The sequence below is a fragment of the Brevibacillus aydinogluensis genome (assembly GCF_961514395.1).
GTDB lineage: Bacteria > Bacillota > Bacilli > Brevibacillales > Brevibacillaceae > Brevibacillus > Brevibacillus aydinogluensis.
Window position 1 is genome coordinate 1,243,222 of sequence record NZ_OY569118.1, and the last position, 227,295, is coordinate 1,470,516.

Sequence of the window (227,295 nt, forward strand, 5' to 3'; positions counted from 1 at the left end):
ACCTGATGGGGGCGGAAATCACCGCCGTGTCCGCACACGGGCGAGTGCTAGTGCATTCGTTTATGGAAGAGTACAACGATGTGGATCAGGCGCTCACGTATGTCGAATTTGATTCCGGTGCAGCAGGGGATATCGAGGCCAGCCGAAACTCGCCCTACGGTCACGACATCCGCACGGAAATCATTGGCACGGAAGGCTCGCTGTTTATTGGAACGCTTCGCAATCAATCGATCACGTATCTGAACCACAAGGGCAGCCACTACGAGATCATCCCCGATTTTCAGACCCGCTTTGACGATGCCTACCGATTGGAACTTGCCCATTTCATCCACTGTGTCCAGCACAAGCAAACACCATGCGTTACGGAAGCAGACGGCAGACGCAATCTGCAAATCGCCATCGCGGCCACTCAATCATTTGACACCGGGAAAAAGATCACAATCGAGGGGGGAGTCCGGAATAAAGAGCGGATCGGGTCTACCTGTCTACGATGGAACGCGGCGTGCAAACGGGCAGGATCGCCTGCAAATAAGGAGGGGGCTATTCATGAAGGGACAAAAAAAGGGTGCATGGTGGTTGATTGTATGTCTGGTCGCTGTCTTGGTCGCCGGATGCGGAGCTGACCAGGAGACAGCGCAGCAGGCAGGCTCTGACAAGAAGGACAAGATTGTGATCGGCGCAGCACTTCCCGACTTTGATGACAAGTGGTTGAGCTACCTGCAGGACGGTATGAAACAGTACGAAAAAACGCAGGAGAACGTGGAAGTGATTTACGTCGATGCGATGAATGACGCCAGCAAGCAGCTCTCCCAGGTGGAGAATTTCATCCAGCAGAAAGTGGACGCGATCGTGCTGATTCCCGTCGATACCACGTCCGCGCCCAATCTGGTCGAAAAAGCAAACCAGGCCAATCTGCCGATCGTGGTCGTGAACCGCATATACGACGGGGTGGAAGCAGCTACCGCCTATGTGGGGTCCGAATCCATCAAGGCTGGTCTCATGGAAATGGAGGAAGTGGCAAAACTGCTCGGCGGAAAAGGAAACATCGCGATCATGAACGGACAGATGGGGCACGAGGCGCAGATCAAGCGAACGGAAGGGAACAAGCAGGTCATCGAGCGGTACCCGGACATGCAGGTGGTCTTGGAAGGAACGGCAGAATGGGATCGGGCCAAAGGCATGGCCTTGATGGAAAACTGGCTCCAGTCCGGAAAGCAAATCGACGCTGTTGTCTCCAACAATGATGAAATGGCCATCGGCGCGATCATGGCACTGGAAGCGGCTGGTAAACTGCAAGACGTCGTCGTGGCCGGCGTCGATGCCACTCCGGATGCGTTGGAATACGTAAAAGCCGGAAAATTGCAGGTGACGGTGTATCAAAATGCGATCGGCCAGGGACAAGGCGGCCTGGAAGTGGCGATCAAAGCGGCCAAAGGCGAAAAGGTGGAAAAGTTCAACTGGATTCCGTATGAACTGGTAACCAAAGAGAACGTGGACGAGTACATGAAAAAATGGCAGTAAAGCGGGGGGAGTCGTCATGCACAGCACGTACATCCTGGAAATGGAGAATATCTCCAAGGCATTTCCGGGAGTAAAAGCTCTGGACCGCGTACAGCTCAAGGTGAGGAAAGGGACCGTACACGCCCTGCTGGGGGAGAATGGCGCGGGCAAATCAACCCTGATGAAAATCCTGATCGGGATGTACAGTCCGGACAGCGGGCGCATTATCTTTGACGGGGAAGAGCTGAAGCTGTCCAATGTCAAACAGGCGCTCGACAAAGGGATCGCAATGATTCACCAGGAGCTCAGCCCGATCCCCTACATGACCGTGGCCGAGAACATCTTTTGGGAAGAGAGCCCAGTTACCGGTTTACGGGGTGGGTGAAGCAGAGAGAGATGGAGGAGAACACGAGGCGGCTGTTCGAGCGGCTGGAGATTGACATCGACCCGCGAGCAAAGATGATTGACCTCAGCATCGCCCATACGCAAATGGTCGAGATCGCCAAGGCGATTTCCCGCCAAGCCAAGCTGATCATCATGGACGAACCGACGTCCGCGATCACGGAAAAAGAAGTCCAGCATCTGTTTTCCATCATTCGATCGCTGAAAAAGGAAGGCGTGTCCATGATCTACATTACGCACAAAATGGAAGAACTGGCGCAGATCACGGACGAGATAACGGTCCTGCGCGATGGAAAGTACGTGGGCACAAGGCCGAGCGACCGCATCAGCAAGGAGCACCTGATCGAAATGATGGTGGGGCGGGAGCTGCATCACGTGTTTCAGAAAAAGCGTGCGGACATCGGAGAGGTCGTGCTGGCGGTCAACCGTCTGACCAGAGCGGGGAAATTCGCGGACGTCAGCTTCGAAGTCCGCCGGGGAGAGGTTGTCGGCTTTGCAGGGCTGATGGGGTCTGGCAGAACGGAGGTAATGGAGAGCGTATTTGGGATTGTGCCTCCCGATTCCGGTGAGATCGTGGTGAAGGGCAGGAAAACGGCGATTCGTTCGCCGCGCGATGCGATTCGGTGCGGGATGGGATTTTTGACAGAGGATCGGAAGGGAACGGGCCTGTTCCTCCCGCTGTCGGTGCAGGACAACATGATCACGGTGAACATCGATCGCTACACAACCTGCGGCTTTCTCAATGCCGGGCAAATCCAGGCCGATTGTCGGCAGCAGTGTGAGCAGCTGGCCATCAAGACGCCGAGCCTGTCTCAAACGATCAAGTATCTGAGCGGCGGGAATCAGCAAAAAGCGCTGCTTGCCCGCTGGCTGCTTCACGATCCCGACATCTTGATCCTGGATGAGCCGACGCGCGGGATCGATGTGGGGGCCAAATTGGAAATCTACCAACTGATTGCCGATCTGGCCCAAAAGGGCAAAGCCATCGTGGTGATTTCCTCCGAACTTCCGGAAATATTGGGTGTGAGCGACCGGGTCATCGTAATGCACGAAGGACGAAAAATGGGGGAATTGCGCCGGGAGGAGGCGACCCAGGAAAAAATCATGCAGTTGGCGACCGGCGAGCTGATCGCCAGCTAGTCTCATACAAGTCTGGAGGACGTGCGGATGAACAGTGAAGTGACGATCGCAAACAAGCCAAACAAGTCCGAAGCAGTCGGAAAACGCCGCTGGAAAGAAACGGCCTTCCGCCTCTTCGGACGATACGGGATGCTTTTTATTCTGATCGCGCTGATCCTGGTGATGTCGATTCTGTCCCCTACGTTCTTTACATCTGGCAATTTGCTCAATATCGTCAGGCAGATGTCGATCGTCGGCATTGTGGCGATTGGCGTCACGATGGTGATCATCACCACCGGGATCGACCTCTCATCCGGTTCCGTGATCGCGCTCGTGTCCGTAGTTGTCGCAACTTTCGCGCATCCGGACAGCTATCCGCTCGTGGTTCCGATCGCCGTCGGACTGGGGATCGGACTTTTGACAGGAGTGATCAACGGGACGATTATTGCCAAAGGAAAAATTGCCCCGTTTATCGTCACCCTGGGGATGATGACCGGGGCGCGAGGGGCGGCGCTGCTCTTCAGTGACGGAAGACCGATCGGAAATCTGTCCGATTCGTTCAAGTTCATCGGCCAGGGAGCGGTGTTCGGGATACCGCTGCCCATCATCATCTTTGCCCTGGTCGGACTGGTTTCTTATCTCCTGCTGACCAAAACGAAATTTGGCAAGTACGTCTATGCGATGGGCGGGAATGAACAAGCGGCGAGGATCGCGGGGATTCCGGTCGACAGGTATAAGATCATGATTTACGCCTATGCCGGTTTGCTCTCTTCGATTGCCGGGATCATCCTGACGTCCCGGATCGCCTCCGGTCAGCCGACGGCGGGCGTGATGTATGAATTGGACGCGATCGCCGCAGCGGTGATTGGCGGCACCAGCCTGTCCGGCGGGATCGGAACGATTGGCGGCACCATTATCGGGGCGCTGATCATCGGCGTGATGAACAACGGTCTCGACCTGCTCAACGTATCCTCGTACTGGCAGCAGATCTTGAAGGGCGGGATCATTGTCACCGCTGTCTTTCTCGACGCCCGGAAAAACAGAAAATCCTGAAACAAAAATCGTGAGTTCCGGCAAGATGCGAAAGGTGGGACACGAACGGAATGAAGACGAGGAGACTGACAACGGCGCAAGCGTTGGTAGCCTTTTTGCAGCAGCAGTATGTGGAATGGGACGGCAGGCAGGAGCGGTTCGTCAAGGGAATCTTCACCATATTTGGCCACGGAAATGTACTGGGACTTGGCCAGGCGCTGGAAGAATATGCGGAAGAGCTGGAAGTGTACCAGGGGCGAAATGAGCAGGGGATGGCACACGCCGCGGTGGCCTTTGCCAAGCAAAAAAACCGTCGGCAGATCATGGCATGCACGTCGTCGGTTGGGCCGGGTGCGGCCAACATGCTGACAGCCGCGGCGACGGCGACCGCCAATCAGATACCGGTCCTGCTGCTGCCTGGCGATACGTTTGCCACCAGGCAGCCGGACCCCGTTTTGCAGCAGATCGAACACGGCCATGACCTGACCATCACCACCAATGACGCTTTCCGCGCTGTCAGCAAGTACTGGGATCGGGTAAACCGACCGGAACAGTTGATGACCGCCATGCTCAACGCCATGCGCGTGCTCACCGATCAGGCTGATACAGGGGCGGTAACCATCTGCCTCCCTCAGGATGTACAGGGAGAAGTGTATGACTTTCCCGAGTCTTTCTTCCAAAAGCGCGTCCACCGGATCGACCGCCGGATTCCGAGCGAATCGGCGCTGCGCGATGCGGTGGAGCTGCTGCGGCACAAGAAAAAGCCGATCATCATCTGCGGCGGGGGCGTTCGTTATTCCGATGCGGCTGATGCCCTGCGGCGCTTTTCCGAAACGTTTCACATTCCGTACGGGGAGACCCAGGCCGGGAAAAGCGCGGTGGACAGCGGTCATGCGTACAATCTGGGAGGCATCGGCGTGACCGGAAACCTCGCGGCCAATCGGATGGCCAAAGAGGCAGATGTCGTCATCGGAATCGGCACCAGATTCACCGACTTTACGACGGGGTCGAAACGCTTGTTTCAACATCCGGATGTGGATGTGCTCACGATCAACGTTTCCGAGTACCACGCGAGCAAGCTGGACGCGGTGAAAATCGTCGCTGACGCCAAATTGGCCCTGCTCGCGCTGGAAACCGAACTGGAACGGATCGGATACCGGTCCGGGTACACGGATGAGATCGAACAGGCCAAACAGGCGTGGCAGCAAGAGCTGGACCGTCTGCGCAGCATTCAGTACCGGAAGCAGGGGTTCACGCCGGAAGTGGCCGGCCAGCTCGATCAGGTGCTGCCCGAATTCGCAGACACCTTCCAATCCTGCCTGACGCAAACCGAGGTGATCGGCCTGGTGAACGCCTTGATTGAGGAGGACGCGATCATCGTCGGGGCCTCGGGAAGCCTCCCCGGCGACCTGCAGCGGATGTGGGAATGCCGCCGGCCGAACACCTATCACATGGAATACGGCTACTCCTGCATGGGGTATGAAATCGCCGGGGCGCTGGGCGTCAAAATGGCCGAACCGGACAAAGAAGTCTATGCCATGGTGGGGGACGGCAGCTACCTGATGCTGCATTCTGAATTGCTGACGAGCATCCAGGAAGGCAAAAAAATCAATGTGCTGCTGTTTGACAACGCTTCGTTCGGGTGCATCAACAACCTGCAAATGGGCAACGGCATGGGCAGCTTCGGGACGGAATTCCGCTACCGGAACCCGGAAACCGGTCGCCTGGACGGCCGCCTGATGACCGTTGATTACGCCGGCAGCGCCGCCGGATACGGCGTAAAAACATACCGTGTGCGGACGACAGATGAACTGCGGGCAGCCATCGCAGACGCGAAACGGCAAACCGTGTCTACCCTGCTCGACATCAAGGTGCTGCCAAAGACGATGACCGGCGGGTACGAAGCATGGTGGCATGTCGGCATCGCGGGGGTTTCGCACAACGCTGCGGTGAGGGCAGCGTATCGGGAAAAGGAAGCGAACCTAAAACACGCACGACCATACTAAACCAAAAACGGGGTGTGCAAGATGAGTCAACCCAATCCCTTTCGCATCGGAATCGCCCCCATCGGCTGGGTGAATGACGATATTCCCGGCCTCGGCGACCATTACACGCAGGATCAGGTTTTGTCCGAAATGTCTGCACTCGGCTATGTTGCCACTGAAATGGGTCGCCTGTTCATGCAGGAACCTGCGGCGCTGAAGGCCAAACTGGACGCGTACGGCATACAGCTGGCCAGCAAGTTTGTGGCGACGCTGTTTTCGGACGCCAACCGTCTGGAAGAGGAATTGCAGATTTTTGGCTCATGGGTGCGTTATCTGAAGGAAATGGGCTGCGAGCATGTGATCGCCTGCGAGATGGGCGGGTCGATGCATTGGGACCCCCGGCGCGCACCGGGCGACACGGCAGTCCGCAAACTGACGGATGACCAGTGGGAGTCGCTGGTGGAGGGACTGCATCGGGCGGCCCGCCTGTGCCGGGAACACGGCATGAAGCTCGTCTATCATTACCACGCCGGCACCGTGGTGGAAACGGCGGACGAGATCGATCGGCTCATGGAGACGACCGACCCGGCCCTGGTGCATTTGCTGTTCGATACCGGGCATGCGCTGTACGGCGGATACGATCCGCTGGCACTGGCAGAGAAGCACGGACAGCGAATCCAGTACGTCCATCTGAAAGACGTCCGCCGGGATGTGCTGGAGCATGTCCGGCAGCAGAACCTGGATTTTCTCACGGCGGTAAAGCTGGGAATGTTCACGGTGCCGGGCGATGGCTGCATTGACTTTGCGCCGATCATACAGAAGCTGCTGGAAAACGGCTACACTGGCTGGCTGATTGTCGAAGCGGAACAGGACCCGGCTGTCGCTCATCCCTACACGTATGCGCAGCGGGCAAAAGAATATCTCGAGGCGACGATTCGGTCAGCGGCGAAGCAGAGATAGGAGGGAGACGATGAGTACGCTGATTGTTCCCGGTTCCCGACCGGACGAAGCAGGGTTGGTGCTGCGCGTTACCCCGGAATCGGCAGGGTGGAAATACATCGGCTTTGAGGTGTACGCGCTGTCAAAAGGGCAGACACTGAAAAAGCATACCGGCGATCAGGAAGTGTGCATCGTGCTGTTGACGGGCATCGCTCATGCCGCCACCGCCCGCGCAGCATGGGAAAGCATCGGCCAGCGCATGAACGTTTTTGAAAAAGTACCGCCGTATGCCGTGTACGTCCCTCCGGGCGACCATTGCGAAGTAACAGCTGTAACGGACGTGGAACTGGCGGTCTGTCGGGCGCCGGGGAAAGGAACGTACCCCGCCCGCCTGATTTCTCCCGCCGACGTCGGCGTTGAGCAGCGGGGAGCGGGCAACATCGAGCGAAGAATTCACAACATTCTGCCGGAACAGCAGCCGGCGGACAGTTTGCTGGTGGTTGAAGTGTTCACACCGGAAGGCCACTGGTCCAGCTATCCGCCGCACAAGCACGATCAGGACAATCTGCCGCATGAATCTTATCTGGAGGAAACGTATTACTACAAAATCAATCCCGGTCACGGTTTCGCCGTACAGCGCGTGTACACGGACGACCGCTCACTGGACGAGACGCTGACCGTGCACGATGGCGATGCGGTACTGGTCCCCAAAGGGTATCACCCCGTTTCCGCCCCGCCCGGCTATGACGTCTACTATTTAAACGTCATGGCGGGACCGGTGCGCACGTGGAAATTTCAGAACGATCCGGCCCATGAGTGGGTAATGGCAAGCAAAATGGCCAGCCGGCAGGATGGAAGGGAAGGGGATGCTCCATGAACAATCTGACCTTTGACAGCCGCAAGCCGATGGATTTCATCGCGATCGGCAGGCTGTGCATCGACCTGAATGCCAATGAGATCAACCGCCCGATGGAAGAAGTGACGACCTTTACCAAATACGTGGGCGGCTCCCCGGCCAACATCGCCATCGGCTTGTCCCGGTTGGGGATGAAAACGGGGTTTATCGGCCGGGTGGCGGATGATCAGATGGGGCGGTTTATCGTCAATTACCTGAAACAGAATCAGATTGACACCTCCCAGGTAATCGTCGACCGGTCGGGCAGCGTAACGGGGCTGACGTTTACCGAAATCAAAAGCCCAACCGATTGCAGCATCCTGATGTATCGGGAGAATACCGCGGATTTGCGGCTGGAACCCAACGACGTGAAGGAAGAGACGATTCAAAATGCCAAAGCGATCCTGATCACCGGCACGGCGCTGGCGAAGAGCCCGTCGCGAGAAGCGGTGTTTCTCGCCCTGGACTACGCCAATAGGCACGGCGTCGTGACGTTTTTTGATCTCGACTACCGTCCGTACACGTGGACTTCTGCGGAAGAAACGGCGATCTACTACAAGCTGGCTGCCGAAAAGTGTGACGTCCTGATCGGCACCCGGGAAGAATTTGACCGGATGGAACACTTCGATCGCAATGACCGGCACGATGACGCCGTCACGGCGAGAAGATGGTTTGACTGCCGGGCCAGGATCGTCTTGATCAAACACGGGAAAAACGGTTCCGTCGCGTACACCAACGACGGCCAGTGTTATACGGGAAGGGTTTTTCCGGCCAAGGTGGTCAAGACGTTTGGTGCGGGAGATTCTTATGCCGCCGCTCTGATCTACGGACTGATGCAGGGATGGGACATTGCGAAGGCGATGGAATACGGGGCTGCTGCCGCTGCGATTGTCATTTCCTCCCACAGCTGCTCGGAGGCGATGCCGACGGTGGAGCAGATCGAACGCTATATCCAACAGTGCCGCAGCGGGGAAGGTGTACGCTGACTCAAAGTACGTGGCGCATGGGTGATGGGGGCCTGGATCATGTCCGCTCCAAAACGAGGCGCGGACAAGGGGCAAACATCTGGCCAAAAACAACGGAAACAGCGGAAATCTGCGGGGATCAATGACGTACGCAGTCCAAACACGGAAAAGGGCGGTTTTTTCCGCGAAGTCGCGGCTTTTTGCGCCTTCCGGCCGTTCGACGCCTCCCCCCTGATTATGGTAAAATGGAGGCATCAAACAGGAAAGGATCTTGATACCGATGGGTCCGTATAAGACCATCTGGAAACGTTATGACCTCTCCTACATCTAGCGACGTAGCTGTTGATCGTCTCTTGGGCGACCCAACCTGCTACGAAAGCGAGATAATGGATATGAAACGAGATCGAATCGTCAGGAGTTCCTCCGTAGCCGGAAGGGCGCCCGCGCCAAAACGGTTTACGATGCGAGGAATCTCAGATGAGGAGAGCAGTTGCGTACGTTCGCCAATTGTGTTGGATTGTGTTCGGCGCGTTTGTATTGGCATTTGCGTATTATCACATCAATGCTCAGAACCATTTGTCGGAGGGCGGGTTTGTCGGGTTGGCCCTGCTGGCCAAGTACGCGTTTGACCTGTCGCCGGCGATCACGACGCTGGCGCTCGACATTCCGCTGTTTCTCGTCGCTTTTCACGTGAAGGGACGTCAGTTTCTGGCCAACACCATCATTGCATCCATCGCCTTTTCCGTCTTTTACGATTTGTTTGAGCGGTTCTCGCCGCTGCACGTTGATCTGAGCGGCCTCATGCCGCTGGCCGCCCTGCTGTCCGGCCTGCTGACCGGTTGGGGGGCGGGGATCGTCTTGCGGTATGGCGGCGCCACTGGCGGGGACGACATCCTGGCCGTGCTGCTCAGCCGTCAGATCGGACTGTCGATTGGAACGGTCTTTCTGCTGCTGGACGCGCTGGTGCTCAGTCTGTCGCTGTGGTACCTGCCGATTCGCGAAACGCTTTACACGATCCTGGCGGTGACGATTGCCAGCCGGGTGGTCAACTGGACCGCCGCTGCAAGCGGCCGGGTAGATGATGGCGACGAATCGGAAACAAAAAGCATATCGCGTTCGCTTACCCTGCCGGATCATTGATGCCAAACCAGTTTCAGACCGGATGAGGTAAATGCCGGCAGGTCCATCCAACGCGAACCCCTCCTGGTAATACAGCGCGTATCGCTGTTTGCCGCGAGGGGTTTTTTCACGGCAAAAGGGCAGCTTGCGTGCGTGCTTGTCTGTCTCACGCCTCGGTCTTGTGAGATAATGAGAGGACAACCGACCAAAGGATCAGGAGGCGCTTTTCATGACATTGCTGCAAGACATCGGGAATACGCTGGTGAAGGTGCGTGAGGCCAACCCCCTCGTCCACAACATCACCAACGTCGTCGTCACCAACTTTACCGCCAACGGCCTGCTGGCCCTGGGCGCTTCGCCTGTCATGGCGTACGCCAAGGAAGAGGTGGCGGACATGGCCAAAATCGCCGGCGCGCTGGTGCTCAATATCGGCACGCTGAATGAGGCAGAGGTGGAGGCCATGCTGATCGCGGGCCGTTCGGCCAATCAGCACGGCGTGCCGGTCATCTTCGACCCGGTGGGAGCGGGGGGCGACCGCCTATCGGACGAAAACCGCGCAAACGATCATGCGGGAGGTCCGGGTGTCCGTCATTCGCGGCAACGCTGCGGAAATCGCTCATGTGATCGGCGAGAGCTGGACGATCAAAGGCGTCGATGCGGGGGAAGGGAGCGGCGATGTAGTCTCGCTCGCGCAGTCGGCGGCGAAGCAGTTGGGCACGATCGTCGCGATTACGGGGAAAACGGATGTCATCACGGACGGCCGCACCACCTACCTCATCCGCAACGGCCATCCCATCCTGACCAAGGTAACGGGCACGGGCTGCCTGCTCACATCCGTCCTGGGGGCGTTTGTTGCGGTGGAGAAAGACCTGCTGCTTGCGGGGGCGTCTGCGCTCGTCAGCTATGGCGTGGCGGCGGAAGTGGCAGCTGCCGGCAAAGGAGCGGAAGGCCCGGGACAATTTCAGATCGAGTTTTTGAATCAATTGGCGCGGATCACCGCAGACGATGTCCGCAGATACGGAGCGATCGACCGCGTGTAAGCCGGGGAGAAGAGCGCGTATCGGCCGGGTGACGGCCAGACTGCTTTCCCGCTGTTGGGCGAAAAAGGCCCCTTTGTGCTTGTGAGCGAGGGGGCCTTTGCGTTGCCTTTCATAAGCGGAATCGATACAATGAAATAAGCACGAGGCCAACATCTTCTCTTTTAACCAGAAAAAAATTTTAAAATACCACTTGAAAAAGCTTTTGAGATGTGATAGATTAATTCTTGCCGATGAGAGAACGGCAAAAACGATCTGGATGGATGTCCGAGAGGCCGAAGGAGCACGATTGGAAATCGTGTAGACGGGGATGACTCGTCTCGTGGGTTCAAATCCCACTCCATCCGCCATCAATCACCTGGCCCGTTGGTGAAGTGGTTTAACACAGCAGCCTTTCACGCTGTCATTCAGGGGTTCGAATCCCCTACGGGTCACCATAGAAAAATCCCCCTGGACGCTGTCCGGGGGACCCCGCAAAGCATACGGATTCGCTGAGAAGCCTCCGTTCACTTTGCGGACGGAGCGGAGGCTTAGCTCAGCTGGGAGAGCATCTGCCTTACAAGCAGAGGGTCGGCGGTTCGATCCCGTCAGCCTCCACCACCTTTACGGGTACAATGACATATGCGGTCGTGGCGGAATTGGCAGACGCGCTAGATTCAGGTTCTAGTGGTGGCAACACCGTGGAGGTTCAAGTCCTCTCGACCGCACCATACAAAATGTCTTGATTGTTACATCTCAGAAGGTATTAACATGCGGACGTAGCTCAGCTGGTAGAGCGTCGCCTTGCCAAGGCGAAGGCCGCGGGTTCGAGCCCCGTCGTCCGCTCCAGTGCAATCTCTTACATCGTTTTGTGCCCTTAGCTCAGCTGGATAGAGCGTTTGACTACGAATCAAAAGGTCGGGAGTTCGAATCTCTCAGGGCACGCCATAGCAAGAGGTGGGAAGTTGGCACAGCCCGTGTCTCACCTCCACGTCGGGAAGTGGCTCAGCTTGGTAGAGCGCTTGGTTCGGGACCAAGAGGTCGCAGGTTCAAATCCTGTCTTCCCGACCATTCTTATTCTCATCAGCAACGGGCGGCGCAGAGCAGCATCCGATCTGCTGCGCTGGCCGATAACGCGTGCGGGTGTAGTTCAGTGGTAGAACCCCAGCCTTCCAAGCTGGTCGCGTGGGTTCGATTCCCATCACCCGCTCCAAATGTTTCTGGCGGTGTAGCTCAGCTGGCTAGAGCGTTCGGTTCATACCCGAAAGGTCGGGGGTTCAAGCCCCTCCACCGCTACCATATGTACATGGCGATCGTGGCGAAGTGGTTAACGCACCGGATTGTGGCTCCGGCATTCGTGGGTTCGATTCCCATCGATCGCCCCATTTTTTTATTCACCAAAGGACGTCCCCAACCCAGACACATGCGGTCGTGGTGGAATTGGCAGACACACCATCTTGAGGGGGTGGCGGGGCGACCCGTGCGAGTTCGAGTCTCGCCGAACGCACCATCTATGTTCACACAGCCCGGTGAGTGCAGCAAACCGCTGCAAGCGCCGGGCTTTTTGATTTTGAATCGTTTCTGTACCAGGCCGCTTTTCCACGGGCGGACGCCTTTCTCTTTCACTTTCGCAATATTGTGACGAGTAAATGCGCTTAAGTTCGCCGCTTCCTTTTCAAGGCTGCCACGTTTTGGGGTATGGGAGGGCGAAGGCGCACAAAAACAGGCGCGCCAACCTGTTATCCGGTCGACACGCCCGCATGGTGCATGAGGCAAAAGCGCTGAACCGTTCAGCGCCTTGCCGTATCCTTTTTTACATCTTATGCCGGTGAGGCTTTCGGGCAGGATGGACCAGCCGATTCCACTTGATCTGCGGCACGGCAATGGCGGCCAGGATCAACAGCACACCGCTCCACTTGTAGAGGCTGATCTGTTCGTGCAGCACCAGACTGGAGAGCAGCACGACTGCCGGCAGTTCGGCTGCGCTGAGAATGGTCGCCAATCCGTTGCCGATACGCGGCACGCCAATCGACAGACAGAGAATCGGGATGGCTGAGCCGAAGCAGGCCACCAGCAGGGCGTACGGCAGCAATCCGTCCCACAGTCTGCCGTTGATGAGGAAGGTCGGCGGATAGACCAGCGACAGGCAGAGCGCGGCCATGCCAATGGAGACGGCGCTGCGCAGATACGGGTTCACGTCCGGCGCCAGCCGTCCGCTGAGAAAGATCACCATCGCAAACGTAAACCCGGACAATAGACCATAGATGAGACCGGTGGCGCTGACGTCATGCAGGCCGGATTCCATCAGGCCGCTGGCCAGCACGGTGCCGATGCCGAGGAGGACCAGCGAGGCCCATTTTTCCGGTCCGGGCCACTTGCGGTCGGCAATACACTCGATCAGCACGCCAATCCAGGTAAACTGGAACAGCAGCACAATGGCGAGCGAGGCCGGGATTTCGCTGACCGCCCGGTGGTAAAACAGGCTGGTGCCGGCCATCATCAGGCCGGACGGCAGCAGGATCAGCAGGTGGCGCAGCCGAAACCGCTGCCTGGACAGGAACAGCGCGACGCCGGACATGATCAGCGTCCCGAACACAAGCTGCCCGCCGCTTAATTCGACCGGGGTAAAACCGGCGGAAAAGGCGGATTTCATGATGACAGAAAGCACGCCGTAGCTGCACGCGCCGGCCAGGACGAGCAGCACGGATCGCCAGTAACTCATAAGCAAACGTTCCTTTCTTGTGACAAAACATAAGTATGCGAAAATTATTGTACATGAGATTCAGAAATGATACAATAAAATTTTACACATATCTTTATCATACTGCTGTGATGATTCGTTACTATGCTAAACAACTGCCGTGGCGTGCAAGCATGTGCCTTCTCCCGGCCAATATGCTGCATGTTAATAGATAGCTGTTCCGGCCTGCTTCAGCTACACTAGAGATGACAGAGCAAATAATTCATGGAGGCTGGAGAGATGAGAAAGGGTGTCTTCTACGCGGTGGGGGCCTATTTGGCCTGGGGACTGCTGCCGCTCTATTGGAAGGTGTTTCAGGAAATGGCCGCGTGGGAGATTCTCGCCCACCGAATTGTCTGGTCCCTCGTTTTTGTTGCCGTACTGCTGTTTGTGACGAAGCGCTGGCTGCAGATGCGAAAGGCGATTTCGACGGCGAAGGAGAGAGGGGCGCTCCTCCTGTGTTCGCTGTTTATCAGCGCCAACTGGCTGATTTTCATCTGGGCGGTCAACAACGGCAACGTGTTGGAAACCAGCCTCGGGTACTACATCAACCCGCTGCTGAACGTGCTTTTTGGCGTCTTGTTCCTCAAAGAGCGGCTGGGAAAGGGGCAGTGGATGGCGATTGCGCTGGCCGCAGCCGGCGTTTCCGTGATGACCGCGCACTACGGCAGGGTACCGTGGGTCGCGATTTCCCTCGCACTGACGTTTGCCTGCTACGGGCTGGTCAAAAAGTTGATAAAAACGGACGCGATCATCAGTCTGGCCTGGGAAACGCTGGTGGTGGCTCCGGTGGCGCTGGGGTACCTGGTGACGCTGCACGTCAGCGGGACGGACACGCTTTCCCACGTGACAGGCTGGCAGATTGCACTGTTGACGCTGTCTGGCGTGGCGACGGCCTTGCCGCTCTTCTGGTTCGCTCAAGCGGCCAAGCTGCTGCCGCTGTCCACGGTGGGGTTTATCCAGTACCTGGCCCCGTCGATCTCGCTGTTCATGGCGGTGTTCCTGTTTGGCGAAACATTTGGCGGCGTTCACCTGGTCAGCTTCGGCTTGATCTGGAGCGCGCTGTTCGTGTACACGGTCAGCTCGATGCGAAAAAAACCGGGTTCTGCACAGCAGCAGGTGGAGCTGGCGATCAAAAAGGAAGCGTAACACAAAAAAACTCCAATCTGTCCGAAGCAGCGGACGGATTGGAGTTTTTTGCTGTCAGTTGTGTTGCAGGCTGCGGTACGCGCCGTGATGTGTCGGTCCGACGTATTGATTGAGCGGGAAAGAATGGCGGATCGCTTCGGTGATGAACGCCTTGGCTACCGCTACCGCCTCGCGCACCGATTTGCCTTTGGCAAGCTCCGCACAGATGGCGGCGGAGTAGGTGCAGCCGGCGCCGTGCGTGTAGGTGGTGTTGATCCGCTCGCCTTCCAGAATGTCAAATGTGTGGCCGTCGTACAGGACGTCAATCGCTTTTTCGTGCGCGAGCTTGCCGCCGCCTTTGACCAGCACGTAGGCCGCCCCTTTGTCGTGAATGCGCTTGGCTGCTTCTTTCATGTCGTCGACGGTTTTGAGCGCCCCCATTTGGCTCAACTGACCGGCTTCAAACAGGTTGGGCGTCACGACAGTAGCCCGGGGAACGAGGACGTCGCGCAGGCTGTCGGCCACTTCCGGGTGAAGCACTTCGTCCGCTCCCTTGCAGACGAGCACCGGGTCGACGACGACGTTCTTCAATTGGTATTGGTCGATTTTCCGGGCCGCCAGCTCGATCAGCTCCGTCGTACCCAGCATGCCGGTTTTCACGGCATCGACGCCGATGCCGGAGAGAACCGTTTCCAACTGCTTCTCCAGAGTGCCGAGGTCGATCGGAAACACCTCGTGAAACCAGGAATTGTGCGGATCTTGGGCTACGATTACGGTCAGGGCGGTCATTCCGTAGACGCCCAGCTCCTGAAACGTCTTCAGGTCAGCCTGGATGCCGGCGCCGCCGCTGGTGTCAGATCCTGCGATGGTTAACGCTTTGCGAATCGTCATGGCAGATGTCTCCCTTTTCCAGCCGCAACTGATGGTGCGGTTCGTTTACGTTCTACCTAAATTGAAGTGGAAAACCAAGGCGGTGTCAATACGTTCGTCCCATGAAAAAACGCCTCTCCGGCGGGGAGAAGCGTTTCGATATCGTGGGCGATTTTCTATGTAGGGTTACTTTTTCAGACAGATGCAATGTGATGGAACGAGAAGGTGATCGGAGTGGACATGGCCTTGGCGCGCTTCGAGGCGAGGCGCTTGGCCTCTTTGGCTGCCTCAAACATGCTGGGTGCCTTGATGATTTCAATCCATTGACGTGACGCCGTTTCAAACAAAAACCGATAGATTCTCATCATCTATCCGCCCTCTCTCGTTTTTCTTCACACCTTTATTGTATCAACGAGCAGCATGTATTAGATCACCGCGGTGTTACATTTTCATGAAGAAAGTATTGCGTTTGCGTGAACAAGAAAATATTTACCAAGTCGCGTTACATTTCTCCAGTTACTGCGTCTATAGATAAAGGATGCCAATTTTACACGTATCGACAAACGAGGTGGAAAACGAGATGGCCAACGGAACAGGCGAATTGACGGTGAACGGCGTCAATCACAGCTACGGGACGGGCAAGATCAAGGTGCCCGTGCTGTTCGACATCAATCTGCACGTCGACAAAGGGGAGTTTGTCGCCCTGTGCGGATCGTCCGGATCGGGCAAGTCGACGCTGTTGAACCTGCTGGCCGGTTTGACCAAACCGGACGAGGGGAGGATTTTCGTCAATGGGGAAGAAATCTCCCGCTTGAACGAGAATGAACTGTGTCTGTTTCGCCGCCGGTGCATGGGCTTTATTTTTCAATCGTACAACCTGCTTCCCAACCTGACCGCGCTAGAAAACGTGGAACTGCCGCTGATTTTTGCCGGCGAAAGCCGCAAAAGCAGACGGGCCAAAGCAAAGGAGATGCTGGAACGCGTCGGGTTGGAAGGGCGGATGGACCACAAGCCAAACGAACTGAGCGGCGGGCAGCAGCAGCGGGTCAGCATCGCCCGCGCCCTGGTCAACCAGCCCAGCATTGTGCTTGCCGACGAACCGACCGGGAATCTGGACAGCAAAACCGAGCAGGAAATCTTGGCGTTGATGAAGCGGATGAACCGCGAAAACGGCACGACGTTTATCATCGTCACGCACGAACAGGAAGTGGCGGAACAGTCCGACCGCGTCATCTATCTGCAGGACGGACGGGTCGTGCAAAAACGGACCAAACCGGCATGAGAGAGGGCATGAGGTGAACCTACTGTGAAACTTCTGGATTCGTTTCGCATCGTCTGGCGAAACTTGTGGCGCATGAAGCTGCGCACGGCGCTGACCTCCGTCGGCGTCATGATCGGGACGGCCGCGATTGTGGCGATGATCGCCCTCAGTCTGGGACTGAAGGAAAATGCCGTCAAAAGCCTGGAGAACTTCGGCAACCTGACGGAGCTGGACGTAGAACCGGCGTATTGGAATTACGAAAAGGACGAGCCTATCCCGGACGACCAGCGGAAAAAGCTGAACATGGAAGCAGTGCGGGTGATCAAGGGCATACCCGGCGTGGCGGCGGTCATGCCGATCAAGCGGATACACGGGGAAACCAAGCTGAAAGTGGGCAGGCGAGAAGGGTATGTCGAGGTAGTCGGAGTGGACGTGCACGAATCGGCCGCCTACCGCAAGGATGACGTGGAAAAAGGCAGCTACCTGAGCGGATCGCCGCAGGAAATCGTCGTGGCCTACCGAGTTCCCACCATTTTGCGGGACGTGGAAAAGGAGCGGCGGGAAGCGCGGCGGAGAAGCGCGGACGCCAAACGGGGCGGGGGAATGGAGATCATGCGCCCTGGTTTTAACGGTGGCGATGCCCCTCAGTCGTTCAATCTCGTCGACAAGACGGCTACGATCGTGCTGACGCGCGAGTACCGGATCGACGACGAGCCGCACTTCGAAAAGAAAGAAATCCGCGTGAGAGTCGTCGGCCAACTGCGGCAGGACGACAACCACCGCTACGGACACGCGGTCTATGCGCCGCTCAGCCTGGTAAAAGAGATCAACGACTGGCTCAACCGCACCCGGGGCGACGAATTTGGCGATGGAGGCGGCAGCACCCGGCGCAACCGCGAGACTGCGAAGCAGGACAGCTTTGAGTTTGACGAGATGACGGTGAAGGTGGAATCGCGCGAAAAAGTGGAGAGCGTTGTACAGGCGCTAAAGGAGCGCGGGTTTGAAGTCTGGTCGCCGGCTCGCGAACTGGAGCAGATCAACAAGTTCTTCTTCATCATCCAGATCGTGCTGGGCGGAATTGCCGCCGTCTCGCTGTTGGTCGCCACGATCGGCATTGTCAACACGATGATCATGTCCATTCTGGAACGGACCAAGGAAATCGGCATCATGAAGGTGATCGGCGCCACCGTGTACAACATACGCTGGCTGTTCCTGATGGAATCGGGCTTCATCGGATTGATTGGCGGACTGGCCGGCCTCGGCATCGCCTGGGGAGCGGTGGAGCTGGTCAACCACTTTGGAGAAGCGGGCGGCATCATGGACAGCCTCAACATCGGCTTCGGCGGACCCGAGGGAGAGGAGAAACTGCGCCTGGCCATCATTCCGACGTGGCTGTCTCTGTTCGCCATCGGATTTTCGTTTGTCATCGGTTTGCTGGCGGGTATTTTCCCAGCCATCCGCGCCTCCCGGTTGAGCGCGCTGCAAGCGATTCGATCTGATTAAAGAATGTGGGGATAGGGAGTATGAAAAAGAAAACGTGGATCATTCTTTCGGCAGTCATTGTCCTGTTGGGCGGTGGCGGATACGCCGGCTATCACTATCTCGGCTCCAAAGACGCGGCAGCCGAACAGACTCAGGAGGAGCCGCCCTCCTTTCCCACCGCAGTCGTGGACAGGGGGGACGTGAAAAAGACCATTTTTGCCTCTGGTACCGTGGAAGTAAAGGCGCGCGAGGAAGTAAAACCGGAACTGTCCGGCAAGGTGGAGCAGGTCTTCGTGAAAGAAGGGCAGCGCGTGAACAAGGGAGATCCGCTGTTCTCCATCGACAGTTCGGACGCCGCCCTGGAGCTGCAAAAGCAGGAGTTGAGCATTGTCCGCGCCAAGCGGGAATTGAACGATTTGAAAAACCGGAAGGACAAGATTGTCTTTTCCATGGGCGGCAAGGTGAAGGAAGTGCTGGTCAAGGAAGGAGACACGGTGACGCCGGATACCGTGGTCGCCAAACTGGTTGACACCGAACACCTGAAGATTACCGGAAAATTTTCCGCCTTTGAAGCAGAGCACTTCAAGGTGGGCCAAAAGGTGAAAGTGTTTATCTCCTCGTCGATGATCTTTCTCGACGGAACGGTGACCAAGGTCGACCTGGTCGGCAAGAAGGAAAAAGGCGTCGGTGGCGTTCACGACGTGGAAGTGCTGGTGAAAAAGCCAGGAGCTCTGTACGTGGGAGACCTGGGAGAGGTACAGTGGGTCAATCCAAACGGCGTTCTGTTCGCCAGCCAGGTGGCGACGCCGTTTGAAGACCCGGACGACGTGGAGATTGTGGCCGGCACCCACGGCAAGGTCGGCAAGGTGGAAGTGGAAAACGGCGACGAGGTCAAGGCGGGTCAACTGCTGGCGAAAATGGACATGTCCGCCTCCGAACTGGACCTGAAGGAGAAGGAACTGTCCTTGAAAGAGTCGCTTTTGTCCCTCGAGCAGAAGAAGCGGGAGATCGCGAAAAAGCAGGTGACGGCGCCAATCAGCGGGGTAGTCACCAAGGTGGAGGTCAAACCGGGAGAGACGCCGGACTCCAGCAAGCCGGCTATGGTCATCATGGACAGCAGCGCCGTGTATTTTGTGGCGGGTGTGGATGAAATCGACATTCCGTCCATCAAGGTGGGTCAGACGGCCGAGGTGTACGTGACGGCGTTTGGCAACAAGCCGTTTATCGGCAAGGTCGTGGACGTGCCCAAAGAGGGGACGAAAGAGGACAAGTCGGTGCGCTTCGCGGTGAAAATCGAGCTGACTGATGCCGCTGAGATGAAGCACGGCATGACCGGCGACTGCGACATTTACGTCGAGAAAAAGGAAAACGTGCTCCGGCTGCCGCTGCAGGCGGTCGAAGTGCTGGAGGACGGCAAGGGAACGGTCATGGTGAAGGATCCAAAAACCGGAGAGCCGACGCCAAAAGAAGTGGAGATCGGGATCGAAGGAGCAGAGTTCATCGAAATCAAGAGCGGCCTTGAGGAAGGCGAGGAAGTGCTGATGATGAACGGCGGCGACGTCTTCTAGCACGGCCGCGTCGGCACGCCTCCGGCTCAAATGAAACCCGCCTGCTTGTGCCATTGCGGCAGAGCAGGCGGGTTGTTTGTTTGGACGCCCTGCTGTTCAGCCAATCCGCTTTACGGCAGCGGCCTTTGCTCGGGCGGCTTGATGGCGGCGACCCGGATTCGGCAGTAGTCCAGGACCCAGGAGCCGTCGCGGAACAAGGCGGGACGCAGTCGTTCGGCGATCATCGCGCAGGTTTCGTCTTTTTCCTGCGGAGGCATGTCGGCAAAAAACGGGCCGCAGAATGCATCCAGCCAGTGGCGCAGCCCCTGTTCTCCGTCCGGGAGCTCTGTGGGCCGTTCAAAGTGCTGCGCCAGTTTGACGACAAAGCCCTGCTGTTCCAAAAGCCAGGTGTAGGCGCCGATGCCGGGGAAGTACCAGGGGTTGCAGCTGTCCGCATCGCGCCCCTTGTCTGCCAGGACGGTGCGGATGGCCTGGACGACCCGTTCCACGTTGCCCGCTCCGCCAAATTCGGCCACGAACCGTCCGCCCGGCTTCAGCGCCAGCCACACCTGGCGGATGACCGCTTCCGGCCGCTTCATCCAGTGCAGGGCGGCGTTGGAAAAGACGGCGTCAAACAACTCCTCCGTCACAAACGTCTCGGCGTTGGCGACGAAAAACCGCAGCGCAGGGTATTTGCTCCGCGCCGTGTCAATCATCTCGGCTGACAGGTCCATTCCTGTCGGCACAGCCCCGGCCTTGGCCATCTCGGCACAGAGATCACCTGTTCCGCAGCCCAGGTCGAGAATCGTTTCCCCCGGCTGCGGCTGAAGCCATTCCAGCACGCCTTTGCCAAACCGGGAGACAAAGTCCAGCTTGCTGTCGTACAGCCGTGCGTTCCAGCGGTTCTCTACATGCATGGAAAATCCCTCCTTGGTATCGTTGTACCAGTGGAGGGGTTATTCGTCAAATCTATAAAAATGATGAAATATATAGTTTTTGCCTATTTATGCTCCTATATCCGGTCAAGATACAGCGTGGTTACCGAGGTGGAGTCGCCGTTTTTTATTTCTTCTTCCGTCGCCTTTTCTTCCAGCTCGTCCATCTCCATCCCGGGCGCGATAGTCGGTTCGTGCTTCTGATCGGGATTCGGTTTGCGCTCGTCCGTCCGCTTGTCCATCGATCCAGCCTCCTTTCATTTGGACTCTCCCTAGCGTTTGCCGGCAGCGCCAGCATTATGCTTGTCCCGGCAGCCTCCTTGTGGCGGGATGGTGAAAGCAGTACGATAAAACCAGGGAAAAGATGCCGGATGTCGGCAGGGAGGAGGAACGTATGGAACCGATTGTGCTGCGCGGCCATCATCTGCTGTGCGTTCACGGGTTTCAGGGGATGGGGTACAGCCCCGCGTTTGTCGCCAAAATGGGGGAAATCGTCGAGCGAATCCGCGATCCCCGGCAGGATTTTCCCATCCGGGTGGTGCGGGACTTTGACGACGCGTGCCAGGCGTGTCCCAACAAGGGAGCGGAACGGTGCGAAGCTTCCCCCGATTCGGAAGAGCACGTGCAGACGCTGGACCGAAACGTTCTTACCCATCTGGGCTTGACGGCGGGAGAGGTCTACCTCAAGTCGGAACTGGTGGAGCGCACCCGCCGCCTGGTGGCACCGGACGATCTGGCCTTCCTCTGCGCCGGGTGCTCCTGGTACGAATACGGCGTGTGCCGCGAGGGCATCGCCCGCTTGCGCCAGACAGAGGCCGGCAGGCAGGAGCGGAAAACCGCCCCATAGCCGGAAAGGAGAGAGAAAATCGTGACCGACGAAGAGCGCAGCGTATTGGAAAAGCTGGGGTTCCGGTTGGAGGACGGCGCGGTGAAACATCTCAAGCTGGGGATCGTAGAACGATGTGAGGTCTTTGAGGGATTTGCGTCTCTCGCAGAACTGGAGACCTTTGCAAAAGCGATGCTGCGCACCCGCTGCCGGTTACGTAAAACGGCCGCACAGCCGGGCAGCGAGGGGCAGACGCGCGGGTAAGGAGATGAGTAGAGTCAGCATGGAGACGAGAGAGATGCTCTTGCAGGCGTTGAACGAAGTGGAAGCGTGGGAACGGGATCAGAAGGACCTGTGGTTCTGGGAAAAGCTGGGCCGGCTGCCATTTGTGCTGTTGGACCGCATTACGCCTGCCGTCGTCAGGGAAAAGCTGGGGACGGCTGTCGATGAAATGGCCGCCTTTTTGGAACAGGGGGGTACCTATCTGGTAAGCGATGAGGCGGTGTATGCGCGGTTTCAGGAGGCCCAGCAGGGTAAGGGACGGCCCAAGCAGGAGGACGTCAAGGGATTGCCGCTGGCCAGCATGGACCAGGTGGCAGCGGAAATAGTGTCATCCCGCGCCGCATTTGCCACGGTGCAGGGAGCGACAACGGGGTTGGGCGGCCTGTTCACCCTGGCGATCGACGTTCCGCTGCTGTTGGGCACCTCGCTCAAGGTGCTGCAGGAGATGGCACTCTGTTACGGATACCGCCCGGAGGAAAAACGGGAGCGGCTGTTCATCGTCAAATGTTTGCAATTTGCCTCTTCCGACATTGTCGGCAAGCGCGCGATCCTGGAGGAGCTCTCCCGCTTTGACGAGCCCGAAAGACAGCGGGATGTCATTGCCCAACTGCAAGGTTGGCGGGAAGTGGTGGTGACGTACACGGAAAACTTTGGATGGAAAAAGCTGTTTCAGATGGTACCGGTGGCGGGCATGCTGTTTGGCGCTTACCTGAACCGCTCCACCGTGCAGGATGTGGCGGAAACGGGCCGGATGCTGTACCGCAAGCGGCGGATTCTGGAGCGGCTGAGGCAGGAAGAAGCCGGAACCTGACGGGCAGGATGTCCCGTGCGCTCCGGCTTTCCCGCTGCCAGGGCGGCACGGGACTGGCAGCTTTACGCCCACTCCTCGCTCGTGATCGCGAAGATCAGGTGGTCTTCCCAGACGCCGTTGATCTGCAGATACCGAAGCGACAGCCCTTCCCGGCGGAAGCCGGTCTTTTCCAGCACGCGGATGGATGCCGTGTTGCGCGGCATGACCGCCGCCTGTACGCGGTGTAGTTCGGCTTTGGCAAACGCAAAATCCAGCACCTGCCGGACGGCCTGCGTCATACAGCCGCGTCCGACACATGACTGGTCGAGAAAGTAGCCGATGGTGGCGTTTTGCCAGGCGCCACGCACGATGTTGGTAAGGTTGACGCGGCCGATCAGCTCGTCGCCTTCACGCAGAAAAACGCCAAATGCGTAGGCGGTACCCGCCGCGAAGTCGCGCTCGGCGGACGCCAGCTGCTCCCGCTGTCCCTCCAGGGTAAAAAACGACGCGGGACGGATCGGTTCAAACGGTTGAAGAAACGCCTGATTGCGAACGCGCAGGTCCAACATGGCCGGTGCGTCATTTGCCGTCAGGGGGCGGATGTACACGCTGGGTGCCTGTGAAGACATGGGGCGGTCCTCCTTATCCTCTTGACAGAATCTGGACCGCCAGTGTATCACGTATGCGTCCTTTTTGAAAAGACGGCTTGGCAGATAGGCCGGAACCGTACGGATGGGCGCTAGCGCTCTTTTGCTACATCAGCGACTGTGCAAACGAACGTCCGAATTCCCGGCAGGTTTCCTTCTCCTGGGCGGACGGGGACAGTTCCACCTTCAACCCGTTCAACGGGACGTCTGCGCCCAGCGCAGTTACTTTTTCCAGCAGAATGTCGACGGCGGCTCCCACTTTTTCGTAGCCGGAGTCGCAAGAGCCGAATACCGCCGCTTTTTTGCCCCGCAGGTCAAGCCCTTCCATCTCTTCGTAAAAATCCAGAAACTCGTCTGGCAGTTCTCCGTCTCCCCACGTGTAGGCACCAAGCACAATGCCGTCATAGTCGGCCAAATCGGAAGCGGAGCAGTCCAGCACTTCCTTTACCTCCGGTTCGATTCCCGCCGAGCGAATGCCCTCGACGATTGCATCGGCCATCTCCCGGGTGTTTCCTGTCATGCTTGCATAAACGAGAATAATCGTTTTCATAAGCCCTCCGAATAGATAATGGTTATCATTTTCAATTACAAGATAATGAAAATGATTATCGTTGTCAACTATTATGTTTCGCTTCTTCTTCATTCAGATGTTGCCACCCGGGGAGGATTTTGATAGAGTAAAAGGAAATTCCATAACCATTAACAAATAGAGGTGCGCTGCGGAAGAGTACGTCTTGCCATACAAACGCGGGGGGCGTGGAAAGACGGAAAGGCCAAGGCGCCGAAGTTCTGGCCGTACCCCTCGGACGGCGAGGGCTGGGGTTCCCGTGAACAACGGTCGCCCTGTCATGAAAGGCACGGCCTTTCGTGGAGCGCTATTTACGGTTTGCTTTCAGGTATCAAAAAAGCAATGAGGATAGCGTCTGCACTCATTGCTTTTTCTACATTTTCACATACATGTGATGGAGGAGATTCACAGTGAACATGATGGATGCGCATGAAATTATCTCGTTTATTCAAAAAAGCGAAAAGAAAACGCCGGTGAAGGTATACCTGAAAGGGGAGCTGGACGGCATCGACTTCGGCCCAAGCGCCAAAACGTTTATCAGCAACGGCACGGGCGTGGTCTTCGGCGAATGGAAGGAAATCGAGCCGGTGCTGCAACAGCATAAGGATAAAATCGCCGATTACGTGGTGGAAAGCGACCGCCGCAACTCCGCCATTCCGCTGCTGGACATGAAAGGCATCCAGGCGCGCATCGAGCCGGGCGCGATCATCCGCGACCAGGTGAGCATCGGCAACAACGCCGTCATCATGATGGGGGCCGTGATCAACATTGGCGCTGTCATCGGAGAAGGAACGATGATCGACATGAACGTGGTGGTCGGCGGCCGCGGCACTATCGGGAAAAACTGCCACATCGGTGCCGGTGCAGTCATCGCAGGCGTGATCGAACCGCCGTCCGCCCAGCCGGTCGTGATTGAAGACGACGTGGTAGTCGGTGCCAACGCGGTGATTCTGGAAGGCGTTCGCGTCGGCAAAGGTTCCGTCGTGGCTGCCGGTGCGGTCGTCATCGAGGACGTTCCGCCGAACGTGGTCGTGGCTGGCACTCCGGCGCGCATCATCAAGCAGATCGACGAAAAGACACGCTCCAAGACGGAAATCAAGCAGGAGCTGCGGCAACTGTAGGAGCGTGAGTGAGAAGATGGCTACGGACTGGCGTTCACTCGACGAACAGTACATCGTCCCGACGTACAAACGGCTGCCGATCGCAATCGCCAGAGGAGAGGGCAACTATCTGTACGACACCGACGGCCGGGCGTATCTTGACCTGTTTACCGGACTGGCCGTCAATGTTCTCGGCCACTCCCATCCGCGGATTGTCCAGGCGCTCCGGGAGCAGGGCGAGCGGTTTTTGCACATCTCCAACATCTTTCTCAACCCGCCGGCGATCCGGCTGGCACAGCGGCTGATCGACAACACCATCCCCGGCAAGGTCTTTTTCTCCAACTCCGGGGCGGAGGCGACGGAAGCGGCGATCAAGCTGATTCACAAATGGACAAAAGCGGAGGGGGCCGGCCGGTCGGGTATCGCCGTCCTGCGCAACAGCTTCCATGGGCGCACGCTGGGAGCGGTGCGACTGACGCGGCAGCCCCATGTCTATCAGGATTTTCCCCAGCCTGACTTTCCCGTCTACGAGCTGGATGCAGAAGACGCAGAACAGCTTCGCGCCGTCTGCCGCAGCGAAAAGCCAGCCGCCCTCCTGATGGAGCCGGTGCTCGGCTCCGGCGGTGTGGTGCCGCTTTCCGAAGCGTTTCTGAAGGAAGCGGAGGCGATCTGCCGGGAAGAGGGCGTGCTGTTTGCCATGGATGAAATCCAGACCGGCATGGGACGAACGGGTCGTCTGTTCGCGTATCAGCACGCCGGAGTGACGCCTGATTTGATCCTGTTTGCCAAAGGAGTGGGCGGCGGTCTGCCGCTCGGCGGGGTGATCGCCGGCCAACGGCTGATGAATCTGTTCAAGCCGGGGGATCACGGCACCACCTTTGCGCCCTCGCCGCTCTCCGCCGCGCTGGGCAATGCGGTGCTGGACGAATTGCTCGACCCGGCTTTTTGTGACCAGGTGAGCGACGTGATCGGCTACCTGTGGGGCCGTCTGGAAGAGCTGAGACAGCGCCTGCCGGAGCAGCTTCATGCACTGCGCGGCAAAGGGATGATGGTGGGCATTCCGCTGAACGTTACACCCGAAGAAGCGGCCCGGCTGCAGCAAAACCTGCTGGCTGCGGGCTTCCTCGTCGACGTGACGCAAAAGACGATCGTCCGCCTGCTGCCTCCGCTTACCTTGACGCGGGCAGATGTGGACCGGTTTATCGACGAGTTTGCCCGTCAGCTGACGGCGCTCGGCACCGGAAAGGAAGTGTAGAGGGATGACCGATTCTGCGTTTGTGCAGATTCGCCGCGACTTGCATCAAATACCTGAACCCGGTTTTGCGGAGTACAAAACGCAGCGCTACCTGCTGGACTATCTGGAGCGGCTGCCGCAGGAGCGCCTGCAGATCAGGACCTGGCGCACCGGCATTCTCGTCAGGGTGCGCGGGCTTCATCCCAGGCGGACGATCGCCTGGCGGGCGGACATGGATGGTCTGCCGATCCGGGAGGAGACGACCTATCCGTTCCGCTCCAAGCACGAGGGGTACATGCACGCCTGCGGCCACGACATGCACATGGCGATCGGGCTGGGCATTCTGACCCATTTTGTGCACCATCCCGTCGATGACGATCTGCTCTTCGTGTTTCAGCCGGCCGAAGAAGGACCGGGCGGCGCCAAGCCGATGATGGAGAGCGAAGAATTTGCTGAGTGGCGGCCTGACTGCATCTTTGCGCTGCATATCGCGCCGGAGTACCCGGTGGGACACATCGCCACCAAGCCGGGTATCCTGTTTGCCAACACCTCGGAGCTGATGATTGAGCTGATCGGCAAGGGGGGCACGCGGCCTTTCCCCACAAGGCAAACGACATGGTGGTGGCGGCCAGCCATCTGGTGACGCAGCTGCAGTCGATTGTGGCCCGCAACGTCGATCCGCTCGATGCGGCCGTCGTGACGGTGGGCAAAATCGAAGGGGGCACCCGGCAGAACATCATCGCGGAAACGGCGCGGTTGGAAGGAACAATCCGGACGATGTCGCTGGAGTCGATGGCCCGGGTGAAAAGCCGCATCGAGGCGCTGGTCAAAGGTATCGAAGCGGGTTTCGAGTGCACGGCTGCCATCGATTACGGCTGCGGGTACTGCCAGGTGTACAATCATGAGCTGCTGACGGAGCAGTTCATGGAGTGGGTGGGCACCCAGCGCCCGGACATCACGCCGATTCGCTGCAGCGAAGCGATGACGGGAGAGGACTTCGGCTTTTTCCTGTCAGAAATCCCCGGCTTGTTGTTCTGGCTCGGGGTGAATACCCCCTACGGCCTGCATCATGCAAAGATCGAACCGGACGAGCGGGCGATCGACATCGCAATCAGCCTGGTGACGGACTATCTGACCTGGCTGTCCGGACAGGAGGAATGGCCGATCTGAGCGACCCATTCATCAACCGAAGCCGTAGACAATGTACATCGTCGCATGGAGGGATGGGCCCCGCGTCTCGTTTTGGAGCGGACTTCATCCGCTTCTGTGCTGGGCGTCAAGCGAGCGAGCGGGCCCAATCTCCCATGCGCCTCGGACTTTGTCTGCATGCTGAAGCGACTCCACGCGAGTCGCTTTTTCTTTTATCTGAATAGAGTGTTGATAAGTCCTTCCTCCAGCACGAGATCCGCCTGTGGATATTGTGGATATTGTGAAAAAAGTTTGCGGGGCGACCACAACTATTTGCCGGCTTGGGCGTATAAGTTAATGCAAAAGAAATTGGGAAATTACGCGCTGAGAGAGGCGCAGAACATACTGGAGGATTGTGACATGAAGAAAGCATGGTTGTCTGCCCTGTTGTTGCTGACGATCGCCGGAGTTGGAAGCACGGCCCTGGGCGAAGGCGCGATGCGGGTCTATCTGAGCGGCGAGCGCATCGTCGATAGCTTGCCCGCTTCCACGAGCGCTTCGATGCAGAAACTGGTCAAGCGGATGGGAGGCTTTGTCGAGTACGATCAACGCTCCGGAAAACTGGAGATCGTCAAGCCGAACGTCAATATTCTCGTGCTGGAAGGCATTCAGCAATCCCGCAACAAGAACATCATTTTCAGCAATCCGATCAAAGGGTACAGCGACAAGGACGTGCCCCGGACGTTTAACGTGTTTGTCGAGGTGGATGACGCGCCGGTGACGAAAGACCTGAGGCTGCGCCTGGTGCTGATCGGCCCGGACGGCAAAGAGGTGGACCACGGCAAAGAGTGGAAGTACTCGACGCTGAACGCCAACAGCTTCTACTTCTCCGAACCGTTTGTCTCCACCAAATTGGAACTGTACGGAACGTACAAAGTGCAGCTGCAGATGAAGACAGAGAAGTCCAACGAGTACATCACCGTCGGCGAAAACAGCTTTACCGTCGGACGATAGCCCAATGAGAAAATTGGCTTGGTCGCGTTTCCACATGGCTTGTTGTCATGGTATAATGAGTAACAAATGACGTTTTGCGTCACCCTGATGCAAGTACATGAGAGAAAGGAACGATGGGAGCGAATGGAGACAAATCCCGCGCGGTCATCCACAGACATAGAAGGCCCGAGTATACGGATTGCCTGGAAAGATGAGCATTCGATCCTGGCCCAATGGCACATGACAAAGGAGTTCGAACGGGAAGTGGAGCGGAAATTTGCCATCCCGTTTGCCGAACTGCCATTTGTCCTCCGCCTCTTTGATGTGACAGACCGCAACGAGATCCGCAACGACGGCACCGACCTCTACACTGACTTTGACATTAACCACCGCTCATCGGAGTGGATCCTCTACGGCGTCACACAGGGCTTGCGCTACTGTGTGGATTTGGGGATTCGAATGGTTGATGGCAGATTTTATTCGCTGTCCCGATCTCAACCGATTTGATCAACGTACGCATTAAACAGGCTCTCCACTCGGGAGAGCCTTTTTTTGTCGTCCGGCCGCTCACGGTTTGCGCGGCTGGAAGTACTGGATGCGTTTGTTGAACAGGTGCAGCTCCGCCTTGTATTCGCGGGCCAAATAGCGGCAGAATTCATTTGCCTTGTTCATATCGCCGTGCGTGGCCGACTCCGGCAGGGAGACCTGAATGAAAAACTGCTCCTGGCCGTTCTCCTCGCGGGAGCCCACGCCCACGATGATGGCCTTGTAAAGATTGGGATCCTTGCCTTTCAGCAAAAACCAGGAACCCTTCCCTTCCGGCCGCTCCTCGATCACGTACGGAAAGGCGGCGTCCGCGTAGGTCCACCCCAGTTGTTCCCCCGTTTTTTTCGTCATCTCAATGTATCGCTCAAACTTTGCCTTGACGTCGTCGATGTCCGCTTTCGTGGCTGTGGAACCTTCCACGAAATAGATGTAGGCCGATTTCAGGTTCACGATTGCCGTCACTCCTAGTCCCGGGAATCTCTTGCGATTAGTGTAGCATTTCCTGCCACTCATTGGCAATGCGACATGTTATAAGGAAAATAATTGCGCGTCTTTTCTGAAAAGTGTAAAATAAATATCACATTCATTACAGGAAAGAGAAACAATGATAAAGGATCGTGGAGGAATGGACCCGATGCACGAGGTTTCAATTCGAAACGTTTATGAAGCATTAAACACGATGCGCGCCATTGATGTCGTCAACAAGGAAGACTGGGAACGGGCGGCCAAGGAAGCGGAGCTGGATTCGTCCGTGCAATTGAATATTCTCTGGATCATTTACTGCTACGAAGGCGTCCGCGTGACGCAGATCGCTGAATGGACCTTTTGGCATCCGTCTTCCATCGTCATTCATATCAAAAAGCTGGTGGAAAAAGGGATGGTCTCGATCGAAAAGTCGGAGCTGGACGGGCGCGTGGTGCACGTCTACCCGACGCAGAAGGGACGGGAAGTGATCGAAGCGAGCAGGCGGAACGTACCGTCGATATTTCGGCTCACCTATGCGCTGGAAAAGCTGGAGGAGCGGTACAGTTCGGCCGTTGTGGAACTGTTCTTTGAATGTTTGTCGTTTGTCGCCCAATCGTTGCATGGAGCGGAAAAAGTTCGCTGGATTCAGGAAGGGGAGGACCGCGTTCCCAACCTTCGCCATCTGATCAGCTAGGATCACAGCAGGATTGGTGAGCAAAAGAGGCGGCAGAACACCCAGGCGCTTTTGTGCGGCCACGAGGCTGCTGCGAGGGCAGGGGTGGAAATCTGCCGCTTTTTTTGATATACTGATAAACAATCCGAAAATTTCATCAATTTGCTTTTCGGACATCAATGCCATGAGGAGGGATTGCTGATGGAACGGTTCGACCACTTGTACGACGTTGCGGAGACTGCTCAGGTGCGCTTCTTCGGTGTTGCGACGGAACTTGCACGGCACGACTTTGGGATCGTCTTCACCAACAAGTTTGATGGTAAGCCGCTGGTCATCTGTATGCAGACGGGGCAATCCACTCTTCTCAGTTCGGAGGACGCGGTCAATCCAGAGTACCTGAAAAAGGTTTTTCGGATCGACTGCCAGAATGAAGCAGAAATGCTGTCGCAGTTTTTCCAGGAGTGTTTGCCATCGGTGCCGTTGGAAGATAACCAGTACTGACATCGGGCAGAAGGATTCCTTCTGCCCGTTTTTGTCTTGGGGGGGAGGAGAATGGACAGCTATTTCCATGCCTGGACGGTCGCCGATCCGGTCGCGGCGGTCGTGCTGGTGCACGGAACTGGCGAGCATCACGGACGCTACAAGCATGTGGCGGCCTTTTTGAATGACCACCGCGTGGATGTATTCAGCGGGGATCTGCCCGGGTGGGGTCGTTCGCCGGGGAAAAAGGGGCACATTGATTCGTTTTCACAGTATCTGGACGCCGTGGAAACCTGGACGGAGCGGGCGCTCAAGGCAGCTGGAGACGAGCGGCCCGTTTTTCTCCTGGGGCACAGCATGGGCGGTCTGGTGGCGGTGCGGTTTGTCCAGCGGTATGAGAAGCGGCGTCAGCTGGCCGGGTTGATGCTCAGTTCGCCCTGCCTGCAGTTGAAGATCGACGTGCCAGTGTGGAAGGCCAGGCTGGCGCAATGGCTGGATCGCGCCATGCCCAGGCTGGTGATGGCAAACGGGATCACGGCGGACATGGTCTCCCGCGATCCGCAGGTGCAGGCGGAATACGTAAACGATCCGTACATCTATTCCAAAGTGAGCGTCCGCTGGTTCCAGGAGCTCAACCGGGCCATACGGGCCGCCTGGGAAGAGCGGGAGCGGCTTGACCTTCCCGTGCTGGTGCTGCAGGCAGGAGATGACCAACTGGTCGATCCGGACGGAGTGGAACGGTTTGCGTCCGGCTTGCCAGCGGAGGTCACCTTTGTCCGTTTTCCCGGACTGCGCCACGAAGTGCTGAACGAACCCGAGCGGGAGGACGTGCTGCGGCAGATGCTGGAGTGGCTGAAGCGACACGGTGGTCAATGATAAATGTGACATACTAAATTGGCGATATTGTGTGTGTTTTTCTTATTGACTCTCATTAGTATGTCATATTAATATAAAAGTACCATCACATTTTGATGTCACTTTTGGCTGATCTGCGCTTAGGCAGTACGAACGCGGAGGGATTTCGAATATGGGTACGATTGTTTGTCAGAGTTGTGGGACGATTATCGAGCATTTTGAAAGCAACCAGGTGAAAACGCTGTACGGGATCTGCAACTGCGACTGCTGCCCCAGTGAAAAACAGGAACAGGAGTAACATGCAAATAGTTCGTCAGGCGCTTGTCGATAGCGCCTGATTTTTTTTGACATCCATTGCCATATGTCGGATAATTGGTAAAAGAGGGAGAAACGTCACAAAAGGAGGAATCGTTACAATGAAGAGAACCCCCATCCGAGGTTTGTTGGCGGCGGCGCTGCTGGCCACGACCCTGTGGAGCGGGACTCCGGCTTTTGCGTACTACGTAGGGGAAGAAGTCCGCATCGACTCAGGCAATCCGGTCATTTCCAAAGCCGGTTTTGACATTTCCAAGGATTACGCTGTCTGGATCGCAGAGGGCGAAAAAGTTATCACTCTGTATGATCTCGATGAGCATAAAGAAAGCCAAATCGGGGACAAGCAATCTGCCAAATCCCACCTGCGCGTGGATGGCAAGTACGTGTCCTGGATCGATTCCCGTCACGGCGGTTCGGATGTCTACCTGTACGACATCGCAAAGAAAAAGGAAGTGCGCCTGACGGACGGCTCGACAGAAGCGATGGAACTGGAACTGGCCGGAAACTACGTGGCCTGGAGCGGCAAGCATGGCGGAAAATCCGACATTTACCTCTACAATATCAATACCGGGGAAGAAGTCCGGATCTCCACAAGCGGCCAGGCGAGCAAACCGACGGTAAGCCCCTCGTATGTCGCGTGGGAAGACCGTCGAAACGGCAACGTCGACATTTACTACTACGACATCAAGAGCGGACGGGAACGCGCAGCGGTTACCTCGCTCGGCCATCAGACCAATCCCTCGATCTATGATGACCAGATCATTTACCAGGACGAGCGATACGACGACCTGTACGTCTACATGATCGGCCGCGAGCGAAACAAGCGCCTGACGGACGACTCCAACGAGCAGGCATACCCGCATCTGTACGGAGATACATACGTGTATATCGAAGAGGGTGCACTGATGATCGGCGATGTAGACTACGACGATGCGGAGGAGTTGGACGAAGAGGTCTACGACAAGCTGCCGCCGCGCATTTACGGCGATTACGTGATCTTTGCGAAACAAGACGGCGACAAGAAGGTGCATCTCTATCTGTACGACTTGGACGAAGAAGAGTTGGTCCCAATCGGCGGCTTGTCCGGAGAACCGAGCCAACCGGACGGCGATGACCGCTATGTGGTCTACCTCAATGAAAACAAGAAAGCATCTTCGGTGGTTCTGCACGATCTAAAAACGCAGACCAGTTCCGTGATCAGCAAATCCGGTTCGGAGCCGCGCCGTCCCCTGGTCAGCGACCGTTATGTCGTCTGGTATGACGCTGAGGACGAAGCGTTGATCGCGTACGACATTCGCCGCGGTACCCAGAAGAGGGTGACGAGCAGCAAGGACGAACCTTCCGACACGCTGTACGAACTGGACGGCAGCAAGCTGGCGTGGATTGACGATGACCGCGATCTGTACGTAACCGACTTGTCCACGGAAAAAACCGAGGATATTGCAAGGGTGAGCAACCCCAAGGCGCTTGACATTTACGGCAACTACGTGCTGTGGGTAACGGAACGCTCCGGAAAAGACAGCATTTACCTGTACGACCTGGACGATGAGGACGAGACGGAAGTGCGCACCAATGCTGACATTACCGGGGCCAGCGTGGGCGACAACGTCGTGGTGTGGAGTGAATATTCATCCAAAACCAAATCGTACGATCTGTACTATTACGACATTCGCCGGGACCGTACCGATGTGCTCACGCGCTGGACGGACGGGGATCAGATTGAACCGCAGGCGTCCCGCAACCTGGTCCTGTTCAAGGAAAAGCGCGGTTCGCGCAGTAAAGACTTCAGCTACGAGTTGTACGACATTGAAGACGAATCGTACAGCAGGTACTACTGGTCCGATGATGCGGAAATGGATGAGGTTCGCCTGAGCGGCAACCGCGTGGTGTGGATCGATAACCGCGACGGCAATCCGGCCGTGTACACGCTCGCAGTCACAGACCCGCGGGACGATGACGACGACGATGAACCGTCGGGCGATTACCGGGATTACAATTTCCTCAAAGTGCTGGAGGACGACTCGTTCTTCGACATTATTGACGAGAACGACTATGAAGACATCTATTTCGTCTTCTTTGTCGGCACAAAGAACGAAGTGTCCCTGAACTTCCTGGATGCGCTGAGTGACGCCGATCTGTTTTTAGACCTGGTGTATGAATCCGGTCTGGACAACGTTGTCATCCGCGTGTACAAATAATTTTTCAGACAAAACAGGCAGGCTGCGAGGGCGTGGTTCCCTCCTGGCCTGCCTGTTTATGATTATCAAAAAAGCCGCTGCACTCGAGATGAGGCGGCGGCTGTCACTGTCTTTAGCCGGAGATGGCGGCCTGCTGTTTGACCACCTTGACGGTCCGAAGCGTCTCGTCTTCCGGCCCCTGTACCGGGAGACCGACGCGAATGTTTTCCTGAATGTAGGCGATGTTGTCGGCCGTAATCACTTCGCCGGGGAGAAAAATCGGGATGCCCGGCGGGTAGACCATGATGAATTCGGTAATGACGCGGCCCTCCGCTTCCGCCAGCGGGATGACCTCCGTCTCCGCGTAAAACGCGTCGCGCGGCGTCATGGACAGCACGGGGATTCTCGGCAGGACAATTGCCGGCTTTTCCTCCGCCTGCACATGGGCAAATTCCACTGCCAGCTCGCGCAGAGCGTTGACGAGTACCTCAATCGTCTCGTCCGTGTCGCCGGGGGTGATGAGACAGAGCACGTTGTACAGGTCGCTCAATTCCACTTCGATGTTGTACTTGTCCCGCAGCCAGTTTTCCACTTCCCAGCCGGTGATGCCAAGATCCCGCACGTGGATCAGGAGCTTCGTCGGGTCCATTGCATACGTCGCCGGTTTGCCGAGTATTTCCCGGCCGATGCAGTAGATGCAGGGAATCTCGTTGATCATCTTCCGCGCCTTGTCGGCGAGCCGAATCGCTTCGTCCATCATCGCCCGTCCGTTCAGGACCAGATGCTGCCGGGCCATGTCCAGCGACGCCAGCAAAATGTACGATGTGGAAGTGGTGGTCAGCATGCTCATCACCGTTTTCACCCGGTCGATGTCCACCAGTCCTTCCCGCACGTTGAGAATCGAGGTCTGGGTGAGCGACCCGCCCAGCTTGTGTACGCTGGTGGCCGCCATGTCCGCCCCCGCCTGCATCGCGGAAATGGGCAGGTCCTCATGAAAATGGATGTGCACGCCATGGGCCTCGTCCACGAGTACGGGAATGCCGTATTGGTGGGCGATGCGCACAATTTCCCGCAGATCCCCGGCGATGCCGTAATAGGTGGGATTGATCACCAGCAGAGCGGCCGCGTCCGGATGGGTCTGCAGCGCTTTTTGCACGGCCTTGACCGTAATCCCGTGGGAAATCCCCAGGCGTTCGTCCATGGCCGGGTGAATGAACACCGGAACGGCTCCGGCAAAAATAACCGCCGACATGACGGATTTATGCACGTTGCGCGGCACGATGATCTTGTCACCGGGTTTGCAGGTGGCCATGATCATCGCCATGATCGCACCGCTTGTCCCTTGTACGGAAAAGAATGTATGATCAGCGCCGAACGCTTCGGCGGCCAATTCCTGAGCCTCTTTGATCATCGCCTTGGGATGATGCAGATCGTCCAGAGGAGCAATGTTGATGAGGTCAATCGAGAGCGCATTCTCCCCGATAAACTCGCGGAATGCCGGGTGCATGCCCATGCCCTTCTTGTGACCCGGAATGTGAAACTGGATGGGATTTTTTCGGGCGTGCTCCACCAACCCGCTAAACAGAGGAGTTTTCATTTGACTCATACGATCGCCTCGCTTTACCAGAAAGATGAATATGCGAAAATGATGGATGCAACGAAACAAACAAAGTTGAGTATAGCAAAAAGCATCGGGAAAGCAAGCGGATTTTTATTCATGTATGCGTTTACAGGCAGGAGTTTTGCCCCTGCACCGAGAAGTTTTGTGATAAGCGAGGTGAAGAGGATGAAAACGAGAGTAACGGAACTGCTTCACATCCGCTATCCCATCGTCCAGGGGGGATTGGCGTACCTGGCCTACGCCGAGCTGGCTGCAGCCGTCTCCAATGCCGGCGGTCTGGGGCAGATCACGGCAATGTCCCTGCCGTCACCCGAGGCCCTGCGCGAACAGATTCACAAGGTACGAGCGCTGACAGACAAGCCGTTCGGCGTCAATTTTGCCATCGGCCAGCACGGTCGTCCGTACGAACACATGCTGGAGGTCGCGCTGGAGGAGGGCGTCAAGGTCATATCAATCACCGGCGGCAATCCGGAACCGCTGATTCGACGAACCGACGGCCATGACGTGAAAAAGCTGGTGCTCGTCGCCTCCGTGCGGCAGGCGCAAAAGGCGGAAGCGATCGGTGCCGATGCAGTTATGGCTGTGGGTCAGGAGGGCGGCGGCCATTTGGGGCGTGACGACATCGGGACGTTTGTGCTCATTCCCCGCGTCGTGGATTCGGTGAAAATTCCCGTCCTGGCCAGCGGCGGCATTGGTGACGGTCGCGGTCTGCTCGCGGCGATGGCGTTGGGAGCGGACGGCGTGGAGATGGGCACCCGATTCATCGCCACGCAGGAATGCGTACACGCCCATCCTGCCTACAAGGACGCACTGTTAAAAGGCACAGAGCACGATACGGCCGTCATCAAGCGAACGCTTGGCACACCCGCTCGCGTCGTGCGCACCCCTGGCTCCGACCGAATCCTGCAGCTGGAGCAGGAAGGCGCTGACTACGAACGCTTGAAGCCCTACATCAGCGGCGAGCGCAATCGTACCTTCATCTACGAGGGGAACGCTGAGGAAGGCTTTGGCTGGGCCGGGCAGGTGATCGGCTTGATCCACGATGTGCCGACCGTGCAGGAACTCTTCGAGCGGATGTTCCGGGAGGTGGAGGAAAGACTTGCTGCGCTGCGCGCCAGTGTCGAGCGGGAATAGCCGATACCGCTTATTCCCATCTCTCGTCCGGTACGCGAGACAATGAAAAAAGAACAGGCACGCCTCATTTTCGATAGAAAGCGGACCTGTTCTTTTGCATATATTCTCACTACCTTTAGCGAGAAGCAGCCAGCGAACCGGACCTGCACAGGTTGTACAGCCTGGTCAGCACGGCAAATGTATCGTCCATTCGCTGCAGCAGCTTGTCGCCGTCGGCCAGCACCGGATCGTGCCGGTCGATGGTAATGCCGCAGAGAATCTCCGCTTTTTTCACGGCAGCCAGCCTGTCCACCAGCTTGAGGATGCCCTCCCGTCCCAATTCAGCCTGCGGGGTGCTGTCCGGCTGGGTGTGGTCGGGGGACCAGCGGAAATCATCGGGGACGATCTCCAGGATCTCATCCAGATGCTGCTTCATCGATTGACTGATCTCCTCTTTTACGGGCGATTCGTAGATGACGGCGTACCAGACAAACAGGTGCGTGCCCCACAGCCCCACCTGAAAATGCGGGTGCTTTTTATACCCGCGCTTGTCGGGAGCCCAGGCCACCCATGTATCGTTTGGCGGATTGACGGTCCGGCGGGCGTGTTTGGCCACATGGTAAAACATTTCGCTGCCGCACGCCGTGGAGAGCGTCGGGGCGAAATGATGGCCGAGCGCCTCCAGTTTCGGGCGGATGACGGTTTTGATCGCCTCCATCCGGTTATCCAAGCCGTCAATGGCAAATACGTCAAAGTCTTCCTGACGAAAACCTGAAAACGTTTTCATGAAACGGACACCTCGCTTCAGACTGTCTCGCAAGTTGCCCGCGAGAAACGGGCAGGCGTCCCCGTCAAGGGAGCTTGTAATCCCCCATATGATAACATAACAAGCCGGAAAAAAATACATGTCGGGAAATGAATAGCAATCCAAGCCGCAGAATAATATGATATACCACTCGCTCCCGTCTGCAGCAACATTGTCTGAGTATTCTGTGAATGGGGGTGGATGAACTACGACAAGGAATCTGGAGTTTGGGGAGCTGGCAGGTTGGCTTGGCCGGACCACCGGCACGCGATGCCGCACACACTCGAAAGCGGGAGCAGCGTCTCGTGAAGGGAGTCCTACAGGCAGTTTCTTTTCCGCGCGAACACCCCCGACGGCATGGCCGAATGAACGTACCGGCACCTCGTCGGTAAAGCGCATTCGGCAGGAAGAGGCCGTCAGAACAGTCGAAACAAAAGGAGCTGAGAAAACAATGATCCACGAAAAGGCTTGCAATGTAACCATGGATCAGGTGATTGCCGCTCTGAAACGACGCGACGCCGAAGAACGCATACCCGTCCTGCGCCTGGAACTGGACTACGAACTGGCCACGCTGTACGATGCGCTGCAGGAGAATGACAAGGTGCAAATTCGCAAATCAACCGAACGGTTAAAGCAGCTCAGCCGTGAAATGCTGCTGCTGGAAGCGTAACGAACGACTGGAGGAACGTACAGGAAGATGAGTCTCGAACATGTGCATAGAGAATAAAAAAAGCGACATCTCGTCATGGTAGGTGTCGCTTTTTTTGGTCTCGGAATGGGGCGCGGAAGGCGTCTTTTTGCTCGCGGTGTATCTGCTACAATGAAAGGGAAACGCGTCTGCGGGAGGGATGAGCGCATGTGGAAGCGCATATACCACACGTTGGAGCGGACATTCCCGTCGTTTACCGTGGATGAGTGGTGGGGGGTGACCGAGCCGTTCGCCCGCATGGCGGGGAGCGTACTGGTGCAGAATACGACCTGGATCAATGCAAGCAAAGCGCTTGACAGACTGGAAGAGGCGGGATTGCTTGAACCGGCGGCACTGGCTGGCGAGACGGCCGAACGACTGGCGGAGGTGATTCGTCCGGCCGGATTTCAGCGGGCGAAAAGCGCTGCGCTGCTGCGGCTGGCCGGGTGGGTCGTGGAGCATGGCGGAGTGGACAGGCTTCGCCGGTTGACAGACAGCACGGACGAGCTGCGCCGACAGCTTCTGCTCCTGAAAGGAATCGGGCCGGAGACGGCGGACACGATCCTGGCCTACGCATTGACCCGGCCGACCATTTCCGGGGACGCCTATACCCGTCGATTGTGGCAGCGGCTCACCGGCGAAGTGCTTTCCTACGAACAGGTGCGGCGGGCCATTCTGGCGGAGCTGACGGAGGCGGAAGATCTGCGCCGGCTGCACGGTTTGATCGTGGAGCACGGCAAGGCGATTTGCGCAAAGCGCCTTCCCCGCTGTTCGGCCTGTTTGTTTGCAGACGATTGCCGATATTTGCATGATTCCATTTGAATTGCCCGACCGGACGGAGGTACAATAGTAGAGGATTTTGGCATTTACGCACCACCAGAAAGGAAGAAAACATCGCATGGAACCACTCCTATCATTGACGGCCGACACGCCAATCTTGCTGTTGACCGTGCTCGCGTTTAACCTCCTCCTGCTCGTGCTCATCATCATGCAGTCCGTGCGGATCAAACGGCTGCGCAAATCGCTCAACCGGCTGCTGTCGGGGACGGGCGGGGCCAACCTGGAAGAGGGCATGCACCGGCTCATGGACGAAGTGGTCGAGGTGAAAAAGCGGCAGGATGACCAGCAGTTTACGCTGAACCGCCTGGCGCAGCGCGTTGGAAGCCAGTGTGCCAACGTGGCGCTCGTCCGCTACAATGCGTTCGCCGAACTGGGCAGCGACTTGAGCTTTTCGCTTGCCATCGTGGACGACGCGCAGAACGGCGTGGTCATCACCAGCATCTACGGACGGGATGAATCGCGCATGTATGCCAAACCGGTGCAGGGCGGCGAATCTCCTTATCAGCTCTCCGAGGAAGAACGTACCGCCATTCGCAAAGCGATGAACAACAGTGCTGGCCGACCGGATGAGAAAAGCCGGTAAATCCTACAGGAATGGCACGCATTGCACAGATTCAGGGAGTTCTTTTTCCCTCCTCGCCATTTCTTGGGGATATTTGAGCTTTTTGCGAAAATTCATCCGCTTTTCGCTCAAGACTTTTGCCTGCACATCGTGTATAATAAAAGTGTCAAGGACGGTTTAATTACAAAAAGTAGGTGATCCGCCTTCATTACCCAAATCGATTATCGATTCACGGGGCAAGGCCAGATTCTACAACGTTCCTTTGTTGACACGTAGCGTATCTCCTCAATTGGCAGTCGTTATTGTCTGAACGAGCCAGGAATTTACAAGAATTGAGGAGATAGTATGGCACAGCGTTTAGCAACCAATTACGCCAAGGCCTATTTCACGATGAATGAAGAAGAGCTGGACCGATTTGTCGCGCTCTTCGCCAATGAACACATTTCAGTCGATGTTAAAGTATGCGACAACGGTGATCGTGACGTGTTGCTGACGGATCAGAACGGGGAGATCCAACTGACCTTCCACCGGACTGGCAACCGTTATTCGTGTGAAAGTTCCTACCTCATCCGAGACATGCAGTTGGCCAACGCGATGCGAAAAGCCATGAAAACATTTCGCGGTCACGGAATCGTGCACCGAATCTACGACGGATTTACAATCGTCTACCATTACGACGAAGGCTCTGTCGTAAGCATTCAGGAAGTCTCCGGCGACGAAGAGGTGTCCATCTTCGAGAACACCAACGGAAACGTTGCACGGGAACTGGAATCCCTGTTCCGGCAGATGGGCAGCGAACAGGAGATCGAATCGATTCGGCAAGAGACGGATCGATGGCTTGATTTGCGTAATTGGGCAAAGAGAACGGCCCCGGAAAAGGTCAATGCGATTGATCTTCGACTGGCCGCGTTGTCACGCCGTTTGTTTCAATTGGAAGCATAAGAGCAAGCAAAAAATGGGCGCATCCGCCCATTTTTTGTTTTCCTGGTTTTTCTCCAAAAAAAGTATTGTCATTTGGGCAGAAGCATGGTATGTTTGTTTTCGTTGGAAACAAGATTAGGAACCAGGATTCACTTTAAAGGGTGGATTACATGAGGAAAACCGCCCCCGTTAGTGAATGACGCAGGTCCTAGCGATGTTTAACATTACACTTGCTAGGAAGGGGGAAACCGAAAGATGGAATACTCGACTTTCGGAAGACACGTTGCCGTTGACACATGGGGAGTTCAGTTTGATTTGTTGAACGACGCCGAATATTTGAAGAAAGAAATGATTGAGGCTGCCGAAGCGTGTGGCGCCACCGTATTGGGCGTGCAAGCCAAGCAGTTTTCTCCTCAAGGGGCTACCGTTCTGGTTCTCCTCTCGGAAAGCCACCTGTCCATTCACACCTATCCCGAGCGCGGATTTGCCGCTCTGGACTGCTACACCTGTGGCGAAACTGTCGATCCGCAAGTGGCGATCGACTACCTGATTTCCGTGCTGAAGCCGGAAAAAGTGTACGCGAAGAAACTGGTACGCGGCACCGGCGAACTGCAAGTTTCCGAACCGGAAATCAAGACGTTTGAAGTAGCAAGCAAGTAACAATCGCCAGCAAAGCCAAGAGGTGCGGAATCATCCGCACCTCTTTTACGTCAATCCTGCTCCGGGATTGGCGGCTGAGTGACATCCAATCGTCGTTCATCGCAGGTGTCCATTGTGCCGTTTTTCACAACCTGATAATATGAAAGGTACGCATACCTAGAGGAGGTACACATGAAGCGTCTTGACATCCGCAACATTGCGATTATTGCCCACGTCGACCACGGGAAAACGACGCTGGTTGACAAATTGCTGATCCAATCGGGGACGTTCCGCAGCAACCAGCAGGTGGAGGAGCGGATGATGGACTCCAACGATCTGGAGCGGGAGCGAGGCATTACCATCCTGGCGAAAACGACGTCCGTCAAATACAAGGAGTATACCATCAACATCCTGGACACGCCCGGCCACGCCGACTTCGGCGGTGAGGTGGAGCGGATCATGAGCATGGTGGACGGTGTGCTGCTTATCGTCGACGCATTTGAAGGCTGTATGCCGCAGACCCGTTTCGTGCTGAAGAAGGCGCTGGAAGCGAAGGTGACGCCGATCGTCGTCGTGAACAAGGTGGACCGGGAAAACGCCCGTCCCCAGGAAGTGATCAACGAGGTGTACGATCTGTTCATCGACCTGGACGCGACGGAAGAGCAGCTGGAGTTTCCGATTGTATACGCATCCGGTCTGCAGGGCATTGCGGGGATGGAGCCGGATCAATTGCAGGGCGACCTGGGCCCGCTGTTTGAAACGATCGTCAAGCACATTCCGGCGCCGGAAGCGGATGAAGCGTCTCCGCTGCAGATGCAGGTCACGATGCTGGATTACAACGACTTTTTGGGCCGCATCGGCATCGGCCGGATTTACCGCGGGACGATCAACGTCAACGACATGGTGGCTGTCGTCAAACGGGACGGCTCGATCAAGCGGATGCGCGTGCAGAAGCTGTTCGGCTTTTCCGGCCTGCAGCGCGTGGAGCAAAAGACGGCCAAAGCGGGGGACATTGTGGCGATCGCCGGACTGGAGGACATCAACGTCGGCGAGACCGTCTGCCACGTCGATCATCCCGATCCGCTGCCCCTGTTGAAAATTGACGAGCCGACGCTGCAGATGACCTTCCTCGTCAACAACAGTCCGTTTGCCGGACGGGAGGGCAAACACGTCACCTCCCGCAAACTGCGCGACCGGTTGATGGCGGAGCTGGAGACAGACGTGTCGCTGCGTGTGGAGGAGACCGATTCGCCCGACGCGTTTATCGTATCCGGCCGGGGCGAACTTCATCTCTCCATCCTGGTGGAAAACATGCGCCGGGAAGGGTTTGAGCTTGCCGTCTCCAAACCGGAAGTGATCGTGCGGGAAATCGACGGCCAAAAAATGGAGCCGGCGGAGCGCCTGATTATCGATGTGCCGGAGGAGTACACGGGTGCCGTCATGGAGACGCTGGGTCAGCGCAAGGCAGAGATGGTCAACATGATCAACAACGGCTTCGGCCAGGTGCGGATGGAGTTCATCATTCCCTCCCGCGGGCTGATCGGCTACCGCACCGAGTTTTTGACCATTACCCGCGGATACGGCATCATGAACCATTCGTTTGACAGCTACCGTCCGTACGTTCCCGGCAGCGTGGGCGGCCGCCGTGCCGGCGTGCTGATCTCCAACGAGACGGGCACAGCGACCACGTACGGTCTGATGTCCGTCGAAGACCGCGGCGTGATGTTTATCACCCCGGGGACAGAGGTGTACGAGGGGATGATCGTAGGCGAGCACAACCGGGACAACGACTTGACCGTCAACGTCTGCAAGGAAAAGCACGCCACCAACGTCCGCTCGGCGACCAAAGAAGAGACGGTGAAGATGAAAACCCCCCGTCTGCTGACGCTGGAGGAAGCGCTGGAGTATCTGAACGACGACGAACTGTGCGAAGTGACGCCGCAGTCTGTCCGCCTGCGCAAGAAGTTCCTGACCAAGTCGGAGCGGGAGCGCTACGAAAAGCAAAAACGCTGGGAAGCGCAGGCACAGGCGTAACGACAACGGAAGAAGCCGTACTGTCTATACAGGCAGCACGGCTTTTCTTTTTTCCGTCATGCGGTTTGTTCGTGGGATTGGCTACAGCTGTTTCAGGATGTTTAGTTCTTCCTCGGCGAGGATGATCTGCTGCAGCGATTCTGTTCCGTTTCGCACGGTGCTTTGCAGGACACGGACTACGCCGTCCTGGTTTTGCACCACAATCGTTCGCACTTGGCCCAGTCCGCTTTTTCTCACCGAGTCGTACATGGTGCGGTAGGCGAACCGCTCCTGCAAAAATTGTACGCTGGCCATCGCTTGTGCATGTTTCACCCGTTTCCCTCCCGCTCTGCTGAATGGTCACTACTTCATAGGTAAGCGGACGGATTGGGTTTTATGATACTGCTGCATGCGCAGGGTTCTCATTTTGACAGAGCACGGGCCAACTGATAAAGTTAAATGGACAGATTTTATCGTGGGAGTGAAACCAGATTGAAAATCGGATGCCATATCAGCGTTGGCAAGGGACTGGAACAAGCAGTCCTGCGCGCCATTGAGCTGGGGGCGGAATCGCTGCAGGTGTTTACGAAGAACCCGCGCGGTCTGCGCCCGAAAAAAATTGACTACCGGGACGCGACCAAAGGGGTGGACCTGCTGCAAAAGCACGATCTCACCCTGGTCTGCCACACCCCCTACATCACCAACCTGTCTACGCCCAAGCCGGATCTGCAGGAAGTGACGATTCGCTCGATTTTGGAAGATTTGCATATTGCCGAAGCCTACGGGGCGGTCGGCGCCGTGGTGCACTGCGGCAAGCACGTCGGCGAAGGGGAAGAATACGGGACAAAACGAATGGTAGAGACGTTGGACCTGATTCTGGAGCAGTACGACGGTCCGGTCAAGCTCCTGCTGGAAAACACGGCTGGCCAAGGCTCCGAACTGGGACTGACGATCCGGGATCTGATGGAGATTCGCGCCGCCACCCGTTTCCCCGAGAAAATCGGGTTCTGCTTTGACACGTGCCACGCCTTTGCCGCCGGGCAGTGGAGAGGAGAGACGTTTGACGACCTGCTGGAAGAGATGGAGCGGACAGGCTATCTGGAGCACCTGGTGGCGATCCACTTCAACGACAGCAAGGCCCCTTTGCCAGCCGGAAAGACCGCCACGAAAAAATCGGCAAAGGGGAGATTGGCAGTGAAGCGCTGGCCAAATTCCTGGTGAGCGACAAACTCCAGCACCTGCCGGTTGTATTGGAAACCCCAGTGGAAGACGAACGGGAGTACGCAGACGAGATGGTGTACCTGCACGAACTGCGCCGCGAGGGCCTGGACGCTGCGGGGCAGGAGGGGTGACGCATGGAGTGGTTTGAGCTTGCCTCCACCTATTCACCAGCCGCACCGGACCAGCTGTCGGCGTACGACAGCTTCCGCTTGTGGGCGGACCACTACCGCACCTGGATCATTTTTGTCGAGTTGATCATCGTGTACTATCTCGGGTTTGCCACCCGCTGGCGCATGCCGATTCTGAAAACGCTCCTGTTGTATGTGCTGCTCTTTATCGGCGCATTGATTTTTGCCATTCTGGACGTGCAGCTCCCGGTGAAAAGCGCACTTTTGGTCGCCGTTGCCATTCTGGTGATCGTCAAGATGCGGAACAAGCCGGGAGAACGCAGCGGGAAGTGAGGGAACCGTCGTGAAGCGGGAGGATGCGCTCTACAACTGGCTGCAGATTCAAATCGTCGCCGACGCCCGGCCGGATGACCGGTCCGCTCTGGATACGGCAGCATTTTTCGCGGACATCCTGAGAGAGGACCACCAGGCATCGGAATGCGAGTATCGCCGCGAAGGGGACTGGTACGTGGTTCGCTGCGTCTTCCCCGACGAAGTCTGGGAACGCCGCTATCCCTCGGAGGAAGCGGAATCGCTTTTGGCTGCAATCGAAAACGAACCCCGGTATAACGAGTAGAACCGGCATGAGGCTCCGCCGAACGAAAGAACGGTTGGGACTTCAGCATTATCCCCGTCTCCGCCAGAGGCGGGGTTTTTTTGTGTCGTTTGTCCCAATCTGGTCTCGGCATCCCCCGTTTTTAGCCGTAACTGCAACCTTTGCAGGAAACCTGTCGTCTGTTAGGGTGTCCAGGGCAGGAACTACATAGAGAGGAGAAGGCAGCATGAAGAAAATAGGAACCAAGCCCGTATTGGCAGTCGTGACTGCCGCGGCGATCATCGGGGGAGTGACTCCGCTCCTGGCAGATGCGAGCACCCCCGTACCCGCAACAAACAGCACCAAAGTTGTCATGAACGATGAAAGCAAACACGTCACCCGATACAATCTGAAAAAGCTGGCGGCAAACGATCCGGCGACGCTGAACATGCTGTTGAAAACGCAGGCCGACCACCTGTATCTGGTCGTAAAAGAGATCGGGCTGGACGCCAAATTGCGGACGTACATCGAGGAACATCCGGAAGAGTGGGAGCGCGTCTACCGCGAACACTACGCCGACATCTACCTGGAAGTCCGTTTTGACGTCAACGAACAAGGTTTCATCAGCGTGAAACCGGAGACCCGCGACACAATTACGTACCTGAAAGGGAAAGTGTCGGAACATGTGACCAAAGTAGTCGTCGAAAAGCCAAACGGCGGCACGATCGAAGTGATTCCCACTGCGGAGGATACCTTCACGGTCAGCTTTACGGCGATCGTAAGCGCCACGCCGCAGTACGCGACAGTCAAGGCGTACGTGGACGACAAGCTGGTGGACACCCGCAAGGTGCAGGTAAACACGGGAACTGTCGTGCAGGCCGACGTGCTGATTCACACCTTGGCTCTGTTGGATGAGAAGAAACAGGAACTGAAAGTAAACGGCATCATCAGCCAGGAAGCGGACAAGGTGGTCGTCACGTACAACGGCAAATCCAAAGAAGCGAACGTGAAAAAGCTGTGGCAAGGCGTCGGCTCTTTCTCTGTCAGCCTGAAGGACGTACAGGCCGGCAAAGGCAAGGTGTTGATCGCAGCTTACAAAGACGGCAAGAAAATCGATTCCGAATCCGTGGAGCTGAAGGTAATCAACGCCGCTGACAAGCCGCACAGCTACCGCATCGAGGGAACCGCAACGATCAATGCCAAGGAAAAACAGGTTCGCGTGAAAGGAAGCATTGACGGCCTGAACGGCAAGGGCAAGGTGAAGCTGTACGTCGTGGCGCCGGACGGCAAAAAGCACGAGGTGAAAGTGAAAGACGGCCGGTTTGAGGCGAAGCTGAAGTACCACGATCGCTCGTACAGCGCGAAAGCAGTCCACCTCGAGCTGTACCTGGACGGCAAACTTGTGGCCAAAGCCGACATCCCGCACAACAAGCCGGTCAACGGCGATGACGATGAAAAAGGCAAAGACAAGGGAAAAGACAAGGATAAGGGACCGAAAGGCAACGGCAATGGGAAAAAGCACGGTGATGACGACGATCACAAATAAGGCTTACTGTCGATAGGCCTGCACGTAATCGATCAATTGGCGGATGTAATCGCCGATAATCGGGACTGACAGGAACTGGCTGAGAAAAGAGCCGAGCAGCACCAGGACGATGGCCGTACCGATCGTCAATCCCAGGCCTCGGGCAAGACCTGCGAGGAAGTTGATCCACAGCAGCTTGCTCGGGGCTGTATAATTTTGAATCACGTCGGCGAGGCGGATATCCTCCAGAAAGAGGGCGATTTTGTCCATCCGTTCGTTCAGTTTGCGCACTTCCTGCAGCTCTGCCAGCAGCTTGTCGATCTTGGCCAGCAAGCGGTCGGTGGGGGATGGGGGCATGCGGCTCTCCTCCTGTCTTGCATTCGTTCCCGTTACGTATCAGTGTAGGAAAAAAACGGGTGAGAAGCAAGGTGTTGGACGGAAAGGTTTGCCTATCGCCAGGCGGGTAGGTACAATAGACGTACATTCCCTTTTCAAGGAGGCATCGGAATGGCTGAAACCGTTTCCCAAACGCTTTCGGAGGAACTGTTCGCGCTTTTGCAGCAGGAGCGTTTTGTCACACTCGGAACGATTGACCACGAGTCCGGCGCTCCGTCGCTCAGTTCCCTTTCCTGGACGTTTGCGCCGACGCCGCAGTTGATCCGTTTCGCCGTAGACAACCGCTCTCGTATTTTGGCCAACATTGCCAAGGAACCGCAGGTCGTGCTGCACTTGATCGGGGCCGGTTCCTCCTATGCCATCAACGGCAGGGCGACGATCAAGACGGAACGGATGGAGAATGTCCCGCTGAAGCTGGCGATGGTGGAAGTGGCCATCGAGGCCGTTCGCGACGTGATGTTCTACGGCTCCCGCATCTCGGTCGAGCCCCAATATGAAAAGACGTACGACAAAAAAGCGGCCAGCAAACTGGACAACCAGGTGATGACCGCATTGAAAAACGCAACGTGATCGGGTTACCAGCATAATGAAAAACAGGTTGACAGGTACTGCCGATTTCGGTAGTATAAGGTCAACCAATTGCAAATTGCATAGCAAACTTCTTATCCAGAGAGGCGGAGGGACTGGCCCGATGATGCCCGGCAACCAATCACCTGTACAAGGGGATACTGGTGCTAATTCCTGCAGAGTGTAACGCTCTGAAAGATGAGAAGGATTTGCTTACGTACGCGTAAACAAAGCCTTCTTTTCAGAGAAAAGAGGGCTTTTTTTAATGCCCTCGGTCATTTTGTTGGAGGGAGAGATCCATATGCATCTGGAGACAAAATTGGTGCAGGCGGGCGTCGCCAAAGACGAGCGGACCGGCGCAATCAGCTTTCCCGTTTACAACGCCACCGCGTATCGCCATCCCGCCCTCGGGCAGAGCACGGGGTACGATTACACGCGCACAGCCAACCCGACCCGGACCGTGCTGGAGCAGACGATTGCCGAAGCGGAAGGGGGAGACGCCGGGTTTGCCTGTGCTTCCGGCATGGCCGCGATACATACGGTCATGGGACTGTTCTCCCAGGGAGATCACCTGGTCGTATCGCTCGATCTGTACGGCGGGACGTACCGGTTGTTCGAGCAGGTGCTCTCACGTTACGGACTTCGCTTCAGCTATGTCGACCTGCGTGACGTGAAGAATCTGGAAGAAGCAATCTGCCCGGAGACGCGGGCTGTTTTTGTGGAAACGCCGACCAATCCCCTGATGCAGATCACCGACATCGCGGCGGTGGCAGAGGTGGCCAAGCGAAACGGGCTGTTGACCATTGTGGACAACACGTTCATGACGCCGTTCTGTCAGCGGCCGCTGGAGTTGGGGGCTGACCTGGTGCTGCACAGCGCGACCAAATACCTCGGCGGCCACAACGACGTCCTCGCTGGATTGATCGTCACAAAGGGTGAAGAGTTGTCCGAAAAAATCCGGTTTTTGCACAATTCGATCGGAGCGGTGCTGGGGCCGCAGGACTGTTGGCTGCTGCTGCGGGGGATGAAGACGCTGGCTCTGCGAATGGAACGCCATCAGACAAATGCCTTGGCGATTGTAAAGACATTGCGGGAACACCCTGCCGTGACGGACGTTTATTATCCCGGTTTGCCGGAGCATCCCGGTTATGAGGTGCAGTGCAGGCAGGCCAGCGGGTTCAGCGGGATGGTTTCGTTCCGCCTGCGCTCGGCTGAACAGGTGGCGCCGTTTCTGGAGAGCTTACGGATCATATCGTTTGCGGAAAGCCTGGGCGGCGTGGAGTCGCTGTGCACCTATCCGGCGACGCAGACGCATGCCGACATCCCGCAAGAGATTCGCGAGTACGTGGGCGTGTGCGACCGGCTGCTGCGGCTGTCGGTCGGGATCGAACATCCCGACGACCTGATCGCTGACGTGTGTCAGGCTCTGGATGCAAGTCTCTCACTGACGGGAGGGAGCGTACGATGAAGTTTGCCACCAAACTGCTGCACGGCACCAGTTGTATCGACCCGGTGACAGGGGCGGCCTCGGTGCCCATTTATCAGGCGTCCACCTTTCACCAGGCTGATCTGGACCGGCCCGTCGTTTACGATTACGCCCGTTCGGGCAATCCCACACGGCATGCGTTGGAAGAGGCAATCGCCGTTTTGGAGGGAGGCGAGCGCGGATTCGCCTTTGCTTCCGGTATGGCGGCCATCTCCAGTGTGTTCATGCTGTTCTCCGCCGGAGATCACGTCGTGGTGGCGGAGGACGTATACGGCGGCACCTACCGCTTCTTGACCAATGTTCTGTCCCGCATGGGGATCGCCGTCAGCTTTGTCGATACCACGTCGTTGGAGCAGGTGGAAGCAGCCATCCGTCCCGAGACCAAGGGCATCTACCTGGAAACTCCGTCCAACCCGACGCTGAAAGTGACGGACATCGCCGCTGTCTGCGCGCTGGCGAAACAGCGGGGACTGCTGGTGATCGTGGACAATACGTTTATGACGCCGTACTATCAGCGGCCTCTGGAGCTGGGCGCGGACGTGGTGATCCACAGCGCGACCAAGTTCATCGGCGGCCACAGTGACGTCGTGGCCGGGTTGGCCGTGACCAAGGAGGCGGCATTGGGTGAGCAGCTCTACATGATCCAAAACGGCATGGGAGCGATCCTCGGCGTGCAGGATTCCTGGCTGGTGCTGCGCGGCTTGAAGTCCTTGAAAGCGCGTCTGGACGTCAGCACGCAGACGGCGGAAAAGCTGGCCCGCTGGCTTTCCACACACCCGGCGGTCAGCCGCGTCTACTACACCGGATTGCCGGAACACGACGGTCATGACCTGCAAAACCGGCAGGCGAGCGGACACGGGGCGGTACTCTCCTTTGACGTGGGCAGCCGCGAGCGGGCCAAAGCGCTGTTTGACCGCGTCAAGCTTCCGATTGTCGCCGTCAGTCTGGGTGCGGTCGAAACGATTCTTTCCTATCCGGCGATGATGTCCCATGCCGCCATGCCGCCCGCAGAGCGTAAGCGGCGTGGAATTACGGACGGACTGATCCGTCTCTCCGCGGGCCTGGAGGACGCTGTCGACCTGCTTCAAGACCTGGAGCAGGCATTGGACGCGCTTGGACCCGCAGAGCAGGTGGCAGACGACAAACAGGCATTTTCCTGGGCGTAAGCCCGGAAAATGCCTGTATTGTTTCGGACGATGGTCAGCGGTTCACCGGGATTTTTTCATTTCCCTGCGGTTTGGAGTTGCCGCTTTTGTTGATCCGCTGTTCGTTTTCCCTGGTAGGCGTCTCTTCCCGTTTTTGCACGTCGCGCGGCAGCTGCGGCATGAGCCTCCCGACGATGTCCGCCAGTTCTTCGGCCAAGCCGGTCACGGGACGACCGCGTTGGATGTCAGCAGCCATTTCCCGCAGCCGCTGCACGATATCGGGGTCGGCCGTGACGATGGCGTTCGCCCCTTGGGGGTCTTCTTTCAGCGCTTCCGCCACCGAGTATTTGATCACGCCCACTTCCGGCCGATCCAGATGGGCGTTGACATCAATGCCGACGACCGCCCACTTGCCCAGGACCACCGCCGTCGCGTCATTGACGTTTTTCACCCGCGTGGCCAGGCGCACCAGCCGTTCAGCGGTTGCCTGCGGCGACTGGTTGTAGGTTGGGGACGGGGCGGTTTGCTGGACGCGCTGCGTTTCCGGCACAGTTTGGCCGGGCTGCGGAGCCGCCTGGTTGGCCGGAGGCTTGTTGTTCGTCATGCAGGCGGAGAGGAGCAGGCTGACGCTCAGTACATAGATCGCTGTCCGTTTCACGGTCATACTTCCTTTCCCTGGATTGCTGCGGTACAGGTGATGGTTAGTCGTATTGTGTTCTGCCTGCCCCGTTTTCATTCTTCTGCCTCTCGTCTATCCGTCCACCCCTTGTCATACACTGTAATACATCGCGTTCGGACAGCAGAGCATCCGGTCCCCAACTGCATATAATAGAGAAGATGGGTAATAGGAGGCGAGACTTTGAAGAAAATCTACGTACTGGACACCAACGTACTCCTGCAAGATCCGCGGGCGATGTTCTCCTTTGCGGACAATGAGATCGTCCTACCCGCCGTGGTATTGGAAGAAATTGATTCCAAAAAGCGCTATATGGATGAAATTGGCCGTAATGCCCGTTACGTGTCGAGATTGTTGGACAGTTTTCGCGAACTGGGCCATCTGCATCAGGGCATTACGCTGGAGACAGGCGGTCTGTTTCGCGTAGAGTTGAATCACTCATCGCTTCACAAGCTGCAGAAGCAATTTACAGAATTTACAAACGACAACCGGATTTTGGCCGTAGCGCTAAATCTGCAGGAAGAGGAAAACCTGTCCCCAAGCCCTCGTCCCGTCATTCTCGTCAGCAAAGATGCCCTGATGCGGGTAAAGGCGGACGCGCTCGGCCTGAAAGCGGAAGATTTCCTGTCCGACCGCGTCGTCGAGCACTCCAGTATTTATGCTGGTTGCGAAAAGCTGACAGTGGCTTCCCACATCATTCAAACGTACTACGCCTCCCGCAAGCTGAACCTGTCAGCCTGTTTTCCCAATACCCGGTTTTTTCCGCACCAGTTCCTGATTTTAAAAGACGAGATCAATCCCTCGATCTCCGCGATCGGCAAAGTGGACGCAGAAGGCAGGACGCTGGAGATGTTGGTGACGAGCGACGATCCGGTCTGGGGCATTCGCGCCCGCAACGTGCAGCAGCGCATGGCCATGGAACTGCTGCTGCGGGAGGAGATTCCGCTTGTCACCATGACGGGCAAGGCTGGTACCGGCAAAACACTCCTGGCGCTGGCGGCGGGGCTGTTGCAGATCGAGGACCTGCAGACGTACAAGAAGCTGCTGGTGGCCAGACCCATTGTCCCACTGGGAAAAGATATTGGCTTTCTCCCCGGGGAAAAGGAAGAGAAACTGCGGCCGTGGATGCAGCCGATTTACGATAATTTGGAATATTTGTTTAATACCAAGCACCCGGGTGATCTGGACAAGATCCTCGCCGGCATGGGAAGCATCCAGGTGGAGGCACTGACGTACATTCGCGGACGCTCCATTCCCGGTCAGTTCATCATTATCGACGAGGCGCAGAACTTGACCAAACACGAGGTGAAGACGATCCTGACCCGGGTCGGCGAAGGGTCAAAAATTGTGCTCATGGGAGACCCGGAGCAGATCGACCACCCCTATCTGGACGAGAGCAACAACGGACTGACCTACGTGGTGGAGATGTTCAAGACGCAAAAGCTGGCGGGCCATATCAAGCTGGAAAAAGGGGAACGCAGCGTGCTGGCGCAGTTGGCGGCCGATCTGCTGTAGGGATGCATAGAAACCAAAAATCAGCGCATACTGTAAAACGTCGAGCCCGATGATTGATGGATCAACGGCGACAAGCCTTCTTGGGAGGCGAAAAAGCGTGGTTATTTATGATCATGCAGTCGATCTTGGTCAAAGTGGCGGAACCCGAGCTCTTTAGGTAACAGACTCTATGGATGGAGGCTGACGTGCCAAAGAGAATAACCGGTAGTACCCCAGAACAGAAGGGCTCGACACAACCGCTCCTTGTTGGAGCGGTTTTTCATTTTTCAGCTTACAGCGGCCGATTGGACGGGGCGGATGATTTGAGAAGGGAACTTCGGGAAAAGAAAAAAGCCCGGGCTGCAAGAGCCGGGCAAAAGGGGTTTATGAATGCGTTATGGCCAGTGCCTTTTTCAGTGTGTTGATTGTACTGATGTGCATCCCCTCGTGAAAGAGCGAAAAAACGAACATCTCGCCCAGTGTGGTCATCTGCGTGTTTCGCAAGACGAACGGCTGCGGCAATTCCTGGTTGAGCCGTTCACGGAAGGTTCGCTTGATTCGCTCCTTTTGCTCTTCCAACTGTTCGGCCAACGTGGACAGGGGTGGCACCTCTCCCTGCCAGTCCGCCGGTTTCGTGCCCGGTCCGAACAGCGTTTTGTACGAGGCAGGCAGGTGTGTAAATTCGAGACCGTACATACAGCTTTCCTGAACGGTCAGAATATGTCCCAGATTCCAACGGATGTTGTTGGAAAAGCCTTCCGGAACGATATCCGCCTGCTCTGTGGGCAGATCCTTCAATACCGCCAGAGTGATGCCGCGAACCAGATCGTACTGCTTCCAGACAAATGCGTAATCGTGCACGGGTGACTACCACCTTTCCCTAAATTTGCCATACGTGTGATTGTATTCGCTTTCGGCGGGCAAACACCTGCCAATGATCGAACATCGAGACGGTTTCATCGAAGGTCATGCGTCGGGCTTATCCCCCATACACATGAATGAGGGGGGAGTAGACATGGTCAGTCTGGATTCATCCATTTCCTTTATGATTTACATCACGGCGGTGTCCAGCGCGGCCGCCGGGGTGACGGAAGCAGTCAAGTCGGTGGTACCCTTCCTCGCCACTGATTACGAGGCCGAACAAGACCGGTTGGAAGACCACAACCACGCCGCTCGGCTGACACATTACAAAAAGTTTTGCAATCTGATCATCTCCGTCGTGTCCGCAGGCGTCATTTTCGCACTGCTCGGCCTTGATCCCGCGCTGATTCTCGTCGGGGCGCCATCCGCCTTTGTCGACAATCCGTGGAAAGTGGGCACCTGGATCTGGGGGATTGTCGCTGTCTTTGGATCGCCGTTGTTTGCCTCCGTCTTGAAGATTCTGGAAGGGTGGAAACAAAACGTCAACGGCGACAACTTTCCGCACAAGCCAAGACAAAAGGTCAGAGGACCAAGAAACTGACGAGGCGATTCATGCGGCTTTCACTCGAGTGGAAAGCCGCATGGTTTTTTCATGAGATGGGCTTGTCTCACTCGTTCCACCACGTGACGGCCGTCCGGTAGGCGCGGGCAATTCCTTCGATCAGGTCAGTCTGGTTGGCGTCCACGAGGTACAGCGTGGGGCGGGATGACGATGCGTGCAGCGTTCCGATCACGTGTTCCCGGCACTGCTCCAGAGCTGCCCAGCGGTCGCGTTCCTCGCCGGCGGCAGCGTCCAGTGAAAACGCGGCGACGCGGTCAGCGTAGAGATACACGTGTTCGTTCTGACTGACGAATCCGACGTCGTCCAGGTGGGCGATGTCCGCTCCCTCGGGGAGCAGCCAGAGCGTAAATTCTTCGCCCAGCATTCCCGCCTTTTGCAAGATGTCCCGCAAGGTGTCCCGTTCGTGCGGGCTTTCTACAATAAACAGTCGGCCGTCGCGGTCAAACACATTGACATGATCCCCGATTTTATGTATGACTTGAGCATAGAAGCCGGGCCGTTTGCCGTCCGGCACCTGCATGTCCACACCGTACATGCGCTTCAACAGTCTCACTCCGTTTCACGTTGAGTATTATCCATATCGTATCATAAAAAAAGGAGGTTCACCCATGAACGAACCACAATTGACCATTGAGAAATACGTACTGGGGCCGTTTCAAACCAACGCCTACATTTTGACCAACCCGGAAACCGGGCAGAGCATCGTGATCGACCCGGGGATGGAACCGGCGGCGCTCCTTCGCGCTCTGGAGGGAAAAAACATCGTCGCCATCCTGCTGACCCATGCGCATCTGGACCACATCGGCGGGCTGAATCAGGTGCGTGCCCTGACCGGCGCACCGGTCTACATCCATCCGCTGGAGCAGAGCTGGCTGACCGATCCCGATCTGAACGGCTCGACCCGCTGGAACTTGTCAGAACCCATTGTCTGCGAGCCGGCCGAGCACGAGCTGGCCGACGGGCAAACGCTGGAGCTGGCCGGACTGACCATCCGCGTCCTGCACACGCCCGGACACTCGCCGGGGAGCTGCTCGTTTGTGGTGGGACAGCATTGCTTCGGCGGCGACGTCCTGTTTGCCCAAAGCATCGGGCGGACAGACCTGCCGGGAGGAAATTTCGAGACACTGATGATCAGCATTCAGGACAAACTGTTTGAGCTGGATGACGACACGATCGTCTACCCGGGGCACGGTCCGAAAACCACGATCGAAGCGGAAAAGCTGTACAACCCGTTTGTGACGGGCTTGCTGCGGTAACCGAGCTTCGCCGGCTGTCATCCGCATCCCCAGCGGACGAGCGGCCGAATAAGGAAAAAGCCAGTGCAAAACGCTGGCTTTTTCATCTGCCAAATGCGGCCCAAATAGACGAAAGCGTGTTTGGAACGGGGCGTCCCGGCGGCCATCCCTATTTTTTGAACCCAAACGGCAGGTTGATCTTCAACTGCAGCTTTAATTCCTGGTTGGCCAGCGTAATCCCCTCCACCTGGATGTTGGAGGAGATCAGCTCCGGGTAAAAACCGAGGTCGTACGTTTTCTGCAACTCTTCAATCGTCGAGGCAGGCAGGGCGAATCCGTCATAGTACAGCTCGTTGATGTGAAATTTCAAGGCTTTCGTCGAAACCAGCTCGTACGTGCCGACCAGCCGCATGTGTACCTGGTCGTACGAGCCTTCCACAATCAATTGGTTGTTGTCAAAGGAAAACTGCGTATGTTTGAACAATTCGTCCTTGGAGACCAGGAAGCGGTTAAACTCATCCTGCCGGATCGTCAGCGTGTGCGTGAACAGCCCGTTGGATTGGATGCGATCCGGCGTCGCCAACTCGGAGATCTGGAACATTACATTGGACAGCTCGTTGAAAAACGTTTGAAAAGCGGGCAGTCCCCGTTCCCGCCAATCGGTGACGAGGTGGTCCATCAGTGCCTGAACGCTGGTCGGGTCGCTCAGCATCTGCACGTTTTTCTCCTTTTCCGCCTGGATTGCCAGCATGTCCGCCAACTGCTTCTCGTACTGCTGCCGCAAATTCTGCAGCAACGTCAGCCGGTTTTGCCGCTCCGCCTGCAACGACGTCATCGCGGCACGTTCCTTCTGGTATGCTTCCAGCTTCGTCAGATCCCGTTCGTAGAGGATTTGCAGAAAATCAAACAACAACAGAAAATCATTGAAATTTTTCGTATCAAACAGCAGCGTCAGCAGGTTGGCCCGCTCTCCCGTGTAGTACGCTTTGGCAACCTCTCCTGCGTGGCGGCGCATCGCGTCCATCACCAGTTTCTTACGCTGCAGATCCAGATCCAGCTGGGCGATCTCCCCGTGCAGCCGGTTTTCTTCCTGCCTGATCAGCGTCAGTGTGCGCTCCAGTTCTTTTTGGGTAAAGTGCTGCTGCAAGATCAGCTGTTCCAGGGGCAGCTGCTCTTGGGCCAGGGCTGTCGCGGTCAACGGCAGCGCCAGCAGCAGCAAGCAAAGCATGAGTGTACGCATGGCTTCACCTTTTGTTTTTGTGAGGTGGAGAAATACGTAAAAAACAATTTCTCTCCACATTCTATGACTTCTTTTCGTATTATAGCCTTATACGGTTAAATTTGGATAGCGGGAGAACAGAAATGACGATTACATCCATCATTCGGGACCAAATACGCAATCATCCGCGGCGGGCGATTCCGTTTGCGCGGTTCATGGAGCTGGCACTCTACCATCCGGAAGGCGGGTACTACATGTCGGAGCGCCCCAAGGTGGGCAGAGACGGTGATTTTTTTACCAGTGCGACGGTTCATCCCGTCTTTGCCGAGACGTTGGCTGACGTGGTGGCCGAGATGTGGCAGTCGGGTGGCTGGACCGCCCCGGCGCTGGTGGAGATCGGCGGAGGTACGGGCGCGCTTTCGGGCAGCATGCTTCGCCGGCTGCGCGAGACGGTGCCCGAGCTGTATCGGGACATGCGCCTCGTATTGATCGAGACAAGCCCGTATCATCGGCAGCTTCAGCAGGAGGTGCTGCGCGATGCAGAGGTGGAGACACGTTGGTATTCCAGTCTTCGGGAGGCGGCAGCAGAAGGCGTCGAAGGGGTGATCCTCTCCAACGAATGGCTCGATGCCTTTCCCGTGCATGTGGTGGAGAAGACGGCTGACGGCTGGCGGGAGGTGTGGGTGACGGAGACAGACGGCGGTTTTGCCGAAGTGCTCGGCGAATTGACGTTTGCCCTGGAGGATAATCTGCAAGAGATGGACGAGTCGCTGCCGCGGGGGATGCGGATCGAGGTCAATACGGCGATGGAGGAGACAGCCGCCGACCTGTCCCGCCTGCTGAGGCAGGGGTATGTCCTGACCGTGGATTACGGTGACGTGCAGGAGGAGCTGTACCATCCCGCCCGGAAGCGGGGGACGCTGATGTGCTACCACCGCCATCAGGCGCACGACAATCCCTATGTGCACGTGGGGGAACAGGACATCACGGCGCACGTCAATTTTTCTGCATGGATACGCGCGGGCGAGCGGACTGGGCTGAAGACGCTTGCCTACATGCGACAGGACCGTTTTTTGATCAAATGCGGCCTGTTGGAAAAGGCGGTCGCCCATGCGGAGACGGACCCGTTCACAAGTGAAGCGATGAAGCGGAACCGGGCGATTCAACAGCTGATCTACCCGGGCGGCCTGGGCGGCCTCTTTCGCGTGCTGGTCCAGGCAAAAGCGATGCCGGACGGAGTGCCGCTCAGCTTTTTGCGCTAGCTCTACAGGAAATAAAAAAAGATGCTCACCCAGAGCATCTTTTTTTACATGATCAAGTTCAGCATGGAGTGCTCTTGCGGACCCACCGGCATGACGAAGAACGTGTAATAGGTGAAGCCCACGAAAGAGACAAACATAAAACAGAAGAAAATGTTCAAGTACGCCCGTTCTGTCAGATTCATGTAGCTGAGAGATACGAAGAAGGCGGTCAGTCCGAAAAACAAGAGAGCCATCGGGTACAGGTGCCCCCAGAACGCCATCAGCGCGATCGCCAGCGTCCAGAAGCCGAGTACGCGATACATGCGATCCATCTGTTTCCCTCCTTTTTCCAGCAAGTCGGCAAGATTTACAAGATTCCTCCCCCATTATAAAGGACTGGAAGAGGCCTGTAAACGGGAAGGTATGACGGTTTTTTGACGCAGCCGTTCCCACGCATCCGAATCGCTCCCGACATACCATCCAGCCGGATGGGGGAGATTCGGGTTGTACCGCTGCCGACCGCGCCGTTGGGCGAAACGTCGACGTCAACGAGGGATACGCGCTACGGTATAGTTGCAGGACCTGCAACCTTTGATCATGGACTCGTCTTCTTGTAATTCAATGTGTCCAAAGTAAGTCTCAAATATCCCCGACAACAGAGCGTTGTGCATCTTGCAAATGGCGTCGGGGAAACGCTTGGCTGTCTCGGAAAACGTGCAGTTGTTCACTCGAAAGCGCAAACTTCCGTCCGAAAGGGGTTCGATCTCCGGTTTGAGTCCTTGCGCCACCAATAGCCGGTGGATGTGGGACAACTTTGCGTCCAACGTTGCGTTATTCATGTCGATCGGCACTTCCGCCAGCGCCCGTTTGGCCATTTCCGTTCCCATGCGGTGTCCCATTTTGACGAGGGCAACTTCCCCCATCTCTCCCAAGGACAGCAGACTTTCGATGGCGATGTCGGCCAACAGCCGGTAATCACGAGGAGGAAACTGCAGGCTGACTACCTGATCGGAAAGGGCGTACAGACGGCAGGGACGCCCCCCTTGCCGCTTTTGTCGGAGAAAGAGGTAAGCAAATGGACGTCTTCCAGCTTGGTCAAATGCAGCCGCGCCACGTTTGGATGGATGGAAAACTGCTCGGCCACCTCTTGCACGGTCACAGGCTCTTTGCTGTTGGAGACAAACTGGTAAATGGAAAAACGGGTGGAATCAGCCAAGGCGCTTGTTAACTTTTGAGCGTCGCAATCCACGCTGGTCCCCCCTTTCTCAGTACAAATCACCATTAGTTTAGCCGATTTTCGCGCCGTTGTTAAGGTTGGAGTGTGCCAGGCATTCGTCGTATTTTATATATTTAATACTATTGACATAGTGTTAACACCGCATTTATAATCCAGAGTAGAAAAGGATTTTTTATTACCTAACTTTTGTATAGTTAAATAAGAAAATAGAGCAAGATGGAGGGGAACACGATGGCGGTCGCTGAACGTACTCGTCCACAAACATTGACGTTTTTCACCTATCCGAGCTGTACATCCTGTCGCAAGGCCAAGGCGTGGCTGGCGGAACACGGAGTAAAATACGAGGAGCGGCACCTGTTCAAAAATCCGCCGACGCCGGAAGAACTGATGGAGATCATCAAAAAGACCACCAACGGCTTGGACGAAATCCTGTCCACGCGCAGCCAGCGTTTCAAAAACCTGGAGGTGGACATCAATGAAATGACCGTCAGCCAGCTGTTGGAGATGCTGAGCGAAGAGCCGCAGCTCCTGAAGCGACCGATTCTGACCGACGGGGAAAACATCATCATCGGGTATAACCAATCGGCGATGCAAAAACTGCTGGCCTAAGCGAACGAGGAGGGAATAATCCGCCTCTCAGCGTGTAGACAAAGTCCGAGGCGCATGGGTGATCGGGCCCGCTCGCTCGCTTGACGACCAGCAAAGAAGTAGATAGCATACGCTCCAAAACGCGACGCGGGCAGGGGGCAAACATCTGGGTGTTTCGAGGAAGTGAGACTTGTGCCCCCTGTTTTCCCGCGTCTTTCGTTTTTCCGCTGAGCCGGTCGTCAAAGGAGCTCGCTTGGCCCATCACTCCATGCCATGTCCTTTTTTATCTCCACCTTCGGTTGATCGGTGTTCAGGCCTTTCGGCCTGACAACGATGGAAAGATCGTTTCCTTGCGGAACCTCAATGAAAAAGTACAGTTTGTCTTCTGTCTGCGAGGAGGGGATATCCCTCCTCTTTTTTCGTTTGGCGGGCCCGTTTACAATGTAGGAAAGCGGTTCGTGAAGTCTGATTCGCGAAGTCTGATTAGAACAAGCGGGCTGCTTCGATGGCGTTGACCTGCCTGGACGGGCGTTCACCATGGGTACTGCTGTGCTCTGGAATATCAGCGAAAGGGTTGGAGAAGAATGGACACAATCTTGGTGGAAAAACGGGTGGGGGTGGCCTGCATCACGCTGAACAGGCCCCACGTCCGCAACGCGATCAGCCTGGAGATGGCGGAGGAACTGCGCCAGACGGTGAGCGCGTGCGAGGAGGACGACGCGGTCAAGGTGCTGGTATTTACCGGCATGGGCGACAGTTTCATCTCCGGCGGCGACCTGCGGCAGTTCATGCAGGCAAGGGGGAGGAACAGGCGCAGCCGATTCTCGACCGCGTGGCCGGGCTGCTCCGCGCGATCGACAACTGCAGCAAACCGACCATCGCGATGATCAACGGACACGCCATCGGGGGCGGCTGCGAGTTTGCGATCTCCTGTCACTTTCGCTTCGCCGCCGAGACGGCCGTGCTCGGCTTTGTCCAGATTGGCCTCTCGATCACGACCGGATGGGGCGGAGGGTCGCGCTTGCTGGACAAGCTGCCGGAGTCCAAGGCGCTGGCGCTTTTGCTGACGGGTAAGCGGGTCAGTGCGCAAGAGGCGGAGCGCTATGGGCTGGTGGATGCGGTGTATCCCGCAGATCGCCTGCGTGAGGAGACGGAACGCTTTGCCGCCAAGATCGCCGCGCAGCCGCTTTCCGGTATCCGGGCGTACATGCAGCTGTTGCGCTGGAAGCGGGACGGGTTGAGCCTGGACGAGCGCATCCGCCGCGAGGTCAGCCAGTGCGCCGAGTTGTGGGGCAGCGACGATCACGTTTCCGCGGTGCAGCGGGTTCTGCGAAAAAACTAGCGGTTTGACCAAGCAAATCCCTCCCGTTTAAACCCTTTTGTGTCTGGACATACTTTTTCTAGTAGAAAGCGATTCTACCAGAGTAGGGAATAGCATAGGATGAATTACATCATCATCCTATCAAGGTAACGGGAGGGACATTTTTTATGGCAGCTTCCAGACAAGATGCATGGACGGAAGACGACGATCTGGTGCTGGCGGAAGTCACCTTACGCCATATTCGCGAGGGCGGGACACAACTCGCCGCATTTGAAGAAGTGGGACAGCGGCTGGGCCGAACTGCCGCCGCCTGCGGGTTTCGTTGGAACAGCTGCGTGCGCAAGCGGTATGACGCGGCGATTCAGATCGCCAAGAGCCAACGCCAGCAGTTGAAAAAAATGGGGCGGTTGAACGCGCGAAACAACGCGCTTGACTCGGCCAACACTGCCAAGTCGGGAGGTCAGCTCCTGCTGGGAGAGGGCGCAGCTGCGGCAGACGACGAGCAGCACATCGAGGCCGTCATCCGGCTGTTGACCAACCAGAAGGAGATCGTGCGCCGCTTGAAGCAGCTGGAACAAGAATTGGAAGGAAAGAATGCGGAGATAAAAGAGTTGAAAGAGGCCAACGAACGGATGAAACAAGAGCTGGAGCAGGTGCGCGGGGTCAATGAGGACTACAAGGCACTCGTGCAGATTATGGACCGCGCCCGCAAACTCGCTTTCTTGCAGGAAGAGGAGGCGCCCAAGGCGATTTTCAGGATGGATGAAAACGGCAACCTGGAGCGCGTGGAAAAGTGAGCGTGCAAACGTGCCAACAAAAAAGAAGCGGATAAAACCGCTTCTTTTTTTGACGCGTGGACGGTGCAAAAGCCCTCAGTCCTGCAGGCCGACACCTTCGGGCAGCCAGACGTACGGGTTCTCGCCGCGGTCGCGAATCGGGTTGTACTTGACCGGAGTGAAGCCCATCTTCAGCCAGAATTGGTCAGCGCGACAGCGGGAGTTGGTCTTGATGGGTGCACCAAAGCTCTTGGCGTGGTTGACCAGAGCCGTGCCGTAATCCTTGCCGCGGTAATCGGGCAGCACTTCCAGTTTCCACAATTCGTAATAATCTTGAGCCGGTTTGAAGTAGCGGTCGTACTTGCCGTCGATTTTGTACAGGCTCATCCGTGCCACCAGCAGGCCGTTGTCGTAGATTCCGTAAAAAGGAGATTCCGAATCGTTTTCCACGATGTTCGCCTCCAGGTCTTCCTTCATGGAAAGCTCCTCCAGGCCAAATTCGCGGAATTTTTGAAACTCCTCCAGAGTCTTGTAATTGATCCGTAAACGTTTAACTTCATACATCGCTTGCCACTCCTCTCACGCGCAATGCCTAACCTTCATGGGCTACCTACATTATACACCAAAAACCTCCTTCCCGAGCGATTTTCTCGTGTTGATTTCTTGGGTATCCCAGAAATTGGATAGGCTATCATGGAAGAAATTTAAATTTCAACTAGAACTATGGACGGTCTCATGGCAAAATAGAGAGTAGCAAAACAATTTCGAACAATCGCACCGCATGCAATGAAAGCGTTTTCGAGCAGCGGACGATTGATCGCCGAAAGGAGCGTTGCCATGCGCAAAGTACTGATTGCCAATCGCGGGGAAATCGCGCGGCGGATCATCCGCACCTGCAAAGCCCAGGGAGTGGCGACAGTGGCCGTATATTCGGAGGCGGATCGCAACCTGCCGTTTGTCAGGGAAGCGGACGAGGCCGTCCACATCGGACCTCCCCCTGTGCCGCACAGCTATCTCAACGTGGAGGCGATCATCGCGGCCGCCAAAGAGACCGGAGCGGATGCCGTCCATCCGGGCTACGGCCTGTTGTCGGAAAACGCCGCGTTTGCACGGCGCTGCCGCGACGAAGGACTGGTCTTCATCGGGCCGTCGCCGGAGGTGATTGCGCAGATGGGGGATAAATTGACGGCCCGCCGCGTGATGCGGGAAGCAGGTGTACCCGTGGTGCCCGGCTGCGAGGAACCGGTGAACACGCCGGATGAAGCGGCCAGGGTGGCGGCCGAGATTGGCTATCCAGTCATGCTCAAGGCCAGCGCGGGCGGCGGCGGCATCGGCATGCAGATATGCCGCGACGAAGCGGAGCTGCGCCAGGCGTTCCAGTCGGCCAGGGGCAGGGCCAAGGCGTATTTTGGTAGCGACGCCATGTACGTGGAAGCGTATGTGGACAGCCCTCGCCACATCGAGGTGCAGATCGCGGGAGACGCGCATGGCACCGTCATTCACCTGCTGGAGCGGGAGTGCTCCATCCAGCGCCGCCACCAGAAGGTGCTGGAAGAAAGCCCGTCCCCGTTCCTCGACGAGCTTGCGAGACAGCGGCTTTGCGAAGCTGCGGTGACGGCTGCCAGGGCGGTCGGGTATACCGGCGTCGGCACGGTGGAGTTTATCATGGACGGGAACAAGAATTTCTATTTCCTGGAAATGAATACCCGGCTGCAGGTAGAGCATCCTGTCACTGAAGAGATGACCGGTCTCGACCTGGTCGCGCTGCAGTTGGAGATCGCCCGCGGCAACGCTCTGCCCGTCGCGCAGGGGGATGTCAAGGCGCTGCGCCATGCGATCGAGCTGCGGGTGTACGCCGAGGATCCCGTCACCTTTTTGCCGTCTCCCGGAACGATTACGTACTACCGGCCGCCGCAAATGGACGGGGTACGGGTGGACGACGGCGTGGAGACCGGCACGCAGGTAACGCCGTTCTACGACCCGATGATTGCCAAGGTGATCGCCTCCGGCACAACCCGCGAAGAAGCGATACAGCGGGCACGGGAAGCGATGCGGCAGTTTGAGGTTACCGGGATCAAGACCAACATTCCGTTTTTGCTGGAGGTCTTGGGCGACGAGGCATTCCGGCGAGGCGTGTACACCACGCGCTTTGTAGAAGAGCGAAAAGAAAAAACAACGTAAGGAGAGCATGATGATGAAAAACGTGACAGCATCCATGGCAGGAACCGTTATCAACGTGCTGGTGCAGGCAGGCGACCAGGTGAACCAAGGTCAGGACGTGGTCGTGCTGGAGTCGATGAAGATGGAAGTGCCGATCCAGGCGGAAGCGGACGGCAAAGTGGTTGAAGTAAAAGTAAATGTCGGGGACTTCGTCAATGACGGAGATGTCATCCTCGTACTGGAGTAGTTTTTAGAATGATTCCAAACTGAGCGCCCGCTAGGAAAGGCAGGTGGCCTGCATGCAGGTGCAGATTGTAGAAGTAGGGCCGCGTGACGGCCTGCAAAACGAATCTCAAATGGTGCCGACCGAGGCGAAAATCCGGCTGATCGGCCTGCTGGCCGAGGCGGGACTGCGCCGGATCGAAGCCGGCTCATTCGTCCATCCGCGCTGGATTCCCCAATTGGCCGACACGGCGGACGTCTTTCGCCAACTGCCGCGCAACCCGGACGTGACGTACAGCGCGCTCGTGCCCAATCTGCGCGGGCTGGAGCGAGCCAGGGAGTGCGGGGTGACGGAGGTGGCGGTATTCATGTCCGCCTCGGAGACGCACAACCGCAAAAACATCAACAAAAGCATCAGCGAAACCTTCCCCGTCCTCAGGGAAGTAGTCCAAGAGGCGCTGACGCTGGGCATGCGCGTGCGGGGATACGTCTCCACCGTGTTCGGCTGCCCGTATGAAGGGGCCGTCCCGCTGGATAACAGCCGGCGGGTGACGGACGAACTGCTCAAAATGGGCGTCTACGAAGTCTCCATCGGCGACACCATCGGGGTGGCCACGCCCCGTCAGGTGCAGGAGACGTTTTCAGTGCTTGTGAACGATGTTACGAGCGAGCGCTTGGCCGGTCATTTTCACGATACCCGTGGAACGGGCCTGGCCAACGTGGCGGCTGCCCTGGCCGAAGGAATCCGCACATTTGACAGCTCGATCGGCGGTTTGGGGGGATGCCCGTACGCGCCGGGGGCGAGCGGTAACATTTCCAGCGAAGATTTGGTTTACATGCTGCACGGCATGGGCTATGAGACTGGCGTGGATCTGCAGAAGCTGATCGAGGCGGGCAGTTACATTCAGCGGCAGTTGGGGCGCCCTCTGCCGTCCAAGGTGCTTGCGGCCAGTCTGGCGCAGGCGGAAACCTGCGCAAAGAATGAGGCGGAAGGGGATACGGCATGAGCGTACTGCTGCGAAAAGAGGGGGCCGTCGGCGTGCTGACGCTGAATCGGCCCGAGGTGTACAACTGTCTGAACCTGGAGACGCTGTTCACGCTGCGTCGGCTGATTGCCGAGATCGACGCGGACAGGGAAATTCGCGCCGTCGTAGTGACCGGTGCGGGGGAGAAGGCGTTCTGCTCCGGCGCCGACTTAAAGGAGCGGCGGACGATGACGGAGCTTCAAGTGCAGCTCTACATCCGCACCATCCGGGATACGTTCAGTGAGCTGGAGCGTCTGCCCAAGCCGGTCATCGCCGCGATCAACGGCGTTGCGCTGGGCGGCGGAACGGAGCTGGCCCTGGCCTGCGATCTCAGGGTGATGAGCGAGACGGCCCAGATGGGGCTGACGGAGACGTCGCTTGGCATCATTCCCGGAGCGGGCGGGACGCAGCGGCTGCCGCGCTTGATCGGCAAGGGGAAGGCCAAGGAGCTGATTTTTACCGCCCGCCGCGTCAACGCCGAGGAGGCGCTGGCGATCGGGCTGGTCAACCGCACGGTTCCGCGCGATCAGGTGATGACGTCCGCGCTTCAGCTGGCTGAGGAGATTGCCGCCAACGCGCCGCTTGCGCTGGCCCAGGCGAAGTTCGCCATTGATTACGGGATGGAGGCCGATCTGGCGACGGGGTTGGCGATCGAGAGCAGCGCCTACCAGGTGCTAATCCCCACCCGCGACCGGCTGGAAGGGCTGGAAGCGTTTAGGGAAAAGCGAAAACCGGTATATCGCGGAGAATGACGGGAGGAACGGCAGATGAGCAAGCAGTTGGAACAGACGCTGAAAGAACGGATTGTCAAGGTGAAGCAGGGAGGAGAGGAAAAGTACCACGCCAAGCTGAAGGAGCAGAACAAGCTGTTCGTCCGCGACAGATTGAAGCTGTTGTTTGACGATGAGTTCATGGTGGAAGACGGCTTGTTTGCCAATTTCACCGCGGGTGACCTGCCGGCAGACGGGGTCGTGACCGCCATCGGCAAAGTGAATGGGCGGACCGTCTGCGTGATGGCCAACGACGCGACGGTCAAGGCCGGTTCGTGGGGAGCGCGGACGGTGGAAAAGATCATCCGCATCCAGGAGACGGCGGAGAAAATGCGCGTGCCGCTGATCTACCTGGTTGATTCCGCCGGCGCACGCATCACCGATCAACTGGAGATGTTCCCCGGCAGGCGGGGAGCGGGCCGGATCTTTTACAACCAGGTGAAGCTCTCCGGCAAAATTCCGCAGGTGTGCGTCCTGTTTGGCCCTTCCGCCGCTGGAGGAGCGTACATTCCGGCGTTTTGCGACGTGGTCATCATGGTGGACAAAAACGCCAGCATGTACCTCGGGTCTCCCCGCATGGCGGAAATGGTAATCGGCGAAAAGGTGACGCTGGAGGAACTGGGCGGCGCGCGCATGCACTGCTCGGTGAGCGGCTGCGGCGACATTCTGGCGGCCAATGAAGAGGAAGCGATTCAGGCAGCCCGTCGCTACCTCAGCTATTTGCCGGACGACTACACGAAAGAGCTCCCTGTGGAAGCGGCCCGGCCACCCAAACCGGATGCGCGGGACATCAACGAGATCGTGCCGGAAAACCAGAACACGCCCTTTAACATGTACGACTTGATTGATGCACTGGTGGACGAGGGTTCGTTCTTTGAGATCAAGAAGCTGTTCGCCCAGGAACTGATCACCGGTTTTGCCCGGCTGGAAGGAAAACCGGTCGGCATTGTTGCCAACCAGCCTCGGGTGAAAGGGGGCGTGCTGTTCGTCGATTCGGCCGACAAGGCGGCCCGCTTCATTACCTTGTGCGACGCGTTTCGCATCCCGCTGCTGTTTCTCGCTGATGTCCCGGGCTTCATGATTGGCACCGCCGTAGAGCGGGCCGGCATCATCCGGCACGGCGCGAAAATGATCGCGGCCATGGCGGAGGCGACTGTGCCGAAAATCTCCGTGATCGTGCGCAAGGCGTACGGCGCCGGCCTGTACGCGATGGCCAGCTCGGCGTTTGAACCCGACGCCTGCCTGGCACTGCCCGGCGCGCAGATCGCCGTGATGGGGCCGGAAGCGGCGGTTAACGCCGTCTACAGCAACAAGATTCAGGCGATTGAAGACCCGCAGGAGCGGCAAGCGTTTATTATGGAAAAACGACGTGAGTACCAGCAGGATATCGACATCTACCTGCTCGCCTCCAACCTGATCGTGGATGCGATCGTGCCGCCGAGCGAACTGCGCGGCGAGCTGATCCGCCGTTTCGAGATTTACAAGAGCAAGCAGCAAATCTTCTCGGAGCGCAAGCACCCGGTATACCCGGTGTAGATGTGCCAGACAGACTGTCTTCGGCGAGGAGGCAGTCTGTTTTTTTTGTGAAAAACAGGCTGTGGCGCTGCTTGGCAGCCAACGGGAGGTATGCCTTTACAAATAAGAAGGTTTAACCTGAAGCGATGGCGTTGCGTTTTGTTCATTCAGATTGACCGCTGCTGCCGGCACGTGTGCTGACGGACCGCTCGGGCGGAAAATGTTTCGATAATTTCGACCTTTTGCGCACATTTCATTGAACATTGATCGCAAACCTGCTATTCTTGAAATAAGTATTGATTAATGTAGGTGAACAAATGCAGTCGGAAGCGATAACGTTCCACCCGGTGGTAATCGGCGGCGGTTCCGTAGGATTGCTGTACGCGGCCCGTTTTTTGCTGAACGGCCAGTCGGTCGAGTTGGTTACCCGCACCCGTGAGCAGGCCGCGCTGATCGGCGACCGGGGGCTGTCCCTGTTCACGCTGGACGGCCGACGGGAAACAGTCGCGGTCAACGCTTCTCCGATAGACGACGGATTGCCGGAGGGCGATCTCTACCTGTTGGCCGTGAAGCAGACTGCCATCGCCGAGCTGCTGCCGCTGCTGCGCCAACTCCCCCGCTCGGCGCGGGTGCTGGCCCTGCAAAACGGCATGGGTCATCACGAACAATTGGCGGAAGGGCTGGAGCCTGGGCAGCATTTTTACGCGATCAATACAGAGGGGGCGCGCCGCCTGTCGCCGTTCGAGGTGGAACACACCGGCACCGGCCTGCTGCGCGTCGGACCCTGGACGGCTGAGCCTGTGCGCGATCCGCTGATTGCCGCGTTTGTCGCCTGGGCCAACCGCTGCGGCATCCGCGCCGAATACGTGGACGCCGTCGAGCCTTACGCCTGGCGCAAACTGCTGGCCAACGCGCTGATTAATCCCTTGACCGCGTTGTTCGAGATTCCCAACGGCATGCTGCTCGATTCACCGCACACGCTCAGGCTGATGCGGGAATTGTTTGACGAAGCGGCCGCCGTGGCCAAACGCTGCGGTCAAAAAATTGATGAAGCAGATTGGCAGGAAATTGTATCCATTTGCCGAAATACTTCCCGGAATCTTTCCTCCATGCTGCAGGATATCAGACGGCACCACCGGACGGAAGTGGACGCGATCAACGGGTACCTCGTGGACAAGGGAAAACGGACCGGCACGCCCGTTCCGCTGCACGAAACGCTGTTGCGCGCCGTACATCTCAAATCAGGCATGGAAACCGCGAAAGGAGAGGCGGCACATGACCGTTTTGGGTAATCTCTGGTCGTTTGTTTGGGCAGTGCTGACCCATGTGTGGGCTCTGTTGACCGTTTTTCCATTTCTCGGGTTTCCGCTGGCGTATCTGATCGTGCACGCGTGGAAACGGGACCGGCGGCTGGCCGGCCGCTGGGCGGTTAATATCACGAATTTTTTGTTCATTCGCGCTGTCGTGGCCGCCTATGGCGTGATCTGGCCGGATGCGCTTTCCGCTTGGTGGTGGGTGATCGTGTTTTTCCTCGTGACTGTAGGCTTGCTGAGTTGGCTGCAGGTGAAGTGGAAGAGAAAACTCTCCCTGCGGAAGGCCGGTTTTTCCGCGTGGCGGTTGTCGTTTCCCCTGTTTGGACTGGTTTACGTGGTGCTCTTTGCGATGGGGATCGTCAAGACGATGAGCGTCGTCTGAATCCACCGGCGGTATCAATACATATCCTGAAAAGAAAGAAGGTAGGACAATGATGCGGCTTCCCATCGAGTCGATCGGACACAAGATTCGAACGATTCGGAAAGAACGCGGCTTCACGCTCGAAGTCATGGCCAACAAGACAGGACTGAGCAAGGGCTTGCTCAGCCAGGTGGAGCGCGGCATTTCCCAGCCCTCGCTGGATTCGCTGTGGAAAATTACGAAAGCGCTTGAATCGTCGATCATTCACTTTTTCGAGGACATCGACCAGAAGCAGGTACACGTCACCCGCAAAGAGAAGCGCAGACAGATGATCTTCCCTGAATCGACCGGCACGTACAGTCTGCTTTCCACCGGCGGCAGCGGCAAATTGGGCATGCTGGAAGTCAGGCTGCAGCCGGGACAGATGGCGGCAGACCGGTTTGTGCAGGCAGAGGGCGAAGAGTGTTTTGTCGTCATCCAGGGACGCGTGACGGCGCGTTTTCATGACGAGGAGCATGAACTGGAAGCGGGTGACAGCATTTCGTTTGACTGTTCCAAACCCCACACCATCGAAAATACTGGCGACGGCGAGGCCGTGCTGATTTGGTCGATGACACCGTCGCAATTTTAAGACAGCACATTTGACTGCACTTAGACAACCCATTCAGCGGGTTGTCTTGTTTTTTTACGGAAAGGGGGCATGGTATAATTTGCAGTGACATGGCGTAAGAAAGGTGAGCATTAATGAAAATTGAATGCGTTGCGCTTCCTTTGGCGAACCCGCTGTCCAATGCGTACCAGCAGGGAAAAGCCGATGCGCTGCAATTCTTTGCGTACCATCCCTACCGTTCCGATTCGTACCGGGAGCGGATCGCGTGGCTCACAGAACGGCCAATCCCGCACCGGAATGAACTGGCGGACGGATTGTATGCCTACAACAGTCAGATCGGCAATCATCCGGAGGCGCTGGCGCAGATTGAACGGCTGCGATGTACGCAGACGCTGGTCGTCGTTGGCGGCCAGCAGGCCGGAGTGCTGACAGGACCGCTGTATACGATCTACAAGGCTGTCCACCTGGTACAGGCAGCAAAACGGCTGTCAAAGGAACTCCAGACGGAAGTCGTCCCGGTGTTTTGGATTGCCGGTGAAGATCACGATATTGACGAAATCGACCACCTCTACTGGCTGGCGGAAGGGGGAACGGCTCTGCGCAAAGGACGGCTGGCGCTGCCGCGCAAAGGGCGCCCGTCGGCCAGCATGCTGCCCTTCGACCCGGATGAGTGCCGCCGCTTTCTGGCCGATTTTTTTGCCGACCAGACGGAAACGGAGTATACGGCCGTGATTCGGGATCTGTTGGAAGAAACGCAGGCTTCCTCCAAGACGTTGGCGGACTGGTTTGCCCGCCTGATGGCCCGCCTGTTCGGCAAGCACGGTCTGGTGCTGGTGGAGTCCAGCCTGCCGTTTGTGCGCAAACTGGAACAGCCGATGTTCCGCGCGATCCTCGAACAAAACGAACAGCTGGCCGGCCTGCTGATGGATGCCGCCGAACGGATCGAAGCCGCCGGATACCCGCAGCAGCTTCAGGTGAAGGCGCATCAAGCCAACCTGTTTCTCTACGAGGACCAAGACCGTTTGCTACTGGAACGCCACGGCGAACGGTTCGTGACGCGGCGTCGCAGCTACACTCGTGAGGAGTTGCTGCGGCTGGCGGAGATGGAACCGGAGCGCTTCAGCGCCAATGTAGTGACTCGCCCGCTGATGCAGGAGTATCTGTTCCCCACGCTGGCCTTTGTGGCCGGACCGGGTGAAGTGGCGTACTGGGCGTATTTAAAAGAAGTGTTTGAACTCTTTGGGCTTCGCCTGCCGATCGTGCTGCCCCGCCTGTCGGTCACCCTGGTCGAAGGGGCGATGGAGCGGCTGATGCGCGAGTGCGGCATTACCATTGAGCAGATGTTAAGGGATTTTGCCGGGTGGAAAGCCGAATGGGAGGCGCGGCGGGCACCGCACCCCCTGGCCGGGCGCTTCACGGAGGTGCGGGAAGGTTTGCTCGACATCTACCGTCCGCTCGTGGACGAGGTCATCCGCCTGGAACCGGGCATGCGTAAATTGGCCGAAAAAAATGTGGGCATGCTGATGGCCCAGGTGGACTTTTTGGAGAAGCGGCTGCTCCGCTTGCTGGACCAGCGGGAAGATGTGGGCCGGGTGCGGGTGCAGCGGCTGGAGGCTGCGCTTGCTCCCGAGGAAGCATGGCAGGAGCGGAAGCTGTCGTATGTTTCCTTTGCCAACAAGCACGGACTCGATCTGGTCGACCGTCTGATCGAAGCGCCGCTTGCCCACGACGGCAGGCATCACGTCATCTATCTGTAAATCATACAATTTCCTCTAAGATACAAGCACCCGCAGCAGTGCTTCTGACTGATGGCCAATCGATTGCAGCGAACGAGACACATGTTTCCAGGCTTCTTTGTCAGTGTTGACTGAGCCACGCTGAACCACGAGCGTCCGCTCCTGTCCGCGCAAGACCATTTTTGGTTTGAACAGGAAAAAAGGATGAAGCCTGCGAATGCGTATGATAAGATAATGATGGTGTTGCAGAGAAGAAGGAGGTTCGTCAAACCCATGAACATGGTTTCGGAAAGCATTGTAAAAGACATGTCATTGGCACCCAACGGTCACTTGAAGATCGACTGGGTGAAAGAACATATGCCCGTGTTGAACCGGATCCGGGAGCGCTTTGAACGGGAAAAACCGTTTGCCGGCCTGAAAGTGGCGATTTCCCTGCACCTGGAAGCAAAAACGGCATACCTGGCAAAAGTGATTCAAGCAGGCGGCGCCGAAGTGACGATTACCGGTTCCAACCCGCTCTCCACGCAGGACGACGTCTGCGCGGCCCTGGTGGAAGACGGCATCCGCGTATTTGCCAAGTACAATCCGGATCCGGCGGAGTACAAGGAGCACCTGATCAAAACGCTGGAGACCCGTCCGGACCTGATCATTGACGATGGCGGCGACCTGGTGTCCATCCTGCACAGCGAACGTCGCGATCTGCTCGGCCAGATTCGCGGCGGCGCGGAAGAGACGACCACCGGGATTCTGCGCCTGAAAGCGCTGGAAAAAGAGGGCAAGCTGGAGTTCCCGATGGTGGCGGTCAACGACGCGTTCTGCAAATACCTGTTTGACAACCGCTACGGCACCGGGCAGTCCGTCTGGGACGGCATCAACCGCACGACGAACCTGGTCGTCGCCGGAAAAACCGTGGTCGTGGTCGGCTACGGCTGGTGCGGCAAAGGCGTGGCGATGCGCGCCAAAGGCCTCGGGGCGAAAGTGATCGTGACCGAAGTGGACGCGATCAAGGCGGTCGAAGCGTACATGGACGGCTTTGAAGTGATGCCGATGAGCGAAGCGGCCAAACACGGCGACTACTTCGTCACCGTTACCGGCAACCGCGACGTGATCCGCAAAGAGCACTTTGAAGTGATGAAAGACGGAGCGATCCTCTCCAATGCCGGCCACTTTGATGTCGAAGTGAACAAGGTGGAGCTGGAAGCACTGTCGAAATCGAAGCGCACGGTTCGCAAGGACATCGAGGAATTTGTCATGGCGGACGGTCGAAAACTGTACCTTCTGGCGGAAGGCCGCCTCGTCAACCTGGCGGCGGGCGACGGCCACCCGGCGGAAATCATGGACATGACGTTTGCCCTCCAGGCAGTCTCTCTGGAATACGTCAACAAACACTACCAGTCGATCGGCAAGCGCGTGCTGAACGTGCCGTACGAGCTGGACGAAATGGTGGCGCGCTACAAGCTGGAGGCGCTGGGCATCGGCATCGACAAATTGACCGACGAACAAAAAGCGTATCTGGACAGCTGGGTCGAATAAGCGGCGAAACCCGTCCAAGTCCGGCGAGAAAATCAGCGAAAAAATCCTGCTTACAAAAGCAGGATTTTTTTTTATAATAACAACTAGGCAGCGAGTGGGGAAAAGTGGGGGGAAGTGGAGTCTAGTGGAAGGAAAGTGGGGGAAACGGCCGTGTTCATGGGTGAATATCAGCACAGCATCGATGAAAAAGGCCGACTGACCATCCCTGCCAAATTCCGCGAAGGGCTCGGCTCGTCCTTTGTTATAACCCGCGGCCTCGATCAATGTTTGTTTGTCTACCCGATGGAAGAGTGGAAAGTGCTGGAGGAGCGGCTGAAGACGCTCCCCTTTACCAAGGCTGACGCCCGCGCCTTCACGCGGTTCTTCTTTTCCGGCGCGACCGAATGCGAATGGGACAAGCAGGGCAGGGTAAACATACCGCCCACTTTGCGCCAGTACGCTGACATCCAAAAGGAGTGCGTCTGCATCGGCGTCTCCAACCGCGTGGAGATCTGGAGCAAAGAGCGCTGGGAAGAGTACTTCGCTCAGTCGGAGGGTTCGTTTGGGGACATTGCCGAAAAGCTGGTGGATTTCAACTTGTAACTGCATGAGTCCAGGCAGCGCAAAATATCCGGTTTGAAAAGGCAGACAACCCTTTTCTTACGCGTTTGAATCGGGAGTGACAACCTTTGTCGTTTCATCATGTGACCGTACTCAGGGAAGAAGCCGTAGACGGGCTGAATATCCGGCCGGATGGCGTCTATGTGGACTGTACGCTGGGCGGCGCGGGGCACAGCAGCTTGATCGCGTCCCGGTTGGGCGCAGGCGGACGCCTGATCGCCATTGACCAGGACGACTGGGCGCTGGACAACGCCCGCGAACGGCTGGCTCCCTACATGAATAAGGTGACGCTGGTCAAGAGCAATTTTCGCCGAATCCGTGACATTGCAAGCGATCTCGGTCTGGACGGTGTGGACGGCGTGCTGTTTGACCTGGGAGTCTCCTCCCCACAGTTGGACGAGGGGGAGCGCGGCTTCAGCTACAACGCCGATGCGCCGCTGGACATGCGGATGGATCAGGATGCACCGTTGACCGCCTACGACATCGTAAACGAGTGGGATGAGGAAGAGCTGGCCCGGATCATCTGGGAGTATGGTGAGGAAAAGTTTTCTCGGCGGATTGCCCGTCAAATCGTACAGCGGCGCCGGCATGCACCTGTGCGGACGACCGGGGAGCTGGTGGAGCTGATCAAGGAAGCGATTCCGGCGGCGGCCCGCCGGAGCGGCCCGCACCCGGCGAAACGCACGTTTCAGGCCATTCGGATCGCAGTCAACGACGAGCTGGATGCATTCCGCGAGGCGGTCGTGGACGCGATCGATCTGCTCCGTCCCCAGGGTAGAGTGAGCGTCATCACGTTTCATTCGCTGGAGGACCGGATCTGCAAGCAGGTATTTCAGGATTTTGCCAAAGGCTGCACTTGTCCGCCGTCGTTTCCCGTCTGCACGTGCGGGAACCAGGCGTCTGTCAAAATCATCACGAGAAAGCCGATTTTGCCTTCGGAAGCGGAATTGACGGCCAACCCGCGCGCCCGTTCGGCCAAGCTGCGGGTGGCGGAAAAACTGTAAGGCCCCGCGAGCCTGCACGCAAAGGAGGGAGACCGAGTTGAGCTACTACTACCGGGGAAATCTTGCGGTGGAACTGGAAAAGTCGCACACCGTGACCAAAACCAAGCGCACCATTCGCATCAAACCGTCCATTCCAACCAAGGAAAAGCTGCTGTACCTGCTGTTGATCTCGCTGATCGTGACGGGAGTGGGTCTGGTCGGCGTCCGTTACTCGCAAATTTCACAGTACAACTACGAAATCCAGCGCCTGAAAAAAGAGATCAAGGAGACGAAGGAGCAAAACGCCTCGCTGCTGCTGCAAGTCGAGCAGTTGAGCAACAGCGACCGGATTCTCAGAGAAGCGCAAAACATGGGGATGGTTTACAATCCGGAAGCGGTACACTTCATCGGTCAACCCAAGGGGAAATCCGCGTCACAGGGATCGGCGCAGACGAATCCGGCGAAAACTCCCAAGCAAAATCAAAATGACAACAATGCCAAGACGAAACAGCCCGCTCAGTCGAAAACGAATTCCTGACGGGAACTTGCGGATATTGCCGTAATCACAGGTTCAACATGCTGACATCAGCTTCACCGACAGGGATCGGAGAAGCTTTTCTTTTTTGCCGTCTCTGCACGGGGGCGGTCATCATCCGTCGAGTTGGAGGGAAGAGGGCATGGACACGAAACGACGCGTCAACTGGCGGATCCTGATTCTGGCGCTTTGCACCATCGTGCTGTTTTCCGGCCTGACGGTGCGACTCTGGTGGCTTCAGACCGTAGAAGCGGCAAAGCTCATGGACTACGCCAAAATCCAATGGGACGACATGGAAAAAACGCTGCAGCCCAAGCGGGGAGAGATTCTCGACCGCAACGGCGAGAAGCTGGCCTTCGAAGCCAAGGCGTACACGGTAAACGCCAGGCTGAAGCCCATGGACGACAAGGACCAGGATTACGTCAAAGACCCATACTACACGGCCACCAAACTGGCACCCATTTTGAACGCGCCGGTGGACAAACTGTATAAATACCTGACGAATCCTACCGCCAAAGTGGTGGAATTGGGACGCTGGGGCAACAAGATTACGGAAGAACAGCGCAACCGCATTCTCGAGCTGCAGCATCCGACGCTGCCAAACGGGCAGAAGGTGGAGGATAACCAGCTTCCCGGCATCACGCTGATCGAAACAACCCGCCGCTATTACCCCAACGGCAGCTTTGCCACCCACGTCCTCGGCTATGTGGACTACGAGGGCACGCCGCGCATGGGGATCGAACTGCAGTTGGACAAGGAGCTGCGCGGCGAAAAAGGTGAGATGCAGATTCTGACGGACAGGCTGGGGTATCAGCTCCCGGACGGGGAGCGCAAGTACAAACCGGCCAAGGACGGTCTCAACGTCTACCTGACGATCGACCGGACGATCCAGGGCTATGTGGAGCAGGCGCTGGAACAGGCGGAGCAGGAATTCAAGCCCAAGGCCATGACTGTGGTCGTAAGCGATCCCAACACGGGCGAAATCCTGGCCATGGGCAACCGGTCCCAGTTCAACCCCAACGAGTACTACAAGGGGATTTCCAACTACACCAACCACGCGGTCACGAGCATGTTTGAACCGGGCTCCACGTTCAAGATCATCACGTTGGCGGCCTCCATCGAAGAGGGGTTGTTCAACCCGAATGAGACCTACCAGTCGGGTACATACACGAAAATTCCCGGTCCGGCGATTCGCGACCACAACAACGGGGTCGGCTGGGGCAGGATCACCTTTCTCAAAGGCGTGCAGCGCTCCAGCAACGTCGCCTTCGTCATCCTGGGGTACGACCGGCTGAAGCAGGACCGGCTGAAAAAGTACTTCAAGGACTTCGGGATGGGCCAGCTTACCGGAATCGAGCTGCCCTACGAAAAGGCCGGCAACCTGAACAACCTGGATAATCCGCGTTCGCCACGCGATATCGCCGTTACCACGTTTGGCCAAGGGGTGACCGTGACGGCGATCCAGCAGGTGATGGCGGTAGGAGCGATTGCCAACGGCGGCGAGCTTTTGAAACCGCACATCGTCAAGGAAATGCGCGATCCCAATACCGGTGAGGTGGTCAAGCGCAACGAGCGGGAAGTGGTTCGCCGGGTGGTCAAGGAATCGACCGCCAAGCAGGTGCGTGACATACTGGAGACGGTGGTCACAGACGAAGAAGGTACGGGGAAAGCGTACAGGATCGACGGCTATCACGTTGCCGGCAAGACCGGGACGGCGCAGAAGTACAACCCGGAAAACGGTGAAGTCATGAAGGGCCACTACATCGTCTCTTTCATCGGTTTTGCGCCCAAGGACAATCCGCGTCTGCTCGTCTACGTGGTGGTGGATGACCCGCAGGTGGGCGAGTCGTATCAGACATGGGGCAGAAAGGTAGTGGCGCCGATCTTTACGTCCGTCATGGGGCGCAGCCTGCAGTACCTGCAGCTAAAACCCGACATGCAGCAGGTGCAGCAGGCGTCGTACAAGGCAAACACAGCCACATCCCAGAAGCCGGTTATGACCGACAAGGAAGTGACGGTGCCCAAGCTGGTCGGCATGTCCACGACGACCGCGCAACTTCGGGCCCAGCAGGAGCAGTTGAACGTGAACGTGGTCGGAACCGGCACAAAGATCGTCAGCCAGATTCCGGCCGCGAATGAGACAGTGCCCTCCGGCACCCGCGTGATCCTCGTGACGGATCGGGTCAAAGGGGCGAAAATGCCGGACTTTACCGGCAGGTCGCTGCGTGACGTAATGGAATTCGCCTCGCTGTTGAACATCCAGGTTGCGCAGGTCGGGACCGGTTTTGTCACCCAGCAAAGCATCAAGCCGGGCACCGTGCTCAATGGAGGCGAAAAGCTGCAGGTAACGCTTCAGCCTGCGTCCAAGCTGCCGCAGGCGTCTGACGAGACCAATCCGACGACAGGAGGCGCCCCTCCCGGCGCTACATCGGGATCCGAGACAACAGCGCAGGGTTCCGCGGAAGCGGGCACAGCAGGATCGGCGAATCAGCCGCCGTCAACACCGTAAGTTCTAACCCGTCCCCCCCGCGAATAGGGTAGGAAAGAGACAACCTACTCCGTGAGGGGGGACTCGCTTTGCGGGTATCCAATGTAACTGTGCGGCGCCGCATTTTTGTCGCCTTGGTGATCGGCATCGTCCTGTACACCGCACTGATCACCCGTCTCGGATACGTTCAACTGGTGCAGGGGCACTGGCTGCAGGACAAGGCGTTGAAGTTGTGGAACCGCAACATTCCGTTCGAAGCCAAGCGAGGGCGCATTCTCGACCGCAACGGCAACGAACTGGTCACCAACATCAGCGTTCCCTCGGTCATGGCGATTCCGGTGCAGCTGGAAGATGCGCGTGAGACGGCGCGGAAGCTGGCGGTCATACTGGAGCAGGACGAAGAAACGGTCTACCAGGGCATTACCAAACGAGCGATGATTAACCGCGTGCCGGGCGGACGGAAAATCTCTGCGGAGAAAGCCAAGCAGATTCAGGAGCTGAACCTGCCCGGCATCGAGGTGGTGGAAGACACCCAGCGATTCTATCCGCATGGTACGATGGCCGCCCATCTGCTCGGTTTTACCGGGATCGACAACCAGGGGCTGACCGGTCTGGAACGCTTGTACGACGACTATCTCAAAGGGCAGCCCGGTTACGTTTCGTACCTGGCCGACGCGCGGGGAAAGTCGATGCCCGGCGGAGGAGAGCAATATGTCGCACCAATCGACGGGATGGACATGTACCTGACCATCGACAGCACGATTCAGTCGTTTATCGAGCGGGAACTGGATCAGGCGATGGTGGCGTATCAGCCTGACGACGTGCTGGCGATAGCCATGAACCCGAAGACGGGCGAGATTCTCGGCATGGGCAGTCGCCCCACCTTTCAGCCTGACCGCTACCGGGACTACCCCGAAGAGGTGTACAACCGCAACCTGCCAATCTGGAAGACGTACGAGCCCGGTTCGACGTTTAAGATCGTGACCCTGGCCGCTGCGCTGAACGAAGGCGTGGTCAGCCTGGACGAAGGGTTTTACGATCCGGGTTACATCCTCGTCGCCGGCAAGCGGCTGCGCTGCTGGAAACGGCAGGGACACGGCCAGGAAACGATGCTGGAAGTGGTGGAAAACTCCTGCAACCCGGGGTTTGTGACGATGGGGCAGCGGCTGCAAAAGGAGCGGCTGTTTGACTACATCAAAAAGTTTGGCTTTGGACAAAAGACAGGCATTGATCTGATTGGTGAGGAAAACGGCCTATTGTTCAACTTGGACCGGGTGGGACCGGTGGAATTGGGCACCACGTCGTTCGGCCAGGGGGTGTCGGTCACGCCGATCCAGCAGATGGCCGCCGTGGCTGCGGCGATCAACGGCGGAAAGCTGATGAAGCCGTATGTAGCCAAAGAGTGGCGTGACAGCGTAACCCATGACGTGGTGGGCAGGGCGCTTCCCACCGAAGTGCGTCAGGTGATTACGCCGGAGACGTCCGCCAAGGTTCGCTACGCACTGGAGAGTGTCGTGGCGCGCGGAACGGGGAACAAGGCGTACATCGAGGGCTACCGCGTCGGCGGCAAGACCGGTACGGCCCAGAAGGTAAAAAACGGCAGGTACGTAAACGGGGAGTACATCGTCTCCTTTATCGGTTTCGCGCCGGCAGACGACCCGCAGATACTGGTCTACTTCGCCGTCGACAACCCCAAGGCGCTGGCCTTCGGGGGGCTGATCGCCGCGCCGAGCGTCAAAAACATCATCGAATCGTCCCTGCAGTACATGGGCGTGCCGAAACGAAAGGACGGCATCCCGCGGGAGTACAATCCCGCCCTCGGCCAGACGCGTTACGTGGAAGTGCCCAACATGGTGGGGCTTTCGATGCGGGAAATAGTCACTACGTACGACACGCTGCCGTTGGTCGTCTCCGGCAAGGGCACTCACGTCATCAGCCAGTCGCCTGCCCCGGGAGTCAAAATCGAGGAAGGATCAAAAATTCGTATCCATCTGGGTGACAAATCAGCCGATTAGCTATACAATGAGATTTCGGAAGCGGGGTGGGGAGGCTTGATCGAAAGCCTCACCCGCCGCGTTTTGTAGAAATCGCAACGCATTTGTCTATAATAGGGAGAGAATGGGGTGCCTGTTTTATGCTGTTACGAGATCTGCTTGCTCCTCTGTTGCCGGTGCAGGTAACGGGAGATGACAGCTTGGAGATTACAGGATTGACGGCAGACTCACGCAAAGTTCAGCCCGGCTGCTTGTTTGTCTGTCTGACAGGCTTCACCGTGGATGGTCATGCCTTCGCGGCACAGGCGGTGGAAAACGGAGCCGTCGCCGTGCTTGCGGAGCAGGATGTGGACGTGCCAGCGACCGTTGTCCGGGTGCCGGATACCCGCCGGGCAATGGCAATGCTGGCTGACCGTTTTTACGGGTCGCCTACGCGGGAATTGAAGCTGATCGGGGTGACCGGAACCAACGGCAAGACGACCACCACCCATCTGATTGACAAGATTTTGCGCGACCAGAACAAGCGCACGGGGCTGATTGGCACCATTCACATGCGGATCGGCGATGTCACCGAAGAGGTGAAAAACACCACGCCGGACGCGCTGGAACTGCAGCACGCGTTTCGCCGGATGCGCGACGTCGACACGGAATACGCGATCATCGAGGTGTCTTCCCACGCTCTGGAGCAGGGGCGCGTACGCGGCTGCGATGTACATACCGCAGTCTTTACCAACCTGACGCAGGATCATCTGGATTACCACGAGACGATGGAGAATTACCGTGACGCCAAGTCGCTCCTGTTCTCCCAACTGGGAAACAGCTACGATCCCGACAGGTTGAAAACGGCCGTGCTCAATGCCGACGACGAGGCGTCGAACCTGTACGCCAAAGTCACGCCCGCCCGGGTGATCACGTACGGCATCGACAATCCGGCCGACGTGCGGGCCGCCGAGATTGAGATCACCAGCCGCGGCACGTCGTTTACTGCCCACACCTTCGCCGGTTCCATCCGGCTCAATCTGAAGCTGATGGGCAAATTCAACGTCTACAACGCGTTGGCCGCCATTGCCGTCGCGCTGGCCGAAGGTGTGCCGCTTGATGAGATCAAGGCGAGCCTGGAAGCCGTGCCGGGCGTAAACGGCCGGTTTGAACCGGTCGACGCGGGCCAGCCGTTTGCCGTGCTGGTTGACTACTCGCATACGCCGGACAGCCTGGAAAACGCGCTGGCGACCGTCAAGGAGTTTGCCAAGGGACGGATTTTCTGTGTGGTCGGCTGCGGCGGAGACCGAGACAGGACAAAGCGCCCAATTATGGCGCGGATTGCAACAAAATACGCTGACCTGACCGTCTTAACGTCTGATAACCCTCGCTCCGAGGATCCGCAGGCGATCATTGACGACATGTTGGCGGGCCTCACGGAAGTGGCTGCGGAGCGATACGTCTCCATCGTGGACAGAAGGGAAGCGATCCGCTACGCCGTGGCGCAGGCCAAGCAGGATGACGTCATCCTGATCGCCGGAAAGGGACACGAAACCTATCAAATCATCAAGGGACAGGTGCTGCCGTTTGACGACCGTGAAGTGGCCCGGGAGGCCATCGCCGAACGGCGGAACGAATAGAGGCACGCGTCCGTGAATAGCATCAGAGAAAGGAGGGTCGGGCATGTTCGCTGACAATGTACTACTCGTCACGATCGTCGCCGCGTTTCTCATTGCCGTACTAATCGGTCCCCTGTTCATCCCCGTGCTGCGCCGCCTGAAATTCGGGCAGGCGATCCGGGAGGAAGGGCCGCAATCTCACCAAAAAAAGGCAGGAACTCCCACCATGGGTGGGACAATCATCCTGATGGCACTTATTTTTACCGTGCTGAAGTTTGCCAACATCAATGCAGAAATCCTGTTTTTGATGCTGGTGACACTTGGCTACGGATTGATCGGATTTTTGGATGACTACATCAAAATCATCCGGAAGCGGAATCTCGGCCTGACGGCCAAGCAGAAATTTACCGGCCAACTCCTTCTGGCCGTCGGCGCGTATTACCTATTAGTGCAAATGGGACACGATACGACGCTGCACCTGCCGGGGACACCGTGGAAGCTGGAGCTCGGCCTCTTGTACTTCCCGTTTCTGCTGTTTCTCCTGGTAGGCACGACCAATGCCGTCAACATCACCGACGGTTTGGACGGCCTGCTCGCCGGGACGGGCGCGATCGCCTTCGGGGCGTACGCCATCATCGCCTGGATCAGCCAGGACTATGACACGGCCATCTTCAGCGCAGCCGTCGTCGGGGCTGTGCTCGGCTTTCTCGTCTTCAACGCGCATCCCGCCCGCGTCTTTATGGGGGACACCGGGTCGCTGGCACTCGGCGGTGCCCTGGCGGGAATCGCGATCATGACCAAGACAGAGCTGCTGTTGGCCGTCATCGGCGGCGTGTTTGTCGTCGAGACGCTCTCCGTCATTCTGCAGGTTGTCTCCTTTAAAACGAGAGGGAAGCGCATTTTCCGGATGAGTCCGCTTCACCATCACTTTGAACTGACCGGATGGTCGGAGTGGCGCGTTGTCGTCACCTTCTGGCTGGTGGGCATCATCTTTGCCGGATTGGGCGTGTACCTAGAGGTGGTGGCAATGCGATGAAACGTTATCACAATCAGCACGTAGTCGTGTTGGGCATGGCAAAAAGCGGTGTGGCAGTGGCAAAACTGCTGCACCGCTTTGGTGCGCATGTTGTCGTCAACGACAAGAAGCCGCGCGAGGAAACGGCTGGCGCCGACGAACTGGAAGCGCTCGGCATTCCGGTCATCTGCGGGCATCACCCCGATTACCTGATCCATGAAGGCGTGACCCTGGTGGTGAAAAACCCGGGCATCCCTTACGAAGCGGCGCCGGTGGCCAAAGCGCTGGCGCTCGGCATCCCGGTGGTGACGGAGGTGGAGCTGGCCTACCTCATCTCGCAGGCGCCGATCATCGGCATCACCGGCTCCAACGGCAAAACGACCACGACCACGCTGGTCGGTCTTATCCTCAAGGAAGCGGGCATGGATGCCCTGGTAGGAGGCAATATCGGCACGGTGCTGTGTTCGCTTGCGGAAACGGCCCGGCCCGACCAGCGCCTGGTGGCGGAATTGAGCAGCTTTCAACTGCTGGGGACGCAGGCGTTCAGGCCGCAAATCGGCGTGCTGCTCAACCTGTATCCGGCCCATCTCGACTACCATCACACAATGGACGAGTATTTGGCAGCCAAGCTGAAGCTGTTTGCCAACCAGACGGCTGACGACATCGCCATCCTGCCGTACGACCAGCCGGACGTGCTGGCCAAATGCGGGGAACTGAAGGCGGCCACCTACTACTTCAGCAAGTGGCAGTCGGTGCCGCAGGGCGTCTATGTGGACGGCGGTGACATCGTCTTCGTCGGGCCGCAGGGGGAGCGGGATGTGCTCATGGCTGTGGCCGATCTGTCCGTCGCCCATCTGGACAACGCCCTGGCAGCCGCGCTGGTGACCAGGCTGGCAGGCGCGGACAAGCAGTCCATCGCCAAGGTGCTCTCCACCTTTCCGGGCGTGGAGCACCGCATGGAGTACGTGGCGACGATTGACGGTGTCAAATACTACAACGACTCCAAGGCGACCAACCCGGAAGCGGCTTCGCGGGCGCTGCAGGCGCTGGACGAACCGATCGTCTGGATTTGCGGCGGACTGGATCGGGGCGTGGATTTTCGCGAGCTGGTGCCTGTCATCGGGCCGCGGGTAAAAGCGGTGGTCGCGCTCGGGCAGACTGCCCCGATTTTGCTGGAGCGGGCAAAAGAAGCAGGAATTAGCAGGCTCATCCATGTCGATACTGTGGAAAAAGCCGTCCTTGCCGCCAGCGGCGAGGCTGCGCCGGGCGACGTGGTGCTGCTCAGTCCGGCGTGCGCAAGCTGGGACATGTTCCCGTCGTTCGAAGTGCGGGGGAGCATGTTTAAGGACGCTGTGCATAGACTTAAAACAAGCCTAGCATAACGTCCGTCCCGTACAGCAGGAGTGCTGCATCAGCGAAGGACGGCGCGAGAAAGGATGACCTGTCACAATGAGCAAGTCCCGCTCCGCTCCCGACTTCGTAATTATTTTTGCAACACTTTTTTTATTGGGAATAGGCATCGTGATGGTGTACAGCGCCAGCGCGATCGTGGCGCAGAAGTTCAACGACCCGTTTTTCTTTGCCAAGCGGCAGTTGATTTTTGCCCTGCTGGGGATCACCTCCATGTACCTGACGATGAACATGGACTACTGGATCTGGAAGCGGTGGGCCAAAGTCGCGTTTTACGCCAGCATCGGCCTCTTGATCCTGGTGCTGGTCATCGGCATCGAGGTGAACGGCTCCAAGAGCTGGCTGGGCATCGGCGCGTTCGGGATTCAGCCGGGTGAATTCGCCAAGCTGGGAGTCGTCGCCTTTTTGGCCCGCTGGCTCTCCGACAATCAAAAGCTGATCGTGCAGTTTCGCAAAGGGCTGGTGCCCGCTCTGGCGATCCCGACCGTATGTTTCGCCCTGATCATGCTGCAGCCTGATCTGGGGACGGGTACCGTGCTGATGGGTACCGCGCTGGTGATGATTTTCGCCGCCGGGGCAAAGATCAGCCACTTCATCGGCTTGGGCGTGCTTGGCCTGGCCGGGTTTGTCGGACTGATTCTGTCCGCACCGTACCGGATCAAGCGGATCACCTCGTTCCTCGACCCATGGCAGGACCCGCTGAACACCGGGTACCAGATCATCCAGTCCCTGTACGCCATCGGTCCCGGCGGGCTGTTTGGCCTGGGGCTGGGGCAGAGCCGGCAGAAGCACTTCTACCTGCCGGAGCCCTACAACGACTTTATTTTCTCGGTGATTGCCGAGGAGCTTGGCTTTGTCGGCGGATCACTGGTGCTCCTGCTGTTCCTGTTGCTGTTGTGGCGGGGCATGCGCACGGCGATTACAGCGCCGGATCTGTTCGGCAGTCTGCTGGCGCTGGGCATCATCGGAATGATTGCGATCCAGGTGGTCATCAACGTCGGTGTGGTGACCGGCATGTTTCCGGTTACCGGAATCACCCTGCCGTTTTTAAGCTACGGCGGCTCGTCGCTGACGCTGATGCTGACCGGGGTCGGTGTGCTGTTAAACATTTCGCGTTTTTCCAGATAGAATAGAAGGTGATCGTATGCGTGTCGTCCTCACAGGTGGAGGCACAGGTGGACATATATACCCGGCGCTTGCGGTGGCGAAAGAAGTGTCCCGCCAGGAACCGCAGGCGGCCTTTTTGTATATCGGCAGCAAGCACGGCCTGGAGGCCCAGATTGTGCCGCGGGCCGGGATTCCGTTTGAATCGGTGGAAATTGTCGGCTTGAAGCGGAAGCTCACCCTGGACAACGTCAAGACCCTGTGGAAGTTTTTCCGCGCCGTCTCCGCGTCGAAACAGATGCTGCAGCGTTTTCGGCCGGACGTGGTCATCGGCACGGGAGGGTACGTCTGCGGCCCGGTGGTCTACGCGGCGGCCCGGCTGGGGATTCCCACCATCATCCACGAGCAAAACGTGGTGCCCGGCCTGACCAACAAATTTCTTACCCGGTTCGTCGACAAGGTGGCGGTGTCGTTTCCCGAGTCCCTGTCGTTTTTCCCCCGGTCAAAAAGCGTGCTGACCGGCAATCCCCGGGCGACGGAAGTGATGCACGGAGACGAGCGGGCGGGCCGTTCGTTTTTGGGCATCGGCGGGGACAAGCGTATCGTCCTCATGTTTGGCGGCAGCCGCGGGGCGAAAGCGATCAACGAAGCGGTGCTGTCCATCGTGCCGGAGTTGGAACAATTTGAAGATACCCACTTTGTCTACGTGACCGGCGAAGTTCACTACGAGGCAATTACCGCCGCTCTGCGGGAAAAGGGAGACCTGCCGCGCAACATTTCCCTCCTGCCGTTCGTCCACAATATGCCGGATGTTCTGGCGGCTACGCATGTGCTGGTCAGCCGGGCAGGCGCATCCACGTTGGCGGAAATCACTGCCTTGGGCATCCCCGCCATTCTCATCCCGTCCCCGTACGTGACCAACAACCATCAGGAGAAAAACGCACGCGGACTGGAGAAGGAGGGAGCGGCTGAAGTCATCCTGGAGCGGGAGCTGACCGGCGAGCGGCTGCGTCAGTCGCTAACCAGACTGTTGAGCGACCGGAAGCGCTGGGCGTCCATGCGGGAGGCCTCGCTCAAGTTGGGGATGCCGCAGGCGGCAACGGAAATCTATCGGTTGATGAAAAGCCTTTAGAGGCAAAAAACGGACGTCTGGGCGATTGTCACGCCGTTATGGGCGATCGCATAGGATGAAGCAAACACGTGATAAGACATAGGTCCGACCTAGCATGTGTATCAGGAGGTTCACAGATGAAACAAATCGCAGATGAGTTGAGGCAAGCAGGTATTGGAAAAGTGTGGACCAATGAACCTCTCGCCAACCATACGACGTGGCGGATCGGGGGTCCTGCTGACTTGTTAATCCAACCCAAGGATAAAGCATCCTTGCAGAAAGCCTTGCAAATCATCCATCGTCACGAAATTCCTTGGAGTGTTATTGGGCGCGGTTCCAACCTTCTGGTGAGGGACGGAGGGATTCGCGGAGCCGTGCTCAAGGTGGCTGAGGGCTTGAGTCACTGCGAGTTCAGGGGCGAAGAGGTGTGTGTGGGTGCCGGATATTCCATGATCCGCCTGGCGGTGGAGGCAGGCAAGATGGGGTTAACAGGCATGGAGTTTGCGGGAGGCATTCCTGGTACAGTAGGCGGAGCCGTCTACATGAATGCGGGGGCTCACGGATCTGATCTTTCACGTATTCTACTAGAAGCCGAGATACTCTTCGAAAATGGCGAGGTAAAGGTGTTGAGCAATGAAGAGCTGAGCTTCAGCTATCGTACGTCTCTTCTGCAAAAGCGCAAGGGAATCGTGCTTGAGGCGCGCTTCCGTCTGCGCAAGGGCGACCGCAAGGAGATTGCGGCCACACTGGCTGCGTACAAGGATCGCCGCCGGCAGACGCAGCCCCTGCAGATGCCGTGCGCCGGCAGCGTGTTCCGCAATCCGCCGGGAGATCACGCCGGACGGCTGATCGAAGCGGCCGGATTAAAAGGCTTTCAGATTGGAGGAGCTCAGGTCTCTGAGATACACGCCAACTTTATCGTCAATCGCGGAGGGGCCACGGCTGCCGACGTCCTCACCCTGATGGATCACATCAGATGTACGATCAAAGAAAAATTCGGCGTCGAGATGCATCCGGAAGTGTTGGTGGTGGGCGAGGGGTAACACGGAGGTGAAAGTTTGGAGACTTTTACGATCGATGGCGGAAGACCTCTGTCCGGCACGCTTCGGATCCAAGGAGCAAAGAACGCTGCCCTACCCATCCTTGCCGCATCCGTTTTGACGGAAGGGCAATTTTATATCTACGACGTTCCCCATCTCAAAGACATCGAGGTGATGTTGAAGATCCTGACGGCCTTGGGGGCCAAGGCGAAGCATGCGGACGGATGTGTTGATCTGGATACAACGTCTGTCTCTGTACCGCACGTGCCAGATGAGCTGATGGGCCAGATGCGTTCTTCCATATTTCTGGCGGGGCCGCTCCTCGCTCGCCTGGGCGAGGTAACCATATCCAGACCGGGCGGATGCGATATCGGGGAGCGCCGGATTGATCTGCACCTCGCGGGATTGTCCGCACTGGGTGCAAAAATCGAAGAAGCGGAAGGCTACATCACGTTTCGGGCGGAGCAGTTGCGCGGGACCAACATCTTTCTGTCCTTCCCCAGCGTGGGAGCGACGGAAAACATCATGATGGCGGCAGTGCTCGCCAAGGGGACGACGCGCATCTGCAACGCGGCGCGTGAACCGGAGATTGTTGACCTGCAGAATTTCCTGAACGCCATGGGAGCGCGGATTCGCGGCGCCGGCACCGATACGATCGAGATCACCGGCGTTACGCGTCTGCGTTCGGTCAGCTACCGGATCATTCCGGACCGGATTGTGACGGGCACCTTTCTGCTGGCGGCAGGTATCGCCCAGGGTCATATCGAGCTGACCAACACCATTCCCGAACACCTCACCGCCCTGATCGAGGTAGCCCGTAGCTGTGGTGTTGAAATCAAGACCCACCATGATATAATGGAAATCAAGAGTACGACTCGACCCCGCGCTTACGAACGGATCATCACCTCTCCCTTCCCGGGGTTTCCGACGGATTTGCAGGCGCAATTGATGGTGTTTTTGGCGCAGGCCAGGGGAACGAGCGTCATCAAGGAAACCATATTTGAGGGAAGGTTCAAACATGTAAACGAATTGGCGCGAATGGGCGCCTCCGTATACGTCGACCTGGGTTCTGCGATCATTCGCGGCGTCAACAAACTGACGGCTGCGAACGTGGAAGCAACCGATTTACGGGCAGGTGCCGCACTTGTGCTCGCCGGCTTGGCCGCGGAAGGCACCACAACGGTAACGCAGATTCATCACATCGACCGCGGGTACGAACGGCTGGAATTGCAGCTTCGCCAGCTTGGGGCAGAGATTACCCGCACGTCGACATAGTTCAGGTGGTTGTAGAGTGACAAGCGGCATAAGGATATGCCGCTTTCCCTGTTTTGTACGGTGTCAGATAATCCATGAACATCCATTTTTTGTGTAAACCATATGTACGCAGTCGCCGCGCATTTCATGTTCTTGCGCGTGCGACAGCTTATTGAGGAAGGGTAGGCTCATGGCGGTATACGAAGAACGCATTCCGCATGTCAAGGAACAGCGCCCCAAGCGCAGAGTCAACCGCAAGCTGGTGTTTCTGCTCGGCTTGTTTTTTCTGATCATCCTTGTCATCGTGTTTATTCGCTCACCATACAGCAAGGTTCAGCAGATTCAAGTGTACGGAAACGATATCTACCCTGCCGAGCAAGTTGTGAAGAACTCCGGTCTGGTCATCGGGATGCAGTTTCTCAACGTGTGGGAATCCGATGTGCGGACAAGCCTGAAGCCGCTGGAGGGAATCAAGGACGTGTCCGTCGAGCGTTCCTTTCCCGGCGTGATTCGACTGCATGTTGAGGAGTATCGGCGTGTGGCATTCTGGAACGGACCGGACGGCAGCCGTTATCCGCTGCTGGAAAACGGGCGGGTGCTCAAGCAGGTCAATTTTGCCAATCGCGTGGTGGACAGGCCGCTGATCAGCTCCTGGTCGGCACCGGAACTGCTCCCGCAGCTCGCGAAGGCGCTGGCCAAGTTGTCGCCGGGTGTGCTTGGTGAAATCTCCGACATCACGCTGACGCCCACGGCGTACGACAAGCAGCGCGTGACGCTCTACATGCGCGACGGCAACGAAGTGCGCAGCGTGCTGCACAAACTGGACTCCATGCTCAACTGGTATCCGACGATTGCCAAGGAACTGCCGCAGGGCGTCAAGGGAGTGCTCTCGCTGTTTGAGCAGCCGTGGTTTGTGCCGTACGGAACGCCGGATGCGCCCATCCCGCTGCAGTCCGGTGATACACAGCCTCCACAGTCGTAGTGTCTTAGTACTGTATAAAAGGGGAAGCAGCCAATGGGTCGTCACAAGTTTCAGTTGTATTTAACCATCGTCACGTTCTGTACCGGGTTTCTCATCGCCACTTCGATCGAAACGACCAAACTGCTGCGGACGGAACGCATGAACGACCAGCAGTTTCAGCAGGAGACACAGCTCAACGAGCGCATCCTGGCGGAGAAGGAGCAGAACCGCCAGCTTGAGGACCAGCTCTTGGACCTGCAGCGTCAGGTGGGCAAGGTGGAGGAGGCGATGGCTCAGCGCAAGTCGGAAGCGGCGGCGATTCTCAGCGAGTTGGAAGCGGCGCGGATGATGGCCGGCGTCGTGCCGGTCGAGGGACCGGGCGTCGTCGTGACGATGCAGGACAGTCAAAATGCGGCCAGCAGCGCTGATGTGACCAATTACATCGTCCACGAGCAGGATGTGCGCCTGGTGGTCAACGAACTGCGCGCTGCCGGAGCCGAAGCAATCAGCATCAACGGCCAGCGACTGGTCAGCAACTCGTCCATCCGCTGTGTCGGCCCCACGATCATCGTCAACGGCATCAAGTCAGCCGCTCCGTTCGTCATTACCGCCATTGGCGATCCGAACACGCTGGAAAGCGCACTTAATCTGCCGGGCGGCGTCCTCAGCACCTTGCGGGATTTCGTGCAGATCGAGGTGGCAAAAAAGGACAAGGTGGTCCTGCCTGCCTTTGTCGGTGACGCCAAAACCAAACACTCCTGACGGGGGAAGCATTTTCCATGTCGCAAAAAAACCGTAAAATCACGTTTATTCTCGCCTTTATTAGTGCTATCATAGGTGTTATGTTGACGGTACAGCTTCGCAGCAACCTGCATCCGGTGCAGAAGGAGTCCCGCAGCATCGCAGAACTGCGCACGACGCTGCAAAAAGAGCTAGAAAGACACAAGAATCTGCTGGCCGATATTTCCAAATACAATCAGCTCTACTATCAGTACGAGACGGCTCTCAACGAAAACGAAAGCATCTCCGTCATGAAGGAAGAGTTGGAACGCAACCGCCGCATGGCGGGCATGGTCAGCGTGGAGGGAGAAGGGATTGAGCTGCGTATCGTGGAAGCAGAGCAGCCGCCGGCCGATCCGGCGGTGGACATGTCCTCTCACGAAGCGGTTGCAGGCGGCTATACGGTCGACGACGAGGATTTGCGCTGGCTTGTCAACATCCTTTTTGCCAACGGCGCTCAAGCGGTTTCCATCAACGGACACCGTCTGATCGCCACAACGTCCATCCGCTTGGTCGGCGACGCCATTCAGGTCGACACGAAGACGATTCAGCCGCCGTATGAATTGAAGGCGCTGGGGGAGCCGGATGTGCTCCTGTCCGCCTTGAAGCTGGAGGGCGTGGAAGAGAATTTCAAGCTCGCCAACAAGACCATTGTGGCCGAGAAGCGGGACAAGCTTGTCATTCCCGCCAATCGTGAGCCGCACGTCATCCAATACATGAAACCTGTCAAAGAAAAAGGAGATTCGTAACATGTGGCTCCCGCTCGTCGGTTTGATTGTCGGCATCGCTGTCGGCTTGCTGCTGGATTGGCGCGTGCCGCAGGAATACTCTAGCTACCTCTCCATCGCCCTCCTGGCCGGATTGGACACGATTTTCGGCGGCATCCGCTCGTATCTGGAACGTACGTTCAACGTGCGCATCTTCATGTCCGGTTTCTTTTTCAACACGCTGTTTGCGGCCGGGCTGGCCTTTATGGGCGGTTTTCTCGGCATTGACCTGTACCTGGCAGCCATCGTTGCGTTTGGGGTCCGCTTGTTCAACAATCTGGCGGTCATCCGCCGGATCGTATTGTCTCGCTGGATCAACGAGCAGGAGTAGGGTGGTTCTTGGGAGGAAGGTCATATTTTTACAAAAATTCATGATGAAAAAAAGGGAATGGTAGTCCTGTGTGGAATAAATTACGCAGATGGATTCACTACTCGATGACGAAAGTCGTAGCAGGGGAGGTGTCACAGGTTTGGTAAGTAATGAACTTATCGTCAGCCTAGATATAGGAACGTCCAAAGTTCGCGTCATGATTGGCGAGGTCAACAACGGTTCCATCAACATCATCGGTGTCGGCCAGGCCCACTCCGAAGGAATCAAAAAGGGCGTGATCGTCGACATCGACCAAACCGTGCATGCCATCCGGGAAGCTGTTGACCATGCAGAACGCATGGTAGGAGTATCGATAGACGAAGTGTATGTCGGTATAACCGGGAACCACATTGAGCTGCATGAAACTCAAGGGGTTGTCGCTGTTTCCAGCGAGGACCGTGAAATACGAGAGGAAGACATTCAACGCGTCATTCAGGCAGCGAAAGTTGTTGCCATTCCGCCTGACCGAGAAATAATCGAGGTCGTACCGAATGAATACATCGTGGACGGACAAGGCAGCATCAAGGACCCGCGCGGCATGATCGGCGTCCGGCTGGAAATGGAAGGAACAATTGTAACCGGCCTGAAAACGGTCGTACATAACATTGTGCGCTGCGCCGAACGCACCAACCTGCGTGTGGCGGGAATTTTCCTGCAGCCGCTTGCTTCCAGCACCGTGGCGCTTTCCAAGGACGACAAGAACATGGGTGTCGTCCTCGTCGACATCGGTGCCGGTTCCACAACCATCGGTGTCTTCAAACATGGGAAACTGGCGGCCACCACCGTCATTGGCATCGGTGGAGACCATATCACCCATGACATTGCGCTTGGCCTGCGCACGCATACCGACGTGGCAGACCGCGTCAAGATGAAGCACGGCTGTGCCCTGATTGATGAAGCTTCCGACGACGTCACCTTTAAAGTGACCCGCATCGGCAGCGATGTGGAAAAACAGTTTACCCAGGTGGATCTGGCCACAATCATCGAACCGCGTGCGGCGGAGATTTTCAACCTCGTGGATGAGGCCGTGTACAAGCTGGGCTTTCGTGATCAAATCGCCGGCGGATACGTGCTTACGGGGGGGACCGTGGCGATGCCGGGCATGCTGGAGCTGGCCAAGGAAGAACTGGACGCGCCGGTTCGCATCGCCATCCCGGATTACATCGGGGTGCGGGACCCCGCCTATACCACCGGCGTGGGTCTGATTCAGTACGCCCTGCAGCAGTTGGAGCGGCGCAACGTAAACAACACCGCTCCGATTAAAGCGGTGCAGAAGCAGGCCGTTTCCAAGCCGAAGGAAGGCGGCGGCTTCATGGAGAAAGTGAAAAACTGGTTCAGCGAGTTTATCTAACCGACTGCAACCGCAAAACATTTTAAATCGGGCGAATCGGCAGAGGATTGACAATGTCCCGCTGCGGCCAACTAATACGGCCGTCTGCCGCATTCCCCGCAGGCTTCATCAGCCAAAGCTTTTCTCATGTTGAATTGGGGAGGACTAGCAAGATGCTGGAATTTGATATGGAGATGGAATCCTTTGCGCGAATTAAAGTAATCGGTTGCGGCGGTGGCGGAAGCAACGCGGTGAACCGTATGATTGCTGGCGGCGTCAAAGGAGTGGAATTCATCACCCTGAATACGGATGCGCAAGCGCTTCAACTGTCCAATGCAGAAATCAAACTGCAGATCGGGGAGAAGCTGACGCGCGGCCTGGGTGCCGGGGCCAACCCGGAAATCGGTAAAAAAGCGGCAGAAGAGAGCCGCGAGATGATCGAGAACGCCTTGCGCGGCGCAGACATGGTGTTTGTGACCGCAGGGATGGGCGGCGGTACCGGCACCGGTGCCGCTCCCGTCGTTGCTGAAATCGCGAAGGAACTTGGCGCATTGACTGTCGGCGTGGTTACCCGTCCGTTCTCGTTTGAAGGGCGCAAGCGTGCCATGCAGGGCGAAATGGGGATTGCCGCACTGAAGGAAAAAGTGGACACGCTGATCGTGATTCCAAACGACCGTTTGTTGGAAATCGTGGATAAAAACACACCGATGCTGGAAGCGTTCCGCGAGGCGGACAACATTTTGCGCCAAGGTGTGCAGGGCATTTCCGACCTGATCGCGGTGCCCGGTCTGATCAACCTGGACTTTGCCGACGTGAAGACGATCATGACCGAACGCGGCTCCGCCCTGATGGGCATCGGGGTGGGTAGCGGAGAAAATCGTGCGGCCGAGGCAGCTCGCCGTGCCATTTCCAGCCCGCTGCTGGAAACGTCAATCGATGGTGCTCGCGGCGTGCTGATGAACATTACGGGCGGTACCAATCTCAGCCTGTATGAGGTGAACGAAGCTGCCGACATCGTGTCGTCCGCTGCCGATCCGGACGTCAACATGATCTTCGGTGCCGTCATCAACGAGGAATTGAAGAACGAGATTGTCGTGACGGTTATCGCCACCGGTTTTGAAGACAACCAAAAACAGGCGGCTGCAGCCCGTCGTACGCAACAGCAGCCGATTGCGACCAACCGTCCGACGCCGATCTCCAATACCAATACGGTCCGCAGCAAGGAGGAGGAAGAAGAAAAATCGTTCTTCTCCATGAGCAATCTGGACAACCTGGACATCCCGGCGTTTCTGCGCAACCGCCGTCGCAACAAAAAATAGGGACGGACGTAAAAAAACCTTGTTCCTCTTGTAGAGTGCACCCCTTAAAGTAGACATTGGAAAAACCCCTTGGGATAACCGATGTTACTTTAAGGGGTGAATTTTTTATGGCTATCAAAGGTCAAAAGTTCAAGCATTATCCTTTGTCGTTGAAAATGGAGGCAATACGATTGCATGTAGAGGAGAAGTGGACATACAGACGTATCACTGAGCATTTAGGAATCCAGGATAAGGATCGAGTAAAAAAATGGATGCGGAAATACAAACAACTTGGGGAGTTCGGTCTTTTGGATCAGCGTGGACGACGTCCAGAGTACATCGATCAAGATCGACATGTGAAAAAATTGAAACGGGAGAACGAAATTCTAAAAAAGTGTTTGGAAATCTGGATGCGGGAGGTGTAAGAAAAAAGTATCGTGTGATGGAGAATGTGGCAGCATTGTACCCGATTACCGAACTCTCCAAACTTCTTGGTGTATCGAGGAGTGGGTATTATCGATATCTTGCACAGAAGGAGTGGGATAGAGACGGAGAACTGAAACAGCAGATTCAAACCATCTATGATGAACGAAAAGGAATATATGGGTATCGAAGAATTCAAGCGGAACTCCTTCGTCAATACGGCAAGGTTGTGAATCATAAGAAGGTGTTACGGCTCATGCAAATTCTTGGGCTGAAAGCCATTATTCGTGGCAAACGAGCGTATCGGAGCACGTATCGAGCGGCTGAATCAGATGGTCGTGTTGCCGAAAATTTGTTGAAGCGTGACTTCACAGCCGAGAAACCGAACCAGAAGTGGGTCACCGATGTTACCCAGTTTCGTGTAGGAGATCAACGTATCTTCTTATCTGCGATTAAAGACTTGTTTCACAACGAAATCGTGGCGCACCATGTGAGCTTACACAATGACAATGTCCTTGTCCTAGAGACCTAGAGACGTTTCGGAAAGCATTTGAAAAGCATAAGGACGTGACTGGACTGATCGTACACAGCGATCAAGGCTTCCAGTACACGTCCCATGCATACCACGACATGCTGCAAAAGGTTGGCGCCCGAATCAGCATGTCCCGAAGGGGCAATTGTTTAGACAATTCCCCTATGGAGAGTTTCTTCTCGCACTTAAAGGCAGAAGCTCTCTATCCTTATGATATTCGAAGTTTGGATGAGGCGCAAAGACGAATTGAGGAGTACATTCGTTTTTACAATGAGGAGCGTTTGCAAATCAAATTAAATAAGCTGACGCCAGTCGAGTACAGGCGTCAGCATGCGGCCTAACGGCCGGGGGTTTTTTAAGTGTCTACAAAATGGGGTCTTAACCACTTAGGGAACAAGGTTTTTTTGATTGTCTGCGCCGGACGGCAGACGGGTCAGTGGCAGCCTTCGTCGATGTGTCAGCGGTAGCCTTCGCTGGTGCGTCCCCGGTAAGAATGGATATGCCGATCGTTGAGCGTCGTTTCACCAGCAAATGTGTGATAATGGCCGCCGCCGGGAAGCGGAATGGGCGGACTGGTCCATCCGCGAAAATAGTGAACGTGACCGTCGTCAAACGAGGTGACGCCTTCGTAGTAGTGGACGTGACCCCTGCCCGGGACCGGGTAGGGCCCCGACGTTCGTCCCCGCACCTGGTGGCGATGACCGTGGTTGAAGCTGGTGCGGGTCGAATACGCATGAATGTGTCCCGGAGTGTCGGAGAAGCGAATGAAATCGACGGCATGGGTGTGCTGATCGGACCGTTTTTTTCGCAAGAGAATACCGCCTTTCAAAAGAATGACGTTTCTACATAACATGCCATCCGGGGAAATCTGGAAACGGTAGATGCCTATCGCATCACGACAAATTCTGCGAGAACGTACGGAATCTCGTCTCCGGGAGGGATCACGGCAGCTTTTCCCTTGCCGTGTATCTTCTTTTTTTGCCGCCTCAATGATATAATGACAGACGGGTTTGACGCATACCTATCGAATCGTATTCCGGCAGCGGGTGCTTGCTGACCCTTTGTTTCCCGGCGGATGCAAAGGGTTTTTTCGCTTTACGGTGGGCTGCCAGAAAGTTTTTATACATTTATACATATGGAAAGGAAGAGTGAACGATGAAACGATCCCTGTGGCTTGTAACGGGTGCGCTGGTCGTGGCGCTGCTTGGCGGCTGCGGCGGCAGCGGACCGACCACGGGCGGTTCGGACCAGGCGCCTGCGCCGGCGACGGTCGGCACAGATCAGAATACAGGCCAGAAAACGACTGCCGGCACCAAACAGACGAGTTATCCCCTCACGCTGAAAGATGCGACCGGCACCGCCTATACGTTTGCCAAGGCGCCGGAGCGGATTGTCTCCACGTCCCCGGCTGAAACGGAAATCTTGTTTGCATTGGGGTTGGGCGACCGTGTGGTGGCCGTCTCTGATTATGACGATTACCCGGAGGAAGCCAAAGCCAAGCCGAAAGTAGGGGGCATCGTCAATCCCAATGAGGAGGCGATCATTGCCCAGCAGCCCGACCTGGTGATTACGGGTATTTCCATGCAGGATCAAGTGGCGGAAAAACTGCGTTCGCTTGGCCTGGTCGTCTGGAAGACCAACCCCCGCACGACGGAGGACATCCTGAACAACATCCTGCTGTTCGGTCAGATTACCAACCGGCAGGAACAGGCGGAGACGCTCGTCGCACAGATGAAGGAAGACATCCAGCGGGTGAAAAACGCCGTGCAGGACGTCAAGCCGAACGAACGGAAGAAGGTGTATGTTGAATTCGCACCCGGTTGGACCGTCGGAAAGGGTGAATTCATGGACGAGCTGATCACACTGGCAGGAGGCGTAAACATCGCCAACGACATGGAAGGCTGGAACCCGATCAGCGAGGAGAAGGTGCTAAACGAAGACCCGGACGTGATCCTGTATGCGAGCGGCGTGACAGATGATAAAAGCGGCCAGACCCTGGAGCAGATCATCCGCAAGCGAAGCGGTTGGGACAAGATAACGGCCGTCCGCGATCAGCGGATCGTCGGTGTTGACCAGAATGTGCTGAACCGCCCGGGCCCCCGGATCACCCAAGGGCTGTATGAGGTGGCCAAAGCGATTTACCCGGATCGGGTGAAATGATGAGAACGCGATTGTTTCTCTGGGGAGGAGCAGGCTGCCTGCTCCTTTTCTTCTCGGTCGTAGTCAGCTTGTCACTGGGAGCGGCCCACCTGCCTATCTCCCAGGTGTGGGCTATCCTGCTTCATCAACTTCCAGTGATCGGGCAGCACGTCCCTGCCGACTGGCCGGCGTCGTCTGAGCAGATCGTGATGAAAGTGCGGTTTCCCCGAATCATGCTGGCTGTTCTCGTCGGGGCTTGTCTGTCGCTGGCCGGCGCCGGTTTCCAAGGCGTGCTGCGCAATCCGCTGGCCGATCCTTACACCCTGGGAGTGGCTTCGGGGTCTGCCGTCGGTGCCGCTTTCTTCATCTTGTTCGGCTTCCAGTTTGTCCTGCTCGGCCAATGGACCGTTCCCATCGCTGCTTTTCTGACCGGCCTGGTCAGTCTGTGGGCAGTCCTTAGGCTGGCCAACACGAACGGCATGTTTCACGTCGAAACCCTGCTGCTGTCGGGCGTCGTCATTCAGGCATTCCTGGGATCGCTGGTGTCGTTCATGGTCTCGCTCTCCGATCAGGTAGTGAACGAAATCGTCTTCTGGCTGATGGGCAGTCTGGCGTACCGGGGCTGGGCGTTTTCGTCCGTGCTGGTGCCCTACCTTGGTGGCGGACTGATTGTGCTGGCTGCTTACAGCCGAACGTTAAACCTGTTTGCACTGGGTGAAAGACAGGCCGCTCACCTGGGGGTTCATGTGGAACGGACAAAACTGGTGGTGCTGTGTGTGTCCGCCCTGCTGACCGCCGCCGCCGTTTCCATTGCCGGGGTCGTCGGCTTTGTCGGCTTGGTGGTGCCCCATCTGGTCCGCCTGCTGGTAGGCCCGGACTACCGCCTGCTGCTGCCGCTGTCGGTGATATACGGTGCCGCGTATGTGCTGTGGGCGGACACGCTGGCACGCACGATTCTGGCCCCGACGGAGATTCCGCTTGGGGTGGTCACCGCCTTTCTGGGCGCGCCGTTCTTTGCCTATTTGCTGAAGAAAAACAAACGGCTGGCGAGGAGGTAGACGGATGGTACGGGTTGACGGAGTGGGTAAGGCGTACGACGGCATGCCAATTCTGCGAGACGTTCATTTTTCCGTGGAAAGCGGGGAGTGTTTCGGCATCATCGGCCCCAACGGCAGCGGAAAATCCACTTTGTTGAAGCTTTTGTCCGGCGTCGAATCCCCCGATGAGGGGCACATCTGGCTGGATGGCCGACCGCTCGAAGCGTACTCGCGCAAGGAGCGGGCCCGCCGGATTGCCGTGCTGCAGCAGGAGCCCCTGCCGGCGGTCGGGTTTACCGTCAGGGACGTGGTGGAGATGGGGCGGTATCCGTATCAAAATTGGCTCGGGGAAGAGCGGGAGAACGCCGCTTCGCTGGTTGACGCAATCATCCGGATGCTCGGGTTGGGCGACCTCGAGCACCGCACGTTGGAATGGCTGAGCGGGGGGAGAAGCAGCGGGTGGCCTTGGCCAAGGCGATGGTCCAACAGCCCCGGCTTCTGCTCCTGGACGAGCCGACGACATACCTGGACATCGGCTATCAGGTGCAGCTCATGGATATGGTCCGCGCCTGGCAGAGACAGGAGGGTGTGACCGTAATCGCCGTCCTGCACGATCTGAATCTGGCATCGCTGTACTGCGACCGTCTCCTTTTGCTGCAAAAGGGGCAGCCGTGTCGGATCGGGGCCCCTCGGGAGATATTGCATGCCGATGTGATTCGGGAGGTGTACGGCACCCAGCCGATCGTGATTGAACACCCGGTGCGCCAATCGCCGCAAATCCTGCTGCAATCGGGATGCAGCTAGCAGTGTGTCGTCGGCGTGTCGGATACGAGAGGAGGAAATGGGCATGATCGTGCTGGTTACAGGCGGTGCGCGGAGCGGCAAGAGCACGTTTGCGGAAACGTACGCGGCCCGTCTCGGGGTACAAGGCGTGTACATCGCCACATCCCCCGTTTTTGACGAGGAACTGCGGGAGCGGGTACGCCGCCATCGTCAGCGCCGCGAGCAGTCGCCCTTTTCGTGGGAGACGCATGAGATACCGTACGACCTTGCCGGCTTTTTGCGCGGGCTCTCCTTTGAACCGGCGATCGGCTCGGGCGAGCGCGTGGTCCTGGTCGATTGCCTGACACTCTGGCTGTCCAATTGGCTCTTGAAATTTGAACAGGAGCAGCCGATGGAGCGTACGCTGGAAAAGGTGGACGAACTGGTGGACGTGCTGCGGTCGTTTCCGGGGACGATCATGCTGGTCTCCAACGAAGTGGGGTACGGCATCGTTCCCGACAATCCGCTTGGCAGGATGTTCCGGGATGCGGCCGGCATCATGAATCAGCGGGTGGCGGAAGCGAGCGACCAGGTGTTTCTGGTGACAGCAGGCATTCCGGTGGAGCTGAAATCGCGCGCCTTTCGCCCGTGACGATCAAAACAATAAAGGGCTGTCGTACACATCGTGACGACAGCCCTTTCGTTTTATTTTAGGGGTTGTGCCCCGCACGAAATTGCCCTCAGCCCCCGCCTGGTCCCTTCTACAAAAAATCCGAAAAAACACGGTCAAGAATTGACAGACTTTACATACACATTGATATATACTGTCTTTGCCGGGCGGGGGTGAAGGCAGATGATCGTCTATCTTGATATCATTTTACTCCTGAATGTGGCCATTGATACCTTGCTGCTCTGGTTTACGGCCTATTTTCGCAAAGAGCGGGTTATATGGTGGAGGATCCTGCTTGCTTCTCTGTTCGGGTCGATGTACCTGGCGTTTTTCTTTCTCCCTTCCTTCGCCTCGATGTACCAGTGGACCGTGAAGCTGTTGTTTTCCGTTCTCATGCTGTGGATCGCGTTTGGCAATCGAAGACTGCGAGCCTTTCTGCACAATCTCGCCATTTTCTACTTCGTGGCCTTCATCTTCGGCGGCGGGGTGTTTGGCCTGCAGTATTTCCTTGCCTCACACAACGAGATCTTGAACGGGTTGGTGACTCTCCACAGTGACGGCTTCGGTGTCGGGTTCAAACCGACGCTGGGCGTTCTCGCCATGGGGTTTTCCCTCGTCTTTGTCCTCAGCCGGAAGAGCTACCATGCCGTTCAAGAGCCGCGACGGATCGAGGCGTTCCTCGCCGAGGTGACGGTGACGATCGCAGGGGAAAGCGTCGTCTGTCGCGGACTGGTGGACACTGGCAACCAACTCCACGAACCGATTACCCGCCAGCCGGTGATGATTGTGGAGAGCGAACTGGTTGCCCATATCCTGCCGGCTTCGCTTCGTCAGCGGATCGGCAGCCCAACGGCATGGGAAAACCTGGACGGGGTCTTCGAGCAGGTGCCCGCCGAATGGCAGTCGCGGCTGCGGCTGATTCCCTACCGCAGCGTGTCCCGAGGGATGGATTTTCTGCTCGCCGTCAAGCCGGACGAAGTAATTGTCGTGCAAAATGGCGCCCGCTACCTTGCCAGGAAGGTGCTGATCGGTCTCAATCCGATCCCGTTGGCCGCCGACGGCCGGTATCAAGCCATCGTGCACCCCGCCATCATACAAAGCGATGACCAAAACCTAACTCCCTTACGCGAACAGGAGGGCTAGTATGTATGTGAAACTTCGCCTGCAACTCCAATTGCTCTGGTACCGTTTCCTGCTGTGGATTGGTGCACGCGCCGAAGAGATCTACTACATAGGGGGAAGTGAAGCCCTGCCGCCGCCGCTGACCAGAGAAGAAGAAGAGATTCTCCTGAGCCGGCTGCCGTCCGGCGATCCCGCCGTGCGCAGCATGCTGATCGAACGCAACCTGCGGCTTGTCGTGTACATCGCCCGCAAATTTGAGAACACGGGGATCAACATCGAGGATCTGGTCAGCATTGGGACGATCGGCTTGATCAAGGCGGTCAATACGTTTGATCCGGAGAAAAACATCAAGCTGGCCACCTACGCTTCCCGCTGCATCGAAAACGAAATTCTCATGTACCTCAGGCGGAACAACAAGATTCGCTCGGAAGTGTCGTTCGACGAACCGCTCAACATCGACTGGGACGGCAACGAACTCTTGCTCTCCGACGTGTTGGGGACGGACAACGACACCATTTACAAGAACATCGAAGACCAGGTGGACCGCAAGCTGCTGAAAAAAGCGCTGGATAAGCTGACAGAGAGAGAACGCATCATCATGGAGCTGCGCTTCGGATTGTCGGGAGAAGAAGAGAAGACGCAAAAGGACGTCGCCGATCTGTTGGGCATCTCCCAGTCGTACATTTCCCGTCTGGAAAAGCGAATTATAAAACGGTTGCGAAAAGAATTCAACAAAATGGTGTAGCGCATAATTTCCCAATCGAAGGAGATACTGTTCCTAAACCGTGCCAGAGAGTGGCAACGCCACTTGCTCGTAAAACCGCCTATACACGGCTCGCTCTCGCCGCAAAGCTCGGCCTTCGCCGAGTTTTCTTTCATCCGGCGATGCGTCGGTACGCGGCCTTTCAAGACAACCGGGTTGGGAACTTTCTTGCTTCGAGGAGGGTAAGACGTGACGCGCAACAAGGTAGAGATTTGCGGGGTGGACACTTCAAAGCTTCCGGTGCTTACCAACAAAGAGATGAGGGAGCTGTTCGAACGCCTGCAGAACGGCGAACTGGCAGCGCGGGAGAAACTGGTCAATGGAAACCTGCGGCTGGTGCTGAGCGTCATTCAGCGCTTCAACAACCGGGGCGAGTACGTGGATGACCTGTTTCAGGTGGGCTGCATCGGCCTGATGAAGGCCATCGACAACTTTGACCTCGGCCAAAACGTGAAATTTTCCACGTACGCCGTGCCGATGATCATCGGGGAGATTCGCCGCTACCTGCGGGACAACAACCCGATCCGCGTGTCGCGGTCCCTAAGGGATATCGCGTACAAGGCGCTTCAGGTGCGGGACAATCTGACCAACAAGCATTCGCGGGAACCCACCATCACGGAGATTTCCCAGGAATTGAACGTGCCCAAGGAAGACATCGTGTTTGCGCTGGACGCCATTCAGGACCCGGTCTCGCTGTTTGAACCGATCTATCAGGATGGCGGCGATCCCATCTACGTGATGGACCAGATCAGCGACGAGAAGAACAGGGATGCCAACTGGGTGGAAGAAATCGCCCTGCGCGAGGGCATGCAGCGGCTGGGCGAACGGGAGAAGATGATTCTCTCCATGCGGTTCTACGAAGGCAAGACGCAGATGGAAGTGGCGGAGGAGATCGGCATTTCCCAAGCACAGGTCTCCCGGTTGGAAAAAGCGGCCATCGCCCACATGCAAAAACACGTGCAATCGTAATGGGTTTATCATCAGCAGCCTCCATGCCATCAGCGTCGGAGGCTTTTGTTTCTGTATAAGCTGCTCGGCGACTGAAACAGTCTGAAAGTTGTGAAATTTACAAGTCGTGATGGGACTCTGCAATCGACGCGCCGTGACGCCGGTCCAATCTTTCACCGCTCCCCGGGGCATATTTGTCTGCCCGTTCATATACTTGAACTAACGGAGAAAAAGTAGGTGAGGAAAAATGGTCAAAATCTCGGATTTCCAGACCAAAGAAGTGGTGAACATTTTGGATGGCAAGCGGCTGGGGCAGATATCCGATCTGGAGATAGACCTGCGCCACGGGCGGGTGGAGGCGATTGTCGTCCCCGGACCGGGCAAATTCCTCGGGTTTTTTTCAGCGGGCAACGACTACGTGATTCCCTGGCGCAACATCATCAAGATCGGCAAGGACGTCGTGTTGGTTCGCCTGGAGGAGTCGATGCGGGTAGAGGCAAAAACCGGCGGGGAAGACGAATACCGGGCGTAAGAAAGGCGAGAGAGCCTTTCTTTTCTTTTGGGCTGTGGTATCATAAGCCATATAAGGAAGGTGACAACATGAACGAACCGTTTGTTGGCAGAGAGGGCGGCGCGCTGCTGCATCTGCGCGAGTGGGAAGAGCGCTTTCCCGGCTTGGCGGCCGGGTTTACCCTCAGAAACGGCGGAGTGAGCGAAGGAGCGTACCACTCTTTTAACATGGGCCTGCACGTGGGAGACGACCCGAACCGTGTGGTGGCCAACCGGCGCAAGCTGGCAGCGGAACTGGGCATGTCGTTTGAAGCCTGGACGTGCGCGGATCAGGTGCACGGCAGCCGGGTCTGCCAGGTGACCGCCCAATCCATGGGAGCGGGCAGGGAGAGCCTGGACGACGTCATTCCGGCGACAGACGGCCTGCATACGAATCAGCCGGGCGTGCTGCTCACGTCCTTTTATGCCGACTGCGTGCCGCTGTTTTTCCTCGACCCGGTGTCGCGGGCGATCGGCTTGGCCCACGCCGGCTGGAAGGGGACGGTGGCGCGTATTGCCGAGGAAATGGTGCGGGCGTTTGAAAGTCACTACGGCAGCAGGGCGGAGGAGCTGCTGGTGGCGATCGGTCCTGCCATCGGCGGCTGCTGCTATGAAGTGGACGAGCGAATCATGGAACGGGTACGGACGGCGGCTGCTCGCTGGGAAGACGCCGTGACGCCCCGGGAAAACGGCCGATACATGCTGGATCTGCCTCGTCTGAACACGGAGATTTTGGCGGAATGCGGCGTTGCGCCAGAGCGCGTGCTGCGGACGGGATGGTGTACAAGCTGCCGGACCGACCTGTTTTTCTCTCACCGCAGGGAGGCGGGGAAAACGGGCCGGATGGCATCGTTTATCGGATGGAGAGAGTCTGAAAAAGGAGCTGTGAACGAATCGTGACGAGAGAGAGGGAAATGCTGAAAGCGAGGCTGGCAGCCGTCGAAGAGCGCATCGCGGCCGCCTGCGATCGAGCCAACCGGAAGCGGGAAGAGGTGAAAGTCATCGCCGTCACCAAGTACGTCGACGCCGACGCGATCGGCGATTTGTTGGCCATCGGGGTGGAGCATATCGGGGAAAACCGCGTGCAGGATGCACTGCCCAAATTCGAGCGCTACGGCCACCTGGGGACGTGGCATTTCATCGGCCATCTGCAGACCAACAAGGTAAAAGACGTCGTGGGCAAATTTGCACACATCCACTCGTTGGACAGGCTGTCGCTGGCCCGGGAGCTGAACAAGCGCGGGGAAGCGCTGGACCGTGTCGTTTCCTGTTTTCTGCAGCTCAATATCTCTGGAGAAGAGACAAAATTTGGGCTTAGTCCCAATGATGTATTGGCTTTTTTGCAGGAAACCAGTAATATGAATCATATAAAGATCGTCGGATTAATGACCATGGCGCCTTTTGTCGAAAATCCCGAGGAGGCGCGACCCGTGTTCCGCGGCCTGCGGGAATGGAAAGAACGGATCAACGGCTGGAACTTTCCGCACGCTGCAATCGAAGAGCTGTCGATGGGCATGTCCAACGATTTTGAAGTGGCGATTGAAGAAGGAGCGACATATGTCCGGCTTGGTTCGGTCCTGGTTAAGCCGGAATGACCGCAACGCTGCACGAGAGGAGGATGGCCATGGGCGTAATGAACAAGATCATGGGGTTCTTTGGATTGGATAACGAAGAATACATTGAAGAGACGGTGGAAGAGGAGCGCGAAGAGCAGGAGCGGGAGTCTTTCACCAAACGGCAGCCGGCGCCTCGCGCCAACAACGTGGTGCCGTTTCAGGCTCGGGAAAAGGAGGGCATTCGGTTGGTTTTATGTGAACCACGACATTACAGCGACGCGCAGGACATCGCTGACAACCTCCGTCACCGCCGGCCGGTCGTCGTCAACCTGCAGCGGGTGGATAAGGAACAGGCGAAGCGCATCGTCGATTTTTTGAGCGGAACGGTCTACGCGCTGAACGGTGACATTCAAAAGGTGGGCGACTACATCTTTGTCTGCACGCCGGATCACGTCGACATTCAGGGGACGATCTCCAGTGTCGTCGAAGAGTAAGAGAACCTAGCAAAAGGGTGAGTGAATGACAACGGCCATTTTTACCATTGTGTATTACGCTTTTACCATTTATCAATTCATGGTCATTGCCTACGTGCTCATGTCGTGGGTGCCGCAGATGCGGGAAACGCCCATTGGTCAACTGCTGGAGCGGTTGGTGGAGCCGTATCTGGCGCCATTTCGCCGCTTTATCCCGCCGCTCGGCTTTATCGATATCTCGCCAATCGTGGCGCTGATCGCACTCAACTTCGCCCACAGGGGCCTGAATGCGATCCTGCAGCAACTGCTGCTGTGAGGTGCGTGACGGCATGAGCGTGTTTGATCATTTTCGAAAAGAAGAACGTCCCTTTGCGGAACGGGCGCTGGAGATGCTGACGCTGACAGAGCGGAAGCAGGCCATGCGCCTTACTGATTTTCTGGACCCGAGGCAGCTTGCGATCATGCAGAGCCTGACCTCGCAGGTAAGTGACGTGTCCGTCTCGGCCAGCGGAGGCTACGACGGAGCGGAGCGGGTGCGCGTGCTGCTCCATCCCGATTACATCGTGCCCGAACCTGAGGACTACCGCCTGGCCCTGCTGCGGATTTCCGCTGACCAGCGCTTCCATACATTGGAGCACCGGGATGTGATGGGTGCGCTGTTGAACGTGGGGCTGAAGCGGGAGAAATTTGGCGACATGATCGTGGCCGAAGAGGCGATCCATGTCGTCATCGCAGACGAGGTAGCCGATTTCATCTGTTCACAGGTGACCCATATACACCGGACGCCGGTCCAATTTGAGCGGGTGGATTGGGAGTCGTTTCAGCCGCCCGCTCCCCGGTATGCGGAAAAGGTGATCACGGTTCCGTCGCCGCGTGTCGATGCGGTCATCGGCGAGGTGTACAACCTGTCGCGGGCAAAGGCGTTGGTCCCGATCCGGGCGGGCAAACTGAAAGTCAACTGGAAAGTGGTGGACGACCCGTCGCATCTGCTGGAGCCTGGCGACATGGTGTCGCTGGCCGGGTTTGGACGGTTCAAGCTGCTGGACGTGTCCGGGCCGACGCGCAGCGGACGGCTGCGCATGATCGTCGGGCGACTCACCTGAGACGGGCTCAATAATTTTGCAAATTCCGGCAGGAAATGCGGATAAACCTGTCGAAGAATTTGGGTACGATTACCGGAAAAAGTGAGGGGTTCATGTGCCTTTAACGCCATTGGACATACACAATAAGGAATTCAGCACGGGTTTTCGCGGTTACAACATTGACGAAGTGAACGAGTTCCTCGATCAGGTGATCAAGGACTTCGAACTCCTGATAAAGGAAAAAAAGGAACTGGAAGAGCGTGTCGCCATGCTGAACGAGCGGGTGGAACACTACAAGAGCATGGAGGAGAACCTGAGCAAATCCATCCTTGTGGCTCAGGAGACGGCCGAGGATGTCAAGGCCAACGCCCGCAAGGAAGCGCAGTTGATCCTGAAAGAAGCGGAGAAAAACGCCGACCGGATCGTCAATGAAGCACTGGCGAAATCCCGCAAGATCGCCATCGAGATCGAAGAGTTGAAAAAGCGCGCCTCTGTCTATCGGATGCGCTTCCGCACGCTGCTCGAAGCCCAGTTGGAGATGCTGGATAACGGGGCATGGGACGATCTCGAGCAGGCAGATTCCACGACGTCCGCTCTGATGGCGGAATAAACCGTTGACGTTCAGGCCATGATGGTACTATAATATTTGCAAACTTTTCATCACTGGATCGACGATGAACGGGAAGAGTACGTGACCAAGCACTGCCCAGAGAGCCGGGGAGAGGTGAAAGCCCGGCCAGTTGCCGTCGCCGAAAATCACCCGGGAGTTCACAACTGAAAGCCGGCTGCCGGCGTCACGTCCGGCGGGCGAGTAAGGGAGCGCGTCATTCCCGTTACGAATGAAACGAGTGGAGCGGAGCGGCATCCGTCTGCTTTGCGGCAGGGCCGTTCCGTTCAATCAGGGTGGTACCACGGGAGCCTTCTCTCGTCCCTTTTGGGATGGGGGAAGGCTTTTTATTTATACCAAGTAGGAGTGAAAACAGGTCATGGATTACAGCAAAACATTATCGCTGCCCCAAACCGATTTTCCCATGCGCGGCAACCTGCCGACCCGGGAACCGCAGATACAGGCCCGCTGGGATGAGCAGGAGATTTACCGGAAAGTGCAGGAGCGGACAAAGGGGCGTCCGTTGTTCGTGCTGCATGACGGTCCTCCGTATGCCAACGGAAACATTCACATCGGCCACGCGCTGAACAAGATTCTCAAGGACATCATCGTTCGCTACAAGTCGATGGCCGGTTTCTGCGCGCCGTACGTTCCCGGCTGGGACACCCACGGTCTGCCGATCGAACAGGCGATTATCAATGCTGAGGGGCTGGACCGCCGCAACATCGAGGTAAACGAATTCCGCAAACGCTGTGAAGCGTACGCCTGGTCCTACATCGAAAAGCAGCGGGACCAATTCAAGCGGCTGGGCGTTCGCGGCGACTGGGAAAATCCGTACGTGACGCTGAAACCGGAGTATGAAGCGCGGCAAATCCGCATCTTCGGCGAGATGGCAAAAAAAGGCTACATTTACAAGGGGCTGCGCTGCGTATACTGGTCCCCGTCGTCTGAGACGGCTTTGGCGGACGCGGAAATCGAATACAAGGACAAGCGCTCGCCATCCATTTACGTCAGCTTCCAAGTGACCGACGGCAAGGGCAAACTGGACACGGACACCGGCGTTGTCATCTGGACCACCACACCGTGGACGATTCCGGCCAACCTGGCCATCTCCATTCACCCGGAACTGGAGTACAACGTAGTGAATGCGGACGGCCGCAAATTCCTGCTGGCGAACGGTCTTTTGGAAGCAGCGTCCAAGGAGATCGGCTGGGAGAACGTAGAGGTTCTGGCTACCTTCAAGGGAAGTGAACTGGAAGGCGTCGTGACGGCCCACCCGTTCTACGACCGTCCGTCTCCGCTGATCCTGGGCGAACACGTCACCCTGGACGCCGGTACGGGCTGCGTTCACACCGCTCCGGGACACGGGGAAGACGACTTCAACATCGGCCAGAAATACGGTCTCGGCGTGCTTTGCCCGGTTGACCATGAGGGCAAGATGACGGCCGAAGCACCAGGTTTTGAAGGCATGTTCTACGAGGATGCCAACAAGGCGGTTACACAAAAGCTGGAAGAAGCGGGAGCGCTCTTGAAGCTCGGCTTCATCACCCACTCGTACCCGCACGACTGGCGGACGAAAAAGCCGGTCATCTACCGGGCGACCGAGCAGTGGTTTGCGTCGATCGACGGCTTCCGCGAACAGATGCTGGAAGCGATCAAAAACGTGCAGTGGCTTCCGCACTGGGGCGAAACGCGCCTGGCCAACATGGTGGCCGACCGCGGCGACTGGTGCATCTCCCGTCAGCGCGTCTGGGGCGTACCCATCCCGATCTTCTACTGCAAATCCTGCAACGAACCGGTGATCAACGACACGACGATCGATCACATCGCGGAGCTGTTCCGCAAAGAAGGCTCTTCCGTCTGGTTTGCCCGTGAAGCGAGTGAACTGGTGCCGCCGGGCCTGACCTGCGAAAAGTGCGGCTGCACGGAGTTCCGCAAAGAGACAGACATCATGGACGTGTGGTTCGACTCCGGCTCCAGCCACGAAGCAGTGTTGAGAGAGCGGGAAGAACTGAAATGGCCGGCTGACCTCTACCTGGAAGGATCGGACCAGTATCGCGGCTGGTTCAACTCGTCGCTCTCCACCTCGGTGGCCGTATACGGAACGGCGCCGTACAAGGCGGTGCTGAGCCACGGCTTTGCCCTCGACGGCGAAGGACGCAAAATGTCCAAGTCGCTCGGCAACGTCGTCGTGCCGCAAGAGGTGATCGACAAGCTGGGGGCGGACATCCTGCGCCTGTGGGTAGCGTCCGTGGATTACCAGGCGGACGTGCGGATTTCCGACGCGATCCTCAACCAAATCGCCGAAGTGTACCGCAAGATCCGCAACACGTTCCGCTTCCTGTTGGGCAACCTGAACGGGTTCGACCCGGCGAAGGACCGCGTCCCGTACGAGCAGCTGGGCGAATTGGACCGCTACGTGCTGGCCAAGGCGGCCCAAGTGGTCAAACGGGTGCGCAAGGCGTACGACGACTATCAATTCCACACGGTGTTCCACGCTGTTCACAACTTCTGCGTCATTGACCTGTCCGCCTTTTATCTGGACATCTGCAAAGACCGGCTCTATGTGGAAGCGCCCGACAGCATCAAGCGCCGCGCCGCGCAGACCGTCATGTACGACTGCCTGTTGAACCTGGTCAAACTGGTGGCGCCGATCCTGCCGCACACCGCAGACGAAGTGTGGAGCTACATCCCGGGCGTAGCCGAGGAAAGCGTGCAGCTGACCGACATGCCGGAGGCAAACGAACAGCATCTCGGCTTCGCGGCAGACATGGAGAGCAAGTGGGACGCGTTCCTGGCGGTGCGCGACGAAGTGCTGAAAGCGATGGAAGAAGCACGCCGCAACAAAGTGTTCGGCAACTCCGTCGACGCCAAACTGGCGCTCTATCCGCAAACCGAAGAGGTTGCGCGGGTCTTGTCCGCCATGGATGACCTGGCCGACCTGTTCATCGTCGCCCATGTAGATCTGCATCCGCATGGCGCCAGCGTGCCGAGCGAAGCAGCTGTGCTGGAGGGCATCGCAGTCGTCGTCGCACCTGCTGACGGGGTCAAGTGCGAGCGCTGCCGCGTGGTGAAGCAGGACGTCGGGGCGGACAGCGCCCATCCGAGCCTCTGCCAGCGCTGCGTGACGATCGTACACGAACACTACGCCCACGTGGCTGAATAATTTAATCTCACAATCTGACAAACAGTACAGCTCTGCCTGTGCCCCTGCGGTGAGGCAGGGCTGTTTTTTTGTCCACAGGGTTCCTCCCCCACGGCAGAAAGGGTTGTCAGAGCGATGTCGGCTCACGCGGGGCAGGCAAGGGACTGGCCGTGGGTTATTTTCGCGGCCGGCAAGACATACTACACCAAGAAAAGCAAACAGAGGAGGGTGGCATGCGTGGACAAGGAAAAGCTGGCTCGGTTCAGGGAACGGCTGATGCAGGAAAAACGTGAGCTGGAGGAGCGGGTGCAGGCCCACTACGGCATGCGGGAGCCGATGGCGACATCCCTGCAGGAGTTTTCCATGTACGACAATCACCCGGCCGACATTGGCAGTGAGCTGTTTGAGCGTGAAAAAGATCTCGCACTGGACAGTCTGGACCGGGAGACGTTAAAGGAGATTGACCAGGCGCTTACCCGCATGGACGAAGGGACGTACGGGCTCTGCACCGTCTGCGGGCAGCCCATCCCGGAAGAGCGGCTGGAGGCGCTGCCCTACGCTCAAACCTGCAAGGAACACGCGGCGGCACCCAACATCAACCAGTCTCGTCCGATCGAGGAGGAGTTCTTGCAGCCGCCGTTCGGCCGCACCTCGCTGGACGAAAAAGAAGGACAGAACAGCTTTGACGGAGAGGACGCCTGGCAGATTGTCGAGTCGTGGGGAACGTCAAGCACGCCATTTTCCTATGTGGACAACGACAAGACCGACTACAAGGAAATGTACGTGGAAAGCGACGAGGCGGACGGAGCCGTCGAGGCCATCGAGCAGATCGGCTACACGGACATCGACGGCTACCACGGTCCGGAGAGCGTCAATTTCATGCGCAGCGGCACGTATGAGGAGTACATGCGCAAAGGGGAAGGCAAAGGCTTGTTTCTCGATTACGAAGCGTATCTGCAGGAGCGCGAAGGGCGCGACGACCTGTTGTGAGGAGCACATCGGATGCAGATCGAACGCGTGGAGACCTACCCGCTGCTCTATCGGTTGACGCAGCCGTACGGCGACGCCAACGGCTACAAGAAGTACCGCGCCTGTTACCTGATCCGCATCGTCACGACCTCCGGGGCAGACGGATGGGGAGAAGCAGTAGACTGGCTGCCGACGCTGGACAAGGGATTTCGCGAGCGCATCATCCCGTACCTCATCGGCAAACGGGTGACGGACCGCCTGCGCCTGGTGGAAGTGATCAGCAAATGGCATCAGCGCTCGGCAGCGGCCGTCAGCATGGCCCTGACCGAGATTACTGCCAAGCTGGCCGGTTTATCCGTCTGCGAGCTGTGGGGCGGGGCGTACCACACCAGCATCCCGGTGTACGCGTCCTTTCAATCCTACAGCGAGCGTCCTGATTGGGCGGAGCATTCCATCTGGCTGGTGGAACGACAGGTGCAGGCCGGATTTCGCCGCATCAAGGTGAAGATTGGCGGCCGTTCCTGGCAGGAGGACCGCCGTCACATCGAGCGGCTGATGGCATCGCTGCCAACAGACGTCCAGGTGGCGGTAGACGCCAACCAAAGTTACGATCTGGCTGCTGCCCGACAGTGGGAGCATGTCTTTTCCCGTTATGAAAACTGGATGTGGCTGGAAGAGCCGATGCCGATGGAGCGGACGGAAGAGTACGCCAAATTGCGGCAGGCGTTGTCAATTCCGCTGGCCGGGGGCGAAAATCTGATCCACTGCTACCAGTACGTGCCGCTGTTGAAACAGGGAGCGCTTGATATCATCCAGCCCGATCCGATGCATGCGACCGGGGTGGACAGCTTTCGCTTCATGCTGCAGATGGGGCGGCAGTTTGGACACCGCGTCTCTCCGCACGTGTTTGACGGATCGCTAACGCGGCTGTACGCGATATACGCGCAGGCGTGTCTCCCGGCGTGGAGCAAAATGGACGCCGACCCGATTGAACCGGTGGAGTGGGACGTCATGGACAATCCGTTTACCTGCATTTTTCCAATAGCTCCGGTCAATGGACAGGTGACCCTGCCGCGAGGAGCGGGCATCGGCGTCCAGCCGGATTGGCAGATTATCAAAGCGTTGTGCTGGGATGGCAGCGCATACGCGTGACGAGGGTGTACGGTATGGCACAGAACACGAAAAACCTGATAGGACTGGTGGGCATTCCGCTTGTCATGGTGTTGGGAAACTCGATGTTGATCCCCGTCCTGCCCACGATGAAAGCCAAGCTGCAGCTGACGGGCTTGCAGACGAGCCTGGTGATTACCGCGTTTTCCATCGCGGCGGGCGTCGTCATTCCGCTGGCGGGCTATCTGTCCGACCGGTTTGGACGCAAAATCGTCGTGACCCTGTCTCTGATTCTGTACGGGGCGGGCGGTCTGTTGGCCGGATTGGCGGCGCTCTGGTTGGACAAGCCGTACGGGATCATCATGACTGGACGGGTCCTGCAGGGGATCGGTGCTGCCGGGACTGCCCCGATTGCGCTGGCCATGGTGGGCGACTTGTTTAACGGGGCGGCGGAAAGCCGGGCGCTGGGCTTGATGGAGACATCCAACGGCTTGGGCAAGGTGCTCAGTCCGATTATTGGCGCGCTGTTGGCCATGATTACCTGGTACATGGTGTTTCTCGCGTTTCCGATCATCTGCGGAGTGATCGTGCTGCTGTTTTTGTTTTGTACCCGGGAAAACAAGCAGGAGAAACAGCCGGTGCAGGTCGGCCAGTATCTCCGATCCATCGGACAGGTGTTTCGGCAGCACGGACGTTGGCTGGTGCCGGCGTTCTTTATCGGCAGCATCTGCCTGTTCACACTGTTTGGCGTGCTGTTTTACCTGTCCGATCTGCTGGAAGAGACGTTCAAGATCGACGGCGTGCTGAAGGGCGGTTTCCTGGCCATCCCGCTGCTGGTCATGAGCATCGTCGCATACCTGACCGGCCTGATCATCAAAAAAAAGCTGCGCCTGATGCGCCTGTTCGTGATCGTCGGGATGTTTCTTTTGGCCGCCTCCTACGTGATCGCCAGTTTCGTACAAGGGGTGTACCTGTTGATCGGGGTGCTGGTGATCGGCAGTGTCGGAACAGGCATGATCCTGCCCTGTCTCAACAGCATGATCGTCGGGGCCGTGAAAAAGGCGGAACGGGGCATGATCACGTCGCTGTACAGCGGCGTCCGGTTTATCGGCGTAGCTGTGGGACCGCCGGTGTTTACCTGGCTGTTGGGCATTTCCCGCAACGTGATGTTTTACTCCATTGCCGGCATAACCGCCTTGTTTGCGGTGGTCGCGCTGTTCTTTCTAAAACCGCAGCAGGCAGCTTCCCAGGAGGCTTCCGGCCAACAGGCAAAAGCGGAAGACAAGCAGGAAAAAGACATGGAAGCAATGCGTCAGGCGGCGGAAATCCTCGGAATCCAGGCGGAGAGCGAGGAGGAGAGACAGCGGGCAGAAGCGGTGCGCAGGATGGGGTTTGACCCAAACGATCTGGTCAACCATCTGTTGAGCGGGAAAAAGGAAAAAGGCAAAAGCTAAAACAGGCATCGCCCACGGTTGGGGGATGCCTGTCACGTTGTCGCAAACGGATGGCGGCGTGCCCGCTCCAGCGCCAGCGGGTATACATCGTCGTACAGATAGCGGCTGAAGCGGGGATCATTCCGTACCTGGAGCGGTATATGTTCGAACAACACCCGTTCAGCAACGTCGGCACCGGGTGGCTCCGTTTCCAGGTCCAGCACGCGGGCAACGTAGATATCCTTGACCAGATTGTGGTTGACGGTGTACTGGCCGATGCGCTCGATCGCCTCCAGCGTGGCACCGGTTTCCTCGTAGGTTTCCCGGATCGCGGCAGCCAGACTGGACTCACCCGGCTCCACCTTGCCTCCGGGCAGCTCGATGCCCCGCGTGCGGTGGCGGGTAAAAACCAGCCGGCCCTGCCAGAACGGAAAAACCAGTACATGCAGGGCACGCCGGTTTCGGTAGACGGCCGGGTCAAACGTGAGCGTCACCGGCAGGCCAAAATTATCGACGAACGAGTACATGATCACGGCTCCTTTTGTCCGGATGGTCACTAGACGCGATCGGCTACAGCGACGGGACCTGAAGTGAAATGTGCTTGACCGCCTTCATCGCCTGGCCGACGGCGAGCGACAGGCTGGCATAAGCGGCGCCGTTGGTGATGTCACCGATGGCGTAGATCCAATCAGCACCCACCCGCAGGTTGACGTCGGTCTGCAGATACCCGCCTTCCAAGGCAGGCAGTTGTCCCAACCCCTCGCTGTTCCCGCGCACGCCGATTCGCGGCAGGACCCAATCGACGACGAGCGTTTGCGGCGTGTCGGAGCGGGGGGAGTCCAGGGTGAGCACGGCTTTGCCGTTTTGCTCCCGGCAGTCGCTCACCACTGTCTCCCACAGCACGTGGAGAGAAGGGTGAGGGCGAAGGCGCTCCACCCACTGCGGACGGGCTCGCAGCCGATCGCTGCGGACGAGGAGGTAGAGGCTGCGGACGTGTGGCAGGAGGTTGCAGGCGCTTTCCACCGCCCGATCACCGCCTCCGATCACCGCGACATCCTGGCCGGCGACAGCGGTTCCCTGCGAGGTGGTGGAGAACCACGGCTGCAGCACCCGCGAACAGCCGACGAGGGCGGGAATCCGATTGGGGCGCACGCCCGTCGCGATAATCAGGTAGTCGGCCAGGTACACGGTCTTGTCGGTATGGACCAGGTGCTTGTCGAGATCGATCGAGCGGAGCGCTTCCCCAAGGCGGGGACGGAGTGCGCGAATTGATCGATGGGCGAGCAGTTCGTCCAGCAAGGCCGCGCCATCCGGGTATACACGCGGTGGAAAGTCCCAAATTTGGTTGTGGATGTCCGAAAGCTGCCCGCCGAGCCGATCGTTTTTTTCCACCAGGACACAGGACAATCCGAGCCGTTCACACCAGATGGCAGCAGACAACCCGGCGATGCCGCCGCCGGCGATCAGCACCTGTACGTGTTCCACACTCAGCCCCTCCGCTTCCCGTGATCGTTCCGGTTTCTATCTTGGATAATTTTAGACTACCGTTTTCCTGTGGGGAGCGCAAGTGCGTTCTGGAGGGCGAGCCTTCCGGACGGAACAGGCCGGCACCTGATCCCATTTTGGGAACCTATCATCATTCTACAAAGCCAGACAAAATTGTGATAGAATTATACATATTTTTTCCAGAAAAGGTAGAATCGTCGAGCCAAACGCCACGTACAATGGGATTGAGGAGTTGACGACGCATGCGGAAGACGGATGAAGCGACTGCTCCTGCACAAAAGGGGCGCCGCGCCAGACGGAGACGACGGACATGGGGAATGCGTCTGCTGCTGGCGGGCTGTCTGATTCTGTGTATGCTGGCAGCCGGAGCCGCCTACAGCTTCACCCGGATCAACGAAACCCTGGGGACGATTACGAATGACCCGTACAAGCTGCCGGACGAGCCTGCAACGCAGCAGGCGTACGAGAAAAAGAAGCCGATTTCCGTGCTGATTATCGGGACCGACACCCGGAAATTGGGGGGCATGTTAAACACCGACGTGCTGATTCTGACCGTCGTCGATCCCGATGCGCAGCGGGTGACGATGGTCTCTCTGCCGCGCGACACCCGCGTCCAGATGCCGGGCTACCCGGGTTACCACAAGATCAACAGCGTGTTTGCCGCCGGGGAAAGCGTGCGGATTCGCGCAGAGCAGCGAGGCGAGCCGGTGACCGAAAACGGCGTCTCGCTGTTGAAAAAAACGGTCGAAGCGATGATGGGCATCCCGGTTCAGCATTACGTCCTGTTTGACTTTGAAGGCTTCACCGCAGTGATTGACAAGCTGGGCGGGGTAGAGGTGACGGTCGACCGCGACCTCGTCTATGAACTACCCCAAGGGGGCGTCTACAAGCGTCTGAAAAAGGGACGACAGGTGCTGAACGGCGAGCAGGCTCTCGGCTTTGTCCGCCACCGTGTGGACCGGCGGGGACACGCTTACGACTCCAGCGATTTTGACCGCAACCGGCGGCAGCAGGAAGTGATCAGGGCGGTGGCCGACAAAGTGACGTCGATGAATGGCCTCAGGAACGCGTTCGCCATTCTGGAGACAGCGGGCCAGCACATCAAAACCGATCTGTCCAAAGAGCAGATCACCGGATTGGCCCTCGATTTCACCAGCTTTTCCTCGGAGCGGATCGTTTCGCTGGACAATGGCGCCGTATGGGATTCCCGCCTCCTGTACACGCTGTGGCCCAAAGAGAAGATGGATCAGGTCCGCTCCGCCCTGCAAAGCGCCATGAAGGTCACATCAGGCGCAACCTTGAGCGAGGCGGCCGTTGCCGAGTACGCACGCGCGGAACAAAAAAGACGACAGCGCCAAGCAAACAGACGGCTGGAAACGGGAAGACGGGAGCTTCCAAACAGGCAGGGAAAACCGGCCAATCGGCTGCCGGTTCCACGCCGGCACTCAACGGCGGCAAGTCCAAACCGGCTGATTCCGGTGACGTGTCGGCCGGAAAAGGGAGAACGGACAACTCCCCAGCGGACATTCCCGCTTCGGGCGGAACGGGCGGACAGCAAACGTCTCCGCCGCCAAGCACCAGCCCCGAAGCCGAGCAGCCGCCCGCCAATCTTCCGCCGCCCGACATCATTGCTCCACCCTCTTTTGATTCGCTTCCTGCCGGGGCAGCCGGCAAAGAAGAGGGCAGCGGTGCGGTTATACACTAACAGATGAGAAAACGACATGCGGCAACCTGCCAAACAGGCTGGCTGCCCGCACCCCCTCCTCGAAGTGCCGAGGAGGGGTTTTTTGTTGGCCCATCTCTTTTCCCCTATATCCATGATGAATAGATTACATCCAACTTTGCCACGCTACCTATATGGATGTTATTGGAGAAAGGTGTGGTTTTGATGGCAAAGGAAGCTGCAGGGCAAGACTCTCTCATTATTGGTGTCGACGTCGGCTCGACTACCGTCAAAGCTACCGTGGTCGATCCCGACACCAGGGAGATTCTCTGGTCAGACTATCAGCGCCATCATACCAAGCAGGCGGAAAAAGTGCTGGAATTCCTGGTGGCGATCGGCAATCAGTTTGCCCATGTCCGGCGTGAAAACATTCGCATCTTTATGACCGGCTCCGGGGCCGGCCCGATTGCGGAACACGTCGGCGCCAAGTTTGTCCAGGAAGTAAACGCCGTAACCATGGCAGTGGAACAGCTTCATCCTGACGTCGGCAGTGTGATCGAACTGGGCGGGCAGGACGCGAAAATCATCATCTTCAAGGTAAACGAAGAGACGGGGGACAAGCAGGCGATCACCTCGATGAATGACAAGTGCGCCTCCGGGACGGGTGCCACCATCGACAAATGCATGATCAAGGTGGGCATGCCGATGGAGAAGGTGGGCCGGCTGCATTTCGACGATTCCAAGCTGCACCACGTGGCCGCCAAATGCGGCGTGTTTGCAGAGACGGACATCGTCAACCTGGTGAAGAGCGGCATCCCGGCGGCGGAAATCATGTGTTCGCTGGCGGACGCCATCGTCATGCAAAACCTGTCCGTACTCACGCGGGGAAACACGCTCAGGCACCGGGTGCTGCTGTTGGGCGGCCCCAATACGTACCTGCCGTTTTTGCAGGAGTGCTGGCGCAAGCGCATTCCGCAGACGTGGGAAGAGCGGGGATACCAGTACCCCCGGGACGTCCCCGTCGAAGAGCTGATTTTTGTGCCGGAAAACTCCCAGTACTACGCCGCATACGGCGCCGTCATGTACGGACTGCACGAGCCGGCCGAGGTGGGCGCCTACAAAGGGATCGAAGCGCTGAAAGCCTTCATCGCCCACGGACGCAAAGCCAAACTGGGTGAAAATGCCGGCCCGCCGCTCGTGCGCAGTGTCAGCGAGCTGGAAGAATTCCGCCGCACGTACAGCATCCCGCCGTTTACGCCCGCCAGCTTCTCGCCTGGGCAAAAGGTGAGGGCGGTGATCGGGCTGGACGGAGGATCGACGTCGTCCAAAGCGGTGCTCGTTGACGAGAGCGGCGCCATTTTGCTGAAAGAGTACCAACTGTCCAAGGGCAACCCGCTCGAAGACACCAAAGAGATGCTGCGGCGGATTCGCGACAAGGTGACAGGCGAAGGAGCGGAGCTGGAGATCATCGGCTTTGGCGCCACCGGGTACGCGGCGGACGTGCTGGAGAAGACGCTCAGGGCGGACGTCAACATCGTGGAGACGGTCGCCCACATGATGAGCGCCGTTCACCAGTTCGGGGATGTCGACGTGATTTGCGACATTGGCGGCCAGGACATCAAAGTGCTCTTTTTGAAAAACGGCGACATCCGCAACTTCCGGCTGTCCAACCAATGCTCGGCGGGCAATGGCATGCTGCTGCAGGCGATGGCCGACCAGTTCGGCATTCCCATCCAGGAGTATGCGGAAACGGCCTTCAAGGCGGAACTCACCCCCAAGTTTTCCTACGGCTGTGCGGTGTTCCTCGATGCCGACCGGGTCAATTTTCAAAAGGAAGGGTATTCCAAGGAAGAACTGCTGGCCGGCCTTGCCCTGGTCCTGCCGAAAAACGTCTGGCAGTACGTCGTGCAGATCCCGCGCATGGCCGAACTGGGCCGCACCTTTGTCCTCCAGGGCGGCACGCAGTACAACCTGGCAGCGGTCAAAGCGCAGGTCGATTACATCAGGGAGCGGGTTCCCGACGCCAAGGTGTACGTGCATCCCCATCCTGGTGAAGCAGGCGCGATCGGCGCCGCGATGGAGACCCTGCGCGTCGTCAAGCGTCGGGGGTATTCCACCTTCCTGGGGCTGGATGCTGCGATTGGGCTTTCGTACATCACCCGCAACGACGAATCCACCCGCTGTACCTTCTGTCCCAACCACTGCAGCCGAACCTTTATTGACGCAAAGACGCCGGACGGACAGACGGCCCGCTACATCTCCGGCTTTAGCTGCGAAAAGGGAACGGTGGAAGACAAGGAGGCGGTCATTCGCCTGACCAAGCAGCGGCAGGAACTGAAAAAACACTATCCCAACCTGGTGGAATACGAAGCGACCCGCATGTTCCAGCATTTCTACGATCCGGAACCGATGCCGACAGCGGACGAGACGGTGAACGACGTGCGCGTCACGCGCAGGTGGCTGGGTCTGGGGGGCGTGCGCAGAAAGGTGTATACGCGCCATTTTCAGCGCTCCTCGGCAGAGGCGGCAGAGCGGCGTAGCCGGATGCGCATCGGAATTCCGCGGGTGCTCAACATCTGGTCGACGGCTCCGTTTTGGCGCACCTATTTTGAAACACTTGGCATCGACAAGAACAACATCGTATTCAGCGACTACACCAGCGAAGAGATGTGGCTGGAGGGCGGCAAGTACGGCTCGATCGACCCGTGCTACCCGTCGAAGGTGGCCCAGGCGCACATCCACAATCTGCTGTTCAAGCATCACGAGCGGAAGCCGCTGGACTGCATCGTATTCCCGTGCATCACCCACATTCCGACCCACTTGCAGAACGTGATGGATTCCGCGAGCTGTCCCATTGTCGCCGGGGCGCCCAATGTGATTAAAGCGGCCTTTACGAAAGAGATTGACTTCTTTGCGACGAGAGGTGTCACCTACCTCGACCCGGCCGTCACCTTTACGGAGCGGCACATGATGAAAAAGCAGTTGTTCGAGGCGTTTCGAGACGTGCTGCAGATCACCGAGGACGAGAGCGATTTTGCCGTGGAGCAGGGATGGCGGGCGATGGACCTCTTTGACGCCGAAATGCAGGAGCGGGGAAAGGCGATCCTGGAGCAGGTGGAAGCGGAAAACCGTCTGGCCATCCTGATGATCGGGCGGCCGTACCACTCCGATCCCGGTCTCAATCACGGCGTGCTGGAAGAGTTTCAGGTGTTGGGCTACCCCATCCTTTCGATGCGCTCCATCCCCAAGGACGAGCAGTGGCTGCGGCGTTTTTTCCGCGACGACATCGAGAGCGGGCGCGTGGAGCACGCACTGGAGGTGACGGATGTCTGGCCGGAAAACTTCAGTTCCAACAGCGTGCAAAAGGTGTGGGCAGCCAAGTTTGCCGCCCGCCATCCCAACGTTGCGGTGCTTGATCTGTCCAGTTTCAAGTGCGGTCATGACGCACCGACCTACGGGCTGATCGACAAGATCATCTCGACGGCAGGAACGCCTTATTCCGCCTTGCACGACATCGACGCCAACAAGCCGAGCGGCTCGATCAACATTCGTGTGAAAACCTATGCCCACAGCCTGAGTCTGCACGAGGAGCGGCTGCAGGATCTGGCCGCGAAAAAAGCGGAGCTGCAGAAGCGCATCGAACAGAAGCGGCGGGAACTGCTCGGCCTCGACACGCAGGAACGGACGGCTGTGATGGAATCGACCGGGTTTGCGCAGACGGGCAGCGAATCGATCCCGTCATGACTATCTGAAAGGGGCGAAAAGGTATGACAACCACCACAGAAATTTCCGGGAACGAAAACGCGATTGCCGATGAATTGCGCCGTTATCAGGAAGAGCAGATGCAGGCGCTGGGATTGACAGCCAGTCGGCAGCAGTGGTTTGATCCGGTTCCCCGCCAGTTTTTGGCCAGGGACAAGGCCAGCACCACCATCCTTTTCGGCGGACTGACCATGGCCCACGACTACCTGATCGAAGGGGCGCTCTCCGGGCTGGGCTACAACGTAAAGCACCTGGATTGTCCCGACAACGAGTCGCTTCGGTACGGCAAGGAGTTTGGCAACCGCGGCCAGTGCAATCCGACGTATTTTACCGTGGGCAACCTGATCAAGTATTTGACGTATCTGCGGGACGTGGAGGGCAAATCAAAAGAGGAGATCGTCGCAAACTACCTGTTCATCACCAGCGGTTCGTGCGGGCCCTGCCGCTTCGGCACGTATGTGACGGAGTATCGCAAGGCGCTGCGCGATGCCGGGTTTGACGGCTTCCGCGTGCTCCTGTTTCAGCAGCAGAGCGGGCTGAAGCAGGCGACCGGCGGCGACTCCGCCCTCAAGCTGGACACCGCGTTCTTCCTCAGTTTCTTGAAAGCGGCCCTGTTGGGCGACATTCTGAATGCCATCGGCTATCGCATCCGTCCCTACGAAGTGGAACCGGGCGCCACCGATGCCGCGCTCGAGCGCTGCAAACATCGACTGTACGAGGCCTTGCGCCAGCGCAAATGGCTGATTCCCGCCCTGCTGGCATGCCGCAGGGAGCTGCAGGCGATCCGGGTGGACCGGACGCAGGCCAAACCCAAGGTGAGCGTGATCGGCGAGTTTTGGGCGATGACGACGGAGGGCGACGGCAACTATCAACTGCAGCGCTTTCTGGAAAAGGAAGGGGCCGAGGTAGACGTGCAATTGCTGACTGCCTGGATTCTCTACCTGATCTGGGAAGGGCGCTACGACACGCTGAAGCGCATGAGGCTGCGCGGCGAGGACGGCGGCCGCTACGGCCTTGCCGGCAAAAATCCGGTCATGCGCCTGCGCATGCTGTGGGCGGCCGACCGCGTTCTCCGCTTGATGTTTTACAGCTACGCAAAGCTGTTGGGCTTGTCCGGCTACCATCTGCCGGACATGGATGAGGTGGCCCGGGTTGCGCATCAGCATTACAACAACCACCTGCGCGGCGGCGAAGGCCACATGGAAGTGGGCAAGCTGATCCTGAACGTGGTCAAGCGGAAAGTGAACATGACGATCTCCGTCAAGCCGTTCGGCTGCATGCCGTCTTCCGGGGTATCGGACGGCGTGCAGTCGCTGATCACGGAAAAGTACCCGGATGCCATTTTCCTCCCGATCGAGACGACAGGAGACGGCGCGATCAACGTCTACAGCAGGGTGCAGATGATGCTGTTCAAAGCAAAGCAAGCCGCCCAGAAAGAATTTGAGGAAGCTCTGGCGCAGCAGGGGATCACATTGGAGAGGCTGCGGAACCTGGCAGACCGCCCGGCCTTTGCCCATCCGTTGAAGACCAGTCGGCACCGGGTAGCCTGTACGGCGGCCAACGCCGTCTACAGCCTGCGCCGCTTTCCCTGGCTGTCCGTTCGGAGCAGCAAAGAGGAGATGCACAGCGTCTAGCACGAAAAAAACGCGTTTTTTCGCCAAGCAGCGGAAAGCGCGTTTTTTGCATATCCTGATGAAAAACGATACCGGGGGAGAAGACATGAAGGAAAAAGAAAATCGCCCGACGCCCACTCAGGAACTGCAGTTGATCGGGCAGGTATTGTCGCTGATCGGGGCTGTCCTTCAATTGATCGGCTACGTGGTGGAATTGAACGACAAGAAGAAATGAGACACCCCATCGCTCGCAGCGAGCATGCCAAGGCGTACAGGTATCTGGTGCTTGTGGATACATGAGGAGAGATGTGTACCATCGACCGTCGGCGGCGTTTTCTCACCAGCCATAGCGGAGTGCATGCAAGGGGAGAATGCCCCCGAATTCTCCCTTTGCATGGATCTGTCTGCTTTTGCTTTGTTTTCGTTATTCACAACTGCAGCCGACAATGACCAACAGGATAAACAGCACGAGCACGAGGCTGAATTCGTCAAATCCGCAACCGTTGAAGATACTGCTCATCACTACCCCTCCTTTCCGCGACTATCATACTGTATGTGTGCGCAGTGGGTTTTGCCTGTACGCTCGCCCAATGCTGGACGCACCGACGAGGAAATCCCCCCGTTTGGACAACGGATGGACAAGCCGGGACAGGTCCGCGGACTTGTAGTACAATAGAAGTCAGAACAAATGTTTCCAGACGGATGGGGAGAATGCCACGCATGAAAGTCATCATTGCCGAAAAACCGGACCAGGCGCTCAAGTTGGCCAGTCCGTTTGCGCATAAAAAGAAGCAGGGCTATGTGGAAATTCAGCCAAACCAGCTGTTTCCCCGGGGGGCCTACATCACGTGGGCGGTAGGTCACGTGTGTGAGCTGGTGCCGCCGGAAGCGTACAATCCTGCCTGGAAAAAGTGGGCGGTGGAGACGCTGCCGATCATCCCGGAATCGTTTCGCCATCAGGTGATAAAGGGCAAGGCCAAACAGTTCGGGATTATCAAGCAGCTGCTCAGGCGGCCTGACGTAAACGAGATCATTCACGCAGGCGACGCCGGACGGGAAGGGGAGCTGATCGTGCGGACGATCGTGGAGATGAGCGGGGTTCGCAAGCCGATGAAGCGGCTGTGGATCTCGTCGCTGACGGAGCGGGCTGTCGTCGCCGGCTTCGCATCGCTATTGGAGGAGGAGCAGACGCGCAATCTGTACCACGAGGCGTACAGCCGGGCCTGCGCCGACTGGCTGGTGGGCATGAACGCCTCCCGCGTGTACACCATCCTGCTAAAGAAAAAAGGAATCAGCGATGTGTTTTCCGCCGGCCGGGTACAGACCCCGACCCTGGCGCTGGTGGTGAAGCGGGAAAAGGAAATCGCCTCGTTTCGGCCGGAGCCGTTCTGGGAAGTAAAGGCCACCTTCGACGTGTGCGGCAAACGGTATGAAGGCGTCTGGCAGAAGGACGGGCAATCGCGGATCAACGACCCCGAGCTGGCGGAGCGGATCGCCGCGTTTTGCCGTGATAAACCGGTACGCGTGTCGGAGGTGAAGACGGAGCGGAAAGAATTCCTGCCCCCGTACCTGTTCAACCTCTCTTCCCTCCAGGCGGCCGCCAACAAGCTGTACAAGTTTTCGCCGCAAAAGACGCTGGACGTGGCGCAAAAGCTGTACGTCAAGGGATATCTCTCCTATCCGCGCTCTGATTCCGCCTTTGTGACGGCCGAGGAGGCGCGGGCGTTCCCGGATATCCTTGCCAGGCTGGCCAGACAGCCGGAGTACCGCGGCTTTTTTCCCGCGCCGAAGTCCTCGATCGCCCAAGATCGACGCTACGTCAACCAAAAAAAGGTAACGGACCACTACGCGATTATCCCGACGGAGCAGGTGCCCACCGTGGCCAAGCTGGGGGACGACGAGCGGAAAATCTACGACCTGGTGGCCCGCCGGCTGATCGCCGCCCATTATGAGAGCGCGCTGTTTGATTACACGACGGTGGTCACGCTGGTGGACGGCCGGGCTGCATTTGTCAGCAAGGGAAAGGTGCAGCTCAGGGCCGGATGGCGGTCGGTGCTGTTCGACGAGGAGAAGGAAGAGGACGAACCGGTGCTGCCGCCGCTGGCCGAGGGAGAAGAGGGGCGGGTGTGCAAAGCAAGCGTCAAGGAGAGCAGGACGCAGCCGCCCAAGCGCTACACCGAAGGTCAGCTGATCACGCTGATGAAGACGGCGGGCAAGCATCTGGACAACGAAGAGCTGGAGAAGGTGCTGATGAAGACGGAAGGGCTGGGCACCGAAGCGACCCGCGCCGCCATCATCGCCACACTGAAACAGCGAAAGTACATCGAGGTCAAGCGGAACCAGGTGTACGCCACCCCCAAGGGTATGCTTTTGATCGATCTGATCGGTGACAAGATCCTGGCCTCGCCGGAAATGACCGCCCGGTGGGAGCAGCGTCTGGCGGAGATCGGGCAGGGATTGGCCTCGCCGCAGGCGTTCATGGAGCAGGTGAAAAAACTGTCCAGCAAGATCGTGCAGGATGCGGTGGAACAGTCGCAAAGCTGGAATTTGGACGGATACGACGTGGCGGCGATGCCGAGGCAGTCCTCTCGGTTCAGCCTGGGCAAAAAGGTGGCCGCCTGCCGCGCCTGCGGCGGCGATCTGGTGGACAAAGGGGATTTTTACGGCTGTGCCAACTACCGCAAGACCGGCTGCGGCGTGACGCTGTCCAAGACCATTTTGGGCAAGAAAATTTCCGCCGCCAACGTCAAACGGCTGATGGAGTCGGGCAGAAGCAATCTCATCAAAGGATTTCAAAAGGGCGAAGAGCGCTTCGACGCCTACCTGCTGTGGGACGACCGGGAGCAAAAGGTGCGTTTGCAGCAGAATGCTGGCGGCGAGGGAGAGCGCAAGGGCAGCATGCGCAAACGAAAGGAGTCCGGTTGAAACCGAGGCCCCTCTTTTTTCGTAGATACGTGTTAGAGAGGCGCAGTTGCAGCTGCGTTGACATTCTTATGCAAGGAGGAAAAATGTCATGTCGTTTTTCAAACGTCTGCGAGACCTGACCATGGCCAATCTGTATGCTCTGATTGAAAAAGCGGAAGACCCCGTTAAAATGACAGACCAGTATCTGCGCGACATGCAGGCCGATCTGGAAGAAGCGGAAAAAGCTGTCGCTGCCCAAATCGCCCTGGAGAAAAAATTCAAGCTGCTGTACGAGGAGCAGGAAGCCCTCGTCAAGAAACGCGACGAGCAGGCCCATCTGGCTGCGCAGGCGAAGAACGTCGATCTCGCCCGACGCGCGTTGGAAGAAAAGAAAGCGGCCCAGCAAAAGATGGAGGAGTACAAGGCAAGCTACGAGCAGAATAAACAGGCGGCTGACAACCTGCGCGAAAAGCTGGCGGAAATGCGCAAGCAGATCAACGAGCTGAAACACAAACGGGAGACCCTGGTCGCCCGCGTCAACGCCGCCAAGGCCCAGAAAAACATCAACAAGGCGATGTCCGGGTTCGACGCAAATACGGCGATGGCGGGGTTGAAGCGCATGGAGGAGAAGGCGCTGCAGCTCGAAGCGGAAGCGGAGGCCAGCGGCGACGTGTACAAAAAAGAAACATCGCTGGACGAGGAAATCGCCAAATTGAACCGTGATCAGGAAATTGAAGACGAACTGGCGGCCCTGATGAAAAAATACGAGGGGTAAACCGCTCCAGGCGGTTCCCCTTTTTCTCTGATTCCGCGAACTGCCGCAAGTAAATTTTGACGCTGTGGAGGGATGGACTTTGTCGTGGTTTGAAGTGCTGGCCATGCTGGTGTGGACCGGGGCCGGCGCCATTCTCTTGTTTGTGCTCATGTGGGTGGACAGTTTGTTCACCAAATACAAGGACATTACGGAAATGAAGAACGGGAACGTGGCGGTAACGACCCGTTTCGTCATGAAGCTGTTTGCCCAGGGCTATATCTTGTCCCGGTCGATTGCCACTTCCAACGATCTGTTTATTGCCCTGTTGGTGTCTGTGGTTTCATTTGTCATTTTGTTCATGCTGGAATGGATTGTCGAACGGCTGTTGAAAATGGCTGCGTCGTTTGATCTGGACGAGGGAACGCGGCAGGGGAAAGTCGCGTACGCATTGTTGGCCGGCTCTTTCCACATCGTCGGCGCTTTGATTTTGGCCGCTTGTCTGTAGTGCGGGGAAAGGAGGGCATCCATGAGTTTGTTCAAGCGAATCCACGGTCTCTTTGCCAAGCATGAGCCGCTGCCCGCAGAGCGCAGCATCCTCACTGTTGGGCCGGGAGATGTGGTGGAGGTTTCCCTGGTCACCTATCAGGTGACGGGCAGGATTCAAAACGTCAGTCGAAACGCCGTGATGCTGACCCTGCAGGACGGCCAGCAGATTCGCTATCTCTATATCGAAGAGCGGGAACAGGTGGTGTATCAGCTCTACAGCGCCATTGACGGCCGGCTGGATTTTGACGATGGAGTCCCGACCACGATCGAAATGGACGGGGTCTACTACAACCTGGAGGAACACTACAGCGGTCACGTGACGGCCCAGGGCAAAACCCCGTTTTCTTCGTCAGGCGAGCAGCACATCTGGCAGTTTCAATCCGACCAGCGCCATCTGCTGCGGATCGAATGGCAGGACGGCCGTTTCATGCTGTACGAGGGAGAGTTTGTCCTCTCGGCTGACGTGCAGGTCTTGCGCGGAACGTAGGGAGGGATGAGGATGGCACAGCGGTTGTTTCGAGCGGTCGCGATCTTGTTGGTGCCAGCGCTCTTGCTCTTGTCCCTGGCTGGCTGCGGGAAACCGTCGGCCGGATTGGACTATCCGCTGGAATCGGTGATCTCCAAGGACGACGGGCAGTATTCCCGCGTCTACCGCGCCGAAAACAAAACAGTGCCGGAAGTGGCCCGCGAACTGGCAGAGCAGCGAGAGCCGGACGAAATCTCAAAAGAAGACGAGAAACACATGTTTCTCATCTATCCGGATGAATGGTACCACCTGCAGCAGGATCAAGAGAAGCCTTCGGACACGCTCATCGAAGTGGACAGCAAGGAGTTTGTCCGGCAAAATTACGATCCGTCGTTTCTGGAGGGGTTCATCATCGCCAGCCTGCTGGATGACCTCTTCGATGCGCACAAACATGCCACCGGTTCGTATCGAGGGTATACCACAAGAGACATCTACAAACCAGGGGGGACGTACCGGGTCCCCACCCAGCAGGAAAAAAGGCGGCTCCTCCTGTCACCAAGCAGGGAACGGGGAGCATCATCAAGCGCAGCGACAAGCCTGCCGATCGGAGTTCCGGAGTCGGTGCGGACGGCAGCATCATCAAAAAAAGACGGAACCGTCCACAGCGCCATCCGGGCAGGTCGGGCGGATTATCCGCAAGTCTGACAAGAAGACGACCATCTCCAATTCGACATCCACAAAAAAATCCTCAATCTTCTCCCCGCCGCGAAGCAAATCGCCTCCGCGCACGAAGGTTGGTGGCTTCGGCCGTATCACCAAACGACGATAACCTGCTGAAAACAGCGGGTTTCCGACTGAAGCCAACCCGATTGCATCGAAGGAGAAGCACGTTTCCAGGCAGAGCGACTTGTGAGCCCTGCCGAGCGGAGCAGCGATTTGCGGGAAAAAGGATCGCCACCGTTGAACAATCTGCGTAGCCATGCGGCTTTGGCGATCCCCCGCAAATCAATGCGGAGCGAGCAGTATGTGTTTCTCTGTTGGGCGAGCACGGAGCGGCTGACGGAAACGTGTTCTCCTCGCAATGGTCATTTTCTACACACTGTAACCCGCTGAGCACAGCGGGTTTTTCTTATGCCACACAAACGGGCGACCGCCCAACACCGCAGGTAGGTGAGTGTCATACAGTGATACTGGTTAGTCAATCACCTAGCAAGGAGGTCACCTTCGTTGGATTCGCAGACGAGAGTGTATTATCCGTACGTCAGCCCCTTTGACCCGTGTCCGCCGATCCGGGTGAAAACCTATGTGGTCCCCCCCAACCTGTTCATGAATTTTCAGCCCCCCGGACTGCCGCAGTTTTCTGCTCACGAAGCGCTGCGCCACGGCGTGCTCTGGCCGGCATTGTACAGTCCGTACGAGGGACGGGATCGAAAAGGGAGGGAGCGGAAGTGAGCGATCGCAAACAAGTGGACGAACGCTACTACCAGCTTCTGCATGAGCTGCAGGCGCTCGATTTCGTGCTGGTGGAGTTGTCGCTGTACCTGAACACTCACCGAGACGACATGAATGCGGTCCAGCAGTTCAACGAGTACTCCGCCAGACGCTGGCAGGTGGCGTGCGAGTTTGAGGCTCATTACGGACCGCTTTTGCAATTCGGACACAGCTATTCCGGATATCCCTGGCAGTGGCCCGAAACGCCGTGGCCGTGGCAGGTATGAGGATGAGGAGGAGAATCAAACGTGTGGATTTATGAGAAAAAACTGCAGTACCCCGTACGCGTGAGCAAATGCGATCCGCGTATGGCGAAGCTCCTGATCGAGCAGTATGGCGGCGCCGATGGGGAGCTGGCGGCGGCGCTCCGCTACCTGAACCAGCGGTACACCATCCCTGACAAGGTGATCGGTCTGTTGACGGATATCGGGACAGAAGAGTTTGCGCACCTGGAAATGATTGCTACCATGGTGTATAAGTTGACGAAAGACGCCACGATCGAGCAGTTGGAGGAAGCCGGCCTCTCCCCCCACTACGTTAATCACGACAGGGCGCTGTTTTACAACAATGCCGCCGGCGTCCCCTGGACGGCGGCGTACATCCAGGCCAAAGGCGACCCGATTGCCGACCTGTACGAAGATATTGCCGCCGAGGAAAAAGCGAGAGCCACCTATCAATGGCTGATTGACATGACGGACGATCCCGACCTGAAGGACGGCCTCAAATTCCTCCGCGAACGGGAGATCGTCCACTCGCTGAGATTTCGTGAAGCAGTGGAACTCTTGAAAGAAGAGCAGGGACGAAAGAAATTTTTCTGATTTACTGTCTGATCCACCTGTACAGGTGGTTTTTTTCTTGCCCTGATTTCCCGAAAGGTCAACGGGTCTTTCGCCATCCTGCAGTTCGTCAGTTTTCATGACGAAAAACAGTCGGAAACTCGACAAAAGAAGAAAGGATGTGCACACACTGTTCGACAGTCTTTGATGGGCGGTTTTGGCTATGATGGCATTGTTGGCAAAAGACCCGTCGCCTCCGCCAGTCTCGTGCTTGGAGGATACCGGCAGAAAGGAGCGTTCAACGATGTTGGAACGAATCTTACAGCTTCGCTCGCAGTCCATGACCATCGCGCAAATCGCCAAAGAATGCGGGCTGACCGTGGGCCAGGTGAAATACCGGCTGCAGAAGGGCAGATCGCGTTCGGCGGCCGAACCTGACTCCAGCAGCCGGAATGCTGTCCCGCCAAAGAACAAACCGGACGACGGGTGGCGGCTGCCGCCGTTTTACGGGAGGGATGTGGTCAAACTGATGGTGCAGGGGCCGACGGTGCTGTTTGTCTATTGGGAGATCACCTGGCCGCGCATGCGGATGGTCGCATCCTACCTGCAGGCAGACTACCGGCAGATCGACAAGGGGCTCCGTCTCTACGACGTGACCGACTGCTTGTTTGACGGCACCAACGCGCATTGCCACCTGGACGTGACCGTGTCACATGACGCCCACTCCTGGTTTGTGCATGACGTCCAGCCGGGGAGAACGTACATCGCCGACTTTGGTCTGTTCCACCGCGAGCGCTTCTACCCGATCCTGCGCTCGGAACCGGCAGCGACACCGCGCAATTACCCTGCCGCATGGGGCGAGCCGCTGGTGGAGCCAGCCACCGACACGCGCGTACCAGCCTGGTTTGAGAACTTTTCTTCCTATTCCCTCTATCCCAAAACGTCAAAATGAGCGAGGTGTCTGTGGTGTCAAACGGTTATCTCTCCCTCGTGCTGCATGCCCATATGCCTTACGTGCGGGATGGCGAGCGGGATGATCGCCTGGAAGAGCGCTGGGTGTACGAGGCCATGCTCGAATCGTACATTCCGCTGTTGCTGGTGTTTGAAAAGCTGCTCGCGGACGGCATCCCGTTTCGCATCACGCTGGCCGTTTCACCTCCGCTGCTGTCCATGCTTGACGATCCGTTGATCCGTGAGAGATTCCGGCGCCATCTCGCCAAAACGGTCGAGTTGGCCGGAAAGGAATGCAAGCGGACGAGCGGCAGCCCGGAGGAGCACCGCGTCGCCAAAATGTATCTGCAGCGCTTTCGGGAAATCGCCCAGTACTGCCGCAAGTGGGATTATGCGCTTGTATCCGCTTTGAAACGGCTGCAGGAGAGCGGCTGCGTGGAGCTGATTACGTGCGCCGCGACTCACGCGTTTCTCCCCTTTGTAGAGACGGAAGAGGCAATCCGCGCCCAGCTTATGGTAGGGATTGATACGCATGAGCGTATTCTCGGCCGCCGTCCCGCGGGAATCTGGCTGCCCGAGTGCGGCTATACCCCGGGGCTGGACCGCCTGCTGAAAGAGGCGGGCATCCGCTACTTTTTCACCGACAGCCACACGGTTCGCCACGCCACTCCTCATCCGCGGCGGGGGCTGTTTGCGCCGCTGTTGACACCGTACGACGTAGCCGCCTTTCCACGCGATGAAGAAGCGTCGCGTCAAGTGTGGAGCTCTGTCACCGGCTATCCCGGAGATTACGATTACCGGGAATATTACCGGGACATCGGGTTTGATCTGGACTGGGCGTACATCGCTCCGTACGTTCATCCCGAGGGATTCCGCGTACATACAGGACTCAAGTACCACCGGATCACCGGGCGGGATGAGCCAAAAGCCATTTACGATCCCGACCGGGCGAGGGAGAAGGCGGACGTTCACGCCGGTCATTTCCTCGCCAGTCGGGAGGCACAGGTGGTGCAGGCGGCCGAATGGCTGGATCCCCCTCCGCTGATTACGGCCACGTACGACGCCGAACTGTTCGGCCACTGGTGGTACGAAGGGCCGCAGTTTCTCGATTTTCTGCTGCGGAAGGCTGCCTGCGATTCACATGTGATCAGTCTGACCACGCCCTCCGCCTACCTGGACGCCTACCCCCAGATTGACCGGGGGCGTCTGCCGATGTCGTCCTGGGGGCGAAACGGCTACGGCGAAGTCTGGCTCAACGAGCGAAACAGCTGGATTTACCGCCACCTGCACCAGGCTGAACGGGACCTGATCGAACTGGTGGAAAAGACCCATGACGATCATGAGGCACGTCCGCTGTTGCGGCGCGGACTGCAGCAGGCGGCCCGGGAGCTGATGCTGGCGCAAAGCAGTGACTGGGCTTTTATCATGGACGGACAAACCGTGGTTGATTACGCCGTCCGCCGCACTCACGACCATCTCACCTGCTTTCGCGAGCTGGTGGAGCAGATTGAGGCGGGGACGATTGATCCCGAGCGACTGGCCGCAAGAGAGCAGGCGTATCCGCTTTTCCCCGATCTGGACCTGCGGTACTATTTGCCGATAAGTTCGCATAGAGTGAACGTATCGCGTCAGTATGTGGCCGCCGGCAGTGAGCGTCAAGAAGGGCTTCGGGTGCTGATGTTGAGCTGGGAGTTTCCGCCCCGCGTCGTCGGCGGACTGGGCCGGGCCGTGTACGACCTGGCCTGCCATCTGGCAAGGCAGCACGCAGAGGTGCACGTATTGACAGCCTCACCAGGTACGGCAGCGCACTCGGAGCTGGTAAACGGGGTGTGCGTCCATTGGCTCAACACCTACGTCCCGGGAGAGCAGAGCGATTTTCTCGACTGGGTATTTCAGCTCAACCTGGCGATGACAGACGCGGCGGAACGATTGGTGCGGCAGGGATTTCGGCCCGATCTCATCCACGCGCACGACTGGATGGTCGGATGGGCAGCGCTGGAGCTGAAACAGCGTTGGGAACGGCCGTTGGTGACGACGATCCACGCGCTGGAACACGGCCGTCATCAAGGGATTCACACCCCGCTGCAGCAGCGGATTCACGAGCGCGAACAGCTTCTCTCCACCGCATCCGACCGCCTCATCGTGTGCAGCCGCTACATGGCCGGGGAGGTGAACAGGCTGTTTAGCGTACCGCATGAGTGTATCGCCGTGATCCCCAACGGCGTCGCATGCCCGCCGGCCGCGACTGCGGATGAAGCAGAGTGCATGCGCGTCGTGCGGGAGGAACTGGGGCTGGGGACGGGACCGGTCATCTTCTTTGTCGGCCGGATGGTGCGGGAAAAAGGGGTGCACCTGCTGTTGGAGGCCGCCCCCCGCGTATTGCACGAACACCCGGAAGCCGTCTTCGTTCTGGCGGGAAAAGGGCCCATGCTGGAAGAGTGGCGGCAGATGGCGGAGCAGCGGGGGCTGGCGTCTCGCGTCCGATTTCTCGGCTTTGTCGACGACGACCGCCGCAATCTGCTCTTCCGAATGGCAGCGGCAGCCGTTTTTCCCAGCTTGTACGAGCCGTTCGGCATCGTGGCGCTGGAAGCCATGGCGCTGGGGACACCGGTGATTGTGGCCGACACGGGAGGCTTGCGGGAAATCGTCCGCCACGGCGAAAACGGGCTCACCTTTTACACCGGCAACGCCAATTCGCTTGCTGATCAGTTGTGCTGGCTCCTGCACTGCCCCGATGAACGCGAGCGGCTGGTCCGCACGGCGCGTGAGGACATCCTGTGTCAATACGACTGGAACCGGTTGGCGCTTCAGACGATGGATTTGTATCGTTCATTGGGTTCAGCCTGGGCAACTTCGATCTGACCGAGAGGAGGAACGGTTGATGAAAGCAGTGATCATGGCCGGCGGCAAGGGAACCCGCCTGCGCCCGTTGACGGTCCATACGCCCAAACCGATGGTGCCGTTGTTAAACCGTCCCTGCATGGAATACACGATCCACCTGCTGAAACGCCATGGCATTACGGACATCGCGGTCACGCTGCAGTACCTTCCCGATGCCATCCGCAGCTACTTTGGCGACGGATCACGCTTTGGCGTCTCGCTTACCTATTTCGAAGAAGCGACGCCATTGGGCACGGCGGGCAGCGTCAAAAACTGCGCTGAATTCCTGGATGACCGGTTCCTGGTGATCAGCGGAGACACCTTGACGGACATCGATTTGACAGAGGCTGTCCGTTTTCACGAGCGAAACGGCGCATTGGCCACGCTGATCCTGACCAGAGTGGAGACGCCGCTGGAATTCGGCGTCGTCATGACGGACGAGAGCGGACGAATCACCCGGTTCCTGGAAAAGCCCAGCTGGGCCGAAGTGTTCAGTGATACGGTCAACACAGGCATGTACGTCTTCGAACCTGAGGTGCTTTCTTACATAGAAGAAGACAGAGAAGTGGATTTCAGCAAAGAGCTGTTTCCCGCCTTTTTGGACGCGGCTCTGCCGCTGTTCGGCCACATCGCGGAGGGCTACTGGTCGGACATCGGGTCCCTGGACGTGTATCGGCAGACGCAGGCTGACATGCTGGACGGACGGGTGCGGGTGGAGATTGACGCGCGAGAGATTGCCCCCCGGATCTTTCTCGAAAACCACGTGCGGATTGATTCGTCCGTGCGGCTGGAAGGGCCCGTGTACATCGGGGAAAACGTCCATTTGCAAGCGGGTGTGTCGGTCGGTGCCTACTCCGTGCTGGGCAGTCATTCGGTCATTTGCGCCGGGACCAGGCTGGGGCAGTCGATTTTGTGGGAAAACTCCTATATCGGCCAGCGGGCGGAACTGACAGGCGCTATTCTGGGCCGCAACGTGAGCGTCGGACCGTGTGTCCTGCTGGGCGAGGGCGCGGTCATCGGCGACCGCTGCCGGATCGGTGCCAAGGCGGTGGTAAAAGACGGGGTCAAGGTCTGGCCTCACAAGGAAATTGAGGAATGCGCCAACGTACACACGTCGCTCATTTACGGAACCAAGCAGTCAAAACGCCTGTTCGGCGGCAATGGCATCAAAGGGCTGGCAAATGTGGAGATTACGCCGGAGTTCGTAACCCGGCTGGCTGCCGCATACGCCTACCTGCTCAAGCCGGGCAGCAAAATCGCCCTGTCCGCCTGCGCCCACCCGTTTGCCCAACTGCTCAAGCACAGCGTCATGACCAGTCTCTGCTCGTCCGGAATTGACACGATCGACATCGGCATCAGCATCGCGCCGGTAAACCGGTACGCCGTCCGACAGTTTCACTGCCAGGGCGGGATTCACATCCACATGGACGAATCGGCTGAGGAGAAGCAAGTAGTGATCCAGTTCGTCGACCAGCTGGGGCTGCCGGTCTCCCGCGATTGGGAGCGGAAAATTGAAAATGCCTGCTGGCAGGAGACGTATGTCCGTTCGCTGCACCACCTGGGTTATCTGCACGTGGAACACCAGGTGCAGGAAACCTACACGCGTGAACTATTGGAGCAGATCGACGCGGCACTGATTCGGCGCCGGGGATTCAACCTGCTAATCGAGTGCGAGCCCCGCTTCCTGCCGGCGTTTCTGGCTCCGCTTTTTGGCGCGCTGGGTGTGACCGCCCTGTACGGCGCCGTCGCAGAAGGGGTCGGCAGGCACGGTGTCGATCTGGCTGTCCGCCTGCACAAAAACGGCGAGCAGTTCGAGCTGTTCACGGACACGGGGGAACGCCTGACGCCGGAACAACTTATGGCGCTGCAGCTCCTCGCCTGCCGGGGGCAGCGACGGCAGATCGGCCTGCCGGTCAGCGCGCCGGAAGAGATGGAGCAGCTGGCCCGGCGGATGCAGGTGGAGGTGGTCCGCACCAAGTTGTCGCCGCGCGCGATGATGGAGGTGTCGCCGGACGAGCGGTTCCATCCGCTGTTTGATGCGGTTTTCAGCCTGGTCTGCATCCTTGCGCACCTGTCACGGGAAAAACAGCCGCTCAGCCAGTTGACCGCTCAGCTTCCGGCGTGCCACATGGACAAAACGACGGTGTTTTGTCCGTGGGCATGGAAGGGAAAAGTGATGCGTAAAATGTTGGAGGAACACAAAGGCCAGCAGCTGGAGTTGGTGGACGGCATCAAGGTGTACGACGCCCACGGCTGGGTGCTGATTCTGCCGGATACAGAACATTCCCACGTCAATATCATTTCACAGGGCGTGACAGCGGAATCAGCATCGACGCTCGCCGCATTGTTCGCCCGGAGGATAGCGGAGTTCCAGTCCCGATAACGCGCCTTGTTTTCGGGAACCTTCTCGTGAAGTTTCAGATCGGAAGGGACGTGACATCATGCCAAGACCGCTTGTGGTGGGTAACGGAAAGCTGCTGATCAATTTTGACGACAGACTGCGCATGCGCGATCTCTTCTATCCGTATGTCGGGCAACTGAATCACGTGGGCGGTCATTACTGCAAGCTAGGCATCTGGGTGCAGGGGCGGTTTTCCTGGTTGGATGAAGACGGATGGGAACGCAGGCTCGGCTATCGCGACGAGTCGCTCGTCACCGATGTCACCGCCCGTCACGAGAAATTGGGGCTTTCGCTCTGCATCGCAGACGGCGTGCATCAGCGCGACCCGATTTACCTCAAACAGGTCCGTGTCCGCAACCACTTCGCGGAGACGCGGGAAGTGCGCCTGTTTTTTCATCACGACTTCAGCTTGAACGAGACCGAAGTGGGGGATACGTCCGTGTACGATCCCCTGCTTCACACCGTGTACCATTACAAGCGCAATGTCTACATCATGGTGAACGGCCGGACGGCGGAGAACGGCATTTTTCAGTACAGCGTGGGCATCAAGCGGTTTAATTACGCGGAAGGAACCTGGCGGGACGCAGAGGACGGTCTGCTGGAAGGAAACACGATCGCGCAGGGCTCGGTGGACAGCACCGTTTCGTTCCGCCTTGTGCTGGAGCCGCTGGCGGAGCAGACGCTGTACTACTGGATGTGCGTTGGTGACACGTACCCGGCGGTCAAGGAATTGAACCAGTACGTGCTGGACAGCGGAGCGGACCGGCTGCTGTCGCGCGTGGACGTCTACTGGCGGCGTTGGGTGAACAAGGAGGAGCAAAGCTTTGCTGACCTGCCGCCTGAGGTGATCCGCCTGTACAAACAGAGCCTGTTGATCATCCAAACACAGATTGATCAGCACGGCGCCATTCTGGCCGCCAACGATTCGGACATCCTGCAGTACAACCGCGATCATTACAGTTACATGTGGCCGCGCGACGGGGCGCTGGTCGCCAGCGCGATGGTCCGCGCGGGATACGGCGGGACGGTGGCGCCGTTTTTTCGCTTTTGCCGTGACGCGCTGACGGAGGACGGCTATCTGCTGCACAAGTACAATCCAGACGGGTCTGTCGGTTCGAGCTGGCACCCGTTTGTTCGGGACGGGGAGTACCAGCTTCCCATCCAGGAGGACGAGACGGCGCTTGTTCTCCACGCGCTGTGGGAGATGTACCGCTGCAGCAAGCAGATTGAATTTTGCCAGCGGCTGTATCCCACACTGGTCAGGCCGGCGGCCCGGTTTTTGCTGTCCCATCTCCATCCCGAATGGCACCTCCCCCTCCCCAGCTACGATCTGTGGGAAGAGCGCAGAGGAATCTTTACCTTTACCAGTGCCACCGTCTACGCCGGGCTCAAGGCGGCGGCAAGGTTTGCCCAACTGTTTGGCGACGATCACCGCTTCCAGCGCTATGACGAAGGGGCGGAGCGCGTCCGTGCGGCCATGTTGCAGCATCTGTACGATCCGGACCTCGGCCGTTTTTTGCGCGGGGGGTACCTGCGGTCAGACGGAAAGCTGGAAAAGGATGAAACGGTGGATAGCAGCCTGTACGGACTGTTTGCCCTGGGCGTGATGCCGGCAGACGATCCCCGGGTCGTCAGCACGATGGAGGCGGTTAGGCGCAGTCTGCGGGTGGATACGCCGGTGGGCGGAATCGCCCGGTACCAGGGTGATCCGTATTTTCGCAAGGCACACGACGCGGCCAGGGTGCCGGGGAACCCCTGGATTATCTGCACGCTGTGGGTAGCCGATTGGGAAATTGCGAAAGCGCAATCGCTGGAAGAACTTGGCGAAGCGAAAAAGCGGCTCGACTGGGTGGTGCGGCACGCGATGGAAAGCGGCGTGCTGTCGGAGCAGTTGGACCCGTACACCGGCGAGCCCGTCTCCGTTGCGCCGCTCACCTGGTCGCACGCCACCTTTGTCGCCACGGTGCTGCGTTACGTGGACAAAGCAAACGAGCTGAAGCAAAAAAGGGAGAGGTGAATCGCAGTGAACGACATCCGCTTTGGCACGGACGGCTGGCGCGCCATCGTCGCCGATCAATTTACGATGGAAAACGTGCGCGTCGTCGCCCAGGCCATTGCAGCCTATACCAGGGAAATCGGCCAACAGGAACAGGGCATTCTCATCGGTCATGACACGCGCTTTTTGGGCCGACGCTTCGCCGAGACCGTGGCAGGCGTGCTGGCCGCCAACGGCATTCGCGTCTATCTGGTCAACGAAGCAGCACCGACGCCGGCCGTGGCCTTTGGCGTCAAGCATTTTGCCGCCAGCGGCGCGGTGATGATTACCGCCAGCCACAACCCGCCTGAGTACAACGGGATCAAATACATTCCCGATTATGCCGGACCGGCCGCTCCGGAGATCACCAGCAGGCTGGAAGCGTTGATCCGGGCGGTCCAGGAGGCGGGCGGCGTCCGGGACATTCCGCTGGATGAAGCCAAGGCGCGCAAGCTGCTGCAGGTGATCGTGCTCCGTCCGCACTACGAGGCGCATCTCAGGCGAATGGTCCACCTGGACGTGCTGAAACAATCACCGCTGCGGGTCGTGATTGATCCCATGCACGGCGCCGGGATTGGCTACGTAAGCGGACTGCTGAAAGAAGCAGGGGTGGAGACGATCAGCATCCGCGAGACGGCCGACCCGTTTTTTGGCGGCAGCCTGCCGGAGCCGAACGATCACCACCTGTCCTTGTTGAAGAGGGAGGTCATCGACCGGCAGGCCGACCTGGGGTTGGCCAATGACGGAGACGGGGATCGCTTCGGAGCCGTTGACCGTTTCGGCCGGTACGTGCCGCCCAACGCCGTGCTCGCCCTGCTGACCCGCCATCTGGTCAAAAACAGGGGGCTGCGCGGCCGAATCGTACGCACCGTGGCGACCACCCACCTGTTGGACCGGATGGCGGCCCGCTACGGTCTGGAGCTGGTGGAGACGCCGGTTGGGTTCAAGTACATCGGCGCCCAAATGCTGCGGGGAGACGTGCTGATCGGCGGCGAGGAAAGCGGCGGCGCCAGCATTTTCGGCCACATTCCGGAAAAGGACGGCATTCTGATCAACCTGCTGTTGGCGGAGATGTGCGCCTGGGAAAAGAAAGGCATCGATCAGATTCTTCAGGAGGTCTGCGACGAGTATGGCGAGCTGTTTTCGACGCGCCTGGATATCCGCCTGCCGGGAAAAGAACGCTGGATACAGCAGATGCTGGCGGTGCCGCCTGGCCAGGTAGGCCCGTTTGCAGTGCGGGGAGTAAACCGCATGGACGGCGTCAAGCTGCTGCTCGACGGCGGTCATTGGGTGCTGATCCGTCCGTCCGGAACGGAGCCGCTTCTCCGCATTTACTGCGAGGCGGCGAACCCTGCCGCTCTTGAACAGATCAGAGAGGCTGTCCAAGACTGGTTTATCGAGATCAACGCGTAACGAACAAGCCCCTTTTGCGGTCTTGCCGGAAACGAACATGCATGTGCGGGGAAAAATAAAAGAGGCCGCCTCCCAGACTGGCCCATGCGGCGGGGAGGCGGCTTTTGCCGTTGTTCAACAGCATCCGCCGAGCAGGTTGCCTAATTTTCTGGTTTTGCTAGAATCAAAAAGAAGAAACCCTTCCGTGACGAAAGAAGAGGACACATGCGCATTCATCGAGACGTGTTGGACCCGTTCCTGCGTGAGGTAAAACTGGAAAGCCGTTCGCCGGACGACCCGGTCGTCGTGTTGCACACACCGTACCCGTGGGAATTGGTGGGAAGGGGCAACTACGCGGCGGTGTTCGCCCATCCTGACTACCCGGACGTGGTGGTGAAGCTGTACGCACCGGGGCGTCCCGGTTGGGAACAGGAAGTGGACGTGTACCGCAAGCTGGGGCAGACCCGCTCGTTTCCCGTCTGCTATCAGGCGGAGCCCTGCTTTCTGGTGCTGACGCGGATCAAAGGCATCTCGTTGTTTGACTGCCTTCTCTACGGCATTCCGATCCCGCCGCAGGTGATCGAGGACGTGGAGGAGGCGCTGGAGGAAGCCCGGTCCAAGGGGCTGTATCCCCACGACGTGCACGCCAAAAACGTGCTGATGGATCAGGGGCGGGGCTATCTGATCGACGTGTCCGACTACTACAAAAACATACCGGACAGCAAGTGGCGCGACTTGCGACGGGCGTACTACAAGTTCTACCTGCCGCTTTTCAAGGACCGCGGCTGGAAGATACCGCTCTGGGTGCTGGATGGCGTGCGCAAAGGGTATCGGTACTACATAAAGCTGTCCCGCCTCTTTCGGTGAGCAGGGGAAGACGCACCGGTCCACGGGGAGCGTGGATCGTTTCATTGTTTCACAAGCGGCGCTGTGGTATCATTTTCTGTTGACGTCATGTTGCTGGCTGTCTGAGTCGGAGTAAGGAGGACCCCATCGATGTACTATCTCATTGCTGCTGCCATTGTCGCGCTCGATCAATGGACCAAGAACCTGGTGGTGACCCGGATGGAACTGGGGCAGTCGATTCCCCTGATTCCAGATGTGTTTCACCTCACGTCCCATCGGAACATGGGAGCGGCATTTGGCATCCTGCAAAACCAGCGATGGCTGTTTGTGATCATCACGATTGCCGTCGTGATCGGCATTCTGGTGTCGCTCGTGCGCATCGGCAAGCGGCAGCCGCGCGTGTCTCTCGCGCTTTCGCTGGTGTTGGGCGGGGCGATCGGCAATTTCATCGACCGCGTCAGCACGGGCCAGGTGGTCGATTTTCTCGATTTTACCCTGATCAACTTTCCGATTTTCAATGTAGCCGATATGGCCATTACATTCGGCGTTGCCCTGCTGCTGCTGGACGTGCTGCTGGAGGGCAGACGCAAGGCCGAGTAAGTGGTAAATGGAACGAGTGGTTGTAAACGATACTAGCGTACTACATACGAGGAGACAGAGATGAACGACACGCAGTTGTTTGAACGGTACGACTGGACCGTTGAGCCTGCCGACGCGGGTGAGCGGATTGACAAATTCATCACGATGCAAAACGAAGACTGGTCCCGGTCACAAGTGCAAATCTGGATCAAGGAAGGCCGAGTGTCCGTCAACGGGGAGCCGGTGAAAAGCAACTACAAGCTGGCGGCGGACGACGAGATTACGCTGCGCGTCCCCCCGCCGAAGGAAATGGCGATCGAGCCGGAGCCGATGCCGCTCGACATCGTTTACGAAGACGCCGACGTAATTGTTGTGAACAAGCCGCGCGGGCTGGTGGTCCATCCTGCCCCCGGACACTACAGCGGCACACTGGTCAACGGTCTCTTGGCCCACTGCAAGGATCTGTCGGGGATTAACGGCGTGCTTCGGCCTGGCATTGTCCACCGCATCGACAAGGACACGTCCGGTCTGTTGATGGTGGCCAAAAACGACAAGGCGCACGTCAGCCTCGCCCGGCAGTTGAAAGAGCACAGCGTCAACCGCAAATACGTGGCCATCGTGCACGGGGTTATCCCGCACGAAATGGGCACAATCGACGCGCCAATCGGCCGGGACCCGAAAAACCGGCAGCAGATGGCCGTCGTCTTTGAAAACAGCAAACCGGCCGTCACCCATTTTGTCGTGCTGGAACGGTTTAAGGCGTTTACCCTGGTGGAGTTGAAGCTGGAGACGGGGCGCACCCACCAGATCCGGGTGCATATGAAATACATCGGCTATCCGCTGGCGGGAGACCCCAAGTACGGGCCGAAAAACACGCTGGAACTGAACGGCCAGGCGCTGCACGCCAAAACGCTGGGATTTGACCATCCGCGCACGGGCGAGCGGCTGGAGTTTGAAGCGCCGCTGCCGCAGGATCTGCTGGACGTGATTCACCAGCTGCGGCAAGCCTGACACAACGCACACATAATACGGTTCAGCGAATTAAACGCTAGGGAGTACCACAGATGTTCCCTGGCGTTTTTTGTTGCCGATGAAACATTGCCGCGTTGGTATCGTCATACCAACGACGAGAGAAAAAGGAGGAGTACGCATGTGGACGATGGTGAAACTGGCGGCATGTGCAGCGGCGCTGACGGCGTCGGTGCTGACCACATCCGCCCAGACCGGAACAGTCCCGGTCGCGACGGGTCAGGGCTCGGCTCCCGCGCCATCCCTGCCGACGGGAAGTGAACCGGCGGTAGACGTGCAGCCGGGAGAGCGGGCCGCAGACGCCCCTCAGCGCGTCAGCCAGACTGCCGTTCCGGCGACGATCGCGTTTATCCACAATAAGCATTTGTGGATACTCGACGCCAGCAAGGCCGACGCCGTGCCCGTGCAGGTGACGACGCAGGGCGAAGCAGAGATCGCCGGGTGGTCGGCCGACGGCAAATGGCTGCTCTACCTGCTGTACGAAAAGGAGGCGCGCTCCAGTTCGTCACCGGCTTACTTGTGGGCGGTGAAGGCGGACGGAACCGGAGCATTCCAGGTGGATGAGCGGCCCGTCTTGGAACATCCCAAGTGGTCGCCTGTCTCCCGCACCTTCGCCTACCTGGTCGCTGCGTCCGGGGCGGACGAGGACCGAAAAAAGCTGTTGGTGGTGGCGGAAATGGCCGGGGAGAAAGCGGGCGTCGTCAGCACCCAGACGATGGAGCTGGCCGATTTTGCCTGGATGCCGGACGGCAAGCGCCTGCTCGTCTCCGTGCCTGTCGCTTCGGACCGTCCGATGACGCTCAGGCTCATTGATCTGGCAGGCAATCAGCTGGCCGTCTATCCGCTTACCGAGCAGTCCAATGTGGACGAAGACATCTATCCGCTGGAGGCTACAGGGTTGAAAGTCGCTCCGGACGGCAAGCGGGTGGCTTACTATGTGTGGATGAATGCCGCTTCGCTTTCTAATGACGGCGTGCCGATTCAGATCCTTGACCTGACCCGCTCCGGCAGCAAACCGGTGGACATCGGCAGCGGTCTGGCCTATCCGCAGTGGCTGGCCTGGTCGCCGGACAGCAGCCTGCTGGCGTTTATCGACGGCGAAGATCGCATGGCCACGCACAACAAGCGCGTGATGATTGCGGATGCCAACGGGCGGGTGATCCCGGCAGGGCAGCCGGACAAGGTGGATGCGCAGCCGACGTGGACAGCCGCCTCTCCGTACACGCTGTATTTTACCCGCGGTGTTGAGACGTATTTTGAGGACGACCCGGAAAATCCGAAGGTGCCCGGGCAGCGCATTTGGCGGCGAAGCGCTGACGGCAGTCAGCAGGCTGTGACGCAGGGGACGGACAAGACGGCCGATATCTTTCCCACCCTGTCACCGGACGGAAACGCCTTGCTGTTTGTCCGGCTTGATGCCGCCGAACACGGCTCGCTCTATCTGAAAACGGGCAGTGAACGCGAAGTGGAACTGCTTCGGCATGTGACGGGTTCCGTCGGGTTTTACGGCAACCACCTGCCGGCGTGGATCAGCGTTTTCTGGAAAGAGCAAAAACCTCATTGACACGGCTTGCGATTCGTGCCATAATTCATTCTGACAAAGGGAACCTTTAAATCCAGTCCTGTGAGGCTGGCAAGGGCACGGATACGCAGAGACGGCAGGAAAAAGGGCGGATCACCCCTTTTGCCTGTCATCGGCCAGTGGCTTCTTGTCGCCTGACAAGAAGCCTTTTTTGTGCCACAGGTAAGACAAGCCGATTTCCGGGAGGGAAGCGCACGTGATCAACAAGAGCGTCATCATGGACGAAGCGGCCATCCGTCGGGCACTGACGCGGATCGCCCACGAAATCATCGAGCGGAACAAGGGTGTGGAAGACTGTATCATCGCCGGCATCAAGACGAGGGGCATCTACCTGGCGCAGCGGCTGGTGGAGCGGATCGAACTGATCGAAAACGTCAAGGTACCGGTCGGCCAGTTGGACATCACCTTTTACCGGGACGATCTGCAGCACAAATCAGAAGATGCGGTGCTGCACGGTGCCCAGTTGCCCGGTGACATCACCGGCAAGACGGTCATTCTCGTCGACGACGTGCTGTACACCGGACGAACGGTTCGGGCCGCACTGGACGCGCTGATCGACAACGGCCGCCCACGCATGATCCAGTTGGCCGTGCTGGTGGACCGCGGCCACCGCGAGCTGCCGATCCGACCCGACTTTGTCGGCAAGAACGTCCCTACGTCCCGTACTGAGATTGTGGACGTGAAGCTGGCGGAAGTGGACGGGATGGACATGGTCACCATCCGCCAGTTGATCTGAGACAAAAATGGATACGCCTCTTTAACCGCAATCCCGTGAGGTTGCGAAGAGGTTTACGCGCTTTCCATGCCCGTGGAAGGATGGAAGGAGTATGCCTCTTTGTGCCTGCACAAAGAGGTTTTTTGTTGGCCGAAATACGCAGTGCAGTATAGACAAATAAAAGACAAAACAAACGCAGGGGGACAATACAGATGAGTCAAAAAAACTTTGTCGATGTGCACGAAACACCCGCGGTCTCCAAGCTGCTGCCGCTCAGCATCCAGCACCTGTTTGCGATGTTTGGCGCGACTGTGCTGGTGCCGATTCTGACCGGCCTGGACCCGGCGACCGCGCTCTTTACCAGCGGGGTGGGAACACTCCTGTTTCTGCTGATTACCAAAGGCAAGCTGCCCAACTACCTGGGATCGTCGTTCGCCTTTATCGGCCCGATCATCACGGTAAGCCAGGCCTATGGCGTCGGCACCGCGCTGCTGGGCTGTCTGCTCTCCGGTCTGGTCTACGTCATCGTGGCGGCGATCGTGCAGAAGGCCGGCGTCAAGTGGCTGGACCGCGTTCTGCCACCGGTGGTGATCGCGTCCGTCATCGTCGTCATTGGCCTGAGCCTGTCGGTGGTGGCCGTCGATATGGCGACCAAGGTAACGGTGGACGGCCAGTCGGTCATGTCGCTCACCTCCATTGAAATTTCACTGGTGACGATGATTGTAACGGTTCTGGCGGCTGTGATGCTGCGCGGCTTTTTTGCCCTCATTCCGATTCTCATCGGCATCATCGCCGGGTACCTCTACACGCTCATGCGTCATCCTGAGCTGATTGACTTGAACAAGGTGGCTACTGCAGAGATCATTTCCGCTCCGGACTTCAAGCTGAAAGAAGTGGCCTTCGCGCTCGGCGACCCGTCCGCCTGGGTAGCGGCGCTGATCATTGCGCCGGTCGCGTTTGTCACGCTGGCGGAGCACCTCGGCCACCTGCTGGTGACGAGCCGGGTAATGGACCGCGATCTGATGAAAGATCCCGGACTGCACCGCAGCTTGCTGGGGGATGGAGTGGCGACCGCGCTGGCCGGTCTGATTGGCGGACCGCCTGCCACCACGTACGGGGAAAACATCGGTGTGCTCGCCATCACCCGTGTGTTCAGCCGCACGGTGATTGCGCTGGCGGCGGTATTGGCAATCCTGTTCTCCTTCTGCGGCAAAATCAGCGAGCTCCTGATGACGATTCCGACGCCAGTGCTGGGCGGTGTCTCCATCATCCTGTTCGGGATTATCGCGGCCCAGGGGCTTCGCATGTACGTCGAAAGCAAAGTGGACTTTTCCAACAAGCGCAACATGATCATTGCCGCCGCGATTCTGGTGACCGGGATCGGCGGTTACAAAATCAGCTTCGAGGGCGTTTCCTTCTGGCAGTCTTTCCTGCACAACCTGACAATTGACAACATCGCCTTCTCCACCTTCCTCGGCATCGTGCTGCACCTGATCCTGCCGGGCAAGGAATCGGCGATGGGGGAAGCGCACCGCGAAGAACAAAAGCATATCGCCTGACACGTTCCGACGACCTTTAAATCAGTCCCGAGAGGCTGGCAAGGCGGCTGGGCGCTGTTTCACCTGCGCACAGGGAAGCAAATCACGAGCTTCTTGCCTTACCTGCCTTCACGGCAAAGACGGCAAGAAGCTTTTTTTATCCAATTGCGGAATACGGAGGGATTTTCGATGAGCATCGTCACGCACCTGATTGGCATGAAAGAGCTGACAACGGATCAGATCGAGCGGCTGCTGGATCGCGCCGAATACTGGGCGGAGCGGCCTGGTGTGCAGACGGATGTGCTGAAGGGACGCTTCATCGCCAACCTGTTCTTCGAGGCCAGCACGAGAACCCGCTTTTCGTTTGAGGTGGCGCAAAAACGGCTGGGTGCGCACGTGCTGAATTTCATCCCGGAGACCTCTTCCACTGTAAAAGGGGAAACGATCTACGACACGATCCGCACGCTGGAAGCGATGGGCGTGGAGGCGGCGGTCATCCGCACGAAAAAGGACGGCCTGCTGACGGAACTGGCCTCTGAAGTCAGCCTTCATCTGATCAACGCGGGCGACGGCACCAACGAACATCCCACCCAGTGTCTGCTCGACCTCTTGACGATGCGGCAGCAGTTCGGCCGGATCGAGGGGCTGACCGTGGCCATCATCGGTGACCTTCGCCACAGCCGCGTGCTCGGTTCGCATCTGCACGCCCTGCCCAAGCTGGGGGCCAACCTGCTGCTCGCCGGTCCGTCCAGCATGATGCCGCCGGCGCAGATCGTGCCGGACGGGGTGAAAAAGGTCGACATCGACGAAGCGGTCCAGACGGCCGACGTGGTGATGATGCTGCGCGTGCAGTTGGAGCGGCACACAGACGCGCTGTTTGTATCCAAGGAAGAGTACCACCGGGCACACGGGCTGACGCTGGAGCGGGCCAAGATGATGAAGCCGGGCGCGGTGATCATGCACCCGGCGCCGGTCAACCGCGGAGTGGAAATCCACAGCGACCTGGTGGAATGCGAGAAGTCGCTGATCCAAAAACAAGTGACCAACGGCGTGGCTGCCCGCATGGCAGTACTGGAAACTGTGCTGAAAGGAAGCGATAAGACATGGGAATCATCCTTGGCAACGGCAAACGCATAAACGAGGCTGGCGAACTGATCCCCGCCGAAGTGCTAATCGAAGACGGACGCATCAAAGCGATCGATAAACAGCTTGCGCGCGACGGGCATGAGTGGATCGACTGCAAGGGCAGACTCATCTCCGCCGGCTTCATTGACGTCCACGTCCACCTGCGCGAACCGGGCTTTGAACACAAGGAGACGATCGCGACGGGGGCGCATGCAGCCGTAAAAGGCGGATTTACCACGATCGCCTGCATGCCCAACACCCGCCCTGTCATCGACAGTGTGGAGACGGTCCGCTACATTCTCGACAAGGCGCAGGAAGCGGGCAAGGCCCGCGTGCTCCCCTACGGAGCGATTACCGTGCGGCAGCTCGGCAAGGAATTGACCGACTTCGCCGCGCTCAAGGAAGCGGGGATTTTCGCCCTTACTGATGACGGCGTGGGCGTCCAATCCAGCGCGATGATGAAGGAAGCGATGAAGCGGGCGAAAGAACTGGGCCTCTCGATCGTTGCCCACTGCGAAGACGACGATCTGATCACTCCGGGCAGCGCGCTTCACGACGGCGTGGTGGCGGCGCGGCACGGCCTTCCGGGCATCCCGTCGGAATCGGAGTCGATCCACGTGGGACGGGACATCCTGCTGGCAGAGCAGACCGGCGTCCACTACCACGTCTGCCACATCAGCGCCAAGGAATCGGTGCGTCTGGTGCGGGACGGCAAGCGGGCCGGGGTGAACGTCACCTGCGAAGTGACGCCGCACCACCTGCTGCTCTGCGACGAAGACATCCCGGACGACCTGAACGCCAACTGGAAAATGAACCCGCCGCTGCGCAGCCGCGAAGACCGGGCGGCGCTGATCGCCGGACTGAAGGACGGCACGATTGACATCATCGCCACTGATCACGCCCCGCACACGACGGAAGAGAAGACGAACGGCATTGAGCGGGCACCGTTTGGCATCGTCGGACTGGAGACGGCATTCCCGCTCCTGTACACCCATCTGGTGCTGACCGGCGAACTGACGCTGAAGCAGTTGATTGAGCTGTTGACCGTAAAACCGGCAGAGATTTTCGGACTGCCGTACGGACGCCTGGAAGTGGGTGCTCCAGCCGATCTCAGCGTGCTTGATCTGGAAGCGGAGCGGACCATTGATCCCGGCACCTTTGCCAGCAAGGGAACCAACACGCCATTTGCCGGCTGGGTCTGCAAAGGATGGCCGACCCTGACGATGGTAAACGGTGCGATCGTATATCGGGAAGCGGAATAAGGAAGCAGAAAAAGGAGGAAGCGAAGATGCGAGCGAGACTGATCTTGGAAGACGGAACGGAGTGTGTCGGCACCGCTTTTGGGGCGACGACGGAGAGCGTGGGGGAAGTGGTATTCAACACCGGGTTGACCGGTTATCAGGAAGTGCTGTCCGATCCTTCCTACTGCGGCCAGATTGTCACCATGACCTACCCGCTGATCGGCAACTACGGGATCAATCGGGACGATTTTGAGGCGGTGCGCCCGTACATCCACGGATTCGTCGTCCGCGAGCACTGTGACACGCCGAGCAACTGGCGCAGCGCCGGGACGCTGGACGAACTGCTGAAAGCGTACGACATCCCGGGCATCGCCGGCGTCGACACGCGGATGCTGACCCGCAAGATTCGCTATCACGGTACGATGAAAGGGATGATCACGACCAGCGAGGCTCCCCTGTCCGAGCTGCTCGACTCGCTCCGCCGCGCTCCCCTGATGAACGATCAGGTGGCTCGTGTCTCCACCAAGAGCGTGTTTAGCTGTCCGGGAACGGGCCATCGCGTGGTGCTGGTCGACTTCGGCGCCAAGCATGGTATTTTGCGCGAGCTGACCAAGCGCAACTGCGATGTGGTCGTCGTTCCCCACAACGTGACCGCAGCCGAGATTCGCCGACTGCATCCGGACGGCATCCTCCTGTCCAATGGCCCCGGCGATCCGAAAGACGTGCCGCAGGCGATCGAGACAATCCGCGAGATTTTGGGCGAGTATCCGCTGTTTGGCATCTGTCTGGGCCACCAGTTGTTTGCCCTGGCATCTGGAGCGGACACGGTGAAGATGAAGTTTGGCCACCGCGGCGGCAACCATCCGGTCAAGGAGCTCGCGACAGGCCGCACCTACATCACGTCGCAGAACCACAGCTACGCGGTGAAAGCGGAGTCGATTCCGGGCACCGGCCTGGAGATTACGCACGTTGCACTGAACGACGGCACGGTGGAAGGTCTGCGCAATCTGGAGAAACGGGCTTTCTCCGTACAGTACCACCCGGAAGCGGCCCCAGGTCCTTACGACACCGGCTACCTGTTTGACCAGTTTCTCGAAATCATGGACACCGCGAAGGAGGAGAGGGCACATGCCAAAGCTCGCTGACCTGAAAAAAATCCTGGTGATCGGCTCCGGTCCCATCGTCATTGGACAGGCGGCGGAGTTTGACTACGCAGGCACACAGGCCTGCCAGGCGCTGAAGGAAGAAGGGCTGGAAGTGGTGCTGATCAACTCCAACCCGGCCACGATCATGACCGACACCAACATGGCGGACAACGTGTACATCGAACCGCTCACGCCGGAATTTGTCACCCGCGTCATCCGCAAGGAAAAACCGGACGGCCTGCTGCCTACCCTGGGCGGCCAAACCGGGCTCAACATGGCGGTGGCACTGGCAGAATCGGGTGTGCTGGCAGAAGAAAACGTGAAGCTGCTCGGCACCAACCTGGACGCGATCAAGCAGGCGGAAGACCGGGAGCAGTTCCGCGCCCTGATGAACGAGCTGGGCGAGCCGGTGCCCGAGTCGACGATCGTCAGCACCGTGGATGAAGCGGTGCGGTTCGCCAGCGAAATCGGCTACCCGATCATCGTCCGTCCGGCCTACACGCTGGGCGGCACCGGCGGCGGCATCTGCGAAGACGAGGAGAGCTTGCGGGAAATCGTGGCGAGCGGTCTGAAATACTCTCCCATCTCGCAGTGTCTGATCGAGAAGAGCATCGCCGGGATGAAGGAGATCGAGTACGAGGTAATGCGCGACGCAAACGACAACTGCATCGTCGTCTGCAACATGGAAAACATCGATCCGGTCGGGGTGCACACCGGCGACTCCATCGTCGTGGCGCCGAGCCAGACGCTATCCGACCGCGAGTATCAGATGCTCCGCTCCTCCGCGCTGAAAATCATTCGCGCGCTGGGCATCGAAGGCGGCTGCAACGTGCAGTTCGCGCTCGACCCGCACAGCTTTCGCTACTACGTGATCGAGGTAAACCCTCGCGTCAGCCGCTCCTCCGCGCTGGCCTCCAAGGCGACGGGCTACCCGATTGCCAAGATGGCTGCCAAAATCGCCATCGGCTACACGCTGGACGAACTGAAGAACCCGGTCACCGGCCAAACCTACGCCTGCTTCGAGCCGACGATCGACTACGTGGTGAGCAAAATCCCGCGCTGGCCGTTTGACAAGTTCCAGTCGGCCAACCGTAAGCTGGGCACGCAGATGAAGGCGACCGGGGAAGTGATGGCAATTGGCCGCACGTTTGAAGAGTCGATTATGAAAGCGATCCGCTCCCTGGAGATCGGCACCTACCACCTGGAGATCAAGGGCACGTCCGCGCTGGCCGACGAGGAGCTGAAAGACCGGCTGATCACCGCTGACGACGAGCGCCTGTTCCTGCTTGCAGAGGCACTGCGCCGCGGCTGGAGCATCGAGACGCTGCACGACCTGACCAGCATCGACCGTTTCTTCCTGCACAAGCTGCACAGGATCGTCGCTTTTGAACAAGAACTGGCGGCAGGTCTGACGCCGGAGAAGCTCTACGAGGCGAAGCGGATGGGCTTTACCGACCGGAAAATCGCTGAACTGACCGGCCGAACGGAAGCAGAAGTCCGCGCTCTGCGGGAAGAGCACGGCTTCAAGCCCGTGTTCAAGATGGTGGATACCTGCGCGGCCGAGTTTGAAGCGCAGACCCCGTACTACTACTCCACCTACGAGCAGGAAGACGAGCGGGTGGAGACGGGCAAAAAGCGCGTCGTCGTGCTTGGCTCCGGCCCGATCCGCATCGGCCAGGGCATCGAGTTCGACTACGCCACCGTTCACGCGGTCTGGGCGCTGAAAGAGGCGGGGTATGAAGCAATCATTATCAACAACAACCCGGAGACCGTCTCCACTGATTTCAACACCTCTGACCGCCTGTACTTCGAGCCGCTCTACATCGAAGACGTGATGAACATCATCGACGCGGAACAGCCCGAGGGCGTGATCGTTCAGTTTGGCGGACAGACTGCGATCAACCTGGCGGACAAACTGGCCGCCCGCGGCGTGCGCATCCTCGGCACCAGCCTGGAGAACATCGACGCAGCGGAAAATCGCGAAAAGTTTGAAGCGCTGCTCAGAAGCCTTGACATCGCCCAACCGCCGGGCAAAACCGTCACCTCTGTGGAAGAAGCGGTGGTGGCGGCTGAAAGCCTCGGCTTCCCGGTACTGGTTCGTCCATCCTACGTCCTGGGCGGCCGCGCGATGGAAATCGTCTACAACAAGACGGAACTTTTGGAGTACATGGAACACGCAGTGAAAGTCAATCCGGAGCATCCGGTGCTGGTCGACCGCTACATGGTCGGCACGGAGGCGGAGGTGGACGCCATCTGCGACGGGGAAAACGTGCTGATTCCGGGCATTATGGAACACATTGAGCGCGCAGGGGTGCACTCCGGTGACTCGATCGCAGTGTATCCGCCGCAGTCGCTCTCGCCTGAAATCAAAGCAGAACTGATCGACATGACGACGAAGCTGGCCCGCGCCCTGCAGATCAAAGGGCTGATCAACATTCAGTTTGTCATCTGCGACAACCGTCCGTACGTGATCGAGGTAAACCCGCGTTCGTCCCGGACCGTGCCGTTCCTGTCCAAAGTGACGGGCATCCCGATGGCGAACATCGCGACCAAGGCGATCCTCGGCCACTCCATCGTCGAGCAGGGCTTTACGCCCGGCTGCCATCCGGAAGACGAGATGGTTTCCGTGAAAGTGCCGGTCTTCTCCTTCGCCAAATTGCGCCGCGTCGACATCACGCTGGGTCCGGAAATGAAGTCGACCGGCGAAGTGATGGGCCGCGAGCGGACGCTGGCCAAAGCGCTGTACAAAGGGCTCCTGGCCGCCGGCATGAACATCCCGACACATGGTTCGCTGCTTGTCACCGTCGCCGACAAGGACAAGGAAGAAGCGCTGGAGATCGTGAAACGCTTCCATCGCCTGGGCTTTAAACTGCTGGCCACCTCTGGAACGGCGGATTACCTGGAGAAAGCGGGATTGACCGTCACCCGCGTAAACAAGCTGTCCGAGGGCACGCCCAACCTGCTGGACATGATCCATCAAGGGGAAGCGAATATTGTGTTAAACACCCTGACCAAAGGCAAGACACCGCAGCGGGACGGTTTCCGCATCCGCCGCGAAGCCGTGGAAAACGGTGCCGTCTGCCTGACGTCCCTGGACACAGCAAAAGCGCTCCTGCACGTCCTGGAGACGATCACGTTCTCTACGGAAGCGATGCCGGCGCAGCGCACGGGAGCCAAGCTCGCCGTGCCGGTATAACAGTCAGAGCGTCCCCTGCGGATCTACGGCTATGGATTCGCAGGGGAGTAAACGCGACGAAGTGTCGCCACTAGGAAGCCCCCTATCGGGGACCCGGATGTGGCTACGCAGGGGAGTAAACGCGACGAAGTGTCGCCACTAGGAAGCCCCCTATCGGGGACCTGGATGTGGCTACGCAGGGAAGCAAATTCGAGGCGGTGTCGCCACTAGGAAGGGAGAGAGCGGTGTGCCGCTGCAACCAACCGATATACGCGAGCGCATGATCGTTGCGCTCGACTTTTCCACGAAAAAGGACGTCACACAATGTCTGGCCCGGCTGGACGGGCTGATTCGATACGTCAAGGTGGGTATGGAACTGTACTATGCAGAAGGCCCGGCGATCGTCCACTACCTGAAGGAGCAGGGACTGAAGGTGTTTCTCGACCTGAAGGTGCACGACATTCCCAACACGGCCAAAGGGGCGATGAAAAGCCTGGGCCGTCACGGCGTCGACATGGTCAACGTGCACGCTGCGGGAGGCGTGGCGATGATGGAGGCGGCCCGGGAAGGACTGGAGCAGGGGACCGCGGCCGGTGCTCCCCGTCCTCTGCTGATCGGCGTTACGATGCTCACCTCGACCGGACAGCAGACGATGAACGAGGAGCTGGCGATTCCCGGCACGGTGGAAGATGTCGTCGTCCATTACGCGAAGTTGGCCAAACAGGCGGGGCTGGACGGAGTCGTCGCCTCTCCATTGGAAGTACCGATGATCAAGCAGGCGGCCGGTACTGATTTCCTCACCGTCACCCCGGGGATTCGGCCTCTCTGGGCGGAGAAGGGAGACCAGACTAGGATCACGACCCCGGAACAGGCGTTTCAGTTGGGGAGCGACTACATCGTAATCGGCCGGGCGGTTACGGCTTCGCCCGATCCTGCCGCCGCCTGGGAGCGGATCGTTAACGCCGTTCAGGCGGCATGCCTCTAAACGTACGCGAAGGGAAGAGGATAGGATGAATACCACGACAGCCAAAGAAATAGCGGGACACCTGCTGGAGATCGGCGCCGTTCACCTGCGCCCGGACCAGCCGTATACCTGGACATCCGGCATCAGGTCGCCGATCTACTGCGACAACCGGCTCACGATGTCCCATCCGCCGGTCCGCCGCCGGATTGCCCAGGCGTTTGCCGAGGTGATCCGCGAACATTTTCCGCAGGTGGAAGTAATCGCCGGAACGGCGACGGCAGGCATCCCGCACGCTGCCTGGGTGGCAGAACTGCTGGACCTGCCGATGATCTACGTGCGCGACAAGGCAAAGGGGCACGGGCGGCAGAATCAACTGGAAGGCGTGCTGGCCGCAGGTCAAAAAGTGGTGGTCATCGAGGATCTGATCTCCACCGGCGGCAGCTCGCTCAAAGCGGCAAAGGCCGTCCAGGCGGAGGGAGGCGACGTGCTCGGCGTGGTAGCGATCTTCAGCTACCAGTTTCCAGAAGCGGAAGCCCTCTTTAGGGAGGAAGGCATCCCGGTCGCGACGCTTTCCCACTACACTGCACTGCTCGAGACGGCACGCGAGCGCGGCGTCATCACGGCAGAGCAGGAAAGCCTGTTGGCCGACTGGCGCAAAGCCCCTCGCAGCTTTTATGCGTAACCGGTCATGACGCATGTCCAAACGGATTGGATAAAAAAATTTTGTACCTCAATCGACTGTACTTTACCAACGCCCTGTTTCGGGGCGTTTTTTGTTTTGTTCGTTACCAAAATGTAATTGATTTTCATGTTTTTTACATTATAATACTTCATAACCGGTGGGTAAAAATCGTGGATGCTCTTTTACATTTGAACGTAATGGAGGGATCATGAACAGACCATTACTGTACATAACCTTGTTTGCGTTTCTGCTTCTCACAGCAGGATGCTCGGATGAGAAACCCAAAAACGAACGCAAAGGTTTGACAGGATACGTCATCGAGACAAACTATGAGAAAAAAGCACTGCTGGTTGCTGAAAGTGACAAAACAGCAAGAGATGGCGACTATGACGCCGAATGGTATTTCGTAAACGACGATGCCATTCTGCTTGATCGCAAGAATAACAAGGTTTTGCTTACAGACATAGAGGTCGGAGCGGAAGTAGAAACATGGGCGGCTTCCCCTTCATTGGAATCGTATCCTGCGAAAACGGATTTGAGCAAACTTGTCGTTGCAGATGATGTACAACATCCACATTATCCCATGCTGCAAAAGAAAGCCATTCAAATGGCGCTAAACTTTGTAAAGAGTCTTTCTGACAAAGCTGATATATTCATTGTACAGGATGCAGTGAGCACCGAATCAGAATGGATCGTTCGCGTTTTTACTTTCAATGCAGGACAGAAGCACGAGATAAGTGTTCATGCAGAAACGGGTGAAGTAAAGCAAATCAAGTAACCCGGTATTGTGGAAAGCGCCTTTTCCGTTGGCTCGATAGGTGCCAGTGCCTTGCTGGTCAAGAAAAAGGATGGCCGATCTGACGACGCCATCCTTTTTCGGTGCGCCCAGCATGGGCGGTAGCTATAGGGTGAAAGTCCCGAACAGGAGTTGGCTGTACCAACCGTTAGCTCAAGGCAAGGGTGTCCACCGTGAGGCGGAATCTGTCTGAAGGAAGCCGGCGGCAAAGTCCCGCCCTGAGGTACACGAATCCGATTGGAGGTTACTGTATTCGGGCGAGTCTGCACAGCAAGACAAAGCTCTATACAGCCAAGGGATACGGCAGTATAGCGGGCAGGTACATGGGATGAAAGTTACCGCTCTTACCCGGAGAGGTCTGCATGATACTCCTACTACTGTTGGCAACCAACTTCACGAGCACTGAGCGACCAATCGGTCGCAGATCGAGGAAAGAACCTATAAACCGTAACCTGTCCGCAAGGTTGAAATCTCAAAGCCTGACGGAGGAGTGTGGTTGTTATGCATCCTTACCGTGGCAGAGCGGTTGATCCAGCAGGCCATCCTGCAAGTATTGATTCCCATTTTTGAACCCGACTTCTCCAACTGTGGTTTCGGCTTTCGTCCGGACGTCGTGCTTACGACACGGTACGTAAGGCGAAGCAAATTATTGATGAAGGTTATCGGTACGTGGTTGACATCGACCTAGAGAAATTCTTCGATTGAGTGAACCACGACATTCTGATGAGCCGTGTAGCACGAAAGGTGAAGGACAAGCGCCTCCTTACACTGATCCGTGCCTACCTTCAATCTGGAGTGATGGTCAACGGGGGGCGTGACGACGGAGGAGGGCACACCTCCAGGTGGTCCCTTAAGTCCGCTGTTGGCCAACATTCTATTAGACGATCTGGACAAGAAGTTGGAGAAAAGGGGACACCGTTTCTGCCGCTATGCGGACGACTGCAACATATGTCCAAACGTACGGGTGAACGTGTAAAAACAAGCGTGGAGCGATACTTGACTAGGTTCTCAAATTCAAAGTAAATCAACTCAAAAGTGCGGTGGATGACCCGTGCAATCGCAAGTTTTACGGGTTTAACTTTACTCCTGGAAAGGAAGCACTGATACGTCTACGCTCCAATCAATCATCCTGTTGAAAGAACGGATTCGCCAAAGGCTTCTGACTAAGACTGTGGACAAGTTGAAACGAGTTCGTACGCGGTACCACGAACTTCGTTTACTTGGTCTTTCTCACAGCAGAGCTCTGGAAATTACAAACACCTGAAAGGGGCGTGACGGTCAATTAAACCCGCACATGCACAAAACCCTTGGCATTGCCTACTGACAACAACAAGGGCTGATGAGTTTCATACTTTACACATTATCAAGCTTGGTGAACCGCTGTAAACCGGACGGTACGTACGGTGGTGTGTGACTCAATTGAGAATCTGTTATGCTATACTTTTTTTAAGTTTTATTTAGGGTAATGATAATAAGGAGGCAATATAATGAAAAAATATAGAGGTCTAATACTGTGGGGGATCTTTATCCTACTGTTAGGAATTAGTATCGTTGCTGCAATATCAGTACAATCTGATCGTGGCCCCGTTTATAACTATACTTATAATGAGGAGTTTAATCCGAACAATTTTTTTGATGCTGTACTTAAAGGTGATATTGAGAAAGTAAAGTCATTTATTAATAAATCTATGGATCCAAATATAACTGATGAAGAAGGAAGGACTGCACTTTTTATCGCTGTAAGAGAAAAAAACGTTGAGCTCGCTAAGTACTTACTAAGTGTAAATGCAGACCCTAACATTAAAGATTTTTACGATGATTCACCTTTAGAATTAGCGAAAGGATACAATAACAAAGATCTAGTTGATCTCTTAATTCAACATGGTGCAAGGGAGTAAAATCAGAATTAATGTCAAAATCAGTTGCAAATCCCTGATATAAGAGTTCATGCAGAAACTGATGAAGTGAAACAAATCAAATACCCGGTTTTCGATGGGTTCGGGTGCCTTGCTGGTCAAGAAAAAGGATGGCCGATCTGACGACTCCATCCTTTTTCGTATGTATGTCAACTTGCAGCGGCTTACGACGGGCGAAATGCCGGTCTGCCAGATTTTTGTTGACGAACAACCTGTGATTCTTTACAATGATACCCAAGAGTTAAACACTGTTCTTATCCAGAGCGGCGGAGGGACTGGCCCAATGAAGCCCGGCAACCGTCACGCGGTGCGTGACCAGGTGCCAATTCCTGCAAGACAGATGTCTTGACAGATAAGAAGCGGGTTTGATTGATATGGACGCAGACCTTCTTCTTGTCGGAGAAGGTTTTTTTATTTTTCTGTTTCAAAATTTCATAGGACTTCTTCTTATCCAGAGAGGTGGAGGGACTGGCCCGATGAAGCCCGGCAACCGTCACGCGGTGCGTGACCAGGTGCCAATTCCTGCAAGACACGCGTGTCTTGAGAGATGAGAAGAAGGCTCGAGCACAATGCACACCAGCCTTCTTCGAATCCGAAGAAGGCTTTTTCATGTTGTACAAACAAAAAACGGGGTGGAAAAACATGAGTGTGGTAAAAGTAGGCTTATTGGGATTGGGAACGGTAGGCGGCGGGGTGGTCAAGACGATCCGTTCGCAGCAGGAGAAGCTGTCGGCCCGGTTGGGCAAGCGCATCGAAATCGTCAAGGCGCTGGTGCGCGACTCGCGGAAGCAGCGGGCCGTGCAGGTGGAGCCATCGCTGTTGACGACACGGTTTGCCGACGTTCTGGAAAGCGACGTAGACATCGTCGTGGAAGTGATGGGCGGCGTGGAACCGACCTACGACTACGTACGGTCGCTGATCGAGAAGGGCTGTCATGTGGTGACGGCCAACAAGGAGCTGCTGGCCAAACGCGGCGCGGAGCTGGTGGAACTGGCCAACCGGCACGGCGTCCATCTCGCCTATGAAGCCAGCGTCGCGGGGGGAATTCCCATCCTTGGGGTGCTCCGTCAATTCCTCAGAACCAACGATATTACAAAGGTGTGCGGCATCCTCAACGGGACGACCAACTTTATCCTGTCGCAGATGGAGGAGGCCCAGCTTCCCTACGACGATGTGTTGAAGCGGGCACAGGAACTGGGGTATGCGGAGGCAGACCCGAGCTCCGACGTGGAAGGCTGGGACGCCTTGTACAAGCTGTACATTCTGGCACAGCTCGTGTTCGGGGAGTCGCTGCCCCTGTCAGCCATTGAGCGGCAGGGGATTGTTGAAGTCTCGCAGAGCCACATCCGGCTGGCGAAGGAACTGGGGTATCGGATCAAACTGCTGGCGCAAGCCCACCAGGGAAACGGCGGCCTGCACCTGTCCGTGCGGCCGACGCTGGTGCCGCTGGAGCATCCGCTGGCGCGCATCCAGGATGCATACAATGCCGTACAGGTGGAAGGCAGTCTCGTCGGCGACCTTTTGTTCACCGGCAAAGGGGCGGGCGAATTGCCGACTGCCAGCGCGGTTGTGGAAGATCTGGCCTACTTGCTGACCCAACCGTTTGCGCCTCATCCCGCTTGGCGTGAACGGCCGGAGGCGGTCCCGTCCAGCCGCCTCTCATCCGGCCTCGACTTCTGCTGCCTGGCAGGGACAGCGGCTGGCGTGACGCCGGAGCAGGTACTGCTGTTTCTCGAACGGGCGGGTGTCTCCGTTCGCAGGATGACCGTCCAGTACGATTCGGGCAGCGTCCTGCGTGTGGGCCTGCTCGCTGCCGGACTGCAGGAGGAGCACGTTGGGCTTTTGGAACGGGATTTCGGCCTCGAAGCGCGGCTGTACCCCGTGCTGGAGGCGGCCGATGATCAAGATGCTGACGGCGGGAGTGCGGGGCTGTAAACTAGCATCCAACTCCCCATCGCATTCGCCGGGATTTTTTGGCATGATAAAAGCGGAGCACTTCTTCTTCAAGGGGATGAGGACAAGTCATGCTGGGTTCGCAAACCATCTTGCCGGCCATTCGCCAAATGAAAGAATTTGAACGCGTCCTGGAAAGCCGGTACGAGACGATCATTTTGCTGGAGAGCCATATCTGCCAACTGAAAAGCATCGCCGACCTGGCACGCCGGCACGGAAAAAAGCTGTGGCTGCATGCCGATCTGGTGCAGGGATTGAAAAACGACGAGCACGGCGCACTGTTTCTTTGTCAGGAGATCAAGCCGGCCGGCGTCATTTCCACCCGTTCGCAGGTGATCACGACCGCCAAAAAGAAGGGCTTGGTCACGGTGCAGCGCCTGTTTCTGCTGGACTCCGGCGCGCTGGAGACGAGCTACAAAATCCTTGAGCAGACAAAACCCGATTTCGTCGAAGTCCTTCCGGGGGTCATGCCGCACATTATTACGGAAATTCGCGAACAGATTCAAATTCCGATCATCGTAGGCGGGTTTATCCGCACCCGGGAGGAGATCGAGAGCGCTCTGGCGGCAGGAGCCATCGCCGTCACCACCTCCGATCGAAACTTGTGGAAACAGCTGTAAAAAATGATTGACAACGCTTTCACGACCGCATAAGATTGATTACAGAAGTTCATATGTCGGATGAGATCAGGAGATCCACCTATATATTCCCTGTGTTTAAGTTCCTGTGGACTTAAACCGTGGATAAATAGGTGGATTTTCTGTTTTCTTCCAGTGGAGGTGAACAGCAAAAGAGGGAAAACCAGTCCAGACTCGTCATAAATATTAAAAAAAGAGAATGGAGGAACAAGATGTCGGCGTATTGGGCGGAACTGATCGGGACCATGATGCTGGTGATTCTCGGGGACGGCGTCGTGGCGGGAGTCGTGCTGAACAAGTCAAAGGCAAAAGACAGCGGGTGGATCGTGATTACCCTGGGCTGGGGGTTTGCTGTCGCCTTTGCCGTATACGCGGTCGGGGCCATCAGCGGCGGCCATTTTAATCCGGCCATTACCATTGCGTTTGCGTCAATTGGCTCGTTTGCCTGGGAGCTCGTGCCCGGGTACATTTTGGCCCAGATGGCCGGGGCGTTTTTGGGAGCAATCTTTGTCTACCTGTACTACCTGCCGCACTGGAGAGAAACTGCTGACCCGGCGGCCAAGCTGGCAGTATTCTGCACAGCTCCGGCGATTCGACACACATTTGCGAATATTCTCAGCGAAGGACTGGGCACGTTTTTCCTCGTGTTTGGCCTGCTGGCTATCGGCAGCAACACGTTTACCGAAGGGCTCAATCCGCTGATCGTCGGATTTTTTATCGTCGCCATCGGCATGTCGCTCGGCGGGACCACCGGCTACGCGATCAATCCGGCGCGCGATCTGGGGCCTCGTCTCGCCCACTTTGTTCTGCCGATCCCGGGCAAAGGCACATCTGACTGGGGCTACGCCTGGATTCCGGTCGTGGGGCCGATCGTCGGCGGGACGGCGGGAGCGCTCGTCTTCAAGGCCTTGTTCGGATAGCGGTCGGCCCAAGCTGATTGAGGCAGAGATGATCGGGAAACGATAAAGGAGGATATGTGACGGATGGAAAAGATGTATGTTTTGGCCATTGACCAGGGCACGACCAGTTCCCGTGCCATTTTGTTCAACCGGGAAGGACACATGGTGGGAGTAGCCCAGAGGGAGTTTACGCAGATTTTCCCCGGCCGGGCTGGGTGGAGCACGATGCCATGGAGATCTGGTCGTCCGTCGTCGGCGTGATCGGCGAAGTGCTGGCCAACCACAACATCAGCGCCCAGGAAGTGGCCGCGATCGGCATTACCAACCAGCGGGAGACGACTGTCGTCTGGGACAGACACACCGGTCTGCCGGTCTACAACGCGATCGTCTGGCAGTCCCGCCAGACGGCCGATATTTGCGAAGAGTTGAAGGCGAAAGGGCTGAACGACCTGTTCCGCGAACGGACCGGCCTGTTGATCGACGCCTACTTCTCCGGCACCAAGGTCAAGTGGATCCTTGACAACGTGGAAGGGGCACGCGCCAAGGCAGAACGCGGCGATCTCTTGTTTGGCACCATCGATTCCTGGCTGATCTGGAAGCTCTCTGGCGGCAAGGCGCATGTGACTGACTACACCAATGCGTCCCGCACGCTGATGTACAACATTTACGACCTGCGCTGGGACGACGAACTGCTGGCGCACCTCACCGTGCCGAAAGCGATGCTGCCTGAAGTGCGCTCCAGCTCGGAAATCTACGCGCATACCGACAAAGATCTCTTTTTCGGCGTGGAGGCGCCCATCTCCGGCGCGGCGGGTGATCAGCAGGCAGCCCTGTTCGGCCAGGCATGCTTTGAGGAAGGCATGGCGAAAAACACCTACGGCACCGGCTGCTTCATGCTGATGAACACCGGGGAGAGACCGGTGCGTTCCGAACACGGCCTGCTGACCACGATTGCCTGGGGGATCGACGGCAAAGTGGAATATGCGCTGGAAGGAAGCATTTTTGTCGCCGGTTCCGCCATCCAGTGGCTGCGCGACGGCCTGCGCATGCTGAAATCAGCGGCGGACAGCGAAGCGTACGCCAGCCGAGTGGAATCGACCGAGGGTGTCTACGTGGTGCCGGCGTTCGTCGGCCTGGGCACGCCGTACTGGGACAGCGACGTGCGCGGCGCCGTCTTCGGCCTGACGCGGGGGACCAGCAAGGAGCACTTCATCCGTGCCACGCTGGAATCGCTGGCCTACCAGACGAAAGACGTGCTCACCGCAATGGAGGCCGACTCCGGCATCAATTTGAAAAAGCTGCGCGTGGACGGCGGCGCGGTGAAAAACGACTTCCTGATGCAGTTCCAAAGCGACGTATTGGGCGTGCCGGTGGAACGTCCGCAGGTAAACGAGACGACCGCTCTGGGAGCAGCCTATCTGGCCGGGTTGGCGGTAGGCTTCTGGAAAGACAGGCAGGAGATTGCCGCCAACTGGCACGTCGACGGCGTCTTTGACGTGAAGATGAGCGAGGAGAAGCGCAACGAACTGTACGACGGCTGGAAAAAAGCCGTGCGGGCTGCGATGGCCTTCAAATAATCGGCCGCATGTGGTATACTGTACGCGATAAGTTCATACGGATGGTCTGAGATACGGAGTCGACCACTGATCCTTCTTTGCAGGCAAGGAGGGATTGGTGGTCGTTTGTGTTTTTTCCGGACTGTTCGGGTTGACCCATCGATAAAGTAGAACAGGGAGTGATGCGTGATGAAACGAGCGGAGCACCTGGCGCAACTCAAATCGACAGAGGTAGACCTGCTGGTGATCGGCGGCGGTATCACCGGAGCGGGGATTGCGCTGGACGCCCAGGCAAGGGGGATTCAAACAGGGCTGATTGAGATGCAGGATTTCGCCGCGGGGACCAGTTCCCGCTCCACCAAACTGGTTCACGGCGGGCTGCGCTACCTGAAGCAGCTGGAGTTTCGCCTCGTCTCCGAAGTGGGCAAAGAGCGGGCGATCGTCTACGAAAACGCGCCGCACGTCACCCAGCCGGAGTGGATGCTGCTGCCGCTGATCGAAGGCGGCACGTACGGACGGCTGGCCACATCTGTCGGCCTGTACCTGTACGACTGGCTGGCAGGAGTGAAACGGAGCGAACGGCGGCGGATGCTCAGCCGGGAGGAGACGCTCAAGATGGAGCCGCTCCTGCGCAAGGAAAAGCTGAAAGCGGGCGGTTACTACGTGGAGTACAAGACGGACGACGCCCGGCTGACGCTGGAAGTGATCAAAGAGGCGGCGGCCCGCGGGGCGCTGCCGGTCAACTACGTGAAGGCGGAGTCGTTCCTGTACGAAAACGGCAAGGTCGTTGGCGTGCAGGCCGTCGATCGGATCAGCGGGGAGACGTTTGCCATCCGCGCAAAAAAAGTGGTTAACGCTGCCGGTCCGTGGGTGGATGAATTGCGCGAAAAAGACGGTTCCCTGCAGGGCAAGCGGCTCTTTCACACCAAAGGGGTGCACATCGTCTTTGACCAGGCGCGGTTTCCGCTGCGTCAGGCCGTCTATTTTGACACGCCGGACGGCCGCATGGCGTTTGCCATTCCGCGCGCGGGGAAAACCTACGTGGGCACGACCGACACCCCCTACGACGGCGATCTGGCCCATCCGGTGATGACGGTGGAAGACCGCGATTACCTGCTTTCGGCCATCCATTACATGTTCCCGGAGGTGGGCATCCGGGCGGAGGACATCGAGGCGAGCTGGGCTGGGATACGGCCGCTGATTTACGAGGAAGGCAAGTCGGCTTCGGAAATCTCCCGCAAAGACGAAGTGTTTCGTTCCCCGAGCGGTCTGATCACCATTGCCGGCGGCAAACTGACCGGCTACCGCAAGATGGCGGAAAAGGTGGTCAACATCGTCGCACAGGAACTGGGCGTACAGGCAGGGTGCACGACGGACCGGATTGCGCTGTCCGGCGGCAAGGTGGGCGGCTCCGCAGGTTTTGCATCCTTTGTCGCAAGGAAAACAGAGGAAGGGATGGCGGCAGGCCTCAGTCGTGAGGAGGCGGAACGGCTCGTTCGCCGCTATGGCAGCAATATAGACCGCCTGTTTGCGATTATCCGCGAGCGCGGGCAGGAAGCAAAGCGGCACCAGATGTCGCTGGAAGTGTTCACGTCCCTGGTGTACGCGCTGGAAGAGGAGATGGCGGTGACACCGGTGGACTTTTTGCTTCGCCGCACGAGCAGTCTGCTGTTTGACATCGCGTGGGCGAAGCGCTGGAAAGAGCCGATCCTGTCCTTCATGAAGCAGTACGGAAACTGGAGTGCGGAACAGGCGGACGCGTACCGCCGCGAACTGGAGCAGCAGATCCACGACATGACGCCCTGACAGGCGGGCGAGGCGCCAAGTTAAATGGTCATGCTAACACCCCCTCCGGCAGATGATTCGGAGGGGGTGTTTTTGTTGTCAGTTACGTCAGTGAATGGCGCCGCTTGTCGTGAATCAGCTTGTCCTTCAACGCCCGCAAGCGGTCGGACAGGGCGACAGGGTATACTTCCGGGTTGTCGAGGCGGAGGTATTCTTCCCAGAACGTGCTTTTCTGCTTGCGGTGGAAGTCCCTGATCTCGTCCAACGTGGGCTTCTGATAGACAAGCTGACCGTTTCGGAAAATGGGGCGAAGCAATTCCACTGCCGTAAAGTCGACGACCCGCTTGCTTTTGAGCGGATTGGTCGGGTGCTTCAGAACGATTTCGGTAAGGTTGTCCAGCGTCTCTTCCTGCAGACAGATGTAATCGCCTTTGGCCATGCCGTTTCGATCGTAGAGGCGGTACACTTTTTTCAGCCCGGGGTTGATGATTTTGTCCAGGTTCTCCGAGATTTTGATCAGCGCGATCCATTCCCGCTCGGTTTTGCGGGCGACGATCTTGTGCACGCCGCCAAGGGCGGGGCTGTCATAGGCTGTAATGAACTTCGTGCCGATGCCCCACACGTCGATTTTGGCCCCCTGCAGCTTGAGCGAAGCGATCGTGTACTCGTCCAGGTCGCTGGAAGCGGCAATTTTTACGTACGACAAGCCGGCGTTGTCCAGCATCTCCCGCGCCCGCTTGGACAGGTAGGCCAAATCGCCGCTGTCCAGCCGGATGCCGTTCAGCCTGTGTCCGTGCTCTTCCATGATCTTGGCCGTCTTGATCGCGTTGGGGATGCCGCTACCCAGCACGTCAAAGGTGTCGACCAACAGGATTGACTTCGCCGGAAAGACCTCGGCAAAGGCGAGAAACGCGTCCAGCTCGCTGGGGAAAAACTGGACGAACAGGTGGGCGTGCGTTCCCGTTGTGGGCACGCCGTACTTTTTGCCTGCTTTCAGATTGGACGTAAAGTGAAAGCCGGCGATGTAGGCGGCTCGTGCCCCCTGGACGGAAGCGTCCCGCCCCTGGGCGCGGCGTTTGCCCATTTCGATCACGGTCTGCCCGTCCGTCGCCGTGATGATGCGGGCCCCTTTGGTCATCAGCAGCGACTCGCTGTTGATGGTATTCAGCAGCTGCGCTTCAATCCAGATGCATTCGATCACGGGGGCGATGATCCGGATGTAGGGGGTGTTGGGGAAGACGATCTGGCCTTCTTCCATGGCATCCAGATGGCCGGTGAAGCGCAGGTTTCGCAGCTCTTCGAGAAAGTCCTCGTCGTACAGGTTTTTGGAGCGCAGGTAGGCGATGTCCGATTCGTTGAAGTACAGGTTTTGGAGAATGTCAATCAACTGCTCCAAGCCGCCGAATGCCACGTACCCGCCCAGCTCGCCCTGGTAATCCCCTGTCGGTTTGACGAAGGGTGCCTTGCGGTAAAAGTCGTCAAATACCACTTCGGTTTTGTGCAGCCCTTTCTTGTACAGCGCGTACATCATGCTGAGCGCGTACTCGTCCGCGTCGAGGGCGTAATCCCGGGACGGATCGTAGTAGGGCAGCACTTCAAACGACCGGGTCTCATCGCAAGCCGCGCATTTCTGCGGTTGATCGGTCGTGCGGAAATTGGGCTGGCCGCACGTTTGGCAAATGTGGACAAAGCGGTAGATTTTCGGGTCAATTACGTCAAAAAGCGTCTTGTAGGGTGTCATCTAGGCGTCTCCTTATCACAAATCGGCCAAAACCTGGAGGCCGAGCTGATTTTTGAAGTGGTTCAAGGCCCATTCGTGACCGGCCGGGTTAAAGCTGGCGACGGCATCGGCGTGAATCACGACCGTAAACCCGCGGTAAAAGCCGTCGATCGCCGTGTGCAGCACGCAGATGTCCGTGCAGACGCCGGTAAGGTGGATTTCGCGAATGCCCCGAGCGTGCAGCTGCAGGGCGAGATCGGTCCCCTGAAATGCGCTGTAGCGGGTTTTGTCCATCCAGGTAATGAGTCCGGCATGCCGTTCGTACACGTCCTGCACCTTTCCGTACAGCCGTCGCCCCTCGGTGCCGATGATGTTGTGCGGAGGATACAGCGGCGTTTCCGGGTGGTACGGGTCGTCCTTCTGGTGGGCGTCCACCGCCATGACGACGTAGTGGCCGTCGCGCACGAACTGCTCGGTCAGCTCCGCGATCCGCTGTTCGATCCGCTGGGCCGGTTCCCCGCAGGTCAGCGCTCCGTCGGCTGCCACGAAATCGTTCGTATAGTCAATCACTATCAAGGCGTTCATCGCTATCCCCCCGAAAGAATCAATAGACCGCGGCGTTTGCCAGCCGGCCAAAACGATGCCAAGTCGTGACTGTCGTTACGGAAGTTGGCTTCATCTTACCTGGTAAACATACCCACGTCAATATGACGCCATGCAGGCATGTATTTTATGTGAAAATATTGACGATTCAGCCAATAGGGCGTTACCATTCGGGGTACATTCACTATTTGTCTTTGAGGAAAGGGAGGATGCAGATGGCGCAAACGGCTGTATCGCCGAAGACGGGCACCAAAGCGTTGGTCGCCAGTCTGATCGGCAGCTCCATCGAGTGGTTTGACTACTTTCTCTACGGGACGGTAGCATCACTGGCATTTGGCAAGCTGTTTTTCCCCAATACGGACCCTGTGGTGGGACTGCTGCTCTCCTACCTGTCGTTTTCCTTGACGTTTTTCATTCGTCCGTTGGGAGGCCTCATCTTCAGTCATATCGGCGACAAGGTCGGACGAAAAAAGACGCTGGTGCTGACGCTTTCGCTGATGGGGACGGCGACGGTCCTGATCGGCCTTTTGCCTGGATACGACACGATTGGCGTGTGGGCCCCGATCCTGCTGTTCATCCTTCGTCTGGTGCAGGGGCTGGGGATTGGCGGCGAGTGGGGCGGCGCCCTGCTCCTGGCTGTAGAATACGCACGAAACGACCAACGCGGCTTCTACGGCAGCATTCCCCAGATGGGCGTGACCATCGGCATGCTGCTCGGCACGTTATCCATGTCGCTCATGAGCCTGCTGCCGGAAGAACAGTTCCTGGCGTGGGGCTGGCGGGTGCCGTTTGTCCTCAGTGCCGTGCTCGTCTTCCTCGGCCTGTGGATTCGCAGCGGCATCGACGAGACGCCTGCGTTTCGTGCCGCGCAGCAAAGCGGCAGCATTGCCAAAGTGCCGCTGGCGGACACGCTCCGCTACCACTGGAAGTCCGTTCTGATCGCCATTGGGGCCAAAGTGGTGGAGACCGGACCGTTCTACATTTTCTCAACGTTTGTGATCGCCTACGCGACGAAGTACCTCGACTACGACCAGGTGACTGCGCTGAACGCGGTGACGATCGCCACGCTGGTGGCCACTATCGCGATTCCGTTTATGGGCAAATGGTCGGATAGGGCCGGACGCAAACCGCTCTACATCGGCGGCACTGTGGCGATCATGCTGTTTGCGTTTCCATACTTTTATCTGCTTTCGCTCAAGTCGGCGTTTTGGCTGACGGCGGCCACGGTGATCGGACTGGGCATCCTCTGGGCGCCGGTGACGGCTGTTCTGGGAACGCTGTTTTCCGAGATTTTCAGGACAGAGGTGCGCTACACCGGTGTGTCCCTCGGCTATCAGATAGGGGCAGCCATCGCTGGCGGGACCGCTCCGCTGATTGCTACCTGGCTGCTTGACGTGTTTGCCAACTCGTGGGTACCGGTCGCTTTGTACATCATCTTGACCGGGTTGATTTCGCTCGTCGCCATCGGAGCAGCGAAGGAGACGAAAGCAGCAGACTTGGGAGCGGACAAGTAAGAAAATGGAGGAATGGTCATGCTGGTACTGTCCCAGGAAGAGATACGCGAGCTGTACACGATGGAAGAATGCCTGCGGGACGTGGAAATGGCGTTTCGGCACGAGGCGGCGGGCGGCACGGTCACACCGGTTCGTACCGTGATCGCCCACGAAAAGCGGGGAGCGGTGACGCTGTACATGCCGTCGTTCGTGGAGGAGATCGAATACACGGCGGTGAAAGTGGTCAGCATCTTTCCGCAAAATGTGGAAAAAGGGCTGCCGTCCCTGCAGGGGGTCACGCTGCTGACGGAAGCAAAAAGCGGACGGCATGTGGCGCTGATGGATGCCACCTGGCTGACTGTTCTGCGCACCGGCGCGAGCAGCGGTGTGGCGACCAGGCTGCTGGCGCGCCCGGATGCCCGAAGCTGCGCTGTGCTGGGGTGCGGTGCCCAGGCGCTGGGGCAGGTGCAGGCGATCATGGCGGTGCGCCCGATCGAGCGGTTTTGGCTGTACAACCGGACGCGAGCGCGCGCGGAGCAGCTCGCCGACCGGATATACTCGCTCTACCCGGAGTGGAAGGGAAGCATCACATGTGTCGACGACGCTGACGAAGCCGTGTCTGCCGCCGATATCGTGGTGTTGAGCACCAAGGCGACCGAGCCGCTGTTTGACGGCAGCATCCTGCGCCCCGGTACCCACATCAACGCGATCGGCGCCTATCAGCCGCACATGCAGGAATTTGACGCGGTTACGTTGAACCGCTGCAGGAAAGTGGTGGTGGACACCAAGGAAGGGGCCCTGCACGAAGCGGGCGATCTGATCAAGCCGATTCAGCAGGGGGAGTGGTCGATCGACCGGCTGTATGGCGAAATCGGTGAACTGATCACCGGCCAAAAACCGGGGCGGGAGACAGACGAGGAAATCACCCTGTACAAATCGGTGGGGATTGCCTTCCTGGATACGATGGTGGCTTGCGCCGTCTACGAAAAGGCGAAGCGGCTGGGAGCAGGTACGACCGTGACGCTGTAGGAGCAATCTGCCGGCACGGAGGTGTGCGTCCGGGCAGCACGCTGCGCGCGCAGATCCACGCTGCTGGATGTGCGGAAACGATATCGGAAAGGCGGGAGTACATGGAACTTGCGTTTGATCATCTGGTACACTTTCTTCGCCGCCCACCCGTCGAGGCGGCGGAGCACATGCAAACCAAAGGATTTCACGCGCTGGCGGGCGGCCGGCACGAGGCCTGGGGGACTTGCAACAGCCTCATCTACTTCGATCTTGCCTATGTGGAATTTCTCGCTGTGGAGTACCCGCAGGTGGCTGAGCGGTCTGACAATCCCCTGGTCCGGCAGTTGGTGAAGGACGCGGCAGTGGGCGAGGGCATGGGGCAAATTGCCCTGCGGACGCGCGAAATTACACGTTGGGCGGAGTATTTTCACGAGCGCGGGATGAACGTAATCGGTCCGCTACCGGGCAGCAGGATGCGGGACGACGGCACGGTGATCCGCTGGCAGATGTTGTTTGCGGAGCCGCCGGAGGAGAGGGGGCGTATGCCGTTTTTGATCCAGTGGGAACAGAGCGACGACGAGCGGCGGGACGATCTCACCCGCCGTGGTGTGATAGCTTCGCATCCCAATGGAGCGCATGCCCTCACGAGCGTCTGCGTGGCGGCGCACGACGCGGACGAAGCGGCGGAACGCTGGCAGCGGTGGTTTGGCCTGCAGGCCGCGGACGCATTTGTCGATGAAGCGCTGAACGCCCGCTGCCGGACTTTGCCGTTTTTCGGCGGGGGTGTCGTGCTGTGCCAGCCGTTGGGGGAGGGATTGGCCCGTGACGCGCTGCTGACCCGCGGAGAGATGCCGTTTGTGGTCCGCTTTGCCGGTCGAGGCCAAGCGATGCGCCACGAACTGTACGGCGGATGGTATGAGTGGTGAAAGAGCCCAAGCGGCTCTTTTTCTTTTTTTAGTAAAATTGAAAAAACAAGAAATCACGTACGTTCATGTTATTATGTGTGTAGATTGTTAAGTAATTTGTCGGTCAGATAGGGGGAACAACGTGGAGGTACAGCAACGTACGCTGCAAAAAGAAGTGGGGTTAACGTTGGCTACATCGTTGGTGATCGGGACTGTCATCGGCTCGGGCATATTCATGAAGCCGGGCAAGGTGATTGAATACGCCGGTGACTCCACGCTGGCACTGTGGGCGTGGATCGTGGGAGGACTGATCACGCTGGCGAGCGGGTTGACCATCGCCGAGGTGGGCACGCAAATCCCCAAGACAGGGGGGCTGTACGTCTATCTGGAAGAAGTGTACGGAAAGGTGTGGGGCTTTCTCGCTGGATGGGTGCAGTCAGTCATCTACGGCCCGGCGGTAATCGGCGCACTTGGCTTGTATTTTGGTTCGTTGCTCGTCCACCTGTTTGGCTGGGACGGTGCATGGAAACTGCCGATCGCGGTCGGTACGGTGCTCCTGCTGACCGTGGTCAACAGCCTGGGAACCCGGTACGGGGGCTTCGTCCAAACGGCAGCCACCTTCGGCAAGCTGGTGCCAATCGCGCTGATCGCCGTGTTTGGTATGTGGAAAGGAAACGGACAGATTTGGGGGGCCGACAGCGGCGTGGCCGCCGAGATCAGCTTTGGGGCGGCCGTGTTGGCTACGCTGTGGGCCTACGACGGCTGGATGTTGGTCGGCTTCATGGCCGGAGAGATGAAGAACCCCGCCAAAGTGCTGCCGCGTGCCATCATCGGCGGTCTGCTCGTGGTGACACTGGCGTATCTGTCGGTCAATGCGGCTCTGCTCCATCTGATGCCTGCATCCGAGATTGTGCGCTTGGGGGAAAACGCCGCAGGTGCAGCAGCGTCGCACTTGTTTGGCGAATGGGGCGGCAGGCTGATCAGCGTCGGGATTCTCGTCTCCATCTTTGGCTGCCTCAACGGCAAAATCCTGGCGTTTCCCCGTGTGCCGTTCGCCATGGCAGAGCGCGGCCAGCTTCCTGGCTCCCGCTGGCTCTCCCGCATCCATACCGCCTACGGCACACCGGTAGCCGCCATTTTCTCACAAGCACTGATCGCTGTGATCATGATGGTGGTGAGCAATCCCGACCACTTGTCCGAGCTGGCCATTTTCTCCGTCTACCTGTTTTACATTTTGGCCTTCGTCGCCCTGTTCATCCTGCGCAGACGTCAAGGGGGACAGACACGCGCTTACAGCGTGCCGCTCTATCCGATCGTGCCGCTGTTCGCCATCGCCGGTTCGCTCTATATCCTTGCGAGCACGCTGCTCACCAATCCGGTGAATACGCTGGCGGCCATTGCCATTACGCTCTTGGGTCTTCCGTTTTTCTGGCGCGGGCAGCGAAAAATGAAGTCCGCCGATGCGAGCCGATGAGCCAACCATCAGCCTGACAAACCGAAAGCGCTCCTTCCCTCCAAACGGTTGGAATCGACCGATTGGAGGGTTTTTTCTTGGGAAAACGAGGGCAAAAAAAGAGCAGTGACCTCGGCGTCAGAGGTTCTGCTCATCGTTGTCAGGTTCTCACTGTCTTTTTGACCAATTGGCGGTACATGTACAGCATCGCCAGTCGCCACGGAACGATCATGCCGTAGGCGAGGACGAAGAACAGTCCCGCTGTTTGCATGATCGTCAGCGAATCGTTTACCCACAGTTTCATGGCAAAGCGGATTATCACCAGGACGACGAGGATGCCGAAAAAGGCTCGGGACCGTTTCAGATAGACGTCCTGGCCGACGATTTCGAAGCGGGATGTGAGGATCAACGGGATGGAAAAGATCATCCCGGTGAAAAAGGCGATCACGTCATAGATGAGCGGCGTGGCCGTTTCCGGAAAGTGAAACATCGCAAAACCGGTAGACATGAACAGGGGCGGCAGGATGATGCGCCGCACGGACACCGGCTTTCTGGACCCGCGCATGCGCAGGACGATCACCACTGTCGCCATAAGCAGTGGCAGCAGCATGCCCAGGGCTGTGGACGATAAAATCTGCATGAAAGTAGTCCCTCCTTGGCCCATGATATCTCTAGTGTACACCTTTTTGCAGAAAAAGGGGAAAGCGATTCGCTGTCTTTTCTTAAAGAAGCCCTACGCCGCCGCTGGTTTATCTGTCTCTCGGACGTCCAGCTTGTTTTTGATGCTGTAGGACAGCGTGACCACGCCCGTCAGCAGGGTGGCGGTGGCGATCACCAGCATGTAGCCGGAGATTCCCATAAGGTCGAGGCAGACGCCGGTCGTACCCAGGGCGATCAGGAAAACGCCGCGATCCAGCATGTTGCGGAAAGAGAAGAAACGCCCCTGCTGATGCTCCTCCAGCCGTCGCTGAAACACAGTCGTGGTGACCGGGAAGAAAAAGGCGACGGTCATGCCGAACAGTGCAAACGAGGCCAGCACCATGATCCGGTTTTCCGCGAATGACATTCCGTATTGGGCCAGGGCAAACGAAAACAAGAGGGCAGCGGATACGACGATCAGGTTGCGTCCGCCGATCCAGCGCTTGGCCAGCAGTCCGCCCACCAGAATGCCGGTCCCCTCCACCCCGTAGATCCAGCCCATCATTTCGGGCGCCTGCTGGATTTCGCTGAAGTTAAGCACCAGCAAGTTGATGCCGCCGAGGAACAGCGTGATCAACCCCATGTTCACCAGCCCGACGAGCAGGACCGGATCCTTTTTGGTGATCGTCAGCACTTCACGAAACTCCACCTTCTCCTGCTGTTTGTGGGAGGCGATTGGCGGAATTCGCAGCAGCAAGGTCAACAGCGTCACGATGATGTAGGCAACAACGGACAGCGCGTAGAGCATCCGAAGATCCATCGAGGCGACGAGGACACCGCCGATCGCGGTTCCGCCGATGCGGGACAGCGTGGAAATGTTCAGATAGACGCTGTTCGCCTTGAGCAGTTCCGACGACGGCAGGATCGCGGGCAGCGATGCCTGCAGGGTAGGGAAGTAAAAGGCGGCGGACGCCTGCATGATGATCAGGGAAACGACCATCCACCCGAGCGAGTCGTGCGCGATGGCAGGAAACATGCAGATGGGACTCAGACAGCGAACCAGGCTGGACACCAGCATGATCCGACGCTTGTCGGAGCGGTCGATGACGACGCCTGCCTTGGGTGCCAGCAGGATGCTTACCACCAGGCCGCTCATCAGGATCAGCCCTTTGAGCGCGTCAGACGGGATCAGATGCTGCATGAACTGCAGATTGGCGATTATGGAAATCCACAGCCCCGATCCGGTGATCACTTCCCCGATCATTAACAGGAGAAACGTACGATTTCGCCACAACATGGCAGCCACTCTCCGTTTTAATCAAAATCATTTTATCAATCCGATTCAAACAGTATACCACCTGCCCACTGGTTTGTATATGACTCTGTTGGTTTCAGTTGGGTATGGCTTGCCGGCACTGGGGGGAAGCTAAGGGCATCAGATTGGATTGGGGAGCAAGGAGAATTTTCATGAAGCGGAAACGCTCGCTATTGCTGTTGATCGCCTACGGCTTTATCGCAACGTTGGCTGTTTATTACGGATTGGTGGAAAGGGAGAGTCTGGCTGTCACGTTCGTCTCATTTCACCTGCTGGTCTGCCTCGGCATTCCCCTGCTGCACGGATGGTGGGAAGGGGGATTGCCCGACAGTTGGCGGCGTGCGTGGCTCCCCTTTGACAAGCAGGGGGCGGTCTGGGGGCTAGCTGCGGGAGCGTTCATGTTGACGGGAATTCTCGCCGGGATCCGGTTGCTTTTCGCCTCCGGGGTGCAGCCGGAAGAGATCCGCGCCGTGCTGGAACGATGGGGACTCACCCGGCAGGCGCTCTGGTGGTTTTCGCTGTACATGACAGCCGTCAATTCGCTGTTGGAAGAGCTGTTTTGGCGCGGGTTCGTCCTGGAGCGGCTGCTGGCTGCCATGTCCCGCTTCGCTGCTGTACTGCTCAGCAGCTTCTTTTTTTGCCTGTATCATCTGCTGGTGGCCACCGTTCTGTTCGGCTGGCGGTGGGGTGTGTGGATTACACTCATGGTGCTGGCCATCGGCGTATTCTGGGGGTGGCTCAAGGGTGTGTTTCCCGCCGTGTACGCCACGTGGTTCAGCCACATGCTGGCCGATTTGGGCATCATTCTCGCATTGGTCTTCTGGGTGTACATGGGCTGAATGTGACGGCGGGATTCAGCGCGATTGCCCGTTTTGTTTGTGCCGGTCCCGAAGCGAGAGCTGGCGGGCCCGCTCGGCGATGACGGCGCTGCGGTCGCGCAAGGTGTGCTTGTGCAGCAGATACCGGTTGGCCATGTCGCTTGGCCGATCACATGGCAATCCCCGTTCCGCACACATCTGCTGCACGCGCAGGCGCAAGTTTGGATCAGCAATCGGCAGTGAGATGCTGCGGTACGGAGCGCCAGCCTCCATCTCGGTGACGACGTCGTGGAGAAGGTGAAGCAGGGTGACGGGTTCCAGACCGAGACGGCCGATTGCTTCCTGCTGCTGCTCCAGGATGCGCAGGGCGCTGTTCATCATTTTGACGGCGCCGGCCTGATTCCCCCTGCGGTGGTGGTACAGCCCGACGGCGATCTGAATCAGCCCGACCCAGACGGGGCTGCGCTGTCCGGCCTCACTTTTCCAGTACTCTTCCAAAATTTCGTGACATTCGAAGTAGTCCCGTTCGGCGTGGAACTGGACCAGGTATTCCAGATAGGGGTGCGGGTACATGACAAGCTCCTCGCTCTTTTGTTTTCCGATTCAACCATGTACTATTATAAAGGAAAACGCAAGCAGAAAACGAGGTGCAGGTTAGAAGATGACCAAAGAGGAAATTCTCTCCATTCTGCAGGAAAGAGATATGACGGAAGTAATCGAATTGATTGAGGATGCCGAATCGGGCGATCTGGAAGAGCTGGAACTGGTGGAGAGCCTGGGCCTGCTGCGGGACGAGGAGCTGAACCGGGAAGTGCTGCAGCTCCTGGAAAGCCTGGGGGTTACGATCATCTACCTGAAAGGCGATGAAGAGGACGCCGAGGACGAAGACGAGTAACACGCGACCGCCCCTGCTCGCGGGGGTGGTTTTTGCCCGGGCAAAAGGGAATGACTGGCTCCGCCCATTGCGGAGCCGCATGTTCCCTTTGTCCGTGGATAGCGGTTACTTTTGCGTCCAGACGCGGTTCTTGTTGCGGGTCGGGGGAAACTTGTCCCCTTTGCCCAGCTCGATGATCATCGGGTTCTGCACGCTGGCGCCGGTTTCCCCGATTTCCATGTAGACCGCGTTTTTCGGAGACTTGTCGCCTTCACGAAAACGGCTGCGCTCGCCCATCTGGGTCACCCCGCTTTCTTCTCATGTTGTGTCCCGTTTAGTATCTCCCCAAGGGACTGGCTCAACCCTTGTGCCGCTATTGACGATAGATTCAGAATTGATTTACGATAGGAGCACCACAGATCCGGGGGGTTGTATCGTGCATCGTCTGTCTCTGCAAAAAGATTCCAACATCTCGTACCACGAACAACTGTATCAGCAAATTGCCGCCTTCATCCGCAGCGGGGAACTCCCGCCGCAATCACAGCTTCCGACTGTACGGCAATTGGCTGCCCATCTCAAGGTGAACTACAACACGGTGCGCAGTGTCTACCTGCGCTTGCAGCAGGAGGGACTGGTCGACTCCCGGCAGGGACGGGGAACGATCGTCAGCAGCGTGGTAAACGACCCCCTGTTGACCCGCAACCCCGCCCACCTGGCGCTATTGGCCAAGGAAACGCTGCACAAGGTAAAGGCAATGGGATATTCGATGGACGAGTTTACGCGCGTCTTGTCCGCTGTCATGCAGGAGATCAACCAGTCCCCCGTGCTGTTTCTCCGCTTTACGGAACTGGAGCTGGCCGAGTATCTGCGGCTGGTGCAGTATCACCTGCCGAGCGCGATGGTGGAAGGTCGCACGTTTGACGAATTTTGGGAGCGGCTGGAAGAGGACGCCGGCTTTTTGCAGCAGTACAAGGCAATTGTCACCCATCCCAGCGTTACCCTCAAAATAAAGCAGGCGCTCCCGCGGGAAGCGCCTCCGGTGGTCAGCCTGGATTTCATCCCCGACCCGACCATCGTCATTCCCGCCCTGGAAGCGTACCCCCGCCACACCAAGGTGGGCCTGATCTGCGCCACCATCCGGGGAGCGGAAGGCATGATCGACGACTTGTACAACGCCGGAATCACGCATCTGGACCTGCGGACAATCGAGGCCAACCACCCTGACGTGTTTGAGCTGATTGCCAACTGCGACGTGGTCTACATCTCCAAACCGGGTTACATGACTCGGCCCCATCTGTTAACCTTGCCCAAGGTAAAGGAGTTTCAGGAAATCCCCGATCATCACGGAATCAACGAACTGCGGAAGATCGTCACGCAGTAATGCCCTCATGGTTATCCGTTTATTTCTGTACAGTTTAGACAAGTGTACCATGCCAATGCCACCCCTTCGACATAGCATGTAACTGTACCAACTCAGAGGGGGTGAGCTCATGAGCTGCGGATGCCATAAGTCTCACGGGCACAAATGCCACTACAAAAAATGCTGTAAGAAGAAGTACTACAAGAAAAAATGCTACTACAAACCGGTCTACAAGTACGATTGCTATCACTATCGGAAAGAGCGCTACGGAAAAGGATGCGACTCGTACGGTTCCTCGTCCATGCGTCACTGGTATGACAGCCCTGACAGCCCCTACTAAACACGAAAAAAGCGCCTCCTTAAGAGGCGCTTTTTTCTCTCCGCAAGTTTTCGGAAGGTCTGCCGTACATTTGAAAGTGAAGGAACAAACAAGGGGGGCTATGCATGAATCAGGAACGGCCCGGCAAACAGGAGCGGATGTGGGCGGTCGCTGCGCATCTCTCTGCCTTTGCCGGATTTGTCATTCCGCTGGGGAACGTGCTGGGGCCGCTGATTGTCTGGCTGCTCAAGCGGGAAGAGGGAGCGTTTGTCGACAGCCAAGGGAAAGAGGCACTCAACTTTGGCATCAGTGTCACGATATACGGGGCGATCAGTACGCTGCTGATTTTTCTGTTTGTTGGCGTCCTGCTCTTGTTCGCCCTGTTCGTCTTTTGGGTGGTGGTCGTCATCATGGCGGCGATCAGAGCCAATGACGGCATACCCTATCGCTATCCGCTCACACTGCGCTTTATCACCTGACAACAGCCGTTCGATATTTGAACGGCTGTATTTGTGTTGGCATTTTTCTGACAATGAAGGAATGCGGCCCGCCCATCACGAAATACCAAAACATGGACAAGGGTGGAAAGGGGTGGAAACCGCATGTTGACAGGGATCACGGTCGTCGATTTTTCACGTCATCTCCCCGGGCCGTATTGCACAATGAGGCTGGCCGACCTGGGGGCAGAAGTGATCAAGGTGGAAGCCCATCCCGGGGGAGATCCCGGCCGTTCGCTGGGGCCGCGGGTCAAAGAGACGGGGGCGTTGTTTTTAAGCTCCAATCGCAACAAGCGGAGCGTCGCGCTAAACCTGCATACCGAAGCGGGCAGAGCCTTGGCGTTTGACCTGGCCAGCCGTGCTGACGTGGTGGTGGAGAGCTTCCGTCCGGGCGTGATGCGCCACCTCGGTCTGGACTACGACAGCCTGTCTGCTGTCCATCCTTCGCTGGTGTATTGCTCGGTTACCGGATACGGCCAGACGGGGGACATGCACCAGTTGGGCGGCCACGACCTCAACTACCAGGCGATCAGCGGGCTGCTGTCAGCGATTCGCGACAGCGAAGGCAGGCCGGTCCCCCCGGAAGTGCCGATCGCCGATTACGCTGTGGGCCTGTACGCAGCCGAGCAAATTTGTGCGGCGCTGGTTCGGCAATATCGACACGGACAGGGCGCTTACCTCGACGTCGCTGCAGTGGACGTGCTCTCCTCCTGGATGGGACTGCATGCCCTGCTCGCCCATGACGGGCAGGCGATGGCGATGGGCCAATTTCTGAAGGGCATGCTGGCATACCAGGTGTACGAGAGCGCGGATGGCAAGTACGTCACGCTGGCGGCGCTGGAGGAGAAGTTCTGGCACAACTTCTGCCGGGCGGTTGGACGGGAAGACTGGGAGACCCTGCACGGCGCGTTGATCGCTGACCACCCAGACGTTTACGAGGAAATGAAAGCCCTGTTTTTATCACGGACGCAGGCAGAGTGGAGCGAACTGGGGAGTGAAGTGGACTGCTGCCTGACCGCGGTGGAAGAGATGGACACCTGGAGCGGCAGTGCGTATGTCGCCAGCCGGGAAGTCGCCTTTACCCTGCCGTACGGAACCGATGGAGAGACGCTGCAGGTGCGCGTGGAACGATCCCGCCCGCTGGACGGCATGACGCCTCCTCCGCGCTGCGGGGAAGACACCCGTGACGTGTTGAAAACCAAGCTGAACCTGACGGATGACGAATTGACCCGCTTGGAACAGGAAGGCGTCATCCCGCAGCGTATGCTGTAAAGAAAGGAGCAGACACTGATGGAACACGGACAAGACATGCCGATCCTAACCGACCTGCGGGAGGGCATCTGGACAATTACGCTCAATCGGCCGCGGGTACTGAATGCGCTGACGCTGGAGATGTTTTCACTGCTACAGGAGGCGATCGCACGGGCTGCCGCTGAACCGGCTGTCGAAGTGGTGCTTCTGCGCGGCGCCGGTGGCAACTTCTGCTCGGGGGCCGATTTAAGCATACTGGGAGCGCTGCGTGACCCCGCCCAGGCTGACGAGTCACTGACGGTGATCAACGCGTTTTTGACGCAGCTTCATCACATGCCCAAACCGGTAATCGCCCTGGTCGAAGGGGCGGCAGTAGGGGCGGGCCTCAATCTGGCGCTTCATGCTGACTTTGTCATCGCAGCCCGGGACGCGGTGCTGCAGGAGCCGTTTGTTCAGATCGGCCTGACCACGGATTTCGGCGGCACCTATCTGCTGCCGCGCCTGGTTGGCATGGCCCAGGCCAAGCGTTTGGCCCTGCTCGGTGAAAAAATCTCCGGCAGCGAAGCGGAGCGGATCGGCTTGATCTACAAGGCCGTGGATGCGGCCGAAATCGAGCAGGAGGCGCAGCAGTTGATCAGTGCCCTTCTCCGGCTGCCCCGTCATGCGCTGGCCGTCACCAAAGCGGGTTTGACCGCTTGCCTGGAGAAGAATCTGGAGCAGTCGCTGGCCTGGGAGAAGGAGCAGCAGCCCAAGTTGATCATGCATCCCGCCTTTGAATCGCTGGTACAGGCCAAACGGAAGCGCATGTGAAAAAACGCCGAAGCCACGGCGTTTTTTTCGGTGCGCCCGGCATGGGCGGTAGCTATAGGGTGAAAGTCCCGAACGGGGGTTGGCTGTACCAACCGTTAGCTTAAGGCAAGGGTGTCCGCCGTGAGGCGGAATCTGAAGGAAGCCGGCGGCAAAGTCCTGACCTGAGGTACACGAACCCAATTTGAGGCTGTTGTACTCGGGCGAGCCTGCCGAACAAGGTGAAGCCCCATACAGCCAAGGAGTGCAGCAGTAAATTGGGCAGGTACATGGGACGAAAGTTACCGTCCTTACCCGGGGAGGTCTGCATGATACGCCTACTACCGTTGGCAACCGTCTCCGCGAGGGGGCGCTGAACATGCAGAAGTCAGCAGAGGCCATAGTACTCCGTTAGAGGACGCTCGAAGGAGGAAGGGCCGAACATCAAGTCAACACATGTTCTAATCCCTTTCGATACGGTGCGTCGAAGCAGAATTCCGAAATGGAACTTCCTCTGAATAGTAGGGGTGAAGCCCCGAGGGTACAGAGAAGGGCTGAGCATCGTACGGCAAGCTTAGCAACATGTGTGCGAAGAGAGGAGTATCGTCAGGGGCATGCTGGAGAAAGTGCTGTCACGGGACAACCTCATGGCCGCTCTCAAACGAGTGGAGGCCAACAGAGGTGCTGCGGGAATCGACGGTGTTTCAACCGAACAACTGCGCGACTACCTTCGTCAGCACTGGGCGACCATCCGGTCGCAAATCGAGAAGGGAACCTACAAGCCGTCTCCTGTCCGCAGGGTCGAAATCCCGAAACCTGACGGGGGAATACGATTGCTAGGCATCCCTACCGTGGTAGATCGCTTCATCCAGCAGGCCATCCTGCAGGTATTGACTCCCATATTCGACCCAGAGTTCTCCGACTCCAGCTTCGGGTTCCGTCCAGGCCGCCGTGCTCACAGTGCTGTGCGGAAAGCACAACAGTACATCAACGAAGGATTCCGGTATGTGGTCGACATCGACTTGGAGAAGTTCTTCGACCGGGTCAACCATGATATCCTAATGAGCCGGGTTGCCCGCAAGGTGAAGGACAAGCGCCTTCTTAAACTAATTCGCGCTTATCTGCAATCCGGAGTCATGGTCAACGGAGTGTGTGTCACGACGGAAGAGGGCACGCCGCAAGGTGGCCCCTTAAGTCCGCTGTTGGCCAACATTCTGCTAGACGACCTGGACAAGGAGTTGGAGAAAAGGGGACACCGTTTCTGCCGCTATGCGGACGACTGCAACATCTACGTCCGCTCCAAACGTGCGGGTGAACGTGTAAAGGCAAGTGTGGAGCGATACTTGACCAGGGTTCTCAAACTCAAGGTAAATCAACAGAAAAGTGCGGTGGACCGCCCGTGCAACCGGAAGTTCCTCGGCTTTAGCTTTATTCCGGGAAAGGAAGCGCGGATACGTCTGCATCCCAAATCGATCACCCGGTTAAAAGGACGAATTCGCCAATTAACCAACCCACATCGAAGCATGGCCATGCAGGAGAGGATTCAAAAACTCAACCAATACCTCATGGGATGGATCGGGTATTTTGCGCTGGCCGAGGCGAAAACCCATCTTCTGCGAATAGAGGAATGGATTCGCCGAAGGCTCCGGCTCTGTCTATGGACGCAGTGGAAACGAGTTCGTACGAGGTACCGCGAACTTCGTTCGCTTGGATTTTCTCACAACAGAGCACTGGAAATCGCAAACACCCGAAAGGGGGCGTGGCGGACAACAAAATCCCCGCACATGCACAAAGCCCTTGGTATTGCCTACTGGCAACAACAAGGGCTGATGAGTTTGATACAGCGATATTTCACACTTCGTCAAGCTTGGTGAACCGCCGTATACCGGTCGGTACGTACGGTGGTGTGAGAGGACGGGGGTTAACCACCCCCTCCTACTCGATTCAGGGAAGCGGAATTTTCAGTTCGTGCCGACGGGCACCCGTGTGCGCAATTTCTTCAAACAATATCAAGGTAAGCGGCTGCTTGCTGCCGGGCAGGTTCAGGTTGAGTTCATACGAGCCCCATGACAGGCCGCCGCGGCTGGCGGAGACGAAACTGTTGATCAGGGTGGTAGCCCCGTCCGTGACCACGTAGCGGACATTGCCTTCCAGGACGCGGGCTTGTCCCTTGACGACGTATTGGCTGGTGTCGGTCTTGCTGACCGTGACATTGCGGAACGCTTCGTTGCCGTACCCCTGTTGGCTCTTTGACGCTGGCGGAATGCCGACGGCACCGGCAGCCGGGGGCAGCGCTGAGACGCATACCAGCCAGCAGACGATCACCCACGCACAAAACACGTTCTTTTTCATTGCGGGTTGCCTCCAAACGGGTAAATTTTTTTGTAGCATGGCCTGTTTGTCCCGTTCCTATCCGGTTGAAGCCGGAGCTTGTCAAGAAATCTTTTGGTCCCGGCTACACAACCGCAAGAACGTGTGAACAGCGCAACCAAGTCTAGCGGAAAATATGCTGCAGGTGAGAGAATATCCATTGAGAGCGGAAGCCATCTGTGGTAGAGTAAGAAGTGTAAAGATCCTGCGATGTACGTGAGGCCATAAATGTTTCTAACCTTATGAGTGTTTCTAGGGAGACAGAACTTCGCGCCGTATGTCAGGCCCACCTCCCGGCCTGGGACGCATGGGAAGGCAGAAACGCGGACGGGTCACCCACCTGTGTGAGAGCAGGTTACAGAAACATGAGGCCGGACGGCAGAGCGGGGGTTTTTTAAAAATAAAAAGACAAGCTGGACATAGAAGATTCAACCACGAAAAAACCTGGGACGTTATCGTTCCAGGTTTTTTTGCGCGATCTGCCGGTCCTGTGGCGATCGAACTCAGTGCCGTACGCCGGAGATGCCTGTCTCCTTCTGATTCTGCTGTTGGTCTCCCCGGCTGACGATGGTCAGTGACTGTTCCAGATCACGGGTGTGCTTGGCGTCGTGAAGAATCTGATACATCTGCAAAAAGTTTGCTTTTTGCCCCTCCGGAATGCCCTTGATCCGGACGGTCATTTCCTGCGGACCGCTCTGCTGATTTCCGGATTGCCCCTGCTGATCCTGTTCAGCAGTCTGGTCACCCAGGAAATCGAGAAACAGGGAGTCGTTATCGTTGTCCTGACTGGATTGGCTCTCCTGGCCACGCTGATTACGCTGATCCTGTTGTTCCTTGTTTTCGCCGCTGTTTTGATCCGGTACAAACAGAACGTTAAACTCGTTCAAATCTGTCTGGATGATGCCGATGACGTCCATCCCGATCCTCCTTTGCATGTAATGGTAGGGTGTCAGCCGGGGTGCTTGGTGTGATGGACCCCATGTCGCTGCAAATAGTCATGATAAAAGTATTCGGCAATGGAAATGGCAAAGGCCGTCAAAAACAGGCCGGACAGGCGAAAAGGCTGCGCAAACACAGACGCGGCCAGCCAGAACAGGGCAAATACCATCCCGAAATCTGCCGTGCTGGCAAACGTATTGTTGGTCCGTGGCAGAATGAAGGCATCGCCCAGCCCGTAGGCCACCAGGCTGACGACTGCGCTGGTAACCAGCGCAAACGAAAGCGACGTTCCCGACCACAGCAGCCCCGGCACTGCGATGATGCCGTTTACCAAGAGCTTGAGCAGGATGTTCAAGCACGAACCCTCCTTTCATGCTCTTAGTATGAACCTACCTAGTCTCGCTATGCGCCGCGCGGTTGTTCGCCTTCAGCCGGCGAACCAGCGCTTCATCGGGAGTGACGTACAGCGTCCGCTGCTGTTCGTAGATGACGAAACCGGGCTTGGCTCCGCTCGGTTTTTTTACGTATTTGACCAGCGTATAGTCGACCGGCACCTGGTTGCCGTGTTGCGCCTTGCTGTAATACGCGGCGAGGACGGCCGCTTCCCGCAGGGTTTGTTCCGAGACCTGGCGGGAGCGGATGACGACGTGGGAACCGGGGATATCCTTGGTGTGCAGCCACGTGTCGTGAGGCCCGGCCAGCTTGTTGGTCAGGTAGTCGTTTTGCTTGTTGTTCTTGCCCACGAGAATCTCCGTGCCGTCGCTCGACGTGTAGGCGTCCAGTTCGGGACGGACGTCCTTTTTCTTTTTGTTTGTCCGTTTCTGCCGGCTGCGCACATACCCTTGTTCCGCCAGTTCTTCACGGATTTCTTCCGCTTCCTGCAGGGAGGCGTGCTCCAACTGGACGAGCAGGCCGTCCAGATAGACGATCTCTTCGCGCGCCTGCCGGATTTGTTCTTCCACGATCTGCAGGCTGTTTTTCGCCTTGTTGTAGCGCTTGTAGTAGGCCTGCAAATTTTCGGATGGCGTCTTCAACGGGTCGAGCGGAATGGTCACGGTGCTGCCCGCTTCGTCGTACCAGTTGACCGCCTCCAGGACGGTATCGCCCCGTTTGAGCTGGTGCATGTGGGCGGTGATCAGTTCACCGTACAGCCGGAAAATCTCCGCGTCTTTCGCTTCGGCCAAGGTCTGCTCCAGCTTTTCGATTTTCTTCTCGTTTTTGTTCCGTTCGCTGGTGACGAAGCGGATCAGGTCGTGCACTTTTTGCTTGACCGTGTCCCGCTGTGCCTTGACGGCGTAATACGCCTGCAGGCATTCGCTTGCAGTGGAAAAGGAAGTTGTGGCGGCGTCCGTCAGATGGGTCAGTTCCACCACGTGAAACTGTGTTTTCTCTCGGCTTTCCGCGATCATCGGCGCATACCGGTGCTGTCTGACCGCTTCCATCACGGATGCAAAGGCGTGCCACATCGCTTCCCGCGTCGGCAGGCCCGCTCGGTGGACAATCTCTTTGGCCAACAAGGGACTGATCCCGGTGAAAGCGTCCACCAACTGCCGGTCCAAGCGACCGCCATTCCAGTTGATCGCCGTGATGAACGCCTGTTCTGTCACGGCTAGCGGGTCCCGCTTCTCCTGGCTGGGCGGGGAGACGTAGGGACGGCCGGGCAGAACCTGCCGGTATTGGCTGATCGCCGGGGTCACGTGCACGGCGCTGTCCAGGATGGTGTTGCTGGATGGGTCGAGCAGGATGATGTTGCTGTGCTTGCCCATGATTTCCATGACAATCCGCCGCCGCGCCGTGTCGCCCAGTTCGTCGCGGGTGCGGATATCAATGTGCACGATCCGCTCCATGTCCACCTGTTCGATTGCCTCGATCAGGCCGCCTTCGCAGTGCTTGCGCAGCAGCATGCAAAACATCGGGGCTTCCTGCGGATTGGTAAACTCCTCAGTCGTCACATGCAGCCGGGGATAGGTGGGGTTGGCGGAAAGCAGCAGCTTCACCGTCTCCCCCTGTGCCCGAATCTGCATGACAATATCGCTGTGATGGGGCTGATGGATTTTGGCGATCCGTCCGCCCGCCAGTTTTTGCAATTCCCGCACGACCGCACGGGTCACGATTCCGTCAAATGCCACAAGTGCTCACCTCACGTGTGCAGCAATCCTGCACGTATCCACGATTCGTCTGTCTAAAAAGTGTCAGTGACAGTGTATCACAAAGCGCACCACGGCGGAATCGACTTGTCCCTGCGGCGTTGGTTGACACTGCAGAGAGTTGTCTCCTATAATAAATTAACGATTTTACGTCTATGGAAGTGAGAACCATGGTCCGAAGCATGACCGGGTACGGCCGAAGTGTAGGGATGTACGGTTCGCTGCAGCTCACTGTGGAGATTCGCGCGGTGAACCATCGTTTCTGCGAAATCCTTGTTCGCTTGCCCAAGACCTGGGGCATGCTTGAGGAGCCGGTGCGCAAGCTTGTGGGCCAATTCGTCCGGCGCGGCCGCGTCGATGTGGCCGTCACCGTGGACGCAGGCGGCCTGACGGGGCAGGGAATTGCCATTGACTGGGCCGTTGCAGAGCACTATGTGTCGGCGGCGCAGGAGATGAACGAACGCTTTTCGCTACATACACCGTTAACCGCCAAAGACTTGCTGCTCCTGCCCGGTGTGGTGCAAACCCGGGACGCGGCGGAAGCAGACGCCGAGCAGGCGTCCGAGTGGCTGCTTGCGGCGTGTCGGGAAGCGGCGGAAGACCTGCTGTCCATGAAGCGAAAGGAAGGGCTGAAGCTTCAGGCGGATCTGGAACAGCGACTTGCCCGGATTTCCGTCTGGACAGAGGAAATCGGACAAATGGCGCCGCTGGTCGTCGACGAATACCGCAGCCGTCTGCATCAACGCATGGCCGAATGGGCCGAAACTGCTCCGTTTGAACTGGACGCGCAGCGCCTTGCACAGGAAGCGGCCTTTTTGGCCGAGCGTTCCGACATCAGTGAAGAGGTGACCCGTCTGACGAGCCACTGCTCTCAGTTTGCGGAACTGTTGGGCAGGGAAGAAGCGGTCGGGCGCAAGCTGGACTTTCTGCTGCAGGAGATGAACCGGGAAGCAAACACGATTGCTTCCAAGGCCAATCATCTGCCCATCCAGCGATTGGCCGTCGAGATCAAGACGGAACTGGAAAAAATGAGAGAGCAGGTTCAGAACATCGAGTAGCGATGAAAGGATGGACGGGGCCGTCATGGCAATCAAGCTGATCAATATCGGGTTTGGCAACATCGTCAACGCCAACCGCATCATATCCATCGTCAGTCCCGAATCAGCGCCGATCAAGCGGATCATCCAGGAAGCGCGCGATCGCAACATGCTGGTGGACGCGACGTACGGAAGGCGCACGCGGGCGGTCATCATCACGGACAGCGATCATGTCATTCTGTCTGCGGTCCAGCCGGAAACCGTGGCGCAGCGACTGACGACAAAAGATGACGAATCGGACGAATAGGCAGGAGTGAAGACATACGATGGACGATCGCGGTCTCCTTTTGGTTCTTTCGGGGCCGTCTGGCGTCGGCAAGGGAACGGTCTGCAAAGCGCTTCGCGAGCGCATGCCGGATCTGGTCTATTCCGTTTCCGCCACCACGCGGGCGCCGCGGGCCGGAGAAGTGGAAGGGGTTAACTACTTTTTCAAATCAAAGGAAGAGTTCCGCCGGATGATCGAGCAGGATGAACTCCTGGAGTGGGCGGAATACGTTGGCAATTACTACGGTACACCGCGCCAGTTTGTGGTGGATATGCTGGAACAAGGGCGCGACGTGATTCTGGAAATCGAGGTGCAGGGTGCCCTGCAGGTGAAGAAAAAATTTCCTCAGGGGGTTTTCCTGTTTCTCGCGCCACCTGATCTGGCCGAACTGGAAAATCGGATCGTCGGACGGGGAACGGAGACGGAAGAGACAATCCGTCACCGCATGGAGATGGCTCGTCAGGAGATCGAACTGATGGATCAGTACGACTACGTGGTGGTCAACGACATGATCGAATGCGCTTGCGAACGCATCCAGTCGATCATCACCGCCGAGCACTTGAAAAAGGAACGCCAAATTCACAAGTATCGCAAATGGCTTGAGGAGGTTACATAATCCATGCTGTATCCATCGATTGACAAACTGACCGAAAAAGTGGAAAGCAAATACACCCTGGTCACCATCGCGTCCAAACGGGCTCGCCAACTTCGCGAAAACAGCCCCGTACAGGTGGAAAAACCGCAGTCCAAAAAGTTCGTCGGCCTGGCGCTGGAAGAGCTGATCGCCGACCAGGTCATTTACGAATACACCGACGTCCGCAAATAAAAGCGGCTTTGTCACCGCGTTATTGCTTTCAAACAACCTCACGCAGGTTGTTTTTTTTCGCAGCAAGGACCGGTCTTTCGTCGTGATGGACACAACCACGCCGGTCTTGCCGTTGGGCAGACTGACTAAAAAGGGAGGACACCCAAACATGCTTCCTCTGCAAGGAAAACAAATCGTGCTGGGCGTATCGGGAGGTATCGCCGCGTACAAGGCGGCGGCGCTGACCAGCAAGCTGACCCAGGCGGGTGCGCAGGTACACGTCATCCTGACAGCGAGCGCCATGCAGTTTGTGCAGCCGCTCACCTTTCAGGCGCTTTCCCACCAGCAGGTGTACACCGACATGTTCCAGGAGCCGGACCCCGCGGTGATCAGCCACATCCAATTGGCCGATCGGGCCGATCTGGTGCTGATCGCCCCCGCGACGGCCAACGTCATCGGCAAACTGGCCAACGGCATCGCCGACGACATGCTGACGACGACCGTTCTCGCCACCAAAGCGCCGGTGATGCTGGCGCCGGCGATGAACGTCAACATGTACGGCCATCCTGCGGTGACGGCCAACATGCAGCGGCTGGCGGAGTACGGCTGTCGCTTCGTCGAGCCGGGTGAAGGCTTGCTGGCATGCGGTTGGATCGGCAAAGGGCGGTTGGCCGAACCGGAAGAGATCGTCGAAGCGGTCATCCGCTTTTTTTCCGAACAGCAGGAGACTCACCGCGACCTCGCCGGCAAACGCGTGTTGGTGACGGCAGGGCCGACGCGGGAAAAAATCGACCCGGTCCGTTACATCACCAACCACGCCTCCGGCAAGATGGGATATGCCATTGCGGAAGCGGCGCGGGACAGAGGGGCAGACGTGGTGCTGATCAGCGGCCCGACGTCGCTGCCCAAGCCGGCTGGTGTCGAGTTTGTCCCGGTGGAATCGGTGCAGGAGATGTACGACGCGGTCATGCGGCATCTGCCGGAATCCGACATCGTGATCAAGTCGGCGGCGGTGTCCGACTACCGGCCGAAGACGGTCCATGCGCATAAGATGAAAAAAGGAGACGGTCCGCTGGTGCTGGAGCTGGAAAAGGCGCCGGACATCCTGCAGGAAGTGGGCCGGAGGAAGACGGACCAATACGTGGTTGGCTTTGCAGCTGAGACGCAGGACGTGCTGGTCCACGCGAAGTCCAAGCTGGAGCGAAAAAACCTGGACATGATCGTGGCCAATGACGTGTTGATGGAAGGCGCGGGTATGGGCAGTGACACCAACATCGTCACGCTGCTGACGCGGGAAGGGGAGCAGGCAGCGCTGGAAAAGATGAGCAAGCGGGACGTGGCGGACAAACTGTTCGACGCGATCCTGGCCAAAATGGCGCACCGGCCGCTGTCTGACGCGCTATGATTGCCCGCGTCGTGGTGGACGTGCCGGTCAACCGGACCAATCGTCCGTTTGACTACCGGATACCGCCCTGGCTGAGACCGCTGGTGCAGGTCGGCAGCCGCGTTGTCGTGCCGTTTGGCCCCCGGAAGCTGCAGGGGTATGTAGTGGACGTCACCGACCAGCCGGAGGAAGGGACCGGACGGCTTCGGGATGTGGAACAGGTGCTGGACGATACGCCGCCGTTGACCCCTGAATTGATCCGCCTGGGCGAGTGGATGTCCCGCCAGTATTTGTGTCCGTGGGTGACGGCGATGCAGGCGATGATTCCCGCCGTGCTGAAGGGCCGATCGGAAAAGTGGCTAAAGGCCACCGATCTTTTAGATGAGACGGCTTGCGGACAGTCCGCCCTGCTGTGGGACGTGTACCGAAAACGGCAGCTGCCGCTTGCCGAGGCGGAAAAGCGCTTTCCCGACGAGGCGATGCTGGTACCCGGGTGGATTGCAAGCGGTCTTTTGGAGACGGACTACCAGGTGAGGGACCGGATCACCCGCAAACAGCAGTCGTTTGTCCGCTGCCTGCTGGAGGGAGCTGAACTGACTTCCGCGATTGATTCCCTGCCGAAGCGGGCGGAGCAGATGCGGCGGGTGCTGGAGCTGTTTGCCGCGCACGAGGGGCAGTCGTTTTCCGTGCAGACGCTGCGAGAAGAGCTGGGCATTACCCGCTCTCCGTTGAAAAGTCTGGAGCAGCGGGGCTGGGTCGCGATCGAGCAGGTGGAGGTTTACCGCGACCCGTATGCGCAGCGCCGCTTTGCCGGCGGTGAAAAGCCGTCCTTTACTCCGCAGCAGGAGGCGGCACTAAAGCCGATCGGCGGTCAGATTGCTGCGGGCGAGTACGGGGCGTTTTTGCTGCACGGGGTGACCGGCAGCGGCAAGACCGAAGTATACCTGGAAGCAATCGAACGGACGCTGGCCGCGGGACGGGAGGCGATTTTTCTCGTTCCCGAGATCAGCTTGACGCCGCAGATGGTGGAACGGTTCAAGGCGCGGTTCGGCGCCGACGTGGCCGTTCTGCACAGCGCGCTTTCCCAAGGGGAGCGGTACGACGAGTGGCGCAAGATTCTCCGCCGAGAGGTGAAGGTAGTGGTGGGGGCGCGATCGGCCGTCTTTGCCCCGTTTCAAAACGTCGGATTGATCGTGATCGACGAAGAGCACGAAAGTTCCTACAAACAGGAGGAGACGCCGCGCTACCATGCGCGGGAGGTGGCGCTGTGGCGAGCGCGGGAAAACAACTCCGTAGTGGTGATGGGCAGTGCCACACCTTCCCTGGAGACGTACGCGTTGGCTGCGCGCGGCCGGTACACGCTCCTGGAGATGCCGGAGCGGGTCGGCAGCCGGCCGCTGCCGCGCGTTCACGTCGTCGACATGCGGGAAGAACTGCGCGCGATGAACCGTTCGATGTTCAGCCGTCTGCTGTACGAAATGATCGGCGACAGATTGGCCAAACAGGAGCAGATGGTGCTGTTTTTGAACCGACGCGGCTTTTCCACCTTTGTCATGTGCCGCACCTGCGGCTATACGCTCCGCTGCGTGCACTGCGACATTTCGCTGACGTACCACAAGACCAACCATACCGCTCGCTGCCACTACTGCGGCTACACGATCGTTCAGCCCGCCCGCTGCCCGGAGTGCCAAAGCGAGCACATCCGCTTTTTCGGGACGGGCACACAAAAAGTGGAGGCGGAGCTGGCCCGGCTGTTCCCGGGCATCCGCGTCATCCGCATGGACGTGGACACCACCTCCCGCAAAGGGGCGCACGAGGAGCTTCTGCACAAGTTTCGCACCGGGCAGGGGGACGTGCTGCTGGGCACGCAAATGATCGCCAAGGGGCTTGATTTTCCCCGCGTGACGCTGGTCGGCGTCATCGCAGCGGACACGTCGCTGCATCTGCCCGATTTCCGTGCGGCGGAAAAGACCTTCCAACTGCTGACCCAGGTGGGCGGACGGGCCGGTCGGCACGAACTGGAAGGTGATGTCATCATCCAGACCTACACGCCGGAGCACTACAGCATCGTTCATGCCACCCGGCACGACTACCCGTCGTTTTACCGCGAGGAGATGATGCAGCGCAGACGGACCGGCTATCCGCCGTACTACCGGCTGGTGCTGATTACCTTTTCGCATGAAGAGGTGCCTGTGGTCATCCGGGCGGCTCACAGCGTGGCTGATTTTCTCCGGCCGCGGCTGGCGGAGACGACGATTCTGCTGGGGCCGGTGGCGTCGCCAATTCCGCGCATCAAGGATAGATTTCGGTTCCAGATCATGTTAAAATATCGGGATGAACCTCGGCTGTCTGACCTGTTGGCCCAGGCCGTGGACGTTTTTGAAGAAGGGAACAAACAGCAGAAGGTGCTGATGACGATCGACGTCGATCCGCACGTACTGCTTTAGGGAGGATAACAACCAATGGCTATTCGCACAATCGTCAAACACCCAGATCCGATCCTGCGGGAAAAAGCGGCAGTGGTCACCAAATTCAACGCCAACCTGCACAAGCTGCTGGACGACATGGCGGAGACCATGTACGACGCAGACGGTGTCGGCCTGGCAGCGCCCCAGGTGGGCGTCTCGAAGCGCGTCATCGTCATGGACTGCGGGGAAGGCCTGATCGAGGTGGTCAATCCGGAGATTATCGCCTATGAAGGGGAGCAGTTTGACTACCCGGAAGGTTGTCTCAGCATCCCCGGTCTGCGCGGCGATGTGCGCCGTCACAAATGGATCAAACTCAGAGGACAGGACCGGTACGGCAACGTGTTTGAATTGGAAGCAGACGACCTCTTGTCCCGCTGCGCCCAGCACGAAATCGACCATCTCAACGGCATCCTGTTCATCGATATCGCCGACCGGGTCTATCCGATCAGCCAGGAAGAGGAAGGGGAATAAACCGTTTTGAAAGACGTGCGCATACTGTTTATGGGAACGCCCGACTTTGCCGTCCCCAGCCTGGAGGCGCTGGCGGCGAAAGGGTACCAGGTGGTCGCTGCCGTAACGCAGCCTGACCGGCCTGTGGGGCGCAAGCGGGTGCTGACCCCGCCGCCGGTAAAGGAAGCGGCGCTGCGCATCGGCATCCCGGTGCTGCAGCCGGAGAAGATCAAGGCTGAAGAGGCGCTGGCAGAGGTGCTTGCGCTGGAGCCCGATCTGATCGTCACAGCGGCGTACGGCCAGATTTTGCCGAAACGTTTGCTGGATGCGCCCCGCTACGGTTGCATTAACGTGCACGCCTCGCTTTTGCCCAAGTACCGGGGCGGCGCGCCGATCCACAAAGCGATCATGGAAGGCGAAACCGAGTCGGGCGTGACGATCATGTACATGGTGGAGGCACTGGACGCGGGTGACATGCTCTCACGCGTGGTCGTGCCAATTGACGAACGGGATACGGCCGGCACGCTGTTTGACAAGCTGGCGGCGTCCGGCGCCAAATTGTTGGTGGAAACCGTGCCGAAGCTGTTGGCTGGAGAAATTGTGCCTGAGCCGCAGGATCACGAGGCTGCGACGTATGCGCCTACGCTCAAACGGGAGGATGAGCGGGTCGACTGGAGCCGGGATGCGCGGCAGGTGTACAACCAGGTGCGCGGCCTCAACCCCTGGCCTGTCGCCTTTACCACCTATGGCGGAAAGGTGTGGAAGCTCTGGTGGGTGGAGATGCAGGCGGAGGACGGTCAGTTGGCTAAGCCCGGCACGATTGTCGCCCGGGAAGAGGACGGGCTGATCGTGGCCTGCGGCAGCGGCGCGGTAAAGATTACGGAACTGCAGCCGGAAGGAAAGAAACGGATGAGCGCGCGCGACTTTTTGCGCGGCGCCGGCAGCGGCATTGAAATCGGCACAAAGGTAGGAGAATAGCACGTGGCACACAAGGGAGCGCGCGAAATCGCCCTGGACGTCTTGAACAGGGTGGAGCAACACAAGTCGTACAGCAATCTGGAGTTGAAGCACGTCCTGGAGCGCGGGGAGCTGCGCGCCCCCGATGCCGGATTGGTGACGGAGCTGGTTTACGGCACGATTCAGCGGCGGCTGACGCTGGACGAGGTGCTCGCCCACTTTGTCCGCGGCAAAAAGCTGCAGCTTTGGGTGCGCAACCTGCTGCGGCTCAGCCTGTACCAGATTCGCTACCTGGACCGGATACCGGCGCGGGCTGCAGTGCACGAAGCAGTGGAGATCGCCAAGCGGAGAGGGCACCAGGGGATCGCGTCAATGGTAAACGGCGTGCTGCGCAACGTGCTGCGGCAGCCTGACGTGTGGGAGCGCCTGCCGGAGGGAGACGCTGCGCGCCGGCTGGCGGTCGAAGAGTCTCACCCGGAATGGCTGGTGCGCCGCTGGATCGCGGCGTACGGTGAAGCAGCGACGCGCGCCATCTGTGCGAGCAACAACCGCCCCCCACATGCATCCGTTCGCGTCAATACGCTGAAACTGACGCGGGACGAACTGTTGGAGCGGCTGCGTGAGGAGTATCCGGACGCTGCCCCGTCTCCGCTCAGCCCGCACGGTATCCTGTTTCCCGGCGGGCATGCGGCGGGGACCCGCTGGTTCAGCGAAGGCTATTTCACCGTGCAGGATGAAAGCTCCATGCTCGTCGCGCCGGCGCTGGCCGTCCAGCCGGGCATGCGGGTGCTGGATGCCTGCGCCGCTCCGGGCGGAAAGACGACGCATCTGGCAGAGCTGATGCAAAACAAAGGCGAGATCGTGGCGAGCGACGTCCATCCGCACAAGCGGGAGTTGATTGCGGAAAACGCCGACAGGCTGGGCATCTCGATCATTACGCCGATCACGAGCGACGCGCTTGATTTGCCGGACAGGGGGCTGGGCGCGTTCGACCGGATACTCCTGGACGCGCCGTGTTCCGGATTTGGCGTAATCCGGCGCAAGCCCGACCTGAAGTGGAACAAAACCCCGGACGACGTGGCGGCGATCGCCGACCTGCAGTACCGGCTGCTGGAACGGGTGGCAGGAATGCTGGCGCCAGGCGGTCTTTTGGTGTACAGCACCTGCACGATCGAACCGGAGGAAAACCAGTCGGTGGTGCGCCGGTTTGTGGCCGAGCATCCGGAATTCGCGCTCGACGAAGCGCTGGCACAGGACCTGCCGGAGGCGGCGCGGGAAAAGCTGGATGGCCATGCGGGATACGTGCAGGTGTTGCCGCATCACTTTGACAGCGACGGATTTTTTATCGCCCGTCTGAAACGAAAAAGGTAGCGGAAAAGGGGTGGCACTCCGTCAGCGGATGTCGCTCCTTTGCTGTTGTTTGCGTCCTTGCCGTTTGGTTTACACTAGGAAAAGCGACGCATCTTGCGCGGTTGGCCTCATTTCCTGTTTGATGCGGCGCGCAATGCAAGGTACAATGATACAATGATGATTTCTCGCTATGCGACTACTTGAGGATGTGAACATAAAATGCCATTTTCATCGTATACGGGCGAAAAACCGCTCATTTACAGCCTGACCCAGGACGAGTTGAAAACGTGGCTCGTCGAGGCGGGAGACAAGGCGTTTCGCGCCCAGCAGATTTTTGACTGGCTGTACGTCAAGCGTGTCCGCTCGTTTGACGAGATGACCAACCTGTCCAAAGATCTGCGGCAAAAGCTGAGCGAAACCTTCCGCATCGATCCGCTGCAAGAAATTACGCGCCAGGTGTCACAGGACGGTACCGTCAAGTTCCTGTTCCAACTGGTGGACGGCCATGCGATCGAGACGGTGATCATGCGGCACAACTACGGCAACAGCGTCTGCGTCACCACTCAGGTGGGCTGCCGCATCGGCTGTACGTTTTGCGCCTCCACTCTGGGCGGTCTGAAGCGCAATCTGGACGCCGGCGAGATCGTCGCCCAGGTGCTGATGGCCCAGCGGAAGCTGGACGAAGAAGGAGAGCGCGCCAGCCACGTCGTCGTCATGGGCATTGGCGAGCCATTCGAGAATTTTGACAACCTGATCGCCTTCCTGCGGATTATCAACGACAACCGCGGACTGAACATCGGGGCCCGTCACATCACCGTATCAACCAGCGGCATCGTGCCCAAGATCTACGAATTTGCGGACAAGGGAGGTCAGGTGAATCTGGCAATCTCCCTGCATGCCCCGAATACGGAACTGCGCTCCAAGCTCATGCCGATCAACCGGGGCTTTCCGCTGGAGAAACTGCTGGAGGCCTGCCGCTACTACATTGCCAAGACAGGCCGCCGCATCAGTTTTGAGTACGGTTTGTTCGGAGGGAAAAACGACCAGCCCGAGCACGCGGAAGAACTGGCCGACCTGATCGGCGACATGCTCTGCCACGTCAACCTGATCCCGGTCAACTACGTGCCGGAACGCGATTACGTGCGTACCCCGCGCAACGAAATCTTCCGCTTCAAACGCATTTTGGAGGAGCGAGGGATCAATGTGACGATCCGCCGCGAGCACGGCAGCGACATTGCAGCTGCATGCGGCCAGCTCCGGGCTCAATACGCAAAGGAAACCGCGGGGTGATCTCATGGAAATTGCGATGAAATCACATGTCGGCCGCGTCCGTCAGGTCAACGAGGACTACTTTGCCTGCATCGCCGACCTGAACGGGCGCGTGCTGGCCGTGGTCGCCGACGGCATGGGCGGCCACCAGGCTGGAGATATTGCCAGCCGTCTCGCCGTTGAGCGAATTGTAAAAGAACTGCGTCATCTGGACGGCGAACTGAGCGATGAAGACGCTCGCGAGCGCTTGATGGACGCGCTCCTCATGGCCAACGAGGAAGTGTACCAATACGCCCAGCAGCATCCGGAGTGCAGCGGCATGGGGACGACGATCGTGGCCGCGCTGTTGGGAGAGACTGGAGGCGTGACGGCGCACATCGGCGACAGCCGCCTGTATCATTTCAACGCGGATGGTCTGCAGTTGAAGACGGAAGACCACTCGCTCGTGCACGAACTGATGAAAAGCGGCCAAATCACCGCCGAGGAAGCCTCGGTTCACCCTCAGCGCAACGTGTTGATGCGCGCCCTCGGCACCGAGCCGGATGTGCGCATCGATCTGGGGCAGTTCAACTGGTCGGAGGGCGACGTGGTGTTGCTGTGCTCTGACGGGTTGAGCAACAAAGTAGATCATTCGGTGATGGTGGAGTGGTTGAAGCGTCCCGTATCGCTGCAGGCACAGGTGGACGGTCTGGTCGAACACGCGCTGGACGCTGGCGGCGAGGACAACATCACATTGGTAGCCGTTCGCAACAAACCCAAGCCCGTCACCGGCAATAGAGAGGGGTGAGCGAGATGGAAGGTCAACGACTGGGGGGACGATACCAACTGGAAGCCCGCATCGGCGGGGGTGGAATGGCTATTGTATACAAGGCGAAGGATCTGGTCCTGAACCGTCAGGTAGCGGTGAAAGTGCTGCGGTCACAGTTCGGAACGGACGAAGATTTCGTCACCCGTTTCCGGCGGGAAGCGCAGGCCGTAGCCAGCTTGTCTCACCCCAATGTGGTCGGCGTGTACGACGTGGGACAGGACGGGGACACCCACTACATGGTGATGGAGTACGTGGAAGGCTCGACGCTGAAAGATCTGATCAACCGCCACGGAGCGCTTCCGGTGGAAGAGGCCGTGCGGATTGCTGCGGAAATTTGCGACGCGCTGGACCACGCCCACCAAAACCAGATCATCCACCGCGATATTAAGCCGCACAACATTCTGATCGGGAAAAACGGACGGGTGAAGGTGACCGACTTTGGCATCGCCCGTGCGGTGACGTCCACCACCATCACGCACACCAACGCCGTGCTCGGTTCGGTCCACTACTTTTCGCCGGAGCAGGCGCGCGGTGGCGTGACGGCGGAAAAGTCGGACATTTACTCACTGGGCATTGTGCTCTACGAAATGGTTACCGGCCAACTGCCGTTTTCCGGCGATTCACCGATTTCCGTCGCTTTGAAGCATTTGCAGGAACCCCTGCCCGAACCGCGTCAGGTCAATCCGAACATTCCGCAAAGCGTGGAAAACGTAATTCTCAAAGCGCTGGTCAAGGACCCGCAAATGCGCTACGCTTCCGCACGGGAAATGATGGAGGACCTGAAGACCTGCCTTCTGCCGGAGCGGCTTAACGAGGAGAAGATTCAGTTCCCGGTAGACGACGAGCAGACGAAGGTGTATCCGGCCATTACACCGGAGATGCTGGAAGCCCAGGGACGTCAGGGGCAGGCCGGGCAGCAGGAGGAGGAAAGCCCGCAGCCGCGCCGATGGTGGGTCAAACCAGCGATGTGGGTCGGGGCAATCGGCTTGTTCATGGTTCTGGCCTTTCTCGGGTTCAACCTGGTGGTAAACCTCTTCCCGTCTGTGCCCGAAGTGCAGGTGCCGCACGTGGAGGGGACGCACCGCACACTGGCAGAGGAGCGCATCCGCGAGTTCAAACTGGTTCCCAAGGTGGTCTACGAGGAGAACGACAGCGTCGAGAAGGACATCGTGATCCGGCAGGACCCGGCGCCGCCGATGCGGTTAAAGGAAAACGGCATTGTGACGATTTACGTCAGCAAAGGACAGGAAGCCGTAGAGATGCCCAATCTCGCCAACCTTAGCCGGGAGGATGCGGAAAAGGCTTTGAGGGATAAAGGGTTTGCCATTACGGACAATACCTTTGTGGAAAAAGAGGACGACAAGGTGCCGGCCGGCCATGTGATCGACCAGTCCCCGGCGGCGGGCGAGAAGGTCGTTCCCAACAAGACGGACGTGCGGGTGGAGATCAGCTCGGGACCGCCGCAGGTAACCATTCCGGACGTGCGCGGCTATAACCTGGAACAGGCCCAGATCGAGCTGTTCAAGAAGGGACTTCTGGTCGACCAGCAAAACATCAGGTATGAACCGGCCTATACGGACAAACAGGGCATTGTCATCGGCATGCCTTCGCCGTACGAGCCGAATACCCGGGTGACAAAGGGTACGGCGATTCCGCTGATCGTCAGCAACGGTCAATATCCGGCGGAAGCCCGGTTCGCCTCCCAGCCGATCTACATGGAAGTGCTGGACGGCGAGGGCGAAGTGTCGGTCAGGATTACGGTGAACGACGCGCGCGGCGACAATCAGATTGTCATCGATGAGAAGATCACCGAGAGCAAGGGTTATGACGTGCCGGTAGTGCTGTCGCCGCAGAAAAACGCTGTAATCCGAGTGTACCGCAACGGAATACCGGATTATCAGAAAATCACCATCACCTACGACAGTGTGCCATAAGCAGTTGGGGGGACATGGATGCCAGAAGGACGGATCGTGAAAGCATTAAGCGGATTCTACTACGTGGCCGACGGGGATCGCGTCTACCAGTGCCGGGCCCGGGGACTGTTCAAGAAAAAAGGGGCGAAAGTACATCCGCTCGTCGGCGACTGGGTCGTGTACGACGTCATCAGCGACAGCGAGGGGTACGTGATGGAAGTGGGCGAACGGACGAGCGAGCTGGTTCGCCCGCCCATTGCCAACGTCGATCAGGCTGTGCTCGTCTTTTCCATGGCAGAGCCGGCGTTTAGCCCGTTTTTGCTGGATAAGTTTCTCGTGCATACGGAGCACGCCGGGATCGATGCGGTGATCGTGCTGTCCAAATCGGACATCGCGGCGGACGACGACGTGGAAGCGGTCGTGCGCAAATACGAGAAGATCGGCTACCGCGTCATCCCCACGTCCACCGTGGACATGCGCGGTGTCGAGGCGCTCCGCGAAGCGCTGCGCGACTCCATCTCCGTCTTTGCCGGCCAGTCGGGCGTGGGCAAATCCTCGCTGATCAACGCCTTGTTTCCCGGCATCAGCCTGCAGACTGGCGACGTCAGCCAGAAACTGGGGCGCGGCCGGCATACGACCCGCCACGTGGAGCTGATTCCGCTGCCTGGCGGGGGGTATGTGGCGGACACCCCAGGTTTCAGTTCCCTGGAGTTTATCGGCATCGACGAGCTCGACCTGGCGGAGGCTTTCCGCGACTTTGGCGAACTCAGTGCCTCGTGCAAGTTTCGCGGCTGTCTGCACGTAAGCGAACCCGGCTGCGCCGTCCTCGCGGCACTAGATGCGGGTGAACTGGACACCGAGCGCTACCAGCACTACAAGCAATTTCGCGAGGAACTGAAAGAATACCAACGGAGGAACAAGCCATGGTAAAAATTGCACCCTCTATTCTGTCCGCTGACTTTGCCCGCCTGGGCGAAGAGATTCGGGACGTCGAACGGGGCGGCGCCGACTGGATTCACGTCGACGTGATGGACGGCCGCTTTGTTCCCAACATCACGATCGGACCGCTGATCGTGGAGGCGATTCGCCCCGTGACCAAGCTGCCGCTGGACGTGCATCTGATGATTGAAGAGCCGGACCGCTATATTCCGCAGTTTGCCAAGAGCGGCGCGGACTGGATCACTGTTCACCAGGAGGCATGTCGCCATCTGCACCGCACGCTGTACCTGATCAAGGAACAGGGGGTAAAGGCAGGGGTTGTGCTCAACCCGGCCACCCCGCTGGTGACCATCGAATCGGTGCTGGAAGATCTGGATATGGTGCTGCTGATGACCGTCAACCCCGGTTTTGGCGGCCAGAAGTTCATTCACAGCGTCGTGCCGAAAATCAAAGAACTGCGCCGGATGCTCGACGAGCGCGGACTGAATCATGTTGAAATTGAAGTAGACGGCGGTGTCAACGCGCAGACAGCCCGCCTCTGTGAGGAAGCAGGGGCCACGGTGCTCGTCGCCGGAAGCGCCGTCTTCAATCAGTCGGACCGCGCACAAGCCATCGCGGCGATTCGCGGCTGACCCACAACAGCAAAAAGCCATCCTCTTTGTGAGGATGGCTTTTGACGTTGTTGGCTACTGGCCAATGATTACCCGTTCTTTTGGATAATGGTAGCGAATCTGCCGCTCGTCCTTTTTCAGCAGGAGCAGCAGGCTGATGATTCCGATCCGGCCGATTAACATCGTGATGATCAGAATCACCCTGCCGGACGTGCTCAGTTCGGATGTAATCCCCATGGACATCCCCGTCGTTCCGAACGCCGAGCACACTTCAAAGAAGACCTGCTGGATGGGCTGCCCCTCGATCCAGACGAGCAGGACGATTGCGGCAAAGACCAGGCTGACGGCCACAAAGAAGACGAGGAAGGAGCGCATGATGTCGTCTTCCTCCAGCTCCCGGCCAAACACCTTGACGTCTTTCCGACCGCGCATGTAGGCGATGACCGTGGCGATCATGACAAAAAACGTGGTCGTCCGAATCCCGCCCCCCACACTGTTGGGAGAGGCCCCGATGAACATCAGGGCAGACAGCATGACCAGTGTGGGTGTGGACAGCACGCTGACATCCATCGTCGTCAGACCGGCGCTGCGTGTGGACAGCGATTGAAACAGCGCAAAAAAGAGCGATTCGTCCCAGCTTTTGTGCGCCAGGAATCCGTCCCATTCAAACAGCAGGAAAAACAGGGCGCCCGCCACGCTCAGGATCAGGTACGTCAGCGTGGTGATCTTGGTAAACAGCGAAAAGGTAAACCGCCGGTTGAGCCGCCGATGCGCGATGTAGTCCTTTACCTCGACCAGCACGGGAAAGCCGATCGCCCCCAGCACCATCAAGACCATGTGGATCAGCTGGAATACGTAGTCGTGGGAAAAGCCGATCAGCGAGTTTCCGTAGATGTCAAACCCGGCGTTGGTGAAGGCGCTGACCGACGCAAAAAAACCGTGAAAATAGGCCGTATACCAATCGGCGTGGTACCCTGCCGCCAGGAAGTAGCTGCCCAGCATGATGGTTCCAGCCAGCTCGATGAAGATGGCGAGCAGGAGGATGCTGCGCATCAGGGAAACGAGTCCGGCAAGCGTAGGGCGGTTGTGGTCGGTCGCGATCCATTTGCGCTGTTCCAGCCCGATTCGCTGCCGCAGAACCAGCCAGAAAAACGTTCCCAGCGTCATGATGCCAATGCCGCCGATCTGAAAAAGCAGCGTGAGCAGGAGAAGCCCCCACTGATTAAACACCTCGTGAATCGCGATCACCGTCAGGCCCGTCACGCTGATGGCACTTGACGCAGTAAACAGCGAGTCGAGAAACGTAAGCCGGGCACCCGGCTGGTGAAAGATCGGCAGCATCAACAGCAGGGTGGAAATCAGCACGGCACTCAGGTAAAAGGATACGATAATTTGTACGGAACTAAAGCGACGTCGTTTGTCGGTCACAGCCAAAGCAACTGCCTCCCGTAAAACATCATACGGACTATCATAGCGAATGGAATGGCGGATCGCAATGCCCAAAAGAGGGCGGGGGCAGCGATGATTTCGTCCCGCCCCTGCCGTGCCGGATCACACCCCTTCTGTCGCTGACGAGCAGAAAAATTGCCAATGACTGGCTGAGATCCCGTAAGTCAGGCGGTCATTACAAGGTGGTGAACAAGCGCAGCAGCAGCGCGATCCGCTGCGGAATCGCATCAATTACGATGTGTTCGTGAGGGGCGTGGGCGCCGTCGCCGACAGGTCCCAGTCCGTCCAGCACGGGCGTGCCGACCGCTGCCGCCACATTGCCGTCGCTGGTGCCGCCGACGCCGGTCTCGGTCAGGTCCAGACCCTCCAGGGCAGCCAACGAACGGGCGTGAAGAAAGAGGCGTTCCGTCTCGCTGGTCCGTTCCATCGGCAGTTTGCTGATGCTCCCCTCTACGTCCAATTCGGCGCCGGGCAAGACGGGGGAAAGCGAACGCATCAGTCGGCTGATTCGTTCCGCTTCCATCGACGTGCTGACGCGTACGTCCACGACCGCTTCCGCACAGTCCGGTACGACATTGGAGGCAATCCCGCCCTTGATCGTGCCTACAGACAGCGTGGTGCCCGCGGTGTAATCGGTCCAGGACTGGACGGTAAGGACGTGATGAGCCAACTCGGCGATGGCGTTGACGCCTGAGGCGTGGTCGTTGCCGGCGTGGGCCGCCCGTCCTTTTGCCCTCAATACGAAATTGCCGCCGCCTTTGCGGCTGGTTTTCAACGACCCGTCTCCCGCCGCAGGCTCCAGCACCAGCACGCATTTGCTCCGCTTCGCTTCCTCTTTGATCAGCGCCTCCGATGACGGGCTGCCGACCTCTTCATCCGTGTTCCAGAAAAAGACCAGTTTGCTTTCCAGCGGCAGGTGTTCTTCAATGATCGCGCGCAGGGCAAAATAGCCGAACACGATGCCCGCCTTCATGTCGTACGTACCAGGGCCCCACGCTTTGCCATCCTCGATGCGCCACGGCTCCCGGCTGAGTGTGCCGATCTCCTTGACCGTGTCATAATGGCCGAGCACGAGCACCTGCTCGCGGCCGCTTCCGTATTCCACACGCAGTTGGCTGCCGTATTCGCGCTGCGGAATCGCCTCAACGCGGCAGCCCAGCTTGCGAAAACGGTCCGAGATGTATGCCCCGAGCTTGTCGACCGCCGCCTAGTCGTGCGTGGGCGACTCCATTTCCACGTAGGTGCGCAGTTCTTCCAGCACATCCGGCAGCAGCCGTCGAAAATATTCAGTCCAATTCCTGTTCATACACGCCCTCCTCGCAACAGTTTCCACCTGCATGATACATCGCAGGGAAGAATTGTGCCAGAGCGGGCGGCTTTTTCAAGAAAAGCGGCGGGACGTCCGACCGCGGCGCAATGCGGTATCACGCTGCCTGTTGTTGTCTGATAAATAAAATTTAGTTGAAATTGTTTCGGTAATGATTAAAATAAGCATTATGATGAATAAATATAAGTTGTCGGAGAAGCAGCCGGCAGCTTGCACTTCCGCAGCCAACGATTTATGGCAAGCGAAGGTACTTTACTCACATCATATCTAGGGGGTATATCAATGAAAAAGACGTCCTTGTTTTCGCTCGCCGTCTCCACGCTGCTGGCGGTAACGGTACTGGCTGGATGTGGCACCGGCGCACAGCCTGCAGGGGAACAGCCGGCCGGACAAGCTTCCTCCGGTGAAGGAAAAACGCTGATCATGGCTACCTCGGCCGACTACAAGCCGTATGAATTCCACGACCTGTCCAGCGGCCAGGATGAGATCGTCGGCTTTGACATTGACATCGCCAAGCACATCGCCAAAGAGCTGGGCTACGAGGTGCAAATCGTCGACATGAACTTTGACGGGTTGATTCCCGCTCTGCAAAGCAACCGCGCCGACTTCGTCATGGCGGGCATGACGCCGACGCCGGAACGGCAGAAAAACGTGGACTTTTCCATCATCTACTACGACGCCAAGAACACGATTGTCGCCAAGCAAGAGAGCAAACTGACCAAGCCGGAGCAGCTGGCAGGCAAAAAAGTGGCCGTGCAGACCGGTTCCATCCAGGAAGAAGCGGCAAAGGAACTGGCCAAGACAATTCAGGGAATGGAAATTGTCTCGCTGAACAAGACCGGCGAAATCGTCGAAGAGGTGAAAACGGGCCGCGTCGATGCTGCGATCCTGGAGGACACCGTGGCCAAAGGCTACATCGACGCCAATCCGGGACTCCAGTTCACCACGATAAATGAAGCCGAAAACAACGGTTCTGCGGTGGCCTTCCCGAAAGGTTCTCCGTACGTGGAGGATTTCAACAAGGTGCTTAAACAAATGCAGGAAAACGGTGAGATGGACAAGCTGATCAAGAAGTGGTTCGGCCAATAACCGGGCCCTGACAAGGAGTAGAAAACGGGCATGTTTGATTTTCAACAGATTGTGCCCTATATCCCGTTTATCTTGAACGGGGTAAAGGTCACCTTACAGGTAACGCTCCTCGCGGTGGTGCTGGGGTTTATTTGGGGCTCGATTCTGGCGCTGATCAAGATTTCCAACGTTCGCATACTAAAATGGCTGGCGGTCGCCTACACCTCGGTGTTTCGCGGCACGCCGCTGATTTTGCAGTTGACGTTCGTCTATTTTGCGACACCGCAGATATTCGGCTATAACATTTCGAAGTTCGAGGCAGCCGTGCTCACCTTTACGCTCAACTCCGGCGCGTACATTTCAGAGACGATCCGCGCAGGGATTATGGCTGTCGACAAGGGGCAGTGGGAGGCTGCCAAGGCGCTTGGCGTGCCGTACCGGCAGATGATGATCGACATCATTCTGCCGCAGGCGCTGAAAAACATCCTGCCTGCCCTGGTGAACGAAACGATCGCGTTGTTGAAGGAATCGGCGCTGGTCTCCACGATCGGGCTGGCCGATATCATGCAGAACGCCAACATTGTGAAGGGAACAATCTTCCGCTACTTCGAGCCGTACCTGATTGCCGGTGCGCTGTACTACGTAATGGTCATGCTGCTCACCTGGCTTGCGCACGGTCTGGAGAGGAGGCTCAGACGCAGTGATTAAGATTCAAAACGTAAGCAAGTCGTTCGGATCGCTTGACGTCCTGCACGACATCTCCACCGAGATCGGCCGCGGCGACGTGGTGGCGATCATCGGTCCGTCAGGGTCGGGGAAATCGACGCTGCTGCGCTGCATCAATCTGCTGGAGACCCCGACAAAGGGCAGCATCTTCATCGACGGGGACGAGATTACCGCCCCCAAAGCGGACGTGATGAAGATTCGGCAAAAAATCGGCATGGTGTTTCAGCACTTTTACCTCTTCCCGCACATGACCGTGCTGGACAACCTGACGTACGCGCCGGTCAAGGTGAAGGGCGTGACCAAGGAGGCAGCCGAAGCCAAGGCCCGGGAACTGCTGGCCCGCGTCGGCCTCTCCGACAAGGCCGACGTCTTTCCGGCGCGGCTGTCCGGCGGGCAGAAGCAGCGCGTGGCCATCGCCCGGTCACTGGCAATGGAGCCGGAGATCATGCTGTTTGACGAACCTACCTCGGCACTCGACCCGGAGATGGTCAAGGAGGTGCTGGAGGTTATGAAAGGGTTGGCAGAGTCCGGCATGACGATGGCGATCGTCACGCACGAGATGAACTTCGCCCGGGAAGTGGCCGACCGTATCTGTTTCCTCGACGGGGGACGGCTGGTGGAGGAGGCGCCGCCGGAGGAGTTTTTCACCAGTCCGCGCAGCGAGCGGGCCAAACAGTTTTTGGAAAAAATGCTGTGAGGACGCAGTCCTGAGCAAAATCGTGTATACGACATTGCCATCGCTTGCGGGCAACGCAGCAGGGCACACCATGAGGCAAGGAATGAAGCCGCGGATAGTTCCGCGGCTTTTTTTCTCTTCATTTTGACAGACAGGACAGCTTCCGTTAGAATGAGCACAGCCGCTCTTTGGCTGTCGTTCTTATCATTGGTATTTCGGGTAAAGGAGTGAATGCGCATGGCTCGACAACGACTGCTCGTCATGCTGGAAATGGCAATGATGGCAGCGCTTGCGGTTGTGTTCAGCGAAATCAAGGTGTTTGAAATGCCGCAGGGAGGGTCCGTCTCCCTGGTGATGGTGCCGATCGCCCTCATCGCGGTGCGGCGTGGAATTCTGCCGGGCGTGGTCACCGGTTTGATCGTCGGGCTGCTGCAGCTGCTGCTGGGGGGCACGATTGTTGCGCCCATTCAGGTGCTGCTCGACTACCCGCTGGCGTTTGCCGCCCTGGGACTGTCCGGCATGATCCCGCTGTCCGGTCTGCAGGGGACGTCGCGACGGATTGCGGTGCTGTGGAGCGCCCTGTTCGTCGGCGTGGTCGGACGGTTTGTCTGCCACTTTATCTCCGGCGTCGTCTGGTTCGGTCAATACGCGCCGGAGGGGATGCCGGTCGCGCTCTACTCGTTCGTCTACAACATCACCTACTTGCTGCCGGAAATGATCATTGCCGGCATCGTGCTGACGGTGGTGCTGACCAGCGCGCCGCACCTGCTGTTCTCGGCTGGGGGACGGAAGCGCATCGCGTAGCGGGACGCAAAAGATTCAGACAGGGGGCGGCTGCCGTCTCGGCAGGCGGCGTGCCGCACCCATTTTCTCGTCTACGGGGAAAATGGGGTCATATCAGCGGAGCCATCCGCATATGGTATTCAGGCAGCAGCACGTTGCCTGAATTTTTTATTAGTCGACACCGGGAGACGCATGTTTGCCCCGCGGTGGAATATAATGTAATATGCACGTTTGAACAATACACCTGAAGGAGGTGCGGCAGTAAATGGGATTGCGCTCCTTTCGCCTGCGACAGGGGGGCGCCTTGCGACGTGTTCTCGGGGTTGCGTTGGCTGTCGGAGGGATCACCATTTTTCTGTACACGGCACCTCCGTGGGTTTGGTATACCCTGTTGGGATTGGGCCTCGTGGGAGCTGGCTGGTATCTGTATCACGTGAAGTAATTTCGGTAAGGAGGGGTACGCATGCGGTTTTACACCATCAAGTTGCCGAAGTTCTTGGGTGGCATGATTCGCGCCGTCATTGAGGCGTTCAACCGGAAAAAGTGACGGCGGCATCGCTGTGCACAACATCTGATCCCGCCCTCGGAAGAAGCCGGTCTTCCCGGGGAAGCTGTTCTCATGCAGGGGAGACCGGAAGCGGGCGCGCGTGGCGGTACGTCAGCCGTTTCCGGGATGTTTCGCAAAGCGATCGAGGCGCGAGCAGGCAGCGCCCCGTGTTCAGGGGAAGGAAAAACAGCAGGGAAAATGCAAAAAAGCACCTCGCGGGTGCTTTTTTTCGCGTTGTCTCGAATCGCGTTACACGCGGGTAACGAGACCGGATTTCAGCGCTCGGGTGCTGACGTAAACGCGCTTCGGTTTACCATCTACGAGAATGCGCACTTTTTGAACGTTAACACCCCATTTGCGGCGAGTAGCACGCATGGAGTGGGAGCGAGCGTTTCCAGCTTTGCCAGACTTGCCAGTTACAAAGCAACGACGTGCCATTGCGATCCACCTCCCTTAGCTGCATATAAACGGGATACCCGGTGTGAGAAATACAAACACTTGCTTATAGTAGCACACCCCCCTGTCAATTGCAATACTTGACATGGAAATGCCCGTTTTCCGCTTTTCCCCGGAGTGTCCGTCAAAACGCTTCATTTCTCGCTTTTCATGGTGTAGAATTGGGAAGAGCATGGTAATACGTGCCTGACTAGAACGGTGACGCCGTTAAAAGGAGGAGTCCTTGCATGACAGTGGAATTGAGCACACCTCTGGGGAAAGTGAACGTTGCAGAAGAAGTGATTGCGCGGATTGCCGGGGGCGCCGCCATGGAAGTGTTCGGCCTCGTCGGCATGGCTTCCCGGAAGGCGCTGAAAGATGGTATTGCCGAACTGTTGGGGCGGGACAATCTGAGCAAGGGCGTCGTTGTCCACAACCAGAACGGTGAAGTGGTATTGGACATGCATATCATCGTCAGCTACGGCGTGAAGATTTCCGAAGTGGCCGGGAACGTGCAGCGGCGCGTACGGTACACGCTGGAACAGTTGGTTGGCGTCGATTTGGCTGCGATAAATATCTATGTACAGGGAGTACGTACAGACAGGGATACGTAAGGAGGAACATCAGTTGGTACATACGCGTCTCGATGGCGTGCTGTTTAGCCGGATGGTTCATTTCGGGGCCAGGCTGCTGTCAAGCAACGCCAAAGTGGTGGATGGATTAAACGTCTTTCCGGTGCCGGACGGCGATACGGGGACTAACATGAATTTGACACTCATGTCAGGAGTGGAGGAACTGTCGCGCCGGGAATCGGTGTCGATCGGAGAGGCGGCCGCCGCTCTGGCGAGAGGGCTTTTGATGGGCGCTCGGGGGAACTCCGGGGTCATTCTGTCCCAGCTGTTCCGCGGATTCAGCAAAGCGGTCAGCGGTAAGGACGTGATCAGCGCCCGACAATTCGCCGAGGCGTTGAAAGCCGGGGTTGATTCCGCCTATCAGGCAGTCATGAAGCCGGTGGAAGGGACCATTTTGACCGTTGCCCGCGAGGCAGCGGAGAAAGCCGTTTACACGGCGCGCGCCACAGACGACGTATTGGTGGTCATGGAAAAGACCTACGAACAGGCGCAGGCTGCACTGCTGCGCACACCGGACATGCTGCCGGTACTAAAGGAAGTAGGAGTTGTCGACTCGGGGGGACAAGGGCTGCTGTTTGTTTACGAGGGATTCCTTCGCGCCCTGCGCGGCGAGACGTCGGACGAGCGTGCGGCAGAGGCGAAGCAATCCGCAGCCAAGGTCGATCTGGACGAACTGGTGCACGAGCAGCACAGCGCGCAGGTGCACCTGAAAACAGAGGACATCACCTACGGCTATTGCACGGAGTTCATGATCCGGCTGGTCAACAGCACGGAACCAAACAAAAAGCCGTTTTCGGAAACGGTTTTTCGCCATCATCTGGACCAGATGGGCGATTCCTTGCTGGTCATCTCTGACGACGAACTGGTCAAGGTACATATACACGCCGAACACCCGGGCAGCGTGCTGGAGTACGCCCAGCAGTTTGGCAGCCTGCATCGGATCAAGATCGAAAACATGCGGGAACAGCACGCCAACATCCTCCGTGAAGAGGAGAAAAAGGGGAGTGAGGCGAAAGCCCAGCCAATGGAACCGCTTCCTTACGGTCTGATTGCCGTCGCCGCCGGAGACGGTATTGCCGAGATATACCGCAGCATGGGCGTTCATGTCGTGGTCGAAGGCGGTCAGACGATGAACCCCAGCACGGAAGACTTCGTCAAGGCAGTGGAAGGATTGGACGCCAAGCAGGTGATCATCCTGCCAAACAACAGCAATATCGTCATGGCCGCCCAGCAGGCTGCCGCGCTGGCGGATAAGCCGGTGACCGTGATTCCGAGCAAGAGCATTCCCCAAGGGATGGCCGCACTGGTGGCGTTCAACGCGGGAGCAGACCTGGAAACCAACACCCAGGCGATGACGGCCGCCATCGGCCAGGTCAAGACCGGGCTGGTCACGCGCGCCGTGCGCGACACCCGGATGGGCGATGTGGAGATCAAGGAAGGCGATTTTATCGGCATCGCCGAAAAGGAAATCGTCACCGCCGGCACCGATCTGCTGGAGAGCGCCAAGGCGCTTTTGAACTGTCTCGTTGACGAAGAGACGGGCATCGTCACCATTTTTCTGGGCGAAGGAGTTGAGGAGGAGCAGGCTGAAGCACTTCAGGAGGTGCTGGCTGAAGCACATCCGGACGTGGAAGTGGAAATCCTCGCCGGCGGCCAGCCGCTCTATCCGTTCATCTTTTCCGTGGAATAAGCGCAGCCGTGTGCTGTGAGAGGAGTTTTGCGCAACATGTCTATTGTGATTTTGACCGACAGTGCATCGGACATCGATCAATCGCTGCGCGAGTCTCTCGGGATCGTGTCCGTGCCGCTCAAGGTGATGTTTGGCGAGGAGACCTACACGGACGGGGTCACCATTACCGCTTCCGCTTTTTACGATAAGCTGAAACAGTCCGAGACGCTGCCGACCACATCGCAGCCGTCGCCGCTCGATTTCGCGGAGGCGTACAGGGCGATCATCGACCAGCACGGCAAAGACGTCCAGATTATCGCCATCATGCTGTCCGGCGCAATGTCCGGCACGTACCAGTCCGCGCTGATTGCCCGGTCGATGCTGGAGGAACAGGTGGACATCACGGTGATCGATTCCCGCAAGGCGTCGTTTGTCTACGGCATGATCTGCGTGGAAGCGGCTCGGGCGGCCCGGGAAGGGAAGACCAAGCAGCAGATCCTGGACATGATCGATCACTTTTTACATGAAGTCCGGGTCTACTTCATCGTTGACACGTTGGAGTACCTGCAAAAAGGCGGCCGGATCGGCAAGGCGTCGGCGCTGATCGGCTCGCTGTTAAACATCAAGCCAATCCTCACGCTGGACGAGGCGGGATACGTCGCTCCGTTCGACAAGGTGAGGGGAACGAAAAAGGCGCTGGCACGCGTCTTGGAGGCGCTGAAGGAGTACGCGGGCGACGATCCGGTCAAGATGGCCGTACTGCACAGTGCGATTCCCGACGATGCGGCGGACCTGTTGGCGCGGGTCAAGCAGGAGTTCAACGTGGCCGAAGCCTACCTGCAGCAAATCGGCCCGATCGTCGGCACGCACGCGGGACCGGGTCTGTTAGGCGTCATGATGATAAAAGCGTAAAGGTGACAGCCTCCCTGAACGATACAGGGAGGTTTTTCACTTTTCATTTATGTAGCGCTTTCAAAAGTGGTACGATACAATGAGAGTGTAGCTTGCATATGTGACCCCTTGCCATTCAGGAGGAGAACCGGGTGAAATACAAAAGCGTGTTTGACATCATCGGTCCGATCATGGTCGGGCCATCAAGTTCCCATACAGCCGGCGCGGCGCGCATCGGCCGAGTGGCCCGGAGGCTGTTCGGCCGGCAGCCGAAGCGGGCAGAGATCACCTTTTACGGCTCGTTTGCCAAGACGTACAAGGGACACGGCTCAGACGTGGCTACGGTAGCCGGCATTCTCGACTTCGAGACGTCCGACCTGCGTCTGAAGGACTCGCTTCGCATCGCCAAAGACATGGGCGTCGACGTACAGCTGAAGACGTCCGACGAGCTGACCGGCCATCCCAACACCTCCCGCATCCGGTTGGCCGACGACGATCAGGAAATCGAAGTAGTCGGCGTTTCCATCGGCGGCGGTAAAATCGAAGTCTCGGAGATTAATGGCTTTTCTTTTCAGCTTGGCTTTGACACCCCGACCTTGATGGTGCTCCATGAGGATCGTTTCGGCATGATTGCCGGTGTGGCCAGGGTGCTGACGCAGCACCGCATCAACGTGGGCCATATGGAAGTCTCCCGGCACGACCGCGGCTCGCGCGCCCTGATGGCGATCGAAACCGACGCGGTGGTATCGCCACAGGTGCTGGACGAGATCAGGCAGATTCCCCACATCTTAGACGTTTCCCTGCTTTCGCTTGGCTGAAGCAGGATGAAGAGGAGTGAACCCAACAACATGTTTCGCAACGTGGCCGAACTAGTGGAATTGGCGGAAACCCAAGGGAAAAAGATCTCCCAGGTGATGATCGAGGCGGAAATGGAAGTCTCCCAGCGCAGCCGGGAAGAGATCATGCACGACATGTACACCAATCTGGACGTGATGGAAAAGGCAGTGCGGCGCGGCTTGACAGAAGATATCCGCTCCCACAGCGGGTTGACCGGCGGCGACGCCAAGAAGCTGCAGGAATACATGAAAACCAAGCCGTTTCTTTCCGGCCCGACGCTTTTGAATGCGGTGTCGATGTCGGTGGCCGTAAACGAAGTAAACGCGGCGATGGGCACGATCGTGGCGACGCCGACCGCTGGGGCGTGCGGGATTGTGCCGGGAACGCTGTTTGCCGTCTCTGACCGACTGAAGCCGAGCCGCGAAGAAATGGTCAATTTCCTGTTTACGGCAGGCGCGATCGGCTACTGCATCGCCAACAACGCTTTCATCTCCGGTGCCGCCGGCGGCTGCCAGGCAGAGGTAGGATCGGCAACGGCGATGGCGGCGGCAGCAATCGTGGAAATGGCGGGCGGCACACCGGAGCAGTCGGCTCAGGCTGTCGCGATCGCGCTCAAAAACATGCTCGGTCTGGTGTGTGACCCCGTGGCCGGACTGGTGGAGGTTCCCTGTGTCAAGCGCAATGCGATGGGAGCAGCCATCGCGACTGTGGCGGCGGACATGGCATTGGCCGGGATCAAGAGCGTCGTACCCACGGATGAGGTGATCGAAGCGATGTACCGCATCGGCTGTTCCATGCCGACTGCGCTGAAGGAGACGGCGCAGGGCGGTCTGGCTGCCACTCAAACGGGCCGGCAAATCGAAGCCAAGATTTTCGGTGTGCGGTTGGATGCAAAATGACGGATGTGTATCAAACGCCCGTCTCGCTTCTGCACGGGGTAGGCGAGGAACGGGCAAAAGCACTGGCCGGATTGGGCATACACAGCGTGGGTGACCTGCTGGAGTATTTCCCTTCCCGCTATGAAGATTACCGCGTGCGCGACGTGACAGAAGCAAAGGACGGGGAGAGGGTGACGCTGCAGGGGACGGTGTACGGCGAACCCTCTGTTCGTTTTTACGGCAAGCGAAAGTCTCGCATCGCTGTCAAACTGGTCATCGACAAAGTGGTGGTGACTGCGGTCTGGTTCAACCAAACGTTTGTCAAAAAACGACTGTCTCCCGGAAAGGAGATTCTTGTTACCGGCAAATGGGACAGGCACAAGCTGCAGATCACGGTGAGCGAAATGACAGAGGCGGATTCCGACCGGGCGCAAAAGCGGGGCGAGCTGGCACCAATCTACCCGCTTGGCGGCGACGTCACGCATTCGCTCCTGCGCAGGGCGATCCAGCAGGCGCTGAAGCAGTACGGGACCGAGATTCCCGAGATTCTGCCCGCCGACATCGTCGCCCGCTACCGTCTCATGCCGCGCGCAGAGGCGTTTCACGCGATCCACTTTCCGAGGAGTGCGGAGGACGGACGGCAAGCGCGTCGTCGGATCATGTTTGAAGAACTTTTTTTATTTCAGTTGAAAATGCAGGCGCTGCGGCGCATCACCCGACAGCAGACGGAGGGCAGGGCGCTGGACGTGCCGATTGACGACGTGCGCCAGTTTGTCGCCTCACTGCCGTTTTCGCTGACCGATGCACAGAAGCGGGTCGTCCGGGAGATTCTTGCTGACATGCGCTCCCCCTACGCGATGAATCGGCTGTTGCAGGGAGATGTCGGCTCGGGGAAAACGGTGGTGGCCGCCATCGCCTTGTTTGCCGCTGTCAAGGCGGGGTATCAGGGAGCGCTGATGGTGCCGACGGAGATTCTCGCCGAGCAGCATCTGCAGTCGCTCACGAGCCTGCTTTCTCCGCACGGCATCCAGGTGGCGCTATTGTCCGGTTCGCTTGGGACCAGGCGGCGGCGTGATGTGATTTCCGCCTTGCAGATGGGCTTGATCGACGTAATCGTGGGCACGCACGCGTTGATTCAGGAAGACGTCTTTTTCCGCAACCTGGGGCTGGTCATCACCGACGAGCAGCACCGCTTCGGCGTGGAGCAGCGGCGTATCCTGCGCAGCAAGGGCTTGTCCCCGGATGTGCTCTTCATGACCGCCACGCCCATCCCGCGGACCCTGGCGATCACGGCCTTTGGCGATATGGACGTCTCCACGATCGACCAGATGCCGGCCGGCCGCAAGCCGATCGAAACCACCTGGCGCAAGCACGAGCAGTTTCACCTCGTGCTGGAACAGATGCGCAGCGAGCTGCGCAAGGGACGGCAGGCGTACGTGATCTGCCCGCTGATCGAAGAATCGGAAAAGCTGGACGTGCAAAACGCGATTGACGTTCACGCCCAACTCACGCAGTATTTTCCCGAATACCGCATCGGCCTGATGCACGGCCGCCTGCCGGCAAAGGAAAAAGACGCCGTGATGCAGGCGTTTCTCGCCGGTGAGTACGCTGTGCTTGTCTCCACGACAGTGGTGGAGGTAGGGGTAAACGTACCCAACGCCACCTTTATGGTCGTCTACGACGCGGAGCGCTTTGGCCTCGCTCAACTGCACCAGCTTCGCGGACGTGTCGGCCGCGGCTCCGAGCAGTCCTACTGCGTCCTGATCGCCGATCCCAAGTCGGAGATCGGCAAAGAGCGGATGCGCGTCATGTGCGAAACCACGGACGGCTTTGAGCTGTCCCGGCGCGACTTGGAACTGCGCGGCCCCGGCGACTTTTTCGGTACCAAACAGAGCGGCTTGCCGGAATTCAAGGTGGCCGATCTGTTGAGCGACTACAAGGCGCTGGAAGTGGCCCGTCAGGAAACGGCTCGCCTGGTGGAGGACGAGCAGTTCTGGCAGGACGACCGGTACGCGTGGCTGCGCGGCTACTTGAAGCGCGAGGGCGTGCTGGATGGAATCGTGTTCGATTAAATCAGAGCCTTGCAGCAACAACCCACCTGCAAACGGACAGGTGGGTTGTGCAATTGGCCCGTGGCTGTCCAGTTTCTGCGGCGTTCACTGGGGAAGTGCGCCGCTCGCATCAGCCTGCCCTCGGCAGGCTTTTCTCTCTTTTGATCGGCAGATTTACGGACCCGTGGAAGCTGCCTCTGCCTCTTGGCGCATGACGGTGACTGTGTAGCTGACGGCCTGGCCGCCCGGCGGGGTGACTGCAATTACGAACGTGGTGTCGGCGGTGTCCAGTGGAATTTCCACGGACGGTTGTTCGTCGGAAAGCGGCACGTCATTTACGATAACCGTCGTCTCTGGAGAAATGGCAGCCGTCAAATTGATAGCGCTTACATCATGTTCAACGCTTAGTGTGTAGTGGGTGATGTCGGGAGAGAAACCGGGACGTAACTTACCCTCATTGAACGTCAGCCCGAGGAGTCCGGCATGCACAGGCTGCTCGTCGCCGGGGCTGTCATCCTGAGGTGCGCCGTCGTCAGGGCTGTCATCCTGTGGAGCCCCGTTATCGGGAATGTCATCCTGAGGTGCCCCGTCATCGGGAATGTCATCCTGAGGTGCGCCGTCGTCAGGGCTGTCATCCTGAGGTGCCCCGTCATCGGGAATGTCATCCTGTGGAGCCCCGTCGTCGGGAATGTCATCCTGTGGAGCCCCATCGTCGGGAATGTCATCCTGAGGTGTCCCGTCGTCAGGGCTGTCATCCTGAGGTGCCCCGTTGTCGGGGATGTCACCCTGACTCGGCGTGTCAGCTCCAGGCTCTTGCGGCGGTTCCGCCGGTGTCTCCTCCGGCGGGTCGTATGCAGACAGCGGTTCCTGCACGTCGTACGCTTTTGCCCAGTAGTATCCGGGTGCGATGATCCGCCGCACGAAAAAGTCTACCAGCCAATCAGCCGGGACCGCTTCGGAGGTGGCCGATCCGATGCCGTTCTCATCCGTCACGATGTCCACAAACCTTCCGGCTCCGTATGCGAACCGGCCGTGGACATTAGCGGACGGGATCGGCTCGTTGGTCTCCATGTCGACAACTCGCAGACTGACCTTGGCGCTGGTGCCGGTATGGGTGATCTCCAAGCCGCGCACGATCATCGGCGCGAGCGGCGTGTCACCGGTGACGGCCGACGTTTCGTCCGAGACGGGGCCGCGATTGCCCCTCACGTCGACAGCGGCCACCCTGTAGTAATAGGTGGTGTTGGGCAGGAGCCCTGTATCGGAGAAGAGAAGGCCTCGTGTACTGCCTGCCAGGTTGGACTCGTCAGGTTCAAAACCGCTCTCGGTGCTGCGGTATACGTAGTATTCCTCCACTTCCGTATTGTCAAAGGCGCGGCCAAAGGTGATGTCGATCCGTTGATGGTCTACCGCGATGGCGGTCGGTTCGACGCTTACGGCAGAAGGAGGGGTGTCGTCGTCCGGCGGCTCCCACGTAATCCGGTCCGGCCCCCAGTCGGAGGGAAGCTGGCGCAGCGAATCGTAGTGGTGCATGGCGATGCCGGCAAAAGCCGGATCGCTCCCGACAGCCTCGTACACTTTGTCCAGTTCCCTTTCCATATACGTGCGGCCTTCTTCACGGAAAGTGATCGTCTCGGGATCGCCGCCGTCGGCAATGTCCAGTGTCTCTACACCGATCACGACGGACCCGGGCTTGCCGATGGCATTGGCGTAGGACAGTTCTCCCAGCGCTGACTGAATGATGCCGGCCGATCCTTCGGCTGTGTCCCGGTAGTCCATGATGGCAATGTAGTCGCTGATGTCCTGGACGTGCTCGGACAGCCATGTCGTCGTTCCCCTCCAGGGGATGTCCCGCGCTTGGTCGGCCGTATCAAACCATCTGGGGATTACGGTGCCAAACGGCAGGTTGATCCCGGCAGCGTCTCTTCGCTGAATCATTTTGGCGAGACCATCCAGGTACTGGATTTGGACGGAAGGCTGGTCGGTTTTGAAATCGGGCAGAAGGTATGGCTCAATGTCCACGTTGACACCGTCAAATCGTTCGTCGGGAGCAGAGGAGAGGTTGTAGTTGATCACGCCTTCCATCGCGCGGACGGCGAACTCGTGGTAGCGGCTGTAAGCGCCCAGGTAGGGCGGGATCGTTCCGCCTGCGATGGTCGCGTGCACCTTGTATCCTTTGGAGTGGGCCCAGGAGATGAACGCCCGCACCTTGTCCGGATCTTCCTGCATCACATGCTTTCCGTGCAGTTGGTCGATGCCGAGGTAAAACGTCGTGACGGGGTCCGAGTCGAAGGTGGCCGTGTCCTGTGCCAGGGCGTCCAGCACCTCCTTGGAGCCGTCGTTGTAAAACAGGTTGTACGACGCCTTTTCCCAGATCCACATGGCCCTATCCTGCGGTTCTAACGTAACGGGTTCGGGTTGGGCGCAGCCAAGGCGGACGTATGTGGTCAGGCTGGTGCCGACATTTCCCCGGCTGTCACGCGCCCGTGCTTCGATCCAGCTGGTGTTGGAAGCCCCGGCCGGCGGATTCCAAAGGTACTTGTAACGGCCTTTTGAGCCGTCTGCCTTGGCCTTCAGCCATTTTCCTCCGTTGATTCTCACTTCCACGGATGAGATCGGGTTTTTTGCCTTCACGGAGATTTGGATCATCACTGGCCCGTTCACATGTGTGCCATCTGCAGGGCTGTTGATGGTGACGACCGGTTTGTTGGCCTCGGGGTTATTCACGTACAATGTGACAAATGGCGACCAGACCCCGTAGCGGGTCCTCGCGTCCCAGCCTCTCACGGCGATCTCGATCGGGCCGTCGTACGGGCTGGTGTCGAGGTCGTAGTACCACGTGCCGGAACCGTCTCCGTCAGGATCGTTCATGTAAACGTCTTCCAGTGTCTCGGCATTGATCACGAGCTTTAGCTCGTACGATCGTGATAGGTAAGGGTGCGTCCTCGCCTGCGCGGGTAGCGCATCGTGTGGAACCCCTTTTCCCCCACGTCACACCGTGCGTGCGGCTTTCACCGCACACGGCGTTCCGCCATGTTCTCCCCAGCGGAGTGCATGGCTATGCCCCTTCGCTCCACAGGCATTACCCTGCTTCCTCGCTACTACGGGCTGCTGTCCTTCGGATTCAACGGCCATTTCCTGCCGTTTCGAAGCATCGCGGTTTGCCCCGCTTGGCATCTTCGTCCGAAGTTCCGACGTTCCCTGTACCCTAGCCTTGCATCTGCTGCCGTAGCCCTCCTCTCTGACCCGTCAGCCGTTCGCCCGCCCGCAGTCGGAGGACGGGGGAACTCCATTCCCTTACCGGAGTGGAACAGAAGGAACGAGGACGAAATTCCTTCCGCGACTGCCCCGCGGTAATGCGGGGAGGAGGGGACCGCGATATCCCCGCCGGACGGGTCGTTCTTCCGAGGATTCGTGCCAACGCCGAAGCGTTCTCCTGGGCATAGCAGCTTTATGGCCCCCCGGCTTCTTTTACCTAAGCAAAGACGCCGCACTTCACCGAGCTTCATACGCGTCCGCGGCAAATCGGCCGCGCATGTCGGAGGATTAGGCAGGAATGCCGACTTTCATTCCGGGCGGGCACTTCCCCCGCCGAATCGGGTACAGAGTTAGACTCCCTAAATCGGGGAGCCCCCTGGTTTTGCCACCTATTTCTAAGTGGATTGTTCAGGAACGTCGCGCACCGTCCACGTATGTGCCAGACACCCGGATCGTTCCTCCCATGATTTGTTCTTTGTTCTCGTGTGAGTCGATCGTGATTGAGGCTTCGGCATGAGCGGGAGGAGGAGCGCTAAAAACGGGAAACAAGGCCAACAGCGAAACGAGAAAAAAACGGGCGAAAGGAGGCAAGCCTGCGGTCAACCTGATGTGTCGCATCGTCATGTCAACTCCTTTCTGGATGTACTGCGCGACCAAGGACGGGCCAAAGCCTTGATCGTTTACAACATTGTAATGTTTCCAAACGATTTTCAGTACGGCTTTTCACGTCTCTTTTGCGAGTGAAATTCCCGTTTGTCTCGTTTGTCCGGCAAGGAGCGAAGGGCGGATGATGGTCTACAGGTCACGGCCGCTTAGAATGCGTGGTCAGGAAGGGGAAAAGACGGACGGCTGCTTCCCGGCGTCAGTCCCTGTACTCGGATGAAAGCATCGACAGGATGAGCAGCGACTCGTACCGTTCGCCGGTTTTCAGGCATTCCCGCAGTTTGCCTTCGATGACAAATCCTTCGGACAGGTACAGGTTCAGGGCCCGTTGATTTGCCTCCTTCACGTCCAGCCAAAGGCGGTGAGCCTGCTGTTCCTCAAACGCCCAGCGCTTGACCTGCCGCAGGACCTGGCGGCCGTATCCTTTCCCTTTCGCGGAGATCGTAATGCGCATCAGCTCGATGCTGCCGTGCGGGTTGGTCAGCCCGGCGATGATAACGTAGCCGACCGCTCTGCCGGTCTCCGTTTCCTCCACGATCAGGTGGCGGATGTCTGGATGGGCGAGGGCCTGTCGATGCCGTTCCTCCGTCCATGGGAGGAGAAACGGGCGATTTTCCGCCGCGTGTTCGGTCTCGTACACAAACGGTATGTCGGCCGGACGGGTTGGCCGAAGCTGAATGCTCATGGGCGATGCTCCTTTCTGATCGGTCGGGTTTCCACCGGCTTGCCGCAGCGTGGGGGCATTCGAGATCGGACCCGCATGCCGGATCATGTCCGCCTGGGGCGAAGGGTTCCGTCCCGCGCCGCCCGCCGCCTGCTCCTGGCGCCCCTTTTACAGCCGAGTGGACCGAAGCTGTCCTCTTGGCTTCCTGCTTATCGGGATTCTCTGCCCGTCGCCGTCCTCCCTGCCGTTCGGCAGTTAGTGGGAGAAAAAATTACCAGCGCCTTTTTTGCATGCAGGGAGTATAAAAGCGAACGTGTGTTTGCTATACTAAGAGCAGAGGATAGGAACAAATGTTCTTGTTGGGGGATGAACATCATGACCAAGGACCGGATCATCTTCCTGGCTGACATGCAGAGCTTTTACGCCAGTATTGAAAAGGCGGCCCAGCCACAGCTGCGGGACAAACCGATCGTCGTGGCCGGCGATCCCGAACGGCGCAGCGGTGTGGTTTTGGCCGCCTGTCCCATTGCCAAGTCATACGGCGTCACCACGGCAGAGGCGCTGTGGCAGGCACAGCAAAAGTGCCGGCATCTGGTGGTCGTTCGTCCGCGGATGGAGACGTACCTGCGCGTCTCCGTGCAGATTACCCGCATCTTTGAGTCGTTTACCGATCTGGTGGAGCCGTATTCCATCGACGAGCAGTTTCTGGACGTGACAGGAAGCGTCCGGCTGTTCGGTGACCCCTGGCGGATCGCCGAGGAAATCCGCCGCCGCGTCCGGCTGGAGACCGGGATTAACGCCCGGATCGGCATCGGGGAGAACAAGGTGCTGGCCAAGATGGCCTGTGACAACTTCGCCAAAAAACGGGAAGAGGGGATCTTTTGGCTGAAGCGGGAAGAGCTGGCCGACACGCTTTGGAAGCTGCCGATCGAAAAGCTGTTCGGGGTGGGCTCGCGGATGAAGCGTCACTTTCACCGCATGGGCATCTACCAGATCGGGCAGCTCGCCCGCATGTCTCCGGCAGTGCTCGCCCGCCGCTGGGGCGTAAACGGCGAGGTGCTCTGGCGCACGGCTCACGGTCTGGACAATTCGCCGGTGTCGCCTCAGACCCACGAGACGCAAAAGGGCATCGGCCATCACATGACGCTGCCGCGCGACTATCACACCGCAGCCGAGATCAAGGTGGTGCTCCTGGAGTTGTGCGAGGAGGTATGCCGCCGGGCGCGGAGCAAGCGGCTGATGGGATCGGTCGTCTCGGTCGGATGCCGCGGGGCCGATTTTGATGCCCCTGCCGGCTTTGGGCGGCAGTTGAAGCTGCCGGAGCCGACCCATGACGCGATGACGCTGTACGAAGCGGCCTGCCGCCTGTTCGACCGGCACTGGACGCAGACGCCGGTGCGCAGCGTCGGTGTCAGCCTGGATCAATTGGTGCCTGACAATGTGGTGCAGCTCAACCTGTTTACCGACACACACAGGCAGCGTTCGCTCGCCCGGGCCATGGACGACATCCGCGCCCGCTACGGACAGGATGCCATTTTGCGGGCGGTTTCCCTGCTGGGAGCGGGGCAGGCGCGGGAGCGTGCCCGCAAGATCGGGGGACACTACAAGTGATGGAGCGGGACGGGCAGGCGGCAAAGGGAGAGCAGGAGCTGTTGCGCCTGTACATCCTGTTCGGGCTGCTGTTTCGCGCGGTCATGGCGGATTGGGAGCGGATGCGGCAGGTTCCCTTGAAGCTGTCGTACCACTGGCTTTTCGAGGAACTGTCCCGCTGGGCGGAGCGGCAGCATCACAGACTGCGCCGCCATTTGCGGCAGCGGGGATGCGTCCTGCTGAGCGCCCGCCGGGAGCAAGGCGTCTACGTGGTGCAGTACCGGCTGCGCGGGTACGTGCGGGAAGCGGTCTACTTCATTGAGGTGCTGCGCGCCGAATGCCAGGAATTGGTCCGGCTGTGGATCATGCAGCAGCACGTCCTCCGCCAGGACCCGGGCGCGATGGGGCCGGAGCGTCATGCGCGGCAGATCGGCCGCGAAGAAGAAGGAGAGAAGGCAACATGAAGGAAAAACGCGTGTCGAAGAAGGACAATTTGTTTGCGGCCAGCCGCTTTGTGCTGCCCGAGCATCGGGAGATGTACCTGCGGATCAAGGCCGAAGAGCGGCGCTACATCCCCCCGGAATTGGACGAAGAACAGCTGGCGGCCGTCAGCGAGCAGATCTGGAAAGCGTTCCAGACGGGGGACGTCGTGAGCCTGAGCTACTACGACGGCGAAGCGGCCCGCCGCCTGAGCGGCCGGGTGGTTCACATCGATCCGGCCAGCCGGCAGTTGAAGCTGAAGAGCGGGGAGAAGACGCTGCGGATTCCGTTTGCCCGCCTACTGGACGCCGAACTGACAGCAATCTCCTGAGCAGAAGGGACAGGGTCGGCAAGCAGACGGGCCGTTTTGGCGCGAGTTGGCACGGACATCCAGAAAAAGGCAAGCGGCAAAAAACAGCGTGGCACGGTGAAATGCCGTGCGCGGTGGTGACGTGCTGTTCCTGCGACAGCAGGCGGGGAAAATCAGCATTTTTTCGCTGTTTTTTGCGCGAAATGCTTTTTGCCAGAACGGGATGTTTCAGAGTATCGTAAGGATATCTTTCCGATCAAGACCTGAGGTACGTTAAAGGAGATTGTACATGTTGGCAAAAGAAATGGGTGTCATTTTTACCAGGCACGCGGAGCAGATGACCGCCAAACGCTGGACGGAGTTCATTCAGCAGCTGGAAAACAAGGGACTGTACGTGGTCATCGAAACGGACACGAACGGGCGGGTCATGAGCCCGTTTGGCGGATTGATGCCGATGCCGTGCAAGGACGAGACGCTCCATATCCTGACGGAAGAAGAACTGCAGCAGCGGGGCCTGCCGCGCGGCCATCACATTATCACCAAACCCAAGGCCAAGCACGTCACCACCTAGCGGACAGATCGCACGCCGCTGCACAGAGACGAATACGCACACGCAAACCTTTCTCATCCCGGGAGCGGGACGACGAAAGGTTTTTTGTTTGCGCCGCGGTGGGAGGGACCGACAAACGCCCGGATGCATACGGTGGTAAGAGAAAAAAAGCGCCCGCCGGGCACGTGCGGAGCAAACAAGCTCGCCCTGGCAGAGGCAGCGGGAAGCAAAAGGAGGAGTCTCATGGAGCCCAGCAATGCGCTTCGCAAAATGCAGGAAGTGCAGTTTGCGCTCGTCGAGCTGCAATTGTATCTGGACGTGAACCCCGGAGACCAGCGCGCCGTTCATCAATACAACTGCTTGTCCAAAGAGCTAATCGCCTTGAAAGCGGAGTATGAAACGAAGTGCGGCCCGCTGATGCAGTACGGTTTTTCGTCTTCCCCCAGCCGCTGGGTGTGGAACGCCACGCCGTGGCCGTGGGAAATCGAGTATTGAGGTGAACAGCGATGTGGATTTATGAAAAGAAGCTGGAAATCCCCGTCCGCGTCAGCAGGCCGGACCTGCAAATGGCCAAATTTCTGATCACCCAGTACGGCGGACCGGACGGAGAACTGTCTGCGGCGCTCCGCTACCTGAACCAGCGCTACACGATGCCGAACGAGCGGGCCAAAGCGCTGCTGACGGACATCGGCACGGAAGAACTGGGGCACATGGAAGTGATCGCCACGCTGATCCACAAGCTGGTCAAAGATGCCACGCCGGAGCAGATGAGGGCAGCCGGGTTGGGATCGATGTACGCCGAACACGAAAAGGCGCTGTTCTATACGGATGCCAACGGTAATCCCTGGACGGCGGCGTACATCCAGGCCAAGGGCGACCCGATCGCCGATCTGGCGGAGGACATCGCCGCCGAGGAAAAGGCCCGCGCTACCTACCAGTGGCTGATTAACTTGACGGACGACCCGGATGTGATCCAGGTCTTAAAATACCTGCGCGAGCGGGAAGTGGTCCACTCCCAACGCTTTCGCGAAGTGCTGTGCATCGTGGAAGAAGAGTACAAGACGAAAAAGTATTTTTGACGAAGGAGGGATGCGCGCATGAAGAAGGAACAAGTCCGCCAAGCCGCCGCCAAAGGCAGGCCGCATCCGCTCACCCGGGCAGGCCACTTTCCTCCGCGGGTCGGCTTTTTCCCGCAGGTGACGGGCAGCTATCCGCCCGTAAATTTGCCTCCGGTCAAACCGTATCCGCCCGATCCGTACATGGACCAGTTTTCGCTGCCGGAAGCGCTGGCAGCGGGCACGCTGTTTCGGTGGCTGTATGATTCGTATGAGAATCCGTACCGGATGTAGGATAGCGTTTGGGCATAATGAAGAGCCATCCACGTTTAGGAAGCGGATGGCTTTTTGCATTTGCGGGGACGATTGAAGGACTGTGATACGCGCGTAAGCGGCTACTTGACCAAGAGATGTGAATTGTTTTTCAGGTTCTCGATCAAGCGCTGCAGCTCTTCAATCATTCTGTTGTGATAATCATTGTCGGATTCGTTGTTCCATTTCTTGTGTTCGGCTTTCAGCTTGTTGATGATGTTCAGTCTCACGAGTTCTTCCTCATACCCATCGCGTAAAAAATCAAAGAAAAATTCATCAACGGATAATCCCAGTTCGTCCATCATTCCTTCGATCAGCGGCGATCGGTCTTGCAGGTAGCTGTTTTTGATGTCCTCAATGTGCTGGATGATCTCTTTTTCAGAAGGATACAAGTGGTGTTCCAGCGCATATTTCCTGAGCAAATGTTTCTCGATTACCTTATCCATCGCCTGCTCAGGTGTTAGGGTAACGCCAAAAGCCTGGGAATAGGCGGTATATCTGGCGATTTTATCGTTTAATTCCTCCTGGGTGATGGTCATGTCCGTATTCTTCTGAAGAAAAGCATTAAAGGGGAGGGAGGCTCTGTCCATCTTTACTGTTTCGGTGTATATCTGCGCATATTTTTGCCCTCTCTCAAATTCATCGGGATCCTTTTTTGCCCATGTATGAGAAAGGGTGCCTGCACTTAAGACAAGAACCGTTAACGATGCGACTACAATACGTGTGTACTTCATCATATACACCTCTCTTGTTATTTAATACTCAATGTCAGGTTGTTCGATGTTCCGTAGTATACCCCATCTGCAACTGCACCGGGGGAAGATATTGCTTTTGGTTTGTCAGTAGTACTACTGGAGAATTGTTTTGTATTTCCTCCACCGTATACTGTTTCGCCCGGATTGCTAATGTAATCTCTCAATCTGTCCTTCCATTTCCATTCAAGATCATTGACGGTACCAAATCTTCCATAACTGTCCCGATATTCGTTACTAATTACAAGGTTTACAGGATAAGGATGTCTACCGGTATTACCGATTGCAACTGCATGATGGTGTGTTAAATCAACATCACCGCTATTTTTATCAATATAGTATTCTTCGATCATATGAACTCTGTAAGCAATGTTTCCCCATCCATAATCAGGATGAAACCAATTAGATTTAAAGTCTCCCCATTGGTCTGTTTGTTTTGCTAAAGCCACAGAACTAAGCTGTAGCGAAAAGAAAACTGCAGACAAACACCGCGATATTAACTTTCCTTATCATGATATAAACTCCTTTCACCAATATCTTAAGTGTGGATCGCAGAATTATTATAAATTTCTTTATTATCCAAAGTAGTTACAAATTGGTAAAATTGATTGATATGGAAAAAGGGTGTTAGTTTGTCATTGAAAAAGACGAGTCATTATAGTGGATGCGGTAATGTAGATTTTGGATGGAGGAAAAAATTTTTTGCTTTTAAATGTTTTAAACATACTTCTCATGTTGTTGAGCCTATGTGTGTAGGGAAGCTGTCATGAAAAAGGACCTTGAAATTAAGTGATGCCAACTGCTATATAAGCCGCATCTGAAATGCGTTTCTTTAATGAGTGTCCTGTAGTACGCGTGTCCGTGTCCATGACCGCGGCCATCATGCTGCTTGTGATAGCCGCCGTGCTTGTAATCGCTCCTGCTGTACCGCCGGTATGTACGGGAAGCGGGACGGCTGCCGAGCAGGCTGTTTATCAGTTTTTTGAACAACATGACATGACCTTCAGACTGAGTTATATACTTTTACGAATGAAGAGGTCCATAGTTTCGGGATAAGGATGACATCATTTGAGTACAGGCAAGCTGACCAATCGACTTGCCGAAGCAGTAGCGAGCGAGCCGACGGAAAAACCGCCGGCTCTTTTTTGCGTGTGGGCGGACCCCAGGCGTTTGCCCGCGTCTCGACATTGACCGTGTCATGCCTGTTCTGACAGTCCGGGGCCGGGTAGACAAGAGCCAAATTTGCGCGGCAAGCGGTATGCGTCCAAGTGTCCGTCTGCCGTCAGCATACTATTTAGCAAGCGTTTTGCAGCAGCATGCTGTTTGTCAGCCATGACGGGCAGAGGCTTCAGCCATGAAGTGATTGTGCATGTATAGAAAGGGGGTACCGCGACCATGAACATACTGGTGACAGGCGCCGCCGGCTTCGTCGGTTCCCATCTGTGCGAACGGCTGCTGCAGATGGAGGGAACGGAAGTGGTGGGCCTCGATGTGTTTGTCAATCCGTCGCTCGCTCCTGTCAAACAGAGAAATATCGCCGCGCTCGTCAAAAATCCGCGCTTTCGGTTTATCCAGGAAGACCTGCTCCAGGCTGATCTCCCCGCTCTGCTGCAAGGAGTAGACGTGGTGTATCATCTGGCTGGCATGCCTGGTGTTCGCTCCAGTTGGGGCAGCGATTTTCAGTTGTATGTTACGCACAATATTCTGGCTACCCAGCGGCTGTTGGAGGCGGCCCGCGTCAGTAAGCTGGATCGGTTCATCTATGTTTCCACCTCGTCCGTCTACGGTGAAAAGACCGGACGGGTCCCGGAAGACGCTCCGCCTGTACCGCTTTCCCCATACGGTGTCAGCAAGCTGGCCGGCGAGCATTTATGCCATGTCTATCGGCTCTGCTACGGGGTGCCGATTGTGATATTGCGGTATTTTACCGTGTATGGCCCGCGCCAGCGTTCTGACATGGCGTTCCATTTGTTTATCCACAGCCTGATGAAACACGAGCCGATTACGGTGTTTGGAGACGGTCGGCAGACCCGCGATTTTACGTACGTTGCCGACTGTGTGGAGGCCACAGCTGCAGCGCTGACGGCAAACGGAGTGATCGGCGAGACGATCAACATCGGCGGTTTGGAACGTGCCTCCGTGCTGGACGTCATCGCCATGCTGGAGCGGTTGACAGGAGAGAAAGCGATACTCCGTTTCACGGGAAATCTCCACGGGGAGCCGAGACACACGTGGGCAGACATCTCGAAAGCGGAGCGACTGCTGGGGTACCGGCCTGTTGTTCCCTTGGAAGAGGGACTGGCCCGGCAAATCGCCGCCATCCGTTCCACGCTCTCTGATTGATTGCAGCAATCAGCCCTGGCCGAATCAGTGGATTGTCCCCCCCATCGGACAGGAAGAAAAATTCCGCTTTGCAAAGTGGATATCTGCTCAAACCGACCAGCAGACAGGTTCATATAGTGATACAAGTCAAAGGGGAATCCGATGACTATAAGCAAAAATGACACTTGATGGTGGGAGGTCAAAGGCAGATGTCACAAGAAACCTGGTTGGAGCATCTGAGCGAAACGCTGCGGGACGAAAACGGGATCGAGGAATTGGAGGTTGAAATCGAATACGCGGACGGCAACAAAAAGAAACTGATCTACTCGTCCGGCCAAGACCCGATCCTGGAAGAAGAACTGAACGAGGAAGACGACGAAGAAACGGATAGCGTCGTCGCGCAAGCAGATGCAGATGAAGAGGACGACGAAGACGAGGCAGAATCCGAAGAAGGCGATGACGACGAGGAAGAAGACGAAGAAGAAGACGAAGAAGAAGACGCGGAAGTAGACGCAGACGAGTCCGATGAAGACGAAGATGAAGATGAAGATGAAGACGAGACGGAAGATGAAGACGAAACAGAAGACGAAGACGAGACGGAAGAAGAAGACGAGGAAGAAGACGCGGAAGTAGACGCAGATGAGTCCGATGAAGACGAGGAAGAAGACGAAGAAGAAGACGAGGAAGAAGACGAGGACGACTAAAAACAGCATCAACATGCAACGCGTCGAGACGATGCGCCGGGCAGGCGCATCGATTTTTCTTGTTCCGGTGCGGATGAGGGGGCCGTTGGCACGATTTCTCAAGTGCGGATAGATATTTGTCCGTTACGTGATCCTTTCGCTGCGAATACCTTATAAAAGGTTTACGAAAGATTTACACCGATTTACAAAACGTACATCGGAGGGAGACAATGGACCAATACGTTATCAAGCCGTGGGATAACCCAGAGGCAACAGGAAACAAACCTGTTAATTGGGATTTGCAAGTGCCACCGGAGATCGACGCGCTGGCGGAACAAGTGATGACTCACTACGACATGTCTGTCAGCGAGCGCACGTTGATCACATCGAAACCTGACAAGGGTGGTGCGATTTGGCGAATCCAGACCAACAAGGGACCGCGCAGCCTGAAGCTGCTGCACCGTGCTCCGGCGAGGAGCTTGTTTAGTGTCGGGGCGCAAGCGTACATTCGCCAACAGGGGGGCAGAGTTCCCGAGCTCATCCCGGCAAAGGACGGCAAACTGTTTGTTGAAAGTGGCGGAAAACTCTGGATCGTCACCGAATGGGTGGAACCCCTCACGCCGGCGACCAAAATCGACCTCGCTGGAGCCCAGCAATTGTGCTACGGATTGGGTGAGTTTCATCGCTACTCCAAGGGGTACGTCCCTCCGCAAGGGGCGAAGAACGCGTCGCGGCTGCACAAATGGCCCAACTACTACAGGAAGGTGGCCAAAAAGATCGGGTGGCTGCGCGAAGTTGCCAAAGTGTACAACGACATTCCTGCCAGCCAAGCGATACTCTCCGTAGTCGACGAGTTTGAGCGGCAGGCCTGGGATGCGCTGCAAAAGCTGAACGAGTCTCCCTACCGACACATGGTGGCGATGGGCGAACCGTATTGGGGACTGGTTCACCAGGATTACGGATGGTCAAACGGACAGATGGGGCCAGGCGGTCTGTGGGTGATCGACCTGGATGGGGTCGCGTACGATCTCCCTTTTCGCGACCTGCGCAAGTTGATTACGAGCACGATGGATGACATGGGCGTCTGGGATATTACCTGGATGCGCGGAATGATCGAGGCGTACCACGAGGCAAATCCGCTCAGTGCGGAAAGCTTCGACGTCCTGCTGATTGACATGGCCCTCCCCAACGAGTTTTACAAGCATCTCAAAGAAATATTTTACGATCCGGTGACGTTTTTGAGCACGGGAGGAGTGGAAGCTATCCAGCAGCGGATTGTCGCCGCGGACCAGTCCAAGTGGCAGGCGCTGGCGGAACTGGCCAAGGACAGAGCCAAATACAAGGCAGAGAATTACGAACAGTTGGCGGCGCTGCGCCAACCGAGCCGGCCGGCCAGGGAAAGTGTTCCGGATGCAGACAAATGGGTTCTGCAGCAGCCGGCACAAGCAGAGATGCAGCCAGAATCGGCTATGGAAGGCAAACGGGATATGGCTGCTGTGCCTGAACCGCTCGCACAAGGAAAACAGCGTGCGGCAGAAGAGCCTGCAGTTGCTACGAAGCAAGGAAAACAACGTGCGGCAGAAGAGCCTGCAGTTGCTACGAAGCAAGGAAAACAACGTGCGGCAGAAGAGCCTGCAGTTGCTATGAAGCAAGGAAAACGGCGTGCGGCAGAAGAGCCTGCAGTCGCGACAAAGGTAAAGGAACCAGTCGGTGCTGCGCCATCCGAAGCGGAAGCGAAGGAGCCCGCCGTCTCATTGGTGCCTGTCGTGCGGGATAAAGTGCGGATAAAACTCAAAGCCGCAGACGCCAAACGCGTCTACCGCAAGCGTGTTCGCGTTGTGAAACGAGATGAGAGCCGCCCGCAGAAAAAACGTAAGCCTGTGAAAGCGGTGAGGAGCGTGAGCCGGCGCAAACCGGAGAAGGCTCGGACGACGAAGCGCAAATCGATCCAGACGCCTCGGAAGACGATCACGCGCAAACTGACACAGTCTGCTTCGCAGGCAGCGAAGCGCAGAGCGAAGCAAAAAAGCAAAACCGGCGTCGTCAAGCTGAAAAAGTTGGCGCGCCGAGCGGCTTCCACGGTGAAGGTCAAACGAAAACAGCAGAAGTCATCCGCATCGGCAAAAAGAACGGTCAAAGTCAAAAAGAAAGCGGTCAAAAACTGAAAACGCCTCTTCGGCCAAACATCGACCACTTGAATTAAGGCGGCCGCAGCTGCCGTCCAAAAGCCGTACGGCTGCAGGCAAGACAGACGGGCCGCCAGCTTGAACCAAGCGGCGAGATGGGAAAGGAGAATTCGGATGAAGGGGTTACTGATCTGTACGGAAAAATTGCCCGTACCGCCAATCCGGGGCGGTGCCATTCAAACCTATATTGCCGGTATCGTCAATATACTTGGCAAGCACCACAACGTAACGGTATTGGGGACGTCCGATCCCTCGCTTCCGCAAGAAGAAACAAGGGAGAATGTTCGGTACGTGCGTGTCAACGGACAGGGCGTCTTTGAGCTGTACGCGAAAGAAGTGGTCCAGTATCTGCGCAACAATTCGTACGACATCATTCACGTATTCAACCGACCGCGCCTGGTTCCGCTGATTCGGGAAGTGTGTCCCCGCGCGCGGATCATTTTAAGCATGCATAACGATATGTTTGATCCAGCCAAAATTGAACCTGACGTCGCTATCAAGGCGATCGAAGAAACGGAGCGGATCATCACCATCAGCAATTACGTCGGCAAGGTGATCTGCGAGTTGTATCCGCAGGCGGCGTCCAAGGTGCGCACCATCTATTCGGGTGTAAATCTGGACGTGTTCGTGCCGTGGGAACGGTCGCAGACGGCCAAGCAAATTCGCAACCAGCTCCGCTCGGAGTACAAACTGAACGGAAAGCAGGTCATCTTGTTCGTCGGACGGCTCACTCCGAAGAAAGGGGCCGACGTCCTGGTCAGGGCGATGAACGAACTGTCGCGCCGCCATTCCGACATTGCGCTCGTCCTGGTCGGGGGTTCCTGGTACAGCGTGGACAAAGTGAGCGATTACGTGGCTTACGTCCGTGCTCTGGCTGCGCGTTCTCCCGTTCCGGTCATCACGACGGGATACGTGCCGGCCGAACAGATTCACCACTGGTTTTGGGCCGGCGATATTTTCGTCTGTCCCTCGCAGTGGGAGGAGCCGCTCGCCCGCGTCCACTATGAAGCGATGGCCGCTGGACTGCCGTTTGTCACGACGCAGCGAGGCGGTAATCCAGAGGTGATCATCAACGGCAACGGCCTGTTGGTCGAACAGCCGGAAAATCCGCAGGCATTTGCCGAAAAGCTGCACACGCTGCTCTCCAACCGCGATTTGCAGCGGAGAATGGGCAACGCCGGCCGGCGTTTGGCCGAGGAACGATTCACGTGGAGCCGGGTGGCAAAGGAAGTGCTGCAGGTCTGGAACGGATAGCACCCGTTCATTCGTTCGCCTTGTAAGATGACAGGCCAAAAAGCGCGTCCGTTTGGGAAGCAGACAGGGAGGATATGACCGGTACGTGCCGGAATACGCCTCCCTGTTTCTTTTTTCAGCGGAGCGTGATCCGTTGCGAAACAGGCTTGTCCACCTGTGGAAAGCAGACACGCCATGGGAGACGATCGGGAAAAACGAAGACCGGCCCAGGCGCGGAACGTGCACGCGACGGCGAAACGATCCAGGGATTTGCCCGAGCCGGCAGGCAGACTCGTCTGCTCCCCACAGACGTTCAGGAGGTCGGGATGACGGCCACGATCCGATTCATGGGAATAATCACACTGCCAGGGACAGCTTCTTCGCTGGGCGCAGGCTTCAATTCGATGATGCCGTCTTCCA

216 protein-coding genes, 11 tRNA genes, 1 other RNA gene, 9 pseudogenes, 4 riboswitches and 1 other annotated feature (2 of these 242 cut by a window edge) are annotated in these 227,295 nt (G+C 57.8%); of the genes and pseudogenes, 196 read left to right on the forward strand and 41 right to left on the reverse strand.

Annotated elements, in window-relative coordinates:
- From Q7F15_RS06030 to Q7F15_RS06130, 21 genes and pseudogenes are all read left to right on the forward strand, one after another.
- Positions 1–623, forward strand: the 3' portion of a protein-coding gene (locus Q7F15_RS06030) for a Gfo/Idh/MocA family oxidoreductase (RefSeq protein ID WP_304415250.1). Its footprint begins 553 nt before the window's first position; 623 of the gene's 1,176 nt are visible here — the last part of the coding sequence; its start codon lies off the left edge, out of view; the stop codon is at positions 621–623.
- Positions 547–1,521 carry a sugar ABC transporter substrate-binding protein gene (locus tag Q7F15_RS06035; protein ID WP_304415251.1) on the forward strand — a complete coding sequence of 325 codons (975 nt, stop codon included), beginning with the start codon at positions 547–549 and terminating at the stop codon, positions 1,519–1,521. Before Q7F15_RS06030 ends, Q7F15_RS06035 begins: the two co-directional genes overlap by 77 nt.
- 16 nt (positions 1,522–1,537) lie before the next feature.
- A pseudogene (locus Q7F15_RS06040) lies at positions 1,538–3,042 on the forward strand (sugar ABC transporter ATP-binding protein).
- A gap of 27 nt (positions 3,043–3,069) precedes the next feature.
- The gene (locus Q7F15_RS06045; RefSeq protein ID WP_230077202.1) at positions 3,070–4,074 is read left to right on the forward strand and encodes an ABC transporter permease; all 1,005 of its coding nucleotides are present in this window, start codon (positions 3,070–3,072) and stop codon (positions 4,072–4,074) included.
- Between the two features lie 50 nt (positions 4,075–4,124).
- Positions 4,125–6,059, forward strand: a complete 1,935-nt coding sequence (iolD, locus tag Q7F15_RS06050) for a 3D-(3,5/4)-trihydroxycyclohexane-1,2-dione acylhydrolase (decyclizing) (protein WP_212131808.1) — start codon at positions 4,125–4,127, stop codon at positions 6,057–6,059.
- A 21-nt stretch (positions 6,060–6,080) separates the two neighbouring features.
- Positions 6,081–6,998, forward strand: coding sequence for a myo-inosose-2 dehydratase (iolE, locus tag Q7F15_RS06055; RefSeq protein WP_171564454.1), 918 nt, complete (start codon positions 6,081–6,083; stop codon positions 6,996–6,998).
- Between the two features lie 10 nt (positions 6,999–7,008).
- Positions 7,009–7,854, forward strand: coding sequence for a 5-deoxy-glucuronate isomerase (gene iolB, locus Q7F15_RS06060; RefSeq protein ID WP_171564453.1), 846 nt, complete (start codon positions 7,009–7,011; stop codon positions 7,852–7,854).
- On the forward strand, positions 7,851–8,858 hold the full coding sequence (iolC, locus tag Q7F15_RS06065) for a 5-dehydro-2-deoxygluconokinase (RefSeq protein WP_304415252.1): 1,008 nt from the start codon (positions 7,851–7,853) through the stop codon (positions 8,856–8,858). The genes iolB and iolC overlap by 4 nt, the downstream gene beginning before the upstream one ends.
- 456 nt (positions 8,859–9,314) lie before the next feature.
- A complete protein-coding gene (locus tag Q7F15_RS06070) occupies positions 9,315–9,977 on the forward strand; it encodes a YitT family protein (protein ID WP_304415253.1) in 663 nt (220 codons plus the stop codon).
- Positions 9,978–10,185: 208 nt separating this feature from the next.
- A pseudogene (gene thiM / locus Q7F15_RS06075) lies at positions 10,186–10,996 on the forward strand (hydroxyethylthiazole kinase).
- 254 nt (positions 10,997–11,250) lie between these two features.
- A tRNA-Ser gene (locus tag Q7F15_RS06080) sits at positions 11,251–11,343 on the forward strand.
- 10 nt (positions 11,344–11,353) lie between these two features.
- A tRNA-Glu gene (locus Q7F15_RS06085) sits at positions 11,354–11,430 on the forward strand.
- Positions 11,431–11,517: 87 nt separating this feature from the next.
- Positions 11,518–11,593 (forward strand) — tRNA-Val (locus Q7F15_RS06090).
- Between the two features lie 23 nt (positions 11,594–11,616).
- Positions 11,617–11,703 (forward strand) — tRNA-Leu (locus Q7F15_RS06095).
- A 42-nt stretch (positions 11,704–11,745) separates the two neighbouring features.
- Positions 11,746–11,821, forward strand: a tRNA-Gly gene (locus Q7F15_RS06100).
- A 22-nt stretch (positions 11,822–11,843) separates the two neighbouring features.
- Positions 11,844–11,920 (forward strand) — tRNA-Arg (locus Q7F15_RS06105).
- Between the two features lie 46 nt (positions 11,921–11,966).
- Positions 11,967–12,043, forward strand: a tRNA-Pro gene (locus tag Q7F15_RS06110).
- A 68-nt stretch (positions 12,044–12,111) separates the two neighbouring features.
- Positions 12,112–12,185: transfer RNA gene (locus Q7F15_RS06115), tRNA-Gly, on the forward strand.
- A gap of 9 nt (positions 12,186–12,194) precedes the next feature.
- Positions 12,195–12,271: transfer RNA gene (locus Q7F15_RS06120), tRNA-Met, on the forward strand.
- Between the two features lie 10 nt (positions 12,272–12,281).
- Positions 12,282–12,357, forward strand: a tRNA-His gene (locus Q7F15_RS06125).
- Positions 12,358–12,397: 40 nt separating this feature from the next.
- Positions 12,398–12,482, forward strand: a tRNA-Leu gene (locus Q7F15_RS06130).
- Positions 12,483–12,785: 303 nt separating this feature from the next.
- Here Q7F15_RS06130 and Q7F15_RS06135 read toward each other — a convergent pair.
- Positions 12,786–13,694: an EamA family transporter gene (locus tag Q7F15_RS06135; RefSeq protein WP_304415254.1), complete on the reverse strand. Its 909-nt coding sequence runs from the start codon at positions 13,692–13,694 to the stop codon at positions 12,786–12,788.
- 258 nt (positions 13,695–13,952) lie between these two features.
- Between Q7F15_RS06135 and rarD the strand changes: the two genes are divergently transcribed.
- Entirely contained in the window at positions 13,953–14,861 is a 909-nt protein-coding gene (gene rarD, locus Q7F15_RS06140) for an EamA family transporter RarD (protein WP_304415255.1), read from the forward strand.
- Positions 14,862–14,915: 54 nt separating this feature from the next.
- On the opposite strand, the gene pdxK is transcribed toward rarD, so the two are convergent.
- Both pdxK and Q7F15_RS06150 read right to left on the reverse strand, forming a co-directional pair.
- Positions 14,916–15,731 carry a pyridoxine/pyridoxal/pyridoxamine kinase gene (gene pdxK, locus Q7F15_RS06145; RefSeq protein ID WP_171564447.1) on the reverse strand — a complete coding sequence of 272 codons (816 nt, stop codon included), beginning with the start codon at positions 15,729–15,731 and terminating at the stop codon, positions 14,916–14,918.
- Positions 15,732–15,904: 173 nt separating this feature from the next.
- On the reverse strand, positions 15,905–16,078 hold the full coding sequence (locus tag Q7F15_RS06150; protein ID WP_171564208.1) for a hypothetical protein: 174 nt from the start codon (positions 16,076–16,078) through the stop codon (positions 15,905–15,907).
- A gap of 212 nt (positions 16,079–16,290) precedes the next feature.
- Here Q7F15_RS06150 and Q7F15_RS06155 point away from each other — a divergent pair, with 212 nt between their 5' ends.
- Genes Q7F15_RS06155 through Q7F15_RS06165 form a run of 3 tightly spaced genes read left to right on the forward strand, consistent with a single transcriptional unit; the run spans position 16,291 to position 20,021 of the window.
- Positions 16,291–16,992 carry an ABC transporter ATP-binding protein gene (locus Q7F15_RS06155; protein ID WP_171564446.1) on the forward strand — a complete coding sequence of 234 codons (702 nt, stop codon included), beginning with the start codon at positions 16,291–16,293 and terminating at the stop codon, positions 16,990–16,992.
- A gap of 24 nt (positions 16,993–17,016) precedes the next feature.
- Positions 17,017–18,474 (forward strand): ABC transporter permease, encoded by a 1,458-nt coding sequence (locus tag Q7F15_RS06160; RefSeq protein WP_171564445.1) that lies wholly within the window; start codon positions 17,017–17,019, stop codon positions 18,472–18,474.
- 20 nt (positions 18,475–18,494) lie between these two features.
- Positions 18,495–20,021, forward strand: a complete 1,527-nt coding sequence (locus Q7F15_RS06165; RefSeq protein ID WP_212131814.1) for an efflux RND transporter periplasmic adaptor subunit — start codon at positions 18,495–18,497, stop codon at positions 20,019–20,021.
- A 110-nt stretch (positions 20,022–20,131) separates the two neighbouring features.
- Here Q7F15_RS06165 and Q7F15_RS06170 read toward each other — a convergent pair whose 3' ends face one another.
- Together Q7F15_RS06170 and Q7F15_RS06175 are read right to left on the reverse strand one after the other, a co-directional pair.
- Positions 20,132–20,917, reverse strand: a complete 786-nt coding sequence (locus Q7F15_RS06170; protein ID WP_171564443.1) for a class I SAM-dependent methyltransferase — start codon at positions 20,915–20,917, stop codon at positions 20,132–20,134.
- A gap of 95 nt (positions 20,918–21,012) precedes the next feature.
- Positions 21,013–21,177: a hypothetical protein gene (locus Q7F15_RS06175; protein WP_304415256.1), complete on the reverse strand. Its 165-nt coding sequence runs from the start codon at positions 21,175–21,177 to the stop codon at positions 21,013–21,015.
- A gap of 152 nt (positions 21,178–21,329) precedes the next feature.
- Here Q7F15_RS06175 and Q7F15_RS06180 point away from each other — a divergent pair, with 152 nt between their 5' ends.
- Genes Q7F15_RS06180 through Q7F15_RS06190 form a run of 3 tightly spaced genes read left to right on the forward strand, consistent with a single transcriptional unit; the run spans position 21,330 to position 22,854 of the window.
- On the forward strand, positions 21,330–21,782 hold the full coding sequence (locus tag Q7F15_RS06180) for a DUF1284 domain-containing protein (RefSeq protein WP_304415257.1): 453 nt from the start codon (positions 21,330–21,332) through the stop codon (positions 21,780–21,782).
- Positions 21,783–21,803: 21 nt separating this feature from the next.
- Positions 21,804–22,025 carry a hypothetical protein gene (locus Q7F15_RS06185; RefSeq protein WP_212131817.1) on the forward strand — a complete coding sequence of 74 codons (222 nt, stop codon included), beginning with the start codon at positions 21,804–21,806 and terminating at the stop codon, positions 22,023–22,025.
- A 19-nt stretch (positions 22,026–22,044) separates the two neighbouring features.
- On the forward strand, positions 22,045–22,854 hold the full coding sequence (locus tag Q7F15_RS06190; protein ID WP_304415526.1) for an EcsC family protein: 810 nt from the start codon (positions 22,045–22,047) through the stop codon (positions 22,852–22,854).
- A 62-nt stretch (positions 22,855–22,916) separates the two neighbouring features.
- Here Q7F15_RS06190 and Q7F15_RS06195 read toward each other — a convergent pair whose 3' ends face one another.
- Entirely contained in the window at positions 22,917–23,462 is a 546-nt protein-coding gene (locus tag Q7F15_RS06195) for a GNAT family N-acetyltransferase (RefSeq protein WP_304415258.1), read from the reverse strand.
- Positions 23,463–23,586: 124 nt separating this feature from the next.
- Complete coding sequence (locus Q7F15_RS06200) at positions 23,587–24,030, reverse strand: flavodoxin (RefSeq protein ID WP_171564437.1); 444 nt, start codon at positions 24,028–24,030, stop codon at positions 23,587–23,589.
- A 149-nt stretch (positions 24,031–24,179) separates the two neighbouring features.
- Positions 24,180–24,366, forward strand: a riboswitch (Lysine riboswitch).
- Between the two features lie 92 nt (positions 24,367–24,458).
- Between Q7F15_RS06200 and dapD the strand changes: the two genes are divergently transcribed.
- The 5 genes and pseudogenes from dapD to Q7F15_RS06225 all read left to right on the forward strand — a co-directional run bounded on the left by dapD (position 24,459) and on the right by Q7F15_RS06225 (position 29,010).
- Positions 24,459–25,169, forward strand: a complete 711-nt coding sequence (gene dapD, locus Q7F15_RS06205) for a 2,3,4,5-tetrahydropyridine-2,6-dicarboxylate N-acetyltransferase (RefSeq protein ID WP_304415259.1) — start codon at positions 24,459–24,461, stop codon at positions 25,167–25,169.
- Between the two features lie 16 nt (positions 25,170–25,185).
- Complete coding sequence (locus Q7F15_RS06210; RefSeq protein ID WP_171564435.1) at positions 25,186–26,403, forward strand: aspartate aminotransferase family protein; 1,218 nt, start codon at positions 25,186–25,188, stop codon at positions 26,401–26,403.
- Positions 26,404–26,407: 4 nt separating this feature from the next.
- A pseudogene (locus tag Q7F15_RS06215) lies at positions 26,408–27,552 on the forward strand (N-acetyldiaminopimelate deacetylase).
- A gap of 378 nt (positions 27,553–27,930) precedes the next feature.
- Positions 27,931–28,524: a hypothetical protein gene (locus Q7F15_RS06220; RefSeq protein ID WP_171564433.1), complete on the forward strand. Its 594-nt coding sequence runs from the start codon at positions 27,931–27,933 to the stop codon at positions 28,522–28,524.
- 123 nt (positions 28,525–28,647) lie between these two features.
- A complete protein-coding gene (locus Q7F15_RS06225; protein ID WP_171564432.1) occupies positions 28,648–29,010 on the forward strand; it encodes a DUF4912 domain-containing protein in 363 nt (120 codons plus the stop codon).
- A 60-nt stretch (positions 29,011–29,070) separates the two neighbouring features.
- On the opposite strand, the gene Q7F15_RS06230 is transcribed toward Q7F15_RS06225, so the two are convergent.
- Complete coding sequence (locus Q7F15_RS06230; RefSeq protein WP_171564431.1) at positions 29,071–29,499, reverse strand: DUF1885 family protein; 429 nt, start codon at positions 29,497–29,499, stop codon at positions 29,071–29,073.
- 184 nt (positions 29,500–29,683) lie between these two features.
- Here Q7F15_RS06230 and Q7F15_RS06235 point away from each other — a divergent pair, with 184 nt between their 5' ends.
- The 5 genes from Q7F15_RS06235 to Q7F15_RS06255 all read left to right on the forward strand — a co-directional run bounded on the left by Q7F15_RS06235 (position 29,684) and on the right by Q7F15_RS06255 (position 34,035).
- On the forward strand, positions 29,684–30,208 hold the full coding sequence (locus Q7F15_RS06235; protein ID WP_171564430.1) for a MarR family winged helix-turn-helix transcriptional regulator: 525 nt from the start codon (positions 29,684–29,686) through the stop codon (positions 30,206–30,208).
- 180 nt (positions 30,209–30,388) lie between these two features.
- Entirely contained in the window at positions 30,389–30,688 is a 300-nt protein-coding gene (locus Q7F15_RS06240) for a DUF3055 domain-containing protein (protein ID WP_171564429.1), read from the forward strand.
- A 51-nt stretch (positions 30,689–30,739) separates the two neighbouring features.
- Positions 30,740–31,543: an alpha/beta hydrolase gene (locus Q7F15_RS06245; RefSeq protein ID WP_304415260.1), complete on the forward strand. Its 804-nt coding sequence runs from the start codon at positions 30,740–30,742 to the stop codon at positions 31,541–31,543.
- Positions 31,544–31,694: 151 nt separating this feature from the next.
- On the forward strand, positions 31,695–31,820 hold the full coding sequence (locus Q7F15_RS06250) for a GapA-binding peptide SR1P (protein ID WP_171564427.1): 126 nt from the start codon (positions 31,695–31,697) through the stop codon (positions 31,818–31,820).
- A gap of 118 nt (positions 31,821–31,938) precedes the next feature.
- The gene (locus Q7F15_RS06255; protein ID WP_304415261.1) at positions 31,939–34,035 is read left to right on the forward strand and encodes a hypothetical protein; all 2,097 of its coding nucleotides are present in this window, start codon (positions 31,939–31,941) and stop codon (positions 34,033–34,035) included.
- A 112-nt stretch (positions 34,036–34,147) separates the two neighbouring features.
- Here Q7F15_RS06255 and Q7F15_RS06260 read toward each other — a convergent pair whose 3' ends face one another.
- Positions 34,148–35,620 carry an aminotransferase class I/II-fold pyridoxal phosphate-dependent enzyme gene (locus tag Q7F15_RS06260; protein WP_304415262.1) on the reverse strand — a complete coding sequence of 491 codons (1,473 nt, stop codon included), beginning with the start codon at positions 35,618–35,620 and terminating at the stop codon, positions 34,148–34,150.
- A gap of 111 nt (positions 35,621–35,731) precedes the next feature.
- Here Q7F15_RS06260 and Q7F15_RS06265 point away from each other — a divergent pair, with 111 nt between their 5' ends.
- On the forward strand, positions 35,732–36,769 hold the full coding sequence (locus Q7F15_RS06265) for an NAD(P)H-dependent flavin oxidoreductase (protein ID WP_171564424.1): 1,038 nt from the start codon (positions 35,732–35,734) through the stop codon (positions 36,767–36,769).
- A gap of 115 nt (positions 36,770–36,884) precedes the next feature.
- On the opposite strand, the gene Q7F15_RS06270 is transcribed toward Q7F15_RS06265, so the two are convergent.
- The gene (locus tag Q7F15_RS06270; RefSeq protein ID WP_212131823.1) at positions 36,885–37,535 is read right to left on the reverse strand and encodes a YktB family protein; all 651 of its coding nucleotides are present in this window, start codon (positions 37,533–37,535) and stop codon (positions 36,885–36,887) included.
- A 406-nt stretch (positions 37,536–37,941) separates the two neighbouring features.
- On the opposite strand from Q7F15_RS06270, the pseudogene Q7F15_RS06275 reads away from it, so the two are divergent.
- The 6 genes and pseudogenes from Q7F15_RS06275 to typA form a co-directional block, all read left to right on the forward strand.
- Positions 37,942–38,223: pseudogene (locus Q7F15_RS06275) on the forward strand (YkzI domain-containing protein); the annotation flags it as partial.
- Between the two features lie 186 nt (positions 38,224–38,409).
- Entirely contained in the window at positions 38,410–39,063 is a 654-nt protein-coding gene (locus Q7F15_RS06280; RefSeq protein WP_230077187.1) for an endonuclease III domain-containing protein, read from the forward strand.
- Between the two features lie 76 nt (positions 39,064–39,139).
- A complete protein-coding gene (locus Q7F15_RS06285; protein WP_304415263.1) occupies positions 39,140–39,664 on the forward strand; it encodes a DUF4446 family protein in 525 nt (174 codons plus the stop codon).
- Positions 39,665–39,988: 324 nt separating this feature from the next.
- A complete protein-coding gene (locus Q7F15_RS06290; RefSeq protein WP_230077186.1) occupies positions 39,989–40,585 on the forward strand; it encodes a hypothetical protein in 597 nt (198 codons plus the stop codon).
- Between the two features lie 234 nt (positions 40,586–40,819).
- Positions 40,820–41,224, forward strand: coding sequence for an adenosylmethionine decarboxylase (gene speD, locus Q7F15_RS06295; RefSeq protein ID WP_171564419.1), 405 nt, complete (start codon positions 40,820–40,822; stop codon positions 41,222–41,224).
- A 171-nt stretch (positions 41,225–41,395) separates the two neighbouring features.
- The gene (gene typA / locus Q7F15_RS06300; RefSeq protein ID WP_171564418.1) at positions 41,396–43,237 is read left to right on the forward strand and encodes a translational GTPase TypA; all 1,842 of its coding nucleotides are present in this window, start codon (positions 41,396–41,398) and stop codon (positions 43,235–43,237) included.
- 81 nt (positions 43,238–43,318) lie between these two features.
- Here the strand turns inward: typA and Q7F15_RS06305 are convergent, their stop codons facing one another.
- On the reverse strand, positions 43,319–43,549 hold the full coding sequence (locus Q7F15_RS06305; protein ID WP_171564417.1) for a hypothetical protein: 231 nt from the start codon (positions 43,547–43,549) through the stop codon (positions 43,319–43,321).
- Between the two features lie 159 nt (positions 43,550–43,708).
- Between Q7F15_RS06305 and Q7F15_RS06310 the strand changes: the two genes are divergently transcribed.
- The 5 genes from Q7F15_RS06310 (at position 43,709) to Q7F15_RS06330 (ending at position 46,685) form a co-directional block, all read left to right on the forward strand.
- The gene (locus tag Q7F15_RS06310) at positions 43,709–44,437 is read left to right on the forward strand and encodes a deoxyribonuclease IV (protein WP_304415264.1); all 729 of its coding nucleotides are present in this window, start codon (positions 43,709–43,711) and stop codon (positions 44,435–44,437) included.
- Positions 44,434–44,568, forward strand: coding sequence for a hypothetical protein (locus Q7F15_RS06315; RefSeq protein ID WP_304415265.1), 135 nt, complete (start codon positions 44,434–44,436; stop codon positions 44,566–44,568). The genes Q7F15_RS06310 and Q7F15_RS06315 overlap by 4 nt, the downstream gene beginning before the upstream one ends.
- A gap of 3 nt (positions 44,569–44,571) precedes the next feature.
- On the forward strand, positions 44,572–44,898 hold the full coding sequence (locus tag Q7F15_RS06320) for a YlaH-like family protein (protein ID WP_171564415.1): 327 nt from the start codon (positions 44,572–44,574) through the stop codon (positions 44,896–44,898).
- Positions 44,899–44,908: 10 nt separating this feature from the next.
- Positions 44,909–45,181, forward strand: a complete 273-nt coding sequence (locus Q7F15_RS06325; protein WP_171564414.1) for a hypothetical protein — start codon at positions 44,909–44,911, stop codon at positions 45,179–45,181.
- A gap of 205 nt (positions 45,182–45,386) precedes the next feature.
- Positions 45,387–46,685 (forward strand): hypothetical protein, encoded by a 1,299-nt coding sequence (locus tag Q7F15_RS06330; RefSeq protein ID WP_304415266.1) that lies wholly within the window; start codon positions 45,387–45,389, stop codon positions 46,683–46,685.
- A gap of 3 nt (positions 46,686–46,688) precedes the next feature.
- Here Q7F15_RS06330 and Q7F15_RS06335 read toward each other — a convergent pair whose 3' ends face one another.
- Positions 46,689–47,021 carry a DUF5665 domain-containing protein gene (locus Q7F15_RS06335; protein WP_171564412.1) on the reverse strand — a complete coding sequence of 111 codons (333 nt, stop codon included), beginning with the start codon at positions 47,019–47,021 and terminating at the stop codon, positions 46,689–46,691.
- A gap of 150 nt (positions 47,022–47,171) precedes the next feature.
- On the opposite strand from Q7F15_RS06335, the gene Q7F15_RS06340 reads away from it, so the two are divergent.
- From Q7F15_RS06340 to Q7F15_RS06350, 3 genes are all read left to right on the forward strand, one after another.
- The gene (locus Q7F15_RS06340) at positions 47,172–47,630 is read left to right on the forward strand and encodes a pyridoxamine 5'-phosphate oxidase family protein (RefSeq protein WP_171564411.1); all 459 of its coding nucleotides are present in this window, start codon (positions 47,172–47,174) and stop codon (positions 47,628–47,630) included.
- A gap of 89 nt (positions 47,631–47,719) precedes the next feature.
- A riboswitch (SAM riboswitch) is annotated at positions 47,720–47,832 on the forward strand.
- A 96-nt stretch (positions 47,833–47,928) separates the two neighbouring features.
- Entirely contained in the window at positions 47,929–49,095 is a 1,167-nt protein-coding gene (locus Q7F15_RS06345) for an aminotransferase class I/II-fold pyridoxal phosphate-dependent enzyme (protein WP_304415267.1), read from the forward strand.
- Positions 49,092–50,279, forward strand: a complete 1,188-nt coding sequence (locus Q7F15_RS06350) for a trans-sulfuration enzyme family protein (RefSeq protein ID WP_230077183.1) — start codon at positions 49,092–49,094, stop codon at positions 50,277–50,279. Before Q7F15_RS06345 ends, Q7F15_RS06350 begins: the two co-directional genes overlap by 4 nt.
- 34 nt (positions 50,280–50,313) lie before the next feature.
- On the opposite strand, the gene Q7F15_RS06355 is transcribed toward Q7F15_RS06350, so the two are convergent.
- Positions 50,314–50,922, reverse strand: coding sequence for a YhcN/YlaJ family sporulation lipoprotein (locus Q7F15_RS06355; protein WP_171564511.1), 609 nt, complete (start codon positions 50,920–50,922; stop codon positions 50,314–50,316).
- 195 nt (positions 50,923–51,117) lie between these two features.
- Here Q7F15_RS06355 and Q7F15_RS06360 point away from each other — a divergent pair, with 195 nt between their 5' ends.
- The gene (locus Q7F15_RS06360) at positions 51,118–52,449 is read left to right on the forward strand and encodes a PhoH family protein (RefSeq protein WP_171564408.1); all 1,332 of its coding nucleotides are present in this window, start codon (positions 51,118–51,120) and stop codon (positions 52,447–52,449) included.
- Between the two features lie 363 nt (positions 52,450–52,812).
- Here Q7F15_RS06360 and Q7F15_RS06365 read toward each other — a convergent pair whose 3' ends face one another.
- Positions 52,813–53,289 (reverse strand): DinB family protein, encoded by a 477-nt coding sequence (locus tag Q7F15_RS06365; RefSeq protein WP_304415268.1) that lies wholly within the window; start codon positions 53,287–53,289, stop codon positions 52,813–52,815.
- Positions 53,290–53,443: 154 nt separating this feature from the next.
- On the opposite strand from Q7F15_RS06365, the gene Q7F15_RS06370 reads away from it, so the two are divergent.
- Positions 53,444–53,890, forward strand: coding sequence for a hypothetical protein (locus Q7F15_RS06370; RefSeq protein WP_171564406.1), 447 nt, complete (start codon positions 53,444–53,446; stop codon positions 53,888–53,890).
- 67 nt (positions 53,891–53,957) lie between these two features.
- Here the strand turns inward: Q7F15_RS06370 and Q7F15_RS06375 are convergent, their stop codons facing one another.
- On the reverse strand, positions 53,958–54,446 hold the full coding sequence (locus Q7F15_RS06375) for a hypothetical protein (protein ID WP_249178844.1): 489 nt from the start codon (positions 54,444–54,446) through the stop codon (positions 53,958–53,960).
- A gap of 73 nt (positions 54,447–54,519) precedes the next feature.
- Between Q7F15_RS06375 and Q7F15_RS06380 the strand changes: the two genes are divergently transcribed.
- Positions 54,520–55,167, forward strand: coding sequence for an MBL fold metallo-hydrolase (locus Q7F15_RS06380; protein ID WP_304415269.1), 648 nt, complete (start codon positions 54,520–54,522; stop codon positions 55,165–55,167).
- A 148-nt stretch (positions 55,168–55,315) separates the two neighbouring features.
- On the opposite strand, the gene Q7F15_RS06385 is transcribed toward Q7F15_RS06380, so the two are convergent.
- Positions 55,316–56,386, reverse strand: a complete 1,071-nt coding sequence (locus tag Q7F15_RS06385; protein WP_171564403.1) for a coiled-coil domain-containing protein — start codon at positions 56,384–56,386, stop codon at positions 55,316–55,318.
- A gap of 122 nt (positions 56,387–56,508) precedes the next feature.
- Here Q7F15_RS06385 and Q7F15_RS06390 point away from each other — a divergent pair, with 122 nt between their 5' ends.
- Positions 56,509–57,627, forward strand: coding sequence for a class I SAM-dependent methyltransferase (locus Q7F15_RS06390; protein WP_304415270.1), 1,119 nt, complete (start codon positions 56,509–56,511; stop codon positions 57,625–57,627).
- Between the two features lie 44 nt (positions 57,628–57,671).
- On the opposite strand, the gene Q7F15_RS06395 is transcribed toward Q7F15_RS06390, so the two are convergent.
- Both Q7F15_RS06395 and Q7F15_RS06400 read right to left on the reverse strand, forming a co-directional pair.
- Entirely contained in the window at positions 57,672–57,938 is a 267-nt protein-coding gene (locus Q7F15_RS06395) for a DUF2626 domain-containing protein (RefSeq protein WP_171564401.1), read from the reverse strand.
- Between the two features lie 213 nt (positions 57,939–58,151).
- Positions 58,152–58,855: pseudogene (locus tag Q7F15_RS06400) on the reverse strand (helix-turn-helix transcriptional regulator).
- A gap of 219 nt (positions 58,856–59,074) precedes the next feature.
- On the opposite strand from Q7F15_RS06400, the gene Q7F15_RS06405 reads away from it, so the two are divergent.
- From Q7F15_RS06405 to Q7F15_RS06420, 4 genes are all read left to right on the forward strand, one after another.
- Positions 59,075–59,452 (forward strand): Spx/MgsR family RNA polymerase-binding regulatory protein, encoded by a 378-nt coding sequence (locus Q7F15_RS06405; protein WP_171564399.1) that lies wholly within the window; start codon positions 59,075–59,077, stop codon positions 59,450–59,452.
- Between the two features lie 563 nt (positions 59,453–60,015).
- Complete coding sequence (locus Q7F15_RS06410) at positions 60,016–60,318, forward strand: enoyl-CoA hydratase/isomerase family protein (RefSeq protein ID WP_304415271.1); 303 nt, start codon at positions 60,016–60,018, stop codon at positions 60,316–60,318.
- Positions 60,264–60,773, forward strand: coding sequence for an enoyl-CoA hydratase/isomerase family protein (locus tag Q7F15_RS06415; protein WP_304415272.1), 510 nt, complete (start codon positions 60,264–60,266; stop codon positions 60,771–60,773). The genes Q7F15_RS06410 and Q7F15_RS06415 overlap by 55 nt, the downstream gene beginning before the upstream one ends.
- A 146-nt stretch (positions 60,774–60,919) precedes the next feature.
- Positions 60,920–61,549 carry an RsfA family transcriptional regulator gene (locus Q7F15_RS06420; RefSeq protein WP_171564398.1) on the forward strand — a complete coding sequence of 210 codons (630 nt, stop codon included), beginning with the start codon at positions 60,920–60,922 and terminating at the stop codon, positions 61,547–61,549.
- Between the two features lie 75 nt (positions 61,550–61,624).
- Here Q7F15_RS06420 and Q7F15_RS06425 read toward each other — a convergent pair whose 3' ends face one another.
- Entirely contained in the window at positions 61,625–62,092 is a 468-nt protein-coding gene (locus Q7F15_RS06425; RefSeq protein WP_171564397.1) for an N-acetyltransferase, read from the reverse strand.
- 273 nt (positions 62,093–62,365) lie between these two features.
- Here Q7F15_RS06425 and Q7F15_RS06430 point away from each other — a divergent pair, with 273 nt between their 5' ends.
- The 31 genes from Q7F15_RS06430 to Q7F15_RS06580 all read left to right on the forward strand — a co-directional run bounded on the left by Q7F15_RS06430 (position 62,366) and on the right by Q7F15_RS06580 (position 94,707).
- The gene (locus Q7F15_RS06430; protein WP_171564396.1) at positions 62,366–63,709 is read left to right on the forward strand and encodes an acetyl-CoA carboxylase biotin carboxylase subunit; all 1,344 of its coding nucleotides are present in this window, start codon (positions 62,366–62,368) and stop codon (positions 63,707–63,709) included.
- A 13-nt stretch (positions 63,710–63,722) separates the two neighbouring features.
- Positions 63,723–63,935, forward strand: a complete 213-nt coding sequence (locus Q7F15_RS06435) for an acetyl-CoA carboxylase biotin carboxyl carrier protein subunit (RefSeq protein WP_171564395.1) — start codon at positions 63,723–63,725, stop codon at positions 63,933–63,935.
- Positions 63,936–63,987: 52 nt separating this feature from the next.
- Positions 63,988–64,917: a hydroxymethylglutaryl-CoA lyase gene (locus Q7F15_RS06440; protein WP_171564394.1), complete on the forward strand. Its 930-nt coding sequence runs from the start codon at positions 63,988–63,990 to the stop codon at positions 64,915–64,917.
- Positions 64,914–65,687, forward strand: a complete 774-nt coding sequence (locus Q7F15_RS06445; RefSeq protein WP_304415273.1) for an enoyl-CoA hydratase — start codon at positions 64,914–64,916, stop codon at positions 65,685–65,687. The genes Q7F15_RS06440 and Q7F15_RS06445 overlap by 4 nt, the downstream gene beginning before the upstream one ends.
- A gap of 15 nt (positions 65,688–65,702) precedes the next feature.
- Complete coding sequence (locus Q7F15_RS06450; protein ID WP_212131831.1) at positions 65,703–67,241, forward strand: acyl-CoA carboxylase subunit beta; 1,539 nt, start codon at positions 65,703–65,705, stop codon at positions 67,239–67,241.
- 296 nt (positions 67,242–67,537) lie between these two features.
- Positions 67,538–68,512: a ketopantoate reductase family protein gene (locus tag Q7F15_RS06455; protein WP_171564391.1), complete on the forward strand. Its 975-nt coding sequence runs from the start codon at positions 67,538–67,540 to the stop codon at positions 68,510–68,512.
- A complete protein-coding gene (locus Q7F15_RS06460; protein ID WP_171564390.1) occupies positions 68,496–68,915 on the forward strand; it encodes a DUF3397 domain-containing protein in 420 nt (139 codons plus the stop codon). Before Q7F15_RS06455 ends, Q7F15_RS06460 begins: the two co-directional genes overlap by 17 nt.
- Positions 68,916–68,967: 52 nt before the next feature.
- Complete coding sequence (locus tag Q7F15_RS06465; protein ID WP_171564510.1) at positions 68,968–69,525, forward strand: helix-turn-helix domain-containing protein; 558 nt, start codon at positions 68,968–68,970, stop codon at positions 69,523–69,525.
- Positions 69,526–69,638: 113 nt separating this feature from the next.
- Positions 69,639–71,261, forward strand: a complete 1,623-nt coding sequence (gene bshC, locus Q7F15_RS06470; protein WP_304415274.1) for a bacillithiol biosynthesis cysteine-adding enzyme BshC — start codon at positions 69,639–69,641, stop codon at positions 71,259–71,261.
- A gap of 252 nt (positions 71,262–71,513) precedes the next feature.
- Positions 71,514–72,773, forward strand: coding sequence for an adenosylhomocysteinase (locus Q7F15_RS06475; protein ID WP_171564388.1), 1,260 nt, complete (start codon positions 71,514–71,516; stop codon positions 72,771–72,773).
- 150 nt (positions 72,774–72,923) lie between these two features.
- Positions 72,924–73,355, forward strand: a complete 432-nt coding sequence (gene mraZ, locus Q7F15_RS06480) for a division/cell wall cluster transcriptional repressor MraZ (RefSeq protein ID WP_171564387.1) — start codon at positions 72,924–72,926, stop codon at positions 73,353–73,355.
- Positions 73,356–73,441: 86 nt separating this feature from the next.
- Positions 73,442–74,377, forward strand: coding sequence for a 16S rRNA (cytosine(1402)-N(4))-methyltransferase RsmH (gene rsmH, locus Q7F15_RS06485; RefSeq protein ID WP_230077172.1), 936 nt, complete (start codon positions 73,442–73,444; stop codon positions 74,375–74,377).
- 37 nt (positions 74,378–74,414) lie between these two features.
- Entirely contained in the window at positions 74,415–74,894 is a 480-nt protein-coding gene (gene ftsL / locus Q7F15_RS06490; protein WP_230077171.1) for a cell division protein FtsL, read from the forward strand.
- A gap of 139 nt (positions 74,895–75,033) precedes the next feature.
- Positions 75,034–77,400: a penicillin-binding protein gene (locus Q7F15_RS06495; RefSeq protein ID WP_212131835.1), complete on the forward strand. Its 2,367-nt coding sequence runs from the start codon at positions 75,034–75,036 to the stop codon at positions 77,398–77,400.
- Positions 77,401–77,468: 68 nt separating this feature from the next.
- Positions 77,469–79,394, forward strand: coding sequence for a stage V sporulation protein D (locus Q7F15_RS06500; protein ID WP_230077169.1), 1,926 nt, complete (start codon positions 77,469–77,471; stop codon positions 79,392–79,394).
- Positions 79,395–79,513: 119 nt separating this feature from the next.
- Entirely contained in the window at positions 79,514–80,992 is a 1,479-nt protein-coding gene (locus Q7F15_RS06505) for a UDP-N-acetylmuramoyl-L-alanyl-D-glutamate--2,6-diaminopimelate ligase (RefSeq protein ID WP_171564382.1), read from the forward strand.
- Between the two features lie 43 nt (positions 80,993–81,035).
- Positions 81,036–82,007, forward strand: a complete 972-nt coding sequence (mraY, locus tag Q7F15_RS06510) for a phospho-N-acetylmuramoyl-pentapeptide-transferase (RefSeq protein ID WP_171564381.1) — start codon at positions 81,036–81,038, stop codon at positions 82,005–82,007.
- Positions 82,004–83,368 carry a UDP-N-acetylmuramoyl-L-alanine--D-glutamate ligase gene (gene murD, locus Q7F15_RS06515; RefSeq protein ID WP_171564380.1) on the forward strand — a complete coding sequence of 455 codons (1,365 nt, stop codon included), beginning with the start codon at positions 82,004–82,006 and terminating at the stop codon, positions 83,366–83,368. The genes mraY and murD overlap by 4 nt, the downstream gene beginning before the upstream one ends.
- 67 nt (positions 83,369–83,435) lie before the next feature.
- The gene (spoVE, locus tag Q7F15_RS06520) at positions 83,436–84,524 is read left to right on the forward strand and encodes a stage V sporulation protein E (protein ID WP_171564379.1); all 1,089 of its coding nucleotides are present in this window, start codon (positions 83,436–83,438) and stop codon (positions 84,522–84,524) included.
- Positions 84,525–84,540: 16 nt separating this feature from the next.
- On the forward strand, positions 84,541–85,632 hold the full coding sequence (gene murG / locus Q7F15_RS06525) for an undecaprenyldiphospho-muramoylpentapeptide beta-N-acetylglucosaminyltransferase (RefSeq protein WP_171564378.1): 1,092 nt from the start codon (positions 84,541–84,543) through the stop codon (positions 85,630–85,632).
- A 116-nt stretch (positions 85,633–85,748) separates the two neighbouring features.
- A complete protein-coding gene (gene murB / locus Q7F15_RS06530; RefSeq protein WP_171564377.1) occupies positions 85,749–86,654 on the forward strand; it encodes a UDP-N-acetylmuramate dehydrogenase in 906 nt (301 codons plus the stop codon).
- Positions 86,655–86,669: 15 nt separating this feature from the next.
- Entirely contained in the window at positions 86,670–87,926 is a 1,257-nt protein-coding gene (murA, locus tag Q7F15_RS06535) for a UDP-N-acetylglucosamine 1-carboxyvinyltransferase (protein WP_171564376.1), read from the forward strand.
- A gap of 169 nt (positions 87,927–88,095) precedes the next feature.
- Positions 88,096–88,887: a cell division protein FtsQ/DivIB gene (locus Q7F15_RS06540; RefSeq protein ID WP_171564375.1), complete on the forward strand. Its 792-nt coding sequence runs from the start codon at positions 88,096–88,098 to the stop codon at positions 88,885–88,887.
- Between the two features lie 33 nt (positions 88,888–88,920).
- Positions 88,921–89,628 carry a DUF881 domain-containing protein gene (locus Q7F15_RS06545; protein ID WP_171564374.1) on the forward strand — a complete coding sequence of 236 codons (708 nt, stop codon included), beginning with the start codon at positions 88,921–88,923 and terminating at the stop codon, positions 89,626–89,628.
- A gap of 17 nt (positions 89,629–89,645) precedes the next feature.
- Positions 89,646–90,395 carry a DUF881 domain-containing protein gene (locus Q7F15_RS06550; protein WP_171564373.1) on the forward strand — a complete coding sequence of 250 codons (750 nt, stop codon included), beginning with the start codon at positions 89,646–89,648 and terminating at the stop codon, positions 90,393–90,395.
- A gap of 1 nt (position 90,396) precedes the next feature.
- The gene (locus Q7F15_RS06555; RefSeq protein WP_171564372.1) at positions 90,397–90,744 is read left to right on the forward strand and encodes a small basic family protein; all 348 of its coding nucleotides are present in this window, start codon (positions 90,397–90,399) and stop codon (positions 90,742–90,744) included.
- A 139-nt stretch (positions 90,745–90,883) separates the two neighbouring features.
- Positions 90,884–92,134 carry a cell division protein FtsA gene (gene ftsA, locus Q7F15_RS06560; RefSeq protein WP_171564371.1) on the forward strand — a complete coding sequence of 417 codons (1,251 nt, stop codon included), beginning with the start codon at positions 90,884–90,886 and terminating at the stop codon, positions 92,132–92,134.
- Positions 92,135–92,286: 152 nt separating this feature from the next.
- Entirely contained in the window at positions 92,287–93,432 is a 1,146-nt protein-coding gene (gene ftsZ, locus Q7F15_RS06565) for a cell division protein FtsZ (RefSeq protein WP_171564370.1), read from the forward strand.
- 107 nt (positions 93,433–93,539) lie between these two features.
- Positions 93,540–93,836 carry a helix-turn-helix domain-containing protein gene (locus tag Q7F15_RS06570; protein ID WP_171566349.1) on the forward strand — a complete coding sequence of 99 codons (297 nt, stop codon included), beginning with the start codon at positions 93,540–93,542 and terminating at the stop codon, positions 93,834–93,836.
- A 17-nt stretch (positions 93,837–93,853) separates the two neighbouring features.
- Positions 93,854–94,366: an IS3 family transposase gene (locus tag Q7F15_RS06575; RefSeq protein ID WP_304415275.1), complete on the forward strand. Its 513-nt coding sequence runs from the start codon at positions 93,854–93,856 to the stop codon at positions 94,364–94,366.
- A gap of 35 nt (positions 94,367–94,401) precedes the next feature.
- Positions 94,402–94,707 (forward strand): IS3 family transposase, encoded by a 306-nt coding sequence (locus tag Q7F15_RS06580; protein ID WP_304415276.1) that lies wholly within the window; start codon positions 94,402–94,404, stop codon positions 94,705–94,707.
- A 116-nt stretch (positions 94,708–94,823) separates the two neighbouring features.
- Here the strand turns inward: Q7F15_RS06580 and Q7F15_RS06585 are convergent, their stop codons facing one another.
- The gene (locus Q7F15_RS06585; protein WP_253264220.1) at positions 94,824–95,177 is read right to left on the reverse strand and encodes a YmaF family protein; all 354 of its coding nucleotides are present in this window, start codon (positions 95,175–95,177) and stop codon (positions 94,824–94,826) included.
- A 344-nt stretch (positions 95,178–95,521) separates the two neighbouring features.
- Between Q7F15_RS06585 and Q7F15_RS06590 the strand changes: the two genes are divergently transcribed.
- From Q7F15_RS06590 to Q7F15_RS06675, 18 genes and pseudogenes are all read left to right on the forward strand, one after another.
- Positions 95,522–96,526 (forward strand): ABC transporter substrate-binding protein, encoded by a 1,005-nt coding sequence (locus Q7F15_RS06590; protein WP_171564368.1) that lies wholly within the window; start codon positions 95,522–95,524, stop codon positions 96,524–96,526.
- The gene (locus tag Q7F15_RS06595) at positions 96,526–97,563 is read left to right on the forward strand and encodes a FecCD family ABC transporter permease (protein ID WP_171564367.1); all 1,038 of its coding nucleotides are present in this window, start codon (positions 96,526–96,528) and stop codon (positions 97,561–97,563) included. The genes Q7F15_RS06590 and Q7F15_RS06595 overlap by 1 nt, the downstream gene beginning before the upstream one ends.
- A gap of 4 nt (positions 97,564–97,567) precedes the next feature.
- A pseudogene (locus Q7F15_RS06600) lies at positions 97,568–98,346 on the forward strand (ABC transporter ATP-binding protein).
- A 43-nt stretch (positions 98,347–98,389) separates the two neighbouring features.
- Positions 98,390–98,956, forward strand: a complete 567-nt coding sequence (gene cobU, locus Q7F15_RS06605) for a bifunctional adenosylcobinamide kinase/adenosylcobinamide-phosphate guanylyltransferase (protein WP_212131841.1) — start codon at positions 98,390–98,392, stop codon at positions 98,954–98,956.
- A 201-nt stretch (positions 98,957–99,157) separates the two neighbouring features.
- A complete protein-coding gene (gene spoIIGA, locus Q7F15_RS06610; protein ID WP_171564364.1) occupies positions 99,158–100,117 on the forward strand; it encodes a sigma-E processing peptidase SpoIIGA in 960 nt (319 codons plus the stop codon).
- 1 nt (position 100,118) lies between these two features.
- On the forward strand, positions 100,119–100,841 hold the full coding sequence (gene sigE / locus Q7F15_RS06615; RefSeq protein ID WP_171564363.1) for an RNA polymerase sporulation sigma factor SigE: 723 nt from the start codon (positions 100,119–100,121) through the stop codon (positions 100,839–100,841).
- A gap of 207 nt (positions 100,842–101,048) precedes the next feature.
- On the forward strand, positions 101,049–101,828 hold the full coding sequence (gene sigG, locus Q7F15_RS06620; protein WP_171564362.1) for an RNA polymerase sporulation sigma factor SigG: 780 nt from the start codon (positions 101,049–101,051) through the stop codon (positions 101,826–101,828).
- Positions 101,829–102,054: 226 nt separating this feature from the next.
- Entirely contained in the window at positions 102,055–102,339 is a 285-nt protein-coding gene (locus tag Q7F15_RS06625) for a YlmC/YmxH family sporulation protein (RefSeq protein WP_171564361.1), read from the forward strand.
- A 68-nt stretch (positions 102,340–102,407) separates the two neighbouring features.
- Positions 102,408–103,256 carry a peptidoglycan editing factor PgeF gene (gene pgeF / locus Q7F15_RS06630; protein ID WP_212131843.1) on the forward strand — a complete coding sequence of 283 codons (849 nt, stop codon included), beginning with the start codon at positions 102,408–102,410 and terminating at the stop codon, positions 103,254–103,256.
- Positions 103,253–103,951, forward strand: a complete 699-nt coding sequence (locus Q7F15_RS06635; protein ID WP_171564359.1) for a YggS family pyridoxal phosphate-dependent enzyme — start codon at positions 103,253–103,255, stop codon at positions 103,949–103,951. The genes pgeF and Q7F15_RS06635 overlap by 4 nt, the downstream gene beginning before the upstream one ends.
- Positions 103,952–103,980: 29 nt before the next feature.
- Positions 103,981–104,406: a cell division protein SepF gene (locus tag Q7F15_RS06640; protein WP_171564358.1), complete on the forward strand. Its 426-nt coding sequence runs from the start codon at positions 103,981–103,983 to the stop codon at positions 104,404–104,406.
- A gap of 25 nt (positions 104,407–104,431) precedes the next feature.
- Positions 104,432–104,701 carry a YggT family protein gene (locus Q7F15_RS06645; RefSeq protein ID WP_171564357.1) on the forward strand — a complete coding sequence of 90 codons (270 nt, stop codon included), beginning with the start codon at positions 104,432–104,434 and terminating at the stop codon, positions 104,699–104,701.
- Between the two features lie 13 nt (positions 104,702–104,714).
- Positions 104,715–105,488, forward strand: coding sequence for a YlmH family RNA-binding protein (locus Q7F15_RS06650; RefSeq protein WP_212131844.1), 774 nt, complete (start codon positions 104,715–104,717; stop codon positions 105,486–105,488).
- A gap of 94 nt (positions 105,489–105,582) precedes the next feature.
- A complete protein-coding gene (locus Q7F15_RS06655; protein WP_171564355.1) occupies positions 105,583–106,077 on the forward strand; it encodes a DivIVA domain-containing protein in 495 nt (164 codons plus the stop codon).
- A gap of 55 nt (positions 106,078–106,132) precedes the next feature.
- Positions 106,133–106,403 (forward strand) — a binding site (T-box leader).
- Positions 106,404–106,453: 50 nt separating this feature from the next.
- A complete protein-coding gene (gene ileS, locus Q7F15_RS06660; protein WP_171564354.1) occupies positions 106,454–109,240 on the forward strand; it encodes an isoleucine--tRNA ligase in 2,787 nt (928 codons plus the stop codon).
- A gap of 216 nt (positions 109,241–109,456) precedes the next feature.
- Positions 109,457–110,209 carry a TraR/DksA C4-type zinc finger protein gene (locus Q7F15_RS06665; RefSeq protein ID WP_304415277.1) on the forward strand — a complete coding sequence of 251 codons (753 nt, stop codon included), beginning with the start codon at positions 109,457–109,459 and terminating at the stop codon, positions 110,207–110,209.
- 12 nt (positions 110,210–110,221) lie between these two features.
- Positions 110,222–111,340: a mandelate racemase/muconate lactonizing enzyme family protein gene (locus Q7F15_RS06670; protein WP_304415278.1), complete on the forward strand. Its 1,119-nt coding sequence runs from the start codon at positions 110,222–110,224 to the stop codon at positions 111,338–111,340.
- Between the two features lie 14 nt (positions 111,341–111,354).
- On the forward strand, positions 111,355–112,752 hold the full coding sequence (locus tag Q7F15_RS06675) for an MFS transporter (RefSeq protein ID WP_212131846.1): 1,398 nt from the start codon (positions 111,355–111,357) through the stop codon (positions 112,750–112,752).
- A 32-nt stretch (positions 112,753–112,784) separates the two neighbouring features.
- Here Q7F15_RS06675 and Q7F15_RS06680 read toward each other — a convergent pair whose 3' ends face one another.
- Both Q7F15_RS06680 and Q7F15_RS06685 read right to left on the reverse strand, forming a co-directional pair.
- Positions 112,785–113,258 (reverse strand): NUDIX domain-containing protein, encoded by a 474-nt coding sequence (locus Q7F15_RS06680; protein WP_171564350.1) that lies wholly within the window; start codon positions 113,256–113,258, stop codon positions 112,785–112,787.
- 43 nt (positions 113,259–113,301) lie between these two features.
- The gene (locus Q7F15_RS06685) at positions 113,302–114,216 is read right to left on the reverse strand and encodes an NAD(P)/FAD-dependent oxidoreductase (protein WP_171564349.1); all 915 of its coding nucleotides are present in this window, start codon (positions 114,214–114,216) and stop codon (positions 113,302–113,304) included.
- Between the two features lie 263 nt (positions 114,217–114,479).
- Between Q7F15_RS06685 and Q7F15_RS06690 the strand changes: the two genes are divergently transcribed.
- From Q7F15_RS06690 to Q7F15_RS06705, 4 genes are all read left to right on the forward strand, one after another.
- Positions 114,480–115,949: an LCP family protein gene (locus tag Q7F15_RS06690; protein ID WP_304415279.1), complete on the forward strand. Its 1,470-nt coding sequence runs from the start codon at positions 114,480–114,482 to the stop codon at positions 115,947–115,949.
- 176 nt (positions 115,950–116,125) lie between these two features.
- Complete coding sequence (locus Q7F15_RS06695; RefSeq protein ID WP_304415280.1) at positions 116,126–119,644, forward strand: BadF/BadG/BcrA/BcrD ATPase family protein; 3,519 nt, start codon at positions 116,126–116,128, stop codon at positions 119,642–119,644.
- 23 nt (positions 119,645–119,667) lie between these two features.
- Complete coding sequence (locus Q7F15_RS06700; RefSeq protein ID WP_212131849.1) at positions 119,668–121,296, forward strand: 2-hydroxyglutaryl-CoA dehydratase; 1,629 nt, start codon at positions 119,668–119,670, stop codon at positions 121,294–121,296.
- Between the two features lie 85 nt (positions 121,297–121,381).
- Entirely contained in the window at positions 121,382–121,510 is a 129-nt protein-coding gene (locus tag Q7F15_RS06705) for a hypothetical protein (RefSeq protein WP_256379846.1), read from the forward strand.
- A 189-nt stretch (positions 121,511–121,699) separates the two neighbouring features.
- Here Q7F15_RS06705 and Q7F15_RS06710 read toward each other — a convergent pair whose 3' ends face one another.
- Positions 121,700–121,795, reverse strand: a complete 96-nt coding sequence (locus Q7F15_RS06710) for a YjcZ family sporulation protein (protein WP_171564345.1) — start codon at positions 121,793–121,795, stop codon at positions 121,700–121,702.
- Positions 121,796–121,995: 200 nt separating this feature from the next.
- Between Q7F15_RS06710 and Q7F15_RS06715 the strand changes: the two genes are divergently transcribed.
- From Q7F15_RS06715 to Q7F15_RS06875, 33 genes and pseudogenes are all read left to right on the forward strand, one after another.
- On the forward strand, positions 121,996–124,200 hold the full coding sequence (locus Q7F15_RS06715) for a DNA topoisomerase III (RefSeq protein WP_212131851.1): 2,205 nt from the start codon (positions 121,996–121,998) through the stop codon (positions 124,198–124,200).
- An 88-nt stretch (positions 124,201–124,288) separates the two neighbouring features.
- On the forward strand, positions 124,289–124,954 hold the full coding sequence (locus tag Q7F15_RS06720; RefSeq protein WP_171564343.1) for a PspA/IM30 family protein: 666 nt from the start codon (positions 124,289–124,291) through the stop codon (positions 124,952–124,954).
- Between the two features lie 79 nt (positions 124,955–125,033).
- Complete coding sequence (locus Q7F15_RS06725) at positions 125,034–125,438, forward strand: DUF350 domain-containing protein (protein WP_171564342.1); 405 nt, start codon at positions 125,034–125,036, stop codon at positions 125,436–125,438.
- Positions 125,439–125,459: 21 nt separating this feature from the next.
- Positions 125,460–125,966, forward strand: a complete 507-nt coding sequence (locus Q7F15_RS06730; RefSeq protein WP_304415281.1) for a DUF4178 domain-containing protein — start codon at positions 125,460–125,462, stop codon at positions 125,964–125,966.
- Between the two features lie 12 nt (positions 125,967–125,978).
- Positions 125,979–126,774: pseudogene (locus Q7F15_RS06735) on the forward strand (DUF4247 domain-containing protein).
- Positions 126,775–127,172: 398 nt separating this feature from the next.
- Positions 127,173–127,397: a spore coat associated protein CotJA gene (locus Q7F15_RS06740; RefSeq protein WP_171564339.1), complete on the forward strand. Its 225-nt coding sequence runs from the start codon at positions 127,173–127,175 to the stop codon at positions 127,395–127,397.
- Positions 127,394–127,663: a spore coat protein CotJB gene (locus tag Q7F15_RS06745; RefSeq protein WP_171564338.1), complete on the forward strand. Its 270-nt coding sequence runs from the start codon at positions 127,394–127,396 to the stop codon at positions 127,661–127,663. The genes Q7F15_RS06740 and Q7F15_RS06745 overlap by 4 nt, the downstream gene beginning before the upstream one ends.
- A gap of 21 nt (positions 127,664–127,684) precedes the next feature.
- Positions 127,685–128,254, forward strand: a complete 570-nt coding sequence (locus tag Q7F15_RS06750; protein WP_171564337.1) for a manganese catalase family protein — start codon at positions 127,685–127,687, stop codon at positions 128,252–128,254.
- 262 nt (positions 128,255–128,516) lie between these two features.
- Positions 128,517–129,164, forward strand: coding sequence for a DUF4912 domain-containing protein (locus tag Q7F15_RS06755; protein ID WP_212131853.1), 648 nt, complete (start codon positions 128,517–128,519; stop codon positions 129,162–129,164).
- Between the two features lie 14 nt (positions 129,165–129,178).
- Positions 129,179–132,025 (forward strand): 1,4-alpha-glucan branching protein domain-containing protein, encoded by a 2,847-nt coding sequence (locus Q7F15_RS06760; protein WP_212131930.1) that lies wholly within the window; start codon positions 129,179–129,181, stop codon positions 132,023–132,025.
- Positions 132,026–132,044: 19 nt separating this feature from the next.
- Entirely contained in the window at positions 132,045–134,426 is a 2,382-nt protein-coding gene (locus Q7F15_RS06765) for a sugar phosphate nucleotidyltransferase (RefSeq protein ID WP_304415282.1), read from the forward strand.
- 58 nt (positions 134,427–134,484) lie between these two features.
- Positions 134,485–136,461, forward strand: coding sequence for a glycoside hydrolase family 15 protein (locus tag Q7F15_RS06770; protein ID WP_304415283.1), 1,977 nt, complete (start codon positions 134,485–134,487; stop codon positions 136,459–136,461).
- A 6-nt stretch (positions 136,462–136,467) separates the two neighbouring features.
- Positions 136,468–137,892, forward strand: coding sequence for a phosphoglucomutase/phosphomannomutase family protein (locus tag Q7F15_RS06775; protein ID WP_212131856.1), 1,425 nt, complete (start codon positions 136,468–136,470; stop codon positions 137,890–137,892).
- A 204-nt stretch (positions 137,893–138,096) separates the two neighbouring features.
- Positions 138,097–138,738, forward strand: a complete 642-nt coding sequence (locus Q7F15_RS06780; protein ID WP_304415284.1) for a serine/threonine protein kinase — start codon at positions 138,097–138,099, stop codon at positions 138,736–138,738.
- Positions 138,739–138,867: 129 nt separating this feature from the next.
- A complete protein-coding gene (gene lspA, locus Q7F15_RS06785) occupies positions 138,868–139,317 on the forward strand; it encodes a signal peptidase II (RefSeq protein WP_171564330.1) in 450 nt (149 codons plus the stop codon).
- Positions 139,318–139,377: 60 nt separating this feature from the next.
- On the forward strand, positions 139,378–140,307 hold the full coding sequence (locus tag Q7F15_RS06790; protein ID WP_171564329.1) for an RluA family pseudouridine synthase: 930 nt from the start codon (positions 139,378–139,380) through the stop codon (positions 140,305–140,307).
- A 139-nt stretch (positions 140,308–140,446) separates the two neighbouring features.
- On the forward strand, positions 140,447–141,889 hold the full coding sequence (locus Q7F15_RS06795) for a TolB family protein (RefSeq protein ID WP_230077154.1): 1,443 nt from the start codon (positions 140,447–140,449) through the stop codon (positions 141,887–141,889).
- Positions 141,890–142,103: 214 nt separating this feature from the next.
- Entirely contained in the window at positions 142,104–142,643 is a 540-nt protein-coding gene (pyrR, locus tag Q7F15_RS06800; protein ID WP_171564327.1) for a bifunctional pyr operon transcriptional regulator/uracil phosphoribosyltransferase PyrR, read from the forward strand.
- Between the two features lie 191 nt (positions 142,644–142,834).
- Positions 142,835–144,181 (forward strand): solute carrier family 23 protein, encoded by a 1,347-nt coding sequence (locus Q7F15_RS06805; protein ID WP_171564326.1) that lies wholly within the window; start codon positions 142,835–142,837, stop codon positions 144,179–144,181.
- A gap of 168 nt (positions 144,182–144,349) precedes the next feature.
- The gene (locus Q7F15_RS06810; protein ID WP_304415285.1) at positions 144,350–145,297 is read left to right on the forward strand and encodes an aspartate carbamoyltransferase catalytic subunit; all 948 of its coding nucleotides are present in this window, start codon (positions 144,350–144,352) and stop codon (positions 145,295–145,297) included.
- Positions 145,264–146,547, forward strand: a complete 1,284-nt coding sequence (gene pyrC, locus Q7F15_RS06815) for a dihydroorotase (protein ID WP_212131858.1) — start codon at positions 145,264–145,266, stop codon at positions 146,545–146,547. The genes Q7F15_RS06810 and pyrC overlap by 34 nt, the downstream gene beginning before the upstream one ends.
- Positions 146,548–146,573: 26 nt before the next feature.
- Positions 146,574–147,671, forward strand: coding sequence for a glutamine-hydrolyzing carbamoyl-phosphate synthase small subunit (gene carA / locus Q7F15_RS06820; protein ID WP_230077152.1), 1,098 nt, complete (start codon positions 146,574–146,576; stop codon positions 147,669–147,671).
- Positions 147,655–150,867, forward strand: a complete 3,213-nt coding sequence (gene carB / locus Q7F15_RS06825) for a carbamoyl-phosphate synthase large subunit (protein WP_304415286.1) — start codon at positions 147,655–147,657, stop codon at positions 150,865–150,867. The genes carA and carB overlap by 17 nt, the downstream gene beginning before the upstream one ends.
- Positions 150,868–151,093: 226 nt before the next feature.
- Positions 151,094–151,831, forward strand: coding sequence for an orotidine-5'-phosphate decarboxylase (gene pyrF, locus Q7F15_RS06830; RefSeq protein WP_304415287.1), 738 nt, complete (start codon positions 151,094–151,096; stop codon positions 151,829–151,831).
- Positions 151,832–151,856: 25 nt separating this feature from the next.
- The gene (gene pyrE, locus Q7F15_RS06835; RefSeq protein WP_304415288.1) at positions 151,857–152,492 is read left to right on the forward strand and encodes an orotate phosphoribosyltransferase; all 636 of its coding nucleotides are present in this window, start codon (positions 151,857–151,859) and stop codon (positions 152,490–152,492) included.
- Between the two features lie 208 nt (positions 152,493–152,700).
- Positions 152,701–153,270 carry a DUF3221 domain-containing protein gene (locus Q7F15_RS06840; protein WP_304415289.1) on the forward strand — a complete coding sequence of 190 codons (570 nt, stop codon included), beginning with the start codon at positions 152,701–152,703 and terminating at the stop codon, positions 153,268–153,270.
- 433 nt (positions 153,271–153,703) lie between these two features.
- A pseudogene (locus tag Q7F15_RS06845) lies at positions 153,704–154,400 on the forward strand (reverse transcriptase domain-containing protein); the annotation flags it as partial.
- A gap of 375 nt (positions 154,401–154,775) precedes the next feature.
- Positions 154,776–155,186: an ankyrin repeat domain-containing protein gene (locus tag Q7F15_RS06850; protein ID WP_304415290.1), complete on the forward strand. Its 411-nt coding sequence runs from the start codon at positions 154,776–154,778 to the stop codon at positions 155,184–155,186.
- Between the two features lie 269 nt (positions 155,187–155,455).
- A riboswitch (SAM riboswitch) is annotated at positions 155,456–155,563 on the forward strand.
- An 85-nt stretch (positions 155,564–155,648) separates the two neighbouring features.
- Positions 155,649–155,758, forward strand: a riboswitch (SAM riboswitch).
- Between the two features lie 55 nt (positions 155,759–155,813).
- Entirely contained in the window at positions 155,814–157,139 is a 1,326-nt protein-coding gene (locus Q7F15_RS06855) for a homoserine dehydrogenase (protein WP_304415291.1), read from the forward strand.
- A gap of 89 nt (positions 157,140–157,228) precedes the next feature.
- Positions 157,229–157,777 (forward strand): glycerol-3-phosphate responsive antiterminator, encoded by a 549-nt coding sequence (locus Q7F15_RS06860; RefSeq protein WP_171564319.1) that lies wholly within the window; start codon positions 157,229–157,231, stop codon positions 157,775–157,777.
- Between the two features lie 230 nt (positions 157,778–158,007).
- The gene (locus Q7F15_RS06865) at positions 158,008–158,715 is read left to right on the forward strand and encodes an MIP/aquaporin family protein (protein ID WP_171564318.1); all 708 of its coding nucleotides are present in this window, start codon (positions 158,008–158,010) and stop codon (positions 158,713–158,715) included.
- Positions 158,716–158,778: 63 nt separating this feature from the next.
- Positions 158,779–160,271: pseudogene (gene glpK, locus Q7F15_RS06870) on the forward strand (glycerol kinase GlpK).
- A 168-nt stretch (positions 160,272–160,439) separates the two neighbouring features.
- Positions 160,440–162,056: a glycerol-3-phosphate dehydrogenase/oxidase gene (locus Q7F15_RS06875; protein WP_212131863.1), complete on the forward strand. Its 1,617-nt coding sequence runs from the start codon at positions 160,440–160,442 to the stop codon at positions 162,054–162,056.
- An 82-nt stretch (positions 162,057–162,138) separates the two neighbouring features.
- On the opposite strand, the gene Q7F15_RS06880 is transcribed toward Q7F15_RS06875, so the two are convergent.
- Together Q7F15_RS06880 and Q7F15_RS06885 are read right to left on the reverse strand one after the other, a co-directional pair.
- Complete coding sequence (locus tag Q7F15_RS06880; protein ID WP_171564315.1) at positions 162,139–163,776, reverse strand: nicotinate phosphoribosyltransferase; 1,638 nt, start codon at positions 163,774–163,776, stop codon at positions 162,139–162,141.
- Positions 163,777–163,791: 15 nt separating this feature from the next.
- Positions 163,792–164,340, reverse strand: coding sequence for a cysteine hydrolase family protein (locus Q7F15_RS06885; protein WP_304415292.1), 549 nt, complete (start codon positions 164,338–164,340; stop codon positions 163,792–163,794).
- Positions 164,341–164,567: 227 nt separating this feature from the next.
- Between Q7F15_RS06885 and Q7F15_RS06890 the strand changes: the two genes are divergently transcribed.
- From Q7F15_RS06890 to Q7F15_RS06905, 4 genes are all read left to right on the forward strand, one after another.
- Positions 164,568–165,872 (forward strand): MFS transporter, encoded by a 1,305-nt coding sequence (locus tag Q7F15_RS06890; protein ID WP_171564313.1) that lies wholly within the window; start codon positions 164,568–164,570, stop codon positions 165,870–165,872.
- A gap of 18 nt (positions 165,873–165,890) precedes the next feature.
- The gene (locus tag Q7F15_RS06895) at positions 165,891–166,880 is read left to right on the forward strand and encodes an ornithine cyclodeaminase family protein (RefSeq protein WP_212131864.1); all 990 of its coding nucleotides are present in this window, start codon (positions 165,891–165,893) and stop codon (positions 166,878–166,880) included.
- A 101-nt stretch (positions 166,881–166,981) separates the two neighbouring features.
- Positions 166,982–167,785 (forward strand): VOC family protein, encoded by an 804-nt coding sequence (locus Q7F15_RS06900; RefSeq protein ID WP_212131865.1) that lies wholly within the window; start codon positions 166,982–166,984, stop codon positions 167,783–167,785.
- A gap of 121 nt (positions 167,786–167,906) precedes the next feature.
- A complete protein-coding gene (locus Q7F15_RS06905) occupies positions 167,907–169,238 on the forward strand; it encodes an APC family permease (RefSeq protein WP_230077146.1) in 1,332 nt (443 codons plus the stop codon).
- 139 nt (positions 169,239–169,377) lie between these two features.
- Here the strand turns inward: Q7F15_RS06905 and Q7F15_RS06910 are convergent, their stop codons facing one another.
- Both Q7F15_RS06910 and Q7F15_RS06915 read right to left on the reverse strand, forming a co-directional pair.
- Positions 169,378–169,857, reverse strand: a complete 480-nt coding sequence (locus Q7F15_RS06910; protein WP_212131867.1) for a CcdC family protein — start codon at positions 169,855–169,857, stop codon at positions 169,378–169,380.
- A gap of 93 nt (positions 169,858–169,950) precedes the next feature.
- A complete protein-coding gene (locus Q7F15_RS06915) occupies positions 169,951–171,153 on the reverse strand; it encodes an MFS transporter (protein ID WP_171564308.1) in 1,203 nt (400 codons plus the stop codon).
- A gap of 170 nt (positions 171,154–171,323) precedes the next feature.
- Here Q7F15_RS06915 and Q7F15_RS06920 point away from each other — a divergent pair, with 170 nt between their 5' ends.
- Entirely contained in the window at positions 171,324–172,010 is a 687-nt protein-coding gene (locus tag Q7F15_RS06920) for a CPBP family intramembrane glutamic endopeptidase (RefSeq protein WP_304415293.1), read from the forward strand.
- A gap of 15 nt (positions 172,011–172,025) precedes the next feature.
- Here the strand turns inward: Q7F15_RS06920 and Q7F15_RS06925 are convergent, their stop codons facing one another.
- Entirely contained in the window at positions 172,026–172,562 is a 537-nt protein-coding gene (locus Q7F15_RS06925) for a DUF309 domain-containing protein (RefSeq protein WP_304415294.1), read from the reverse strand.
- A gap of 88 nt (positions 172,563–172,650) precedes the next feature.
- Here Q7F15_RS06925 and Q7F15_RS06930 point away from each other — a divergent pair, with 88 nt between their 5' ends.
- On the forward strand, positions 172,651–172,884 hold the full coding sequence (locus Q7F15_RS06930; protein WP_171564305.1) for a hypothetical protein: 234 nt from the start codon (positions 172,651–172,653) through the stop codon (positions 172,882–172,884).
- A 105-nt stretch (positions 172,885–172,989) separates the two neighbouring features.
- Here the strand turns inward: Q7F15_RS06930 and Q7F15_RS06935 are convergent, their stop codons facing one another.
- Positions 172,990–173,160, reverse strand: a complete 171-nt coding sequence (locus Q7F15_RS06935) for a YjzC family protein (protein ID WP_171564507.1) — start codon at positions 173,158–173,160, stop codon at positions 172,990–172,992.
- A 139-nt stretch (positions 173,161–173,299) separates the two neighbouring features.
- Between Q7F15_RS06935 and Q7F15_RS06940 the strand changes: the two genes are divergently transcribed.
- From Q7F15_RS06940 to ltrA, 6 genes are all read left to right on the forward strand, one after another.
- Positions 173,300–174,244, forward strand: a complete 945-nt coding sequence (locus Q7F15_RS06940; RefSeq protein ID WP_171564304.1) for a GntR family transcriptional regulator — start codon at positions 173,300–173,302, stop codon at positions 174,242–174,244.
- 109 nt (positions 174,245–174,353) lie between these two features.
- Positions 174,354–174,563, forward strand: a complete 210-nt coding sequence (locus Q7F15_RS06945; RefSeq protein WP_212131869.1) for a hypothetical protein — start codon at positions 174,354–174,356, stop codon at positions 174,561–174,563.
- 104 nt (positions 174,564–174,667) lie between these two features.
- Positions 174,668–175,021: a DUF4870 domain-containing protein gene (locus Q7F15_RS06950; protein WP_171564302.1), complete on the forward strand. Its 354-nt coding sequence runs from the start codon at positions 174,668–174,670 to the stop codon at positions 175,019–175,021.
- Positions 175,022–175,144: 123 nt separating this feature from the next.
- Positions 175,145–176,311, forward strand: a complete 1,167-nt coding sequence (locus tag Q7F15_RS06955) for a CaiB/BaiF CoA transferase family protein (protein WP_304415295.1) — start codon at positions 175,145–175,147, stop codon at positions 176,309–176,311.
- Positions 176,312–176,329: 18 nt separating this feature from the next.
- Positions 176,330–177,100, forward strand: a complete 771-nt coding sequence (locus tag Q7F15_RS06960; RefSeq protein WP_304415296.1) for an enoyl-CoA hydratase/isomerase family protein — start codon at positions 176,330–176,332, stop codon at positions 177,098–177,100.
- 590 nt (positions 177,101–177,690) lie between these two features.
- Positions 177,691–178,950: a group II intron reverse transcriptase/maturase gene (gene ltrA / locus Q7F15_RS06965; RefSeq protein ID WP_230077222.1), complete on the forward strand. Its 1,260-nt coding sequence runs from the start codon at positions 177,691–177,693 to the stop codon at positions 178,948–178,950.
- A 70-nt stretch (positions 178,951–179,020) separates the two neighbouring features.
- On the opposite strand, the gene Q7F15_RS06970 is transcribed toward ltrA, so the two are convergent.
- Positions 179,021–179,428, reverse strand: coding sequence for a Gmad2 immunoglobulin-like domain-containing protein (locus Q7F15_RS06970; RefSeq protein ID WP_304415297.1), 408 nt, complete (start codon positions 179,426–179,428; stop codon positions 179,021–179,023).
- A 217-nt stretch (positions 179,429–179,645) separates the two neighbouring features.
- Here Q7F15_RS06970 and ssrS point away from each other — a divergent pair.
- A non-coding RNA gene (gene ssrS, locus Q7F15_RS06975) (6S RNA) lies at positions 179,646–179,840 on the forward strand.
- Between the two features lie 109 nt (positions 179,841–179,949).
- Here the strand turns inward: ssrS and Q7F15_RS06980 are convergent.
- From Q7F15_RS06980 to Q7F15_RS06990, 3 genes are read right to left on the reverse strand one after another with little or no spacing between them, the layout of a single operon-like run.
- Positions 179,950–180,363, reverse strand: a complete 414-nt coding sequence (locus Q7F15_RS06980) for a hypothetical protein (RefSeq protein WP_171564298.1) — start codon at positions 180,361–180,363, stop codon at positions 179,950–179,952.
- A gap of 32 nt (positions 180,364–180,395) precedes the next feature.
- A complete protein-coding gene (locus Q7F15_RS06985; RefSeq protein ID WP_171564297.1) occupies positions 180,396–180,740 on the reverse strand; it encodes a DUF2512 family protein in 345 nt (114 codons plus the stop codon).
- A gap of 34 nt (positions 180,741–180,774) precedes the next feature.
- The gene (locus Q7F15_RS06990; protein ID WP_304415298.1) at positions 180,775–182,514 is read right to left on the reverse strand and encodes an Rqc2 family fibronectin-binding protein; all 1,740 of its coding nucleotides are present in this window, start codon (positions 182,512–182,514) and stop codon (positions 180,775–180,777) included.
- A 188-nt stretch (positions 182,515–182,702) separates the two neighbouring features.
- Here Q7F15_RS06990 and Q7F15_RS06995 point away from each other — a divergent pair, with 188 nt between their 5' ends.
- The 14 genes from Q7F15_RS06995 (at position 182,703) to rpe (ending at position 196,869) form a co-directional block, all read left to right on the forward strand.
- Positions 182,703–183,590 carry a YicC/YloC family endoribonuclease gene (locus Q7F15_RS06995; protein WP_171564295.1) on the forward strand — a complete coding sequence of 296 codons (888 nt, stop codon included), beginning with the start codon at positions 182,703–182,705 and terminating at the stop codon, positions 183,588–183,590.
- 25 nt (positions 183,591–183,615) lie between these two features.
- Positions 183,616–183,876, forward strand: a complete 261-nt coding sequence (gene remA, locus Q7F15_RS07000; RefSeq protein ID WP_015891999.1) for an extracellular matrix/biofilm regulator RemA — start codon at positions 183,616–183,618, stop codon at positions 183,874–183,876.
- Between the two features lie 19 nt (positions 183,877–183,895).
- The gene (gene gmk, locus Q7F15_RS07005; protein ID WP_171564294.1) at positions 183,896–184,510 is read left to right on the forward strand and encodes a guanylate kinase; all 615 of its coding nucleotides are present in this window, start codon (positions 183,896–183,898) and stop codon (positions 184,508–184,510) included.
- 3 nt (positions 184,511–184,513) lie between these two features.
- Positions 184,514–184,720, forward strand: a complete 207-nt coding sequence (rpoZ, locus tag Q7F15_RS07010) for a DNA-directed RNA polymerase subunit omega (RefSeq protein ID WP_171564293.1) — start codon at positions 184,514–184,516, stop codon at positions 184,718–184,720.
- 148 nt (positions 184,721–184,868) lie between these two features.
- Entirely contained in the window at positions 184,869–186,104 is a 1,236-nt protein-coding gene (coaBC, locus tag Q7F15_RS07015; RefSeq protein ID WP_171564292.1) for a bifunctional phosphopantothenoylcysteine decarboxylase/phosphopantothenate--cysteine ligase CoaBC, read from the forward strand.
- On the forward strand, positions 186,101–188,530 hold the full coding sequence (gene priA / locus Q7F15_RS07020; protein WP_304415299.1) for a primosomal protein N': 2,430 nt from the start codon (positions 186,101–186,103) through the stop codon (positions 188,528–188,530). Before coaBC ends, priA begins: the two co-directional genes overlap by 4 nt.
- Before the next feature lie 15 nt (positions 188,531–188,545).
- Positions 188,546–189,022, forward strand: coding sequence for a peptide deformylase (gene def / locus Q7F15_RS07025; protein ID WP_212131876.1), 477 nt, complete (start codon positions 188,546–188,548; stop codon positions 189,020–189,022).
- A 6-nt stretch (positions 189,023–189,028) separates the two neighbouring features.
- Positions 189,029–189,979, forward strand: coding sequence for a methionyl-tRNA formyltransferase (gene fmt, locus Q7F15_RS07030; protein ID WP_212131877.1), 951 nt, complete (start codon positions 189,029–189,031; stop codon positions 189,977–189,979).
- A gap of 3 nt (positions 189,980–189,982) precedes the next feature.
- On the forward strand, positions 189,983–191,329 hold the full coding sequence (gene rsmB / locus Q7F15_RS07035) for a 16S rRNA (cytosine(967)-C(5))-methyltransferase RsmB (RefSeq protein WP_212131878.1): 1,347 nt from the start codon (positions 189,983–189,985) through the stop codon (positions 191,327–191,329).
- A 198-nt stretch (positions 191,330–191,527) separates the two neighbouring features.
- Positions 191,528–192,598 (forward strand): dual-specificity RNA methyltransferase RlmN, encoded by a 1,071-nt coding sequence (rlmN, locus tag Q7F15_RS07040; RefSeq protein WP_212131879.1) that lies wholly within the window; start codon positions 191,528–191,530, stop codon positions 192,596–192,598.
- Between the two features lie 4 nt (positions 192,599–192,602).
- Positions 192,603–193,364 (forward strand): Stp1/IreP family PP2C-type Ser/Thr phosphatase, encoded by a 762-nt coding sequence (locus Q7F15_RS07045; protein WP_212131880.1) that lies wholly within the window; start codon positions 192,603–192,605, stop codon positions 193,362–193,364.
- Between the two features lie 5 nt (positions 193,365–193,369).
- Complete coding sequence (gene pknB, locus Q7F15_RS07050; RefSeq protein WP_171564285.1) at positions 193,370–195,319, forward strand: Stk1 family PASTA domain-containing Ser/Thr kinase; 1,950 nt, start codon at positions 193,370–193,372, stop codon at positions 195,317–195,319.
- Between the two features lie 18 nt (positions 195,320–195,337).
- Positions 195,338–196,228 carry a ribosome small subunit-dependent GTPase A gene (rsgA, locus tag Q7F15_RS07055; RefSeq protein WP_212131881.1) on the forward strand — a complete coding sequence of 297 codons (891 nt, stop codon included), beginning with the start codon at positions 195,338–195,340 and terminating at the stop codon, positions 196,226–196,228.
- Positions 196,222–196,869 carry a ribulose-phosphate 3-epimerase gene (gene rpe, locus Q7F15_RS07060; protein WP_304415300.1) on the forward strand — a complete coding sequence of 216 codons (648 nt, stop codon included), beginning with the start codon at positions 196,222–196,224 and terminating at the stop codon, positions 196,867–196,869. The genes rsgA and rpe overlap by 7 nt, the downstream gene beginning before the upstream one ends.
- A 54-nt stretch (positions 196,870–196,923) precedes the next feature.
- On the opposite strand, the gene Q7F15_RS07065 is transcribed toward rpe, so the two are convergent.
- Both Q7F15_RS07065 and Q7F15_RS07070 read right to left on the reverse strand, forming a co-directional pair.
- Positions 196,924–198,282, reverse strand: coding sequence for a TrkH family potassium uptake protein (locus Q7F15_RS07065; RefSeq protein WP_212131882.1), 1,359 nt, complete (start codon positions 198,280–198,282; stop codon positions 196,924–196,926).
- Positions 198,283–198,472: 190 nt separating this feature from the next.
- Positions 198,473–199,402 (reverse strand): M20 family metallopeptidase, encoded by a 930-nt coding sequence (locus Q7F15_RS07070; RefSeq protein ID WP_304415301.1) that lies wholly within the window; start codon positions 199,400–199,402, stop codon positions 198,473–198,475.
- A 504-nt stretch (positions 199,403–199,906) separates the two neighbouring features.
- On the opposite strand from Q7F15_RS07070, the gene Q7F15_RS07075 reads away from it, so the two are divergent.
- The 5 genes from Q7F15_RS07075 (at position 199,907) to spoVM (ending at position 203,424) form a co-directional block, all read left to right on the forward strand.
- Positions 199,907–200,713 (forward strand): transporter substrate-binding domain-containing protein, encoded by an 807-nt coding sequence (locus Q7F15_RS07075; protein WP_216369219.1) that lies wholly within the window; start codon positions 199,907–199,909, stop codon positions 200,711–200,713.
- Between the two features lie 30 nt (positions 200,714–200,743).
- Entirely contained in the window at positions 200,744–201,400 is a 657-nt protein-coding gene (locus tag Q7F15_RS07080; RefSeq protein WP_212131884.1) for an amino acid ABC transporter permease, read from the forward strand.
- Positions 201,393–202,115 carry an amino acid ABC transporter ATP-binding protein gene (locus tag Q7F15_RS07085; protein WP_171564280.1) on the forward strand — a complete coding sequence of 241 codons (723 nt, stop codon included), beginning with the start codon at positions 201,393–201,395 and terminating at the stop codon, positions 202,113–202,115. The genes Q7F15_RS07080 and Q7F15_RS07085 overlap by 8 nt, the downstream gene beginning before the upstream one ends.
- Before the next feature lie 216 nt (positions 202,116–202,331).
- Positions 202,332–202,898, forward strand: a complete 567-nt coding sequence (thiT, locus tag Q7F15_RS07090) for an energy-coupled thiamine transporter ThiT (protein ID WP_230077136.1) — start codon at positions 202,332–202,334, stop codon at positions 202,896–202,898.
- Between the two features lie 442 nt (positions 202,899–203,340).
- Positions 203,341–203,424, forward strand: a complete 84-nt coding sequence (gene spoVM, locus Q7F15_RS07095) for a stage V sporulation protein SpoVM (RefSeq protein WP_035286689.1) — start codon at positions 203,341–203,343, stop codon at positions 203,422–203,424.
- Between the two features lie 249 nt (positions 203,425–203,673).
- On the opposite strand, the gene rpmB is transcribed toward spoVM, so the two are convergent.
- On the reverse strand, positions 203,674–203,862 hold the full coding sequence (rpmB, locus tag Q7F15_RS07100; protein ID WP_081656570.1) for a 50S ribosomal protein L28: 189 nt from the start codon (positions 203,860–203,862) through the stop codon (positions 203,674–203,676).
- Between the two features lie 245 nt (positions 203,863–204,107).
- Between rpmB and Q7F15_RS07105 the strand changes: the two genes are divergently transcribed.
- From Q7F15_RS07105 to recG, 6 genes are all read left to right on the forward strand, one after another.
- Positions 204,108–204,473, forward strand: coding sequence for an Asp23/Gls24 family envelope stress response protein (locus Q7F15_RS07105; RefSeq protein ID WP_171564277.1), 366 nt, complete (start codon positions 204,108–204,110; stop codon positions 204,471–204,473).
- A 13-nt stretch (positions 204,474–204,486) separates the two neighbouring features.
- Entirely contained in the window at positions 204,487–206,181 is a 1,695-nt protein-coding gene (locus Q7F15_RS07110) for a DAK2 domain-containing protein (RefSeq protein WP_304415302.1), read from the forward strand.
- Positions 206,182–206,217: 36 nt separating this feature from the next.
- Complete coding sequence (locus Q7F15_RS07115) at positions 206,218–207,072, forward strand: DegV family protein (RefSeq protein WP_171564275.1); 855 nt, start codon at positions 206,218–206,220, stop codon at positions 207,070–207,072.
- A 131-nt stretch (positions 207,073–207,203) separates the two neighbouring features.
- Positions 207,204–207,869 (forward strand): L-serine ammonia-lyase, iron-sulfur-dependent subunit beta, encoded by a 666-nt coding sequence (gene sdaAB / locus Q7F15_RS07120; protein ID WP_171564274.1) that lies wholly within the window; start codon positions 207,204–207,206, stop codon positions 207,867–207,869.
- 30 nt (positions 207,870–207,899) lie between these two features.
- Entirely contained in the window at positions 207,900–208,787 is an 888-nt protein-coding gene (gene sdaAA, locus Q7F15_RS07125) for an L-serine ammonia-lyase, iron-sulfur-dependent, subunit alpha (RefSeq protein ID WP_212131887.1), read from the forward strand.
- Complete coding sequence (recG, locus tag Q7F15_RS07130) at positions 208,784–210,838, forward strand: ATP-dependent DNA helicase RecG (RefSeq protein WP_304415303.1); 2,055 nt, start codon at positions 208,784–208,786, stop codon at positions 210,836–210,838. Before sdaAA ends, recG begins: the two co-directional genes overlap by 4 nt.
- Positions 210,839–210,991: 153 nt before the next feature.
- On the opposite strand, the gene Q7F15_RS07135 is transcribed toward recG, so the two are convergent.
- Positions 210,992–213,688: a cadherin-like beta sandwich domain-containing protein gene (locus tag Q7F15_RS07135; protein ID WP_304415304.1), complete on the reverse strand. Its 2,697-nt coding sequence runs from the start codon at positions 213,686–213,688 to the stop codon at positions 210,992–210,994.
- Positions 213,689–214,937: 1,249 nt separating this feature from the next.
- Positions 214,938–215,423, reverse strand: a complete 486-nt coding sequence (locus Q7F15_RS07140) for a GNAT family N-acetyltransferase (RefSeq protein ID WP_230077133.1) — start codon at positions 215,421–215,423, stop codon at positions 214,938–214,940.
- Between the two features lie 354 nt (positions 215,424–215,777).
- Here Q7F15_RS07140 and Q7F15_RS07145 point away from each other — a divergent pair, with 354 nt between their 5' ends.
- The 7 genes from Q7F15_RS07145 to Q7F15_RS07175 all read left to right on the forward strand — a co-directional run bounded on the left by Q7F15_RS07145 (position 215,778) and on the right by Q7F15_RS07175 (position 219,681).
- Positions 215,778–217,013, forward strand: coding sequence for a DNA polymerase IV (locus tag Q7F15_RS07145; RefSeq protein ID WP_212131933.1), 1,236 nt, complete (start codon positions 215,778–215,780; stop codon positions 217,011–217,013).
- A complete protein-coding gene (locus tag Q7F15_RS07150) occupies positions 217,013–217,456 on the forward strand; it encodes a YhjD family protein (protein WP_230077901.1) in 444 nt (147 codons plus the stop codon). Before Q7F15_RS07145 ends, Q7F15_RS07150 begins: the two co-directional genes overlap by 1 nt.
- The gene (locus tag Q7F15_RS07155) at positions 217,453–217,803 is read left to right on the forward strand and encodes a YolD-like family protein (protein ID WP_171564267.1); all 351 of its coding nucleotides are present in this window, start codon (positions 217,453–217,455) and stop codon (positions 217,801–217,803) included. Before Q7F15_RS07150 ends, Q7F15_RS07155 begins: the two co-directional genes overlap by 4 nt.
- 268 nt (positions 217,804–218,071) lie before the next feature.
- Positions 218,072–218,353 (forward strand): hypothetical protein, encoded by a 282-nt coding sequence (locus tag Q7F15_RS07160; protein WP_171564266.1) that lies wholly within the window; start codon positions 218,072–218,074, stop codon positions 218,351–218,353.
- A 222-nt stretch (positions 218,354–218,575) separates the two neighbouring features.
- A complete protein-coding gene (locus Q7F15_RS07165) occupies positions 218,576–218,827 on the forward strand; it encodes a spore coat protein CotJB (protein WP_171564265.1) in 252 nt (83 codons plus the stop codon).
- Between the two features lie 11 nt (positions 218,828–218,838).
- Positions 218,839–219,411 (forward strand): manganese catalase family protein, encoded by a 573-nt coding sequence (locus Q7F15_RS07170; protein ID WP_171564264.1) that lies wholly within the window; start codon positions 218,839–218,841, stop codon positions 219,409–219,411.
- An 18-nt stretch (positions 219,412–219,429) separates the two neighbouring features.
- Positions 219,430–219,681: a hypothetical protein gene (locus Q7F15_RS07175; RefSeq protein ID WP_230077132.1), complete on the forward strand. Its 252-nt coding sequence runs from the start codon at positions 219,430–219,432 to the stop codon at positions 219,679–219,681.
- 101 nt (positions 219,682–219,782) lie between these two features.
- On the opposite strand, the gene Q7F15_RS07180 is transcribed toward Q7F15_RS07175, so the two are convergent.
- Positions 219,783–220,436 carry a hypothetical protein gene (locus tag Q7F15_RS07180; protein ID WP_230077131.1) on the reverse strand — a complete coding sequence of 218 codons (654 nt, stop codon included), beginning with the start codon at positions 220,434–220,436 and terminating at the stop codon, positions 219,783–219,785.
- A gap of 14 nt (positions 220,437–220,450) precedes the next feature.
- The gene (locus Q7F15_RS07185; RefSeq protein WP_230077130.1) at positions 220,451–220,900 is read right to left on the reverse strand and encodes a hypothetical protein; all 450 of its coding nucleotides are present in this window, start codon (positions 220,898–220,900) and stop codon (positions 220,451–220,453) included.
- Positions 220,901–221,846: 946 nt separating this feature from the next.
- Here Q7F15_RS07185 and Q7F15_RS07190 point away from each other — a divergent pair.
- The 4 genes from Q7F15_RS07190 to Q7F15_RS07205 all read left to right on the forward strand — a co-directional run bounded on the left by Q7F15_RS07190 (position 221,847) and on the right by Q7F15_RS07205 (position 226,896).
- Complete coding sequence (locus tag Q7F15_RS07190) at positions 221,847–222,794, forward strand: NAD-dependent epimerase/dehydratase family protein (protein ID WP_171564261.1); 948 nt, start codon at positions 221,847–221,849, stop codon at positions 222,792–222,794.
- 188 nt (positions 222,795–222,982) lie between these two features.
- A complete protein-coding gene (locus Q7F15_RS07195) occupies positions 222,983–223,477 on the forward strand; it encodes a hypothetical protein (protein ID WP_230077129.1) in 495 nt (164 codons plus the stop codon).
- 209 nt (positions 223,478–223,686) lie between these two features.
- Positions 223,687–225,621 (forward strand): CotS family spore coat protein, encoded by a 1,935-nt coding sequence (locus Q7F15_RS07200; protein WP_304415305.1) that lies wholly within the window; start codon positions 223,687–223,689, stop codon positions 225,619–225,621.
- Between the two features lie 135 nt (positions 225,622–225,756).
- The gene (locus tag Q7F15_RS07205) at positions 225,757–226,896 is read left to right on the forward strand and encodes a glycosyltransferase family 4 protein (RefSeq protein ID WP_171564258.1); all 1,140 of its coding nucleotides are present in this window, start codon (positions 225,757–225,759) and stop codon (positions 226,894–226,896) included.
- Between the two features lie 292 nt (positions 226,897–227,188).
- Here the strand turns inward: Q7F15_RS07205 and Q7F15_RS07210 are convergent, their stop codons facing one another.
- A protein-coding gene (locus Q7F15_RS07210) for a hypothetical protein (RefSeq protein ID WP_171564257.1) crosses the window boundary here: on the reverse strand, positions 227,189–227,295 show its 3' portion. Its footprint extends 391 nt past the window's final position; 107 of the gene's 498 nt are visible here — the last part of the coding sequence; its start codon lies beyond the right edge, outside the window; the stop codon is at positions 227,189–227,191.

Excerpts from the sequence above, each read along its gene's own strand:
- Q7F15_RS06035 (WP_304415251.1), top strand. The coding sequence starts at position 547 with ATGAAGGGACAAAAAAAGGGTGCATGGTGGTTGATTGTATGTCTGGTC.
- Q7F15_RS06045 (WP_230077202.1), top strand. The coding sequence starts at position 3,070 with ATGAACAGTGAAGTGACGATCGCAAACAAGCCAAACAAGTCCGAAGCA.
- iolD (WP_212131808.1), top strand. The coding sequence starts at position 4,125 with ATGAAGACGAGGAGACTGACAACGGCGCAAGCGTTGGTAGCCTTTTTG.
- iolE (WP_171564454.1), top strand. The coding sequence starts at position 6,081 with ATGAGTCAACCCAATCCCTTTCGCATCGGAATCGCCCCCATCGGCTGG.
- iolB (WP_171564453.1), top strand. The coding sequence starts at position 7,009 with ATGAGTACGCTGATTGTTCCCGGTTCCCGACCGGACGAAGCAGGGTTG.
- iolC (WP_304415252.1), top strand. The coding sequence starts at position 7,851 with ATGAACAATCTGACCTTTGACAGCCGCAAGCCGATGGATTTCATCGCG.
- Q7F15_RS06070 (WP_304415253.1), top strand. The coding sequence starts at position 9,315 with ATGAGGAGAGCAGTTGCGTACGTTCGCCAATTGTGTTGGATTGTGTTC.
- Q7F15_RS06135 (WP_304415254.1), bottom strand. The coding sequence starts at position 13,694 with ATGAGTTACTGGCGATCCGTGCTGCTCGTCCTGGCCGGCGCGTGCAGC.
- rarD (WP_304415255.1), top strand. The coding sequence starts at position 13,953 with ATGAGAAAGGGTGTCTTCTACGCGGTGGGGGCCTATTTGGCCTGGGGA.
- pdxK (WP_171564447.1), bottom strand. The coding sequence starts at position 15,731 with ATGACGATTCGCAAAGCGTTAACCATCGCAGGATCTGACACCAGCGGC.
- Q7F15_RS06150 (WP_171564208.1), bottom strand. The coding sequence starts at position 16,078 with ATGATGAGAATCTATCGGTTTTTGTTTGAAACGGCGTCACGTCAATGG.
- Q7F15_RS06155 (WP_171564446.1), top strand. The coding sequence starts at position 16,291 with ATGGCCAACGGAACAGGCGAATTGACGGTGAACGGCGTCAATCACAGC.
- Q7F15_RS06165 (WP_212131814.1), top strand. The coding sequence starts at position 18,495 with ATGAAAAAGAAAACGTGGATCATTCTTTCGGCAGTCATTGTCCTGTTG.
- Q7F15_RS06170 (WP_171564443.1), bottom strand. The coding sequence starts at position 20,917 with ATGCATGTAGAGAACCGCTGGAACGCACGGCTGTACGACAGCAAGCTG.
- Q7F15_RS06175 (WP_304415256.1), bottom strand. The coding sequence starts at position 21,177 with ATGGACAAGCGGACGGACGAGCGCAAACCGAATCCCGATCAGAAGCAC.
- Q7F15_RS06180 (WP_304415257.1), top strand. The coding sequence starts at position 21,330 with ATGGAACCGATTGTGCTGCGCGGCCATCATCTGCTGTGCGTTCACGGG.
- Q7F15_RS06190 (WP_304415526.1), top strand. The coding sequence starts at position 22,045 with ATGGAGACGAGAGAGATGCTCTTGCAGGCGTTGAACGAAGTGGAAGCG.
- Q7F15_RS06195 (WP_304415258.1), bottom strand. The coding sequence starts at position 23,462 with ATGTCTTCACAGGCACCCAGCGTGTACATCCGCCCCCTGACGGCAAAT.
- Q7F15_RS06200 (WP_171564437.1), bottom strand. The coding sequence starts at position 24,030 with ATGAAAACGATTATTCTCGTTTATGCAAGCATGACAGGAAACACCCGG.
- Q7F15_RS06210 (WP_171564435.1), top strand. The coding sequence starts at position 25,186 with ATGGCTACGGACTGGCGTTCACTCGACGAACAGTACATCGTCCCGACG.
- Q7F15_RS06220 (WP_171564433.1), top strand. The coding sequence starts at position 27,931 with ATGAAGAAAGCATGGTTGTCTGCCCTGTTGTTGCTGACGATCGCCGGA.
- Q7F15_RS06225 (WP_171564432.1), top strand. The coding sequence starts at position 28,648 with ATGGAGACAAATCCCGCGCGGTCATCCACAGACATAGAAGGCCCGAGT.
- Q7F15_RS06235 (WP_171564430.1), top strand. The coding sequence starts at position 29,684 with ATGCACGAGGTTTCAATTCGAAACGTTTATGAAGCATTAAACACGATG.
- Q7F15_RS06240 (WP_171564429.1), top strand. The coding sequence starts at position 30,389 with ATGGAACGGTTCGACCACTTGTACGACGTTGCGGAGACTGCTCAGGTG.
- Q7F15_RS06245 (WP_304415260.1), top strand. The coding sequence starts at position 30,740 with ATGGACAGCTATTTCCATGCCTGGACGGTCGCCGATCCGGTCGCGGCG.
- Q7F15_RS06250 (WP_171564427.1), top strand. The coding sequence starts at position 31,695 with ATGGGTACGATTGTTTGTCAGAGTTGTGGGACGATTATCGAGCATTTT.
- Q7F15_RS06255 (WP_304415261.1), top strand. The coding sequence starts at position 31,939 with ATGAAGAGAACCCCCATCCGAGGTTTGTTGGCGGCGGCGCTGCTGGCC.
- Q7F15_RS06260 (WP_304415262.1), bottom strand. The coding sequence starts at position 35,620 with ATGAGTCAAATGAAAACTCCTCTGTTTAGCGGGTTGGTGGAGCACGCC.
- Q7F15_RS06265 (WP_171564424.1), top strand. The coding sequence starts at position 35,732 with ATGTATGCGTTTACAGGCAGGAGTTTTGCCCCTGCACCGAGAAGTTTT.
- Q7F15_RS06270 (WP_212131823.1), bottom strand. The coding sequence starts at position 37,535 with ATGAAAACGTTTTCAGGTTTTCGTCAGGAAGACTTTGACGTATTTGCC.
- Q7F15_RS06280 (WP_230077187.1), top strand. The coding sequence starts at position 38,410 with ATGTGGAAGCGCATATACCACACGTTGGAGCGGACATTCCCGTCGTTT.
- Q7F15_RS06285 (WP_304415263.1), top strand. The coding sequence starts at position 39,140 with ATGGAACCACTCCTATCATTGACGGCCGACACGCCAATCTTGCTGTTG.
- Q7F15_RS06290 (WP_230077186.1), top strand. The coding sequence starts at position 39,989 with ATGGCACAGCGTTTAGCAACCAATTACGCCAAGGCCTATTTCACGATG.
- speD (WP_171564419.1), top strand. The coding sequence starts at position 40,820 with ATGGAATACTCGACTTTCGGAAGACACGTTGCCGTTGACACATGGGGA.
- typA (WP_171564418.1), top strand. The coding sequence starts at position 41,396 with ATGAAGCGTCTTGACATCCGCAACATTGCGATTATTGCCCACGTCGAC.
- Q7F15_RS06320 (WP_171564415.1), top strand. The coding sequence starts at position 44,572 with ATGGAGTGGTTTGAGCTTGCCTCCACCTATTCACCAGCCGCACCGGAC.
- Q7F15_RS06330 (WP_304415266.1), top strand. The coding sequence starts at position 45,387 with ATGAAGAAAATAGGAACCAAGCCCGTATTGGCAGTCGTGACTGCCGCG.
- Q7F15_RS06335 (WP_171564412.1), bottom strand. The coding sequence starts at position 47,021 with ATGCCCCCATCCCCCACCGACCGCTTGCTGGCCAAGATCGACAAGCTG.
- Q7F15_RS06340 (WP_171564411.1), top strand. The coding sequence starts at position 47,172 with ATGGCTGAAACCGTTTCCCAAACGCTTTCGGAGGAACTGTTCGCGCTT.
- Q7F15_RS06345 (WP_304415267.1), top strand. The coding sequence starts at position 47,929 with ATGCATCTGGAGACAAAATTGGTGCAGGCGGGCGTCGCCAAAGACGAG.
- Q7F15_RS06350 (WP_230077183.1), top strand. The coding sequence starts at position 49,092 with ATGAAGTTTGCCACCAAACTGCTGCACGGCACCAGTTGTATCGACCCG.
- Q7F15_RS06355 (WP_171564511.1), bottom strand. The coding sequence starts at position 50,922 with ATGACCGTGAAACGGACAGCGATCTATGTACTGAGCGTCAGCCTGCTC.
- Q7F15_RS06370 (WP_171564406.1), top strand. The coding sequence starts at position 53,444 with ATGGTCAGTCTGGATTCATCCATTTCCTTTATGATTTACATCACGGCG.
- Q7F15_RS06375 (WP_249178844.1), bottom strand. The coding sequence starts at position 54,446 with ATGTACGGTGTGGACATGCAGGTGCCGGACGGCAAACGGCCCGGCTTC.
- Q7F15_RS06380 (WP_304415269.1), top strand. The coding sequence starts at position 54,520 with ATGAACGAACCACAATTGACCATTGAGAAATACGTACTGGGGCCGTTT.
- Q7F15_RS06385 (WP_171564403.1), bottom strand. The coding sequence starts at position 56,386 with ATGCGTACACTCATGCTTTGCTTGCTGCTGCTGGCGCTGCCGTTGACC.
- Q7F15_RS06390 (WP_304415270.1), top strand. The coding sequence starts at position 56,509 with ATGACGATTACATCCATCATTCGGGACCAAATACGCAATCATCCGCGG.
- Q7F15_RS06395 (WP_171564401.1), bottom strand. The coding sequence starts at position 57,938 with ATGGATCGCATGTATCGCGTACTCGGCTTCTGGACGCTGGCGATCGCG.
- Q7F15_RS06405 (WP_171564399.1), top strand. The coding sequence starts at position 59,075 with ATGGCGGTCGCTGAACGTACTCGTCCACAAACATTGACGTTTTTCACC.
- Q7F15_RS06410 (WP_304415271.1), top strand. The coding sequence starts at position 60,016 with ATGGACACAATCTTGGTGGAAAAACGGGTGGGGGTGGCCTGCATCACG.
- Q7F15_RS06420 (WP_171564398.1), top strand. The coding sequence starts at position 60,920 with ATGGCAGCTTCCAGACAAGATGCATGGACGGAAGACGACGATCTGGTG.
- Q7F15_RS06425 (WP_171564397.1), bottom strand. The coding sequence starts at position 62,092 with ATGTATGAAGTTAAACGTTTACGGATCAATTACAAGACTCTGGAGGAG.
- Q7F15_RS06430 (WP_171564396.1), top strand. The coding sequence starts at position 62,366 with ATGCGCAAAGTACTGATTGCCAATCGCGGGGAAATCGCGCGGCGGATC.
- Q7F15_RS06435 (WP_171564395.1), top strand. The coding sequence starts at position 63,723 with ATGAAAAACGTGACAGCATCCATGGCAGGAACCGTTATCAACGTGCTG.
- Q7F15_RS06440 (WP_171564394.1), top strand. The coding sequence starts at position 63,988 with ATGCAGGTGCAGATTGTAGAAGTAGGGCCGCGTGACGGCCTGCAAAAC.
- Q7F15_RS06445 (WP_304415273.1), top strand. The coding sequence starts at position 64,914 with ATGAGCGTACTGCTGCGAAAAGAGGGGGCCGTCGGCGTGCTGACGCTG.
- Q7F15_RS06450 (WP_212131831.1), top strand. The coding sequence starts at position 65,703 with ATGAGCAAGCAGTTGGAACAGACGCTGAAAGAACGGATTGTCAAGGTG.
- Q7F15_RS06455 (WP_171564391.1), top strand. The coding sequence starts at position 67,538 with ATGCAGTCGGAAGCGATAACGTTCCACCCGGTGGTAATCGGCGGCGGT.
- Q7F15_RS06460 (WP_171564390.1), top strand. The coding sequence starts at position 68,496 with ATGACCGTTTTGGGTAATCTCTGGTCGTTTGTTTGGGCAGTGCTGACC.
- Q7F15_RS06465 (WP_171564510.1), top strand. The coding sequence starts at position 68,968 with ATGCGGCTTCCCATCGAGTCGATCGGACACAAGATTCGAACGATTCGG.
- bshC (WP_304415274.1), top strand. The coding sequence starts at position 69,639 with ATGAAAATTGAATGCGTTGCGCTTCCTTTGGCGAACCCGCTGTCCAAT.
- Q7F15_RS06475 (WP_171564388.1), top strand. The coding sequence starts at position 71,514 with ATGAACATGGTTTCGGAAAGCATTGTAAAAGACATGTCATTGGCACCC.
- Q7F15_RS06495 (WP_212131835.1), top strand. The coding sequence starts at position 75,034 with ATGGACACGAAACGACGCGTCAACTGGCGGATCCTGATTCTGGCGCTT.
- Q7F15_RS06505 (WP_171564382.1), top strand. The coding sequence starts at position 79,514 with ATGCTGTTACGAGATCTGCTTGCTCCTCTGTTGCCGGTGCAGGTAACG.
- mraY (WP_171564381.1), top strand. The coding sequence starts at position 81,036 with ATGTTCGCTGACAATGTACTACTCGTCACGATCGTCGCCGCGTTTCTC.
- murD (WP_171564380.1), top strand. The coding sequence starts at position 82,004 with ATGAAACGTTATCACAATCAGCACGTAGTCGTGTTGGGCATGGCAAAA.
- spoVE (WP_171564379.1), top strand. The coding sequence starts at position 83,436 with ATGAGCAAGTCCCGCTCCGCTCCCGACTTCGTAATTATTTTTGCAACA.
- murG (WP_171564378.1), top strand. The coding sequence starts at position 84,541 with ATGCGTGTCGTCCTCACAGGTGGAGGCACAGGTGGACATATATACCCG.
- murB (WP_171564377.1), top strand. The coding sequence starts at position 85,749 with ATGAAACAAATCGCAGATGAGTTGAGGCAAGCAGGTATTGGAAAAGTG.
- Q7F15_RS06540 (WP_171564375.1), top strand. The coding sequence starts at position 88,096 with ATGGCGGTATACGAAGAACGCATTCCGCATGTCAAGGAACAGCGCCCC.
- Q7F15_RS06545 (WP_171564374.1), top strand. The coding sequence starts at position 88,921 with ATGGGTCGTCACAAGTTTCAGTTGTATTTAACCATCGTCACGTTCTGT.
- Q7F15_RS06550 (WP_171564373.1), top strand. The coding sequence starts at position 89,646 with ATGTCGCAAAAAAACCGTAAAATCACGTTTATTCTCGCCTTTATTAGT.
- Q7F15_RS06555 (WP_171564372.1), top strand. The coding sequence starts at position 90,397 with ATGTGGCTCCCGCTCGTCGGTTTGATTGTCGGCATCGCTGTCGGCTTG.
- ftsZ (WP_171564370.1), top strand. The coding sequence starts at position 92,287 with ATGCTGGAATTTGATATGGAGATGGAATCCTTTGCGCGAATTAAAGTA.
- Q7F15_RS06570 (WP_171566349.1), top strand. The coding sequence starts at position 93,540 with ATGGCTATCAAAGGTCAAAAGTTCAAGCATTATCCTTTGTCGTTGAAA.
- Q7F15_RS06575 (WP_304415275.1), top strand. The coding sequence starts at position 93,854 with ATGGAGAATGTGGCAGCATTGTACCCGATTACCGAACTCTCCAAACTT.
- Q7F15_RS06590 (WP_171564368.1), top strand. The coding sequence starts at position 95,522 with ATGAAACGATCCCTGTGGCTTGTAACGGGTGCGCTGGTCGTGGCGCTG.
- Q7F15_RS06595 (WP_171564367.1), top strand. The coding sequence starts at position 96,526 with ATGAGAACGCGATTGTTTCTCTGGGGAGGAGCAGGCTGCCTGCTCCTT.
- cobU (WP_212131841.1), top strand. The coding sequence starts at position 98,390 with ATGATCGTGCTGGTTACAGGCGGTGCGCGGAGCGGCAAGAGCACGTTT.
- spoIIGA (WP_171564364.1), top strand. The coding sequence starts at position 99,158 with ATGATCGTCTATCTTGATATCATTTTACTCCTGAATGTGGCCATTGAT.
- sigE (WP_171564363.1), top strand. The coding sequence starts at position 100,119 with ATGTATGTGAAACTTCGCCTGCAACTCCAATTGCTCTGGTACCGTTTC.
- Q7F15_RS06625 (WP_171564361.1), top strand. The coding sequence starts at position 102,055 with ATGGTCAAAATCTCGGATTTCCAGACCAAAGAAGTGGTGAACATTTTG.
- pgeF (WP_212131843.1), top strand. The coding sequence starts at position 102,408 with ATGAACGAACCGTTTGTTGGCAGAGAGGGCGGCGCGCTGCTGCATCTG.
- Q7F15_RS06640 (WP_171564358.1), top strand. The coding sequence starts at position 103,981 with ATGGGCGTAATGAACAAGATCATGGGGTTCTTTGGATTGGATAACGAA.
- Q7F15_RS06645 (WP_171564357.1), top strand. The coding sequence starts at position 104,432 with ATGACAACGGCCATTTTTACCATTGTGTATTACGCTTTTACCATTTAT.
- Q7F15_RS06650 (WP_212131844.1), top strand. The coding sequence starts at position 104,715 with ATGAGCGTGTTTGATCATTTTCGAAAAGAAGAACGTCCCTTTGCGGAA.
- ileS (WP_171564354.1), top strand. The coding sequence starts at position 106,454 with ATGGATTACAGCAAAACATTATCGCTGCCCCAAACCGATTTTCCCATG.
- Q7F15_RS06670 (WP_304415278.1), top strand. The coding sequence starts at position 110,222 with ATGCAGATCGAACGCGTGGAGACCTACCCGCTGCTCTATCGGTTGACG.
- Q7F15_RS06675 (WP_212131846.1), top strand. The coding sequence starts at position 111,355 with ATGGCACAGAACACGAAAAACCTGATAGGACTGGTGGGCATTCCGCTT.
- Q7F15_RS06680 (WP_171564350.1), bottom strand. The coding sequence starts at position 113,258 with ATGTACTCGTTCGTCGATAATTTTGGCCTGCCGGTGACGCTCACGTTT.
- Q7F15_RS06690 (WP_304415279.1), top strand. The coding sequence starts at position 114,480 with ATGCGGAAGACGGATGAAGCGACTGCTCCTGCACAAAAGGGGCGCCGC.
- Q7F15_RS06695 (WP_304415280.1), top strand. The coding sequence starts at position 116,126 with ATGGCAAAGGAAGCTGCAGGGCAAGACTCTCTCATTATTGGTGTCGAC.
- Q7F15_RS06700 (WP_212131849.1), top strand. The coding sequence starts at position 119,668 with ATGACAACCACCACAGAAATTTCCGGGAACGAAAACGCGATTGCCGAT.
- Q7F15_RS06705 (WP_256379846.1), top strand. The coding sequence starts at position 121,382 with ATGAAGGAAAAAGAAAATCGCCCGACGCCCACTCAGGAACTGCAGTTG.
- Q7F15_RS06710 (WP_171564345.1), bottom strand. The coding sequence starts at position 121,795 with ATGAGCAGTATCTTCAACGGTTGCGGATTTGACGAATTCAGCCTCGTG.
- Q7F15_RS06715 (WP_212131851.1), top strand. The coding sequence starts at position 121,996 with ATGAAAGTCATCATTGCCGAAAAACCGGACCAGGCGCTCAAGTTGGCC.
- Q7F15_RS06720 (WP_171564343.1), top strand. The coding sequence starts at position 124,289 with ATGTCGTTTTTCAAACGTCTGCGAGACCTGACCATGGCCAATCTGTAT.
- Q7F15_RS06730 (WP_304415281.1), top strand. The coding sequence starts at position 125,460 with ATGAGTTTGTTCAAGCGAATCCACGGTCTCTTTGCCAAGCATGAGCCG.
- Q7F15_RS06755 (WP_212131853.1), top strand. The coding sequence starts at position 128,517 with ATGTTGGAACGAATCTTACAGCTTCGCTCGCAGTCCATGACCATCGCG.
- Q7F15_RS06765 (WP_304415282.1), top strand. The coding sequence starts at position 132,045 with ATGAAAGCAGTGATCATGGCCGGCGGCAAGGGAACCCGCCTGCGCCCG.
- Q7F15_RS06770 (WP_304415283.1), top strand. The coding sequence starts at position 134,485 with ATGCCAAGACCGCTTGTGGTGGGTAACGGAAAGCTGCTGATCAATTTT.
- Q7F15_RS06780 (WP_304415284.1), top strand. The coding sequence starts at position 138,097 with ATGCGCATTCATCGAGACGTGTTGGACCCGTTCCTGCGTGAGGTAAAA.
- lspA (WP_171564330.1), top strand. The coding sequence starts at position 138,868 with ATGTACTATCTCATTGCTGCTGCCATTGTCGCGCTCGATCAATGGACC.
- Q7F15_RS06790 (WP_171564329.1), top strand. The coding sequence starts at position 139,378 with ATGAACGACACGCAGTTGTTTGAACGGTACGACTGGACCGTTGAGCCT.
- Q7F15_RS06795 (WP_230077154.1), top strand. The coding sequence starts at position 140,447 with ATGTGGACGATGGTGAAACTGGCGGCATGTGCAGCGGCGCTGACGGCG.
- Q7F15_RS06805 (WP_171564326.1), top strand. The coding sequence starts at position 142,835 with ATGAGTCAAAAAAACTTTGTCGATGTGCACGAAACACCCGCGGTCTCC.
- Q7F15_RS06810 (WP_304415285.1), top strand. The coding sequence starts at position 144,350 with ATGAGCATCGTCACGCACCTGATTGGCATGAAAGAGCTGACAACGGAT.
- pyrC (WP_212131858.1), top strand. The coding sequence starts at position 145,264 with ATGGGAATCATCCTTGGCAACGGCAAACGCATAAACGAGGCTGGCGAA.
- carA (WP_230077152.1), top strand. The coding sequence starts at position 146,574 with ATGCGAGCGAGACTGATCTTGGAAGACGGAACGGAGTGTGTCGGCACC.
- carB (WP_304415286.1), top strand. The coding sequence starts at position 147,655 with ATGCCAAAGCTCGCTGACCTGAAAAAAATCCTGGTGATCGGCTCCGGT.
- pyrE (WP_304415288.1), top strand. The coding sequence starts at position 151,857 with ATGAATACCACGACAGCCAAAGAAATAGCGGGACACCTGCTGGAGATC.
- Q7F15_RS06840 (WP_304415289.1), top strand. The coding sequence starts at position 152,701 with ATGAACAGACCATTACTGTACATAACCTTGTTTGCGTTTCTGCTTCTC.
- Q7F15_RS06850 (WP_304415290.1), top strand. The coding sequence starts at position 154,776 with ATGAAAAAATATAGAGGTCTAATACTGTGGGGGATCTTTATCCTACTG.
- Q7F15_RS06855 (WP_304415291.1), top strand. The coding sequence starts at position 155,814 with ATGTTGTACAAACAAAAAACGGGGTGGAAAAACATGAGTGTGGTAAAA.
- Q7F15_RS06860 (WP_171564319.1), top strand. The coding sequence starts at position 157,229 with ATGCTGGGTTCGCAAACCATCTTGCCGGCCATTCGCCAAATGAAAGAA.
- Q7F15_RS06865 (WP_171564318.1), top strand. The coding sequence starts at position 158,008 with ATGTCGGCGTATTGGGCGGAACTGATCGGGACCATGATGCTGGTGATT.
- Q7F15_RS06875 (WP_212131863.1), top strand. The coding sequence starts at position 160,440 with ATGAAACGAGCGGAGCACCTGGCGCAACTCAAATCGACAGAGGTAGAC.
- Q7F15_RS06880 (WP_171564315.1), bottom strand. The coding sequence starts at position 163,776 with ATGACACCCTACAAGACGCTTTTTGACGTAATTGACCCGAAAATCTAC.
- Q7F15_RS06885 (WP_304415292.1), bottom strand. The coding sequence starts at position 164,340 with ATGAACGCCTTGATAGTGATTGACTATACGAACGATTTCGTGGCAGCC.
- Q7F15_RS06890 (WP_171564313.1), top strand. The coding sequence starts at position 164,568 with ATGCAGATGGCGCAAACGGCTGTATCGCCGAAGACGGGCACCAAAGCG.
- Q7F15_RS06895 (WP_212131864.1), top strand. The coding sequence starts at position 165,891 with ATGCTGGTACTGTCCCAGGAAGAGATACGCGAGCTGTACACGATGGAA.
- Q7F15_RS06900 (WP_212131865.1), top strand. The coding sequence starts at position 166,982 with ATGGAACTTGCGTTTGATCATCTGGTACACTTTCTTCGCCGCCCACCC.
- Q7F15_RS06910 (WP_212131867.1), bottom strand. The coding sequence starts at position 169,857 with ATGCAGATTTTATCGTCCACAGCCCTGGGCATGCTGCTGCCACTGCTT.
- Q7F15_RS06915 (WP_171564308.1), bottom strand. The coding sequence starts at position 171,153 with ATGTTGTGGCGAAATCGTACGTTTCTCCTGTTAATGATCGGGGAAGTG.
- Q7F15_RS06920 (WP_304415293.1), top strand. The coding sequence starts at position 171,324 with ATGAAGCGGAAACGCTCGCTATTGCTGTTGATCGCCTACGGCTTTATC.
- Q7F15_RS06925 (WP_304415294.1), bottom strand. The coding sequence starts at position 172,562 with ATGTACCCGCACCCCTATCTGGAATACCTGGTCCAGTTCCACGCCGAA.
- Q7F15_RS06930 (WP_171564305.1), top strand. The coding sequence starts at position 172,651 with ATGACCAAAGAGGAAATTCTCTCCATTCTGCAGGAAAGAGATATGACG.
- Q7F15_RS06935 (WP_171564507.1), bottom strand. The coding sequence starts at position 173,160 with ATGGGCGAGCGCAGCCGTTTTCGTGAAGGCGACAAGTCTCCGAAAAAC.
- Q7F15_RS06945 (WP_212131869.1), top strand. The coding sequence starts at position 174,354 with ATGAGCTGCGGATGCCATAAGTCTCACGGGCACAAATGCCACTACAAA.
- Q7F15_RS06950 (WP_171564302.1), top strand. The coding sequence starts at position 174,668 with ATGAATCAGGAACGGCCCGGCAAACAGGAGCGGATGTGGGCGGTCGCT.
- Q7F15_RS06955 (WP_304415295.1), top strand. The coding sequence starts at position 175,145 with ATGTTGACAGGGATCACGGTCGTCGATTTTTCACGTCATCTCCCCGGG.
- Q7F15_RS06960 (WP_304415296.1), top strand. The coding sequence starts at position 176,330 with ATGGAACACGGACAAGACATGCCGATCCTAACCGACCTGCGGGAGGGC.
- ltrA (WP_230077222.1), top strand. The coding sequence starts at position 177,691 with ATGCTGGAGAAAGTGCTGTCACGGGACAACCTCATGGCCGCTCTCAAA.
- Q7F15_RS06970 (WP_304415297.1), bottom strand. The coding sequence starts at position 179,428 with ATGAAAAAGAACGTGTTTTGTGCGTGGGTGATCGTCTGCTGGCTGGTA.
- Q7F15_RS06980 (WP_171564298.1), bottom strand. The coding sequence starts at position 180,363 with ATGGACGTCATCGGCATCATCCAGACAGATTTGAACGAGTTTAACGTT.
- Q7F15_RS06995 (WP_171564295.1), top strand. The coding sequence starts at position 182,703 with ATGGTCCGAAGCATGACCGGGTACGGCCGAAGTGTAGGGATGTACGGT.
- remA (WP_015891999.1), top strand. The coding sequence starts at position 183,616 with ATGGCAATCAAGCTGATCAATATCGGGTTTGGCAACATCGTCAACGCC.
- gmk (WP_171564294.1), top strand. The coding sequence starts at position 183,896 with ATGGACGATCGCGGTCTCCTTTTGGTTCTTTCGGGGCCGTCTGGCGTC.
- rpoZ (WP_171564293.1), top strand. The coding sequence starts at position 184,514 with ATGCTGTATCCATCGATTGACAAACTGACCGAAAAAGTGGAAAGCAAA.
- coaBC (WP_171564292.1), top strand. The coding sequence starts at position 184,869 with ATGCTTCCTCTGCAAGGAAAACAAATCGTGCTGGGCGTATCGGGAGGT.
- priA (WP_304415299.1), top strand. The coding sequence starts at position 186,101 with ATGATTGCCCGCGTCGTGGTGGACGTGCCGGTCAACCGGACCAATCGT.
- def (WP_212131876.1), top strand. The coding sequence starts at position 188,546 with ATGGCTATTCGCACAATCGTCAAACACCCAGATCCGATCCTGCGGGAA.
- rlmN (WP_212131879.1), top strand. The coding sequence starts at position 191,528 with ATGCCATTTTCATCGTATACGGGCGAAAAACCGCTCATTTACAGCCTG.
- Q7F15_RS07045 (WP_212131880.1), top strand. The coding sequence starts at position 192,603 with ATGGAAATTGCGATGAAATCACATGTCGGCCGCGTCCGTCAGGTCAAC.
- pknB (WP_171564285.1), top strand. The coding sequence starts at position 193,370 with ATGGAAGGTCAACGACTGGGGGGACGATACCAACTGGAAGCCCGCATC.
- rsgA (WP_212131881.1), top strand. The coding sequence starts at position 195,338 with ATGCCAGAAGGACGGATCGTGAAAGCATTAAGCGGATTCTACTACGTG.
- rpe (WP_304415300.1), top strand. The coding sequence starts at position 196,222 with ATGGTAAAAATTGCACCCTCTATTCTGTCCGCTGACTTTGCCCGCCTG.
- Q7F15_RS07075 (WP_216369219.1), top strand. The coding sequence starts at position 199,907 with ATGAAAAAGACGTCCTTGTTTTCGCTCGCCGTCTCCACGCTGCTGGCG.
- Q7F15_RS07080 (WP_212131884.1), top strand. The coding sequence starts at position 200,744 with ATGTTTGATTTTCAACAGATTGTGCCCTATATCCCGTTTATCTTGAAC.
- thiT (WP_230077136.1), top strand. The coding sequence starts at position 202,332 with ATGGCTCGACAACGACTGCTCGTCATGCTGGAAATGGCAATGATGGCA.
- spoVM (WP_035286689.1), top strand. The coding sequence starts at position 203,341 with ATGCGGTTTTACACCATCAAGTTGCCGAAGTTCTTGGGTGGCATGATT.
- rpmB (WP_081656570.1), bottom strand. The coding sequence starts at position 203,862 with ATGGCACGTCGTTGCTTTGTAACTGGCAAGTCTGGCAAAGCTGGAAAC.
- Q7F15_RS07105 (WP_171564277.1), top strand. The coding sequence starts at position 204,108 with ATGACAGTGGAATTGAGCACACCTCTGGGGAAAGTGAACGTTGCAGAA.
- Q7F15_RS07115 (WP_171564275.1), top strand. The coding sequence starts at position 206,218 with ATGTCTATTGTGATTTTGACCGACAGTGCATCGGACATCGATCAATCG.
- sdaAA (WP_212131887.1), top strand. The coding sequence starts at position 207,900 with ATGTTTCGCAACGTGGCCGAACTAGTGGAATTGGCGGAAACCCAAGGG.
- recG (WP_304415303.1), top strand. The coding sequence starts at position 208,784 with ATGACGGATGTGTATCAAACGCCCGTCTCGCTTCTGCACGGGGTAGGC.
- Q7F15_RS07135 (WP_304415304.1), bottom strand. The coding sequence starts at position 213,688 with ATGAACGATCCTGACGGAGACGGTTCCGGCACGTGGTACTACGACCTC.
- Q7F15_RS07140 (WP_230077133.1), bottom strand. The coding sequence starts at position 215,423 with ATGAGCATTCAGCTTCGGCCAACCCGTCCGGCCGACATACCGTTTGTG.
- Q7F15_RS07145 (WP_212131933.1), top strand. The coding sequence starts at position 215,778 with ATGACCAAGGACCGGATCATCTTCCTGGCTGACATGCAGAGCTTTTAC.
- Q7F15_RS07150 (WP_230077901.1), top strand. The coding sequence starts at position 217,013 with ATGGAGCGGGACGGGCAGGCGGCAAAGGGAGAGCAGGAGCTGTTGCGC.
- Q7F15_RS07155 (WP_171564267.1), top strand. The coding sequence starts at position 217,453 with ATGAAGGAAAAACGCGTGTCGAAGAAGGACAATTTGTTTGCGGCCAGC.
- Q7F15_RS07160 (WP_171564266.1), top strand. The coding sequence starts at position 218,072 with ATGTTGGCAAAAGAAATGGGTGTCATTTTTACCAGGCACGCGGAGCAG.
- Q7F15_RS07165 (WP_171564265.1), top strand. The coding sequence starts at position 218,576 with ATGGAGCCCAGCAATGCGCTTCGCAAAATGCAGGAAGTGCAGTTTGCG.
- Q7F15_RS07170 (WP_171564264.1), top strand. The coding sequence starts at position 218,839 with ATGTGGATTTATGAAAAGAAGCTGGAAATCCCCGTCCGCGTCAGCAGG.
- Q7F15_RS07175 (WP_230077132.1), top strand. The coding sequence starts at position 219,430 with ATGAAGAAGGAACAAGTCCGCCAAGCCGCCGCCAAAGGCAGGCCGCAT.
- Q7F15_RS07180 (WP_230077131.1), bottom strand. The coding sequence starts at position 220,436 with ATGATGAAGTACACACGTATTGTAGTCGCATCGTTAACGGTTCTTGTC.
- Q7F15_RS07190 (WP_171564261.1), top strand. The coding sequence starts at position 221,847 with ATGAACATACTGGTGACAGGCGCCGCCGGCTTCGTCGGTTCCCATCTG.
- Q7F15_RS07195 (WP_230077129.1), top strand. The coding sequence starts at position 222,983 with ATGTCACAAGAAACCTGGTTGGAGCATCTGAGCGAAACGCTGCGGGAC.
- Q7F15_RS07200 (WP_304415305.1), top strand. The coding sequence starts at position 223,687 with ATGGACCAATACGTTATCAAGCCGTGGGATAACCCAGAGGCAACAGGA.
- Q7F15_RS07205 (WP_171564258.1), top strand. The coding sequence starts at position 225,757 with ATGAAGGGGTTACTGATCTGTACGGAAAAATTGCCCGTACCGCCAATC.